Annotated in this window: 177 protein-coding genes, 1 tRNA gene and 2 pseudogenes; 66 read left to right on the forward strand and 114 right to left on the reverse strand. The window is 61.0% G+C overall.

All coding sequences use genetic code 11. The annotated features are described in order from the left end of the window. Positions 1 to 175: 175 nt before the first annotated feature. Together kdsA and WNY80_RS18320 are read right to left on the reverse strand one after the other, a co-directional pair. Entirely contained in the window at positions 176 to 1015 is an 840-nt protein-coding gene (gene kdsA, locus WNY80_RS18315) for a 3-deoxy-8-phosphooctulonate synthase (RefSeq protein ID WP_342888858.1), read from the reverse strand. Then, positions 1012 to 1905 carry a VOC family protein gene (locus WNY80_RS18320; protein ID WP_342888859.1) on the reverse strand — a complete coding sequence of 298 codons (894 nt, stop codon included), beginning with the start codon at positions 1903 to 1905 and terminating at the stop codon, positions 1012 to 1014. Before WNY80_RS18320 ends, kdsA begins: the two co-directional genes overlap by 4 nt. A 232-nt stretch (positions 1906 to 2137) precedes the next feature. Between WNY80_RS18320 and WNY80_RS18325 the strand changes: the two genes are divergently transcribed. After that, positions 2138 to 2953 carry a D-alanyl-D-alanine carboxypeptidase family protein gene (locus tag WNY80_RS18325; protein ID WP_342889014.1) on the forward strand — a complete coding sequence of 272 codons (816 nt, stop codon included), beginning with the start codon at positions 2138 to 2140 and terminating at the stop codon, positions 2951 to 2953. A gap of 70 nt (positions 2954 to 3023) precedes the next feature. Here the strand turns inward: WNY80_RS18325 and WNY80_RS18330 are convergent, their stop codons facing one another. Together WNY80_RS18330 and WNY80_RS18335 are read right to left on the reverse strand one after the other, a co-directional pair. Beyond that, entirely contained in the window at positions 3024 to 3434 is a 411-nt protein-coding gene (locus tag WNY80_RS18330; protein WP_342888860.1) for a hypothetical protein, read from the reverse strand. 956 nt (positions 3435 to 4390) lie between these two features. After that, positions 4391 to 5809 carry a mechanosensitive ion channel family protein gene (locus WNY80_RS18335; RefSeq protein WP_342888861.1) on the reverse strand — a complete coding sequence of 473 codons (1419 nt, stop codon included), beginning with the start codon at positions 5807 to 5809 and terminating at the stop codon, positions 4391 to 4393. A gap of 287 nt (positions 5810 to 6096) precedes the next feature. On the opposite strand from WNY80_RS18335, the gene WNY80_RS18340 reads away from it, so the two are divergent. The 3 genes from WNY80_RS18340 (at position 6097) to WNY80_RS18350 (ending at position 7892) form a co-directional block, all read left to right on the forward strand. Beyond that, positions 6097 to 6759 (forward strand): hypothetical protein, encoded by a 663-nt coding sequence (locus tag WNY80_RS18340; RefSeq protein ID WP_342888862.1) that lies wholly within the window; start codon positions 6097 to 6099, stop codon positions 6757 to 6759. Positions 6760 to 6996: 237 nt separating this feature from the next. Then, positions 6997 to 7299, forward strand: coding sequence for a hypothetical protein (locus tag WNY80_RS18345; protein ID WP_342888863.1), 303 nt, complete (start codon positions 6997 to 6999; stop codon positions 7297 to 7299). Positions 7300 to 7583: 284 nt separating this feature from the next. Next, positions 7584 to 7892 (forward strand): YdeI/OmpD-associated family protein, encoded by a 309-nt coding sequence (locus WNY80_RS18350; protein WP_342888864.1) that lies wholly within the window; start codon positions 7584 to 7586, stop codon positions 7890 to 7892. A 193-nt stretch (positions 7893 to 8085) separates the two neighbouring features. On the opposite strand, the gene WNY80_RS18355 is transcribed toward WNY80_RS18350, so the two are convergent. The 5 genes from WNY80_RS18355 to WNY80_RS18375 all read right to left on the reverse strand — a co-directional run bounded on the left by WNY80_RS18355 (position 8086) and on the right by WNY80_RS18375 (position 12945). Next, complete coding sequence (locus WNY80_RS18355; RefSeq protein WP_342888865.1) at positions 8086 to 9723, reverse strand: CTP synthase; 1638 nt, start codon at positions 9721 to 9723, stop codon at positions 8086 to 8088. Between the two features lie 154 nt (positions 9724 to 9877). Then, positions 9878 to 10276 carry a preprotein translocase subunit SecG gene (gene secG, locus WNY80_RS18360; RefSeq protein WP_342888866.1) on the reverse strand — a complete coding sequence of 133 codons (399 nt, stop codon included), beginning with the start codon at positions 10274 to 10276 and terminating at the stop codon, positions 9878 to 9880. Positions 10277 to 10406: 130 nt separating this feature from the next. Then, positions 10407 to 11177, reverse strand: a complete 771-nt coding sequence (tpiA, locus tag WNY80_RS18365; protein ID WP_342888867.1) for a triose-phosphate isomerase — start codon at positions 11175 to 11177, stop codon at positions 10407 to 10409. A gap of 106 nt (positions 11178 to 11283) precedes the next feature. After that, entirely contained in the window at positions 11284 to 11745 is a 462-nt protein-coding gene (locus tag WNY80_RS18370) for a PilZ domain-containing protein (protein WP_342888868.1), read from the reverse strand. Positions 11746 to 11889: 144 nt separating this feature from the next. Next, complete coding sequence (locus WNY80_RS18375; RefSeq protein ID WP_342888869.1) at positions 11890 to 12945, reverse strand: GGDEF domain-containing protein; 1056 nt, start codon at positions 12943 to 12945, stop codon at positions 11890 to 11892. A 405-nt stretch (positions 12946 to 13350) separates the two neighbouring features. Here WNY80_RS18375 and WNY80_RS18380 point away from each other — a divergent pair, with 405 nt between their 5' ends. The 5 genes from WNY80_RS18380 to glp are packed head-to-tail and all read left to right on the forward strand — an operon-like array spanning position 13351 to position 18841. Then, positions 13351 to 15240: a SurA N-terminal domain-containing protein gene (locus WNY80_RS18380; RefSeq protein WP_342888870.1), complete on the forward strand. Its 1890-nt coding sequence runs from the start codon at positions 13351 to 13353 to the stop codon at positions 15238 to 15240. 27 nt (positions 15241 to 15267) lie between these two features. Further along, on the forward strand, positions 15268 to 16302 hold the full coding sequence (trpD, locus tag WNY80_RS18385; protein WP_342888871.1) for an anthranilate phosphoribosyltransferase: 1035 nt from the start codon (positions 15268 to 15270) through the stop codon (positions 16300 to 16302). 4 nt (positions 16303 to 16306) lie between these two features. Then, positions 16307 to 17122, forward strand: a complete 816-nt coding sequence (gene trpC, locus WNY80_RS18390) for an indole-3-glycerol phosphate synthase TrpC (protein WP_342888872.1) — start codon at positions 16307 to 16309, stop codon at positions 17120 to 17122. Further along, positions 17123 to 17617 carry a cyclic pyranopterin monophosphate synthase MoaC gene (gene moaC / locus WNY80_RS18395; RefSeq protein WP_342888873.1) on the forward strand — a complete coding sequence of 165 codons (495 nt, stop codon included), beginning with the start codon at positions 17123 to 17125 and terminating at the stop codon, positions 17615 to 17617. It begins immediately after the preceding gene. Positions 17618 to 17629: 12 nt separating this feature from the next. After that, on the forward strand, positions 17630 to 18841 hold the full coding sequence (gene glp, locus WNY80_RS18400; protein WP_342888874.1) for a gephyrin-like molybdotransferase Glp: 1212 nt from the start codon (positions 17630 to 17632) through the stop codon (positions 18839 to 18841). Positions 18842 to 18951: 110 nt separating this feature from the next. Here glp and WNY80_RS18405 read toward each other — a convergent pair whose 3' ends face one another. The 5 genes from WNY80_RS18405 to WNY80_RS18425 form a co-directional block, all read right to left on the reverse strand. Next, a complete protein-coding gene (locus tag WNY80_RS18405; RefSeq protein WP_342888875.1) occupies positions 18952 to 20232 on the reverse strand; it encodes a TRAP transporter large permease in 1281 nt (426 codons plus the stop codon). Positions 20233 to 20236: 4 nt separating this feature from the next. After that, complete coding sequence (locus tag WNY80_RS18410; protein ID WP_342888876.1) at positions 20237 to 20776, reverse strand: TRAP transporter small permease; 540 nt, start codon at positions 20774 to 20776, stop codon at positions 20237 to 20239. Then, positions 20773 to 21786 (reverse strand): TRAP transporter substrate-binding protein, encoded by a 1014-nt coding sequence (locus WNY80_RS18415; RefSeq protein ID WP_342888877.1) that lies wholly within the window; start codon positions 21784 to 21786, stop codon positions 20773 to 20775. Before WNY80_RS18415 ends, WNY80_RS18410 begins: the two co-directional genes overlap by 4 nt. A 498-nt stretch (positions 21787 to 22284) precedes the next feature. Beyond that, the gene (locus WNY80_RS18420) at positions 22285 to 23433 is read right to left on the reverse strand and encodes a CaiB/BaiF CoA-transferase family protein (protein WP_342888878.1); all 1149 of its coding nucleotides are present in this window, start codon (positions 23431 to 23433) and stop codon (positions 22285 to 22287) included. Then, positions 23433 to 24620 (reverse strand): acyl-CoA dehydrogenase, encoded by a 1188-nt coding sequence (locus WNY80_RS18425; RefSeq protein WP_342888879.1) that lies wholly within the window; start codon positions 24618 to 24620, stop codon positions 23433 to 23435. Before WNY80_RS18425 ends, WNY80_RS18420 begins: the two co-directional genes overlap by 1 nt. A 140-nt stretch (positions 24621 to 24760) precedes the next feature. Here WNY80_RS18425 and WNY80_RS18430 point away from each other — a divergent pair, with 140 nt between their 5' ends. Continuing rightward, positions 24761 to 25654, forward strand: coding sequence for a LysR family transcriptional regulator (locus WNY80_RS18430; RefSeq protein ID WP_342888880.1), 894 nt, complete (start codon positions 24761 to 24763; stop codon positions 25652 to 25654). A gap of 61 nt (positions 25655 to 25715) precedes the next feature. Here WNY80_RS18430 and WNY80_RS18435 read toward each other — a convergent pair whose 3' ends face one another. From WNY80_RS18435 to WNY80_RS18515, 17 genes are all read right to left on the reverse strand, one after another. Next, positions 25716 to 26918: an NADH:flavin oxidoreductase/NADH oxidase gene (locus WNY80_RS18435; protein WP_342888881.1), complete on the reverse strand. Its 1203-nt coding sequence runs from the start codon at positions 26916 to 26918 to the stop codon at positions 25716 to 25718. A 52-nt stretch (positions 26919 to 26970) separates the two neighbouring features. Continuing rightward, entirely contained in the window at positions 26971 to 28611 is a 1641-nt protein-coding gene (locus WNY80_RS18440) for an NAD(P)/FAD-dependent oxidoreductase (protein WP_342888882.1), read from the reverse strand. 61 nt (positions 28612 to 28672) lie between these two features. Beyond that, the gene (locus WNY80_RS18445) at positions 28673 to 29605 is read right to left on the reverse strand and encodes a branched-chain amino acid ABC transporter permease (protein WP_342888883.1); all 933 of its coding nucleotides are present in this window, start codon (positions 29603 to 29605) and stop codon (positions 28673 to 28675) included. After that, positions 29605 to 30486 carry a branched-chain amino acid ABC transporter permease gene (locus WNY80_RS18450; protein ID WP_342888884.1) on the reverse strand — a complete coding sequence of 294 codons (882 nt, stop codon included), beginning with the start codon at positions 30484 to 30486 and terminating at the stop codon, positions 29605 to 29607. The genes WNY80_RS18445 and WNY80_RS18450 overlap by 1 nt, the downstream gene beginning before the upstream one ends. 6 nt (positions 30487 to 30492) lie before the next feature. Beyond that, the gene (locus WNY80_RS18455) at positions 30493 to 31212 is read right to left on the reverse strand and encodes an ABC transporter ATP-binding protein (RefSeq protein ID WP_342888885.1); all 720 of its coding nucleotides are present in this window, start codon (positions 31210 to 31212) and stop codon (positions 30493 to 30495) included. Beyond that, positions 31202 to 32002: an ABC transporter ATP-binding protein gene (locus WNY80_RS18460; protein WP_342888886.1), complete on the reverse strand. Its 801-nt coding sequence runs from the start codon at positions 32000 to 32002 to the stop codon at positions 31202 to 31204. The genes WNY80_RS18455 and WNY80_RS18460 overlap by 11 nt, the downstream gene beginning before the upstream one ends. A gap of 27 nt (positions 32003 to 32029) precedes the next feature. Continuing rightward, a complete protein-coding gene (locus tag WNY80_RS18465; RefSeq protein WP_342888887.1) occupies positions 32030 to 33190 on the reverse strand; it encodes an acyl-CoA dehydrogenase family protein in 1161 nt (386 codons plus the stop codon). Continuing rightward, positions 33190 to 33969 (reverse strand): enoyl-CoA hydratase/isomerase family protein, encoded by a 780-nt coding sequence (locus WNY80_RS18470; RefSeq protein ID WP_342888888.1) that lies wholly within the window; start codon positions 33967 to 33969, stop codon positions 33190 to 33192. Before WNY80_RS18470 ends, WNY80_RS18465 begins: the two co-directional genes overlap by 1 nt. A gap of 11 nt (positions 33970 to 33980) precedes the next feature. Continuing rightward, positions 33981 to 35105 (reverse strand): acyl-CoA dehydrogenase family protein, encoded by a 1125-nt coding sequence (locus WNY80_RS18475; protein WP_342888889.1) that lies wholly within the window; start codon positions 35103 to 35105, stop codon positions 33981 to 33983. A 46-nt stretch (positions 35106 to 35151) separates the two neighbouring features. Continuing rightward, positions 35152 to 36780, reverse strand: coding sequence for a long-chain-fatty-acid--CoA ligase (locus WNY80_RS18480; RefSeq protein WP_342888890.1), 1629 nt, complete (start codon positions 36778 to 36780; stop codon positions 35152 to 35154). A gap of 165 nt (positions 36781 to 36945) precedes the next feature. Further along, on the reverse strand, positions 36946 to 38526 hold the full coding sequence (locus tag WNY80_RS18485) for an SDR family oxidoreductase (RefSeq protein ID WP_342888891.1): 1581 nt from the start codon (positions 38524 to 38526) through the stop codon (positions 36946 to 36948). A 20-nt stretch (positions 38527 to 38546) separates the two neighbouring features. Beyond that, on the reverse strand, positions 38547 to 39053 hold the full coding sequence (locus tag WNY80_RS18490; RefSeq protein ID WP_342888892.1) for a flavin reductase family protein: 507 nt from the start codon (positions 39051 to 39053) through the stop codon (positions 38547 to 38549). Positions 39054 to 39156: 103 nt separating this feature from the next. Next, complete coding sequence (locus WNY80_RS18495; RefSeq protein ID WP_342888893.1) at positions 39157 to 39699, reverse strand: nuclear transport factor 2 family protein; 543 nt, start codon at positions 39697 to 39699, stop codon at positions 39157 to 39159. Further along, positions 39686 to 41800 carry an acetate--CoA ligase family protein gene (locus WNY80_RS18500; protein ID WP_342888894.1) on the reverse strand — a complete coding sequence of 705 codons (2115 nt, stop codon included), beginning with the start codon at positions 41798 to 41800 and terminating at the stop codon, positions 39686 to 39688. The genes WNY80_RS18495 and WNY80_RS18500 overlap by 14 nt, the downstream gene beginning before the upstream one ends. Beyond that, positions 41797 to 42705: an SMP-30/gluconolactonase/LRE family protein gene (locus WNY80_RS18505; RefSeq protein ID WP_342888895.1), complete on the reverse strand. Its 909-nt coding sequence runs from the start codon at positions 42703 to 42705 to the stop codon at positions 41797 to 41799. The genes WNY80_RS18500 and WNY80_RS18505 overlap by 4 nt, the downstream gene beginning before the upstream one ends. A 73-nt stretch (positions 42706 to 42778) precedes the next feature. Next, positions 42779 to 44002 carry an ABC transporter substrate-binding protein gene (locus WNY80_RS18510; protein WP_342888896.1) on the reverse strand — a complete coding sequence of 408 codons (1224 nt, stop codon included), beginning with the start codon at positions 44000 to 44002 and terminating at the stop codon, positions 42779 to 42781. A gap of 66 nt (positions 44003 to 44068) precedes the next feature. After that, the gene (locus WNY80_RS18515) at positions 44069 to 44827 is read right to left on the reverse strand and encodes a glucose 1-dehydrogenase (RefSeq protein WP_342888897.1); all 759 of its coding nucleotides are present in this window, start codon (positions 44825 to 44827) and stop codon (positions 44069 to 44071) included. A gap of 205 nt (positions 44828 to 45032) precedes the next feature. Here WNY80_RS18515 and WNY80_RS18520 point away from each other — a divergent pair, with 205 nt between their 5' ends. Then, positions 45033 to 45812 carry a helix-turn-helix domain-containing protein gene (locus tag WNY80_RS18520; RefSeq protein ID WP_342888898.1) on the forward strand — a complete coding sequence of 260 codons (780 nt, stop codon included), beginning with the start codon at positions 45033 to 45035 and terminating at the stop codon, positions 45810 to 45812. Between the two features lie 146 nt (positions 45813 to 45958). After that, positions 45959 to 46672, forward strand: a complete 714-nt coding sequence (locus tag WNY80_RS18525) for a transcriptional regulator NanR (RefSeq protein ID WP_342888899.1) — start codon at positions 45959 to 45961, stop codon at positions 46670 to 46672. A 141-nt stretch (positions 46673 to 46813) separates the two neighbouring features. Here the strand turns inward: WNY80_RS18525 and WNY80_RS18530 are convergent, their stop codons facing one another. From WNY80_RS18530 to WNY80_RS18550, 5 genes are all read right to left on the reverse strand, one after another. Beyond that, a complete protein-coding gene (locus WNY80_RS18530) occupies positions 46814 to 47467 on the reverse strand; it encodes a hypothetical protein (RefSeq protein WP_342888900.1) in 654 nt (217 codons plus the stop codon). Positions 47468 to 47663: 196 nt separating this feature from the next. Next, entirely contained in the window at positions 47664 to 48500 is an 837-nt protein-coding gene (locus WNY80_RS18535; RefSeq protein WP_342888901.1) for an FHA domain-containing protein, read from the reverse strand. Then, positions 48500 to 49030, reverse strand: coding sequence for a hypothetical protein (locus tag WNY80_RS18540; protein WP_342888902.1), 531 nt, complete (start codon positions 49028 to 49030; stop codon positions 48500 to 48502). Before WNY80_RS18540 ends, WNY80_RS18535 begins: the two co-directional genes overlap by 1 nt. A gap of 165 nt (positions 49031 to 49195) precedes the next feature. Next, on the reverse strand, positions 49196 to 50905 hold the full coding sequence (locus WNY80_RS18545) for a peptidoglycan-binding domain-containing protein (RefSeq protein WP_342888903.1): 1710 nt from the start codon (positions 50903 to 50905) through the stop codon (positions 49196 to 49198). A gap of 62 nt (positions 50906 to 50967) precedes the next feature. Then, positions 50968 to 52605 (reverse strand): FHA domain-containing protein, encoded by a 1638-nt coding sequence (locus tag WNY80_RS18550; protein ID WP_342888904.1) that lies wholly within the window; start codon positions 52603 to 52605, stop codon positions 50968 to 50970. A gap of 278 nt (positions 52606 to 52883) precedes the next feature. On the opposite strand from WNY80_RS18550, the gene WNY80_RS18555 reads away from it, so the two are divergent. From WNY80_RS18555 to WNY80_RS18570, 4 genes are read left to right on the forward strand one after another with little or no spacing between them, the layout of a single operon-like run. Continuing rightward, positions 52884 to 55208, forward strand: a complete 2325-nt coding sequence (locus tag WNY80_RS18555; protein WP_342888905.1) for a protein kinase — start codon at positions 52884 to 52886, stop codon at positions 55206 to 55208. Between the two features lie 21 nt (positions 55209 to 55229). Then, a complete protein-coding gene (locus WNY80_RS18560) occupies positions 55230 to 56801 on the forward strand; it encodes an FHA domain-containing protein (protein ID WP_342888906.1) in 1572 nt (523 codons plus the stop codon). 57 nt (positions 56802 to 56858) lie between these two features. Further along, positions 56859 to 57404 carry an FHA domain-containing protein gene (locus tag WNY80_RS18565; protein ID WP_342888907.1) on the forward strand — a complete coding sequence of 182 codons (546 nt, stop codon included), beginning with the start codon at positions 56859 to 56861 and terminating at the stop codon, positions 57402 to 57404. A gap of 8 nt (positions 57405 to 57412) precedes the next feature. Beyond that, positions 57413 to 58219 (forward strand): protein phosphatase 2C domain-containing protein, encoded by an 807-nt coding sequence (locus tag WNY80_RS18570; RefSeq protein WP_342888908.1) that lies wholly within the window; start codon positions 57413 to 57415, stop codon positions 58217 to 58219. A 38-nt stretch (positions 58220 to 58257) separates the two neighbouring features. Here WNY80_RS18570 and WNY80_RS18575 read toward each other — a convergent pair whose 3' ends face one another. After that, positions 58258 to 58443 carry a hypothetical protein gene (locus WNY80_RS18575; protein WP_342888909.1) on the reverse strand — a complete coding sequence of 62 codons (186 nt, stop codon included), beginning with the start codon at positions 58441 to 58443 and terminating at the stop codon, positions 58258 to 58260. 132 nt (positions 58444 to 58575) lie between these two features. Between WNY80_RS18575 and WNY80_RS18580 the strand changes: the two genes are divergently transcribed. The 8 genes from WNY80_RS18580 (at position 58576) to lexA (ending at position 80450) form a co-directional block, all read left to right on the forward strand. Further along, positions 58576 to 60231 (forward strand): hypothetical protein, encoded by a 1656-nt coding sequence (locus WNY80_RS18580; RefSeq protein ID WP_342888910.1) that lies wholly within the window; start codon positions 58576 to 58578, stop codon positions 60229 to 60231. Next, positions 60232 to 61332 carry a phosphatase PAP2 family protein gene (locus tag WNY80_RS18585; protein WP_342888911.1) on the forward strand — a complete coding sequence of 367 codons (1101 nt, stop codon included), beginning with the start codon at positions 60232 to 60234 and terminating at the stop codon, positions 61330 to 61332. A gap of 2 nt (positions 61333 to 61334) precedes the next feature. Further along, positions 61335 to 63647 (forward strand): hypothetical protein, encoded by a 2313-nt coding sequence (locus WNY80_RS18590; protein WP_342888912.1) that lies wholly within the window; start codon positions 61335 to 61337, stop codon positions 63645 to 63647. 512 nt (positions 63648 to 64159) lie between these two features. Continuing rightward, a complete protein-coding gene (locus tag WNY80_RS18595; RefSeq protein ID WP_342888913.1) occupies positions 64160 to 64993 on the forward strand; it encodes a hypothetical protein in 834 nt (277 codons plus the stop codon). Beyond that, on the forward strand, positions 64990 to 72252 hold the full coding sequence (locus WNY80_RS18600; RefSeq protein ID WP_342888914.1) for a hypothetical protein: 7263 nt from the start codon (positions 64990 to 64992) through the stop codon (positions 72250 to 72252). The genes WNY80_RS18595 and WNY80_RS18600 overlap by 4 nt, the downstream gene beginning before the upstream one ends. Before the next feature lie 579 nt (positions 72253 to 72831). Next, on the forward strand, positions 72832 to 78708 hold the full coding sequence (locus WNY80_RS18605) for a hypothetical protein (protein ID WP_342888915.1): 5877 nt from the start codon (positions 72832 to 72834) through the stop codon (positions 78706 to 78708). 40 nt (positions 78709 to 78748) lie between these two features. Beyond that, on the forward strand, positions 78749 to 79324 hold the full coding sequence (locus WNY80_RS18610; RefSeq protein WP_342888916.1) for an amidase domain-containing protein: 576 nt from the start codon (positions 78749 to 78751) through the stop codon (positions 79322 to 79324). Between the two features lie 409 nt (positions 79325 to 79733). Further along, positions 79734 to 80450 carry a transcriptional repressor LexA gene (gene lexA, locus WNY80_RS18615; RefSeq protein WP_342888917.1) on the forward strand — a complete coding sequence of 239 codons (717 nt, stop codon included), beginning with the start codon at positions 79734 to 79736 and terminating at the stop codon, positions 80448 to 80450. Positions 80451 to 80481: 31 nt separating this feature from the next. Here lexA and WNY80_RS18620 read toward each other — a convergent pair whose 3' ends face one another. Beyond that, positions 80482 to 82953, reverse strand: a complete 2472-nt coding sequence (locus tag WNY80_RS18620) for a ComEC/Rec2 family competence protein (RefSeq protein WP_342888918.1) — start codon at positions 82951 to 82953, stop codon at positions 80482 to 80484. Between the two features lie 317 nt (positions 82954 to 83270). Here WNY80_RS18620 and gltA point away from each other — a divergent pair, with 317 nt between their 5' ends. Next, positions 83271 to 84560, forward strand: coding sequence for a citrate synthase (gene gltA / locus WNY80_RS18625; RefSeq protein ID WP_342888919.1), 1290 nt, complete (start codon positions 83271 to 83273; stop codon positions 84558 to 84560). A gap of 171 nt (positions 84561 to 84731) precedes the next feature. On the opposite strand, the gene lpxB is transcribed toward gltA, so the two are convergent. The 13 genes from lpxB to rpsB all read right to left on the reverse strand — a co-directional run bounded on the left by lpxB (position 84732) and on the right by rpsB (position 97904). Continuing rightward, the gene (gene lpxB / locus WNY80_RS18630) at positions 84732 to 85895 is read right to left on the reverse strand and encodes a lipid-A-disaccharide synthase (RefSeq protein WP_342888920.1); all 1164 of its coding nucleotides are present in this window, start codon (positions 85893 to 85895) and stop codon (positions 84732 to 84734) included. Beyond that, positions 85883 to 86776 carry a UDP-2,3-diacylglucosamine diphosphatase LpxI gene (gene lpxI / locus WNY80_RS18635; RefSeq protein ID WP_342888921.1) on the reverse strand — a complete coding sequence of 298 codons (894 nt, stop codon included), beginning with the start codon at positions 86774 to 86776 and terminating at the stop codon, positions 85883 to 85885. The genes lpxB and lpxI overlap by 13 nt, the downstream gene beginning before the upstream one ends. A gap of 5 nt (positions 86777 to 86781) precedes the next feature. Further along, positions 86782 to 87612 (reverse strand): acyl-ACP--UDP-N-acetylglucosamine O-acyltransferase, encoded by an 831-nt coding sequence (gene lpxA / locus WNY80_RS18640; protein ID WP_342888922.1) that lies wholly within the window; start codon positions 87610 to 87612, stop codon positions 86782 to 86784. Next, positions 87612 to 88082 carry a 3-hydroxyacyl-ACP dehydratase FabZ gene (fabZ, locus tag WNY80_RS18645; RefSeq protein WP_342888923.1) on the reverse strand — a complete coding sequence of 157 codons (471 nt, stop codon included), beginning with the start codon at positions 88080 to 88082 and terminating at the stop codon, positions 87612 to 87614. Before fabZ ends, lpxA begins: the two co-directional genes overlap by 1 nt. Further along, positions 88079 to 89143, reverse strand: coding sequence for a UDP-3-O-(3-hydroxymyristoyl)glucosamine N-acyltransferase (gene lpxD, locus WNY80_RS18650; protein ID WP_342888924.1), 1065 nt, complete (start codon positions 89141 to 89143; stop codon positions 88079 to 88081). The genes fabZ and lpxD overlap by 4 nt, the downstream gene beginning before the upstream one ends. Positions 89144 to 89193: 50 nt before the next feature. After that, positions 89194 to 91539, reverse strand: coding sequence for an outer membrane protein assembly factor BamA (gene bamA / locus WNY80_RS18655; protein WP_342888925.1), 2346 nt, complete (start codon positions 91537 to 91539; stop codon positions 89194 to 89196). Positions 91540 to 91743: 204 nt separating this feature from the next. Further along, the gene (rseP, locus tag WNY80_RS18660) at positions 91744 to 92868 is read right to left on the reverse strand and encodes an RIP metalloprotease RseP (protein ID WP_342888926.1); all 1125 of its coding nucleotides are present in this window, start codon (positions 92866 to 92868) and stop codon (positions 91744 to 91746) included. A gap of 78 nt (positions 92869 to 92946) precedes the next feature. Then, positions 92947 to 93783, reverse strand: coding sequence for a phosphatidate cytidylyltransferase (locus WNY80_RS18665; RefSeq protein ID WP_342888927.1), 837 nt, complete (start codon positions 93781 to 93783; stop codon positions 92947 to 92949). After that, positions 93783 to 94526 carry an isoprenyl transferase gene (locus WNY80_RS18670; protein WP_342888928.1) on the reverse strand — a complete coding sequence of 248 codons (744 nt, stop codon included), beginning with the start codon at positions 94524 to 94526 and terminating at the stop codon, positions 93783 to 93785. Before WNY80_RS18670 ends, WNY80_RS18665 begins: the two co-directional genes overlap by 1 nt. 37 nt (positions 94527 to 94563) lie before the next feature. Beyond that, positions 94564 to 95124: a ribosome recycling factor gene (gene frr, locus WNY80_RS18675; protein WP_342888929.1), complete on the reverse strand. Its 561-nt coding sequence runs from the start codon at positions 95122 to 95124 to the stop codon at positions 94564 to 94566. Between the two features lie 62 nt (positions 95125 to 95186). Next, positions 95187 to 95909 carry a UMP kinase gene (gene pyrH / locus WNY80_RS18680; RefSeq protein WP_342888930.1) on the reverse strand — a complete coding sequence of 241 codons (723 nt, stop codon included), beginning with the start codon at positions 95907 to 95909 and terminating at the stop codon, positions 95187 to 95189. A gap of 106 nt (positions 95910 to 96015) precedes the next feature. Continuing rightward, positions 96016 to 96939, reverse strand: a complete 924-nt coding sequence (gene tsf, locus WNY80_RS18685; RefSeq protein WP_342888931.1) for a translation elongation factor Ts — start codon at positions 96937 to 96939, stop codon at positions 96016 to 96018. Between the two features lie 152 nt (positions 96940 to 97091). After that, positions 97092 to 97904 carry a 30S ribosomal protein S2 gene (rpsB, locus tag WNY80_RS18690; protein ID WP_342888932.1) on the reverse strand — a complete coding sequence of 271 codons (813 nt, stop codon included), beginning with the start codon at positions 97902 to 97904 and terminating at the stop codon, positions 97092 to 97094. 382 nt (positions 97905 to 98286) lie between these two features. Here rpsB and WNY80_RS18695 point away from each other — a divergent pair, with 382 nt between their 5' ends. After that, complete coding sequence (locus WNY80_RS18695) at positions 98287 to 98964, forward strand: type 1 glutamine amidotransferase domain-containing protein (RefSeq protein WP_342888933.1); 678 nt, start codon at positions 98287 to 98289, stop codon at positions 98962 to 98964. Between the two features lie 179 nt (positions 98965 to 99143). Here the strand turns inward: WNY80_RS18695 and WNY80_RS18700 are convergent, their stop codons facing one another. From WNY80_RS18700 to WNY80_RS18720, 5 genes are all read right to left on the reverse strand, one after another. After that, positions 99144 to 100448 (reverse strand): Hsp70 family protein, encoded by a 1305-nt coding sequence (locus WNY80_RS18700; protein ID WP_342888934.1) that lies wholly within the window; start codon positions 100446 to 100448, stop codon positions 99144 to 99146. Positions 100449 to 100662: 214 nt separating this feature from the next. Next, positions 100663 to 102285: a hypothetical protein gene (locus tag WNY80_RS18705; RefSeq protein WP_342888935.1), complete on the reverse strand. Its 1623-nt coding sequence runs from the start codon at positions 102283 to 102285 to the stop codon at positions 100663 to 100665. A gap of 214 nt (positions 102286 to 102499) precedes the next feature. Beyond that, entirely contained in the window at positions 102500 to 102628 is a 129-nt protein-coding gene (locus WNY80_RS18710; protein WP_342888936.1) for a hypothetical protein, read from the reverse strand. A 39-nt stretch (positions 102629 to 102667) separates the two neighbouring features. Next, positions 102668 to 102811, reverse strand: coding sequence for a hypothetical protein (locus WNY80_RS18715; RefSeq protein WP_342888937.1), 144 nt, complete (start codon positions 102809 to 102811; stop codon positions 102668 to 102670). Positions 102812 to 102842: 31 nt separating this feature from the next. Beyond that, a complete protein-coding gene (locus tag WNY80_RS18720; RefSeq protein WP_342888938.1) occupies positions 102843 to 103664 on the reverse strand; it encodes a cell envelope integrity EipB family protein in 822 nt (273 codons plus the stop codon). A gap of 125 nt (positions 103665 to 103789) precedes the next feature. On the opposite strand from WNY80_RS18720, the gene WNY80_RS18725 reads away from it, so the two are divergent. The 4 genes from WNY80_RS18725 to WNY80_RS18740 all read left to right on the forward strand — a co-directional run bounded on the left by WNY80_RS18725 (position 103790) and on the right by WNY80_RS18740 (position 106825). After that, positions 103790 to 104257: a RidA family protein gene (locus WNY80_RS18725; protein ID WP_342888939.1), complete on the forward strand. Its 468-nt coding sequence runs from the start codon at positions 103790 to 103792 to the stop codon at positions 104255 to 104257. A gap of 7 nt (positions 104258 to 104264) precedes the next feature. Beyond that, positions 104265 to 105002 carry a glycerophosphodiester phosphodiesterase gene (locus WNY80_RS18730; RefSeq protein ID WP_342888940.1) on the forward strand — a complete coding sequence of 246 codons (738 nt, stop codon included), beginning with the start codon at positions 104265 to 104267 and terminating at the stop codon, positions 105000 to 105002. Between the two features lie 78 nt (positions 105003 to 105080). Continuing rightward, positions 105081 to 106319, forward strand: coding sequence for a GNAT family N-acetyltransferase (locus WNY80_RS18735; RefSeq protein ID WP_342888941.1), 1239 nt, complete (start codon positions 105081 to 105083; stop codon positions 106317 to 106319). Between the two features lie 77 nt (positions 106320 to 106396). Further along, the gene (locus WNY80_RS18740) at positions 106397 to 106825 is read left to right on the forward strand and encodes an HIT family protein (RefSeq protein WP_342888942.1); all 429 of its coding nucleotides are present in this window, start codon (positions 106397 to 106399) and stop codon (positions 106823 to 106825) included. A 35-nt stretch (positions 106826 to 106860) separates the two neighbouring features. Here the strand turns inward: WNY80_RS18740 and WNY80_RS18745 are convergent, their stop codons facing one another. Together WNY80_RS18745 and WNY80_RS18750 are read right to left on the reverse strand one after the other, a co-directional pair. After that, positions 106861 to 107772 carry an SHOCT domain-containing protein gene (locus tag WNY80_RS18745; RefSeq protein WP_342888943.1) on the reverse strand — a complete coding sequence of 304 codons (912 nt, stop codon included), beginning with the start codon at positions 107770 to 107772 and terminating at the stop codon, positions 106861 to 106863. 33 nt (positions 107773 to 107805) lie between these two features. Beyond that, positions 107806 to 108060, reverse strand: coding sequence for a hypothetical protein (locus WNY80_RS18750; RefSeq protein ID WP_342888944.1), 255 nt, complete (start codon positions 108058 to 108060; stop codon positions 107806 to 107808). A 9-nt stretch (positions 108061 to 108069) separates the two neighbouring features. On the opposite strand from WNY80_RS18750, the gene WNY80_RS18755 reads away from it, so the two are divergent. Next, a complete protein-coding gene (locus WNY80_RS18755) occupies positions 108070 to 108567 on the forward strand; it encodes a hypothetical protein (protein WP_342888945.1) in 498 nt (165 codons plus the stop codon). A 17-nt stretch (positions 108568 to 108584) separates the two neighbouring features. On the opposite strand, the gene WNY80_RS18760 is transcribed toward WNY80_RS18755, so the two are convergent. From WNY80_RS18760 to WNY80_RS18780, 5 genes are all read right to left on the reverse strand, one after another. After that, positions 108585 to 108956 carry an AzlD domain-containing protein gene (locus tag WNY80_RS18760; RefSeq protein ID WP_342888946.1) on the reverse strand — a complete coding sequence of 124 codons (372 nt, stop codon included), beginning with the start codon at positions 108954 to 108956 and terminating at the stop codon, positions 108585 to 108587. Further along, a complete protein-coding gene (locus tag WNY80_RS18765) occupies positions 108953 to 109681 on the reverse strand; it encodes an AzlC family ABC transporter permease (RefSeq protein WP_342888947.1) in 729 nt (242 codons plus the stop codon). The genes WNY80_RS18760 and WNY80_RS18765 overlap by 4 nt, the downstream gene beginning before the upstream one ends. Positions 109682 to 109826: 145 nt before the next feature. Next, positions 109827 to 112370, reverse strand: coding sequence for an ATP-dependent Clp protease ATP-binding subunit ClpA (clpA, locus tag WNY80_RS18770; RefSeq protein ID WP_342888948.1), 2544 nt, complete (start codon positions 112368 to 112370; stop codon positions 109827 to 109829). A gap of 10 nt (positions 112371 to 112380) precedes the next feature. Next, positions 112381 to 112728 carry an ATP-dependent Clp protease adapter ClpS gene (gene clpS / locus WNY80_RS18775; protein ID WP_342889015.1) on the reverse strand — a complete coding sequence of 116 codons (348 nt, stop codon included), beginning with the start codon at positions 112726 to 112728 and terminating at the stop codon, positions 112381 to 112383. A 231-nt stretch (positions 112729 to 112959) separates the two neighbouring features. After that, a complete protein-coding gene (locus WNY80_RS18780) occupies positions 112960 to 113289 on the reverse strand; it encodes a phasin family protein (RefSeq protein WP_342888949.1) in 330 nt (109 codons plus the stop codon). Between the two features lie 346 nt (positions 113290 to 113635). Here WNY80_RS18780 and WNY80_RS18785 point away from each other — a divergent pair, with 346 nt between their 5' ends. Next, positions 113636 to 114973 carry a D-alanyl-D-alanine carboxypeptidase gene (locus WNY80_RS18785; protein WP_342889016.1) on the forward strand — a complete coding sequence of 446 codons (1338 nt, stop codon included), beginning with the start codon at positions 113636 to 113638 and terminating at the stop codon, positions 114971 to 114973. A gap of 81 nt (positions 114974 to 115054) precedes the next feature. On the opposite strand, the gene WNY80_RS18790 is transcribed toward WNY80_RS18785, so the two are convergent. Further along, complete coding sequence (locus tag WNY80_RS18790) at positions 115055 to 115171, reverse strand: hypothetical protein (protein WP_244577966.1); 117 nt, start codon at positions 115169 to 115171, stop codon at positions 115055 to 115057. Here WNY80_RS18790 and WNY80_RS18795 point away from each other — a divergent pair. Beyond that, positions 115127 to 115330 carry a hypothetical protein gene (locus tag WNY80_RS18795; protein WP_342889017.1) on the forward strand — a complete coding sequence of 68 codons (204 nt, stop codon included), beginning with the start codon at positions 115127 to 115129 and terminating at the stop codon, positions 115328 to 115330. The two genes, WNY80_RS18790 and WNY80_RS18795, sit on opposite strands and share 45 nt — an antisense overlap. A 416-nt stretch (positions 115331 to 115746) precedes the next feature. Here WNY80_RS18795 and WNY80_RS18800 read toward each other — a convergent pair whose 3' ends face one another. The 4 genes from WNY80_RS18800 to WNY80_RS18815 all read right to left on the reverse strand — a co-directional run bounded on the left by WNY80_RS18800 (position 115747) and on the right by WNY80_RS18815 (position 118958). Further along, positions 115747 to 116520, reverse strand: coding sequence for a VWA domain-containing protein (locus tag WNY80_RS18800; protein ID WP_342888950.1), 774 nt, complete (start codon positions 116518 to 116520; stop codon positions 115747 to 115749). A 121-nt stretch (positions 116521 to 116641) separates the two neighbouring features. Further along, a complete protein-coding gene (locus WNY80_RS18805; RefSeq protein WP_342888951.1) occupies positions 116642 to 117079 on the reverse strand; it encodes a DUF1489 family protein in 438 nt (145 codons plus the stop codon). 134 nt (positions 117080 to 117213) lie between these two features. Continuing rightward, a complete protein-coding gene (locus WNY80_RS18810; protein WP_342888952.1) occupies positions 117214 to 117516 on the reverse strand; it encodes a hypothetical protein in 303 nt (100 codons plus the stop codon). Between the two features lie 41 nt (positions 117517 to 117557). Next, on the reverse strand, positions 117558 to 118958 hold the full coding sequence (locus WNY80_RS18815) for an L-serine ammonia-lyase (RefSeq protein WP_342888953.1): 1401 nt from the start codon (positions 118956 to 118958) through the stop codon (positions 117558 to 117560). A 592-nt stretch (positions 118959 to 119550) separates the two neighbouring features. On the opposite strand from WNY80_RS18815, the gene WNY80_RS18820 reads away from it, so the two are divergent. The 5 genes from WNY80_RS18820 to WNY80_RS18840 all read left to right on the forward strand — a co-directional run bounded on the left by WNY80_RS18820 (position 119551) and on the right by WNY80_RS18840 (position 123094). After that, on the forward strand, positions 119551 to 120246 hold the full coding sequence (locus WNY80_RS18820) for a DUF599 family protein (protein WP_342888954.1): 696 nt from the start codon (positions 119551 to 119553) through the stop codon (positions 120244 to 120246). Then, complete coding sequence (locus tag WNY80_RS18825) at positions 120243 to 120542, forward strand: DUF3253 domain-containing protein (protein ID WP_342888955.1); 300 nt, start codon at positions 120243 to 120245, stop codon at positions 120540 to 120542. The genes WNY80_RS18820 and WNY80_RS18825 overlap by 4 nt, the downstream gene beginning before the upstream one ends. Beyond that, positions 120539 to 121456 carry a DMT family transporter gene (locus WNY80_RS18830; RefSeq protein ID WP_342888956.1) on the forward strand — a complete coding sequence of 306 codons (918 nt, stop codon included), beginning with the start codon at positions 120539 to 120541 and terminating at the stop codon, positions 121454 to 121456. Before WNY80_RS18825 ends, WNY80_RS18830 begins: the two co-directional genes overlap by 4 nt. 126 nt (positions 121457 to 121582) lie before the next feature. Continuing rightward, positions 121583 to 122563 carry a heparan-alpha-glucosaminide N-acetyltransferase gene (locus WNY80_RS18835; RefSeq protein ID WP_342888957.1) on the forward strand — a complete coding sequence of 327 codons (981 nt, stop codon included), beginning with the start codon at positions 121583 to 121585 and terminating at the stop codon, positions 122561 to 122563. A 66-nt stretch (positions 122564 to 122629) separates the two neighbouring features. Further along, positions 122630 to 123094 carry an isoprenylcysteine carboxylmethyltransferase family protein gene (locus WNY80_RS18840; RefSeq protein WP_342888958.1) on the forward strand — a complete coding sequence of 155 codons (465 nt, stop codon included), beginning with the start codon at positions 122630 to 122632 and terminating at the stop codon, positions 123092 to 123094. 37 nt (positions 123095 to 123131) lie between these two features. Here WNY80_RS18840 and WNY80_RS18845 read toward each other — a convergent pair whose 3' ends face one another. After that, positions 123132 to 123518: a MerR family DNA-binding transcriptional regulator gene (locus WNY80_RS18845; protein ID WP_342888959.1), complete on the reverse strand. Its 387-nt coding sequence runs from the start codon at positions 123516 to 123518 to the stop codon at positions 123132 to 123134. A gap of 85 nt (positions 123519 to 123603) precedes the next feature. Beyond that, on the reverse strand, positions 123604 to 125037 hold the full coding sequence (gene mgtE, locus WNY80_RS18850; RefSeq protein WP_342888960.1) for a magnesium transporter: 1434 nt from the start codon (positions 125035 to 125037) through the stop codon (positions 123604 to 123606). Positions 125038 to 125561: 524 nt separating this feature from the next. Between mgtE and WNY80_RS18855 the strand changes: the two genes are divergently transcribed. After that, positions 125562 to 125849: a hypothetical protein gene (locus WNY80_RS18855; RefSeq protein ID WP_342888961.1), complete on the forward strand. Its 288-nt coding sequence runs from the start codon at positions 125562 to 125564 to the stop codon at positions 125847 to 125849. 116 nt (positions 125850 to 125965) lie between these two features. On the opposite strand, the gene WNY80_RS18860 is transcribed toward WNY80_RS18855, so the two are convergent. Then, on the reverse strand, positions 125966 to 127240 hold the full coding sequence (locus WNY80_RS18860) for a glycerate kinase (RefSeq protein ID WP_342889018.1): 1275 nt from the start codon (positions 127238 to 127240) through the stop codon (positions 125966 to 125968). Positions 127241 to 127710: 470 nt separating this feature from the next. On the opposite strand from WNY80_RS18860, the gene WNY80_RS18865 reads away from it, so the two are divergent. Beyond that, positions 127711 to 128766 (forward strand): sugar phosphate isomerase/epimerase, encoded by a 1056-nt coding sequence (locus tag WNY80_RS18865; protein ID WP_342888962.1) that lies wholly within the window; start codon positions 127711 to 127713, stop codon positions 128764 to 128766. Positions 128767 to 128781: 15 nt separating this feature from the next. After that, entirely contained in the window at positions 128782 to 129969 is a 1188-nt protein-coding gene (locus tag WNY80_RS18870; protein ID WP_342888963.1) for a Gfo/Idh/MocA family oxidoreductase, read from the forward strand. A gap of 21 nt (positions 129970 to 129990) precedes the next feature. Here WNY80_RS18870 and WNY80_RS18875 read toward each other — a convergent pair whose 3' ends face one another. Next, positions 129991 to 130872: a helix-turn-helix domain-containing protein gene (locus WNY80_RS18875; protein ID WP_342888964.1), complete on the reverse strand. Its 882-nt coding sequence runs from the start codon at positions 130870 to 130872 to the stop codon at positions 129991 to 129993. 195 nt (positions 130873 to 131067) lie between these two features. Here WNY80_RS18875 and WNY80_RS18880 point away from each other — a divergent pair, with 195 nt between their 5' ends. The 6 genes and pseudogenes from WNY80_RS18880 (at position 131068) to WNY80_RS18905 (ending at position 137031) form a co-directional block, all read left to right on the forward strand. Next, on the forward strand, positions 131068 to 132282 hold the full coding sequence (locus WNY80_RS18880; protein WP_342888965.1) for an amino acid ABC transporter substrate-binding protein: 1215 nt from the start codon (positions 131068 to 131070) through the stop codon (positions 132280 to 132282). A 76-nt stretch (positions 132283 to 132358) separates the two neighbouring features. After that, positions 132359 to 133225, forward strand: a complete 867-nt coding sequence (locus WNY80_RS18885; protein WP_342888966.1) for a branched-chain amino acid ABC transporter permease — start codon at positions 132359 to 132361, stop codon at positions 133223 to 133225. Further along, positions 133222 to 134136 (forward strand): branched-chain amino acid ABC transporter permease, encoded by a 915-nt coding sequence (locus WNY80_RS18890; RefSeq protein ID WP_342888967.1) that lies wholly within the window; start codon positions 133222 to 133224, stop codon positions 134134 to 134136. The genes WNY80_RS18885 and WNY80_RS18890 overlap by 4 nt, the downstream gene beginning before the upstream one ends. Continuing rightward, positions 134133 to 134861 carry an ABC transporter ATP-binding protein gene (locus WNY80_RS18895; RefSeq protein WP_342888968.1) on the forward strand — a complete coding sequence of 243 codons (729 nt, stop codon included), beginning with the start codon at positions 134133 to 134135 and terminating at the stop codon, positions 134859 to 134861. Before WNY80_RS18890 ends, WNY80_RS18895 begins: the two co-directional genes overlap by 4 nt. Continuing rightward, positions 134854 to 135327, forward strand: a pseudogene (locus tag WNY80_RS18900) (ATP-binding cassette domain-containing protein); the annotation flags it as partial. The gene WNY80_RS18895 and the pseudogene WNY80_RS18900, both read left to right, overlap by 8 nt. Before the next feature lie 255 nt (positions 135328 to 135582). After that, positions 135583 to 137031 (forward strand): aldehyde dehydrogenase, encoded by a 1449-nt coding sequence (locus tag WNY80_RS18905; RefSeq protein WP_342889019.1) that lies wholly within the window; start codon positions 135583 to 135585, stop codon positions 137029 to 137031. 54 nt (positions 137032 to 137085) lie between these two features. Here the strand turns inward: WNY80_RS18905 and WNY80_RS18910 are convergent, their stop codons facing one another. Together WNY80_RS18910 and WNY80_RS18915 are read right to left on the reverse strand one after the other, a co-directional pair. Further along, entirely contained in the window at positions 137086 to 137670 is a 585-nt protein-coding gene (locus WNY80_RS18910) for a sigma-70 family RNA polymerase sigma factor (RefSeq protein ID WP_342889020.1), read from the reverse strand. A 1-nt stretch (position 137671) separates the two neighbouring features. Further along, positions 137672 to 137869, reverse strand: a complete 198-nt coding sequence (locus tag WNY80_RS18915; protein WP_342888969.1) for a NepR family anti-sigma factor — start codon at positions 137867 to 137869, stop codon at positions 137672 to 137674. Between the two features lie 141 nt (positions 137870 to 138010). Here WNY80_RS18915 and WNY80_RS18920 point away from each other — a divergent pair, with 141 nt between their 5' ends. The 4 genes from WNY80_RS18920 (at position 138011) to WNY80_RS18935 (ending at position 140666) form a co-directional block, all read left to right on the forward strand. Then, a complete protein-coding gene (locus tag WNY80_RS18920; protein WP_342888970.1) occupies positions 138011 to 138823 on the forward strand; it encodes a response regulator in 813 nt (270 codons plus the stop codon). Between the two features lie 45 nt (positions 138824 to 138868). Further along, a complete protein-coding gene (locus WNY80_RS18925; protein ID WP_269385452.1) occupies positions 138869 to 139033 on the forward strand; it encodes a DUF1328 domain-containing protein in 165 nt (54 codons plus the stop codon). 102 nt (positions 139034 to 139135) lie between these two features. Continuing rightward, entirely contained in the window at positions 139136 to 140152 is a 1017-nt protein-coding gene (locus tag WNY80_RS18930; protein WP_342888971.1) for an HWE histidine kinase domain-containing protein, read from the forward strand. A gap of 163 nt (positions 140153 to 140315) precedes the next feature. Further along, entirely contained in the window at positions 140316 to 140666 is a 351-nt protein-coding gene (locus WNY80_RS18935; protein WP_342888972.1) for a hypothetical protein, read from the forward strand. A gap of 18 nt (positions 140667 to 140684) precedes the next feature. On the opposite strand, the gene WNY80_RS18940 is transcribed toward WNY80_RS18935, so the two are convergent. Then, positions 140685 to 141935, reverse strand: a complete 1251-nt coding sequence (locus WNY80_RS18940; protein ID WP_342888973.1) for a DUF2254 domain-containing protein — start codon at positions 141933 to 141935, stop codon at positions 140685 to 140687. Positions 141936 to 142203: 268 nt separating this feature from the next. Between WNY80_RS18940 and WNY80_RS18945 the strand changes: the two genes are divergently transcribed. The 9 genes from WNY80_RS18945 (at position 142204) to WNY80_RS18985 (ending at position 149071) form a co-directional block, all read left to right on the forward strand. Continuing rightward, positions 142204 to 142401, forward strand: a complete 198-nt coding sequence (locus WNY80_RS18945; protein ID WP_342888974.1) for a CsbD family protein — start codon at positions 142204 to 142206, stop codon at positions 142399 to 142401. A gap of 63 nt (positions 142402 to 142464) precedes the next feature. After that, positions 142465 to 143253, forward strand: a complete 789-nt coding sequence (locus WNY80_RS18950) for a Crp/Fnr family transcriptional regulator (protein ID WP_342888975.1) — start codon at positions 142465 to 142467, stop codon at positions 143251 to 143253. 202 nt (positions 143254 to 143455) lie between these two features. Then, the gene (locus WNY80_RS18955; RefSeq protein ID WP_342888976.1) at positions 143456 to 145105 is read left to right on the forward strand and encodes a CHASE domain-containing protein; all 1650 of its coding nucleotides are present in this window, start codon (positions 143456 to 143458) and stop codon (positions 145103 to 145105) included. A 139-nt stretch (positions 145106 to 145244) separates the two neighbouring features. Then, entirely contained in the window at positions 145245 to 146360 is a 1116-nt protein-coding gene (locus WNY80_RS18960) for an AI-2E family transporter (RefSeq protein WP_342888977.1), read from the forward strand. Positions 146361 to 146483: 123 nt separating this feature from the next. Then, a complete protein-coding gene (locus tag WNY80_RS18965; RefSeq protein WP_342888978.1) occupies positions 146484 to 147389 on the forward strand; it encodes a PRC-barrel domain-containing protein in 906 nt (301 codons plus the stop codon). A gap of 128 nt (positions 147390 to 147517) precedes the next feature. Then, positions 147518 to 147847, forward strand: a complete 330-nt coding sequence (locus tag WNY80_RS18970; protein WP_342888979.1) for a DUF883 C-terminal domain-containing protein — start codon at positions 147518 to 147520, stop codon at positions 147845 to 147847. Positions 147848 to 147851: 4 nt separating this feature from the next. After that, positions 147852 to 148265 carry a hypothetical protein gene (locus WNY80_RS18975; protein WP_342888980.1) on the forward strand — a complete coding sequence of 138 codons (414 nt, stop codon included), beginning with the start codon at positions 147852 to 147854 and terminating at the stop codon, positions 148263 to 148265. A gap of 46 nt (positions 148266 to 148311) precedes the next feature. Continuing rightward, entirely contained in the window at positions 148312 to 148518 is a 207-nt protein-coding gene (locus WNY80_RS18980; protein ID WP_342888981.1) for a hypothetical protein, read from the forward strand. Between the two features lie 37 nt (positions 148519 to 148555). Continuing rightward, positions 148556 to 149071: a DNA starvation/stationary phase protection protein gene (locus tag WNY80_RS18985; RefSeq protein ID WP_342888982.1), complete on the forward strand. Its 516-nt coding sequence runs from the start codon at positions 148556 to 148558 to the stop codon at positions 149069 to 149071. Positions 149072 to 149173: 102 nt separating this feature from the next. Here WNY80_RS18985 and WNY80_RS18990 read toward each other — a convergent pair. Beyond that, positions 149174 to 149260: transfer RNA gene (locus WNY80_RS18990), tRNA-Leu, on the reverse strand. Between the two features lie 478 nt (positions 149261 to 149738). Here WNY80_RS18990 and lipB point away from each other — a divergent pair. The 4 genes from lipB to fghA all read left to right on the forward strand — a co-directional run bounded on the left by lipB (position 149739) and on the right by fghA (position 153334). Then, positions 149739 to 150464 (forward strand): lipoyl(octanoyl) transferase LipB, encoded by a 726-nt coding sequence (gene lipB / locus WNY80_RS18995; protein WP_342888983.1) that lies wholly within the window; start codon positions 149739 to 149741, stop codon positions 150462 to 150464. 405 nt (positions 150465 to 150869) lie between these two features. After that, positions 150870 to 151253 carry a helix-turn-helix domain-containing protein gene (locus WNY80_RS19000; RefSeq protein ID WP_342888984.1) on the forward strand — a complete coding sequence of 128 codons (384 nt, stop codon included), beginning with the start codon at positions 150870 to 150872 and terminating at the stop codon, positions 151251 to 151253. An 81-nt stretch (positions 151254 to 151334) separates the two neighbouring features. Next, entirely contained in the window at positions 151335 to 152444 is a 1110-nt protein-coding gene (locus tag WNY80_RS19005; RefSeq protein WP_342888985.1) for an S-(hydroxymethyl)glutathione dehydrogenase/class III alcohol dehydrogenase, read from the forward strand. 56 nt (positions 152445 to 152500) lie between these two features. Continuing rightward, positions 152501 to 153334, forward strand: coding sequence for an S-formylglutathione hydrolase (fghA, locus tag WNY80_RS19010; protein WP_342888986.1), 834 nt, complete (start codon positions 152501 to 152503; stop codon positions 153332 to 153334). A gap of 9 nt (positions 153335 to 153343) precedes the next feature. Here the strand turns inward: fghA and WNY80_RS19015 are convergent, their stop codons facing one another. The 10 genes from WNY80_RS19015 to WNY80_RS19060 all read right to left on the reverse strand — a co-directional run bounded on the left by WNY80_RS19015 (position 153344) and on the right by WNY80_RS19060 (position 162398). After that, positions 153344 to 154210, reverse strand: a complete 867-nt coding sequence (locus WNY80_RS19015; RefSeq protein ID WP_342888987.1) for a hypothetical protein — start codon at positions 154208 to 154210, stop codon at positions 153344 to 153346. 146 nt (positions 154211 to 154356) lie between these two features. After that, the gene (locus WNY80_RS19020) at positions 154357 to 154800 is read right to left on the reverse strand and encodes a DUF1330 domain-containing protein (protein WP_342888988.1); all 444 of its coding nucleotides are present in this window, start codon (positions 154798 to 154800) and stop codon (positions 154357 to 154359) included. A gap of 123 nt (positions 154801 to 154923) precedes the next feature. After that, positions 154924 to 155718 (reverse strand): ATP12 family protein, encoded by a 795-nt coding sequence (locus WNY80_RS19025; RefSeq protein ID WP_342888989.1) that lies wholly within the window; start codon positions 155716 to 155718, stop codon positions 154924 to 154926. Positions 155719 to 155735: 17 nt separating this feature from the next. Continuing rightward, complete coding sequence (locus WNY80_RS19030; RefSeq protein WP_342888990.1) at positions 155736 to 156383, reverse strand: HAD-IA family hydrolase; 648 nt, start codon at positions 156381 to 156383, stop codon at positions 155736 to 155738. After that, complete coding sequence (locus WNY80_RS19035; RefSeq protein ID WP_342888991.1) at positions 156380 to 157369, reverse strand: RluA family pseudouridine synthase; 990 nt, start codon at positions 157367 to 157369, stop codon at positions 156380 to 156382. The genes WNY80_RS19030 and WNY80_RS19035 overlap by 4 nt, the downstream gene beginning before the upstream one ends. Before the next feature lie 25 nt (positions 157370 to 157394). Further along, on the reverse strand, positions 157395 to 157769 hold the full coding sequence (gene crcB, locus WNY80_RS19040) for a fluoride efflux transporter CrcB (protein WP_342888992.1): 375 nt from the start codon (positions 157767 to 157769) through the stop codon (positions 157395 to 157397). Between the two features lie 86 nt (positions 157770 to 157855). Continuing rightward, positions 157856 to 158404: a flavodoxin domain-containing protein gene (locus tag WNY80_RS19045; RefSeq protein WP_342888993.1), complete on the reverse strand. Its 549-nt coding sequence runs from the start codon at positions 158402 to 158404 to the stop codon at positions 157856 to 157858. A 93-nt stretch (positions 158405 to 158497) separates the two neighbouring features. Then, entirely contained in the window at positions 158498 to 159538 is a 1041-nt protein-coding gene (locus WNY80_RS19050) for a 2-dehydropantoate 2-reductase (protein WP_342888994.1), read from the reverse strand. Positions 159539 to 159544: 6 nt separating this feature from the next. After that, the gene (locus WNY80_RS19055; RefSeq protein ID WP_342888995.1) at positions 159545 to 160858 is read right to left on the reverse strand and encodes a replication-associated recombination protein A; all 1314 of its coding nucleotides are present in this window, start codon (positions 160856 to 160858) and stop codon (positions 159545 to 159547) included. 4 nt (positions 160859 to 160862) lie between these two features. Continuing rightward, positions 160863 to 162398, reverse strand: a complete 1536-nt coding sequence (locus WNY80_RS19060) for a DegQ family serine endoprotease (RefSeq protein WP_342888996.1) — start codon at positions 162396 to 162398, stop codon at positions 160863 to 160865. Positions 162399 to 162708: 310 nt separating this feature from the next. Here WNY80_RS19060 and msrP point away from each other — a divergent pair, with 310 nt between their 5' ends. After that, positions 162709 to 163656, forward strand: a complete 948-nt coding sequence (gene msrP / locus WNY80_RS19065; RefSeq protein WP_342888997.1) for a protein-methionine-sulfoxide reductase catalytic subunit MsrP — start codon at positions 162709 to 162711, stop codon at positions 163654 to 163656. A 2-nt stretch (positions 163657 to 163658) separates the two neighbouring features. Then, on the forward strand, positions 163659 to 164297 hold the full coding sequence (gene msrQ / locus WNY80_RS19070) for a protein-methionine-sulfoxide reductase heme-binding subunit MsrQ (RefSeq protein ID WP_342888998.1): 639 nt from the start codon (positions 163659 to 163661) through the stop codon (positions 164295 to 164297). Positions 164298 to 164427: 130 nt separating this feature from the next. Here msrQ and rplQ read toward each other — a convergent pair whose 3' ends face one another. The 28 genes and pseudogenes from rplQ to WNY80_RS19210 form a co-directional block, all read right to left on the reverse strand. Further along, a complete protein-coding gene (rplQ, locus tag WNY80_RS19075) occupies positions 164428 to 164856 on the reverse strand; it encodes a 50S ribosomal protein L17 (protein WP_342888999.1) in 429 nt (142 codons plus the stop codon). A 45-nt stretch (positions 164857 to 164901) separates the two neighbouring features. Further along, positions 164902 to 165912: a DNA-directed RNA polymerase subunit alpha gene (locus WNY80_RS19080; protein WP_342889000.1), complete on the reverse strand. Its 1011-nt coding sequence runs from the start codon at positions 165910 to 165912 to the stop codon at positions 164902 to 164904. 104 nt (positions 165913 to 166016) lie between these two features. Further along, positions 166017 to 166406, reverse strand: coding sequence for a 30S ribosomal protein S11 (gene rpsK, locus WNY80_RS19085; protein WP_342869544.1), 390 nt, complete (start codon positions 166404 to 166406; stop codon positions 166017 to 166019). A gap of 141 nt (positions 166407 to 166547) precedes the next feature. After that, entirely contained in the window at positions 166548 to 166916 is a 369-nt protein-coding gene (gene rpsM, locus WNY80_RS19090; protein ID WP_342889001.1) for a 30S ribosomal protein S13, read from the reverse strand. Positions 166917 to 167264: 348 nt separating this feature from the next. Beyond that, the gene (locus tag WNY80_RS19095; RefSeq protein ID WP_342889002.1) at positions 167265 to 167849 is read right to left on the reverse strand and encodes an adenylate kinase; all 585 of its coding nucleotides are present in this window, start codon (positions 167847 to 167849) and stop codon (positions 167265 to 167267) included. Next, a complete protein-coding gene (secY, locus tag WNY80_RS19100) occupies positions 167846 to 169186 on the reverse strand; it encodes a preprotein translocase subunit SecY (protein ID WP_342889003.1) in 1341 nt (446 codons plus the stop codon). Before secY ends, WNY80_RS19095 begins: the two co-directional genes overlap by 4 nt. Positions 169187 to 169385: 199 nt before the next feature. Next, positions 169386 to 169874, reverse strand: coding sequence for a 50S ribosomal protein L15 (rplO, locus tag WNY80_RS19105; protein ID WP_342889004.1), 489 nt, complete (start codon positions 169872 to 169874; stop codon positions 169386 to 169388). Between the two features lie 16 nt (positions 169875 to 169890). Beyond that, positions 169891 to 170091 (reverse strand): 50S ribosomal protein L30, encoded by a 201-nt coding sequence (rpmD, locus tag WNY80_RS19110; RefSeq protein WP_269385494.1) that lies wholly within the window; start codon positions 170089 to 170091, stop codon positions 169891 to 169893. A 38-nt stretch (positions 170092 to 170129) separates the two neighbouring features. Then, on the reverse strand, positions 170130 to 170690 hold the full coding sequence (rpsE, locus tag WNY80_RS19115; RefSeq protein ID WP_342889005.1) for a 30S ribosomal protein S5: 561 nt from the start codon (positions 170688 to 170690) through the stop codon (positions 170130 to 170132). A 45-nt stretch (positions 170691 to 170735) separates the two neighbouring features. Next, positions 170736 to 171098 (reverse strand): 50S ribosomal protein L18, encoded by a 363-nt coding sequence (rplR, locus tag WNY80_RS19120; RefSeq protein WP_342889006.1) that lies wholly within the window; start codon positions 171096 to 171098, stop codon positions 170736 to 170738. 12 nt (positions 171099 to 171110) lie between these two features. Then, positions 171111 to 171644 (reverse strand): 50S ribosomal protein L6, encoded by a 534-nt coding sequence (rplF, locus tag WNY80_RS19125; RefSeq protein ID WP_342889007.1) that lies wholly within the window; start codon positions 171642 to 171644, stop codon positions 171111 to 171113. 38 nt (positions 171645 to 171682) lie between these two features. Then, on the reverse strand, positions 171683 to 172081 hold the full coding sequence (rpsH, locus tag WNY80_RS19130) for a 30S ribosomal protein S8 (RefSeq protein ID WP_152009044.1): 399 nt from the start codon (positions 172079 to 172081) through the stop codon (positions 171683 to 171685). A gap of 12 nt (positions 172082 to 172093) precedes the next feature. After that, the gene (gene rpsN, locus WNY80_RS19135; RefSeq protein WP_152009045.1) at positions 172094 to 172399 is read right to left on the reverse strand and encodes a 30S ribosomal protein S14; all 306 of its coding nucleotides are present in this window, start codon (positions 172397 to 172399) and stop codon (positions 172094 to 172096) included. A gap of 33 nt (positions 172400 to 172432) precedes the next feature. Beyond that, positions 172433 to 172987 carry a 50S ribosomal protein L5 gene (gene rplE / locus WNY80_RS19140; protein ID WP_342889008.1) on the reverse strand — a complete coding sequence of 185 codons (555 nt, stop codon included), beginning with the start codon at positions 172985 to 172987 and terminating at the stop codon, positions 172433 to 172435. Beyond that, a complete protein-coding gene (gene rplX, locus WNY80_RS19145; protein ID WP_342889009.1) occupies positions 172980 to 173291 on the reverse strand; it encodes a 50S ribosomal protein L24 in 312 nt (103 codons plus the stop codon). The genes rplE and rplX overlap by 8 nt, the downstream gene beginning before the upstream one ends. Positions 173292 to 173302: 11 nt before the next feature. Beyond that, the gene (gene rplN / locus WNY80_RS19150) at positions 173303 to 173671 is read right to left on the reverse strand and encodes a 50S ribosomal protein L14 (protein WP_035528307.1); all 369 of its coding nucleotides are present in this window, start codon (positions 173669 to 173671) and stop codon (positions 173303 to 173305) included. 236 nt (positions 173672 to 173907) lie between these two features. Then, positions 173908 to 174147 carry a 30S ribosomal protein S17 gene (gene rpsQ, locus WNY80_RS19155; RefSeq protein ID WP_342889010.1) on the reverse strand — a complete coding sequence of 80 codons (240 nt, stop codon included), beginning with the start codon at positions 174145 to 174147 and terminating at the stop codon, positions 173908 to 173910. Between the two features lie 12 nt (positions 174148 to 174159). After that, entirely contained in the window at positions 174160 to 174360 is a 201-nt protein-coding gene (gene rpmC, locus WNY80_RS19160) for a 50S ribosomal protein L29 (protein WP_152009049.1), read from the reverse strand. An 11-nt stretch (positions 174361 to 174371) separates the two neighbouring features. Next, positions 174372 to 174785: a 50S ribosomal protein L16 gene (gene rplP, locus WNY80_RS19165; RefSeq protein WP_097109094.1), complete on the reverse strand. Its 414-nt coding sequence runs from the start codon at positions 174783 to 174785 to the stop codon at positions 174372 to 174374. Between the two features lie 35 nt (positions 174786 to 174820). Next, entirely contained in the window at positions 174821 to 175525 is a 705-nt protein-coding gene (gene rpsC / locus WNY80_RS19170) for a 30S ribosomal protein S3 (RefSeq protein WP_097109093.1), read from the reverse strand. After that, on the reverse strand, positions 175525 to 175914 hold the full coding sequence (gene rplV, locus WNY80_RS19175; RefSeq protein ID WP_269385500.1) for a 50S ribosomal protein L22: 390 nt from the start codon (positions 175912 to 175914) through the stop codon (positions 175525 to 175527). Before rplV ends, rpsC begins: the two co-directional genes overlap by 1 nt. Positions 175915 to 175916: 2 nt before the next feature. Next, positions 175917 to 176195, reverse strand: coding sequence for a 30S ribosomal protein S19 (gene rpsS, locus WNY80_RS19180; RefSeq protein ID WP_035528290.1), 279 nt, complete (start codon positions 176193 to 176195; stop codon positions 175917 to 175919). Positions 176196 to 176210: 15 nt separating this feature from the next. Next, complete coding sequence (gene rplB, locus WNY80_RS19185) at positions 176211 to 177047, reverse strand: 50S ribosomal protein L2 (protein WP_342889011.1); 837 nt, start codon at positions 177045 to 177047, stop codon at positions 176211 to 176213. Positions 177048 to 177086: 39 nt separating this feature from the next. Beyond that, complete coding sequence (locus WNY80_RS19190; protein ID WP_152009052.1) at positions 177087 to 177380, reverse strand: 50S ribosomal protein L23; 294 nt, start codon at positions 177378 to 177380, stop codon at positions 177087 to 177089. After that, positions 177377 to 177997 (reverse strand): 50S ribosomal protein L4, encoded by a 621-nt coding sequence (gene rplD, locus WNY80_RS19195; RefSeq protein ID WP_342889012.1) that lies wholly within the window; start codon positions 177995 to 177997, stop codon positions 177377 to 177379. The genes WNY80_RS19190 and rplD overlap by 4 nt, the downstream gene beginning before the upstream one ends. Then, positions 177997 to 178701, reverse strand: a complete 705-nt coding sequence (rplC, locus tag WNY80_RS19200) for a 50S ribosomal protein L3 (protein WP_342889013.1) — start codon at positions 178699 to 178701, stop codon at positions 177997 to 177999. Before rplC ends, rplD begins: the two co-directional genes overlap by 1 nt. A 78-nt stretch (positions 178702 to 178779) precedes the next feature. Then, entirely contained in the window at positions 178780 to 179088 is a 309-nt protein-coding gene (gene rpsJ / locus WNY80_RS19205) for a 30S ribosomal protein S10 (protein ID WP_003547547.1), read from the reverse strand. Positions 179089 to 179159: 71 nt separating this feature from the next. Further along, positions 179160 to 179236 (reverse strand): annotated as a pseudogene (locus WNY80_RS19210) (elongation factor Tu); the annotation flags it as partial.

Here is a 179236-nt window from a genome sequence, read left to right on the forward strand (position 1 = left end):
CAAGATCGCCTCGGCCTTCGGCCGTGGCGGTGCGGCAACCGCCCAGAAGGAAGAGAGCTGGAGCGAGTTCTGATCCGGTAAATCTCCAAGATACAAGCAAACAGGCCGCCGGGGAAAATCCGGCGGCCTTTTTTGTTTGCCGGCCTGCAGGAGACCCTTCATCAGACGATGAAGCTCAGGCCCGCTTGGCAACCGCATCGAAGGCCATCAGAGTTTCGAGAAGGCGCGGCAGATCCTTGAGCGGAATCATGTTGGGGCCGTCAGACGAGGTGGAATTGTCCGGGTCCTCGTGGGTCTCGATGAAGACCCCGGCTATACCGACGGCAACGGCGGCGCGGGCCAGCGTCTCGACAAAGCGGCGCTCGCCGCCCGATGTCGTTCCCTGCCCGCCGGGCTGCTGCACGGAGTGGGTGGCGTCAAAGATCACCGGCGCGCCCATGTCGGCCATGATCGGCAGCGCCCGCATGTCCGAGACAAGCGTGTTGTAGCCGAAGGAGGCGCCACGCTCGGTCAAGAGCACGTTTGCGTTGCCGGAGCCGGTGATCTTGCCCAGCACGTTCTTCATGTCCCAGGGGGCGAGGAACTGGCCCTTCTTGACGTTGATGACCTTGCCGGTCGCAGCGGCAGCAACCAGGAGATCGGTCTGGCGGCAGAGGAAGGCCGGGATCTGCAGCACATCGACATGGGGAGCGACGATGGCGCATTGCTCCTCGGTGTGGATGTCGGTGAGCACCGGCAGGCCGAGCTTCTCGCGCAGTTCGTCAAACACCGGCATCGCCGCGTCGAGCCCTGCACCGCGGGTGCTCGACAGCGAGGTGCGATTGGCCTTGTCGTAACTCGACTTGTAGACCAGACCTATCCCAAGACGCCCGCACAGCTCCTTGAGGCTACCTGCCATGTCGAAAGCATGATCGCGGGATTCGAACTGGCATGGACCGGCGATCAACGTCAGCGGCCTGGTGTTGTCAAAGACCGTGTTGCCAACCGTAACGCTGGCGTTGGGTTTTGCACTCATCGGATTTCCTCAAAGCAGTAATAGGCGCCCTGGCCCGGCGCGGGATCGACGACAAGCCGGCCAGCCACCTGACGGGCGGTGACGTTGTTTTCCAGCAGCAAGGCTCCGAGCGCCTGCAGGTTCTTGACCTGGTAGACCACGGCGCGGCCGATGAGGCCCCGTTCGCGCGACGGGTCCATGACGCCGAGATGGGTTTCAAGGCCGGCCTTGTTGAAGACGGTGACGGTGGCGCCGTCGAGTTCGACCGACATGCCGAAGGAATTGGCGTCAACCTCGCGATTGCAGGCAAGTTCCTGGATGAAATACTGGAAATCGGTCGGATTGGGTTCGGACAGGATGACTTCGGAAATCCCGACGACACCATTGTGATGGGCGGTCAGCGCCGAGCGGTCGGCGGATGGCACATTGATGCGCTCGACCGCGAAACCGAAGAAATCCGGCGCCCGCAGATCCGAGGCGAAGGACAGCTTGAAGCTTGCTGTCTGTTCCGATCCGTCGGGAAACGCCATCGGCCGGGAGAAGGTGAGCATCTCGCCACCCGACATGCCGAGTTGTGTAAACCGGGCGTGGTCTGCATCGGCGTCCTTCGACCCGACGACAAACGCGCTGAAGCCGTTGTCACCGCGGCGGAAGCGGTAGGCCTGGTCACGGCCGACAAAAACATTGCCCTCCCGTGCCGCCGCTTCGCAGTCCTCGCGCGAGGCAATGGCCAGCGGCTCGAGATAGGTCCCGTCGGCAAAAAACACGCAAGCGTTTTCGGTGCCGAAAGGATGGCGCGCATCGGCGGCGACGATGAAACCGAGATCCGCATGGCGGATCCGCGCGGTATCGAGATCCTCGACCGGAAGCACGAGATGATCGAGAGGACGTGGGGTGCGCGGTGATGGCATCGGTGGGGTTACTCCGTTCGGCTCTCCCTTATCAGCAAGCCCGGATCGGGCGCAACTGCGCCGATGTGGCCAAGCGCCTTGAAGTACGGTGGCGCCCGGGAAAGCCCGCGCACCCTTGCGGGAATCGTGCCCAGACGGTAATTGGTTAACGGGCTGAAAACGGGAGCTGTCTTTGACCGGGCTGATTGCACATGCGTGGCGCCGTTGCCGCTTGATTTTGACTTTGACGTTGGTGACGGCAGCGGTTTCGGCCTGCGCCTCGTCGGGCGGGTCGATCGAGGACAGTATCGCGCCGATTGCGCCGACGACGGAGAAATACGCGGCGATCGTGGTCGATGCCAAGTCCGGCAAGATGCTCTACGGCGCCAATACCAACGAGTTGCGCTATCCCGCCTCGCTGACCAAGATGATGACGCTGTATCTGCTGTTCGAGGCCATGGACGAAGGCCGCGTCAGCCGCTCCGACCTGATCCCGATTTCACGCAATGCCGCCGCACGTCCGCCCTCCAAGCTTGGACTGAAAGCCGGCCAGTCTATCCCGGTCGATACTGCCATCCGGGTGCTTGTGGTCAAATCCGCCAATGATGTGGCCACCGCAACGGCGGAATTCCTCGGCGGCGGCTCGGAAGCCCGTTTCGCCCAGATGATGACGGCGAAAGCGCGCGCGCTCGGCATGAGCCGGACCGTGTTCAAGAATGCTTCGGGGCTGCCCGATCCGGACCAGGTGACGACGGCGACCGACATGGCACGGTTGTCGATCGCGCTCAGGCGCCAGTTCCCGCACTATTACGGCTATTTCGCCCACAAAGAGGTCACTGTGGCGGGGCGGACGATCAAGGGGCACAACAAGGCACTGGAGATGATCCCCGGCGCTGACGGGCTGAAAACCGGCTACACCCGCGCTTCGGGCTTCAACCTTGCCACATCCGTCAATCGCGGCGGCAAATCCGTGGTCGGTGTGGTCATGGGCGAAAAAACATCTGCAATCCGCAACGCGCGGATGGCAGCACTGATGGCGGCCTATGTGAAGAAAGCCAAGGCCAAGTAGCAGCCTGTTTTACAGCCTGTGGCGATGGCCGGTTGCTGGCTTGCGGCGTAGATGGCCAACACCGGCCCGCTTACGGCCCTACACAGGAAATGCCGATTGGCGGTTCTTCCTCGATCTGGACAAAACCGATCTGCAACGGTGCGGTATCGTGCTCGCCGCGCAGCAACCGGATCGCCGCCACGCGTTTGGTCACCTGCGGATCGACCAGATCGATGCGGAAGACCTCGCCATCATCAAAAGCCTGGGCGATATCGACCGGTTCGCCGGGCAGTCCCGGAGCGGTGGTGAACTCACGACCGCCGACGGAAAGAGACACCGAGAACACATTCGGCACCGGCCCGGCGCCGAGAACAATATCGATGCTGGAATCAAATTTCATGTCGGAGCAGGAAATCGACACCGTGGCGTGGGCGGGCGCAGCCCACATCAATGCAAGTGCTGCCGCGGCAACGGGTTTCATGAACTTGGCGCGAATGGGCATGGCCTGATCCTCCTAGGGCGCCCGTTCTCTGCTCGCCGCGGGCGGGTATTGCAGGAAACGATGCGGTCCGAGCCGGGACGCCACACGGAGAGAGTGTCTCAAATTTGCGGTTTCGCGGCAAGGGCGCGACAGCAGACCTGACCGCGGTGCGCAACAGAGTGCGTGCCCGCGCGGAGGACCGCCGGGGTGTGATGACAGGGGACTGATCCGGAGGGCCGCTCGCAGGCTGTGCCGTTCGGAAAATGAAATACAATGGGTGGCGCAGCTTGCGCGCGGCCCGAGCTTCGCCGGATGGTGTCCACACCCGGCAGGCAGTTGCTTGCCGCTTTTTCGCCGCCCGGACACGGGCGACCGTAAGCGACGGGTGGCATCGTCCGGCACGGGCTGGGCCTCGCGTTGACGATCCGGGAACGCCAGGGGCGACGGCGATTGGACGTCACGCCCGTCCCGCATCCGCAAGGCGGCCCGCCACAGGTCCGTCTCCACCCTCACCCTGACAGCCGGCCGGCGCTGGCCGGACACAAGGGGCAAGGATGGCTCCGGTGGCTGGCTTGGCCGATCCTCCAGTTCGGGGGCATCCCGTTCAGGCTGATCCTGCTGCCAGCGGAACCCGCCGGTGCACCGCCTCCTCCATCGTCCCGCCGCACGTTACGGCAAAAACCCGGAGGCCTTCCTCCCGCCTGGACCACAACGTTCGCGGTCCATCCGGCAGCGGGAGCGCCAGGATTATGGCATGGGGTCAGGAGGGTGTGGACAAAATGCGAGGGGAAACCCTGCCCTCACCGGCACTGGACGAACCCGCACGCTTCTGCCAAAAGCCATCCGGGACGCGACTGCCGTTATCTATAGAACGGGGTCGGGCTGTAGATTGACGTCACGCAGCTGCCGCGAGGACACGCCGGCCGTCCTGTAACATCCACATGCCTTCGCCTGTAGCCGGTACCGCCGGGCGCGCCTTACGCGTTTGGTCTCGCCCCGAGTTCGTCCTCGGCGCCGGTCGAGAGCAGATCTGTACCCGGCTCCTGCTGGCGTTCCTCGTCGACCTTCTTGAGCACAGCCTCATCGACCCCGGTGTTGGTGACCGGCGCGGCAGGCGGGACCTCGCTTTCCGCAGCGGCCGGAACGGGCTTCGCAGTGGCTGCTGGCTTGCTGCCGGACAGATGCTCCAGCTCCGGCATGACAGGCATCGCAGCTGCCGTGTCGAAGCGCAGACGATAGATAGGCTCGGGCAGCGCGAAACCGGCGGTCTCCAGTGCGGTCTTGACCGTGCGGATCGCCTCGGAGCGGGCCTTGACGTAATCGGTCTCGGTCTGGTTGATCCAGCCGGACACACCGATGACGACATTGGAATCGCCCACTTTTTCGATCCAGACCCCGGGCTCCGGATTTTTCAGAACAAAATCAAGGCTATCAAGCGTCTGGCGGCAGATGCCGAGCGCGTCGTGCAACTGGCTGTCAGCATCGACGCCGAGCTCGAACGAAAAGCGGCGTTCGGGGTTGCGGGAGTAGTTGACGATGTTGGCCTTGAACACGGTGGCATTGGGGATGCGGATATGGTTGCCGTCGATGTCCATCAGGATGGTGGCGCGCGAGGTGAGCCGGATGACGAAGCCCTGCATGCCTTCCAGCGCAATGAAATCACGCGGCTGGAACGGCTGGCGGACCGACAGCAGGATCGAGGCGATGTAGTTTTCGACCGTGTCCTTGACGGCAAAGCCAATGGCCAGGCCGATGATGCCGACAGCGCCCAGAATGGTGCCGAGCACAGCCGTTGCGCCGAGAATGTCGAGCGCCATCAGCGCACCGAACATGACAAACGCCAGCCAGACGGTCTGGCGCAACAGGTCGGCGATGAAGGCGTTGGGCGTGAGCCAGTCCCAGGGTTGCTTGCGGGTGGTCACGAACCAGCCAAACAATCCGATCAGCACCCAGACAAGACCGGCAACCAGCACCAGCGGCAGGTAATCGAGCGTCTGCTGCATGCGGGTCTCGAAGCGGCCGATGACCGGCTTGAGGCGTTCGCTCACCGCAGTCTGCTCGGTGAGCTCGTTTTCGATGGCGACCACGCCGGCGACGCGGCTGACCAGATCTTCCGCCTTTTGGGCCAGAACCGCTTCCTCGACCTGGCCGTTCAGCGTGACCACGCCGGAACTGACAGAAATGCCGACCTGACCAAGCCCGTCAATTTCGCGAAAGATCTTCTGGATGCGAATGCGGATTTCGGCATCGGCGGTGACCGCGTTTCCGATCTCGATGGTGGGCCCTGCGGGTTCGACGGTTTCCTGTGCGACGGCTGGCATGCCCGAAAGAGCCAGAGCGAAAACAAGCGCGGCAAGGCGCAGGAGGATGTGAGAGAAACTGCTGAGATGCCGCATGATGTCGTCCCGGGCGTTCTGGCCAATGATCTGTCAAGGCACCGCGCCTGATGATGGCCGGTCTCGAAGGGCGAACCTACCCCGATCCCCCGCACGCGGCCAATGTTTTATGGTGCCGGGCCATTCCGCCTCCCGCGCTGTACCGGGTTTGCTGCACGAGGCAGCACAATTTTACGGCTTGCGATGACGGAGGCTCAGGGCATCAGACGGCGCACGCGGTTTGTGGTACCAACGGGCGAGACAGACAGGCAAAGCGGGCGCGGGAGCTCGGGCCCGGAAGGCGGAAGATGAGCAGCAGCAGGACCAGGCAATGGATCAGGGCGGGCATGTTGCTGGCCTTTTACGGCTGCCTGATCATCGGCGGGCGCTGGCTGGGAATGAAAATTGAATCCAGCCTGCAGGTCTCGTCGATTGCGCAGACAGGCATGCCCTATCTCGGAGCGGTGGCTGCCATTCTGCTGGCCTATGTGGTTCTGACCGCGATTCCGTTCGTGCCGGGAACGGAAATCGGGGTGGCCTTGCTGATGGTGTTTGGCGCCAAGGTCGCCGTCATCGTCTACCTGTCGACCATCACGGCGTTGACGCTGTCATTCACACTGGGACGGCTGGTTCCGGAACACAGGCTGGCGGGGTGGCTCAGGCGTCACGGTATTGAACGGGTGGCGGTGCTGATCGAGGCTTTTGCGCGCCTCGGGCCTCATGGCCGAGACCGCTATCTCACCCAGCATGCGCCGCGCTGGCTCAAGCCCTGGCTGGTCAATCACCGGATGATCACGTTCATCGTGCTGATCAACCTGCCGGGCAACACCCTGCTTGGCGGTGGCGGCGGCATTGCGCTGGTCACCGGACTGAGCAAGCTGATGTCGTTTCCGCAGTTCCTGGCCGGCACCTGCCTTGCCGTGGCTCCGGTGCCGATCGCGGTGGTGGCGACGAGCTGGTTCGGCGGCTGACGTTAAGCGCGAATTTTTCGCTAATGTAATCTTTCCGCGCATCGTCTCAAGTCCGGACAATCCCCGATCTCTGGTTCCTCATGCCGGATTGGCGCAATATGGCCGCCTTCGGACAGCCATTGAAGCGCGATGTCCGGGTGGAAAAAATAACGGGGGAATGAAATGCGTGGGATCGGATTTTGCTTTTTTGTTATCGGGGTACTTTGCGTCACCCTTGGCATGTTCTGGGGCATCCAGATGTCCATTTCCGGGGACCATGTGCTGGCGGGTGCCCATGCCCACCTCAATCTGGTCGGATGGGTCACCATGGCGTTGTTTGGCCTGTACTACACGTTGACACCGTCGGCGGCTGCCTCGGTGCTGGCCAAGTTGCACCTGGTGCTGGCGATTGCCGGTGTGGCGGTCATGGTTCCCGGCATCGTTATCGTGCTCAAGGGCGGCAGCGACGCAATGGCTGCGACAGGATCGATGCTGACGGCTGCTTCGATGCTGCTGTTCCTGTACATGGTCATAAGGTACGGGCTCGGCAAGCCGGCCTGAAACCAATGCGCGTCAGGCTCGATTGACCCTGGCGCGCGCCCCCTCTCCAGCAAGACGCTGGGTCAAACAACCCGGGAAGGCTGGATATGACATTACCCGGCGCATTCCGGGTGGAGAGTGCATTTGCAGGCCAATGCACCGGCGCCTGCCTTGCGTAATTCCGCACCGCCGAAGCCTGTCGCGACACACTCAATCCGACACTTCAAGAATGCGACTTTGCTTGCTATTTTGAGGCTCGAAACAGGTCAACATTCAGCGCTCAAGAAATCTGATCGGCAGAATGCATGAAAAAGCAAATATCAGGTGGTCTTGTCCACGAATTACCCATCGACCTGGTTGATGCGCTGACAGAATCAACAGAAGTCACCAATCTCTGGGAGAATTTGACACCAATAGCCCGTAACGAATTCATTTGCTGGGTCGAAGACGCAAAACAGGACAAGACTCGGATACGGCGGATCAAACGAACGGTAGAAGAGCTTCTCGAAGGTCAAAAACGTCCATGCTGTTGGGCAGGCTGCATTCATCGCACCGACAAGAAGCCCAGCAAATGGCAGCAAGCTGTGTTGATTGACAAGAAATCCACCACGTAAAATTCCAAGACCGCCATCAGCAGGAGGGAGTTCCAGTTGCCGCAGAAGCGCGCCCTGGATCGCAAATGTCCCCTTCCCATCTGCTAGGGATATGGAGCGGACCTTTGCGACGTATTTTACTTACAGAAGCCCTTAGGCCGGACATAGTATCACGCACCCTTCTGTCGGCTCCGATCAGCCTGTCAGGCCAGGTCTACACCAGCCGCGACTGCTCGAGTGCTGCCTCGATGAAGCTGGCGAACAGCGGGTGCGGTTCGAGCGGCCTCGACTTGAGTTCGGGGTGATACTGCACGCCGATGAACCACGGATGCACATCCTGCGGATACTCGATGGTTTCGGGCAACAGGCCATCGGGTGATACGCCGGAGAATACCAGGCCGGCCTTTTCCAGCTGTTCCCTGAAGGCAATGTTGACCTCGTAACGATGACGATGGCGCTCGGACACCTCGTTGGAGCCGTAGATGCTCGAGATCAAGGTGCCGGACTTGAGCGGATGCGGATAGGCACCAAGCCGCATGGTGCCACCGAGATCGCCATTGGCGGCGCGCTTTTCAAGCTGGTTGCCCTTGAGCCATTCGGTCATGATACCGACGACGTGGGTGCCCTTCTTGCGGTCAAATTCCGATGACATGGCGTCCTCGATGCCGGCCAGATTGCGCGCCGCATCCAGCACCGCCATCTGCATGCCGTAGCAAATGCCGAAATAGGGAACCTTGCGCTCGCGGGCGAACTTTGCCGCGGCGATCTTGCCTTCAGCGCCGCGCTCGCCAAAGCCGCCGGGGACCAGGATGCCGTTGACCTTTTCCAGCCAGGGCGACGGGTCTTCCTTCTCGAAGATCTCGGATTCGATCCATTCGAGCTTGACCTTGACCCGGTTGGCGATGCCGCCGTGATACAGCGCCTCGATCAGCGATTTGTAGGCGTCTTTCAGGCCGGTGTACTTGCCGACGATGGCGATGGTGACTTCGCCCTCGGGATTGTGGATGCGCTCGGAGACCTTCTCCCAGGCCTGCATGCGCGGCGCCGGTGCCGGATCGATGCCGAAAGCGGCCAGCACCTCGGTGTCGAGGCCTTCCTTGTGGTAGGCGATCGGTACATCGTAGATCGATGGCACATCGAGCGCCTGGATAACCGCGGACGGGCGGACGTTGCAGAATTGCGAAAGCTTGCGGCGTTCTTCCGACGGAATCTCGCGATCGGCGCGGACCAGCAGGATATCGGGCGCGATGCCCATGGCCTGCAGTTCCTTGACCGAGTGCTGGGTCGGCTTGGTCTTGAGCTCACCGGCAGCGGCAATCCACGGCATCAGCGTCAGATGCACGTAGACGGCATTGCCGCGCGGCAGATCATTGCCGAGCTGGCGAATCGCCTCGATGAACGGCATCGCCTCGATATCGCCGACGGTGCCGCCGATCTCGCACAGCACGAAATCATAATTCTCGTTGCCCTCGAGCACGAAGTCCTTGATTTCATTGGTAACGTGCGGAATCACCTGAACCGTGGCGCCGAGATAGTCGCCGCGGCGTTCCTTGTCGATGATGTCCTTGTAGATCCGGCCGGTGGTGATGTTGTCGGATTTCACCGCCGAGCGCCCGGTAAAGCGTTCGTAATGTCCCAGATCAAGGTCGGTTTCGGCACCGTCGTCGGTGACAAACACCTCACCGTGCTGCGTCGGGCTCATGGTGCCCGGATCGACATTGAGATAGGGGTCGAGTTTGCGCAGCCGCACCCGGTAACCACGGGCCTGCAGCAACGCACCAAGGGCGGCCGAGGCAATGCCTTTTCCAAGCGAGGAGACCACGCCGCCGGTTATGAAAACATATCGCGCCATGGGATTGAACCGATACCTTTAGAGAACTGATTCCGCCACCCAAAAATTCCGATGACGCGTTTTAGTGGTGCATAACAGACCAATGGCCCGCAAAACCACATGAAAAAACCGGCGGAGGCTTGGTGCCAACCGCCGGTCAATGAATTTTCAGGCCTTACTGACCGGACGGAACGTCCGAGCCGGAAGTACCCGGAATTTCGGCTGCCGCATCCGCGGCGGGAGTTTCAGACGGCACGGTGGCAGGAGCCGCAGCGCCGCCGAGCTGATCGAGAACGCCCGAGCCGGTGCCTTGCGTCTGGGACGGGATCCGGTCGAGAATGTCGGTCGGGCTGTCGCTGTAGCGGGCGAGAATGCCCAGCGCCAGCGAGGTGATGAAGAAGGCTGCGGCAAGAATGCCGGTGGTTCGCGTCAGCGCATTGGCCGCACCGCGCGCCGACATGAAGCCGGAACCGCCGCCAATGCCAAGTCCCCCGCCTTCGGAGCGCTGAATCAGCACGATGCCGACAAGCGCCAGCACGATCATGAGATGAATGACAATCAAAACGGTTTGCATCGGGTTCTTTCCTGCCCTTCAAGGGCGCAATCTCTGTCCGGTTTGGCGGCTCTTTACACGAGGGCAGCCTGCTTTCCAAGTCCCGTCTGAACGGAACCGCCGCTCAGAGGCGGTCAAAACCTGTCTCTGGTCAGCCCAAAAGGCCACGGCACGCCTTACAGATGGCGAGGAAGTCGGCCGCTTTCAAGCTGGCACCGCCGATCAATGCACCATCGACATGGGGCACTCCCAGAAGCTCGGCAGCATTGTCGGGCTTGACCGAGCCGCCATAGAGAAGCCGCATATGGGCCCCCTCGCCTGCAAAGCGGTTTTGCATCTCGGCGCGGATGAAGGCATGGGCCTCGGAGACGTCGGCGACGGTAGGCGTCAGGCCGGTGCCAATGGCCCAGACCGGCTCGTAGGCAATCACGGTGTCAACCGCGGTTGCGCCATCAGGGACAGAACCCGCAAGCTGCTGGCCCAGAACCTTGAGCGTGTCTCCGGCCTTGCGCTCGGCCTCGGTCTCGCCGATGCAGATGATGCGGGTGAGACCGGCAGCCTTCGCGGCTTCGGCCTTGGCGCGCACTGTCTCGTTGCTCTCGCCATGCAGGGTGCGGCGCTCGGAATGGCCGACGAGCACGTGAGTGCCCAGGCAATCGGCGATCATCGCGGCCGAAATATCGCCGGTATAGGCGCCGCTCTGCTTTTCATGGCAGTCCTGCGCGCCGATGGACAGCGGGGTGTGCTCGGCAACCGCGGTGCCGACATAGAGAAGGGTTGCCGGCGGGCAGATCAGCGCGTCGATCTTGTCGGTGAGATCCGGGCCCAGGCCTTCGGCCATCGCCTTGAGTTCGGCAAGGTTTTCGCGCGTGCCGTTCATCTTCCAGTTGCCGGCCACAAGCGGGCGAATGTCAGGTGTCATCAGGATTCTCCGGTCCGATTGTCATGCAGCGGGCTTAGCAGACCGGGTATGATTTGCAAATGCGACGCAGGCTGAAGGCCGCGAGCAAAGCGGGCCGCATCTGTTGCTATTTTTTCGAAACCGGAAGGATACGATTGTAGCGGCCGGTGTCTTTCGGGCTCAAACGCCGGTTTCGGCCGGGCTCGAGCCGGGCGATGGCCTTGACGATGCCGTCGGTCAGTTCCCGGTCGAACTTGACGCCGATTATGAAAGATCCGACGCGCCGGATCTTGCCGGTGCAATGGATGTCCGCCCATGGGATGTAGATGTGGCAATTCTCGTGGATGATATCGAACAGGGAATCACCGGGCGCGCCACCTTCCAGGTCGGCCCAGGGCATCTTGTCATTGGAAAACAGACATCCTGTGACCGACAGGTTCACGATGACACCTGTGAGCGCAATGAAGTGTTTGCCGTCCTTGAAGACCAGTTCGACAATGCCCGGGCAATGGGCGCCATAGCGGATATCGGAACTGCGATAGTAGATGTCGCCATCCTGATCGGCCGTACTCTTGGCGCGTGAAGCCATGCCGCGTTACTCTCTCTGCAAACAAAGGTGCATTGCCCAACCTAATTAGCACCTGTGAATAAAGCGTAACCTTATCGAACAGACTTACTGCCAGGATTCCTGCACCAATGCCTGCCTGAGGCGCTGGACAACCGTTTCTCCGGATCAGCGATTGAAACGCAACATCTTCTTCAGCTTCAACTTCGTATCAAAGGCCTTGACCTGGTTGCGCCCGGCATCCTTCGCCACGTAAAGCGCCATATCCGCATTGCTGTACAGCTCTTCCGCATCGGCGGCATCACTTGCCATGCACAGACCCAAGGTGATGGTGATACGGCCGCAATCGAGACCCTCGTAGTGGTTTTTCAACGAGGTTCTTTCAACGATAAGCCGGACGCGGTCAGCAATTCCCCTGGCGATATCCAGGCTGGCGTCCTCAAGGATTATCGCGAACTCCTCGCCGCCGGTCCGGGCAACGAAGGCGTCCTCGCTGAGGGCGCTTTTCATCACTTTTGCAACCACGCTCAACACTCGGTCGCCAACCTGGTGACCGTAGGTGTCGTTGAACATCTTGAAATGATCAATGTCGGCAATCAGCAAGGCATGACGCGCGGCGCTTAGCTTGTCCCTGTAGACAACGGACAGCCGGTCATCAAAGGCACGCCGGTTGGAAAGCCCGGTGATAGGATCAACGGTGGCGAGACGCTTGTATTCTTCGAGTTCAGATTTGACCTGGGCCATTTCACTGGCGCGATCGACCATCTGACGCACGATGGCTTCGGCCTTTTCCAGAGTATCCCCGGTTGCGGAGGCGAGAACCTGAACCAGCGCATCGAGAGCGTCCGAACCGGACGCTGCCTGGCCGGACATGCGCGAAGATGTATCACCGAGCAAATCCGAATACCGCTGGCGCGTGGCCTGATCCTGCCTGAACAAGCGGATCATGCCCTTCATCTCGTCGGAAATGCGTTCGCGGGTTTCCTCGACAACCTTTACGCCGTGATGATGCGGCAGAAACTTCATGCCGATGTCATCAAGCTGTGACTGGGTCGGCCGGACGCCAAGCGCTCCGTATTCCCGGATAAAGGCAGAATCGGAAGTATTGAGAAATTCGTACACCAACGCGTAATTGCGCGGCAGCGAGGAGATGCCCTGCTCCCGCATCTTCGTGATCACCGTTGCTGCGGGATCGATGCTTTCGACAATCTGCGACTGTATCACGACACGGTTTACCTGAGAGATCACGATATTGCGGATCCACATCTAGCGATACATGTGTTGAGATTTCTCTAACCATAATCGAGCCACTGCCGCGCATGCCCGAAACATGGTTGCTTCGATCCATTGAAAGCGGGGCTTTACTGCATATCTGCAAGGCGGCAGAGACGTTCCGGACAGGCCACACCGCATCGGGCGGGTTGCATGATTGTGATCTCCCCGCCGGCCCGTATCCGGTGCATTGGCGGGCGGGCGCTGCCATAGCGTCACCGGCGCTTCATGGCTCGCAAATCGTCCGGCGCGCACTTCATTTCGCCTCTGGTTTGGTCTAAAGGGTCGGATAGAAGGTCCCAGGTGCTCTCATGAAGTCTGCCCTGGACCGATGTTGTTGATGCCGCAGGAGCTTTGATGCTTGATACTTTGCGTAAGGGTGCCCAGAGCTGGGTTGCCAAACTTCTCCTCGTTTTGCTGGTTGCGTCGTTCGGCGTGTGGGGCATTTCGGGCTCCATCCTGAGTGCCGGCAGCACCGCGGTGATCACGGTCGGCGACACGGTGGTGAGCCCGAACGAATTCCGGCTTGCCTATGACCGGCAGATGGCGGTGGTCGGACGGCAGATCGGTCAGCGGCTGACCACGGAACAGGCTCGCGCCTTCGGCATTGAAAACCAGGTCTATTCGCAACTGATCGCAGGCGCTCTGCTCGACGAGCAGGCGCGGACGATGAACCTCGGCCTGTCCGATGACCGGCTTGCGGCGCTGATCGCCGAAGACCCGGCGTTTCATGATTTCAACGGCCGGTTCGATCGCAACAATTTCCGCCTGGTGCTGAACTCGGCCGGAATGAGCGAGGAAGACTACCTCAAGAGCCGTGGCCAGGTTGCCGTGAGAACCCAGATCGTCGAGGCGGTCTCGGACGGTTTTGCAGCCCCTGATGCGCTGATCAAGGCGCTGGCGCAATACGATGCGGAAACCCGCGATGTGGATTACCTGCTGCTGACCAAATCCAACATTGATGCGGTGGCAGCCCCCAGCGACAGCGAGCTCTCGGCCTGGTTTGAGGAAAACAAGGCGCGTTACGCAGCTCCCGAATACCGCAAGATCACCTATGTGAAGCTTCAGAACGAAGATATCGCCGATCCGGCCGCGATCACCGCCGAAGCGGCACGCGCCGACTACGAGGCACGCAAGGACCGCTACACGACGCCCGAGACACGGGCGATCGATCAGCTGGTGTTTGCCGACCGGGCAGCAGCGGACGCCGCAGCAGCCGAGCTTGAAGCCGGCAAGAGCTTTGACGACCTGATCGCCGAGCAGGGCCGCTCGCCCAGCGATGTGCGCATCGGCAGCTTTGCCAAGAGCGCCGTGCCGGACCAGTCGCTGGCCGATGCCGCGTTTGCGGTCGCCCAGGCCGGTGACACCACCCCGGTGATTGACGGTCAGTTCGGACCGGTGATCCTGCGGGTCGCGGAAATCACGCCCGAATCCTCGAAAAGCTTCGAAGAGGTCGAGGCTGAAATCCGTGAGCAGCTGGCGCTGGCGGAAGCCTCCCAGGTGCTGCTTGACGTGCATGACGCCTATGAGGACGCGCGCGCCAGCGGCATGACACTCGAAGAGGCCGCCGCCCAGCAGAAGCTGACGACGGTGACGCTCGATGCCGTTGACCGCAGCGGCCAGACTCCGGACGGCACGGTTGTTCGCGACCTTCCGGAATCGCAGACATTGCTGCGCGAAGCTTTCGAGGCCGAGGCCGGTGTCGAAACGCCGCCGATCAACATCGGTGCGGAAGGCTTCGTCTGGTTCGAGGTCAATGACGTGATCCCTGCCCGCGACCGCACGCTTGAGGAAGTGCGCGAGAAGGTGGTGGCCGACTGGACCGCGATGAAGACGGCCGAAGCGCTGGGCGCCAAGGCTGCGGAACTGAAGGAACGCGTATCCAAGGGCGCCGAGCTGTCGGCGATTGCCGAAGAGCTCTCGGTTGCGGTTGAGACCAAATACGCGCTGAGCCGCAACAGCGCTGACGCCGTGTTCGGCGCGGCTGCGGTCGCGTCAGCCTTTTCGGGGCCGAACGGCGTGGTCGAAGTGGCCAATGACGCCTCGGGCGAGAACCGGATCCTGCTCAAGGTGACCTCGGTCAATGACGCCGCCACCGTGACGGCGGACTCGGTGTCGCCTGAACAGCGCAACCAGGTGTCGCAGCAGATCTCCGACGACATTCTCGACCAGATGGTGGCGCGGCTGCAAACCGAATACGGTGTTTCGGTCAACCGCCAGCTGGCCGAGCGCGCGCTGGCGTTTTAAGGGTCAAGAAAACGGGGGCCGACCAACATGGCTGATCTGAAGTCCTTCATCGCCAAGGTGGCCAATTCCGAGGCGCTGGACCGGGATGAAGCCCGGAAAGCCTTCGGCGTGATGATGTCGGGCGATGCGACACCGTCGCAGATCGGCGGCTTCCTGATGGCATTGCGCGTGCGCGGCGAAAGCGTCGACGAGATCTACGGCGCGGTCAGCGTGATGCGCGAGAAAATGCTGCCGGTGACAGCGCCGGCGGATGCGGTCGACATCGTCGGCACCGGCGGGGACGCGTCGGGAACCTACAACGTCTCGACCGCCGCGGCGTTCATCACGGCAGGTGCCGGGGTCAAGGTGGCCAAGCACGGCAACCGGGCGCTGTCATCCAAATCCGGTACGGCCGATGCGCTGTCTGCGCTGGGGATCTCGCTGGAGCTTGATCCCAAGGGCATTTCCGCCTGCATCGACCAGGCAGGTCTCGGCTTCATGTTTGCGCCGGCACATCATTCGGCTATGCGCCATGTCGGCCCCAGCCGGGTGGAACTTGGCACCCGCACGATCTTCAACCTGCTTGGCCCGCTGTCCAATCCGGCCAGCGTGAAAAAGCAGCTGCTGGGCGTGTTCTCGCCGCAATGGCTCGATCCGCTGGCGCAGGTGATGCGTGACCTTGGCTCGGAAACCGTCTGGGTGGTGCATGGCGATGGCCTGGACGAGATGACCACGACGGGCACCACGCAGGTGCATGCGCTGGAAAACGGCAAGATCCGCAGTTTCGAGATCACTCCGGAAGAGCTTGGCCTGACCAAGGTTTCTCTCGACCAGCTCAAGGGCGGCGATGGCGTGCATAACGCGGCGGCGCTGAAGCGGTTGCTCGAAGGCGAAAAGAGCGCCTATCGCGACATTGCAGTGCTCAATGCCGCCGGTGCGCTTGTGATCGCCGGCAAGGCCGAAGAATTGCGCGAGGCCATCGACATTGCCGCACAGTCGATCGACAGCGGCGCGGCGCTTGAGACGCTGGACAGGCTGGTCAGCGTATCCCAGGCCAACGCGCCGGCGCCAAAGGCAGGGTGAGGCAATGAGCGATATTCTCAACCGGATCGAGGCTTACAAGCGCGACGAGATCGCTGCCGCCAAGGCCGCCATTCCGTTCGACGAGATCAATGCGCGCGCCCGTGACGCGGAACCTGTGCGCGACTTCATCGGGGCGATCGAAGCCAAACACCGTGCCGGCGGTTACGGGTTGATTGCCGAGATCAAGAAGGCAAGTCCTTCGAAAGGCCTGATCCGGGCCGATTTCGATCCGCCATCGCTTGCCCGGGCCTATGAAGCAGGTGGCGCTGCCTGCCTGTCGGTGCTGACCGATGCGCCGTCGTTTCAGGGTGCGCCGGAGTTTCTGACCGCGGCACGCGGGGCCTGCGCCCTGCCCGCGCTGCGCAAGGATTTCATGTTCGATGTCTACCAGGTGCACGAAGCCCGCGCCTGGGGCGCCGATGCGATCCTGATCATCATGGCCTCGCTTGACGACGATGACGCCAGGCGGCTCGAAGACGAAGCGCATGCGCTCGGCATGGCGGCACTGATCGAGGTGCATGACGAGGCCGAGATGGAACGGGCGCTCAAGCTCGACAGCCGGCTGATCGGGGTCAACAACCGCAACCTGCGCACATTCGAGGTGTCGCTTAGCAATTCGGAACGGCTGGCGCCGCTGGTGCCGGACGAGCGCATTCTGGTCGGCGAGAGCGGCATCGGCTCGTTTGCCGATTGCCAGCGGCTTGCAAAATGCGGGATTTCAACCTTCCTGGTCGGCGAAAGCCTGATGCGCCAGTCCGATGTGACCGCGGCCACCAAGGCCCTGCTGACCGGCGCGGTTTCCAGTGCGGCGGCGGAATGAATGGCTGAGGACACCACCCCACGGCTGACGCATCTGGCCGAAGACGGCTCGGCCGCGATGGTCGATGTCGGCGACAAGGCCGATACCGTCCGGATCGCCGAAGCCATCGGCCATGTGCGGATGAGGCCCGAGACGCTTGAACTGATCCTGGCCGGAAACATGAAAAAGGGCGACGTGATCGGCGCTGCCAGGATCGCCGGCATCATGGCTGCCAAGCAGACCGCCAATCTCATTCCGCTGTGCCATCCGCTGGCGCTGACCAAGGTCAGCGTCGAGATCGAACCCGACGAGGCGCTGCCGGGCTTGCGGGTTCATGCGCTGGCCAAGCTCACCGGCAAGACCGGGGTCGAGATGGAAGCGCTGACGGCGGTCTCGGTGACCTGCCTGACCATCTACGACATGGCCAAGGCGGTGGACCGCGGCATGGAGATCGACGGCATCAAGGTGCTGGCGAAATCGGGCGGAAAATCCGGCGACTGGAAACTGGACAGCTGAAGGACGAAATCAATGGCGCTGATGCCGGTTGACGAGGCTTTGACACGGATTCTGGACGGTGCGGCGGTCTCTGCCGAGACCGAGATGCTGCCGCTTGCCGATGCTGGCGGACGGGTGTTGGCGCGCGATCTTCTCGCCTTGCGCACGCAGCCGCCCTTCGACGCCTCGGCCATGGACGGCTACGCGGTGCGGGCATCCGAGGCGGTGGCCGGTGCGAGGCTGAAACTGCAGGGTGAATCTGCTGCCGGCCACGGGTTTGACGCCCCCCTCGCCCCCGGCAGCACCATCCGCATCTTTACCGGCGCACCGGTGCCCGAAGGTGCCGATGCGATCCTCATCCAGGAAAATGCCGAGCGGCTCGACGATGGCCTGGTGCAGGTCAACGAGGCCCCGGTGGCCGGGCGCCATATCCGCCCCGCCGGCATTGATTTTACCGAAGGCAAGACCGGGCTTGAAAAAGGCCGCATGCTCGATGCCGGCGCGATCACCTTCGCCGCCGCGATGAACCATGCGGAACTGCCGGTGGTTCGCAAGCCACGGGTCGCGATACTCGCCACCGGAGACGAGTTGCGCCTGCCCGGCCAGACGCTCGGTCCGGACCAGATCATCGCTTCCAACACTTTCGGCATCGCGACGCTCGCGCGCGCCGCGGGCGCAACCGTCATAGACCTCGGAATCGCGGCTGACCGGATGGAAGCGCTGGATGAGGCGCTGGATGAAGCCATTGCGCATGAAGCCGATGTGCTGGTGACAATCGGCGGCGCATCCGTCGGCGATCATGACCTGGTGCAAAAGGCGCTGACCGGGCGCGGCATGGCGCTCGATTTCTGGAAAATCGCCATGCGGCCGGGCAAGCCGCTGATGTCGGGCAAGCTTGGCGCGATGCGGGTGCTGGGACTGCCCGGAAACCCGGCGTCGAGCCTCGTCTGCGCGCATCTTTTTCTCGAGCCGCTGATTGCGCGGCTGGCCGGCTTGCAGGACCCGAACCGCAAGAGAACCGCGATCCTGGGCCGCGACCTGCCGGAAAACGACATTCGTCAGGACTATCTGCGCGGCGACCTTGAAACCAATGCGGACGGCCAGCTTACAGCCACCCCGTCGGCGCGGCAGGATTCCTCGCTGATGAAGGTGTTCGCCGACGCCCACTGCCTGATCATCCGGCCACCATTTGCGCCACCGGCCAAAGCCGGATCCAGATGCGAGGTTATGGTGCTGCGGGGATAACAGGGCGGGCAACCTGACGCGGACCAACATCTCTCAAGAAGCACGGTTTTCCGTGCGGCATCGAACCGCACAGTCCGTCACTGAACGCGGTTGCAGGCGATTGCTGCGTGCTATGTCAGCAAGAGAGCCATGCCCGGCACCAATATCAACAAGCCGATCCGCAGCATGTCCATGAAAATGAAGGGCCAGAGCCCCTTGAAGATGGTGTTCAGGGGCACGTCGGGTACGACAGATTTGAGCACGAAGGCATTCATGCCGACCGGCGGCGTGATCAGGCTGACTTCCGTCACCATGACGATGAAGATACCGAACCATATCAGGTCGATTCCGTGGGCCGCGGCGATCGGGTAAAACACCGGCACGGTGAGCATGATCATGGACAGGCTTTCGAGAATACATCCCAGCAGCAGATAGATCACCAGGATGACGAGGATCAGGCTGAGGCGGCTGTCGCCAAAAAGGCCGATGAAGGTCTGGATGTCCTGCGTCATGCCAGACATGTTGACATAGTTGGTGAATGTCAGCGCGCCGAACAGGATGAAGAACATCATCGCCGATGTCTTCATCGTGTCGAAGAGCACCTCGAAAAGCCCCTTCAGGCTGAACTTGCCAAGCATGATCGTGAGCAGCAAGGCGCCGCCGGCGCCCATGCCTGCGCTTTCGGTCGGGGTAAAGACGCCGAGATAGATCCCGCCCATGACGAAGGCGAAGAGGAACAGCGCGCCTGCCGACCCTTTCAGGGCCCTTATCCTGTCGATCAGCGGCAGCTTGTCCTCGGTCGGCAGATCGCCCTTGAACCAGATGAGCGATATGCGGACAGCGATTGCGTAGCCGATGACGCCGACGAGACCGGGGATGATGCCGGCGAGGAAGAGCTTGCCGATATCCTGCTGGGTCATGATGCCGTAAAACACCAGGATGACGGAGGGCGGAATGAGGATGCCGAGGGTGCCGCCGGCTGCAATCGATGCCAAGGCGAGATGATCCGGGTATCCGAAGCGGCGCATGGAGGGCAGCGAAATCCGTGCCATTGTCGCGGCTGTCGCCATTGACGATCCGCAAACGGAAGAGAAGGCGCCACAGGCAAGCACGGTCGCCGTCGCCAGCCCGCCCCTGCGGTGTCTGAGCCAGGCATAGGCCGCGTTGTAGAGTTCCGCCGCAATGCCCGACTGGACAACGAAATAGCCCATGACCAGGAACAACGGCAGAACCGACAGGGAGTAATCCCTGCCATAGTCAAAGAAGACGGTGCCCAGCAAGGACATTGCCGGGCTTATGCCGATGATGGATGCCACACCCAGCAAGCCGGTTATCGTCATCGCAAAGGCGATGGGAAGGCCGGAGAAAAGCAAGGCAAGCAAAACGGCTATGCCAACAGGCCAATGCTGCATGGATTTACCCTTTGCTCGCGCGCTGTAACGGCGGCCCAAACGAAACGGCAAGCGCAGCGATTGCGCTGATGAAGGTGCAGGCGGAGCAGAAATAGGCGACCGGAGAAATCGGGATGCGGAGGGTCGTCGACACATCGCCGTAGGCGCCGATCTGGCCGGCATGAACAAAGAGCTGCCATCCGATCATGCCCAGAATGGTGGTACTGATAACCCCGACGGCAAGGATCCGCCACCGTTCGAGCCATAGCGGCATGCGAGCGGTGACCAGATCGACGGTGACGTGTTCCTTTTCCAGCGTCACCGCCGGCAGACCCATGAAGATCACCGAAACCAGTAGCAATTCGGTCAGTTCCCCTGCCCCTGCCAAGGGGCTGTTGAAGACATAGCGGCCAATGACATCGACAATCGTCATGGCCATCATCACCAGCAGCATCATGCCGCCGAGGAAAACGATGCCCCTTCGCACCCACTTCAGGCCGCTGCCGTTGCGGGGAGACAATGCTGAAGAAGAGGCCTTTGCGCCGGTATCGGTGTGCAGCTTCATTTTGAAGCTGCTGCCAGTTCCGACATGAACAGGGCATGCGCAGCCTTGCCGTCAATGCCTGACTTGGTCACCTCGGCAATCTGTGCATCGACTGCCGGCTGCAGGGCTTCACGCCAGGCCGCGAGCTGCTCGTCCGTGGCAGCGGACACCGCGATCTTGTCCTTCATGGCCTCCAGCCCCATGGCATCGGCGCGGTCCCACATCTGGCCTGCCAGACGGGCCAGTGCCTCGCCGGTGACGCTGTCGATTTCGCCCTGCTGCCTGGGTGTCAGGCTTTCCCACTTGGCCTTGTTCATGACGATGAAGAAGGAGGTGTTGTAAAGTCCGCCGGGGATTGTGATGGCTTCGCTGAGCTCAGGTATCAGCTTGAATGCATTGACGGATTCGAAGGGAAAGAGAATGCCGTCGGCCACGCCCTGGCTCAGGAGCTCGTAGGCCTTGGAGGACGGTCCCTCGACCGGGACAGCGCCGAGAATGGTGGCAACCTTGTGCACGAACCCGCCGCCGACGCGAAGCTTCTGCCCCTTGAGCACATCGGGGGAAGCAACATCGCCCTTCTTCAGGAAGATCTCGCCCGGGCCATGGGTGAAGACCGCCAGAACCTTGACGTTGTCATACTCACCGGCATCCTTGAGCATCTTCTCGTAGGTGTTCCAGTAAGCCACCGAAATGGCTTCGGCACTGTCACCGAGAAACGGCAGTTCGGCGAGATTTGTGGTCTTGAAACGACCGGCGTTGTAGCCCTGAACCCCGAAGGTGATGTCGGCGACACCATTGGCGGCAATGTCAAACTGTGCCGGCGGCGGTCCCAGTGGCGCCGGCAGAATGGTTGTCGTCACTTCCCCGCCGGTCGCTTCGGTGATGTTCTCGGCCATCTTGACGATGACTTCGGAAAACAGCGGATGGGTGGGCGGAAGCCAGTTGGAAATGGTCAGTTTTGTCTCGGCAAAGGCACTTGAGGCAAAGCCTATGGCCGCCATGGCGGTGAGGGTAAGCAGTGCTTTTTTCATTGTCGTCCCTTTCTGAAGCCTTCACGATACGAGCCCCAGCGTTGGGAGGCCTCGTTGTGCAATGGTGCGCGGAGACCGGCACCTGGTGAAAATCTCCTCCAACCGGACCGGCCCATCGGCCACAGCCATGCGTGTCGATCCTTGAATGGCCATTCAAGATGTGTGCCAGTTTCGTTATTCGGGTTCAGGACGGCGGAAATGCGCCTGCTATTTCAGGCCGAGCGCAATGAATGGGAACCACATTCCTTATCACGGTGCGCGAAACCCGAAACCGGACCCGGTCGGGCCTCTCCACGATGATGCACAATTAGCGATCAAATGGACCGCGCCGACTTCTTTTAAGCGTAAAATATCATCACACGCAGTTTCCGGCGCGCCGCGCTCGCAGCGCCCGGGAGCCGGCGGGTGGTCACTAAAATGGTGTAGCCTTCATGCGGGGCCTCATTGCCCCGCATGGAATAGATACCCCGGATTGGCCTCGGGAAACCTACCGGTCCCCTACCCCTTGAACCGCCAGTCACCATCTCCAAGCCGCGGACCGGCCTTTTCGAGCGCCAGTTCGCTGCGGGAGAAGCGGATCGGGCTGCGCAGGGCCGAGATGCCTTCGGGGTTGATCACCATTTCGCGGGCGACGGCTTGCGGGTCATTCAGGGCCTCGGCCACGGTGTTGATCGGCCCGCCGGGGACGCCTGCGGCTTCCAGCGCGGCAATCAGTGTTGCCTTGTCACGGGTCGAGGTCACGGCCGTGATGAGGACGCGAAGAGCTTCGCGGTTGTTCACCCTTGCCGCGTTGGTGGCGTAGTCGGGGTCATCGGCAAGTGGTTCAAGCCCAAGAACGCCGCACAGCGCACGGAACTGCCGGTCATTGCCGCAAGCGATGATCAGGTGGCCATCGGCGGTCGGGAACACCTCGTAGGGAACGATCGAGGGATGGGCGTTGCCCAGACGCCGCGGCACCTTTCCGCCGATCAGGTAGTTGCTCGCCTGGTTGGCGAGGACGCCCAAGCCACAGTCAAACAGCGACATGTCGATGTGCTGGCCAAGCCCGGACCGGCTGCGCTCGGCCAGTGCCGCCTGGATGGCGATGACGGTGTAGAGCCCGGTGAAGATGTCGATCCAGGCGACACCGATTTTCTGCGGCGAACCATCGGGGTCACCGGTCAGATCCATGATGCCGCTCATGCCCTGGATCAGGAAATCATACCCCGGCTGCGCCGCACGCGGGCCATCCTGGCCGAAACCTGTGATCGAGGCGTAGACCAGGCGCGGATTGAGCCGGGCCACGGTGTCGTAATCCAGCCCGTATTTTTCCAGCCCACCGGCCTTGAAGTTCTCGACCAGAACATCCGCCTCTGAAATCAATGTCCTGAGGCGGGCCATATCCTCTGCATTGTTGAAATCGCAGACCACAGAGGATTTGCCGCGGTTGGCGGCGTGAAAATAGACCGCGACAGTCTCTGTTTCACCTTCGCCATCGGCACGTTCCATGAACGGTGGGCCCCAGCGACGGGTATCGTCACCTTCGGGGGCTTCGACCTTGATCACCTCGGCACCAAGATCGGCGAGCGTCTGACCAACCCAGGGGCCGGCCAGAATGCGCGCCAGTTCAACCACCTTCAGTCCCTTGAGCGGAGCATCGCCTGTCATCAGAAAGCCGCGAGATCTGTCTGAGCCCGGCCGAGGATCAGCGCGTGAATGTCGTGGGTACCCTCGTAGGTGTTGACGGTTTCGAGGTTCTGGGCGTGACGCATGACGTGGTAGCCGATCTGGATGCCGTTGCCGCCGTGCATGTCGCGGGACATCCGGGCGATGTCGAGCGCCTTGCCGCAATTGTTGCGCTTGATGATCGAGATCACCTCGGGCGCCAGACGGTCCTGATCAAACAGCTGTCCAACCCGAAGGGCGGCCTGCAGACCAAGGGCGATCTCCGTCTGCATGTCAGCCAGCTTCTTCTGGTAGAGCTGGGTGCCTGCCAGCGGGCGGCCGAACTGCTTGCGGTCGAGCCCGTATTGGCGGGCGCGATGCCAGCAATCTTCCGCCGCGCCCATCACGCCCCAGGCAATGCCGTAGCGGGCGCGGTTGAGGCATCCGAACGGGCCGCTGATGCCCTGAACGCCAGGCAGCAGCGCATCTTCGCCGACCTCGACATTGTCCATGACAATCTCGCCTGTGATCGAGGCGCGCAAGCTGAGCTTGCCGTCGATCTTGGGCGCAGACAGGCCCTCCATGCCTTTTTCAAGGATGAAGCCGCAGATCTTGCCGCCGTGGGCCTCGGATTTGGCCCAGACGACGAACACGTCGGCGATCGGCGCATTGGAGATCCACATTTTCGAACCGGTCAGCCGGTAACCCGTATCGGTCCTGACCGCGCGGGTGCGCATGCCGCCCGGATCGGAACCGGCGTCGGGTTCTGTCAGGCCGAAACAGCCGATGAACTCGCCGCTGGCCAGTTTCGGAAGATATTTCTGCCGCTGCTCTTCCGAACCGTAGGCAAAGATCGGGTAGATCACCAGCGAGGACTGCACCGACATCATCGAGCGGTAGCCGCTGTCGATGCGTTCGACTTCGCGCGCAACCAGGCCGTAGGCCACATAGGAAGCGCCAGCGCCGCCATATTGCTCGGGCAAGGTCACACCCAGAAGCCCGGACTGGCCCATTTCCCGGAAGATCTCCGGATCGGTGCGCTCTTCGAGGTAAGCCGTCTCTACCCGCAGCGCCAGCCTGTCGGCGGCAAAGGCTGCCGCGGCATCGCGGATCAGCCGCTCGTCTTCGCCCAGCTGGTCATCAAGCAGGAAGGGATCGGCCCAGTCGAAGGGATGTGATTTGCTGGACATTGGCGGTTTCCTCGTTGCGTTGCAATGATTGCATGCCGGCCTGTTCAATGCACCGGATCACTGATTGTGCGGACAATAAGCGCTGGATATGACGATGAAAAACGCTATTGTTCCATGAGAACATGTATTGAGTGAATGTTATGCGCCAACGCCGTTTCCTTCCATCGCAAAGCCAGCTGCTGGCGCTCGAGGCCGTTGTCCGCCGCCGCTCGGTCACGGCGGCAGCCGAGGATCTTCACCTGACCCAGAGCACGGTCAGCCGGCTGATCCAGTCGCTCGAGGCGCAGCTGGGCAAGGAGCTGTTCACCCGGCAGCGCAAGAAGCTGATCCCGACCGATGCGGCCATCACCTATCAGCGCGACGTGTCGCGGGCGCTCGACATGATCCAGCGCGCCAGCATGTCGCTGGTGACCAATCCCGGCGGAGGAGTAATGTCGCTGGCGGTACTGCCGACGCTTGCCACACGCTGGCTGGGGCCACGGCTGGGAAATTTTCTGGGATCGCATCCGGGCATTTCGGTCAATATCGCCACCCGCATCGAGAAATTCAGCTTCGATACGGAGATCTTCGATGCGGCGATCTATTTCGGCGAGCCGGACTGGCCCGGAACAAAGTCGTTCAAGCTGTTTGACGAGCGGGTGACGGCCTGCGCCAGTGCGGAGTTTCTCGAACGCCATCCGGTTTCAGACGCTGCGGATGTGGCGGCGCTGCAGCTTTTGCAGCTGGAAACCCGCCAGAGCGGGTGGGACGACTGGTTTGCCGGCCAGAATGCCACGTTCAACGGCGCCACCGGCATGCTGATGGATCAGTTCTCGATGATGATCCAGGCTGCAATTTCGGGGCTGGGGATCGCGCTGCTGCCCGATTACCTGGCCCGGACCGAGATTGCGGAGAACCGGCTGCTGCCGATCCTCACCCAAGCGGTGCCATCCCGCGGCGCCTACTGGCTGGTCTGGCCGGAGGCAAAGGACAATTACGCCCCGATCATTGCGTTCAAGCAGTGGCTGGCAGACGAAGTGGCGCGCGAGAACTGACCCCGATGGCCGTGTGTGCCGCCCGCCTCCATGCAGCAAGGCTGCGGGGCAGACCGCGTCTTCAGCGCCCGGAAGCGGTATTGATATCGGGCCGGTCCCAGCCGCCGCTGGACGCCGGGCGGTCGATCTGCCGGGTTGCCTCGACGGGTTGCGCATCCGGATGGACCAGCGGGAAACCGAGCCAGTTGTTGGGCCGGGCCCGCAGGTATTGCGGCGGATAGTCGACATCGACACCAAGCCGGGCCGCGGCATGCAGTCCCCAGCGCGGATTGTCGAGCATAGCCCGTCCTATCGCCACCAGATCGGCCTTGTCTTCGCTGACGATCTCCTCGGCGAGTTCCGGTGTGGCAATCAGCCCGACCGCCATGGATACAAGCCCGGTGTGCTTCTTGACCAGGGTGGCAAAATCGACCTGGTGGCCGGGGGTGGCCGGCGGAATTTGCGTGCCAGGCGCCAAGTTGCCTGCCGACATCACCACATAGTCGACGCCCGCGGCCTCGAGCTGTTGGGCGAAGGCGACGGCTTCGTCAATACTTTGTCCCTCGGGGTGCCAATCGGTGGAATTGACCCGGACGCCCAGCGCCTTGTCTTTCGGCCAGACCTTCCTGACCGCGCGCACCACTTCGAGCGGAAACCGCATCCGGTTCTCGGTCGAACCGCCATAGGCATCGGTACGGTGATTGGTCACCGGCGAAAGAAACTGGTGCAGAAGATAGCCGTGCGCCGCGTGAACTTCGAGAACGTCGAAACCGGCCCTGTCGGCCCGTTGTGCGGCATCGGCGAAGGATTGCGTGACGCGGGCGATATCATCGGCGTCCATTTCCTTGGGCACATGCCAGGTCTCGTCAACGCCGAACGCCGAGGGGCCAAAAGTCTGCCAGGCCCCCTCTTCCGGCGGCAGGGATTCTCCCTTGTTGCGGTCCTTGACCGGGCGGCACGATGCGCGTCGCCCGGCATGCCCGATCTGGATGCCCAAAGCCGCACTCGAGAGCTTCTTTGTCTCGCTCACCAAGGACGCAAGCGCTGCCTCGTGCTCGTGATTATAGAGCCCCAGACAGCCATGGGTGATCCGCCCCGCGGCCTCGGTCGCGGTGGCTTCCATGATGACAAGCCCGGCTCCCGACAGCATCAACCCACCGATATGGATGAGGTGCCACGGCTGCGCCAGCCCCTCGACGGCGCTGTACTGGCACATCGGGGAGACCACGATGCGGTTTTCAAGCGTAACGCCACCCGTCTGCAGGGGCTGAAACAGTGCGCTCATCGATGAGCCTCCATCAATCGGAACAGGACAATGCGAAGCCGCGGCCTGTTTGTCAGGCCTCGGCGTTTTCCAGTGCCGGCTCGAAACTGAGTTCCGGGTAGCCTCCGGCCTTTGCCGCTGTGCAGGCTTCGGCATATTTGTGGAAACCGCCGATGAACATTGTCAGGCCTTGCGACTTGCCCTCGACATTGGCGCCGACCCACCAGGTCTTTGCCTTGCGCACCAGCGACATCGCGGCAAGGTTGGTAACGACTTCCATCCAGCGTTTCTCACCGGCCTCCGTCGCCTCAACCACCGACTGGCCGTTCTGCTCCATGTGGTTGATCAGATCGGCGATCCAGTCGACATCGTGCTCGCTGATGGTGATGATGTTGGCGAGCGCCGCAGGTCCGTTGGGACCGCAGGTGAGAAACATGTTGGGGAAACCCTCGACCATCAGCCCGAGATAGGACTGTGCCCCGCCCTTCCATTTCTCGTTGATGGTGCGGCCGTTGCGGCCTTCGACCCGGAAGGCCATCAGTGCGCCGGTGAGCGCGTCGTAGCCGGTGGCAAAGATGATCATGTCCAGCTCGACCTCACCGGATTCGGTGCGGATGCCGTTTTCGGTGATCTCGACAATCGGATCCTTCAGGCAGTTCTTCAGATGGACATTGGGCAGGTTGTAGGTCTCGTAATACTCGGTATCGAGACACGGACGCCGGGCGAAGATCGGATAGCCCTGGGGTTTGAGCGCCTCGGCGGTCTCGGGATCTTCGACGACCTCGCTGATCTTGCCGCGGACAAATTCCGCAACCTGATCATTTGCAGCCTGATTGACCAGCAGGTCCGAGAACGAGCCAAGGAAGGTGTGGCCGCCATTGATCCACGCCTGTTCCATCGTCTGCTTGCGCTGCTCCGGCGGCAGGCTGAAGAACGGCCGCGACGTCACCGGGCGCGTGCCGCCGGTCGGGTTGAGCCGCATTGCCGCGCGCATGCCCGGATAGTTTGCCTTCATCTCCGCGATGTATTCCTCCGACAGCGTGTGGTTGCGCATCGGCAAGGTCCAGCTCGGCGTGCGCTGGTAGACATACAGCTCGCCGGCCTGGCGCCCGACTTCCTGGACAATCTGGATGCCGGAAGACCCGGTGCCGATGACGCCGACCCGCTTGCCTGCGAAATCCACCTTCTCGTGCGGCCATTTCTGTGCCCGCAGGATCCGGCCCTTGAATTTGTCGATGCCGTCGATTTCCGGATCCTTGGGAACCGACAGCGGACCGGTCGCCATGATGCAATATGGCGCCTCGACGATCTCGCCGCTGCTCAGCGTTGTCCGCCAAAGCTTGGCCTTGTCGTCCCACACGGCGTTCTCGACGCGTGTGTCGAACAGGTAGTTGTCGCGCAGCTTCAGCTTGTCAGCGACGAAATTGGCGTAAGCGAGGATCTCCGGCTGGGCGGCGAACTGTTCCGACCAGCTCCATTCCTGCTGGATCTCGTCGGAGAAGCCATAGCTGTAGTCGACGCTCATCAGGTCGCAACGCGCACCGGGATAGCGGTTCCAGTACCAGACACCGCCAACGTTACCGCCGGCCTCGATGCCGAGGACGTTCTTGCCCAGTTCGCGGAAGCGATAGACTGCATACATGCCGCCGAAACCGGCGCCGACAACAATGACATCCACGCGTCTGGTGGTCGGATTTCCTGTCTGGGAGTTCATGTCGATACCTTTCGTCTGGTATTGGAAAGACTGCACTTGAAAACGGATCTGCCGGTGCGCATCACTTTGCGCCTCCGGCCTTGAGGCGGCGTACAAACGCAGCGAATTCACCGACGACACCGCGCCTGAAGAACAGGATGACGGCGAGCAGGATGGCGCCCTGGGAAATCAAGGCCCATTCACCGAACTGCGCCAGGAAGTCGTTGAGCGCGATAACGATACCGGCGCCGACCATCGGGCCGGCCAGCGTGCCAAGGCCACCCAGCAGCGTCATGAAGATGACCTCGCCCGAAACCGCCCAGGACACGTCGGTCAGGGTTGCGAACTGGAACACGGTGGCTTTCAGCCCACCGGCCAACCCGGCCATGGCTGCCGACAGCGTCATCGCCACCAGCTTGTAGCGGTCGGGCTTGAACCCCAGCGATTCCACCCTCGGCTCATTGTCACGGATCGCCTTGAGCACCTCGCCAAACGGCGAGTGGACGATGCGATAGAACAGCGCCACGGCCAGAACGGTTACCGCCAGCACGAAATAGTAGAAGGAGAAATTGTCCGACAGGTCGATGAAGCCGAAAATTTCGGTGCGCGGGATGCGCTGCATGCCGTCCTCACCGCCGGTGAATTCGGATTGCAGAAGCAGGAAGTAGACGAACTGCGCAATCGCGAAGGTGATCATGGCAAACTGGATGCCCGAGCGGCGCACCGCCACAAGCCCGACCAGGAGCCCCATCACCGCGCCGACCAGGGTGCCGCCCAGAAGGGCGATTTCGAGCGAAACGCCGGTGGTCTTGAGGATGTGCCCGGTAACGTAGGCGGCTGTCCCGAAGAACATCGCCTGGCCGAAGCTGAGCAGTCCGGCATAGCCGAGCAGCAGGTTGAACGAGGAGGCGAAGATGACGAAGACAAGGATCGTCATCAGCGTCACCGAATAGATGAAGAAAGGTGCAATCAGCGCCAGAACGAGGATCGCGGCCAGGCCAAGATAGCGGTTCATCATACGCCCTCCTTCTTCGAAAACAGACCCTGAGGGCGAAGCACCAGCGCGAAGATCATGATCACGAAGATCACGAGGTTGGCGCCTTCGGGGTAGAACACCTTGGTCAGGCCCTCGACCACGCCGAGCAGGTAGCCGGTCAGGATGGCGCCCATGATCGAGCCCATGCCGCCGATCACCACGACCGCGAAGATGACGATCATCAGGCTTGAGCCCATTGACGGCGACACCTGGTAGATCGGCGCGGCCAGAACGCCGCTCAATCCTGCCAGTCCGACGCCGAAGGCATAGGTCAGCGTGATCATCCGCGGCACGTTGATACCAAAGGATTCAACGATTTCCGGGTTCTCGTTGGCGGCCCGGAGGTAGGAGCCGAGCTTGGTGTGCTCGATCAGGTACCAGGTGCCCAGGCACATGGCGAAGGAGAACAGCACCACCCACAGCCGGTACCAGGGCAGGAACATGAAACCCAGATTGACGCCGCCCGGGATCGGCGACGAATAGGGCAAGCCAGAGGAGCCGTATTGCTGCCGGATCAGGCCCTCGATGATCAGCGTTACCGCGTAGGTGGCAAGCAGGCCGTAAAGGTGGTCGAGATGGTGGATCGGCTTGAGGATCAGGCGTTCCATCACCATGCCGAAAATGGCCACCACCACGGGCGCGATGAACAGCGCGCCCCAGTAGTTGATGCCGAACGTGTGAAGCAGCAGCCAGGCGACGAAGGCGCCGAGCATGTATTGCGCGCCATGGGCAAAGTTGACCACGTGCATCAGCCCGAAGATGATCGCCAATCCCATGGAGAGCATGGCGTAGAACGACCCATTGATCAGACCGACCAGCAGCTGGCCCATGAGGAGTTGGATTGAAATGCCGTCAAACATGGCCGCTCACACTCCCAGATAGGTTTTGACGCGGGCCATATTGGCCTGCAGCTGGTCTGCCTGGAGGACATCGACGACCTGTCCATGCTCGACCACCACATGACGGTCAGCGACCATCTGCGCGAATTTCAGGTTCTGCTCGACCAGCAGAATGGTGTAGCCGCGCTCCTTGAGCCGCAGGATCTGCTGGCCGATTTCCTTGACCACCACCGGCGCGAGGCCTTCGCTGGGCTCGTCGAGCAGCAGGAAGCGGCTGCCGGTGCGCAGGATGCGGGCAATCGCAAGCATCTGCTGCTCGCCGCCCGACAGCATGGTGCCCATGGAGTTCTGACGGGTGCGCAGGTTGGGAAACTGTTCGAGCAGCTCTTCGTCGGTGGAACCGCCGGCACTCAGCACCGGCGGCAGGCCGAGATTTTCGCGCACCGAAAGCGACGAGAAGATCGCGCGTTCCTCGGGGCAATAGGCAATGCCCTGCCGCGCGATCTGATAGGTCTGCTTGCCGATCAGCTCGGTGCCGTTGAAGCGGATCGAGCCCTTGCGCTTGCGCACGATCCCCATGATCGAGCGCAGCGTGGTCGACTTGCCCGCGCCGTTGCGGCCGATCAGGGTGACCAGTTCGCCTTCGGGAACCTCGAAATTCATGCCGTGCAAGGCCTGGGATTCGGCATACCAGGCACTCAGGTTCTCGACCTTGAGCAACGGGGTCTTTGTGGTTTCAGAGCTCATCGACGCCTCCCATGTAGGCGGTGATCACTTCCGGATCGTTCGACACCTCGGCATAGGTACCCTCGGTCAGCACTTCGCCCTGCTTGAGCACGGTGATGCGCTCGCTCAGGGTCGAGACCACGGACAGATTGTGCTCGATGATGACGATGGTGCGGTCCTTGCTGACCTTGGCGATCAGGTCGGTGATCGGCTCGATGTCCTCGTGGCCCATGCCGGCCGTCGGCTCGTCGAGCAGCATCACGGACGGATCAAGCGCCAGCGTCGTGGCGATCTCCAGCGCGCGCTTCTTGCCGTAGGACAGATCGGAGGCCGGCAGGGAAGCGGCGTCCGTCAACCCGACCTTACCGAGCAAATGCATGGCGCGATCATTGAGATCCGACAACACACCCAGAGAGCGCCAGAAGTGGAACGACCTGCCGTATTTCGACTGCAGCGCCACGCGGACATTCTCGAGACAGGTCAGATGCGGGAACGTGGCGGAGATCTGAAACGAGCGAACCAGGCCGAGCCGTGCAACGTCGGACGTGGGAAGCCGCGAAATATCACGGCCACCGAGGAGTATCTGTCCGGTGGTGGGCTGCAATGCCTTGGTCAGCATGTTGAAACAGGTGGTCTTGCCTGCGCCATTGGGGCCGATCAGTGCATGCACCGAGCCGCGGCGGATCTTCAGGTCAACATTCTTGACCGCGTAGAAGCCGCTGAATGACTTGCTGATGCCCCGCGCTTCCAGGGCATAGTCGGTGGCAGGCGGACTTTCCGTCCCCGGCCTTCGCTGCTCAGAGTGCTGCATGTCCCGTCTCTCCTCCCTCGCCGCGCATCAGGATGGCAATCCAAGTACGGCCTTGGCCAGAATTGTCCGCTGGATCTCGTTGGATCCGCCGAAGATCGCCAGTGCGCGTGAATCGAGATAAAGGTTCATCGCGTCGACCGGGCCGTCTTCGGTCGGAAGATCATCAAGGAACCGGGCTTCTTCGCCTGCTATTTCAAGCGTTTCCTCGGTGATCTTCTGGTAGAGCTCGGAGCAGAAGATCTTCAGCACCGAGACATCCGCGCCCAGGCTTCCGTTTTCACGCAATTGCTTGGCAAAGCGCTCGAAGGCAGATCCCAGATCATAAAGATCGAGGCGGAGCTGAGCGTAGCGCGCCACGAACGCCGCATCCTCGAAGGATCCGCGTGCCTCGGCCAGCTTTTCAAGCCGGGAGAGAGCGATTTCGGGCCGCGACGGCGCACCGAGGAAGATGCGTTCATGGCCGAGAACCGCCTTGGCCAGGTTCCAGCCCTTGTCGACTTCGCCGACCAGGTTTTCGGCGGGTACCCGGACGTTTTCGAAGAACACCTCGCAGAAGTCGGCTTCCTGGCGCAGGTTGTCGATCGGCCGGACGGTCACGCCCGGCGAGGTCAGATCGACCAGCAGAACGGTGATGCCCTTCTGCTTGACCTTCTCGTCGCGCGAGGTGCGGGTGAGCAGCAGGATCCAGTTGGCGCAATGGGCCAGCGTGGTCCAGATCTTCTGGCCATTGACGATGAAACTGTCGCCATCGCGCACCGCAGCGGTGCGCAGGCTGGCGAGATCGGATCCCGCGCCGGGTTCCGAATAGCCCTGGCACCAGACGTCTTCGCCCGACAGGATGCGCGGCAGGAAATGCGCCTTTTGCGCCTCGGTGCCGAATTCGATCAACAACGGGCCGACAAGGCCGATGCCATGATCCGGAATGCGCGGGCAGCCGAGCCGCGCCCATTCCTCGACATAGATGATGTGCTTGGCGGAGTTGAGCCCCATGCCACCATATTCCTGCGGCCAGACCGGCGACAGCCAGCCCTTTTCCGCCAGTGCGTGGTACCACTCCGCCACTTCGTCGAATACCGGGCGCTGCTTGCGCATGTTGCGCAGGTGCGCGGGGCAGTTTTCATCCACCCAGGAGCGGAAAATCTGCCGGAATTCACCGTCGGAGAGACTGTTCCAGTCCTGCTGCTGCATCACAACTCGTCCTTGAACACCGGTGCGCGTTTTTCCATGAAGGCGCGCATGGCTTCCTTGCTGTCTTCGTGCTTGGTCATTTCAACGGTCAGGTTCTGCTCGAAGCGGTAACCGTCCTTCAGGCCCATCGTTTCGACGGTGTTGATGGCGCGCTTGGCAAGCCGGATCGCAGCCGGGCTTTTCGACGCGATGTTGCGGGCGATATCCATCGCCGTGTCCATCAGCTCTTCGGGCTCGACGCAGGCCTCGATCAGGCCGCGACGGTAAAGCTCCTCGGCAGGCGCGCGCCAGCCGGTCAGCACCATGCGCCGGGTCAGGCCTTGCGGGAACACCCGCATTGTGTGGCGGACTCCGCCCATCAATCCGACGTCGATTTCCGGCAGACCGAAGGATGCATTCTTCGAGGCAACGATCATGTCGCTGCACACGGCCAGTCCCATGCCTGCGCCGAGTGCTGCGCCGTTGACCGCGGCAATCACCGGAATGTTCATCTCGATGATGACGAAGCCGACTTCGCGGGCGCGGCGCAGATGCCGGTTGGTATCTCCCGGCTTGCCCTGGCCGACATTGGCGCGTGACTTGATGTCAGCGCCTGCGCAGAAGCACTTGCCCGCACCGGTCAGCACCACGACCCGTACGCCGGGGGTCTCGTTGAGCTCGTCGAAGACCGAGATCAGTTCCTCGACCATGTCCTTGCTCTGGGCATTGACCGGTGGAGAATCCATCGTGACTACGGCGATGTGATCCTTGATGACGGTCTTGATGAGATTGTTTTCCATGTCTGCTTCCTTCACGACGCGCGTTCGAGCGCTACGAATTGCAGCCTGAGCTGCGCGGGATTTCCGAGGGTGGCGTTGAGATTGACAGCGCGTTTCATGTAGAGGCCGATGTCGCATTCATCGGTGAACCCCATCGCGCCATGCAAATGGATGGCCTTGCGGGTGATATCGATTGCTGCGTCGCCGGCGCGTGACTTGGCGGCCAAAACCGCAAGCGCTGCCGGTTTACCGGGTTCATCGTCCAGCCGCTCGAGCGCGTTGACGATTGCCGCGCAGGAAAACTCGGCCGCACCCCACATGTCGACCAACCGGTGCTGGATCGCCTGGAAGCTGGCAATCGGCTTGCCGAACTGTACCCGCTCCCTGGTGTAGTCAACCGTGGCTTCCAGCGCCTTTGAACCGGCGCCCGCCAGTTCCGCTGCCAGCGTCAATCGCGTCGCCTGGATGGCCTCATCCAGCAGACCACTTTCGAGAATGCCGCGCGCCAGAACATTTTCCCCGGCCACGTGGCAATCGGCGAACCGGACCTGTGCCAGCGTTGCGCCATCGACGGTCGGGCGTTCAGACACCGAAACCCCGTCAGAGTTCGCCGGAACGCTGATCAACACCCGTTCATCATTGCACCGGGCCACCACCAGGAACACGTCCGCAGAACTCGCGGCCACGACAAGCTCAGCCGTGCCTGAAAGTGTCACTCCGGCTTCGTTCGAGGTGGCCGTGATCGCGGCAAATCCGCCGCCGACGGCTTGCCAGACAGGGCTGACAATCAGCGAGCCGGAAATCAGCCCGTCGGCCAGCCGGGACCGTTCGGCACAGGGCGCCGCTCCTGCCAGCAGGGTGCCGGAAAACACCGAGAGTTGCGCCAACGGCTCGGTGATCAACGCCCGGCCCAGCGCTTCGCTGAGAATGGTCTGTTCGCGCAGCCCCAGTTCGGCGCCGCCGAGTTCCTCTGGAAGCATCAGCCCGAGCCAACCGGCCTCGGCCATTGCCGACCAGACGTCGCGATCAAGATCCCGACCCGTGTCGCGCCGCGCCCTGAGCGTCTTCGCGCCATCGAAACGCTGCGCGAAAGCTGCAACGCTGTCGCGCAGCATGGCCAACGTGCCGTCCGGGTCTTCGAGGATGATTTCAGGCATAGGGCCTCCGTAGGATTGCGAATGAGTGTCGAACGCAGCTGGAGCGTCAGGTCGGCAGGACGTAGTCGGCGAACTGTTCGCGCAGCTTCATCTTCTGCAGCTTGCCGGTCGCCGTGTGCGGCAGCTCATCGACAAAGGCGACGTCGTCGGGCAACCACCATTTGACCACCCGCTCCGACAGGAACTCGAGGATCTCCGGACCGGTGACCTGCGAGCCTTTTTTGCGCACGACAATCAGCAACGGACGTTCCTGCCACCTTGGATGCGGCCGCGAGATGACAGCTGCCTCCTCGACTTCGGGATGCGCCATTGCCGCGTTCTCCAGGTCGATCGAGCTGATCCACTCGCCGCCCGACTTGATCACGTCCTTGGAGCGGTCGGTGATCTGGACATAGCCATCGGTGTCGAGCCTGGCGACATCGCCGGTCGAGAACCAGCCGTCGGGATCGAGCACATCGCCACCCTCGCCGCGGAAATAACCGGCGGTGACCCATGGGCCACGCACCTGCAGGTCGCCGGACTGGCCACTGCCTGCGGGAATTTCGGACCCATCCTCCCCCACGACACGCAGCTCCACGCCACACATGGCGCGGCCCTGCAGAACCTGGATGTCGACCTGCTTTTCGACCGGATAGTCGCGGTGCTTGGGCAACAGGTTGCCGACGGTCGCAACCGGACTTGTCTCGCTCATGCCCCAGGCCTGGATGACGAAAACACCGATCTCGTGGAATTTCTCGATCACCGTGCGCGGCGCGGCAGCACCGCCGATGACCACCCGCTTGAGCGCCAGCTTCGATGGATCGGCGCTCGCGTCGGTTTCCAGGTACTTGAAGAACCCCATCCAGACCGTCGGCACGCCGAGACTGAAGGTGCAGTCCTCGGCCACGGCCAGATCATACAGGCTCTGCCCGTCGAGCTGCGGGCCGGGCAGCACCAGCTTGGCACCGCACATGGCCGATGCGTAGGGCACGCCCCAGGCGTTGACGTGGAACAGCGGCACAGCAAGCAGGGTGCTGTCGGCGCTGCTGAGCTGCAGGCCGTCCATCTGGCAGACCAGCTGGGAATGAAGATAGGTCGAGCGGTGGCTGTAGAGCACACCCTTCGGGTTGCCGGTGGTGCCGGACGTGTAGCACAGCGACGAAGCGGCATTCTCGTCGAATACCGGCCATTGGTAATTGCCGTCCTGTGCAGCGATCAGCGGCTCGTAGGCCTCAGCCTGCTCGGGCATTCCGGACATGTAATCGACATCGGTCATGGCGATGAAACGCCTGACCTTGGGCAACACCGGCGTCAGGTCGCGAACCATGTCGGCGAACGTGGTGTCGAAAAACAGCACGCCGCTTTCGGCATGGTTGAGAATGTATTCGATCTGCTCGGGGAACAGCCGCGGATTGACCGTGTGCAGCACCGCACCGATGCCTGACACAGCGAAATAGAGCTCGAGATGGCGGTGGGTGTTCCAGGCCAGCGTCGCCACCCGGTCGCCCGGCTTGACGCCCATGGCGAGAAGCGACTGGGCCAATTGCTTGGCGCGATGCGACAAGGTGCGGTAGTTGCTGCGGACAATTGTCTGCTCGCACGTCTTGGAAACGATTTCTGTATCCGGATGGTATCGCCGCGCATGTTCAAGCAAGCTTGAAATCATCAACGGATGCCCCTGCATCAGGCCCTGCATACCAGTTTCCTCCCATATGTCTGCGGACAAGGCCTCCCAGCCGTCCTTGGTTTAGAGTATCGACACTGAGCGCGAGATGAGAAGGAAAACCTTCACTTGAAGGAGAGTTTCACAAATGTGAAGTTCCTGCAGAATGCCGATCCCGCGCGGATCATGAAACAGGCGTCACTGACCGCCGTCGGACGCGTCTCCGGCCCCACCAAACGAGGTCCAGCCACCGTCGACATAGAGAATTCCGCCATTGATGTAGGACGCGGCGGGTGACGCCAGGAACAGCGCGGCATCGGCAATGTCCTGCGGACGGCCCATGTCGCCGAGCGGAATCCGCTTGCGAATCGCGACGCTGTCGACCTTGCCCGAATCCTCCAGCGCAGCGACGCCCGGAGTGCGGATATAGCCCGGCGCCAGCGTGGCGCTGCGAATGCCCTTTTGCCCCAACTCGGCGGCAAAGCAGCGGGTCAGGATGTCGATGGCGGCCTTCGATGCGCCATAGGCATGGCGCGGCGCGAACGGCAGGAATGTGTTGATCGAACCGACATTGAGGATGAAACCCGCCCTGCCCTGCATCAGCGCCAAAGCCGCCTTGGTGCACATGAACGAGCCCGAAAGATTGACATCCATCACCCGCTTCAGATCGCCGGTATCCTGCTCCAGCGCCGGCTTGAACAGATCGGCGATGCCTGCGTTGTTGACCATCACGTCAACATGGCCGAACCGGGATTCAATCTGCGCGAAGGCCACGGCAACCGACTGTTCCGAGCTGATATCGGCTTCGATGGCGAGGTGACTGTCGCCAAGCGCCCTGGCAGCGTCCCGCACCGCGCCGGCATCCTTGTCGATCAGCGCGACATGGTCACCATTGGCGGCAAAGCTTTCGGCAATCGCCCTGCCAATGCCGTTGCCGGCTCCGGTCACAACCACCACCCGGGGAGCGTCGTCAGCCTCAGGCCGCGCCAGTTCCGTCTGAGGCGCTCCATCGACGGGCGGATGCGCTGTTCCGGGCTGGTTGAACGACATCCAGCCGCCATCGACCGCAACCACCGATCCGGTGACATAGCGCGCCGCGTCGGAGGCCAGGAAACCGGCAACCGATGCGATCTCGTCGGAGCGTCCAAGCCGGCCGACAGGAACGCGCTGGCGCACCATCGACAGATCCGCCTTGCCTTGCTTTTCCAGGGCGGCGACCATCGGGGTCCGGATATATCCAGGCGCAATCGCGGTCACCCGCACATTGCGTTCGGCCCACTCACAGGCCAGCGACTTGGTCATCGAGATAAGTGCTGCCTTCGATGCCGCATAGGCATTGCGCCCGGGATTGCCGAGCACGCCGGCAAGCGACGCCGTGTTGACGATTGCTCCACCCGTCTCGGGCATCCGCTTGACCGCCTCGCGCGCCAGCACGAAGGGGCCGTAAAGATTGGTGCTGATGGCCTTCTCGAAGCCGGCCATGTCGGTCTCGAGCGTCGGCTGCATTGTCGGGCCGACGGCGGCATTGTTGAGCAGCACATCGACATGATCGACGACACCGTCGATCTGCTCGAACAGCTGCATGATGTTGCGCTCGTCCGACAAGTCGCATTCAAAGCCAAAATGCTGATCGCCCAGTGCCTGCACCGCTTCGCTCACGCCGCTTTGCGCGACATCGACACCGATCACCAGGTCACCCCGGCCGGCAAACTCCGCCAACATGGCGCGACCGACGCCACCTGCGGCGCCTGTGATAATCACGATGCGGGGATTGCTCATGTGTCTTGTCCTTCTTCTGTTCAGTCCTTCGACGCCAGCCGGCGGAAAAACCCGTCGCCGTACAGAAGGCCCTCGCCTTCATTGGAAATCATCGACACCACGCGTCCGAGAAACAGGCTGTGGCCACCGCAGGTGACGACATCGACCAACCGGCAATCAAACGCGCTCACCGCTCCTTCGAGCAGGGGTGAACCGGTCACCGCCGCAAGCCAGTTGCCTTCGTCAAAAAGCATCTCGCCCTGCGCGCCGGAATCGGAGAAACGGCGCGCCATCCGCGCCTGGGTGTCGGCAAGAAAGCTGACGCCGAAAGCCTCGCAACGGGCCACCATCCGGGCGACAGCGGTATCCTGCTTGATGCTGACCAGCAGCGTCGGCGGCTGCATCGTGGCCGAACAGACGGTGACCGCCGTCACGCCGTCACGCTGTCCGCCGCAAGCGGTGGTCACCAGTCCGACCGGCTGAACGATCGTCCGCATGCCGGCCAGATAGGCCTCTGTCGAAACGGTTTCAGGTATATCTGTCGGCACGTTTTCCAAACCATGCTCCCGGAATTGTATCTTTCAACTGCAACGCGCAGCCACCGGCGCAGCGCTGTGGTGCGGCATGAAACGGTGGGCCGCGACTGCGTGATCAGCCCGCCTTGCGCTTGCCCATGTGGTAGACCGGATCATCGGGAAAATTGCTGCCGATCGGGGTTCTTGGCCCGAAGCGGTCTTCCTCGCTGTCTTCGGGCACGGCCTGTGGCTCGACCCAGTCGAAGACCACCGTGCGCTCCAGCACGCGCCACTCGTCCGCGCGCTTTTCGAAGACGTCACAATAGCGGCCGCTGAGCGCAAACTGGCGCACCACGCCATCGCCGCCGGCACCGCGCTGCAATGCCGAGAAATAGCTCTCCACGTGGGCGGTCGTCGGTGACTGGAATTCAATCAGCACATTGGAAATGGCGTGGATATTGCGCGGCCCCTTGGCCCAGACCGCCTTGGCCCATTCGACAAAGCCGTCGATCGGGCCGTTGTAGCTGCCGTGATTGTCGATTGCATCCGGCCAGTAGGCCGAGCGCAGCGTGGCCTCATCGGCGCGGTCGATGCCGCGGCAATACAGGTAAAGGCAATCGCGGATCGCCTCGCGATCCATCAGTTCGACGATCCTGGCATCCATGTCAGTTGCGGTCATTGCCGGCCTCCTTGTTCAGAACGATCAGCGCGTCGAGCGGCACAACGCCCTCGCCGCGCGGCAGCACACGAACCGGATTGAGATCGATGCTCTCGATCCGGTCGGCATGCGCTGCGGCGAACCGTGACAGGTCGGAAAGCATCCGCGCAAGCGCCTCGATATCGGATGGCGGCGCGCCCCTGACCCCTTCAAGCATGGCAAAGCCGCGGATCTCGCGGATCATCCGCATGGCTTCCGCCTGATCAAACGGAGCCGCGCGGAAGGTCACATCCTTGAGCACCTCGACGAAGATCCCGCCAAGACCGAACATCACCACCGGTCCGAGTACCGGGTCCTGCATCACCCCGACGATGGTCTCGACACCTTCGGGCGCCATCGGGGCGACCAGAATGCCGTCGATCCTTGCGTCAGGCGCATGGTCTGCGGCGCGCGCGAGAATGGCTTGCGCAGCCTGGCGTGCGGCGTCTGCGTCGCGGACATTGACCGCCACGCCACCGACCTCGGTCTTGTGGGCGATATCCGGAGAGCAGATCTTGAGCACGACCGGAAAACCAAGCTGACTTGCGGCTTCGCCGACATCACCGTCAACAGGCACTAGGCGCTCGTCAGGGAAAGACAATCCGGCCTCACCGAGGATCTTCTTGGCATCCGCCTCGCTCAGCGCGCCTTCCGGCAGGTCGAACCGCTGGCCCGGGGTCACAGCCACGGCATTGCGGCTGGCGTCGAAGCCCTGCTTGAGCCAGACCAGCGCGCCGAGCGCCCTGGCCAGCGCCGAGCCATCCTCGTAGACAAGGAAGCCGTCGTTTTCGTACTGGCGCACCACGTCGGCAGGCGCGGACATGGTCAGCCCGCGGATCTTGCCTTCCTGCCCGTCCATCGCCGCCATCAAGGCCTTGCGCAGCGGGTCGGCGAAGCTCTTCGACGAAGGCCCGGTGCCGAGAATGGCGGTGAAGATGTCGTAGCCACCCTCGGTGATCATGGCGCGCACATACTTGGTCAGCAGATCCATGTTGCTGACCACCTGCGCGGTGGCATCGACCGGATTGCGCGGCGACGAATAAGGCAGCATTTCCTTGAGCTTGTCCTGTGCCGCCTCGGGCATGGGTGCCACATCAAGACCGGCCGCTTCCGCGTCGTCCGCCAACTGGATGCCAAAGCCGCCCGACATGGTGAAGATGCCGACACGGTTGGTGGGAGGATAGATGCCTGACGCACAGGCATACGCGACATCCAGTTGCTCGACGGTGGTGGCAGCACGGTAAACGCCGTACTGGCGCAACACCGCGTCAAACACCGCGTCCGAGCCGGCGAGCGAAGCCGTGTGCGATGCCGCGGCTTCCGCGCCGACGTCGGAGCGGCCGGTCTTCATGAAGATGATGGCTTTTTCCGCCTTGCGGGCGCGTTCGAGTGCCGCAACGAAGCTGTCACGGTCACGCACGCCTTCGGCATAGGCCATGATCACATTGGTGTCGGGCTGCTGCACCATCCAGTCGAGCGTTTCGGCAACATCGATGTCGCATTCATTGCCGGTGGTGACCCATTGGCTGATCCCAAGGCCGCGTTGCCGCGCAAGATGGGCGATGTGCGCGCCGTAGGCGCCGCTCTGCGAAACGATGCCGACCGGACCGGGGGCGATCAGTTCATTGTCGAGCACCACCGAGAAGGTGCCGAAATAAGCTGCGGACGGGTTGAAAACACCAAGGCAGTTCGGCCCCAGCAGGCGCATGCCACTGCTCCTGGCAATGGCAACCATGTCGGCCTGCAGCCGTTCGCCCTCGGCTCCGGCCTCGGCAAATCCGGCCGAAAACACGATGGCCGATTTCACACCCGCTTGCGCGCATTCTTCAACCGTCTGCCGGATGAGATGGGCGGGCACCGCCAGGATGACGGTATCGGGAACTTCAGGAAGCGCGGAGATGCTGGCGTAGGCAGGCAAACCCTGAACGGTTTCACGCTTCGGATTGACGGGAAGCACCGCGCCCTTGAAGCCTGAAGCCTTGAGATAGCGCAGCGGCCGTCCGCCGATACGGGTCGGATCTTCGGATGCCCCGACAAGGGCGACACTGTTGGGAGCCAGAAGGCTCGAGAATGCTGACGTCATGGCTGAAGGCTCTGCTGTTGTCCAAAACGCGGTTCGGGCAGGCCGGTGACGCCAAGCCCGTCGAGTGCGTAAAGCGCGCCACCGTTGGGGTGGCGGGAAATGGCGCGGCCGGAGCCGGAATCCTTGATCGACGTGACGTAGAGCGTCGACAGGTCGGGACCGCCAAATGTCATGCAGCTGGGCATGTCGGTCGGCGCCTCGATCAGGCAATCAAGCTTGCCGTCTGGCCGGAAACGGCCAATCTTGCCTGCCTGGACCAGCGCCACCCAGATGCAGCCTTCGCTGTCGACGGTGGCGCCATCGGGGCCGGAATCGAATTCGGCGGTGTCGACATGGATCCGGGGACGGTCGAGCGCGCCCTCTTCCTTGTCGTAGGCATAGGCGCGGACCTTGCGGTCAAGGCTGTCGGAGAAATACATCGTCGCCCCGTCCGGGCTGAAGCACAGCGAATTGGCGATGCGGATGCCATTGGCCAGGATATCGGCCTTGCCATTGACGTCAACGCGAATGAGTTCGCCGCAAGGTTCTGCGAAAACGCCCATCGAGCCGCACAGGAACCGGCCCTGCCGGTCAACCTTGCCATCATTGAAACGGATACGATCGCTGGCATTGGGCAGCTTGAACAGCTGCGTACACTCACCGGAGGCGATATCGACCAGATAGATACCGTCGACCAGCCCGGCCACCAGTTTTCCGTCTGTGGCCAGACCGATGGATCCGATCATCGAAGGAACACCGATCTGCCGGAACGTGCCGGCCACCGTGTCGTGCACATTGATCAGGCGCGATACGCCATCCACCCAGTAAAGTGTTGAATTCTGGGGATCCCAGACGGGGCTTTCGCCCAGCATGTCCGTGGTCGGGGAGATCCGCCGGGCGGTTACGTTTCTCGCTACTTTGGTCATATCTTGCCCTGAAGTGTATTCGATAAAAGGCGCGGCCGAAGATCGGGCTCCGGCCGCACGCTATTGAGCCGGGTTACTTCAGCAACGAGCAGGAGCTGTCGCTTTCCGAACGCCATGCTGTTTCGGCCGGGATTTCGCCGATCATTTCGTAGTAATCCCAGTCACCCTTCGATTCCTCGGGCGACTTCACCTTCGAGGACAGCATCGGCTTCATGACCACACCGTCGGCGCGGATCTTCGCATCCTTGATGATCAGGTCGTTGACCGGAGTGTCGCGCATGGAAGTCATGACGGAGACACCGTCATCGGCACCGGAGGCGGCGACAGCCTTGAGGTAATGGGTCACGGCCGAATAGGTGACCAGCTGGGCTTCGTTGGGCATCTTGCCGCCGAAGGCCTCGCCATACCGCTTGGCCAGCGAACGGCTGTCGTCATCACGATCCCAGTAGGCGGCGCTTGAGAACACCAGGCCCTTGGTCGATTCCAGGCCGATGGCATGGACGTTGTTGATCAGGATGCCGAGCGGAGCGAGTTGCTGACCGGCAGCCACAATGCCGAACTCGTTGGCCTGCTTGATCAGGTTGCCAAGATCCGCGCCGGCATTGGCAATGCCGATTGCCTTGGCGCCGCTGGCCTGGGCCTGAAGCAGCTGCGAGGAGAAATCATTGGTGCCGAGCGGATGCAGGATCGAACCGACAACCTTGCCGCCGGCAGCTTCGATGAAGCTGGTCGCGTCGACCTGCCACTGCTTGCCGAAGGCATAATCGACGGTGATGAAGTACCAGCTGTCCATGCCACGCGCCATCTGCGAGGCGACTGCGCCCTTGGCGAGGGTATAGGTGTCAAAGCCCCAGTTGGTGGTCATCGGCGAGCAGGCTTCATTGGTCAGTGCGGTCGAAGCCGTACCGGCGACCAGATAAGGCTTTTCCTTGTCGCGCATGATGTCGTTGACGGCATGTGCGATGGAGGATGCGGAACAGCCGACAATCGTGTCGACGCCTTCTTCCTCGACCCATTTGAGAGCCTGGGCGACGCCGATGTCGGGCTTGTTCTGGTCGTCGGCGACGACGACTTCGATGGGCGTGCCGTTGATGTTGCCGCCAAAATCCTCGACCGCCAGCTTGACCATGGCAACCGAACCGGGACCGCAATTGTCGGCATAGGGGCCGGACTGGTCGCTCATCACGCCGATGCGGATGACATTGTCGGAGATCTCGGCGCTGGCCGGAGATGTCACGAGGGCGGTGGTCAGCATCAGCATGCTTGCCACGCCTGTGGTTTTCCTGAGTATAGTCATCGTTTCCTCCCGTTGATTTTCTATTCCGGTTTCCTCTTGCGTTCCGCGCTTGGGCTTTCCAGCCGGTTACGAGAACGCGTAGGTAATTCCTCCGTCGACAAACAACATGTCTCCCGTCACGTAGGATGACTCTTCGGATGCCAGATAGACTGCGGCACGGGCGATATCCTCGGGCTCGCCCAGCCTGCCCAGCGGCACCCGCTGGCGGCGACGCTCCCAAGCGTCCTCCGTTAGGACCCGCATCGCACCGTCGGTGCGGGTCGAACCCGGAGCAATTGCATTGACCCGGATATTGTCGGCGCCGAATTCGGCAGCCGCGCTGCGTGTGGCCGCGGCGACCGCAGCCTTGATGGCGGAGTACATGATGCCGTGCTTCATCGCGAGGACTGCGGATGGCGATGCGATGTTGACGATCGCCCCGCCACCGGCGGCACGCATCTGCTCAAGCACGGCCTGGTATCCCCAGATGACACCCTTGAAGCCGACATCGATCATCCGGCCGATGGTTTCCTCGGTCTGATCCTCAAGCGGCCCGTAGCGATTCCACATGGCGTTGTTGACCAGCACCGTGACCGGCCCGAACGCCTCCTGCGTGGCTTTTGCGGCGGCAAACACCTCGTCGCGCTTTCCGGCGTTGCCGGCAATGGCGATGGCCTGCCCGCCAGCCGCACGCAGCTCCTCGGCCGCCTGCTCGGCGGTCTCCGGCCTGATGTCGACGACACCGACTGCCGCGCCTTCCCGTACATAGGCGTCACAGATGGCTCGGCCAATTCCCTGGCCGCCGCCAACGACGAGCGCGACGCGTCCTTCAAGCCGGCCACTCATAGTGACGTGATCCGATGATGCATTGATATTCTCTCCCATTCCTGCAGCTGACGGCGCGCAAGGCAGCCTCCGCTGCCTCCTCCTGTCGCGCCTCAACACGGCTGCGTCTGTGGAAAAGAAACTGGCATGTTTCAGCCAAATTCAGTAGAAATATTCTTATGTGGGGCAAAGTTTCACAGATGTGAATTTGGGAGGAAAACCGGCCATGGCGAATCCGCAGGTCAAATCGGCAACACGCGCCATCGAAATCCTGGAATATTTCAAGCTGGCGCAGCAGCCGCGCTCGATGTCACAGATGGCAAGTGATCTCGGTTACCCGCAGTCGAGCACGACCGTGATGCTCAAGACGCTGGTCAATCTGGGCTATCTCAATTTCGACCGCAGCACGCGCGACTACTTCCCCACCCCGAAACTCACCGCGCTGGGAGACTGGATTCCGCGCGTGATGTTCGGCTCCGGACAGATGATCGACGCGCTGAACGACCTGCACGCAGCCACCGGCGAAGGCGTTTTCCTGGGAACCAAGAACGACATCTACCTGCAGTACACCCGCACCAAGGAATCCATCCACGCGCTGCGGTTTCATATCGACGAGGGCTTCATGCGCCCCATCACGCTGTCTGCGGCGGGATGGATTCTGCTGGCCACGCTGCCCGAAGACAAGATCGACAACATTGTCCGTCGGGCCAATATCGCCACACAGAATCCGGCCGAGCGCACCGACACCAAGACCATACTGGCGCGGATCAGGGAAATCCGGGAAAACGGCTATGCCTATGCCGAAGACATCCCGCTTGAAGGCGGATCGACGCTGGCGCTGAAGCTTCCGGCCGAAGTCCAGGGGCAGCCCGTAGCGCTGGCACTCGGCGGAGTGACCGACCGGTTCAAGAAGAATTTCACCGAGTACAAGAGAGCCCTGTTTGCCGCGGCGGAAGCCGTCAAGCAGGACACCGAATTCGATCTCCCGGTTCGCATCAGCCTTTAGAGACGGCTTTCACCCGCCCATGCAGGCAGCCGAGTGATCAACCAGGGCGTTTCGAACAGATGACCGGATTTGCCAAACGGCACAATGCAGCTATCTCTAATAGACATGTGACCACAGACAAACCTACCAGCGGAGCAGAACCGAGAATGAATTATTCAGAGCCAATTGTTCGGCGCAAGATATCCGATGAAGTGCTCGACAGGCTGAAGCGGCTGATTACCGGCGGTGAACTTCAGCCAGGCGACGAGCTGCCTTCGGAACGCGAATTGATGGCGCGCTTTCAGGTCGGACGACCGGCAATCCGCGAGGCCATGCAGGCGCTTGCCAGCATGGGTCTCATCGCGATCTCGCACGGGGAGCGCGCAAAGGTGCAGCAATTGTCCGCCAGATCGATCATCAAGCAGGTTGATGTGACCGCCAAGATGATGCTGGCCTCATCCAGGGATTCGCTCGAGGATCTGAAAAGCGCGCGCATCTTCTTCGAGCGCGGCATGGTGCGGGAAGCAGCGGAGAAGGCATCGCAAGACGATATCCGGCGGTTGCGCGAAAGTCTCGCGCTGCAGCGCGCGTCGCTTGGTGACGCGAAGGCCTTCATCAACACCGACATGCAGCTGCACACGCAGATCACCGAGATATCCGGCAATCCGATCTATATCGCGGTCAGCGAAGCGTTGCTGAGCTGGCTGGCGGAATACCATACCGACATGCTGATCTGGGCCGGCAAGGAAAACTTCACCCTGTCCGAGCATGAGGAAATCATCGAGTGTATCGCCCGCCACGACGCCGATGCGGCCGAACAAGCGATGATCAGGCATCTGGAGCGTTCGCGTGAGCTTTATGTCCCAAGCTCCGGCAGCTGATCCGAAGGGCGGCGGCTTCGTTATCCAAGCCGCGGAAAGCACGCGCCGCCTGTCCGGTTGAGAAGGCGGCGCGATACGTCTGGTCCTTGCAGCAAATCCCCCGGGTTCGAAAACCGTTTCGGATCGCCACGCATCACCTGATCAACCGGTGACCGGCTCCCAGTCACCCTGGCTGCTCTTGCACCATTTCTGTTTACCCGCATCGGCGGTTCCGCCGTCCATGTCGATAAGCAGTTCGGTAAAGCGGCAGGCGGTGTAATCGGAATTGAGTTCCTCGGCATAGGATGCAACGGCTGTTGCCGAAGTTTGTGGTGCCGCAGGTGTGGCGGCTGGTTGCACCACCTCAACTGGCGCCGGCTTTTCAGCCTTGGCAACAGGCAATGGTGCCGGCGTCACCTTGGTTCTCACGGTCGCGCTCTTGCCGTTCTTGGTCGTAATGCTGCGGGTTTGCGCCCTGTTTGACTGCAAGGCAGCAAGTTCCGCTTCCCGCACCTTTGCCCGGTCTTCGGCGGCAGCAATCTCCATCAGAATGGCGCAACGCCCGACGCCGGCCACAGCACCGATCGCGGCGCCGCGTCCCATTCCACGGCTTCCGCCAATCACGCCGCCGATCACCGCACCGGAAATCGCTCCGATCGCGACACTGGCGACACATTCCGACACAGCCCTGTCCATCGCCGTTGAGCGGACTTTCCTGCCGTCAGCCGACGTCGTAGTGCATCCCTGAACAGCGATGCCGCACATCATGACAGCGGCAATCGACGCCCGGTTCCAATTTCTGCTTACAATCGCCACTGTAGCCCCCCAACTTCATAGCATCTGACGATACTATTGCGCGAGCCGAATATGGCAATACAATTCTTGATTTGGGAGACCTTTATATTTCGCGGCAGGGATTTTCGTCCACGAAGATCAGAAGCCCGCATTCACATGCGGACGACCTTCACGGATAACCATTCCCGTTAAACGGCAACTGCGGAACGTGATCGGGTCAGATCAGGATCAGCCGCATATTGGTCGAGCCCGCGCCTATGATGTCGCCGTTTTTGAGGACAACCGGGGTTTTCGCACTCACAGCCTTGTCATTGAGACGGGTACCGTTTGTCGACGGCTTGTCCTTGCCGGCGCCGTCCGCGAGGTAATACAGGCCGCCATGCAGGCGGATTTGACAGTGCACGCCGGAGATATTGGCATCCTTGCCCAGCACAAGGTCCACACCCGGCTTGCGCCCGATCACGTAAAGCCCCTTGGTCTTGAACCGCTGGCTTTGCCGCAAGGTGGCGGTTTGCCCGGCATGAGGACCGCTGTTGATCTGAAGCACCGCCTCGCCCCGCGTGACGCCGGTAACCGGTGTGACTTCGGCTCGGGTCTCGATCTCCGGCACACTCTCGCGTTTCTGGCTTGTCGCACGGGTCACGGCTGCGACCCGACCGGCCCAATCCGAATGCAGGCACCCCGAAGGATGCTTGTTGTAGGCCGGAAGCGCATTGATGTTGAGCGATGGCAACCCGCCGCCTCTAGTCAGCACCATCATGCAGCGCTTGAAGCGTGCCGTCACGCCCGGCGCGGCACCGGTCCTTTCCTCGACAATCCTGATGCCGCTGCACAGCCGCCCGACCGATACGCCGCGCGCCAGCATCTCCACAATCAGGAAATGCACCAGCAGGACAACAGGTATGACAAGGATGTAGATCCATTGCGGTGCGTAAGGCATGTTGCGTTCAATCAGCTGATGGACGATTGCCACCAGCAATGTGACAACCAGCGCGTCCACGGCAAACGCAGCAATCGACAGCCGCGCAACGGCCCGTTCATTGGCTTCCTTCATCAGGACAATCCTGTAAGCTGGACCAGGATCACAAGCGCTGTCGCGACCATCGCGAAATTCATCAGCAGCCCTGCCCGCACGGCAATGACCTCGGGGTCAGGCTCAAGTGTCAGGCGGAAATTGGTCTTGGCGAGAAAAATGCCGAATGCGACGCCAATGATGGAAAACAGCAGGACGATGACGGGCGACTTGCTGATATCGGGTTGAAAGATCCATTCGATGCAGGCAGCCATGAACAGTGCACCGAAGGCGGTCACGAGATGCGCGAACAGCTTGCGCACCTCGTTGTTGACCGATGTCAGCCAGATCCCGACCAGCGAAATCGTCCAGGCAATCGAGCCGGCAATGATCATGAAGGCGATGACGCGCGCGGGGAAAACCGACAACAACCCGGTGGAGAAATGACTGCCATAGGGCTCGTTCTTATCTTGGGAAAACCCAAGAACCGATAACCCGGTCGTAATCAGCGAACCTGCACCAACAATACCCTGAAGAGGCTTGTTGAAAGCTTCCTCGATGAGCGACTTCACCTCATTTACAATGTTGGCATAGATACTTTTCTTACCCAGATCAGGCAGAAAAAATCCAGATTTCGGCTTTGGCCGTGAGGGTGTCGCCTGACGGCCACCGCGTCTGCTTCTGTTCATGTTTTGCGTCTCATGCTCGCCCCCGAAACACTATCACCGGTCTTCCGGTCAATAGCACTGCATGGTGGCGGCCCCATCGGGCGTGTTCAGATCGACCGCGCACTGTTCGCTGTTGCTGGCGATTTCAAACGAGCCTTCCCGCTTGAAATCCTTCCAGTCATTTTCCGTCTTGCCTTCCTGGATCGCGACATAGCTGAAATCATAATCGCCCTGAATGCAGGAGCCGCTGATGTATGCAGTCGAATCGCCATTGTCGATCAGGATCGTTCCTTCCGGAGAATCGATGTTGAAATGGCTTATGGGATCATCGCCATTGGGGAAATCGAAGGACACATAGATGCTTTGGCGGCAGGTCTCGCCGGCTGAGCTATCCTCAAATCCCGCCAGGCTGTTGGCCGTTTCGACCGGCGTTTCGTCCGCACTCACCCGGATCGTGCCGTCTTCGGCTGCGGCAACCTCGTGAGGTTGAGTGTCCTCCGGGGATTGCGGCGCGGCATCAGCTGTTTGTGGCGACGGCTCCGGCGCGGACGCCTTTTCAGGGGCGTTGAGCACGATGCGGCCATCGGACCCTGCCGTTGCACCGGTCCCGGGAGCCGGCGCCGGATCGGCGGCGGCCACCTCGGGCGCTTCCCCGGAGCCATCGGCAATCAATGTCGGAGCCTGCTCGACACCGGTCAGCTTGGAAAGCATCGCAACCTTGCTCTCTCCGTCGCGCAACCAGCCGGACGCATCATCCACCGAAGTAAAGTCATCCCGCGTGTTCAAGATGACCGGCGCGGCTCCCGGGGTCGGGTCGTTGTAGGTTATCCGTATCCACTGATCGGAGAGGTCATGCGGCTTGATCTCGATATCGTTCATGCTTGCAACGATCTTGCGGGGTTCCCCGCCACCGGCAGGCAACACCTCGATGGCGATCAGGCCATCCGGCTGCAGCTCCGCGCCTTTGACGGCGCTGAGCCCGCCGGCCATGAGGAAATCCGTGGCAAACCGGTCGAACCGGGATTGCGCCAACCGGTACTCCGGGATGGCTGCGACCGCAGGCGTGACGGCTGGCGCGGACACCCTTTGCGGGCTGACCTTGACCGGCGCTCCGAAACTGTCGTCGACGCGATCGAGGGCCGCCTCGCGGACATACCCTGCCTCCGAGGCGCGGGTGAACAGCAAATAGCGCTGCTCGGCAGTCAGATAACCGGTCTCAGGTTCGCCAAGGCTTACCTGAAACTGCTTGACGGCAGAACGGCTGCCGGGTCCGAAATCGCCATCAATCTTCTTCTTGTAAAGTCCCTGGCTTGCGAGCGCGCGCTGGATGTCCTTGATGTCTTCCTTGACCTTGGCCGAAACTGCGCTGCGCGTCTTTTTGCTCACGCTGCGGCCGGGTGCGAGGACGATGCGCTGCTTGTAGCAACGGGTGCAAGCAGACCACGCCATTTCATCACCATATTTACGCGCCATGTCTTCCTTGAACACGACCGGCGCGGCAATCAGCGCAACCCCGATGATGGCGGCAGCGGGCGAATCACCGGTGATTCCGCCAACCAGGAGGCCAACGCCCACGCCCTGAATGATGCGCTTGCCAACGCCACTCTTGTTGAGCGATTTTCTTGCCTTGCTGAAATCCTTGCGGAACTGCTTGCCCACTTTCTTGAAATCAAGCGCCTGCGTGGTGTCGGGCACGATGACGGCGGAACTGACAGACATTGCCATCGCCAAGGCAAAAGTGGAAACGATAGCCCCTGAACGCATTCTGCTGGTTGCCATTTTGCCCTCCATCCAATTTTGTCGCACCACGTCGGGTTGCGTTGCTTTCATTCAATCAATAATCAGGATTGCAATGATATTGTAAGTTCCGTGCGCCCGAAAGATAATATTTTTGCGTTCCTGATCTGGACCGGCACGGAGCCGACCTGCTTGTGATCGACAAAGGTTCCGTTCGAGGAACCAAGATCAATGATCGACAGTTCGCCGTGACGGTTCATTCCAATCTGGGCATGGCGGCGGGACACGGAATCATCGTCAATCACGATATCGCTGTCGGCGCTGCGCCCGATCGTACAGATCACGTTCAATTCAGACCCCTTGGCCGGACCTGACTCGGCGACCGTGTGCTGGATCGTGGTGCCGCGCAGATCAAAGCCCGAGAGCAGCCATTTCCGCTTGCCCGCCGCCGGTGTTCCGGCCGGCCGGTTGATCTCGCCGGACTCCACCGAAAGCTCGGCATTGCCAAGATGCAACACCGAGCCGGGGCGCAGAAACTGCCCCTGGGTGCGGGTCACCACCGCGCCATCCAGGCGGGTGCCGTTTGTGGAGCCGTCGTCATGCACAACCATGTCTTTGCCATGGTAGCGGATGCGCGCGTGCCTGCGGGATACCGACGGATCATCGATCACGATGGTGGCGTCGCCACCGGCTCGGCCAAGCACCACGCCTGCACCCCGGAGTTCGGTGTCGAAGCGGGCCAGGGAATGGGTCCGGCCGCCGGCTACATCGTGCAGCAGGATGTCAGCCGCAGGCGCTGCGGGCGGTGTCGCGTCGACAGGAAAGTCAGTATCGATCTCGATATCCGGATCGGGAACAAACGCCCCCTGCCCCGCACCGCCGGCATCCTTGCGCCAGTAGAAGCCCGCAAAGACGACCGACATGAAGGCCAGCGCCATCGAGGATCCGATGGCAGTGAGTTCATAGACATCCAGCCCGCCACGGCAACGTCCGGGGGTCACCGAAACCGGGATTTCCTTTTCGCTCAACCCGAGCAGAACCTCGCGGACATGAACCGCGAATTCCAGGTCCCCGGGATCGTTGACGGTCACTTGCCCGGCGTTGACCAGAGCATTGTAGATATCGCGCGCGCCAACGGTCGAACGCGTGCCCAGCGTGTTGACGCCGACGACACGATTGCAGGCGTCAAACAGCGGCCCGCCGGAATTGCCGCCGTTGATGTTGGCGCTGTGCTGAATGGTCAGGCGCTGGACCGTCGGCACCAGGCGCTGGATCGTGCCGCTGGATACGGTCGGATCGAGAAGGGTCCGGTCGCGTGTCGCCGGGTCGAAGACCCCGCGCTCCAGTCCCCTTGCAACCCTGTCGGCAATCCCGGGAAAGCCAACCGCGGTGACGCTCTCGGTCTTGCTCAGCTCGGCTGTCCCGACCCCTGCAAGCTCGACCGTCTTGCCCGGCAGAGGAGCATTGGTGCGCAGGATGGCGAGATCCTTGTCCGAATTGTACCAAAGCACCCGCGCTTCCACGAAGCTGCCCTGGCCATCTGCCATGAAAGCGACCTGGATGCGCGTGGCGCCATCGATGACATGGTTGTTGGTGATCACGATTCCCGGTTCGGCAACCTTGAATCCGGAGCCATGCCCCATGCCGTCATCGGTTGTAACGACAATGCGGTAAACGCCGTCCTCAATGTCTTCTCTGGCCAGAGACCAGAACAGCGTGATCAACGCCAGTATTGTGAACACCAGAGTCGCAACCAGAAAAACGTTGCGACCACTCCTGTTCAACATATCCTTGACTGCAAAAGCCAATTACCCCTCCGGACCCGCGCCACCATGCCCCACACTGCTATGATTGCAGATGGCGTGCAATGCACAAAACCGATCTTTTTCACTACCGAGGCGGGTATTTTCTGCTTATTGATTTGGTCCTATTGCAATTGCCGGTAGGATCGATTTGTATTGCCACGGTGCGGCACAGGCCGCGCCTGGGCATGGGGCACAATGAGCAAAACGCGGTCAAGATGAGTATAAGGCACGCCCTTGAGCCCGGCACGATGCTGCGTCAGTACAGGATTGATTCTGTTGTCGGACAGGGCGGGTTCGGGATCACCTATCTGGCCTTCGATACCGACCTTCAGCGCCGTGTGGCGATCAAGGAGTGCTATCCGCGCGACTTCGTTTCTCGCGAGGGCACCACGGTTGTTCCAACCGGGGCCAGCCAGACCAAGGATTTCCAGTGGGCGCTCGGCAAGTTCGTCGATGAAGCCACCACGCTGGCGCGTTTCAAACATCCCGGGATCGTGCAGGTCCTGCAGATCATAAAGGACGAGAACGAGAGCGCCTACATGGTGCTCGAGTTTGTCGAGGGACAGTCGTTTGACCAGTGGCTGAAATCGAAGACCGGCCCGCCTGACGAGGAAAGCCTTAAGACCGTGATCGCTCCACTTCTGGATGCGCTTGAAGTGGTTCATGAAAACAATATCGCGCATCGCGACATTGCGCCCGACAACATTTACATCCGCGATGACGGCAGTGCCGTTCTGCTTGATTTCGGCGCAGCCAAGCAGACCCTGGTTCAGCAGAGCCGGACACTGAACCTGGTCGTCAAGGACGGTTATTCAGCACCTGAACAATATTACGCCGAAGGCCGCCAGGGCCCGTGGACCGACGTCTATGCCTTTGCCGCCACCTTGTACCGGGCCATTGCCGGAAAGCGGCCGGTCGATGCAATGGCGCGGCTCGACGCGCTCAACAATGACGAGCCCGATCCGCTCGAACCCTTGAGCAAACTGGCGCCCGGCGGCTACAGCAGCGGCTTTTTGTCGGCAATCTCGGATGGGATGGCGCCGCAAACCAAGGCGCGGCCGCAATCGGTCAAGGCGTGGCGCGCATCCATACTGGGAACCGGACCGGCCTCCCCGGCTACGGGCACGACACCGGCTGACGCGGCGATCGACAAGACCCGGGTTCAGCGGTTTGACCCCGCCAATTCCGGTGACAGCAAAGATCCGGCCAGGAAAAAATCGCGAAGTGCCGCGACCATACTTGCAGGCCTTGTTCTGGTTTGTGCAGCCGGGGTTGGCGCATACCTGTTCTTCCAGCACTCGACCGCCCAGGCGGAAAAGCGGGCATGGGACGACGCCGTGTCCGAAGACACCGTCGCGGCATACCAGGGCTTCATGTCCAGCCACCCCGCATCAGAGCTGACGTCCTCGGCGCAATTGGCGATCAGGGCGCTGAACAGCCCCTGGACCAAGGTGATTGACCTCGCAGCAAGCGAAAGGGCCAATGACGTCGCCATCACCGGCAAAGCCATCGTCATTGCCGGCGGCACCGTTGCAAGCGGCTCCACCGAGATGAAGGCGCTGGTTCAATCGGTCAGCCTGAGCGGAAGGCAGAACTGGCGCGCCAGCTACGGCGGCACCGGATCGCATGTGTTTGAAGGCATCCATGCGGCGCCTGACGGGGACTTCGTGGCGGTCGGCAACAGCCGCGCTGGCGGATCTTCCGGCCAGAAGGGGCTGGTTGTAAAGTACGACGCGAACGGCGCTCAGAAATGGGCCAAGCTGGTCGGTGACGGCGGCGACAACGGCCTGATGGACGCGGTGGTGAAACCGGATGGCAGCGTTGTCGCGGTCGGATGGGCGAAAAGCCCGAGCGGATCGGGAACCGATGGCTGGGTTGCCACGCTCAATCCGTTCGGCGACCTGATGAACGCACGCTTTCTCGGCGGGCCGGGCAACGACCGCTTCGACAGCGTCGCACTGATGCCCGACGGCACACTGGCGATGGTTGGCCAGCAGCAGCGCGAAGGTGCGCAGGACGCCAATTTCTGGCTGGTCAAGCTCGCAGCCGACGGCAATGTGATTCTCGACCGGGCGCCGGGCGGACGGAACACGGACAGTTTCGGCGCAGTGGCTGCAACCCCCGACGGGCAACTGGTCGTGGTCGGCCAGACCGACAGTTTCGGCTCGAACACGTTCGACGGCATGATCATGCGGGTGACAGCCGACAACAAGACACCGCCCAAGGTGCTTGCCGAGGCCCGCGACGACTATCTGACCGGCGTGGCACTTGCCCCGGACAACAGCGTCGTGGTGGCCGGCTATACCTCCTCGCGCGGCGCAGGCCAGACCGATGGCTGGGTGATCAAGTACAATGAGAAGCTCGATGCCGTGCGATGGGAGCGCGTGCTCGGCGGCAAGGGATGGGATACCATCGAAAATGTAGCTGTCCTGCCGGATGGCTCCACCATCCTTGTTGGCGCCAAGGGCAAGGAAGGATCAAGCGGATCGGATCTTTGGATCATAAGGCTTGGCCCGGACGGACAATATGACGGAAGTTAACTGCGAAGATTGGGGGCCGGTATGGCTTTAGCAACAGAATTGGCCGGGTACGGTTCGCCGCAAAAACTGCATCTTTGCCGGGCGATGTTCCGGCAGGGCAGATCGCTCGGCACGGCCCTCGCCTTGACGGCGGCAACCCTGCTGTTTGGGCTTGGCGCGCGGACGCACGCAACCGAATTGTTGATGGACTGCGCGGAAGACAAGGTGGCACAGAGCGCCACGGTGGCATGCGACTTCCGCTTCACCGAGCCGCAACAACTCGAGGAACTGACGCTGTCAGCCAACGGGCAGGCAATCGTGGGTTCCAGCTTCAGCCCCTACCCCGGTACCGGCGAGAAATCCGCCTGGCTTTACCTGATCGACCGTTCAAATCCGCGCCGGGCGGCGACCGTCCAGCGCAATGTCGACATTGCGGGGCAGCAGTTGCAAACCGCTTCGGGGTCACGGCTGATCGGGCTGGCGACCTTCGCCAATGATATCGAGGTCGTGCTTGAGCCGGCCTCGCGGCACCCCAATCTTGATGCCACGCTTGCGACGGTCAAGGCGGATGGCGCGGCGACCGAGCTGTTCGCCAACTCGCTCAAGGCGATCGACATTCTCAAGACTGTGCCCGCGGACCGGAAAGCGCTGGTCATCATGTCGGACGGCAAGGCCGAAGACACGGCCTATACCCGCCAGGACGTGGTGGATGCGGCCCGTTCCGCAGGCGTCATCATCATCGGCCTGGGGTTTGCCGAGAGCAATTCCGAAACCCCGGCACTGCAGGAGCTGCGCCGTCTTGCCGAGGAGACCGGCGGTTACTTCGATGCCGTTGTCGGCAGCCAGGCTTTTGCGTCGGACTTTGCCGGCAAATTGCCGCGATATCTTGAAAATGGCGGCACGATCCGCGGCCCCGTGGGAGATGCCTCCGGTGACGTCGCGATCGAGCTCTCAGCCAAGGTGGCTGGCGGCGCCAGCTATGACGCGACACAGAAAGTGGCGATCGAAGCGGCTCCGCTGCCCGAACCGCCCAAGCCGCTGTCCACGGTGGCTTCCATCTATGCCTCGATGCTGGGTGAAGGCAGCGACACGGTGACATGGGCGGACAACAACCAGGTCCTCGCCTGGCTGTTGCTGGCAATCCTGCCGGTACTGATCATCGCCGGCCTGGGTTTCTGGCTCAGCAAGAAAAACCGCGACACGGTGGATGCGTTCGAAGAGGTCGACCTCGACGATGCGGAAACGCTTTCGACCATGCGGACGGAAGCGCTGGAAGGCAATTTCGAAGACGAGGCGACGCGGTTTGTCTCGGCGGCGAACACGGACTCTTTCGGCTATTTCGAAATCGTCGGCAGTGAAGACAGGCCTTTCGCCATCACGGCACATTCGATTTCGATCGGCCGTCATTCCGACAACGACTTTGTGCTGAGCAACGATTCGGTACACCGTCATCATGCCCATTTCCATATTTCGCCAGACGGGGTTCCGACGATCAATGATCTCGACACCACCAACGGCGTGGTGATCAATGGCAGCCGGGTGGACCGGGCCGATCTGCAGAGCGGGGACCTGATCGAATTGGGTGAAGTCCGCCTGAGATACGTTGCCGGATAAGATATCAAGCAGTTGCAGGGGGCTGACCGCCTCGAAGCGCTCTGAGGAGAGACCGAAATGAACGATGACAACAAGACACGCATCCTGCGGCCACAACCACCTGCCGGTCGCGGCAATGACGAAACGCACAACATCAAGTCCTCCGGCTCGCATGCAGGACATGACGTGGAGGCCGAGGACGAGCCGCGCACCCGCGTCATTTCCAGCCGCAGCCCGAAGCGCAGCGAAGAGACCAGCGACGATGGCGGCTACGAACTCGCGGCGGGCTGGCTGGTCGTAATCGAAGGCCCCGGACGTGGTTGTACGCGCGAAATCTATTACGGCATGAACAGCATCGGCCGCGGCTCGGAAGAGCGCATTGCGCTTGATTTCGGCGATACGACGATCTCGCGGGAGGCCCACGCCTACCTCGTCTTCGACGAAAAACAATCGGATTTCTATCTCCAGCACGGCGGCAAATCCAACCTGGTGCGGCTCAACGGTGCGCCGGTGCTTGCACCGCAGCCGCTCAAGAACGGCGACACCATTGAAATCGGTGACACCAAACTCCGCTTTGTACCGCTGTGCGGGGATGACTTCACCTGGGAGGCGGCCAATCCTTGACCCGCGACATGCTTGACTACGCAGGTGCACAGATTGCGGGAAAGCGGGCCTACCAGGAGGATGCGTTCGCTTTCCGCGCGGTCACGGGCAATGACGAGAGCCTGATTTGCCTGCTTGCGGACGGCATGGGCGGCCACGCCGCCGGGGATGTGGCCGCAAACACGTCAATCGAAGCCTTCAGCGACGCAATCGAGTGGCAATCGCGGCCACTCCACGAGCAGTTCATCCGCGCCCTGGACAAGGCAAACCGGGCGATCTACCGCACTGCAAAGGATGATCCGGCCAAGGACGGCATGGGATGCACATTCGTCGCCGTCGAGATCGCCAACGGCCACTGCAACTGGATCAGCATCGGCGATTCCCCGCTATTTCATGTCTCGGGAAACCAGATCAGGCGGATCAATGCCGATCATTCCATGGCGCAGCAACTCGATGCGGCCGCAGCGCGTGGAGAGATCACCCCGGAGGAAGCGCGCAACAGCTCGTCGCGCAACATTCTGCTTTCAGCCCTGACGGGTGATCCGATAACGCGGGTGGACCAGTCAAAGGCCGCCCGGGCGCTTGGCAAGGGGGACTGGATCATCCTGGCCAGTGATGGCCTGGAAACGCTCGAGCCCAACGAGATCCTGTCGCTGGTTCAGCGCCATCGCGATTCTTCGGCCAAGCAGATGTGCAGTTTGCTGCTCCAGTCCGTTGAATCGCGCAACAAGCCCGGACAGGACAACGCCACCGTCATGGCAGTGCGGGTGCTGGAGCGTTCGGCCGGTGCCGTGCCCGATGATGAAGTGACAACCCGGCCGATCCGGGCCGGTTGAACCACCGCCGGCCCGCGAAATCCGAGATCCGCAACGCCTCAGTGCCGGCCGATATCCTCCACGCCGACGCGGTCGGCGAGTTCGATCAGCCACCCGACCAGGGCACGCTCATCCGGCCCCAGCCCCTCGGCGTCCCGCAACGCTTCGGCCCGGCTGCGGAAGGCCTGCCAATGTAAAATGAAGTCCATCAAGTCCCGGATTGCGGATATTTTCTTTTCCATCAACACGACTGCCAAACTGATTTACGTGCACAGAATCTACAGTCATTCGGCGCCCGGGCAGCGTGAATAAAGCGTGAAGCCGCTGGTTTTCTTGTCATACCAGCGTTATCCTTGGTTGTAACCGGGGACGGGCTGATGGCTTCGAAACTTCTGGAAATCAACCTTTTTGGCGCCTGCGTTGTTCGCGGCGCAGGCGATGCGAATTTCGAAATAACAGGCGCGAAACACAAGGCCCTGTTCGTGCTGCTCGCGACTGCGCCATTCGGCCGGCGAACCCGGTCCTACTTGCAGGACACGCTCTGGGCGACATCCTGTTACGACAACGGCCGCCAGAGCCTGCGCCGCGCCTTGTCGGACATCCGTCACATCATGGGCGACGTTTTCGACTCGCTGCTGACAGTGACCAATTCCGAAATCACACTCGATCTCTCCAAGGTACACTTCATCGGCCGGCCAGGCGGCGGGCAGTACCTGGAAGGCCTCGACATCCGCGAAGAAGGCTTCAACCGGTGGGTTGGCACAATGCGGGCCAATCCCGAACAGCTTTACGGCTTGTTCAGCCTGAAGTCACAGCCGCCAGTGCCTGCGCCGGTGCCCTGCGTCTCCATCCTGCCGTTTCAACTCGTTGCCGGTGAAGCGCATCATGCGCTGCTTGGCGACTGGCTGGCGGAAGAAATCTCGCGAACGCTGTCCCGGTCGAGCCTGCTTGCCGTCGTCTCGCATCTCTCTGCGCGAGAGCTTTGCTCGCGCCGTATCGAGCTCTCGAAGGTGCGGGAACTGCTCGGAGTGGATTATTTCATGGCCGGCAGCCTGCGGGTGGAAGGTGAACGGGCAATCCTCGATGCCGATTTTCTGGATGCCGTTTCGGGACGCATTCTGTGGACGCGGCGTTTCTCGGCGAAAATCAGCGAGTTCATGTCCGAATACAGTGAAGCCGTGGACGGCATCACCCGGACCATCGGACGGGCGGTCGCCTCCGATGTGATCTGCCATATCCGCGGCCGCACAGCACGCGAACTGGCTGACCACCAGCTGCTCGTCGCCGGCGTCGGCCTCATGCACGAGCTCAACCTGCCCAGTTTCGCCCGATCGCGACAAATGCTGGAGGAAGCGGCGTGCCGCATGCCACGGGCAGCGGAAGTGCACGCCTGGCTGAGCGAATGGTATGTCATGTGTGTTTTCAACGGCTGGAGCACCGATGTGCCCGGCGACACGGCCCGCGCCGCCGATGCGTCGGCCCGGGCGCTTGATATAGATCCCGAAAATGCCTTCTGCCTCACCATTGACGGCGTGGTTCACAACACGCTGCTGACGAAAATTGATGTTGCGGAGGAGCGTTTCGAGGCGGCACTGGCGCGCAATCCGAACGAGGCGCTGTCATGGCTATTGAGCAGTGTCGTCTATACATTCCGCGACGAAGGCAGAGAGGCGGTGACCCGGGTCGAGAAGGCGCTGCGGCTCTCTCCGCTGGATCCGATGCTCTATTTCTTCGAATCCCTTGCAGGCTCCGCCTACCTGGCCGCGGGCGAATACGACAAGGCGCTGGATTTTTCGACCCGGTCGCTGGAGCGCAACGACCGGCATGTTTCAACCCTCCGGGCACGGATTTGTGCGCTCCACAAGCTCGGCAGGTACGAGGAAGCGCGCGAAATGGCGGGCGTGCTGATGGCCCGGCTGCCAAACTTCACCGTCCGTTCCTACCTGAAGGCCCATCCCTCAGCCGACTTCCAGTTCGGTCAGAGCATTGCCGACGCGCTGTCTGCGTCCGGCGTTCCATACGGAGGAAAATGAATGCCATTTCTCGGTTTCCAGCATGCCGCCCATGCCGCGCACGCGGCCCACGCAGCCCACGCGGCCCACGCCGCCCACGCAGCGCACGCCGCGCATGCCGCGCATGCGGCACAGATCACGGCCTCGGCGCTCAATCATCCGGAGGCCCTGCAGACCGCCAGCCAGGCGATCGTCCATCTCGTCAACGGCAACCAGGCGGACGCTCCCAAGGACCTCCCCCCGAATTCCGCCACCAACATGGATCGCTGGTCGGGTGACATCCGGCAAAGACTCTACATGGCCGAATTCCTGAATCCATTCGGGTCGCAATGGAACGACAAAGACGCTGCGGTCACGCTCAACTGGCACAACACGACCTTCCTGGTTCTGCCGCGTCCGCAGATCGGTGTATTCGCCAAACAAGCCGAGCTGGTGGTCAACTACATGGAGCAGCGAGAGGCGCGCGGGGGCGAAATCATGGCCCAGCTCGATGGCTTCACCGACTTCTTCGGCCTGCACCTTGGGCTGACCGCGGCACGCAATCCCTACACCATCGAACTGATCGAAACTGTTCAGGCCATCGCTGGCCAGGTGACCATGGCGCCCAAGCACATGCTTGCCTGCCGCCGGCCGGACGAACTCGATGCGCGGATCAATCCGCTGATACCAACGCCCGGCCACGGCAGCTACCCGAGTGCGCATGCAACCCAGGCTTTCGCCGTTGCGACGGTGTTGTCTGTCTTCCTGCGGGAAACAGGCGGATTTTACGAGGATCTCAATTCGAGGATCCGGCTGGTCAAGGCACAGGCACACCGCATCGCCGTCAACCGGACGGTGGCCGGCGTGCATTATCCGATCGACAGCCGGGCAGGCTTCATGATCGGCATGCAGATTGGCCGGATCATTGTCGGCATGTGTACGGGGCAGACCACGATCAAACCGTGGAAATTCCAGGCTGACGAGAATGAGGATTTCCAGTTCACGGATGTCGAGAATTTCCAGGAAAGCGACGTGAGCCTGCCCGGGCCCGAAGTCGTGAACGTATCCGAAAAGCCGGTCTTCCGTTGGCTCTGGCACAAGGCAACAGCGGAGTTTCCCGCCATGAGCGTTGACGGGAGCTGACAATGACCGACCAGGCAGGACGCCACGAGGGTGCAGAAAACTTCTGCGGACCCTATGAAAGCTGGATGCTGAAGCATGGCAAGGATTTCGATTTGCCGGCCTTGCTGCTTGACAAGGAGGCTGCGATTTCAGCCGTCGCCGAATGGCCTGGCGGTTTTGATGCAACATCCACGGAGATCGTCGCCAAGGTTGGAGCCCGAGACTATCCCACAGTCCTACCGCAACTGTGGACCGGCGGCAGCTCGCCGGAAAAATTCAATCCGAGTTTCGTGCCGTTCCTGTTTCTGCCGTCCGGCAAGGGCAAGGAGCAGCAAACGCCGAGCAATCCTACCGTCGAGCATCAGGCGACATCGCTGCAGACGCTCCAGCACTCAATGTCCAGCGCAGGGCAACCTGACGGAGACGGACCGTATTTCCGCGTCACTTTTCCGCTTTTTCACGACACAGTCGATGACCAACGCAATCCGGGGGTGAACCAGCCGAGCGGTGGTCCCAAGGAACTATCCTTGTCCGCGCCATCCGTCATCATGGCCGTCATCGACGATGGAATTCCCTTCGCGCACGCCAATTTCCGTGCGTCCGACGGCAGCGGAACCCGCGTCGACTATTGCTGGTCACAGGGCGCACCTTCCCGCAATGACGGCTCGATCCTTTTCGGAAGGGAATTTTCCAAGCAGGCCATCGACAGACTGGTCGAAGATCACAAAGGCGACGAAGACGCCGTTTATCGCCAAGCAGGCGCGCTTTCACAGCCTGGCCGGCCACCCATGAGCCTGTCGCGCATGCATGCACATGGCGCCCATGTTCTTGACACGGCAACCGGTCGATGGACCGCGGACAGCGACACGAAAGTCCGCATCGTTGCGGTGGAACTGCCCTCCTCCGCGGTCTGGGACACTTCGGGCTTCGGAACCGACATGTTCGTGCTCAGCGCGATGCACTATATCTTTGACCGGGCGGACCGGATCGCTGAGGAATACGGCGTGGCATCGCTTCCGCTGGTGATCAACTTCAGCTTCGGTACAACCGGCGGCCCGCATGACGGAAGCTCCGCCATCGAGGCGGCGATCCAGGAAATGATTGCCGCACGCCGCAGGATGGGAGCACCAACGGCGCTGGTCATGCCATCCGGCAACATCTTTCTCGACCGCACCCACGCCGTTCTCACGGAGCGGCATTTCGACAAGAAGCGATCGGCGAAACTGACCTGGCTGCTTCCCCCGGGCGACCGGACGTCCAGCTTCATGGAGATGTGGCTGCCCGAGGGCGTCGATCCTTCCGGTTTCTCCTTCGCCCTCACCGATCCGGACGGCAAACTGGTCATGAACCGCGACTTGCTGCTTTCCGGGGAAGCGAACAGCAGCGCGCGCCCTGGATATATCGAAACCGAACCGATGGCTGAGAACAGCAGGGACTTCGGCCAGTTCAGCATCGACAAATACCGCAACCACCGCTGGCGGATCATGATTGCGCTGGCCCCGACCGAGTTCGACGGCGACCGGAAAGTGCGCCAGCCGGCCAAGGCCGGAAAATGGACTATCGAGCTGGTCAAGAAATCCGGCACCCCGTTGCCGTCCATTACCGACGACGCAGGACACGCAGACAAGGTTGCGGGCGGAATTCAATGCTTCATTCAGCGCGATATCCAGTATGGCAGTGGCAATACAGGCGCCGTGCAAAGCTATTTCCTCGATCCGCTGAACATCCCCTACAACAAGTGGGGCGGCCCGATGGTCACCGATTCCGTTTCATCAGGAGGAATGGCATTCGTCCGCCGCTTCGGCAGCCTGAACGGGATGGCAACCGGAGACGCCACGCTGGTTGCCGGTGGCTTCAATGAACTGACGGGCATGGCTGCACTCTACAGCAGCGCCGGCGCCCTGCGCTATGACGCAACCGGCTTTCCCAAACAGATCGGAAAACAAGTCACCGTTTCCGCCGTGACAGAGCGCTCACCAGCGCTGCCGGGCGTGGTCGCGGCAGGCACGCGAAGCGGGATCATGTTCTCGATGAATGGAACCTCGGTCGCCGCTCCGCTCATTTCCCGGCAGTTGTGCCAGGCGTTTGTCAATTTGGCGCCTGGCTATGGACAGTTCAAGGCGACGCTGACAAATCCCGCTGACACCTATGTTTCGTTGCTATCGACGATCAAGAACGGGGTGAAGAAGACAAAGAAACAGGGATTTGCCGGCCCCGACTCCGACGAGAGAGTGGGCAAGCTGCTTGTCCGCTTGCCTCGTCCAAACGATCGGGACGATCAAAAGGCGATCAATCGGATCTACGATCAGAATGCAGGACTAAAGGCCATCATCTAGCCAGCGGGATCGCGGCCGGTACACAAGGATGATGGCTTCGCCACCGGCAAGGCAACCTGGTCCACCGGACTTTCAGGTGCGGCTTGCCATGGGCTGTTCTGTCTGCTCCCCCGCGACCGCAGGGCAATTCGAGAGTTCTTCCCACCAGTACTTTCACGCTTTTTTCACTCACGCAGCAAGCATGAACGGCAGCACACTACCCTCATGACGAATTTTGTCGTCGGGAGGTTATCATGCAAGGCAAGCTTGGGTGGGTACCAACAATCATCGTATCCCTGAGCATTCTGCTCTTCGCTTACGGTCTCTATTCGGCCTACCTGACCGGATCAATTCTTGGCGAAGCCAGAAATGCTTTCATATCCAAAACAACCGTGTCCGCGGATATTGAGGGAAAACCGCAGGATCTCGCCTCGTGCTGGGCGAAAAGCGATCCCCACGCTGCCAACGAAGCGGCCTGCAACCAAGCCTGGACCAAGTCTTTGTCAGACACGGTGGCGGGGCGGAAACAGGTTATGAAAGGGGTTCTGAGATGGACTGACGGCTGGGCTGTCGGTCTGGTGGCTGCGTCCCCGCGGGCTCTTCAAGCACCCTATCTCCTCATGCTTGCAAGCCTTGTCGCTCTCTTCGCTGCTGTCGGCTACGGGGTGACCGGCAGCATCTGGGGGATCGTCGTCAATCAAAACCACCGGCTCTCGCTTTCGCAAACGCAAGCGGTTCTCTGGAGCACGATCATTATCTCCGGATACGCTGTCATGGCGCTTTTCAATGTCGGAGCGATGGCATGGAGTACTGCCGCCCTCGACACGGGAAACGAGATATTTCCGGACATCGACTGGACCATTTTCGCATTGATGGGCCTTGCGGCAGCCGTTCCGATGACAACGACGATGATAAGCGATGCGCGTCCGCTCGATGCCGCCTATTCCGCGAAAGGCATGATTGGCGGGGCGCAAATCGGCCTGGCAGCCTCGGAGCGCAACGACACGGCGCAGAAGGCATCGCTGTTCGACCTGTTCCTCGGTGAAGACATCGAGACAAAGGGCCGGATCGACCTCACCCGGGTACAGAACGTGCTGTTCTCCGTCCTGCTGCTGATGGCCTATTCCAGCGCCCTTGTTTCGTCGTTTCAGCTTCTCGGGCCAAGTGTCCTGCTCGACAGCGCGTCCAGCGGTGCGCGGATTTTCGAGGCGATGCCTTCGCCAGGGACCAACTTCCTGACGCTCGCGGGGCTTGCCAATGCGACATACCTGATCGGCAAATTCACACCCGGAAAGCCTGAGCCGGCACAGCCTGCAGGCGCGGTCGGCGCCGCTGCGGCCGACCAGAACATCGGAGCAGAGACATGAGCACCACCGTTCTGTCATTTCGCATGTTCGGCCAGTTTCACTGGCCGCCGCTGAACCGCACGGTTGATCAGCCAAGTGAGGAACTGCGCGACGGCTGCGTCGAGATCCACTATCATCAGGCGGGCGAAGGCGAGCCATACCATGCATTGATGCGCTGGCTTGCCGCGCCCGATGGCGCCGGGCAACGCGGCGAATGGATCAAGCGGACCCAGCCTATCGCAGATTTGCAAGCGGTCAGATCGCTGCCTCATACCGATGACGAGGACCTCGCGGAGATCGTCCAGGGCGGCGATTTCACCCTGTGGCTGAATAAACCGCCATCGGTTCCGTCTGCGGAAATCCATTCCAAACCGAGACTGTCATTCTTTGGCGGCACGATCTTCGACCAGTTCGACGATTTGCCCGACTACACCGCCGGCCCCTATCCCAAGCCCACACTGCGCTGGCCACTGGTGCCGGAAGTGCCATTTGGCGGCAGGCACTCGGGAATTATCTTCGGACAGCGCCAGAACCAGCACAGCTTCAATTTCAACTTCAGGATCTCGCTCAATCTGCCTGCCCCGCTGGCACCGGACGGCTCGCTGAATTCGGCCGCCGCAGCCCGCTTCGCCGGTATATTCAAACCTGAAGTCAAAAGCCTCGACGACTGCGGTGCACTTTCCATCCTCGCCGTGGATGGCGACGACGAGATATACTCCCTTCCAGCCCTCCATAACCGGTTCGGCAGGTTCAATCTCGCGGATGGCGTCTCCAACCTGGCCGAGGGTTATGTCAGTACCGCCGCGGCACGGTTCTGGGGCGGAGGCAAGCCGGATCTGGAGGCCTTGATCGAGGCGTGCGGGGCAATTGTCACTGACAAGAAGTCGACGTCAGAGACGGCTGGCGGCAACGAGACCACGAGAAGCCTTCGCTTTGGACAGCAAAACGGCAACCTCGTCACGGTCCGCCGCATTGCATTTCGTGCCAATGGTCTGCGCCTTGACCTGCCGCGCGAAGGTGTAAGCGACTTCACCTTTCCGGCCAACACCACCCTGATGGCCGATATCGAACTCGCGTCAGCGATCTCCGACGAGGATATCGCCCAAAACATGCGCTCCCCCGGTGATGTCTCCCTCAATATCCACTGGCTCTGGACTGAAACCGTCAGGATATCCGCAGGCACAGGCACGCCGCGCAAATTCAAGGAAACAGCAGCCGACGGCAGCTGGTTCGAAAGGGCCTTGCACAATGCAATCGTCTCCATGCACCAGGCGCGCCTGGCACTGCAAACGGTCCGGGATGAACAGCCGGTCAGCTTCCTTCCCGAACTCTCGGTTGAAAAAGGCGGCAAGGTGCTTGTGACACTGGTTCGCAGCGCCAATGCAAAGAGAAATCCCGAACACGGCACAGTGCTGTGGGGAGAACGAAACCCGTCGACGAGCAGCATGGCCGATCAAGCGCAGCGGCTTCGCCTCTCGCTGGCGCCACTGCTGTTGGCAAAGGACATCCAGTCCAGACCTCTTTTCCGGACCTACTTCCCCGGATTTCAGGCGCCCTGGCAGCCGGATCTGAAAAACCCCTACGACCACCATCACTTCGAATTCGACTTCGACACGCAGGTCTATGCTGATGCGAAGGATGGCTCTTTTGCCTTCTTCAAGATTTCCGAAAAGGAGAACGCCAGCAAGAGCAGACCAAAGCTGTCGGGGCGCCTCGGCAGCCTTGCCCTGGAGCGCTCCGCGGACAAACCGCTTTTGCGCGAAAACATCATCAAGCAGAACGATACCAATGATCGGAAAGCAGCCTGGCCAACATCAAGCAACTGGCTTCGGCTGTATCCCCGGCAGGCGCTGGCAGACAGCAGCGTGGAGACATCCAACGGCTCGAGGGCGAGCCGGTATGAAATCAACGGTGCCATGGCGATCGAGCTCCGGCTTCAAATCGCTGTCGATGCAGTGCGGCCAGTGGCAACATCGGTGAGCCCGGGTGACCGGACAGACCGGATTCCGCCGCTGCTCATTCCGCTTGGCACTCAGGGCAGTTCCAGCGACGGCGACTTTCTGCTCGACGTGCAGGAAACCGTGAGCGACGACACCAACCGGCGGCTTCACGCAAGCCTCGGTTTCGCGACAGAGATCGGCGGCTCGCAGGATTTCGTCCTGCTCGGCCGGGAACCATGGACGGTCAAGCAATTCTCGATGCGCCGGCTCGGCTCCGAAGCCAATGCGGGCAGCGCCACCATTGCGGACTATGACAGTGAGACACGGCAATGGACATTCACCGCACCGGAGGCCCCCTATTCCTACGTCCTGCCTCCCATGGTGACCGGCGACAGCGCGGACAAGCCCAGGCGGCTGGAGATCCAGGACCGCGGGCCAATTGATCAGGCCCCCGGTCCCGTGCCTGCGGGTGACGGCGGGGTCAGGCGCTATGCCGTTGAATCCCGGCTGGGGCCTTCGACCCGGCTCTGGATCGACCCTGATGATCTTGACAACAAACTCATTCCGGCGCCGTGGGCGGACCACGATCTGTTCCGATCCCGGCAGATCGGCGGCGCCGGAGTGGCCCTGAAGGGCTTTCGCGGGGAGTTCCTGTACGGAATGTCGGTCGGCATTGATGCTTCCGACAATGTCAGCCGGGTGCGGGTGTCGGAAATCGACGCGGTTGTCGGCGAACTGCCACATCCCGACCTGGGTGACACAACCTTTCAGGGACCTATGGACAAGCGCTGGGCCGGGCTCTCGGAAGCCTATCGTCAAAGGCCGGAAAGGCTTGAGGTTTGGCAGACCGACAGCGAGAACCTGCTGGCGTTTCCCTATGCCCGTTTCGCCGACGGCGTGGATTTCGCGTTGCGCCACACCGCCTTGCACAGGCACCCGACAAGCGACGGGATCGACGCCACACAGGATGCTCCATCGCCACAGTTGCGCTATCATCCAAGGGGCCTGAGCGGAGGCGCGCTCTGGGCTGTCGAATCCGCCAATCTCGCGCACTACCTGGCCAAGACCCCGCAATCGGACGGCGGTGCCATCGAGCGGATTGCACTTTCGCCGATGGGCGGTGACGCCGACCAGGCGGCCAAGTTCCTCAAGCGGCAGGTCTCGATCATCTCGGAAACCCGGGCCGGCTTCGTCCAGCGCCAGAAGGTCGAGGTTATCGGCCGGGTCGGCGTTTTCTGGCACCGCGCCAAGCACGTGGTCGTTTATGAACGCACCGTCAGCCCGTCGGAACAGTTTCCCGCCGAGGGCGAAAAACGCTCACGCAGACCGATTCTTCGCAAGGTCAGCGAATATATCGAAATTCTCGAGCCGGAACGGGTCTATCCGGACTTTCCCGAGGTTGGGGCGCGAACGGTCGGGCCGCTGCAGGCCGTGCGTTTCAACTCCCGCATCATTCATGTCGACAGCGCCTGGAGCGAGGATCTTGGAAAATACGGCTGGCGCATCCCTTTGTGGAACCACCACAGCGCCCGGCAAAATCCGCGCGTATATCCCCAGCCCGATGTCGCTTTCGTCACGCGCGCGGAGGGCAATTCCGAAAAGGCCACGACCGCACAGGAATGCCGGAACCCGGAAAACATCTTCTTTGTCGCCGATTTCCAAACCGGAGGCGACAAGACGGATTCCTGGCCTCCGCGCGCCGGCGTCGATTATTCCCTGCTCCCCGATCCGGGCCGGGATGTCTATGGCCAGCGCACCCAACCGGACGAGCCAGGGAAGCGCGTTCGCAGTGTGAGCCGCATTCCGGCCGGTCATGGCCGCTTCACTTGGCGGCTGGCGACCTCGGGCCAGCGAACGCAGATCAACGCCAACAGGGCGAGCAAGCCGATCTTCGTCGACCTGGAGAGCATCACCTTCATGCGATCGGTGCCTGCCCAGGACATCGACGCCAAGCATAACATCAACATAGATAAGGCCTCCCAAGCCTTGGGGGCGCTCGGAACCGGAGAAAACGAGCGCCCCCGCCTACCCTATTGGCATGAGAATGCCGACGCACCGGCCGGTTTCGATACCGTGGGTGCAAAGCTGTCAGCGTTGAAGGATGCGGTTGCTGTCGGAACAGGTATTGTTGATGCGAAAAACCAGCTTCAGACGGCACTCACCACCTTCTCAGCAGCACCTCCCGCTGACATCACGAACCTTGCCGGAAAAATCAAAGCTCTTATCGGAGCGAAAGAAACGTCCCTGCTTCCTGATATATCCAGCCTCCCCACAGAGAAGACCTGCGACAAGCTGAAGGCTGACATTTCGGGCACCCTGCGGCGCAAGAAGCTGATGCTGCTCGACGACATCAGGAGCATCCAGGCCGAGACGGAAGCGTGGATCATCTCGACACCGGCGCTGGACAAGGAGGCCGTCAGGGAACACATCGGAACCGCGGTCAGCAAAGCGCTGACACCGTTGCTCTCCGGGGCGAGTGCCGACATCGGCCGGCTCGGCAGCGGCATTCAGTCCGCGCGCCTGGTCGTTGCCGATCTGCACGCGGATATCCAGACGAGCCTTGAGAAGACACTCAGGCGCCTTGACGAACTCAACAAGAGCTATGACCGGGCAAAGCCCTGGTCGGCCAACAGGCTGGACGGTTTCGCGCGCAAACTCGATGAACTCACCGGCGGCATCGGCGACGACGTCAATGCCGCGCTCGCAGAAGCGCGCCAGAGGTTTGCCGGTGAACTCAATGGCCTCTCGGCCAAGCTTGCAGCAGCTCTCTCCTGCGAACTGGGCCGTCTGGCTGCAACGGAGGGGCTTTTTGACGAAAAGATCTGGAAAACGGCGAGCCGTATCCGGGAAATCTCCAGCGAACTCAAGGAAAAGACCGACGCCCTGACGGCCACAGACGGCACCATTGCCAAGGCGCAGACCAAGATCGACGCGTTGTTGCAGAATTCGCCGAGTGCAACACAGAGGGCGATCCTGGAACGGCTCTCGTCAACACTGAACAACATCGGCAGCCTGGCGCAAGGGGCCTCGACCGAATTTGAAAACCTCGCAGCCAGAGCGGATGGAAATGCAGCCTCGCTCGCGCAATTGCTCAGGCAGGCGACGAACATCATTGCAACCACGCTGATCAGTGCAGCCAGTCAAGGTCAGGCTCTGATCGACGAACTCGCCAACCTGAATGATGATTTCTTTGACGGTCTTGGCGACCTTGCGGCGGAAGTTTCCGGCGCACTTGGTGTGGCGAAGTCGTGGATGACCGACGAACTTGCCAGCCTTGCCCGTACCGGCGAACAGGCGGACCGTCTGGTCGCACTGGTCCGCGGCAACGCGCAGCAGGTGATAGAGAATGTGGCAGGTATCGAAACCAAAGCCGCGGCCTTCGTCGACGAGGTTGCCGCAGAGCTGACAGCGGCGGCAAAAGACCTGCAAGACATGCTGGCGCCATCCGCGATTGTCAAAAATATCCTTGAGCCAATGGTTGTCGATCCCGCGCTCGATGCCGTTTTCTCCCGGTTTCCCGTCGAAATTACGGACGAGACGACGCGGGAGACTGCGCTCGCGGCTGTCCGCAGCCTTGCGCAGGAAGCGGAAAACCGCCTCGACGCTCTTGAGGGGGAGACACTTCCGGGAGCAGATGCCATCGCGCAACTCTGTGCGGAGCTTAGCAGTTCGCTCAATGAAATTTACGGACAGCTGCAGGATGTAGAGGTAGCCCTCAAGAATAAGGCGGAAGCTCTTGTCCAAGAGCTTTCAGGCCTCAACGAGGCAGAGGCAATCGTTGCCGCGATTGGCAAGATGGACCGGGCTGTTCGGGCATTGGCCAATGATTTCGGGCAATCGGTCGATGCGGCGGAAGCTTATTCGCACAAGGTCGTCGAGGGGCTCGGCAACGTCACCGATGGCGGCGTTTCAGCCTTCCCGAACAATGTCCTCAGGCTTTACTCCGCAGCGACCAGCGCACCGGAACTCGGACAGCTGCGCGCCAACATCGATCGCATGCGAATGAATTTCGACGCACTGTCGGACATCATCGCCAACACTCCGGCCCAGGCCTATCTCGATAGACTAGGCGACGAACTCAAGGCAATGGGCCTCACCATCCCCTTCGACCGCATTGGAGAGACGCTGCTGCCGAGCGATCTCACCAAAATGGATCTCAACCGGCTGATCCCCGATTTCGGCGGCATCAACCTGTCAAAACTGTTTCCAGGGCTGAAGGCACCGGGGGCGCTTCGCGATGCGATCAGGATTGCCCATGACTTCGATGCGAAGACCAAACGGGCCTGGGTGCAGATCGACGTCAACGTCAATCTTCCCGAGCGCGCGAAACTCTTTTCAGCCGGGCCTTTCCGGATGGATTTCGTTGACAGCCGGCTCAAAGGGGTCGTTCGGCTGGAAGCTGCCGCCGAGACGGAAAAAGTCAGCCAGAGCGGCCATGCAACGCTGAGCACAAACCTTGAAGCCATCGTTTCCGGCCAGAAAATGGCGGGTTTTGAAAAGCTCACCATTCACTACACGAAGGAAGACGGCATCGATGTCGACTTCGATCCCGCCAACATCAAGCTCAACGATGTGCTCCAGTTTGTACAGGATACGCTCGGAACCATCTTCCCGGACCGCGTCGGGGCGCTCAACATCATCAAGGACCGCGGTATTCCGATCGGCTTCGAGAACGAATTCTCGATGCCAACGATCAGCCTGAACTACGCGACATCGGGCATCAGCAACATCCAGATATCGAACCGCTTCCGGCTGATTGCCTATCCGGATTTCCTGATCGCCAACCGCTTCAACCTGTCCAAGCAGGAACTGCCCTTCATCTTCTCGTTCTTCATTCTGGGCGGCACGGGCTATGTGCAGGTGGACACCGAATACCGTCCGTTCGATGCACAGCTCATGGTTCTGGTGTCCGCGGGCGCCGGCGCGTCGGCGGCAATCGGCTTTGCCTTCGGTCCCGTGTCAGGGTCGGTCTTCATCGCGCTCAGCGTGGTGCTTTCGTACCGCAAGCTCATCGGCAACGACAACAGCAGCAGCCTCTCTGTCGGCCTGTCACTGGTCGTCGCCGGCAATGTCGACGTTTGCGGAATCGTCAGTGTCTATATCGGCCTGATGCTCGACCTGACCTACCGCGACAGCGGCCAGATCGATGCCAGCGGACGGCTCGTGCTGACAATCCGCATTTCGCGGTTCTTCAAGATCAATGTCCGCACCGAGGTTCAATACAAGCTGCGGGGCGGACGATCCGAAACCGTGACCAGGACAAGAACCGACCTGACGGCCTCCGACGACATTCAGAACAAGGTCAACAAACTCAAAAATGCGACCGCCGCATTCAAATGAGGTTTCGCCATGGGACACGATCAGCATTTCCTTTGCACCGTCAGCCGTCAGCCCGCAGGGTTTGATGCGCAGCCGAACGGCACGTTCTCCGCCTTCCTGAGCTTCGAATGGCAAGGTGAGAAAGATGCCGGGCGGGATGCCTACGAGCGATTTCTCGAACGCCAGAGTGCTTTCCATTACGGTTTCTTCGAAATTGAACTGGATGCGGCAGTCATTGCGGCGCTTGAAGCCGGAGAGCCCCGCACACTTCAGGCGCGGCCTATCGAGACCACGGAAAGCCCGGTTGAAGGACAAGCGACCCTCGATCCCGCCCGGATCCTGGGCTGGCTCGACACGCGCAATGAAGGGCAGGAGAACAGCTTCTGGCAGACCCCGGAGATGAGCGTTGTCGGTGCAGTCAATGCGACCAGCCTCAAGGCAAGTCATGCGCTTTCGGGACTTCGCCAATCCATGGCGCCGGTTGCGGAGATCTCCGGCCTGCGCCGGCGCGTCTATCCGGCAACCGAGGCGGCAGACGGTGTTGCAAACCCGCGTGCATGGCTGCTGCTCGTCTTTGACGAGGCGCCGCCAACGGATGCCATGGAGATCACCGCCTTTGGCTACCGTGCGGAAGGCGGCGAGGAACTTGTCAGCCTTGCCTATCCGAACGGGATGGAAGAGGTCCATTACACTGTCAACATCTGGACAGGTCCCGAGCCAGCGCTTTCGCCGAGGTCGATCGTCGACAAGGATGGTTTCGTCCCGCTGCCCCAAAGCGGACCGGAAGCGCAGGCGCTGCTGCAACGTTTCGAGGAACGGTGCCACGGGCTTTTCTGGTCCCTGCCGAAGCTGCAACAGCCCGAGGTGTTCAAGAGGATCGGCAGGCTTGACGCCGACCCGGCGGCACCGCCGGTGCCGGACCAGGTGGCGCTCGATCTCGTCGACATCGCGGTTGCCGGCTGTGTTTCGGCGCTTGATCCGATCGTGCTGACACTGCAAATGCCCGGCCTGTCGACAAGTGAAGAACCGGCAGAAGGAAACCTGCTAGAACACCTTGTCGACGCAGTGCTCACGGCATGCGCGAAGGCGTCGGAAGAGCTGCCGGATGGCGAGCCGCTTCAAGCCAGCCTCGCAACCATCGATGGCGACAAGATTCTGGAAAAACTTAGAGAATCCATTGCCACCAATCCGCTGTGCGGGCCGGCAAATGAGACGGAACTTGTTGCCGAGTTGCGCCGCGTTCTCGATCTTGAGAATGCACCGGGGATTCTTTCACGGCTCATCGCCCTTCACAGCAGAACTGAAGCCGACAAGATTGCCGCGATGGCCGAAATCGAGAAGGAATTGTTAAAGGCTGCCCCTGCACACCCGGGCATCGCTGCCGCGCTCGAGGAGGCGTTGCAGGACCTTGCTCTGGCGTTGAGCACCGAATCCGGCGCCGAAAAGGCCGCGCTCCGCCTGATTGCCGGTACCGGTAACGGCGGTGCTCTCAAAAGTCTGTCGTCGCTGCTGCCAGCCGGGTTGACGCCGGATCAGCAGAAAACCGGCGAAACAGTAATGAACAGGGCCTGGGCGGATTTCACCGCCTTCCTCAACGGGCCGTTCAACGGGTTCGAGGCGATCCGGCGCAGCAACAACCACCTGTTTGCCTGGGCGGCATCACTGGGACCGGCCGGGGAAGGTATCGGCGCGCGGCAGGCGCTTGCGGACGTCATCCGGGCCAATGGCTTTATCGAGCGACGCTGGGGCCCGCCTCCTGCTGCGCCCGGGGCGCCTGCACCTGTTTCTTCCGGCGAAGCCTTTGCACACCTGGCAGCATCGCTCCGGCATCTGCCAAACGGTTTGCGTCCGTATCTGCGGGAAGCACTGGTCGAGGGCTCCGAGAGGGAAATGGACGAGATCCTGTCGGAGGCCCGCTTCCGGCCCGACCTACAGCCGCGCCCCTTGCCGATCCAGATAGCCAAAACGGCCAATCCGGACGATGCGACTGCATTCAATCACAGCTACGGCGGCATTTGCGCGCTGTTGCGCGCGCCGGGCGAACCCTGGCGGACCCCGAATGTCTGCGGGCTGAGCGTCTACGCCCCCGGACCTGATCCCTACCCCAAGCTGGATTCCCTGCCCTATCTCGGCGCGATGAAACCAATCGTCAACAACGGTATATCCAAGGCATTCATCGGCTATGAAGGCAGACCCTTCGCATCCCGCATATTCGACGAAACCAAGCCACAAGGAGCCGATGCGGCGGTAGCCGACGCCTACGCGCCGGTCTACAGACTCGACAGTTTCGACTACGACCCGTCAACATCGCCGGACTGGGCAGGTTCGCCGCCGCTGGCCTACGGGGTATCCTATGAGCTGATCGAATTCGCGATCGCTGTGGACGGAACGCTGCCACTCGCCTTGCAGTCATCTGCGAGCGAGCCATGGCGGATCGAGCTATCAAGTACCTTTCCCGATGGCGTTGTCCCGGGGCTCACACCAATCAATATTGCCTACAACCGGCGAACAGCCATCGGCAGGACCGAATTCCAGGCTGACGAGAACGCCGGCGATGCTTTGAGGATCGGCGCCACTTTCGAAAACGTCGCGCCGCTGGCAGCGGACTATCCCCGCCTTGCGCTGTCTCAGCACGAAGTCCGGGATCTGTTCCGGCAATCATCGGGCGAAGGCGCATTGCGTCTGGCGCATGGAGAGAAAGCAGCCACAGGCACAACCAAGACGGACAGCGAAGACAACGAAACAGGCAATTATGGCGAGCCGATCGGGATAACGGTTGCGAATATAAATGGAGTTGCCGCCAAGACCCTGACGATCAGCGTCCTCTCTGACCCCAAGGCCGGCCCTGAAAGCACCGTTGGAGGGCCAGGCACAGCGTCCGTGGAGGTGTCGATCCCGAAAGGCTACAGATCGCTGCAGATCGAATTTACCAGGCGCAAGGCCAACACGGTTCAATTGACTGTCCGGTGGGACGGCAACACCGCTGCTGCCATGGAAATGCCGGTCGATGAAGCGCGCTTGTACTGGCTCAGGCTCGAGATCGACGCGGGCAGCCTGTCTTTCGAGCCACCGGTCGTTTCATCTGGCCAAGTGGCCGAGCCCCCGGTTTTCGCCCAACCGCCGCTGCTCCTGCTCGCCAGGAAAAATGGTGTCTTTGACAGCTCGTTCGGCACGGCTGCGGAACTGCGGGTCAGCCATCCGCGGATGGGTATCGAAGACGTCGAGCGTTGGCTTGCCAATCCGGATCTGGCAGCTATCGCCGGGTTCGCAGACAACGAAGCGCTGGACCCGTTCATTGACAAATTACGGACCGCGCGCATTGTCACTGTCTTTGACGAAAAGATCGCCACGCTTCTTGACCGCCTGCCCGACCTCGCGGTCAGCGGCCTGCTTTTCGAACTTTTGCCACTCGACAGCCTCGGCCATGAATTCAAAAGCCCAAAATCGGTGTTCGTCCCTTCCCCGGAACTCGGCACCGTCAAACCTGTGCCACTGGGCGAAGATGCTGTCGACAACTCGGTGAAAATGCTTGAGGCTCTGGACGCCCATTTTAACGCTCACGTGAAGATTGCGGGTACTGGGTCGTCTTTCGAAATAACGCACGACAACATGACTGGTGAGGTGCTGGTTGCAGTGCCAGAGGGAACCTTGGCGTTGCTCCGGGTACGGCCAGCTGTCGATTCGGCCTTGATGGACGAAGGACGTTTTGGAGCAGCCCCGCTGCACGCGGGCCTCAGCCAGATCGCGGTGGGGCAATACCAGAGTGGGGAAACCCGGTATTTTCTGTATGAGGGAAACAGCCTGACACTTGAAACGATGAGCCCGGTCTTTGACGACAGAAAGGCCGACCTCATTGCAGAAGCCGAGGCACGCATAAGGGTCGTTCCGGGGCTTCCCAATGCCGACGCGGCCAACAGCTTCAGCCACGCGCGTTCCTATGGGCTTTATGCAGAGGTACCGTCAAAACCTGTCGCCGATGCCCCCTGGCGCATCGTCGGTCGTATCGATGTGGGAACGCAACGCTGGGTGACGACCGGAAAACCGATCTATTCCTGGATCAATCCGCTGCAAATTGCTCAAGCGACAAACCCGGATTGCGGTGCGGGAACCCGCACGCCGATTGCCGATCTGAGCCTTCGACCATCGGACGATCCCGAAAAGGCAAAACCCAACGATGACCTGCTGCTTTTCGAGAAAGAGGCTTTCCATCAGCGTGACGACATCGACGAGCGTGCTCCCCCGGTCCGGCTGGAGCCATTGCCGGAAAAAACACTGCTCAAGACAGTGCAGTGGGACGAGCCGACGGCCACATGGTTCCGCCACAGGTTCACGTTGCGCTCGCGCTACGAAGGCGCCTATAGGCAACCCGGTGACGCCAGGCTCCCGGTTCAACGGGAGGCCGGCGATCCGTGGCTCAAGCGCGTGGTAATCCTCGCGGATGCAGGCAGGATCGAACCGACGCGGCCGCAGCAGCGTGCCTTGCTCCCGTTGACCAAAGCGCCCGCCGACAATGCCGAGCCGACACCCGCCGCCCCACCGATCCTGGCCGTGCTGCAGGAGCCGCCCCATGCTGTTGGCGGCCTCGCCGACAGGATTGTTTACGGCCTGCAGACGAGCCTGGGGTTCGAAATCGCCAAAGTTCCAGGCGAAGACGACGGAGAAGGCAGAGTACAGATCCGCGACGCCCGCAAGGAAATCGGCCCGGACCCACGCCTGAGACAATCGACTTTCAAAGCAGGTCCACCCAATCTCGATCCGGCCACGGGCGTGGCCATGCAGGTGGAAGGGCCGATTGGCCTCACATACGAACCCAGGGCCACGGATCCGCGTTATGCGAACACCGCGTTCATGCTGCTTGCCGAGGACTTTGGCGAAAACCCGCTTTCTCCGCTCGACTTCGAGGAGAGTTTCCTCGGCGTGAAAAGCCTGCGTTACCTTCATCCAGGCTGGACCTTTCATGCCAATGGAAGCACGCCCGTGGATCTTCGCAGACAGACGGCATGGATCGAATTTTCCAAGCCTGGTGGAATAAGGATCGGAGAGGAAACCGCCATTGCCGTCGGGTACGAGGGTAATCACTGGAAAGTGGACATCGCGCGCCACCTTCTGCAACGGGTCGAGATCAAGGCTGAGGCTGAGGAACGCATCCAATTGGCCAAGGTCAATGACCAATTCGAGGCGCTGGTGCTGCTGCATGCTCCGATTGCCCCGGAACGCTATCTGCTGGCAGTGCTCGGTGTTCGGAGACATGCGGCCGGCACAAGTGTGCAGGGCAGCGGCAACCAACCTCTCCTGCTTGCAACAATGGAATGGAGTATCCCCGCCGACGCGGAAGGCGAAATGGCGCCCGCGACCGGTGTGGAGAACCCGTTTGTCGTCGAGGGGGCACGTTCGATCCGCCACTGCGTGGCATCACGGCCGACCTTCGCCGAATGGACGCGTTCGGCACGCAATTTCGACGTGGCATCAATTCTTCGTTCACCCTCCGACGGCTCGCTGCCCGTGTCGGAACCCGCCGTCTTCGCGAATATCATTGCAACTAGTGAAGCGAGCGGTGACGACAACATTCTCCGTTTCCAAGACCATGCAGGTCAGCCGGTGTGGCTCCGCCCCTCGGTCCAGGCCTCGCCATTCGCCCAGCACGTTCACAGGCATATGGCGGTGATCGTGACGGAGCGCGACCATGCGCTGGGCAAGCCGGCGCGAATCTTCCACTCGATCATGAGGGCGGACGGCGCGGACCTTGTGCTGCCCTTCAAGACAGGCGATCTGCTGGAGCCACAGATCCATCTGATCGAACTCGAGTCACCGGCGCGGCCGCTGGCCTATGGCCTGGCATCACCGCTCGACGAGCAGTTCGGCGCCTACGACCTCGATCTGAAATCGATCCTGACGGGACCAGCCGAAGGTTCGCAAATCCCCTGGAAAGGAATGTTGCTGACAGGGCGCTTCCCGGTCACGACGAAGGGGATTGCGAATATCCGGTTTCGTCTAGAAGCCGCCACCAAGGAGGACGACGCCTGCGAATTCGATCTGCCCTGCGCAGATGGCCCGTACTGCCAGTTTGAATTACTGCTGTCGCACGATGCTGGTGCACCGGACGACAGCAAGCTCGCCATAGCTAAGACCCTGATTGCTGTTGATGGAAGGCGCACGGACGCGGGAACCGAAAAAACACCCGTGCCGGGCGGCTCATTCCTGTCGCTGCAGATCGCCGGGGTTCAGGCGGCAGCCCCCGTCACCGAATTCTGGTGTGATCTGTCACACAAGGCCTGGACGGACAGCGGCGCCGGCAATGGGGAGGCGATGGAACCCAATCCCCTCACCTGGCTTTTCAGTGACAGCGACACGATAACGGCCACGGGAAATGTCCGCGAAGCCACGGGAGCGGACCGACTTGCAGGACTGACCGAAGCGCAGGCCAGAATCGTGTCCGTCTCGCCCGCCATGCCGCTGACTACCCGACGAATGAACTGATCCACCTTCTATCTGCCGCTGCCAATACGAGGAGACAGCCATGACCAAACTCGAGACCGAATATCTGAAGCAGATGGGGATCGAGCCTGAAAATTATGTACAGCCGATGGCCGAAATTGTACCGCTCGCGCCCAGGAAGGTGAAATTCAGCAACTGGAAGGCGATAACCTATGCGAAGGACTATTGCGGCCAGACGGCAAACACCTGCGGTGCCTACTATGACCAACCCGGCAAGACGGATTGCGCACATTTCATCGCCCACTGCCTGAGTGCCGGAGGCATCGCCATCAAACCCGGCGATGGCAGTACAACAGACTGCCCGGCGGGATTGGCGATGCGCAATACCGATCTCGTCGCCGCTTTGACGGCGCTGGCTACAGACTACGACAATGTTCAGGAATTGGGTATTTCAGACGCAATAATCGGTGACATTGGTTTCCTCAACAACCTCATCCGACCATCGCACGCCTTCATGATCTGCGAGCCGGTCAATCTCGGAGATCCACTGAAGCCGGCAAAGGTATGGTCTCACACCGCCGCTCGTTGCTGCGGTGACATGGGTGCGGAAATCCGGCAATGGTTCGCTACGATGTTCCGCATTACCGACGCGCAGTAACCAACTGGCACCTAGAACTTTGTAACTTTGCAGGTTCGCAGGATGTTTGAGACGATGTCAGTTCCTTGCGAATCGTTGACCGGCAGGCCATGCCGTAATGGTTACACGCTTCCCGGAGACAGGATCTCCGGGTTGTCCGAACTGACTGCCCTGTGTGATCACGCAGCACAAACCGGCCCTGGCAAATTGGCGTAGAAACGCGTCGGTTTGCCAATGAAAACAATCCATTATCCGGAATTCGTTGGCGCAACCATCACCCCGTTGCGTGTTCTGTTCCCGTTTACGGTTCGCACCCCCGATGTTCTTTCATTGTTTCTTTACCCCTTGCGGAACACATATGGAACATGATACCTGAGTTCTGGTTTTGTTTCATTCCGACCATCGGGCCGGCCACCGGGGTAATTTGCCAATGTTGACGCGCAAACAGCACGAACTTCTCCTCTTCATCAATGAACGGATGAAGGAAAGCGGAATACCGCCTTCGTTTGACGAGATGAAAGATGCGCTCGACCTGGCGTCCAAATCCGGCATTCACCGGCTGATCATGGCGCTCGAGGAACGCGGCTTCATTCGCCGCCTGCCCAACCGCGCACGGGCGCTTGAAGTGATCAAGCTGCCTGACAGCTACCAGGCCTCGCTGCAGCCGCGCCGCGGATTTTCGCCCAGCGTCATCGAAGGCAGCCTAGGCAAGCAGCCTGAACCCGTGCGCCGCGCCACGCCTGCAAACGACGAACCGTCGCAGGTGGCCGAAGTGCCTATGATGGGCCGGATTGCCGCCGGCGTGCCGATCTCGGCGATCCAGAACATCACCCACAACATCACCGTGCCTGCAGAAATGATCGGTCCCGGCGACCATTACGCGCTTGAGGTCAAGGGCGATTCGATGATCGACGCCGGCATCTTCGATGGCGATACGGTGGTGATCCGCAACATGTCGACGGCGAGCCCCGGCGACATCATCGTGGCGCTGGTCGATGACGAGGAAGCGACGCTGAAGCGGTTTCGCCGCAAGGGCGCGTCGATTGCGCTTGAAGCCGCAAACCCGGCTTACGAAACCCGGATTTTCGGGCCTGACAGGGTCAAGGTGCAGGGCAAGCTTGTCGGCCTGATCCGGCGTTACCACTGACCAGACGCCACGTCCGGCGAACGCTCAATGCTCAGCCGGGCAGATCGAACTTTCCGGTTCGCCACTCATAATAGCGCTGGACCGTCCACGGCCGGATGACGCCTTGCAGTGCGGCGTTGACCTTGAATCGGGGGCTCGCCTTTGTCTTTTGATATCCATCCTGTCCCCCGGCAGCAGATTGCGCCTCCCGGCTGACGGTAATCGCCAGTGAACCCGAGCGGCGCAGACTGCGCGATGTGATGAGCATGGCGCCTGAACGACAGGAAATCATGTAGACCGGGATCGCGACAACCACCAGATCTGCCTGGTCACACGCTGCACCAATCAGTGCTGCCTGATCGGTCGCGACAATCGCAGCCCCGGCATGGATCGCCACGCAGGTGCCCCGGCCGGCGCACTGAAAACGTGACGGCCGCAGCGTGGCGGCTGCAAGCAAGCGTTCGAGGATGGCGGCGACCGGCTCCGTGGCTGCGTCAGGATCTGAACCGGATTTCATGTTTGGCTCGGCAACAGGTGGAAGATGCGGCGCACCACGCATGGCCGTCTGCCATTGGCCGAACACGAAGCTGTTGGGCCGCGCGGCGTTGCTTGCCAGTCCCGACGGGCTGGACAATCCCACCAGATGACCGGTTTCGCTGATCAGAATGTCCGGCCTTGGACCAGCCATCGGCGGCAGGGTGAACATCAGACCGACAGCGATCAGCGCCAGCCCGGCAAGACGCAACCGGCTTCTCAGGAACACCAGAATTACGAAGCCGGTCCCGGCGATCAGGGTGGCCGTCAGCGGTATTTGCCCGACACTGAAATCTCCGCCGAGGCCGTGGACATAATTTGCCGCGGCAATGACGCCCTCAAGCCCCTGCCCCATGATTTTCAGCGGGCAGGCATCCAGGCCGAATGGCATGAGCAGCATTGCCAGAAGTCCGGCGGGCATGACAACAAATGTTACCAGCGGCATGGCCAGCAGGTTGGCCAGAAGTCCGTTGCCTGCGACCCGGTGGAAGTGATGGGCGGAAAACAACCCGGTGGAGAGACCGGCAACGAGCGACGTGACAGCCAGACCAAGCAAGGCCTTTGCCGCAAATGCGAGCCAGCGGCGCGGTGCTGATCCGGAGGCACTGCTGCCCGGTGCTGCGGATCTGTGCCGGGCGCGAAGGGCAATCGCGGCATAGGCCGAAATCAATGCAGCGGTGGCGGCAAAGGACATCTGGAAGCCTGGGCCGACAACCGCGGAGGGCGAGATCAGGATAATCACCATTGCCGCCAGCGCGACATTGCGCATGGTCAAGGCAGGCCGGTCTGCCAGCACCGCGACCAGCATTATGGTGAGCATCACCCAGGCGCGCTGGGTGGAAACGCTGCCACCGGAGATCAGCAGATAGGCGGTGGCGGTCAACATCGCGCCGACGGCTGCGATTTTCTTGACCGGCCAGGCTTCCACGAGAGCCGGGAAGACCGCGAGCCCCTTGCGGATGCCGATGTAGAGCGTCCCGGCGGCAAGCGCCATGTGCAGTCCCGAGATCGCCAGGATGTGGGCAAGCCCGGTTGCGCGCAAGGCCTCGACCACCGGCTTGCTGATGCCGCGCCGGTCAGAGACTGCGAGGGCTGCGGCGATGCCGCCGGGGTCTCCCGGCAAGACCTCGCGGATCCTGGCGGACACATCTTCCCTCATGCTCCTCAGCCCCAATCCGAACGACTGGATCCAACCCGCCGCGGTCTCCGCCCGGCTCGATGACACTGTTGCCTCGACTGGCGCGCGATAGAAATAGCCTTGTGCGCCGATGCGGTCGACAAAGGCGCGGAAGGCAAAGTCATAGCCGCCCGGCATGACCGGACCGGAGGGCGCGGACAATCGCGCGCGCCCAGAAATCTTCGCCCCGACCGGCAGCACCATGTGGCTGCTCCGGGCCGAGAGCCGGACGCGCAAGGGCGGGCGCCGGATCTGCGGATCGGCGGTGGATGCAAGCCTGACAAGGTACCTGACCCTGCCATCGGGATCGAATTCGCGTGCCTGAACCGTGCCGGTAATCGTTGTCGTCACGTCTGAATCAAGCAAAAGCGCGCCATTGTGCACCTCGATGCCGGAGGCGAGAGCACCGGCGAACAAGGCCGCAAGGTAACCGGCGCATCGGGCGGAGGTGATATGGCGCTCCCGGCTCAGACCCGCGACAAGCAGCGCTACCATCAGACCCGCAGCGACAAATACCAGTGCGGGATCGGTGGGCGTCATGTAGAAAAGACCTGCACCGGCGCCCATTGCGACGGGAAGGAACAGGAAGGCCAGGCCATGGTCCTTTTCCGCTGAAACAGCCGCCGCGAAGCCCTTGCGCAGACGGGTTGCGGAGCTTTCCTCGTGCCGGACAAGCGGCGGTGTGCTCAGGCGTTTGGCTTGTCGCAGAACCACCGGCGCGACAGGATCTGCGTGCGGCCCGGCAGCCGGTTTCACGGCCCCGAACGCACCGACTGGTTCGCGCTCAAATCCTTCGCGTTTTGCCTGCATCATGCACGCCTCGCCTGAAGCCTGCCAGACTACCACCGAAACGCGCAACAATGCCACCGTGAATTGCAATCACGACACCCACCCCACAACCGGCCATTGGCCGCTCACGCGGGCTTGCACCGTGGTGTTTGTCGCGCAATTCCAAAGTGTTACCATTTGCTAAAGCCCGCCGTTGCAGGCCTTTGCATATCCGCTCCCCGGCGGACAATTAGCCATCTGCATAGCTTGGCAGGGTGCTCCAAATCAGATAGCTAGACGCCTGACGGTCATCCAAGACGTCGGCCAAGCGCCGAACGCCTGCATTTGTGGAAGGACATGCCATGGCAGACAAGAACGCAAAAATCAGTATGGACGGCAAAGAAGTCGAACTGCCGATCAAAACCGGAACCATCGGCCCCGACGTCGTCGACATCGGCACGCTTTACAAGAACACCGGAGCCTTTACCTACGATCCGGGCTTCACATCCACGGCGTCTTGCGAATCCAAGATCACCTTTATCGACGGCGACGAAGGCATTTTGCTGCATCGCGGTTACCCGATCGACCAGCTGGCCGAGCACGGCGACTTCCTCGAAGTCTGCTACCTGCTGCTTTACGGTGAACTGCCGACGGCGACACAGAAGGCCGATTTCGATTACCGCGTGACCCGCCACACCATGGTGCACGAGCAGATGAGCCGGTTCTTCACCGGTTTCCGCCGTGACGCGCACCCGATGGCCGTGATGTGCGGCTGCGTTGGCGCCCTGTCGGCGTTCTATCACGATTCAACCGACATCACCGACCCGCATCAGCGGATGGTCGCCTCGATGCGGATGATCGCCAAGATGCCGACCCTGGCGGCGATGGCCTACAAATACCATATCGGCCAGCCCTTCGTGTATCCGACCAACAACCTCGATTACGCGTCGAACTTCCTGCGCATGTGCTTTGCCGTGCCGTGTGAAGATTACGAGGTCAATCCGGTGCTGGCCCGTGCCATGGACCGGATCTTCATCCTGCATGCCGACCACGAGCAGAATGCATCGACATCGACCGTGCGTCTTGCCGGTTCGTCGGGCGCCAATCCGTTCGCATGTATCGCAGCAGGCATCGCCTGTCTCTGGGGCCCGGCACATGGCGGCGCCAATGAAGCCGCGCTCAACATGCTGGCGGAAATCGGCACTGTCGACAAGATCCCGGAATATGTGAACCGCGCCAAGGACAAGAACGACCCGTTCCGCCTGATGGGCTTTGGTCACCGGGTCTACAAGAATTACGACCCGCGCGCCAAGATCATGCAGAAGACCACGCACGAAGTGCTGGGCGAACTCGGCATCAAGGACGATCCGATGCTCGAAGTGGCCATGGAACTGGAGCGGATCGCGCTGACCGACAGCTACTTCATCGAGAAGAAGCTGTACCCGAACATCGACTTCTATTCGGGCATCACGCTCAAGGCGCTGGGCTTCCCCACGACCATGTTCACCGTGCTGTTTGCTCTGGCGCGCACCGTCGGCTGGATTGCCCAGTGGAGCGAAATGATCGAGGATCCGGGCCAGCGTATCGGCCGTCCCCGCCAGCTCTATGTCGGCGAAGCCGCACGCGACTACGTGCCGGTGTCCAAGCGCTAAGCGCAACACCGGACATGACCTGTCGAGAAAGCGCCTTCGGGCGCTTTTTTGATTCCGGGGGAACAGTATCCGATCAACCCGGGGGCGGCTGACACCGGGCAGGCAGCGCGGGACTGCTCGATACAACGGCATCCTTAGTGCAAGGCTGTGGCGACAGGACGGCGGGCGGCTCTAGTTGCCTGCAAGCACGGACAGAAGCGTCCGGGCGGCCATTTCAGATGCCGGCACGCCGACTTCCATGCGCGAGCGGATCAGATCGAAATCGGAAAGCATGGCAGCACGATGGAGCGTATCGGCTGAAAGCTGGTTCGCCTGGCGGGCCAGGCGCTCGGCGCGGATCTGGCCGTCGTAATACTCTGACACGACGACATGGCCGGCAATCATGTTGGGCAGTGCGGCGGTCCAAGTAACGATCAGGCGCGACAGCAGGCGCGAGAGCGGATCGAGCTTGTAGCAGGAGATATGCGGAATCCCGGCAAGCGCGAGTTCGAGCAGCACGGTGCCGGAGGCGGCAATGGCGACATCGGCCTCGCCGAAAGCCTGCCACTTGGCAGCCTCGCCGGTGACGATCCGGCATTCGACATCCCAGCCGAGAACCTGGTCCCGGATCTGGCGTTCCACATGGGCGCCGGCCGGGAGCACGAAACTCATGCCGGGGTTGAGCGTGGCCAAAAATTGCGCCGCTTCGGCCAGCACCGGCGCGAGGCGCTTGACCTCGCTGCGGCGCGATCCAGGCAGGAGAAGGCAGACCGGCGGCCTTGCGGACGCATTCGCGTTCCTGCGTGCCTTCTGGGCCTCATAGGCCGCATTCAGCCCGGGATCCTCCATCAGCCGGTGTCCGACATAGGTCAGCGGCGGGCCGTTGAGGCGCTCGACGATTTCCTGCTCGAACGGAAACACCGAGAGCACATGATCGACATAGGCTTTCATCGCCGGTGCCCGTTCAGGCTTCCACGCCCAGACCGTTGGGCAGACGTAATTGACAATCTTGAGATCCGGCAGGGCCTTGCGAACCTTGCGGGCAACCCGATGACTGAAATCCGGGCTGTCGATGATCAGCAGGCAATCAGGTCTTGCGGCAATGATTGCATCGGCGGTCTGGCTGATGCGCATGATGAGTTTGGGCAGCCTGGCAATGACCGCGGAAAAGCCGATGAGGGACAATTCCGTAAAGTCGAAAAGCGATGTCAGCCCCTCGGCGATCAGCTGCTCGCCGCCGACACCGACCAGCTGCGGCTTATGACCTGTCTGGCGGGCGATCTCGCGGACCAGCCCGGCGCCGAGGATGTCACCGGACGGTTCGCCGGCAACGACTGCCAGTTTCAACGGGGACATTGGCCCACCTCGTCTTCCCGCGGCTCGATGCCGGTCACGAACAGGCCCAGCCGGTCTGCCTCGGCGACGACGCGGTCGCGCTCGAGTACCAGGGCACGACCCGCCTCGATGGCGACGCCCGACAATCCGGCCGCGTGCGCATTGATCACCGTATCAGGCCCGATCGACGGCAGGTCGGCACGCTCGTCCTGACCCGGCTTGCACAGCTTGACCAGCACGCCGCCACCTGCCGAAGACAGCCTCTTGCTGGCGCGCAGATCCGCCACCCGCTCAAGCATCGCATCGGTGCCCTCAAGCCCTTCCATGGCAATGACGCGGCCACCTACCGCAACAGCCCCCTGCCCGATGTCGAGCCTGCCAAGTGCCAATGCTGCCCGTGACGCTGCCGCGATATTCTCGAGATCGGCCTTGCCCGGCCCCAGGCGTCCTACCGGCCCGGCACGGCCGAGCAGATCCGGAGCCACCTGCTGTGCAGCCAGAACCCGGACGCCTTCGTTCTCCAGCACCTTGATGGCGAACCGCAGCAGCTTGTCGTCCCCGGCAGTCGTGAAGATACGAAACGAGGACGCAAACGCAAACAGCGAGCGCCAGGTGGGGCGGAGGTCGGCCAGATCAGGGCGACGCCCGATGCCGCCGGCAAGCACGACTGAGCCGATGCCTTCGCGGCGAACGGTTGCAGAAAACGCCGACAGGTCCGCAATGCTGATTTCACTGGTGTCAAAACCGGACCAGTCCTGATCGGCTTCATTCCTGATCCTGAAAATATAGGGATCATGACCAAGCTTGCGCGCAGCTTCGGCCACCAGGACCGGAAAGCGTCCCCTTCCGGCTAGAATGGAGAGGCGTCCGTCGATGTCAGGTGCACCCGGTGCAGCACTCACCGGTTTCAGCCCCGTTGACCCCGGGCCGGCGAGGACAGCGCACGTTCGCTTTCAGCATCGATGAAAGCGATGATATCGGACACGGCCGCATTGTTGTCGGTCTGCTCGCGAACGCGGGCGATGTTCTCGCGGATCGGAGTGGTCGGATCGAAGATTGCCTTGAAGGCCCGGCGGACCGCGTGAATGTCCGGCTTGCCAAAGCCCGAGCGCTGCATGCCGATGATGTTTAGGCCCATCAGCACACCGGGATTGCCATTGAGCATGCCATAGGGAATGACGTCATTGTTGACCGCCGCCAGCCCGCCAATGAAAGCGTGATGGCCAATGCGGACAAACTGGTGAACCGCGGCACCGCCGCCCATGATCACCCGGTCACCGATGGTGACATGGCCTGCCAGCATGACATTGTTGGACAAAATGACATTGTTGCCGACATGACAATCATGGGCCACATGCGAATAGGCCAGGAACATGGAGTTGTCGCCGATCGTGGTCTTGCCACCGAAATCGGGCATGCCCGGATGCATGGTGACACCTTCACGGATGGTGCATGACTTGCCGATGATCAGCTCGGTGTCTTCGCCCTTGTAATGAATGTTCTGCGGGGCGCAGCCAAGAACCGCATTTGGGAAAACCACACTTCCGTCGCCGATGGTCGTGCAGCCCTGAATGACGACATGGCTCATCAGTTGCACATTGTCGCCAAGCCGGACCTTGGGGCCGACATGACAGAACGGGCCAATCTCGACATTCATGCCAAGTTGCGCACCGTCCTCGACGAGGGCGGAGGGGTGAATGCGGGCCGTGTGAAGGGCGGCAGGCGCAGGCGTTGTCATCAGGACTCGCTTTCTCCAGGAGCCAGCATGGCTCCGATATCCGCCTCGGCGGCTTTGACGCCATCAACCAGCGCTTCACAATGGAAGCGCCAGATGTTGCCGCGCTGCTTGATTTTGGTGACATGATACTCAAGCCGGTCACCGGGAACGACCGGCTTGCGGAACTTGGCGTTATCAATGGTCATGAAATAGACGATGTTGTTGCCGCCGCCAGTGGCCTTGGCACAGATCGCTCCAGCGGTCTGGGCCATGCCCTCGATGATGAGAACGCCGGGCATGATCGGATTGCCGGGAAAATGGCCGGTGAAATGCGGTTCGCTGGCGGTAACGTTCTTGATGCCGATGGCCGAGTTGTCAGCGTCAATGGATTCGATCCTGTCGACGAGAAGAAACGGGTAGCGATGCGGCAACAGCTTCATGATCTCGCGGATGTCAGCCGATTCCAGTGTCTTCGTTGCGGTTTCCGTCATGTGGCTTCTCCGCCCTTTTTCCTGTCTTTTCTGCCAAATGCACGCTGATTGGCTTCAACGGCGTCTCGCAACACACCGGTCATCGGGCGTGCCGGCTGGCCGCCCCAGCGTGCTCCGGCAGGCACATCCCCGGCAACGCCGCTGAGCGCCGCCAGCTGTACCCCGTCGCCGATCGTCACATGACCGGCAATACCGGTCGCCCCGCCAATCATGACACCATTGCCAAGGGTTGCGCTGCCGGCAATACCAACCTGGGAGACGATGACGCAATGTCTGCCGATGCGAACATTGTGGGCAATCTGGACCAGATTGTCGATCTTTGTGCCCTCGCCGATCACCGTATCGTCCAGCGCTCCCCGGTCGATGGCGGTGTTTGCGCCGATTTCCACGTGGTCCTGGATGATCACCCTGCCGATCTGCGGGATCTTTTCCAAGCCCTTCGGGCCCGGTGCATAACCGAACCCGTCCTGGCCGATGCGTGCGCCAGGATGAATGATGACATGATTGCCGATCAATGCATGCTGAACGGTCGCACCATGGCCGATGTGGCAATCACGGCCGATACGCGTTCCCGGGCCAATGGCGGCCCCGGACGCAATCACCGACCCCGCCCCTATCTGGGCTCCGGCACCGATCACGGCCAGCGCCTCGACCACAACGCCGTCTTCCAGCGATGCCGACGGGTCCACGATGGCCGTTTCCGCAACACCGCCTGGCGTTGTCAGCCGCAACGGCTTGACGGCGGCAGGCACCAGAACAGCGGCAGCACGCGCAAAGGCGGTCTGCGGCGCAGGCACGACCAGGGCCGCGACACCGGACGGAACGTGTTCGGCGAGCTTGTCTGTCACGAAAACAGCAGCAGCGGTGGATTTGGCCAGATCCGGAAGCGCCTTCCGGGTGTTGGCGAAGCTCACTTCGGCTTCACCAGCGCGCGCCAGTGGCGCAATCCCCGTCACCATGCGGCCGGCAAAGGACGGGTCAGCAAGTTCCGCTCCGCAAAGACCGGAAAGGTCCGAAAGCGACATGCCTTCATGCGGAGAGAAGAAGCGATGATTGTCCATAAAGAGACCAGATGGAAAGACCGGGTGGCGTTGCCGCCACCCGTGACAAGTCAGAAGCGTGTCGAGGCGCCGAAACCGAATTTCTTGACGTCGTCGTAGCTCTTCTTGACGACCGGTTCGGCGTAGTAGACGCGAAGCGGACCGAACGGAGAAGCCCACATGATGCCGGCGCCGACCGAAGCACGCCATTCCATACCGGTACCAACGAGGCTCTGCGTGCCAAGATCAGTTGAGCTGATCTTGTTGCCGTAAAGCGTTGCGGCATCGGCAAAGACATTGAAGCGAAGACCGAAATCGCGTGATACCAGCGGCATCGGCGCGGAAACTTCAACCGTACCGTTGAAGTAGGTCGTGCCGCCTGCGGCGCCGACATAGTCGGTGCCGTTGAAGACGCGCGGGCCGATACCCCGGGTGTCGAAACCACGGATGGTTTCCTCCCCCACGAACAGGTGTTCAAACACGCGAAGATTGCTTCCGGTCGCAACCACGTTGCCGGCACCGACGCTGACCTGACCGATCATGTCGGCCGATTCAGACAGCATGTGGAAATAGCTGGCCTTGGCAGTGGTCTTCAAATATTCGGAGTCGAACCCGAGACCGGCATATTCCTGGGTGAATTTCGCTGAAATCCCCTCACGCGGCAGAATAGCATCGTCAAGCGTGTTGTAGGACAAGGTGTAGGACAGCGCACCGGTGTCATATCCACCGGCATTGACCACGGCTTGTTCCGGGTTTGACGTGATCGACGTCGTCGAAACATCGGTAAACTTGGTCTGGGTGAACTTGAATGCGGTCGTCAGATACAGGTTCTCGGTGATCGGCGCTCCAAGGCGCAGGTTGACGCCCTGAACCGTTTCGTCGAACCCGGTGTAGCTGGTGTCGCTCTTCTTGAAGACATCAAAGCCGGCAGCAAGGCGATAGCCAAGGAAATAGGGCTCGGTGAAGGACAGCGTATATTCACGCGTGTCGGCACCGCCACCAACCGATGCGCGGATGAACTGGCCGCGACCGAGGAAGTTGCGCTCGGTGATATCGATCGTCGCGGTGAAGCCGTCGGTGTTGGAATAACCGCCACCGATACCGAATTCGCCGGTCGACTGGTCCTTCACATCGACGATCAGAACAACACGGTCAGGCTGCGAGCCGGGCTGCGTGGAGATATCGACAGACGAGAAGAATTTCAGATCTTCCAGACGCTTCTTGGCGCGGCGGACCAGGACCTGGTTGAAGGCATCGCCTTCGGACAGGTCGAATTCGCGGCGGATCACGTAATCGCGGGTCCGGGTGTTGCCGCGGATCTCGATGCGCTCGACATAGGCACGGGTACCCTCGTCGACCAGATAGACCACGGAGATGGTGCGGTTGTTGTAGTCACGATCGCCGCGCGGGGTGATCTGCGCGAAGGGATAGCCCTGGGTCGCGACACGGTCGGAGATCGCCATGATGGTGTCTTCGACGTCCTTGGCGCTGTACACCGAACCGCTGCGGGTCTGGATCAGGCCCTTGAGCGAGTCGGAATCGATGCCCGGCACGGTGCTCTCGATGCTGACATCGCCGAACACGTAACGCTCACCCTCTTCAACCGTGATGGTGACAACATATTCGTTGTTGGTTTCATCAAGCTCGGCAAACGACGAAATCACACGGAAGTCGGCATAACCGCGGTTGTAGTAGAAGCGCCGCAGCAGCTCTTCGTCAGCGCGCAGCTTGTCCTCGTCATAGACATCCTTGCGGCTGAGGAACGACAGCAGGCCGGATTTCTTGGTGGTGATGACATCGGCCAGGCGTCCGTCGCCAAATGCCTGGTTGCCGACAAAGTTGATCGAGGAAATCTTGGTGCGATCGCCTTCGTTGATTTCGAACGCGATGTTGACGCGGCCGCCGTCGAGCGGAACGATGCGGGTGGTCACGGTCGCATCGCTGCGCCCCACCGCCGCATAGGCATCACGGATCGCCTGAACATCGGCCTGAATGATGAGATCGTTGTAGGCACCAAGCTGGCGGCTCTGAACGACGTTCTTGAGAGCGGTGTCCTTGAGCTTCTTGTTGCCGTTGAAGACCACCTGGTTGATGATCTGGTTCTCTGCGACGGTGACGATCAGGGTCGAGCCGGAGACACTGATCTGGACGTCGGAAAACAGACCTGTCGAGAACAACCGCTTTACCGAATCATCGATGTCGTTGTTGTTGAAGCTGGCGCCAGGCGAGATTGTCAGATTGCCGCGCACGGTCGATGCGTCAACGCGGGAATTTCCCCGGACGTCGATGCGATTGACGACTGCAGCTTCTGCGACTGTAACTCCCGCAAGCGACACGGCGCCCGCACCTGTCACCACGATCCCCGCGGTCAGCGCAACTGCTGACACAGCGTTCAAAAGGTTTGAACCGGCCTTCATTGATCTTATTACCTTTTTATTACTCGGATGCCCCAAACGGCGGCACACATCGTGAGTCATGACTTGTGCCCGTTTTACCCGCTTTTGCCATACAAGCAAGGGACGGAGTTAATTTCTGTTTACTTCCTTTGCATACGTGGCGAATTGGCCACGTCTACCCGCTATCAAGGTAAACAGACCGTTAGCACAGCCTGCCCCCCGGTTTCAACCAATCAACATGGATACGTCATTCCAGGTGGCAAACAGCATCAGCGCCAAAACCAGCGTCAGACCGATGCGGTAGGCCCATTCCTGGGCAACCTCGCCGGGAGGACGGCCGCGGATAGCCTCGATGGCGTAAAAAGCCAGATGCCCGCCGTCCAGCATCGGCACGGGCATGAGATTGAGCAACCCGATGGAGACCGAAAGCACCGCAGCGAGCTGGATCAGCGCGCCGATACCAAGCGTCGACATATCCTTGGAATATTTGGCAACACGGATTGGGCCGCCAAGCTGATCGGCCTTTTCACGACCGGTGATGATGTTGCCGATATAATCCACAGTCCGTGTGACGATGTACCAGCTTTGGGCGACACCCTCGCCGACGGCTTCCAGTGGCCCGTACTCACGGACCCGGAAATTGCCTGAATCATTGTTGGTGACAACACCGATGCGGCCGACTTCCATCTTGTTTCCGAACGGGTCGGAGATTTCGGTGCGTGCCGGCGTCAAGGTGACATCGAGCAGGCTGCCCTGACGCTCGAGAGTGACCGTTATCGGCACTTCCGGCCGCACGCTGACATAGCGCTGCACATCATCGAAGATTTCGACCTCTACGCCGTCGATGGCGACGAAGCGATCACCCGGCAGGATGCCTGCGGCCTCGGCAGCGCTGGCCGGCTGGACCTGGGCAACCACCGGATCGGCGACAACGCGGCCATTGACGCCGAACATCACCGCGAAAATGGCAATCGCCAGAATGAAATTCGCGACCGGCCCCGCGACCACCGTGGCAGCCCTGCGCCACAAGGCGGCCCCGGGGAAGGATCCGGGCTCATTCGCGGCCTCCGCGCCAGCACCCGCTGGCAGGCTGGCGGCATTCTCGTCGCCACGAAACTTGACGTAGCCGCCCAGCGGAATCAGCGACAGCTTCCACCGGGTGCCATGCTTGTCGGTACGTCCGATGAGTTCACGACCGAAACCAACGGAAAAGACATCGGCATGAATGCCGCACCAGCGACCGACCAGGTAATGCCCCAGCTCATGGAAGAAGACCACGATGGTAAGCACCAGCAGAAACGGCGGCAGGGCGCTGAGGATGTTTCCAGCCGAAGAGGTCAGAAATTCCATGAGATCGGATCCTTTCATGACGCAAGCTTGCCGGCGTCGATTTGGTTCAGAGCGGTCAGAGCCGCCTGTCCGGACGACTTATAAACCGAGCAACCTTGCCGCAAGCTCGTCAGCGACGCCGGCATGATCGGCAAGCGGCAGAATATTTCCCAGCAAGAAGGCTGCAAATGCGGCGAAGACAAGACCGTCGACACGATCCATCACGCCGCCATGGCCGGGAATGAGCCGGCTCGAATCCTTGGCGCCGAAGCGGCGCTTGACCCAGGATTCGAACAGGTCGCCGATTTCGGAAGCTACCGAGAGCACCAGGGCGATAATCGGGATCAGCACCCCGCCGCCCTGACGGATGATCAGCGCCACGCCGACACCGGCGCCAACACCCGCGGCCGCACCGAAAAGCGCGCCGGACCAGGTCTTGCCGGGAGAGATCCTTGGGGCGAGCTTGGGACCACCCAGAGCCCGGCCGCAAAAATAGGCCAGAATGTCGGTCGCCCAGACAATGGCAAAGATGAACAGCATGGCGAACAGGCCGAAATGGCCTTCGCCGCGGATTTCGGCCAGCGCAAGGCCCGAAAAGCCCGCATAGACCACCGCAGTCGCCGACCAGAGCCCGCCGCCGCGCATCACGCCGGCCAGAACCGCGCCGCAGCCACCGATGAAGATCGCCGCCAGGGCCATCGACGGCAATGATGTCAGGATGAAAACGGCCGCGGCGAGAATGGCCAGCCAGCCAATCGCGTTGGCGAGCGGCGCCTTGACCGGCGCATTGGTGATCGTCGAGAATTCATAGTGCATCAGCACCATGATCAGCACGGCCAGGCTTCTGAACCAGATGCCGCCGACCCAGGTGGCGGCGAGAACCAGAATGCCGAGGATCACCCCGGAAACGATGCGCAGCCTGAGCTCGCGCGACATCAGGAACCGACCGCGAGATCGGGTGCGGATACCGCACCATAACGGCGGTCCCGGCGGCCATATTCGGCCAGCGCCTCGAGGAAGGCAGCACGATCGAAGTCAGGCCACAGGCATGGCAGGAAGACAAATTCGGAATAGGCAGCCTGCCAAAGCAGGAAATTGGAAAGCCGCTGCTCGCCGCTGGTGCGGATCACCAGGTCGGGATCAGGAATACCGGCGGTATCGACGCGGGACGCAAGGGCTGCCTCGTCGATGGATGCCGCATCCATGTCGCCCGAACGGACCGCCTCGGCGATCTGACGGACCGCACGGACGAGCTCGTCGCGGGCTCCGTAGTTGAAGGCGATGACCAGGGTTATACCGGTGTTGCCGCGGGTCCGCTCTTCGGCCTCGTTGAGCAAGGCGCGAATATCGGGCTGGATGGTCTGGCGGCAACCGATCACCCTGATGCAGACGTTCTCGCGGTGCAGTTCCGCCAGGTCCCTGCGGATGAAGAACCGCAAAAGCCCCATAAGATCAGAGACTTCCTGTTCCGGCCGGTTCCAGTTTTCGGAGGAAAAGGCAAACAGCGTCAGGTACTCGATTTCCGCTTCCGCGGCGGTCCGCACGGCCTCGCGAACCCGCTCGACACCGGCCCGGTGACCGGCTGTTCTCGGCAAACCCCGTGCATTTGCCCAACGGCCATTGCCATCCATGATGATGGCAACATGCCGCGGGCTGGTGATGGGTGTTTCGGATTGCATTGTTATGGCCATTTCCCGACTTGTACGCGAGTCGCGCCTAAACCTGCATGATTTCCTTTTCCTTTTCGACGAGCAAGTGATCAATTTCGGCAATCTTCTCGTCGGTCATCTTCTGCACCAGTTCGGATTCGCGGCGGCTGTCGTCCTGGCTGATATCGCCGTCCTTTTCCGCCTTCTTGAGCGTGTCCATGCCGTCGCGGCGGACGTTGCGGATGGCAACACGGGCATTCTCGGCATAGGTGTGGGACACCTTGACGAGCTGCTTGCGGCGCTCTTCGTTGAGCTCGGGCAGCGGAATTCGCAGGTTGGTGCCGTCCACGATCGGGTTGAGGCCGAGATTGGCCTCACGGATGCCGCGGTCGACAGCGCCGACCATCTGCTTGTCCCAGACGGAGACGCCGAGCATGCGCGGCTCGGGAACGGTGACGTTGGCGACCTGGTTGAGCGGCACGCGGGAGCCGTAGGCCTCAACCATCACCGGGTCGAGCACGTTGGCTGACGCGCGGCCGGTTCGCAATGATGCAATATCGCTCTTGAAGGCCGCGATTGCGCCTTCCATACGACGTTTGAGTTCTTTCAAGTCAGCGCCTTCACTCATCGCCAGTCCTTCCTGCAGAATACCAAGTTTTCATCACGGTGCGCTGTTCGCGCCTGCCGCGATTAATGATCGCGAACGATGGTTGCCCGACCTTCGCCGACCATAATCTTTGCAAATGCGCCCTTTTCGTGAATCGAAAAGACGACAATCGGAATGGAATTTTCACGCGCCAGCGCAACCGCTGCAACATCCATGACGGCAAGCCCCTTGTTGAGCACTTCGTCGTGGGTGATGTTGTCAAAGCGGGTGGCGTCGGGGAACTTCTTCGGGTCGGCCGAATAGATGCCGTCGACCTGGGTTCCCTTGAGAATGGCTTCCGCGCCCATTTCGGCTGCGCGCAGGGCAGCGGCAGAATCGGTGGTGAAGAACGGGTTGCCGGTACCGCCGGCGAAAATCACCACCCTGCCCTTTTCGAGATGATGCAAGGCTGCGCGCTGGGAGAAGCTCTGGCAGATTTCCGGCATGGAAATCGCTGAGAGAACCTCGGTATCGATGCCAAGCTTGCGCAGCGAGGTGGCGAGCGCCAGCGCATTGATGACGGTCGCGAGCATGCCCATGTGATCGCCGGTGACACGGTCACCGCCTTTCGAGGCCACGGCGACGCCGCGGAAAATATTGCCGCCGCCGACCACGACCCCGACTTCGATGCCCATACCGCGAACCTCGGCGATATCGGCGGCGATCCGGTCGACCACCGCGACATCAATGCCAAACCCCTGCTCGCCCATCAGGGCTTCACCGGAGGCTTTCAGGAGGACGCGTTTGAACAGGGGTGCTGAGGACATGAATTGATCCGGATTTGATGTGTCAGGCCCGGATACACGAAGGGCACCGCGTTGTCACGCGATGCCCTGCGGGTTTTTCCACAATGCGCCTTAACGGCGGCGTGTGTCAGCCTTTTGCGGCTGCAGCCACTTCGGCTGCGAAATCGTTCTCTTCCTTCTCGATGCCTTCACCGAGCTGGAAGCGCACGAAACCGGAAATTTCCACCGGAGCGCCGGCGTCGGCAGCAGCAGCCTTGACGGCTTCACCGACGGTCTGGTCAGGGTTCATGACGAAAGCCTGCGAGAGAAGGGCCACTTCCTCGTAGAACTTGCGCATGCGGCCTTCGACCATCTTTTCGATGATGTTGTCGGGCTTGCCCGATTCGCGGGCCTGCTCGATGAACACGTTGCGCTCGCGATCAGCGATCGTTGCGTCAACGTCGTCAGAGGTCAGCGCCAGCGGATTGGTGGCGGCAATGTGCATGGCAACCTGACGGCCGATCGCGGCCAGGGCTTCCTTGTCGCCGGTCGACTTGACGGCAACGATGACGCCGAGCTTGCCAAGTCCGTCGGCAACCGCGTTGTGGACGTAGGTGGCAACGACACCATTATCGACCGACAGCTTGGCCGAGCGGCGGAGATTCATGTTCTCGCCGATGTGGGCAATCGCATCCTTGACGGTCTCGGTGACCGACTTGCCGGTGGACGGCACGGTGGCTGCGGAAACGGCTTCAACCGAACCATCGGTGGACATGGCGACCGAAGCGATCGAGCGGGCCAGATCCTGGAAGCCGTCGTTGCGGGCGACGAAGTCGGTTTCGGAGTTGACTTCGACCACGACGGCCGAGTTGCCTTCCGAAGCGACAGCGATCAGGCCTTCAGCAGCGGTACGGCCGGACTTCTTGTCGGCCTTGGCGATGCCCTTGGCGCGCAGCCAGTCGATCGCCGCATCCATATTGCCGTCGGTTTCGCCGAGCGCCTTCTTGCAGTCCATCATGCCGGCGCCGGTCTTGTCGCGCAGCTCTTTCACCATTGCAGCGGTAATGCTCATAACAGCCTCTTCATACTTGGGGCGTCCGGTCCGGCCACAAGGGCTTGATCAGTCCCGGAATCGCTTGTCGGCATGTCAACCATGCCATTGAAATGTGACAGCCCGGCAAAGCACGATGGCTTGGCCGGGCCGGTTTTGTCCGAAACCCGGATTTATGCCTGTGCAGGCGCTTCCGCAGCAGCTTCAGCCGGAGCGGCTTCTTCAGCAGGCGCAGCTTCTTCGAGCGCAGGCTCGACAGGAGCATCCATGGCGCCAAGATCAACGCCCGATGCACCCTGCTGACGGGCAATGCCGTCGATGCAGGCGCGGCTGATCAGATCGCAGTAGAGCGAAATGGCGCGGCTGGCGTCGTCGTTGCCCGGGATCGGGTAATCGACAACGTCGGGATCGCAGTTGGAATCGATGATCGCAACGACCGGAATGCCAAGACGCTTGGCTTCCTGGATGGCAATGCCTTCCTTGTTGGTATCGATGACGAACATCAGGTCGGGCGTGCCGCCCATGTCGCGGATACCGCCGAGTGCGCGGTTGAGCTTTTCACGCTCGCGCTCAAGGTTGAGGCGTTCCTTCTTGGTGAAGCCCGATGCTTCAGCCGAGAGGATCTCGTCGAGCTTGCGCAGACGCTGGATCGAGTGCGAAATGGTCTTCCAGTTGGTCAGCATGCCGCCGAGCCAACGGGCGTTGACGTAATACTGGGCCGAACGGGAGGCTGCATCGGCAACAATTTCAGACGCCTGACGCTTGGTGCCGACGAACAGCACGCGGCCGCCCCTGGACACGGTGTCGGAGACCAGCTTCAATGCCTGATTGAGCAACGGAACGGTCTGGCCGAGGTCGAGAATGTGAAGATTGTTGCGAGCGCCGAAGATGTACGGCTTCATTTTCGGGTTCCAGCGGTGAGTCTGGTGTCCGAAGTGCACGCCTGCTTCAAGCAGCTGGCGCATGGTAAATTCCGGCAATGCCATGCCTATTACTCCTGTTTCCGGTTGAACCTCCGCAGGGCGTGAGCGCTAAGCGCCACCGGCGGACCGATCCGGATTTCTCCCGGACCAACCCATGCCCCACGTGTGGAATAGGCGTCGCTTACAGGCTGCCGTATGGTTTTGCAAGTGCGAAGGGTCAGAAAGCCTCGAAAGGCGACGATGCCCGAACGGATCCGGGCCGCTCCTGACGATCACAAAACAATTGATCTGTCAGGACCTTGGAAAAACCTGGTGCGCGACCAGATACAGCGTTCCCGCCTGGAACCGGTGGCTCGCATTCGCGTTGCCCCGGGGATAGCGGCGGGTTCGCGTCATCGCGGGCCGCCTGTTTTTCCTATCTCGAACATAGACTGGACGCATACCGATGAAAATCCTGATGGTACTTACCTCGCACGACAAGCTTGGCGATACGGGCGAAAAAACCGGCTTTTGGCTGGAGGAATTCGCTGCTCCCTATTACGTCCTGAAGGACGCCGGGGCCGATGTCGTTCTCGCCTCACCAAAAGGTGGTCAGCCGCCGATCGATCCCAAGAGCGATGCGGACGACGCCCAGACTGACGCCACCAAGCGTTTCAAGGCCGACGCTGCGGCGCAGCAGGCGCTGGCTCAGACCACCAAACTTTCCGGTATTGACGCCGACGGCTTCGACGCCATCTTCTATCCCGGCGGTCACGGTCCGCTCTGGGATCTCGCCGTTGATGCCGACAGCAAGCGCCTGATCGAAGCCTTCGCAGGCTCGGACAAACCGGTCGGTGCAGTGTGCCATGCACCCGCCGTGTTCAAATCTACAATGGGTGCCGACGGCAAGCCACTGGTTTCGGGCAAGCGGGTGACCGGTTTCACAAACACCGAAGAAGATGCTGTGGGCCTGACCAAGGTGGTTCCGTTTCTGGTCGAAGACATGCTCAAGCAGAACGGCGGACACTATGAGAAGGGTGACGACTGGGCCTCTTTCGTTCTGACCGATGGCAAACTTGTAACCGGCCAGAACCCCGCCTCCTCGGAAGAAGCGGCCAAGGCGCTGCTGACGCTGTTGAAATAGGCTTTTGGGTAACAAGGCGATATGGGGTTCTGCCCCATATCGCTCACCGGTATTCCCGGGGCCGGCCCTTGCGGCGATGCGCGGCGCCCACTCCGGCCCGGATCATGGCGAGCCTCCAAGGAACACCGACATCCTGGAGGCGGGACACACACATCACCACCAACCGGTGCCCCTTCCCGTCACGCGGTCACAGGCACGGTCCATTGGTCGATATCGTCACGTTCGCCGATCAGCGCCAGGCCATGGGCGATCGAGATCAGTTCGCCACCGGTCTCGATGCGGTCAGCGGCAAAGCGCTCTGAAAAGATGCGGCGGACAGCGGGCACGAACGACGTGCCGCCGGTGAGGAAGACCTTGTCGACCGAGCCCGCGGCCGTGCCTGTCTTTTCCAGCACATCGTCGAGCGCTCCGGTGATGCTGGCAAGGTCAGCCGCGATCCAGGTTTCGAAATGCTGCCGCTTGACTGTTTTTTCTCCAGCCTTGCCGAGCGCTGAAAAGTGGAACTCGGCTTCCTCTGCCCCTGACAGCGCCATCTTGGTTGCGGAAACGGCCTGGTGCAGCTGATAACCCTCGTCATGCTCGATCAGGTCAATGAACAGTTCCAGCTTGTCCGGCTCGACGGCCTGGCGGACCAGTGTCTTGAGGTCGGCATATTCCTTCGTCGTCTTGAAAATCGACAGCTGGTTCCAGCGCGAGAAATTGCGATAGTAGCTGGCCGGAACATCAAGCCGCTTGCCAAAGCTCTTGAACTGGCTGCCTTTTCCGATTTCGGGCGCTACCAGATGATCGATCATGCGGGCATCGAACTGGTCGCCGGCCACGCCGACACCGGACTGGCCGACCGGAATGGCGCTGACGCGCCCGGCCCGGGTTTCGAAGCGGATCAGCGAGAAATCGCTGGTGCCACCGCCGAAATCGGCCACCAGAACGGTGGCATCGTGGTCGAGATTTTGGGCAAAATAGAAAGCGGCGGCCACCGGTTCATAGACATAATGCAATTCGGGAAAGCCGAGCCGGCCCAGCGCCTCGCTGTAGCGCCGCATGGCAAGGTCGGCATCCGGGTTCGAGCCGGCGAAATGCACCGGACGCCCGGTGACGATGCGGCTGACCGGTGATGGCCAGTTGTCGCCTGCATAATGTTCAAGCCGCTTGAGGAAGACCTCCATCAGGTCCTCGAACTGGAACCGGCGCGCATGCACCATCGTGCCCTGAAACAGCGACGAGGCGGCGAAGGTCTTGATCGATTGCAGAAAGCGGCAATCACCCGGATTGTCGATGAAAGCACGGATGGCAGCCGCGCCGGCTTCCACCTGAAGCGCACTGGCGCCAAGCTTCGGATCCTTCATGAAAGACAGCGCGGTGCGCATGGTGTCGCTGGATCCGGTGGGTGAATCGAAGCTGATCGACGCCGTATCCGATCCCTTGTCCAGCTGGGCGAGAACCGTGTTCGTGGTGCCAAAATCGAGCCCAAGCGCAGTCGCCATGGCGTTGCTCCAACGTGTTCAGGGGTGAAAGGATGCAGGTCGCGGACGAATGCCAGGAACCGGAGAGCGGGCCTCATGCCACAGGGCTGCGGCCCAGTCCACCCGTCGGGCGTGCTGTCGTGAGGTCAGCCCTGGCGGAACTGAGCTTCATTTTGGAATTTGACCGGGCAATCCCGGTGCAGGCTCAGGCCGCATGTGCCGCCAGAGCGCAGACCTATTGTGACGTGTAGCGCGGGTGCTCCAAGGCTTCGAAACAATCGGTCAGTTCAATACGGGTGAAGCCCTCATAGGCCCTGGCGTAATCCCTGAGCAGTTTCTTGCGGGCAGCGGTTACCGGGCAGGTCGGCAGCAAGACGATGTCCGTCTGCGACAGCGCCGCGGCTTCCTCATCGGTCAGCGGCAGCACCGCACGGTAGGGATCGCCGCCAATCGAAACGCCCCTCGCCGGCGTGCGCCCCATCACGGCCGTGATCGGGTTGGCGAAATCGCGCACGTCGATCACCTGGTAGTGGCGGCCTAGCTTGGCTTCGCGCTCGCGGATGGCGTTGATCACGTCGTCCATGGTCTTGAGCACGGTGACCTGAAAGCGGTGATCGAAATAGAGCCAATAGGCCGGCAGAATGTTCAAATCGGCGTAGCTCTCATAGGTATCGCGGCCGTTGGCCAAGACCGGGCGGGCCTTCCCGGCAGCCTCCACCGTCATCGTTTTCGCGCTGAAGCTCATGCTCGGCGGCAAGTTCTCGGTCTCGATCGGTGCGTCCTTGAGCGACGTGGCTGCGGCACGTGCTGTCGAGTGGAGCATCTTGGTGACTGTCGGCAGCGAGACCAGAGCAATCAGCACGATCAAGGGCGACAGCCGCGCCCGCCTTTCGGGCGCAGTGGCGAGAAACAGCACAAGAAGGAATGGCCACACAGATACGAAGGCCGCTCCGCCGTAATTTTGGGATTCGAACAGAACATCGGCCATGATCAAGACGGACAGCCAGAGCCAGTCCTGATCGAGGCGATTTGGGACCGGTGTACGGGGATTGTCACGGTCGAATGCCGCAAGCAGGTTTTGCCCACCCCAGTAGCGGGAAGCAAAGAGGTAGGCGGAAAGCAGCGAGGCGGCGAAGATGACATCGAACCGAGCACTGACCGTGGTGACCAAGTTCGACAGCAGGATGGAGTCGTTGTTGTCAAACAGCCTGAACACCGAGTGCAGGTAGGCCGACACGGTTCCGGTCATGACTTCCAGGCCGGCAACCAGCGACAAGCACAAAGCGGCGACGATGATCGATGTGTAAATGCCGATCCTGCGGGTGAGAACAGCGACGGCGAGGAGCAGCCCGGCGACGGCAAAGCCGTTGATCTTGACGAAAGCCAGCGTGAGCAACAGCACCGAAACCAGCCCGATCAACGCCGGTTGCGAGCGCACGAAAAACAGCGTGGCAACCAGCAGATAGAGAAGCACGGCGCTGTGACGGTTGTAGTAGGCGAAACCATCCACACCGGGAAACGCGTTCCAGGACATGATGTTGAACGGCAGGATGGAGAACATCAGGTAGGGCAACAGCAGGGCAAAGGCTGCCACGGCCCCGCGCTCGAGCGCATGGTGGCAAATGACCGCCATCACCGGCAGAGTGACCAGCATCATGCACCACTGAATCACCAGCGCGACATTGCCATTGGGGAAAAGCGCGCTCAGCAGATCAAACAGAATGTAATTGAGCGGTCCGACCGGCGCATGGAAATCCTTGTTGATCTCCTGCCCGAGCGAAAGCCGGTGCGCCCCGTCGATGTAAATATAGGTATCCCAGAAACTCTCCCCCAACGGCAATTCCAGGGGGAACATCAAGGAAAGCCCCATCAGAGCAACAAAAGCCGCGAGGGTTGCGTAAATCAGAAATGCCGGACGACCGATGTGTTCCCGCTTCAAAATGACACCAATTCCAAGACTGCACGTTCTGACGACAAGGCGCAGGCTGGCGAATATTCATTTCATTTCCATTAAAAGTGGTGTGAACCGGGTGTCACCAGACCTGGCACAAGAAGAGCGCCGTCCAGCTGAATCAGGCAGAAAACCGGTCGTTCCACAGCGAGATGCGGGCCACATCGCGCCTTTCATACTCCGCGATCGCCGTCTCGATATCGGGCATTTGGGCTGTTTCGCGGTCTTCGCCTATTTCGATCAGGCGCATCGTATAGCATGCGGTAATTCCGCCCTCGGCCCAACGTTCCTAGAGACGGATCTGGGCATCGGCCGGGTTTCCACCGCCGTCGGCAAGCGAATCCGACATGGCCGACTTGGCGATGCGGTTTTTAAGAACAATGCTGCAAGGCAGCCCGAGCGGCTGGAAAAGTTTGTCGGCGCCCGCGGTCATCGATTACTGTCCTTGAGGCCGCTGAGCATACCTACTGTTCAACGCAGGGCTGCGGCTCGTACATGTCGAGCTGGGCAAGCTGGCCTTCCAGCACGAAGTCGCCGTAATCCATGGTAAGATCGCGGGTGACGCCATTTTCGTAGAGCTTGAAGGCTATCGAGTAGACCGGCAGTCCGTCGCCTTCGGCGTTTTCCTCGAAATAGGACATCGAGACCGGCCAGTAGGCATCATCGGCCAGTTCGCCGGCGCGCTTGGCCTCGGGGTCGTTTTTGCCGGCCTTCTGCTTTTCACCCAGGATGGTGGTGGTGATCATCGCCTTGTCGCCGGCATCGGAGCCGTCATAAATGCGCGATTCATAAAACCGCTCGCCGTCGCGGGCCTTGTCGATCAGCTCGATCATGTGTTCGGTGGGAAAATGCGCCATGGAGATATCGAGCGCGAGCTTGTCAGGGCGTTCGAGAGCGACAGACAGGCCATCGCCCTTCACTTCCGCCGAACCACGAACTTCATGGTCAAGCTTCTGATCGACGAAAGACCGGGTGACGAAACGGAAAATGCCCTTGCGGATGTCCTCGAACGTCGTGGTCTGCTGGTCGGTCAGCCGGGAATCCTCGCCGGTGGAAATCTCGGTAACGAAGCGGAAGCTGACGGTGTAGCCCTCGCAGGCCGAGCCGCCGAATTCATAGACCATGCGTCCGACCATTCCGGAGATACCGGAGCGCTCCGAGGCCTCCTTGAGCGAAAGATCATAGACCGCGCGATGGGCGGCAAGCCCCCCGGCTCCCGCTGCGGGCGCGGCTTGCACCGATGTGGCCGCCAATACGGCAAATGATGCAATTGCGAGCATGCGCATCCGGTTTTCTCCTGTCGAATCCTGAGCTGATGTTATATGACCAGAGGTGGCAAAAGCGAGGCGGAACTTTCATGAACCGCCAATTCGTTCGAGCAACCCTAACAGAGCCGATCTTGGAGCCTTTGATGACCGACACGATAGAATCACGCCTGGCAGCCAGCAACATTGTGCTTCCGGAGGCCGCAGCACCGGCCGCCAATTACCTGCCTTACGTCATTACCGGCAACCTGCTGTTCATTTCAGGCCAGTTGCCGATGGAAAACGGGGCCATTGCCGTCAAGGGCCTGCTAGGCCGCGATGTCGATGTGGCGGCGGGACAAAGGGCAGCGGAACTGTGCGCCATCAACATCCTGGCGCAGACCAAGGCCGCGCTTGGCGGCGATCTCGAGCGCATTGTCCGGCTGGTCAAGCTGAGCGGCTATGTCGCATCCGAGCCCAACTTCACCGACCAGCACCTGGTCATCAACGGCGCATCCAACCTGATCGCAAACCTGCTTGGCGAGCGCGGCAAGCATGCCCGTGCCGCTGTCGGCATGGCCTGCCTGCCGCTCAATGCAGCGGTTGAAATCGACGCCGTGATCGAGATCGGATGATACCGGCATGACCCAGTTCACCCCCGAGCTCAGCTGGCTGATCAACCGCCCCATCGCCCACCGCGGTTATCACGACATGAACAAGACCGTCTGGGAGAACACGCCGAGTGCATTCCAGCGGGCAATCGACGCCGGCTACGCGATTGAATGCGACATCCACATTGCCGCCGATGGCGTGCCGGTGGTGTTTCACGATGACGATCTGGAGCGGCTTTGCGGACTTCGCGGCGATGTCCGGGCGCGTACCTCTCAGGAACTGGGACAGCTGACGGTTGGCGGTACGGCCGACAGGATCCCGTCATTGCCGCAGCTGTTCAAACAGGTGGCGGGCAAGGTGCCGCTGGTCATCGAGCTAAAGGGACGTCCCGGCGATGATGACGGTTTTGCCGATGCCGTAGTCGAGTGCCTGGAAAGCTATGACGGGCCTGTGGCGCTGATGAGCTTTGACCACGCGCTTCTGCGCGACCTCAAGGCGAGTGGCGCGCCCTGCCCGCTCGGCCTGACCGCGGAAGGCGTCAAGCCCGAGGCTTTCTTCGTGCACGAAGAGGCCATGCAGCAGGGTCTCAACTTCATCTCCTACTGCGTGCATCATCTGCCCAATGCCTTTATCGAGGCGCAACGGGCGCAGGGTGTACCGATCATCACCTGGACGGTGCGGGATGCAGAAGCGCGCGAGAAAACCAGGCTCCATGCCGATCAGATGACCTTCGAAGGCTTCGATCCGGACAGCCTGGAAGAGGATTGACCTTGTTAATCCGGCCGGCGTTCATAAGTTGATGGGCAGAGTTTTAGCGGGCAAAAGCCCTCTGTCGGGCGGAGTCGCATGACGATTGACAACACTGATTACACGCTGACCACCGTTGAAGGCATGACTGCCGTCACGGCCGAGGAATGGAGCAGGCTTGGCGGGGCTTCGCGCAGTTCGCAATCGACTGCAGATGCCTCACAGGCAGAGTCGGGTATCATCTATAACCCGTTTGTCAGCCACGCTTTTCTGTCATCGCTTGAGGATTCGGGTTCCGTCTCCGGGCAGACCGGATGGTTGCCCCGCCACGTCGTTTTGCGGGCGCCGGACGGATCGCTTGAAGGCGCAATGCCCGCCTATATCAAGAGCCATTCGATGGGCGAATACGTGTTCGACCATGCCTGGGCCGATGCATTCGAACGCGCCGGCGGACGCTACTATCCCAAGCTGCAGTGTTCGGCACCGTTCACACCGGCGACCGGGCCACGGCTGATGGTGCTCCCCGGTGCGGGCGAGGAAAGCCGCCGACAGGCGCTGGCAGCAGGCGGGCGATCATTGTGCACCCAGCTCGGCCTGTCCTCGGTGCATGCCACCTTCGTGCCCGAGAGCGAAATCCCGGCATTTGAGGCCGAGGGTTACCTGCATCGCACCGATCAGCAGTTCCACTTCCAGAACACCGGTTACACGAGCTATGGCGACTTTCTCGACACGTTGGCATCGCGCAAGCGCAAGCAGCTCAGGAAGGAACGCAAGGCTGCACTCGAAAACGGCATAAGCATCGAATGGCTGACCGGCGCGGATCTGACGGAAAGCGTCTGGGATATCTTCTACGAATTCTATATCGACACCGGCGGGCGGAAATGGGGCCGGCCGTATCTCACGCGCCAGTTCTTCTCGCTGATCGGCGAACGCATGGCCGAGGACGTGCTCCTGGTGATGGCCCGGCGCGAAGGCCGGTTTGTCGCCGGCGCGATCAATTTCATCGGCGGCGACTGCCTTTATGGCCGGCACTGGGGCTGCGTCGAGGATCATCCGTTCCTGCATTTCGAGGTCTGCTATCATCAGGCAATCGATTTCGCCATCGCCAAGGGGCTGGCGCGGGTCGAGGCGGGCGCGCAGGGCGAACACAAGCTGGCGCGCGGCTACCTGCCGGCAACCACGCATTCGGCACATTACATCGATCATCCCGGGCTCCGCCGCGCTGTGGCCGACTATCTCGAACGGGAGCGGCGCGACGTCGAGCACATCGGCCAGGTGCTGAGCGAACATGGCCCCTTCCGCAAGGGCGGCAGCACACCCGTGGAGAGTGACGGCTGACGACACGAAGCCTGTCCCTTGACCCCTGCCCCGGGGTAGATACAAACATGTCTGATTGATCAAACGGAGACACACCGATGACCGCGCCCCATTATGACGACAGCAATGTGTTTGCGAAAATCCTGCGTGGCGAGCTGCCGGCAGAGCGTCTTTATGAGGATGAACACACGCTGGCGATCATGGACATCATGCCACGTGGCGACGGGCATTGCCTGGTGATCCCAAAGGCGGCCGCCCGCAACATTCTCGATGTCGAACTCGACAGCCTGTCTCGGGTGATGGCGACGACGCAAAAGATGGCACGGGCCGTGATGACGGCTTTTGGTGCAGATGGCGTGACCATCCAGCAGTTCAACGAGAGCGCAGGCGGCCAGGTGGTGTTTCACCTGCATGTGCATGTGATCCCGCGGTTTGACGGTGTCGCAATGAAGCCGCACACCGGCACGATGGAAGACGGCGCAGTCCTCAAGGCCAATGCCGACAAAATCCGCGCGGCGCTGGACTGAGACCGTGGCCGCGGCTTGATTTCATCCGTCCGGAATCAGATCCGCGCCAGCAATTCGGCTTTCTTGGCCTGGTATTCATCATCGGTGAGAATGGCCCTTGCGTGCAGGGCCGCAAGACGCTCGATCTTGGCAAAGATGTCGGCTTCATCCGCCGTTTCCGCCGACTTGCCGGTCTGGGCGGTTTGATCGGTGTCCGGCAGTTGCGGAGCGGGATCGGTGCGCACCTGCCCGGCCTGCTCTGTCCGGTTTCCGGAAGCAACCTTGAACAGGACATCCGAAAGGGCCGGTGCTCCGGGCCTGGCAGACGATTCGGAGGCAACGGGTTCCTGTCCTGTATCCGCAACGTCACTGGTCTCCACTTCCCGCAGATCGGCGATCTTGACCAGACCGTGCTGCGAGGTGAAGCTGAGCGATTGATCGCCTGACTGCTGCTGGGAGAAACCGCCTATGCGATGGTCGGCAGTGTCGTAGACGCGGACCCTGCCATTGCCGGTATCGATGGCCAGCCGCGCGGTATCGGGAAACCATGCGTAGCGCATCCGGTTCTGTGCACCGGTCGATGCGGCATGGCCCAGACCGGTTGGCCACCAGTTGCCCGGCGCCCCGCCTTCCACAAACAGGCTGGTTGCGTCACCTTGCGTCTGTGACTGTGTGGCGGCCTGGTTGGGCTGGTCCAACAGGTCCGACTGGCGCATCAGCTTTGCCAATTCGGAGCAGAGCAGGTCGACCTTGGCCTTGAGCCCATTGTTGAACATGTCGCCGACCATGGTCATGCCGCCTTGCGACCATTGCCCCATACCGCCGAGATCGGGATGATTGAACTGGGCCTGCGTCCCCTGCCCGGCAACCAGCGCCATCAGCAGGTGCTCGACCGCTTCCTGACTGGCGCCGTGACGGCTGGCGATTTCGGCAAGGGCGGTGCGTGCGGTCTCGGTCAATTGGGTCAATCTTCCAAACCTCCTCATGGGGCCAGCTGATGATCACGGCACCGGCGCAATACATTCAACATTGCTAATACCTTGATGTCCATAGATAAAGAACATCTGCTCGATTATGTTAGGGCAGAAAAACGGCACGGCAACTATATGGTGTAATTTTTTCCACTTCTCCACAACCCGGCACCTGCCGTCCGGACCATCGAAGCGGCTCCGGAACAGCTTCCTGACTTGGGCGGCAAGCATCTGCCTTGTTTTCGCAGCATTCCCGGGCCATGAGCAGTCCATATTCAAATTCATGGGGTTATCATGCAGGCCGCTCTTATCATCATGACTATTCTGGGCTGTGACGACACGGCCACGCAGTGCCACTTTGTCGAGATGCTCGATGAGCGCTGGGCCACGGTGCAGGCTTGCGATGCGGGGTCGGAAGACAAGCTGAGGGGCTATTCGAACCTCAACTATCCGGTTGTCGTCGCGGTTTGCCAGACCCCGGGCGACACGGGTCTGAACGAAATCGCCGGAGAACCGGCGGAGGCGGAACTGACGGCATCGGCACAAGCCGACACCAGCCAGCCAGCCCCGGAAGGCGTGCCGGTTCCAAAGGCTGACATTCCGCCGGCAGACACCACGCTAGCGGCCGAAACCGCTGCAGTGGCCGAGGACACACCCGGAATGACAGCCAAGGTTCTCAACCTGGTCAGAAACGCGCTGCCCGAGGCGGCGAGCCTGAAAGCCCTGGTCAGCGAACCTGTCCATGTCGTCACCGACAGCTATTCCTGGGTGGCGCAGCGGTTCGAGAAATAATCCCGCCGCTTGCGCGCCTATCCGGTCAGGAGCCCTGAACCGAGAAGCAGCTGTCCGCCGATCAACAGTCCAACCGCCACCACAATCGCGATCCAGATCCGTTTGCCGAAGAACAGGAAAGCGGCAAAGCCCGCGGAAACGGCGATCAGGCGCAATTCCACCGGGACCGCGCGCAGCTCGCCGGACGGATAGAGAATGAGCTTGGATATGACGGCAGCGAGCAGCGCGGTGGCAACGGCGCGTATCCAGGTCAGTGCGGCCGAATCCTGCTTGAGCCGGTTGCCGACAAGCACCCCCAGCCAACGCCAGATATCGGTGGCCAGCCAGCCTGCGACGGCGATGAACACATAGGGCCACCACCAAGTGTCGAAGCTCGCATAGTTGATCATGAGCCCACCCTCCGCTTCCAGACACGGTCGGCGACGAATGCCAGGGTGCCGCCGACAACGCCGGCATAGAGGATGTCGAATTCCGGTGCGACCTGGTGAAACAGCGGCCCCAGTGCAAGGCCGATGATCATGGCGATGTGGCCTGCCCGCTCACGGGTGGAGGCCCAGATCGAGGTCAGGAAGTAGACCGGCGTGAGGAAGAACAAGGCGCCCGCAACCATCGCCGGCAGATTGGCGACCGTCGAGTAGATCACCGCCACCAGAATGATGTTGGCGGAGGTTATGGTGGTTCCAAATCCGGCAAAAAATGCCACCCGGTGCGCGCGCGGCACATCCTGGATCCGTTCCATGGTGAAGACATAGGCGGTGATCGCGATGAAATGCGAGAGCAGCAGCAGCAACCAGGTCGGGGTTTTCTCGGTGCGGATTTCCGGGATCAACGCAGCGACCATCGGCATCAGCCGGATCGATGACAGCGCCACGGTGATGAAGGCGGCCGGCAGCGACACGCCGGCGAGAATCGAGCCCACCAGCAGCACCTTGGCCGGCAGCGCCCAGATCATGCCGGTCATGAACACGGTCTCGCCCAGCGGAATGCCGGCCTCGACGGCAAAGCCGCAGAAACCGACAAAGGCGCTCATCAGAATGATGGCCGGCAAAGAGGTGATGCCGCGCGCGCCCTTGAAAAACCAATAAACACCACGCTGGCCGGATGGTTCGCTCATACTGGTTTGTTAGTGACTTTACGCTGCGCTGCAAACTGTTTTTCGCGCATGCGGATGATGCATTTTCTGCAAACTGATGCCCGGAACGCAAAACACCCCGGCATGAACCGGGGTGTTTTCGATTTTCGTTGCTCGACGTAGAGGCCTATTTCTTGCGCGGCACCTTTGGCACTGCGCTTGAGGGCTTCTTGGGCGCCGGTTTTTCAGCCACGGCCGTTTTTGCCTCGGCTTCCCCGGAACTGTCCGGCTCCGGCTTGCTGGCTTTCGACGTGCCCTTGCCGGCAGGCGGCTTGCGGGTGGTCTTGGCCGTCGTGGTGGCGGTTTTGGCCTTGGCCGGAGCCCGCTTTTTGGCCGGGGCCTTTTCCTTTTTCGGCTTGACCGGGACTTCCGCCGGTATCGCCTCGAGGATCAGCCCGTTTCTGCCGTCGGGCTTCTCGCCGACAGTCACCTTGACCGTGCCGCCATGCTTGAGCTTGCCGAACAGGAGTTCGTTGGCCAGCTCCTTCTTGATGTTTTCCTGGATCACCCGGCCCAGAGGCCGCGCGCCCATTCTCTCATCGTAGCCCTTGTCGGCAAGCCAGGCGATGGCGTCTTCTCCGAGATCGAAGGTGACGTTGCGTTCGGCCAGCTGGGCTTCAAGCTGCATGACGAATTTCTGCACGACCATGTGAATGACCTTCACCGGCAGCGAACCAAACGGAATGATGGCATCGAGACGGTTGCGGAACTCCGGCGTGAACAGCCGGTTGATCGCTTCCATGTCGTCGCCTTCGCGCTTGGACGAGCCGAAGCCGATGGCGGCCTTGGCCATGTCGGAAGCTCCCGCGTTGGTCGTCATGATCAGAATGACGTTGCGGAAGTCGATCTTCTTGCCGTTGTGGTCGGTGAGCGAACCGTGATCCATCACCTGCAACAGGATGTTGAACAGGTCCGGATGGGCCTTTTCGATCTCGTCAAGCAGCAGCACGCAGTACGGATGCTGGTCGACGCCATCGGTGAGCAATCCGCCCTGGTCGAAACCGACATAGCCGGGAGGTGCGCCGATCAGCCGTGAAACGGTGTGACGCTCCATGTATTCGGACATGTCGAAGCGCAACAGCTCGACACCCAGCGAGGCTGCCAGCTGCTTGGCGACTTCGGTCTTGCCGACGCCGGTGGGGCCGGAGAACAGGTAGGAACCGATCGGCTTGTCGGGCTCGCGCAGGCCGGCGCGGGCCAGACGGATCGCCGCGGTGAGCGCATCAATCGCGGTATCCTGACCATAGACAACCGAGCGGAGTTCCTTGTCGAGATTGGCGAGAACGGTCTCGTCATCCTTCGACACCGTCTTGGCCGGAATCCGGGCCATGGTGGCGATGGTGTTTTCGATCTCGACGTCGGTGAGCGTCTTCTTGCGGCTCTTTTCAGGCAGCAGCATCTGTGCCGCACCGGTCTCATCGATCACGTCAATTGCCTTGTCGGGCAGCTTGCGGTCGGTGATGTAGCGCGCGGACAGCTCAACGGCAGCCTTGATCGCGTCGTCGGTGTAGCCGACCTTGTGATACTCCTCGAAATAGGGCTTGAGGCCCTTGAGGATCTCGATCGCATCGGGAATCGTCGGCTCGGCAACGTCAATCTTCTGGAACCGGCGCACCAGCGCCCGGTCCTTCTCGAAAAACTGGCGATATTCCTTGTAGGTGGTCGAGCCGATACAGCGGATCGCACCCGAGGACAGGGCCGGCTTGAGCAGGTTGGACGCATCCATTGCACCGCCCGAAGTTGCCCCGGCACCGATCACGGTATGGATCTCGTCAATGAACAGAACCGCGCCGGGAAGATCCTCGAGTTCCTTGACCACCTGCTTGAGGCGCTCCTCGAAGTCACCGCGATAGCGGGTTCCGGCCAGCAGCGAGCCCATATCGAGCGAATAGATCACCGCATCCGACAGCACGTCGGGCACATCGCCCTCGACGATACGCTTGGCCAGGCCTTCTGCGATCGCGGTCTTGCCGACGCCGGGATCTCCGACATAGAGCGGGTTGTTCTTGGACCGCCGGCAGAGGATCTGAATCGTGCGGTTGACCTCTTCCATGCGGCCGATCAGCGGATCGATCTTGCCGGTCTTGGCCTTCTCGTTGAGATTGACGCAATAGGCGGTCAGGGCATCCTGGCCCTTTTTCTTGCCGCCTTCCTCGCCGGCCGGATCGGCCTTGGCCGAATCGGGATCGGGCTCCTCGACGCCGCGGACCGGACGGCCCTCTTCGGCGCCGGGGCGCTTGGCGATGCCGTGCGAGATGAAATTGACCGCGTCATAGCGGGTCATTTCCTGTTCCTGCAGGAAGTAGGCAGCATGGCTTTCGCGCTCGGCGAAAATGGCCACAAGCACGTTGGCGCCGGTAACTTCCTCGCGGCCAGACGACTGCACATGGATCACCGCGCGCTGGATGACGCGCTGGAAGCCGGACGTCGGCTTGGAATCCTCGTCATAGCCCGTGATCAGGTTGCCGAGTTCCTTGTCGACATAATCGCTCACCGTGCGGCGCAACTGGTCGATATCGACATTGCACGCGCCCATGACCGCCGCAGCATCCGGATCCTCGATCAACGCCAGCAACAAATGCTCAAGCGTGGCATATTCATGATGCCGCTCATTGGCAAAGGTCAGCGCCTGATGGATCGCCTTTTCGAGACTGTTTGAAAAGCTAGGCAATTTCAGGTCCTCATTTCTTTTCCATCACGCATTGCAGCGGATGATGATTTTCGCGCGCAAAATCCATGACCTGGGTCACTTTGGTTTCAGCCACTTCGTAGGTGAACACACCGCATTCACCGACGCCGTGATTGTGGACGTGGAGCATGATCCGGGTGGCCTGCTCACGGTCCTTCTGAAAAAAGCGTTCCAGAACATGAATCACAAACTCCATCGGAGTGTAGTCGTCATTCAGCAGCAGCACGCGGTACAGACTGGGCTTCTTGACCTGCGGCTTGGTACGGGTGATGACGGATGTGCCCCTTTCGGAGTCACCGTCGCCGCTTTTCTTGTCGGCCTGCAGGCGTATCAGATTCATGCTGTCGTTCACTCTGGCCAGTTCCTGTCACTTGCGGCCGGTGCACATAAACGAAGCACCGGCATTGGCTCTAACTTAATCTTTCCTGCGGCGATTTTAAGCCCCCTTGGGCATTGAAGAAAGAGATTTCGCGCGTCAGGCCAATTCACGAAAAAACCCGGCCGCATTGCCATGCGACCGGGTTGGCATAAATTCACCCCTCCACCGAAGACGGCGGAAGGCAGAAAGGTGTCAGGCAGAAACCTTGGCAGCGGCCTTTTCGAAAGGCTTGTAAGCTTCCTTGGCCATGTCAGCGTAGAGTTCGCTCATCTTGGTGGCCTGGGCAACGAAGGTTTCGTAGGAATTCTTGGCGTAGTCGGTCTGAATTTCGATGGCCTTGTCGAGGCTCTTGGCCGAAACCAGCTTCTCGACAACGGCTGCGCTGTCTTCATAGGACTTCTTGGAATATTCGGTTGCTTCAGCAGCGATCTGCTGGAAACCCTTGGTCATCGATGAAACCGTGGTCAGCATGCTGTCCATGGCTTCTTTGCTCATTTTAGATGTGCTGTCAAAGTTCATCATTTCGAAAATTCCTGTCGTTGGTGACGTTGATGTCCACAACTTAGGTGCACTGCACAATTTTGTCAAGTTTATTGTGCGTCGCACCAAATTCTCAGAGCCAGTATTTCCCACTTTGGTACACGTGGCCGGTCAGGCTGCGGACAACTTCGGCACAGATTCCGGAAAGGAACCATTCATCATAAACGGATTGGTAACGACGCGGGACTAAGATTGACCACAATGGCTGATCAAGGAGGGCGTCAGTCAGAAACCCTTCCACCTGCCTGTTCATGAGTGAGTTACCGTGTACCAGCGTAAATCCAGTTCAGTCGACCGGTTTGCCGCCCTTTCCTCCTCCGCGTTTCAACTGCTTGCCCTGATCGGCATCGCATTGGTGCTGGGAAGTGCGCCTGCTGCCGCAAATTCGAAATATGCAGGCATCGTCGTCGATGCCAAGACCGGCAAGACACTCTACGCCCATGATGCGGACGAGCTGCGTTATCCGGCGTCGCTTACCAAGATGATGACGCTGTACCTGGTGTTCGAAGCACTTGAGCGCGGCGCCATCAAGCTCGACACCCGGGTCAAGTTTTCCGCCAATGCCGCCAAGGAACCGCCAACCAAGCTCGGCGTCGGCGTCGGCCGCTCGATCACGGTCGAACAGGCGATCCTGGCGCTCGTGACCAAGTCGGCCAATGACGCGTCCACCGCGATTGCCGAACATCTGGGTGGCTCGGAAGCGAAGTTCGCCAAGATGATGACCGAGAAGGCCCGTTCGCTGGGCATGTCCCGGACCACGTTTCGCAACGCGCACGGTTTGCCGAATTCGAAGCAGACCACAACAGCGCGGGACATGGCGACACTCGGCATTGCATTGCGCGAGCATTTTCCGCGGCAGTACAAATATTTCTCCACCCGCTCCTTCACCTTCGGCAAGAGCCGTTTCGGCAACCACAACCGGTTGCTCGGTGTGGTGCGTGGCGTCGACGGCATCAAGACCGGCTACACGCGCGCTTCCGGATTCAATCTCGTCAGCTCGGTCAGAGACCGCGACCGCTCAATTGTTGCGGTTGTGATGGGAGGGCGCACCGGCGCAAGCCGCAATCAGCAGATGAAGGACCTGATCGCCCGCTATTTGCCGAAAGCGTCGACGCGCGGCAAGGGCAACCTGATCGCCCGGGGCGCGCCTGCCAATACGGCTGTGGCGATTGCTGCCCTGGAACTCCCGAAGGTCGGGCCGGTTCCATCGCAGCGTCACGAAGGCAACCAGCGCCTGGCAATGGCCTATGCCGCGCCGACACCAGAGCCGGTGGTCGGGCGTGCGGCGCTGGTCAATTCGCTGATCGCACAGAAGATCGCCATCCCGACCCCTGCCCCGGCGGTGGTTCCGCCAATGCCGGTGGAAACCGCAGCCAACCAGGCGGTCGATCCGGTCACCACGGCTTCCACGACAGCCATGGACGGATGGATGATCCAGATCGGCGCAATGCCCGACCGCAACGCAGCGGTTGAACTCCTGGCGCGGGCCCAGGATGCCGGCGGCAGCGCCCTGTCGGGAGCCGAGCCTTTCACCATGGCCTATGCCAAGAACAACGAACAGCTTTACCGGGCACGGTTTGGCGGTTTTGACGGACAGTCAGCCGCAACACGGGCCTGCAACACACTCAAGAAGAAAGGCTATGCCTGTTGGGCAACAGCCAACTGAACCGCAGCGCTTGTTCAGCGCTGCGTCCGGACAGTCCAGTTCCGGGCAAACCACGATTTTTGTATCGCGTATTCGGGGAATTTAGTCATGTCGACTCAAGAGAACAGCTTTGGCTTCGTTGATCCGGCCAGCAAGAAACGCAGAGCCGCCCGCATCGGGATGCATCCGCTTCATGAGGCGGCGATGCGCCTCGCGGATCTCGGCTTCACTCGCCCCCGGGCCAAGACCAAGGACCTCGTAGGCCTCCTTCTGTGTCATGGCGCCCGAGCCTGGAGAAGCTCCCAGTCCCGCGTCGTCGTAAATGTCAAAGCCGGCACGCCAGTCGGGCGTGCGGCGGTCAAGATACGCTTCCAGTAGCCCAAGGCTTTCAGAATCGCCTGCCAGTTCGGAATGCAGCTGCATCAGGTCGGGCTCGTCGAGATTGTTGAGTTCGCGTCCCTCAAAGCTGCCCGCGAGAACAAGGCCGTTCATTTCACCGGTATCGAGATCGAGTTCCATTTCGAGCGCGGCTGATCGGACATAGGATTGCCCACCCGGCTGGCGGGTGGCGCGTGATGCCCTGCGAGCGCGCGAAAACATCGCCGCTGCAAATGCCAGCAGCGGAATGCCGATGCTGGCGCGGCCGATCAGTGTGAGAACGCCCCCCACACCGGCCATGGCGACAGGCAGGCCGTAGCGGAGAGTAGCGGCAAGAGCCGAAGGTTTGACGCTGAGCAAGCCGGCCACCACTGCCAGCAGGATCAATGCGCCGCCTAGAAACACTGCAATTGGACTCATGAACGCCCAGAACCTCCGTCACCGTTTTTGCCTGGCCCGAGTTGTTCCAGCAACAACCGCGCCGCCGAACCGCCGGATCTTTCAAGCGCCAGCCGCCCTCCGGTCGCATAGGTTGCGACAGCGCGAAGCAATGCGGCAAGTTCCGAGGCGGCATTCTGATCGAACCGGACATAGGCGCCGCCGGTAACGCGGGCAATCTCGCGAAATCCGATGGCAGCAGCCGGATCCTGGCCTTCATGGAACATGAAACAGGGCACTTTTCTCAGCGCCAGTTCGCCGGCGACCACAGCCAGCTTGTCGATGTCTTCTTCCATCGCGTCACCGATATAGACCAGCGCGCTGACCGGCTTGGCTTTCGCCTCATCGGCAACATGGCGCAACACCCGGCCAATCTGGGTCTGGCCGCCACGGCAATCGATCCGCGTCATCAGGTCTGAAAGCTGCTTTGTATCATTGACCCAGCGCGAGGCGCGGCATTCGCCCAGACCACGAAAGTAGATCAGCTGCACCGAGAGTGCACCGGCTTTTCCGGCCGCGTTGAACATCTCCGCCTGCAAGGTGCATGCGCTGTCCCACGTCGGCTGGCGGCTCATCGTGGCATCCAGCGCAAAGGCCAGCCGGCCCGAGCCGGTGGCCGCGGGCACAACCTGTTTGGCGGCCGACAGGAATGCGGCGATCTCGGATTTCGACGACACCGGCGCATTGCCGGGAAGCGCGGTCGTGCCACGCTTCGACAAGGCTCTGTCAGTTCCGGTCTTATCTTTGGCCATGGGATCCGGCTACCAACTTCATCCGCTGCGACAATCCACTTCCAGGTGGCCACTTCAACGTGGTCCGCTTCAATGTGGCGCTTTATCCTGACAACACAAGGGTGTGCGGTGCAGGTTTGGCTCACAGAAGCCCGAGACCTGCCAGCTCACGCTTGAGTTCGGGCGGCAGTTCATCATCTCCGGAGCCGGATGCGCCAAGATCCGGCGGCGCGTCTTTCGGATCGAGGTAGCGCCAACCCTGGAACGGACGGCGCGGTGCCCATGAGGTTTCGTGCAGCACCGGCTCGAGCACCAGATGGCAACGATTGATGCCGTCAACATCGGTAAAGGGGCGGATTTCCAGCAGACGCTGCCGGGCCTGGATGTTGCCCTTGATCACCCAGTAGAGCGAGCCGCCGTCGAGCAGTTCCGCAGCCCGCTTCGGCACCATTCGCGTGGTGTGAAACTGTTCGGGCACCTGTCCCGCTGCCGCCATCGTGGCCAGGCGGCGCTGCATCCAGTCGCGCTGGTCTTCGACGCTTTCCGCGCCGACACAGAGTTTGAGAATATGAAGAGCCATACGACGATACATCGGGTGCCAATGGCTCCGGGTCAAGCCGGGTGCCTACGAAACCCGGTATCGTCCACAGGCCCGGCGTGGCTGCAAAAAACGGAGCGTTCAGTCCCGCGTGGCGAAAATCCCCAGAAAGCGGGTCAGCACTTGACCAATCGCAGCGGTTTGGTCGCTTCCCGCCGGATTATCCCTTTTGCTTCCAGATCAAGCTGGGCGGCCTTAAGCCACCAACCGGCCTTATCGCCACCGGGGAACAGATCCTGCTGAAGCTTGGGAAGCAACAGGGCCTTGGCCTCGGCCACGGACAAGCCTGGCCCGGATGTTGGCAATACCGCCAAGAGTGCGTCTCGCATGGCCTCGTATTTCGACCGGTCGACACGGTAAACCCGCCCCGGGGAGGTAAAGTTCTCGATTTCGATCCTGTCATCTTTCGAGTTCGCCATCATGCCTCGCGTGGAATTAGAACTGGCTTTGGACGCTACTCTCAGCACTCCACCACGTTGACGGCAAGCCCGCCGGTGGAGGTCTCCTTGTAGCGCTCGTTCATGTCGAGGCCGGTCTGCCGCATGGTCTCGATACAGGCGTCGAGCGGCACGAAATGCTGGCCATCGCCCTTCATCGCCAGCGAGGCGGCGGTGACCGCCTTGACCGCGCCCAGCGCGTTGCGCTCGATGCAGGGCACCTGAACCAGCCCGCCGACAGGGTCGCAGGTCATGCCCAGATGATGTTCGAGTGCAATTTCAGCCGCATTTTCAATTTGTTCCGGCGTGCCGCCCATAACAGCGGCAAGGCCGGCCGCTGACATGGCGGCGGCGGAGCCGACTTCGCCCTGGCACCCGACCTCGGCGCCGGAGATCGAGGCATTGTGCTTGATGATGCCGCCGACCGCGGCGGCGGTCAGCAGGTAATCACGGACCGACTGCTGGTCCGCACCATCGTGGAACTGCATGACATAGCGGATGGTGGCGGGAATGACGCCGGCTGCGCCGTTGGTCGGCGCGGTGACGACGCGGCCGCCGGAGGCATTCTCCTCGTTGACCGCCATGGCATAGACACTCAGCCAGTCATTGGCGAGCAGCGGGTTACGCCGGTTCTGCCGCCATTCCTCCTGCAGCTTGTCGTGCAGGATACGAGCCCGGCGGCGGACCTTGAGCCCGCCGGGCATGATGCCCTCGCCCGACAGGCCGCGGTCGATGCAACCGCTCATGGCGCTCCAGATGCGGTCAAGCCCGGCGTCGAGCTCCTCGCGGGACATGTGGGTTTCTTCGTTGGCCCGCTTCATCTGCGCAATTGTCAGGCCGGAGCTTGCAGCCATTTCGAGCATCTGCTTGGCATTGCCGAAGGGATAGGGCACGGACTTGTCGACCGGGGCCCTGGTCTTGCTCTTCAAGGCTTCCAGTTCGGTGTCGGTAACGACAAAACCGCCTCCCACCGAATAATAGATCCGGCGCAGGAGCATTTTTCCGTCACGATCGAAAGCGGAAAACATCATGCCGTTGGCATGACCCGGCAAGGCCTGCTTCTTGTCAAAGACCAGATCCGTCTGCGGGTCGAAATGATAGCCCGGATGGCCAGGAGGGTTGATCATCCGGCTACTCTCGACTTCGGCGATGATCGCATCCATCCGGTCAGGATCAACCTGGTCGGGCAACTCGCCGGTGAGGCCAAGCACCACCGCCCTGCCCGTTCCGTGACCGATGCCGGTAAAGGCCAGCGAGCCATGCAGGCTGACCTTGATGGAATCGACCTTCGCCCCCGCCGGCCGTGGCCAGTCAGGACCGGCGATCTCGTCGAGGAAGCGCACGGCAGCGGACATCGGCCCCATCGTGTGAGAACTCGACGGCCCGACGCCAATCTTGAAAACATCAAAAACAGAAAGAAACATGGTTCGTGGCAGCTCCGGTAAGAACGAACACATTACATGCGCGGCCTGCTCCGAACCGTCAATCCACCGACTTCCAATGCCGCGACAGCGACAGGGCTATTTGGGATGCCGGGAAGTGGACAAAGAAAAGCAGCGCCGACCGGTCTGGTCAGGCGCTGCCTTTGTCAGATCATACGTTTGCTCAGATGCCGCCGAAAAGGTAGGCCAGTGCAAGAATTCCCGAAAAACCGATCACTGCGCGGGCGGTAATGCCCCAGCAGGACTTCTGTGCGGTCTCTTCCATGATCACTCCGGTTATCAAACTGTCTGTCAGGCCGCGTCGTCCATGTGGACGCGCTCAGCGCAGGACCGGGTGTTTAACGATGCGGTAATCATTTCGCAACTGCAAAAAAGGCAATTCTGTGGCCGCTTTTTCATATCAGCCCATGCGTTTGTGCATGGCTGCGTGCAAGATCAACAGCTTAGACCGAATTCCTCCAATCAGCCCCCACGTTTCCGCCCTCACTTTGGCCACGAACATGAAAAAATGGTTACCGTCCGGAGCCGCAACACAGGCTTTGCGTCGAACCACGCTTCATGGCAAAACCCCTGCATGACAAATTATGATTATCTGGCGATTGCCTGGTTCGCACTGTCGTGGTTCGTGTTCTCGCTGGCGTCCAACAACCGTTTGCCGATCAAGCGGGTGAGTCTGACGACAGCGATGAACCAGCACCGTATCCGCTGGATGCAGATCGCGGCGCGGCGCGACCTGCGCATGATCGATACCGCCATCCTGGCGGGGCTGCAAAACGGGACCGCTTTCTTTGCCTCGACAACGATCTTTGCCATCGGCGGGTGTTTCGCGTTGCTCGGCGCAACAGACCGGGTGCTGGCAATAGCCGACGACCTGCCGATTCCCCTGGTTGCCGACCCGGTTGCGTTCGAACTCAAGGTCTTTGGGCTGATCGCGATCTTCGCCTACGCGTTCTTCAAGTTCGGCTGGTCCTACCGGCTGTTCAACTACACCACGATCCTGTTCGGCGCGATTCCGATGAAAGATGACCTGCCGGATGACCGGATCGAACTCGACGCCGCCGCCAACCGGGCCGCGGCGCTCAATACTCTGGCCGGGCGGCATTTCAATGCCGGGCTGAGGGCCATTTTTCTGTCGATCGGCTATCTCGGCTGGTTTGTCGGCCCCTTCGTACTGATGGGCACAACCACGCTGGTGATCCTGGTGCTGCTCAGGCGGCAATTCTTCTCAAACGCGCGCACCGCGATCCTCAAGGACACCATCAACCCGTGACCCAGTCTCCATCGTTCGACGCTCAGGCGCTGCGCGCCGCCATTCTTGACCTGCTCAACAGCCGCCCTGAGGGAAAGAGCATTTCTCCGACCGAGGCAGCGCGGGCGCTTGCCGGCTCGGATGAACGGCAGTGGAGCCGGCTGATGAAGCCCTTGCGGGCCGTCGCGGTGGATATGGCCAAGGCAGGCGATCTCGAGATCCTGCGCAAGGGCAAGCCGGTCGATCCATCGAACTTCCGCGGCGTCTATCGCCTTGGCTTGCCGGACGGCAAAGCCAGCGGCAGCTCCGCCGCATGAGTTCAGCCACGCAGCCGATCAGGACGCCAACACGGCTGGACCTGAGCCTCATGGTGATGGCATCCCTGATCTGGGCTTCGGGGTTCATTGCCATCCGTGTGGCCGTGCCCGAAACCGGGCCGGTGTGGCTGGCTGCGATCCGTGTCGGCATCGGCTTTCTCGTGCTTCTGCCTTATGCCATCTGGCGCGGCATGGTGTGGCCCGCAGGCCGCGGCCAGTGGGGCCTGATCGTCGGCATGGCGCTGTTGAATATCGTGGTCCCCTTCATCCTGGTCGCCTGGGCAGGCAAAACCCTGGATGCCGGAGTGCTGGCGCTGTTGATGGGAACCGGACCGTTCCTGGCGCTGATCGGCAGCCATTTGATGACCGATGACGACCGGCTGACCCCGCGCAAGCTGATCTCCGTCCTGCTCGGGTTTGCCGGCATTTTGGTGCTTGTCGGTCCGAGCATCCTTGCCGGGTTTGCCGGCGGTCCGCTGCTGGCCAAGCTGGCAGCCCTTGGCGCGTCGGTCAGTTATGTGACGGCCGGCCTGCTGATCAGGCGGATCGCCATGCCTCCGGCCCGGCTTGTCTGCCTGGCGCTGGCAATCGGGACGGCAGTGCTGATCCCGCTGGCGCTGATGATTGACGGCATGCCGCCTCAAGGGTTGTCCAGTCCCACGCTGTGGTCACTGATCTATCTCGGGCTGTTTCCCACAGGCATCGCCTACATTGTCCGTTTCATCCTGATCCGCGCCGTTGGCTACTCGCGCTTTTCGCTCTCCGCCAATCTTGTTCCGGTGTTCGGGGTGGCCCTGGGGGTGATTATTCTGGGCGAGCCGCTGTCGATAAACCTGATAGCCGCCCTGACGCTGGTGCTTGCGGGGCTCTTCGTCAGCAGCGGTGGCAGGAAACGCGAAGCAGTCGCCCTGTGAAACGGTCCGCGGGCGCGTTCTGTTCTGCCCACGGCTGGCGACACGATGACACAAGGCCCGAGGGCGGGCATCATTTCCGGGATGTGATTCGGCCGCCTCGCCGATGGATGGGATGGAGAGACAGGTTTGAGTGACACCACCGGCACCTTGGCGCCACCACAAAAGCCTTCACGACGCATCGGCGTGCTCGACCTGGCCCGGGGCCTGGCCTTGTTCGCGATGGCAACCTACCATTTCTCCTGGGACCTGGAACTGTTCGGCTATCTTGAGCCCGGCACCACGACGCACGGGCTGTTCAAGGCCTATGCCCGCTCCATCGCCGGCAGCTTCCTGTTCCTGGCCGGTGTCAGCCTGGTATTGGCCCACGGCAAGGGTGTGAGACCGACCGCATTCATCAGGCGCGTGGCCATGGTGGCAGGTGCAGCGGCGCTGATCAGCCTGGTGACCTATTTCGCCACGCCGGACAGCTTCATCTATTTCGGCATCCTGCATGCAATCGCCGCTTCAAGCGTGATCGGTCTCGCGTTCCTGCGGCTGCCGGTGCTGTTTACGGTCCTGGCCGGCATCGTCTGCATCGGGCTGCCGGGATTTTACCGGCACGAGCTGTTCAATCCCGCCTGGCTGTCATGGATCGGGCTGTTCACGGTGCCTCCGCGGTCAAATGACTTCGTGCCGCTGATGCCCTGGCTGGGCCCCTTCCTGGTCGGCATGGGCCTGACCAAGTATGCGGTCTCGCAGAACCTGACCGAACGCCTGGCCGCGTTTGACACGGGGACAGGCCCGGCCGCCCGCGCGACACGGTTCTGCGGCCGTCACAGTCTGGCCTTCTACCTGGTGCATCAACCGGTGCTGCTGTCGTTTGTCTGGGTCGCGTCCCAGATCATTCCGGCCACTCCGGCTGATCCGCTGCCGGCATTTGTCTCGGAGTGTGAAATCGGTTGCGAAGCCAACAACAGCGTTGCATTCTGCAAAAGGTTTTGCGGGTGTGTCACCGATGAATTGCTTTCACAGGAACTGTTTCAGCCCTTCATTTCGGGCCAAATTACACAGGATTCAGATGCGCGCATCCCCGCAATCATCGAACAATGCACAGCAACATCACATTAGACGCACATTATTGTACTGATACATTTTTAGAACCGAACCAAATTTGAAAACAGGGGATTCCGATTGATGAATGCCTACCGGGAGAGTCCGAACTTAATACCCTGGCCGCCATTGCTGCTTGCCGGGTTTGCGCTTGCCGCGATCATTCTTGATTTCATTGCGCCATGGCCGCTCGAATTCAACGGCATCCAGACGCTGGGGGCGCTGCTGATCGTTGTGGCGCTTGGCATCGACCTGTGGGCGATGAGAACGCTGCACGATTCCCAAACCACGATCCTGCCCAATCGCGGCTCCAGCCATCTGGTTGCGCACGGGCCGTTTGCCTACAGCCGCAACCCGATCTATCTGGCCAACATGCTGCTGCTTGCCGGAATCGGCTGCCTGCTGATGAATGCGTGGTTTTTGCTGCTGGCGCCGATAGACGGCATCATGACGTATTTCCTCGCCATCAGGCGGGAGGAAAGTCATCTGCTGGCCAAGTTCGGATACCAGTTCGAAGATTATTGCCGCAGGGTCCGGCGCTGGATCTAAAGCGCGCCGGGGCCCGGAGGGAACATTTGTGCCAGGCTCAGGTGTTGACGCCGATCTCGGCGAGCCGGGTCAGGCAGGATTCCTCGATATGATCGAGCTCAACCAGTGTTTCCTCGATGTCCCGGCGTTTCTGGCGCAGGTCCTCGCGTTTTTCCTCGACCTTGCGCATCAGCAAGCGCAATTGCCCGGCTTCACCCGGGGGATCCTTGTAAACCTGGATGATTTCGCGGATTTCGGCTATGGTGAAGCCTATGCGGCGTCCGCGCAGGATTTCCTGGATCAGGCGCCGGTCGGCTGACCGGAACAAGCGGGTCCGGCCACGGCGTTCGGGCTGGATCAGCCCCTCGTCTTCGTAAAAGCGCAAGGTCCGGGTTGATATCCCGAACTCACGGGTCAACTCGGTGATGGTGTAATATTTGTCCAAAGCGGATCGATCCTGCGAAATTTGATGACGACTTACTTTTACGTATAAGTCAAAATCGGCATCATGACCACCGCAGCATTTCAAATCATGCGAGTGACAACCACCACCCGGCCAAGCCGAGAAACGCGAAAAAACCCACGACATCGGTGACGGTGGTCACGAAAACCGCGGACGCAATCGCCGGGTCCGCACCGACTTTCTCCAGCAGCAATGGCAGCAGGATGCCGGCAAGGGCGGCGGCCAGCATGTTGACCACCATCGCAGCCGCAATGATGCTGCCAAGCCCGGAGCTCGAGAACCATGCGCCGGCGACAACGCCGATGATCACGGCAAAAAGCACCCCGTTGATCAAGCCGACGGCGGCCTCACGCCGGATGATGCGGCCGGCGTTGTAGATATCGAGATCGCGGGTGGCGAGCGCGCGCACCGTCACCGTCATCGTCTGGGTTCCTGCGTTGCCGCCCATCGAGGCAACAATCGGCATAAGCACGGCTAGAGCCACCATCTGCTCGATGGTGGCATCAAAAAGGCTGATGACGGCCGAGGCAAGAATGGCGGTGCCGAGATTGATCAGCAGCCAGGTGAAACGGGAGCGCACGGTTGACAGGATGCTGTCGGAGAGTTCCTCGTCGCCCACACCACCCAGGCGCTTGATGTCTTCCTCGGCTTCCTCGTGAATGACGTCAACCACGTCATCGATGGTCAAAACACCAACAAGGCGTTCGTTCTCGTCAACCACGGCGGCGGAGAGAAGGTCGTACTGTTCAAACAGCTGCGCCGCTTCCTCCTGGTCCATCTCCGCATCGATGCGGTAGCGGGTTTCGTCCATCACCTCCTCGATGCGAACCAGCCGCTTGGTGCGCAGGATCTTGTCGAGAGCGACCGCGCCGACCAGCTTGAAGGTCGGGTCGATGACGAAAATCTGGCTGAAGCTGTCCGGAAGGTCTTCCTCATCGCGCATGTAATCGATGGTCTGGCCGACGGTCCAGAACGGCGGCACCGCGACAAACTCGGTCTGCATGCGGCGACCGGCGGTGTCTTCGGGGTAGTCCAGCGAGCGGCGCAGCCTGACCCGTTCGGTGAACGGCAGAGCGGCCAGAATTTCCTTCTGGTCCTCTTCATCGAGGTCTTCGAGAATGTAGACAGCGTCATCGGAATCGAGATCGCCCAGAGCTTCGGCGATCCTGGCGTTTGGCAGCGCCTCGATGATGTCGAGACGGATAGCTTCGTCGACTTCGGTCAGGGAGGCAAAATCGAAATCATCACCCAGCAGTGAAACCAGCGCATGACGCTGGGGAGCATTGATCGATTCCAGCAGGTCGCCCAGCTCGGATTCATGCAGCCGTACCACATGCTCGCGCAGGTATAGAACGTCGCGGTCTGCGATCGCGGCACCTATTGCGGTCAGGTAATCCTGCCGGATCGAACCGTCATCACCGTAGATCTCGTCATGGTCCACCGCATCCGGCGAGGACGGAGACGCAGTGATGTCTTCTTCGCGGTCAGCGGATTCGGTCATGGCCAAGGCTCGCAGGTGGGCTGTTGTCGGCCGCAACCGGCCGACGGGTTTGATGCGTGAATGACGGCTGGGCCATCATGGTACCCGATGAGTACATAATATCCATGTCGTGTATGCGCCAGATCGAATCGGCGCATGCCGAACAGCATTACCTGTCTATTTCAAGCCCGTTCTAAAATACAGACGTATTTAACTGTGGAAACGTAGACCCGACAGACCTTGGGTGAATTGCTACGGCCGCCGCCGCATGCAAACCTGATTTCGAGCAGACAACAGAGGGAATTTGACCGCGGCCACAGCTAGGTTGCGGAACGAGGAACTGTGTGCGGTTTTCCGGGCGCGACGCTGCCAACTGAATACGACACTTCATGCAGGCATCAAGCTTGCGCGAACCCTACGCCCGAACAGGCAAACTGGACACTTCGGTACGAATCATGGCTAATTTGATGACGTTCTATTTAAATATAGTAGTTTTGAAGCGTGATTTGAGTGTTAATCAACAACTCCTGTCAGGATGATTTCACATGACAGTTTCACACCGCCTTGCAAATCTTAAAAGAATTCACGACGCCAAAGCACCCGAGATCACTCGTCTGGCCAAAGACGCCAATACACCAACACGGCAAAAGCAACTGATTTACGGATGCCTGAACAATCTGTGCCGCATATCGGCAATCCTCTACGGTGAAATATCGGCCGAGCCGGGAAATTACGACCTGCTTGAAGAAGCTGCGGAAATCGACAACGCGCTGGTGCAATTGCGCAGCTTTGTCGGAAGCCAGATCTCGCTGAGAGTTCATACCGCCGCCTAAAGCGCATCCGCGGCTCCACAAAACCCTGAAGCGCCCCAGCGCCACCAGTCCTTGCGTCCGGGGACCACGACCGGGCCGAAGCTCTCAATCACCAAAATACCCCTATAATGCAGGGGTCAATCCGGCAGGTCTCCGACCAGGATCGCACGGAAATCGTTGACATTGGTGCCGGTGGGACCGGTGACGAACAGGTCTCCGATGGCGTCAAAGGCGGTCCACGCATCGTTGGCGGCAAGACTGGCCAGCGGATCAAGCCCCCGAGCCCGCATCTGACCAGCCGTTTGCGGCCCGGCGAAGGCACCGGCATTGTCTTCTGATCCGTCAATACCGTCGGTGTCGGCCGAGAGCGCGGCAATTCCCTCGACACCATCAATGGCGGAGGCAAGCGACAGCAGGAATTCGGTGTTGCGGCCGCCCTTGCCTTTTCCCCTCAGTGTAACGGTGGTTTCTCCGCCGGACAGGATGACCACCGGCTTGGCGAACGGACGGTCGCGGCCCGCCACTTCCCTGGCGATGGCCGCGTGCACCAGCCCGACATCCCGGGCCTCGCCCTCGATTGCGTCCGACAGGATGGCGGCTCCGACCCCCGCGCTGCGGGCCATGTCAGCCGCGGCTTCTAGCGACAGGCCTGCCGAAGCGATGATGCGGACCTCGTTGTTTGCGAAAACCGGATCGTCCGGACGCGGCGGCAAGTCCCGGCCGCTGTCGAAATGCGCGACGATGCTTTCAGGCAGCGCAATGTTGCGCGCGGCGACCATGGCACGGACTTCCGCCATTGTCAGCGCGTCAGGCACGGTGGGCCCGGAGGCAACCTGGCAGGCCTCGTCTCCGGGCACATCGGAGACGACAAGCGACACCACCTTTGCCGGCCAGGCGGCAGCGGCGAGCCTGCCGCCCTTGATGCGGCTCGCATGTTTTCTGATCGCATTCATCACGCCGATCGGCGCGCCGGATGCAAGCAGCACGCGGTTGAGTTCCTGCTCGTCGGCAAGCGTCAGGCCTTCCGGCGGGGCCGGCAGCAGCGCAGACCCGCCGCCGCAGATGAGCGCAACGACCAGATCATCGCTGGTAAGCCCGGAAACCGCATCGAACAGGGCCTGGGTGGCAACAAGACCTGCCTGATCGGGCACCGGATGGCTCGCCTCCAGCACCTTAATGGATTTGCAGGGTGCCGCATAACCATAGCGGGTCACGACAGTTCCCGTCAGCGGGCCATCCCAGAGGTCTTCAAACGCGGCGGCAAGCTGGGCAGCTCCCTTGCCGGCACCGATGACCACGGTTCTGCCCGCGGGCCTGGCCGGCAGCGCATCCGCCAGCGCACGCCGGGGATCGGCGCGTTCGACAGCGGCATGGAACAGACGTGTCAGAAATTCTCTCTTGCCGGGGTCAATCACTCTTTGCTACCGCCCTTTGTTGGCCAATCCACCCGGCCCTCGATCAGGCAGGCTTGCCTGTGTCGACCCACCCCGGGAACGCCGTATCGTGAACCGTATTTCTGACAGTTTGAGGCGCGATGTCAAACCGGCTTGCGGGTTCAACCCATTGGCAATGCCCGACAAGCCCGTTCATCCATCGTCTCCCGCCCCGCGAGCGAGGCAAGCTTGTGGATAAGGTTTTTGCCGAAAACCGGCAGGCAGTGTATCGGGGGGGATACAAACGATTTAAGAATGTGCCTACAGTCCGCGCGATGACGACGAAAAGACAACGCGGTCTGGGGCAAAACCGGGACAGTGGGGACAGACAAAGACTTCGACGGGCAAATTGAAGGCGTGGCGCAACATCCAGTGAAACGCACGCGCGCCCAGACTTGACCCACTGACCCGCCCGGCGGAACCGAACTGAATTCTGGAGGAAGACACCAATGAAAACCATCAAGGGCCCGGCACTGTTTCTGGCGCAATTTGCCGGTGACGAGGCACCGTTCGATTCCTGGGATTCGATCACCAAGTGGGCCGCGGACTGCGGCTACAAGGGTGTGCAGGTGCCCAGCTGGGACGGCCGCCTGATCAATCTCGACAAGGCTGCCTCGTCAAAAGACTATTGCGATGAGTTCAGGGGCGTGGCGCGCCAGAACGGCGTCGAGGTGACAGAACTGTCGACCCATCTGCAAGGCCAGCTTGTCGCCGTACATCCGGCTTACGATGAGGCCTTCGATGGTTTCGCGGCACCGGAAGTGCGCGGCAATCCGAAAGCACGGCAGCAATGGGCCGTCGAGCAGGTGCGGATGGCGCTGACAGCCTCGCAGAACATGGGCATCAATGCGATGGCCAGTTTTTCCGGTGCGCTGGCCTGGCCTTACCTCTACCCTTGGCCGCAGCGGCCCGCAGGGCTGGTGGAAACCGCCTTTGACGAGCTGGCCAAACGCTGGCGGCCGATCCTTGATCACGCCGATGAGTGCGGCGTCGACATCTGCTACGAGATCCATCCGGGCGAAGACCTGCATGACGGCGTTACCTTCGAGATGTTCCTCGAACGCGTCGGCAACCATGCGCGCTGCAACATGCTCTACGATCCGTCGCACTACGTGCTGCAGTGTCTCGACTACATCGACAACATCGACATCTACAAAGACCGGATCAAGATGTTCCACGTCAAGGATGCGGAATTCAATCCGACCGGACGGCAGGGCGTCTATTCCGGCTACCAGCCATGGGTGGACCGGGCCGGACGGTTCCGCTCGCTGGGCGATGGACAGGTCGATTTCGGCGCGATCTTCTCGAAGATGGCGGCCAATGATTTCGACGGCTGGGCCGTGGTCGAATGGGAATGCTGCCTCAAGCATCCTGAAGACGGCGCCCGCGAAGGCGCACAATTCGTCTCCGATCACATCATCCGGGTCACCGAACGGGCCTTTGACGATTTCGCCGACGGCGGCACCGACGAGGCCGCCAACCGCCGCATGCTCGGCATTTCCTGAGCGGGAGGGACAGCAATGGCTATCGAAGGTTCCAACACCTCATCCTCGCGCCGCATCCGTCTGGGCATGGTCGGCGGCGGGCGTGATGCGTTCATTGGCGGCGTGCACCGCATCGCCTCGCGCATCGACGACCGCTATGAACTGGTCGCCGGGGCGTTTTCCTCCACACCGGAAAAGTCGAAGGCCTCGGCCGCCGATCTCGGCGTTGCAGAAGACCGGGCCTATGGCGATTATGTCGAAATGGCCAAGCGGGAAGCGCGGCTGAAGAACGGCATCGAGGCGGTGTCGATCGTCACCCCCAACCACATGCACTTTCCAGTGGCGCGCGAGTTTCTCAAGCGCGGCATCCATGTAATTTGCGACAAGCCGCTGACCTCGACGCTTGCCGACGCGCGCAAGCTGGCAAAGGTGGCTGAGGCTTCGGGCGCCTTGTTCGTGCTGACGCACAACTACACCGGCTATCCGATGATGCGGCAGGCACGCGAGATGATCGCCGGCGGCGAGCTGGGCAAAATCCGACTGGTGCAGGTCGAGTACGCTCAGGACTGGCTGTCGGAAAAGCTCGAGGAAACAGGCCAGAAGCAGGCTGGATGGCGCACCGATCCTGCCCGTTCCGGCCTTGGTGGCTCGACCGGCGACATCGGCACCCATGCCTTCAATCTGGCGAGTTTCGTCTCGGGGCTTGAGCTCGAGCAGCTTTGCGCCGATCTCGACAGTTTCGTCGAGGGCCGGCAGCTTGATGACAACGGCCACGTGCTGATGCGGTTTTCTGGCGGGGCCAAGGGCATGCTGTGGTGCAGCCAGGTGGCGCCGGGCAACGAGAATGCGCTGAAGCTCAGGATCTACGGCGAAAAGGGCGGGCTCGAATGGGTCCAGGAAGATCCCAACTACCTGTGGCACACGCGCTTGGGTCAACCCAAGCGGCTGCTCACCCGCAACGGTGCGGGCGCCACCGCAGCCGGCCAGCGCGTCAGCCGCATTCCCGGCGGACATCCGGAAGGCTACCTGGAAGGCTTCGCCAATATCTACACCGAAGCGGCGGAAGCCATCATTGCGCATCGCGACGGCAAACCCGTCCCCGATGGCGTGATATTCCCCGGCATCGATGAAGGCCTTGCAGGCGTTGCCTTCGTGACCGCGTGCGTGGAATCCTCCAAACGCGGAGCCGCCTGGGTCAAATTCGACACCTACATGAAGCGCTGATGCGGCTTCGGGCGGGGCGCTCTACGGCCAGGCTGCATAGGTCAGGTCGCCCTGCTCCCGCCTGTCACGCAGGACATGGCGATACCTGCCCGGGCTCTGTCCCGATTGGCGGGTGAAGAACCGATTGAAATAGGCGGGATCGGCAAAGCCGAGGCGGAAAGCGATCTGGCTTACCGGAAGCCCGGTGCTGGCGAGAAGCTCGCAGGCATCGCGCATGATTTCGCGGTGCAGATAGCCTTGGGGGGACAGGCCGGTGGCGCGCCTGACCGCAACATTGAGCCGGTCGCGCTTGACCTCCAGAAGCCGGGCATAGTGCTCAACAGTCCAATGCTGGTACTTGTGCAAGCCCGCCAGCATGACAAACCGTTCGGCCAGCCCCTGGGGCGAGCGCTGCCGGGAGACGAGATCGGCGCCGAGCAGACGCCACAGGTGCAGCAGGACAAGCCCGAGATAGTGCTCCAGCGCCTGGCTGCTGCCGGGCCAGTTGGCCTGCTTCTCCGCGGCAATGCCTTCGAGCAGCGGGACGATTGCCTCGTTTTGCCCGAGTGCCTGGGAAATCCCCTGCCTGAGCAGGATTCCCATCTGATCGGCAAGCAGGCTTGTGGGCAGGGCACGGACAAGCGTCTGCCGCGGCACCAGCATGATGGTGCCGCGCGCGCCGGCCTGCGCGGCGATTTCGCGGGCCTTGCCGGCGGGCGTCCAGATCAGCCGCGGTGCATCAAACTCACGGGCAGCATCCGCCGTTGTCGCGGTTTCCGAAACCGTGATGTTTCCCGCAAACAAGAGCACAAGGCAGGCAGACTCCGCCGGAACACCGTAGGCCACGCGGGTCAACGGACTGCGGATCTCAAGCAGTGACAGTGCCGGGCGGTCATCGCCCGCAGGCAGGGATATCGGTCTCATCCGGGCAATTTCCCCGATCTCACCGGGAATGCAAGCAAAAGTGCAATTCTTCGCCACAAAAGTGCATATTCTTATGCGAGACCCTGATCGATACTCAATGTCAGCCGTTAATGGGAGTTCGGCTGAAATCACTGGAGATTTTGGGCGAAGGCGACCGCAGGACCCCGCTTCTGCCCGCAATTGGGAGGAAAATTCATGAAAATCACCCGACGCAATACCGTGCGCGCGCTGGCATCCGGCGTGGCGATGACCATGCTTCTTGGCGCCAACCTGGCATATTCCGCCGATGAAACCATCAAGATTGGCTATGCCGTTGCCAAGACCGGCCCCAACGCCACCGGCGCGGGCATCACCACGATTCCAAACTACGAATTGTGGGTCAAGGACGTCAATGCAGCTGGCGGATTGACCCTGCCCGATGGCTCGAAGCGCAAGATCGAGGTCATCGAGTATGACGACCGGTCTTCGAACGAAGACCTGGTCCGCGCCATCGAACGGCTCGCCACCAAGGACAAGGTCGACCTGATCCTGCCGCCGTGGGGAACCGGCTCCAACCTCGCCATAGCACCGTTGATGGACCGGTTCGGCTATCCACAGCTCGGCGTAACCGCCGTGACCGACAAGGCGCCTGAATTCGCCGCTCGCTGGAAGCGCAGCTACTGGATGCTCGGCGGTGGACACGACTATGCCGAGGGGCTCGCAAATGTGCTGAAATTCGCCGTGGCCGACGGCAAGATCAACAACAAGGTCGCCATGGTCTCGGTTGCCGACGGTTTCGGCATCGACCTTGTCAGCGGCGCCCGCCCGGCCTTCAAGGATGCAGGCCTCGAGGTCGTCTATGACAAGACCTATCCGCTCGGCACCTCGGACTTCGCGGCACTGATGGCCGAAGCACAGGCGAGCGGCGCAGACAGCTTTGTCGCCTTCTCCTATCCGCCGGACAGCTTCGGCATGACCAAGACCGCCCAGTCGATGGGCTACAACCCGAAGGTCTTCTATGTCGGTGTGGGCGGTGCGTTTCCGATCTACGGCAAGATTGCCGATGGCAAGGAAGACGGCGTGATGTCGATTGGCGGCGTGAACGCTGCCTCCCCGGCGATCAAGGACTACTTTGCACGCCACACCGACAGCGCCGGCGCACCGCCGGACAGCTGGGCTTCGGCGATCACCTATGCATCGCTTGAAATGCTGGCACAATCGGTGGAACGGGTCGGTCTCGATCATGCCAAGCTGGCCGAGGAACTGTCGACCGGGACGTTCAGCACGATCATCGGCGAGGTCAAGCTCGAGAACAACCAGTTGCGCGATCTCTGGTGGGTCGGACAGTGGCAGAACGGCACGTTCGTGGCCGTCAACCCGTCGGACAAGGACGGTGCCGTTGCGCCGGTCGTGCCGAAGCCGAACTGGTAATCCGGATTACCTCCCGAGGGGCAGCCGCGGACGGCTGCCCTTCATTCCTCGTTCCTGACAGAAGCGGACCACTGCAATGACGACGCTTGTGCTCGGCCTGGTGCTGGGCGGCACCTATGCGCTGCTGGCGCTCGGACTGACCCTGCAATACGGCATCGCCCGGATCATGAACCTGGCCTATGGCGAGGTGACATTGCTGGCGGCCTTTGCGCTGGTCTTCCTGTTTCAGTCGGCAGGCATGTCACCCCTTCTGGCGATCATCCTGATCGGTCCTGCCGGATACCTGACCGGCTGGCTGCTCTACACCGTGATGATGCAGCCCCTGGTACAACGCTCGCGCGGAAAACCGGGCAAGCTGGAAGTGGATTCCATCCTGGCCACCTTCGGGCTGTTGTTCGTGCTGCAAGGCATCATGCTGGTGCTGTTTGGCGCCAATTTCACCTCCATCTCCTATCTTGACCAGGGCGTGAACGTGCTTGGCGTATCAGTGGCACTGAACCGGCTGATCGCCTTCGCAATCTGCCTTGTCGCCGGGCTTGGGCTGATCGTGCTTCTCACCCGCAGCCGCTGGGGGCTCATCCTGCGTGCCGTCGCGCTGACGCCCGGTTCGGCGCCGCTTGTGGGGATCGATGTGAACAAGGTCAGCCGCCAGGGCTTTGCCCTGGGTACCGCACTGGCTTCGGTCGGCGGCGCCAGCATTGCCATGTACCAGACCTTCTCGGCCAATGACGGCGTGGTGTTCACCATGAAGGCGCTGATCATCGTCATCATGGGCGGCGTCGGAAACGTCGCCGGGGCACTGGCGGCAGGCTTCGCGCTCGGGCTGGTGGAAACCTTCGTGGCAACCACCTTCGATCCCGGGCTGACGCTGGCTGCAACCTTCACCATCTTTCTCGCGGTCTTGATCTGGCGTCCGCAAGGCCTGTTCGGGAGGCGCTCATGATCCGCCTGGCATTTCCTGTCCTCGGCCTCATCGCCCTGGCCATCGTTCCGCTGTTCGTGTCCGAATACGAACTTGGCCTGATGATCGGCATGGCATCCTACGTGGCGCTTGCCTCGGCATGGGCGCTGTTTTCCGGCCATACAAACTACATCTCGCTTGCGACGGTGGCGTTTTACGGAACCGGGGCCTACACGGTGGCTGTGCTCAACGAGAGCCTGCCCTACCCGGCGGTTCTGCTGTGTGCCGGCCTCATCGGTGCCGCCATGGCGCTGCTGGTCGGGCTGTCGACGCTAAGGCTGTCGGGCATCTATTTCGTCATCTTCACCTTCGGGCTGGCCGAACTGGTCCGTCAGCTGATCACCTGGTACGAAGTGACGATCACCGGCACGCTGGGGCGCTACATCTTTCTCGACCTGACCGCGCGCGACATCTATTGGCAGATGCTGGCGCTCGCAGCGATTGCCATCGGCGTGACCGCCTGGATCAACCGCACCCGGCTGGGCCTCGCTCTCAGGGCCATCGGTGATGATGAAGTGGTGGCTGCACATTCGGGCATTCACCTGGCCCGCACCAAGCTGGTTGCCTTCACCATCTCGGCCACCCTGATCACGCTTGTCGGCGCGGTCGCCTCTCCCCGCTGGGTCTATGTCGAGCCGCTGATCGTGTTCAATCCGACCGTCAGTTTTCTCACCGTCATCATGGCGCTGCTGGGCGGTGCAAACCGGCTGTGGGGACCCATGGTTGGAGCGATCCCGCTGTTTTTGCTGTTCGAATGGCTCTCGGTCAATTTCCCCGACACCTATCCGATCTTTCTCGGGCTTATGTTCATCGCCGTCGTGTTCGTGCTTCCGAACGGGATCCTGGCGGGCGTCGATGATCTGCGCGCATGGCTGAGGAGGCGCGGCACATGACACTTCTGCAAATCGAAAAGGTCTCACGCTCCTTTGGTGGACTGAAAGCCGTCAACGAGGTCTCGTTTGCGATGGAGAGCGGCACGATCATGGGACTTCTGGGCCCAAACGGATCGGGCAAGACCACGCTGCTCAACCTGATCTCGGGCTTTCTTGCACCCTCGTCGGGCAGGATCGTCTTCAATGGACGCAATCTTGCCGGCGCCCGCGTCGACAAGATCGCCCGTGCAGGCATCGCGCGCACGTTCCAGCTCGTGCGGATCCTGCCGTCGCTGACGCTGCTGGAAAATGTCATGCTTCCGGCAGTATTCGGTCACCGCGCCCACTGGGGAAAAGAGGCGGAACGGGTGGCCCGCCAGGCGCTGGCGAGAACCGGGCTTGGCGACCGCGCCTCGGCGAGCGCGGGCGATCTCAACTATATCGACCAGAAGCGGCTGGAACTGGCCCGCGCGCTGGCCGCCGAACCCGAACTGCTGCTGCTTGACGAATGGCTTGCGGGCCTCAACCCGACGGAACTGCAGGAAGGCATTCGCCTGATCGAAAGCCTGTCTGGTTCGGGCATCACCATCATCATGGTCGAGCACATCATGGAAGCGGTCCGGGCGCTCTGCCCGCGCTGCGCGGTGATGAACGCCGGACAACTGATCGCGGACGGCAAAACCTCGGCGGTCCTGTCGGACACATCCGTGATCGCGGCCTACCTGGGAGATGCCGAAGATGCTTGAAGTTCGCGACATCAGCATTGTCTACGGAAAGCATGTGGCGATCGACCGCGTTTCGCTCGATGTCGGCAAGGGCGAGATGGTGGCAATCCTTGGCGCCAACGGCGCGGGCAAATCCTCGCTGCTCGGCGCCGTCGGCGGACGAACAAAGCCCGCCGCAGGCAAGGTGATATATGAAGGTCAGGACGTTCTGGCGCTGCAGCCGCACGAGGTTGTCGAGCACGGGATTGTCATCGTGCCGGAAGGACGCGGCATCTTCCCGCAGCTTTCCGTCGCCGAAAACCTCAAGCTCGGCGCCCTGCCCCGGCGCGCCCAGGCAGACGCGGGGAAGAACCTGGAACTGGTTCACGCGCTGTTTCCAAAGCTTGCCGAGCGCAAGGACCAGCTTGCGGGCACCATGTCCGGCGGCGAGCAGCAGATGGTGGCAATCGGGCGGGCACTGATGTCCTCGCCAAAACTGCTGCTGCTGGATGAACCCTCGCTTGGGCTGGCCCCGATCGTTGCGCAGGAGGTGTTTGCGGCACTTGCAAAGATCCGTGAAACCGGCCTGACCATCGTCATCGTCGAACAGAACGCACGCGCGACACTGGCCCTTGCCGACCGCGCCTACCTGATCGAGACCGGGGTGATCACCGGCTCGGGAACCGCATCCGATTTGCGCAACGACCCCGCAGTGATCCGCGCCTTCCTGGGCGGGGAAACGACACACAAGAGGCATACCAACATGACCAATCTTGAACTCTATATCGGCGGCAAGCACGTCGCGGCATCCAACAATGCCACTTTCGAGCGGAAGAACCCTGTGACCGGCGAAACCGTCACGGTTGCGGCCGCGGCATCGGTCGAGGACGCGACACGGGCCGTTGATGCGGCGGCGGCCGCCTTCCCGGCCTGGTCGGAAACCGGGCCTGCAGCGCGGCGGAAGATGCTGCTGGATGCCGCAACCTCGCTCAACAACCGGGCCGACGATATCGTTCAGGCAATGAAGGACGAAATCGGCGCCACCGAGGGCTGGGCCCGCTTCAACGTGATGCTGGCTTCCAACATGCTCATCGAGGCGGCATCGCTGACCACGCAGATCAAGGGCGAGATCATCCCGTCGAACCGTCCGGGCTCAATGGCAATGGCGATCCGCCAGCCAGCCGGCGTGGTTCTGGCGATGGCGCCTTGGAACGCGCCGGTCATTCTCGGCATCCGTTCTATCGCCACACCACTTGCCTGCGGCAACACCGTTGTCATGAAAACCTCGGAACTCTGCCCGCGCACCCATGCGCTGATTATCGAGGCCGTGGCGCAGGGCGGCCTCCCCGACGGGGTGCTGAACGCCATCTCCAATGCGCCCGAAGATGCGCCGGCGCTGGTCGAGGCGATGATTGCAAATCCGGCTGTCCGCCGGGTCAATTTCACCGGCTCGACACGGGTCGGCAAGGTCATTGGCGAGTTGGCGGGCCGTTATCTCAAACCGGCGCTTCTGGAACTTGGCGGCAAGGCGCCGATGATCCTGCTCGAGGACGCCGATATCGATGCGGCGGTGGCTGCGGCAGGGTTCGGCTCCTACATGAACCAGGGCCAGATCTGCATGTCGACCGAACGGATCATCGCCGTCGGCTCGATCGGCGACAAGTTCGTCGAGGCCTTTGCAAAAAAAGTGGAACAGCTAACCGCCGGCGACCCGCGCGAGGGTTCGTCGCCGCTGGGATCGCTTGTCGACCTGTCGGCTGCGGAACGGATCAAGGACCTGATCGAGGACGGAGTCTCAAAAGGCGCCAAGCTGATTGCGGGCGGCGGCGAAGGCACCATCCTGAACGCAGCCGCTCTCGATCATGTCACCCCCGACATGCGGCTTTATACCGAAGAGAGCTTTGGCCCGGTGGTCAGCATCATTCGCGCCGGATCGATCGATGAAGCGGTCCGGATTGCCAATGACAGCGACTTCGGGCTTTCCTCGGCAGTATTCGGAAAAGACGTGATGCAGGCCATGAAGGTCGCCAAGCGAATTGAAAGCGGCATCTGCCATATCAACGGCCCGACAGTTCACGACGAGGCGCAAATGCCGTTCGGCGGCGTCAAGTCATCCGGATACGGGCGGTTTGGCGGGAACTGGGGCATTTCCGAGTTTACCGAGCTGCGCTGGATTACCATCCAGGACGGTACGCCGCACTATCCGATCTAGGGCGTTTGTCAATGAAACCGGCGCTCAAGCCGATCTGCTTGAGCGCCGGTTGTCTTATCTTCCCGGGAAGGCCCGGTTGACCAGCGGCCGGGATGTCTCATCCGGGCCGTAATCGCTTTCGCCGTCTACAGTGAGAAGCTCCTGCAGCTTGACGCGGGCCCGGTTGACCCGGCTCTTGATCGTGCCGACAGCAACGCCTGCGATCTCGGCCGCTTCCTCGTAGGAAAAGCCGGAGGCGCCAATCAGCACGATGGCTTCACGCTGGTCATCGGGCAGGCTGTCGAGGGCTGTCTTGAAATCGGCCAGGTCAAGCTTGCCGTACTGTTCGGGATGGGTGGCGAGATTGCCTGCGAAGACGCCGTCCGGATCGGGCAATTCACGGCCCTTGCGGCGCATCTGACTGTAGAACTCATTGCGCAGGATGGTAAAAAGCCAGGCACGCATGCTGGTTCCGGGCTGGAAGCTTTCCTGCTTGCCCCAGGCTTTCATCACGGTTTCCTGCACAAGGTCATCCGCCTTGTCGTGGCGACGCGCCAGCGACACCGCAAAAGCGCGCAGGCTCGGCAATACAGCCAGCATCTCGCGCTTGAAGTTGAACACGGCGGGACCGTCCGTCGGGATGGAATCGGGTGTACCCATGTTAATTTGTGCCATTTGAGCCACCAGAGCGTTCGGCCTGATCCAGTTTCTCAAGCAGGCTGAGCAGATGGTCGGGGATCGGCTCCTCCTCGACCGAAGTGAAGTACTGCTTCAGCTGCGAAGCAATCGCATCATTGGGACCAAGGTCGGCCTGCCCTCTCCGGTTCGGTGTTGCGTCCTTGTCATTTCGATCAATCATGCCCTTGCCAGCCCTTTCAGAATGAACACATATGGAGAGAATGCGTGATGCGAAAAAAAGTTCCAATAGTTCGGAACTTTTTTTTTGCCCGTGCGTTTTGACTCTGTTGCCACGTCAAGTGGACTGCAAAAGGGGTATATAATGACGACACTGTCCATGCGCATTGCGCCGCACCTTCCTTACCTCCGCCGCTTTTCGCGTGCGGTTACCGGTTCGCAGACTTCTGGCGACGCCTATGTAGCTGCGACGCTTGAAGCGCTGATCGCGGATTTGAGCATCTTTCCACAATCCGGCGATGATCGCGTCTCGCTGTACCGGCTGTTTTCTCAACTCTTTGACAGCCTTTCGGTTCCAATCCCGCAAAACCCGACACCTTTCGGCTGGGAGCGGCGAGCCGCGACCAATCTCGAGGCTGTCACCCCGCAGGCACGCAAGGCTTTCCTTCTGATCGCTGTCGAAGGTTTCAAGCCGGATCAGGCGGCCGAAATCCTCGGTGTCGACGAAGCCAGCTTCAACAAGCTGCTTGAAACCGCCTCGATGGAGATTTCCAAGCAGGTGGCAACCGACATCATGATCATCGAAGACGAGCCGCTGATCGCCATGGACATCGAGGACATGGTGGAATCCCTTGGCCACAAGGTCACCGGAGTGGCGCGCACGCACAGCGAAGCAATCGAGCTTTACAAGCGGACCAAGCCGAAAATGGTTCTGGCCGACATTCAGCTTGCCGATGGCAGCTCCGGTATCGACGCCGTCAACGACATCCTGAAAGACGAGACTTTGCCGGTGATCTTCATCACGGCGTTTCCGGAGCGCCTGCTTACCGGCGAAAAGCCCGAGCCGGCGTTTCTTGTCACCAAGCCGTTCAACCCCGACATGGTCAGGGCACTGATCAGCCAGGCGCTGTTTTTCAACACGGCAGTCGAAAATCTCGAAATGACAGGAACCAACTAGGAACTGAGGCGTTGGTGCGGCATCAAACAATCAAGGAGATTTTCGATGCTGTACTATGCCCTCGTGTTCCTCGTCGTTGCGATTATCGCCGGTGTCCTCGGATTTGGCGGAATCGCCGGTGCTTCCGCCGGCATCGCCCAGATCCTTTTCTTCCTGTTCCTGGCGTTCCTGGTCATTTCCCTGGTGCTGAATTTCGTGCGGAAAGTTTGACGCAGCGCAGAACAGGCTTTCCCACACCGCTTAAGGCGCCGGACGACCTCCGGCGCCTTCACGCTTTCATCACAACAAAATAGAGCGGGTGAAGACAAAATCATGACTATGGCTTCGGTTAACGAGTCCGATCGGTTGAGATTCGTGCTGGCGGGTTTGCGCAGCGCCGGTGTTTCCATGATGTACCAGGACGCCGATCTGGTTATCAGGTTCGCCGCCAATCTCCCGGATTCGTGGCCTGTCAGCGCCGTTCTTGAAGGCGGCACGGATGAAGTGGTCTTCGCCCCGCAGCATGCAGCCAAGGTGATCAGCGCCAAACGCGGCGTGATCGAGACCGGGGAAGCGACCAAGCTCGAAATCCTTCGCGATGTCGAACAGGAGCGGCATTGGTACATGCTCAACATCGAGCCCGATACGGACCTGGAAGGCCAGGTCATCGGGGTCTTCACCACAATCATCGATATCGACGATCTCAAGTACCGCGAAACGGTGCTCAAGACGCTGCTTCGCGAACTGAGCCATCGCTCGAAGAACCTCCTGGCCATCATCCAGTCCGTCGCCTCGCAGACGGCACGGCACAGCCAGGGGCTGGACGACTTCCTGCTCGCGTTCCGCAACCGGGTTCAGTCGATGGCCCAGTCCCAGGACCTGGTCACCGCATCTGACTGGCGCGGAGCCGAACTGTTCGCTCTGACGGAATCCCAGCTGCAGCCGCTGATGGGAGACCTGCCGACCGGATTCAGAATGGTCGGTGAAGACGCTTACCTGTTTCCCAACGCGGCTTTGCATCTGGGGCTGGCGCTGCATGAACTGACGATAGATTCGCTCGCCAGAGGCGCGCTCGGCCCGGCCGGGGGCACCGTCGAGCTTTCAGCGGAAGAACGCCGCAATGAAGACGACGTGCCCGAGCTGATCCTGACCTGGAAGGAAATCTACGCGATACGGCAGGATGAGCCGGAGACACCGGCCAAACCGAGAAACGGTTTCTCCGGAACCGTGCTCGGACGGATCGTTCCCCAGGCGCTTGCAGCAGGGGTACGGCATGAAACGGGGGCGGATCAGATGATCTATCAGCTGACCATTCCCGACAGCCAGTACGAGCTGGAAACACAGGGCTAGCCGAGACAGGCTGCCCCCTGCCCGCACAATGTTGTGCTGCAGTGTTTCAAACAATCCAGACCAATTCCGGTCCATTGCGAGGCTAACAAGATCAAGAATGCTTGATCCGCTCCGGGTGGAACTTCCCTGACGTCCTGACGTTGTCTTTGAAAGGAGAAACGTCATGGAACACATTGCTGCATTCATGCTGTTGATTGCCTGCAGTGACGATCTGCAGGCCTGCAAGGAATACCCTGCCCCTGCGATTGCCTATGAAACGGTGGAGCAATGCCAGGCGGAACTGACCCCGGCGATCCGCACGATCCCTGCACCGCAGGGAAAATCCTTCGGCAAATGCGTCGAGATCGACCCGGCGCTTTTGTACGAGGATGCCGAAATCGTCTGGGACATCACGCCTGAAGGCCAATTCGAAGTCAGCCTTGAGTTGATCAACCCGCACATGGCGATCCAGTCCGTCGCCCGCTCCGATTATCCTGCAGCCAACACAGCGACAGCATCCAGCCGGCTGAACTGAGTTCGCAGCCGCTGCGGATCAATCCTCGATCCCGAAATCAAGCCGCTGGCGCAAAAACCCCAAATCGGAGCCGATCGGATCACCGGCGCGCGCCGTCTCCAACAGCGCCTTGCCATGGGCCTTGATCAGCCGTTTGGCTTCGGGTCCAGCGATGGCATGAAGCGAATTGAGAACCTTGCCGAGATGATCAAGCATGAGGATGTTGCCCCTGGCGGCCTGACGCAGCGGATGCAGCGTCATGTTGAACAAGTCCTCCAGTGACAGTCCCGGCACCTTCAGGCGCGCCACTCCGTTTTCGTCACAGCGGACATCGCCCCGCAACCCTTCCGAAACAGGTTTGACCAGGGCTGCGGCTATGCGGTCGGCGCAGGTGACCGCGGTGAAACTGTCGTTGACACCCGGAGACAGGGCGCGCAAGGCGATCTCGAGCAAAATCCGGATGGAAAACCGGATGTCGTCAACCGCACCGCGATAGGGTTGCAGCGAAATCGAGGAAACGACGGTTGCCGCGGCATCCTTGTCGTCTTGATCAAATCCCGCGACCGCCAGTTCCTGTCCTGCCAGGACAAAATCGCCGGGCGCGACCCGGACCGCTATGGACGTATCGTGATGGCGGGCAAGCCGGAGCAGCGCTGCCTCGTCGAGCATCGTCACATATCCAGACTCGCTCGCCCGAATGGTGGTCACGAGAGCATCCTCATCGAAGCTGTCCTGACCGGTTCCTGTTTCGGCAAGAAGCACGTTGACCTGATGCTCGAGCTGCTCGGATATCTTTGCCACTTCGGCGTCGATGGTCACGCTGCGCGAGACCGAATAAACGAAATTGATGACCTGCAACACCGACACCGCTGCCAGGATGAAGGCTACGGCGATCGACATTTCCGGCCTGAGATCCGGGCCGGTCGCCCTGAGCACCGACAGTGAATACAAAAACGTCCCGCCCAGAATGCCGGCGGTGACCTGGTTGACCCGGTCGCGGGAAAACCGCTGCAACAGCCGCGGCGCAATGTTGCCGGCAGCCAGCGTGAACACCACCAGCATGATCGAATAGACCATGCTCAGGGTCGTGATCGCGGCGGTGGCGATGGTCGACAGCAGCGACCTGGCCGTATCGGTGGAAATCGCCAGCCAGAACGGCAACGGATCTCCGACTATATTGAAGCTTGTGTCCAGCCAGACCAGCGGGATGGCCAACAGCCAGATGAAAACAGCGATGGCACCGGGAACGCCCAGCAGGCCGTTTAACGTTACAAGCGACCATATCTTCATCGGGCATCCCTCAAAACAACATAATCAAACGCGCGAGCGCGAAGAAAGTTCCGCGCAGGCCAAGCTTATTTCACGAGTGCACATCCGTGCGTTTTTCCAGGCTCGTTCCGGAAGCACCAACGGCTGACTGATCGTCACGAAATCCGGCTGAATACGAATACGAGGGAACCAATCGGCTGTATCGCCGTTGTCAGGTCAGGCCGGCAACCGGAACCGCAGACTGGAACCGCCGACCGGCCGACAGCTTTGTTTAACAAGGAGAATTGATATGAATTGGGATATCGTTGAAGGCAAGTGGAATGAATACAAAGGCAAGGCGCAGGCCCAGTGGGGCGAGCTGACCAACGACGACCTCGACGTGATCGAAGGCCGCCGCGATGAACTGGCCGGCAAGATCCAGGCCCGTTACGGCAAGACCCGTGACGATGCCGAGCGCGAGATCGACAACTGGCTCGACCGCAGCTGATTACCGTTGACTGCAAAGGCCCGGCAAACTCTATGCCGGGCCTTTCTTCATGAAAGGCTGCCCATGCCATCCAAGAACCAGAGCGCAATCCCCGAGAATGCAAGCCCGCTCGTGCGCAGGCTTGGGCGCTCCGTGTTGCTGACTTCGGAAGAGGTGGATTTTCTCGAAACCATGCAGGTCAACCAGGCCGCTGTCGCCAAGGGCGATGAATTCATCCAGGACGGGGAACCGATCCGCGTGACCTTTCTTGTCCGGCGCGGATGGGTGATCCGGTACAGGATTACACCTGCCGGACGCCGCCTCATCATCGGGGTGTCCCTGCCCGGCGACTTCATCGGGCTTCATGTGAATTTCATTCATTCCTCGATTTTTTCTGCCGCCGCACTCACCAACAGCTCGCTGGCCCTGATCGAGCCGGTACGCCTTCTCGAAATCCACCGGCGCTTTCCGGTGCTTGCTTCAGGGCTCGACTGGATGTCGGTGCGCCACTCCAACATCCTTTCCGAACACAAGGTATCGCTGGGCGCGCGAAACGCTGCGCAGCGAATCCTGCATTTCCTGCTCGAATTGTGGGTCAGGCTGGAACAGGTCGGGCTTGCGAATGACAAGGGCTTCGAGCTCGAACTCACGCAGGAGCAAATTGGCGACTGCATGGGTTTGTCCACGGTTCACGTCAATCGTTCGCTCAGCCGCCTTGGCAAGGACAAGCTGATCAGGATCGACAAGGGAGCCGTGACATTTCCACAGGCCTCCAGATCGATCGGCTTTGCCGACTTCGACGAACGCTTTTTGATGGACTTCGCCCCCCGGCCTGACAGCCATTTCGGCAACAAGGGGATCCCGAGAACCTGACCCCGCAGTTTAACCTGTGTAATAGACGCGAGCCGGCTGACACATTACGGTGTTTCTTTTTGAACACTGCTACCCGGTAGCGCGCAACTTTTACCCAAGCCCCATGGCTTAAGACCTTGAAGCCGGACTGACCCAAACAATATTGCAACAGCCAAGCAGACCGCATTGCGGGATCAGCAGGCCTTTTCGAAAGAGCCAGAATTTGTTCTACCGACTGCAGCCAGTCCTGGTTTTCGTGATTGTCGCCATTGTCGGCATGCTCACGGCCACCGCCTCCTGGTACACGATCGATCAAGCCAACCGGCTGGCCTTTGTCGGCATCGCCGAAGACGCGGTGCAGCGGGTGGGAGACCGTATCGAAAACCACATGCTTCTGATCAAGTCGGTGGAGGCTCATTTCCAGGCCACGGGTCAGGTGCCGAGCGTCGAGGCGTTCAGGGTTTTTGTCAGCCACCTGCAGAAGACCGAACAGTTCAACGGCGTTCAGGGACTTGGCTTTGCCCGCTACGTGCAAGCCGGATCACAATCCGACCTGGCGATTTCTTCCGAGCTGGAGCGGAATTACAACCTGCCGCGCTTGCCATGGCCGGAGACGAACGAAACCTACCGCATCCCCATCGTCATGCTGGAACCGGCAACAGATATCAACCGCCGGGCGCTGGGGTTTGACATGTACGCCGAACCCACCCGCCGTGCGGCCATTCTGGCGGCCCTTAGCGAACAGCGATTGCGCGCTTCGGGAACGGTAGAGCTGGTTCAGGAGAACTCACACGACCCGCAAGCCGGGTTTCTGATGTACACGCCGTTCTTCGGCGCCAACACGGGCCTGCCGCTCGGGTTCATCTATGCCCCGTTCCGCATTCCCAACCTGTTTGACTCGGCGCTCAACCGGCCGCCCATGCTGCCGGTTCACATCACCGCCTGGGATGGCGAGCCGACAGATGCGGGACTGATCTACAAATCGGAGGCAAATCCAAGCCGCCGCATCGACGCAGCGCCGCCTTCGGTGATGTCCGTCGAGGTGGCCGGCCGCACCTGGACCGTCGAAATCCGTGCGTCCGAAGACTACCGCCCGCCGGTGGACCAGACGCGCACCATCATGCTGGCCGTCGCCAGCCTCCTTCTGGCCGCGGCGCTGGCCGCATCTTCGCGCGCCCAGCAGCGCACCATCGAGGTCGGAGAAGCATTGCGGCTGCAATCCGAACGGGCGCTGACCGACCGGGAATTCCTGCTGCAGGAAATGAAGCACCGGATCAAGAACATGATTGCCAGGGTGCTGGCGATGTCGCGGCAGACGGCGCGATCGGCCGACAGCCTGAACGATTTCACGCACTCCTTCAGTGCCCGGCTGCAGGCCATGGCTGCCTCGCAGGACCTGCTGGCGCGCACAGCCTGGCAAAGCGCTGATCTGAAGATGCTGCTGGCGCAGGAACTCAGGCAGCTGTTTGGCGACAATCTCGACAAAAGCAACATCAAGGGTCCGGGCATCGAACTCAACGAGGTTGCGGCGCAGGCGTTTGGCCTGGCTTTTCACGAACTTGCCACCAATGCCCTCAAATATGGCTCGGCTCAGTCCGAAGACGGCAAACTCGACATCTGGTGGCGGATCGAACGCAAGGCGGGAGACCCCGAGACACTGGTGTTTTCGTGGCGGGAGCGCCGCACGACGCCACTGGGCGAGCAGAATTCGAATGCGCTTGCCCAAAAAGGCGGTTTCGGCACGAAACTTCTCGATGCCACCATGCGCGTGGAACTCGGTGGCTCAATCAACATTGTTCCGGACGAATATGGAATCGATGTCACCATCAGGGTGCCGTTCGAGCGGGTAAAGGCCAACCATCAGCAGTCCTGACAGGACGGCTGGCTGACCCCGGCAACGATGACTTATTCCGCAGCCGGACGCGTCCGGATCACCTGAACCAGCGTCATCACATTTGCGTACGGAACGAATGGCGGCGTCCGGCATTGTCCCTGTTTGAGGGGATATCCGGATGAAGCGTCTGTATCGCATGGAACCGCCAGTGGTGCGGATTGCTGCAAAGTCCGGCATGGATGCCGGGCTGCAGTCGTCGGCCCGCATCGCCATCATCATCACCGGGCTGCTCGCGACGCTGGCCGCGCTTGATTTCGGACAGGCATTCCTGGCGCCTGTCTGCCTTGCGGTCGTCACGGGACTGATGGCCTCGCCGGTAGCTTCGGCGCTCGAGCGTTTCATCCCTGCCTCGCTGGCAGCCGCGACCGTCGTCATCCTGTTTCTTGCTCTGATCGGCTCGGCGGTGGCGCTGTTTTCAATGCCGCTGTCGATCTGGACCGAGAGACTGCCCGAGATCTGGCACGAGATGCAGCGGCACCTGCTCGACTGGCGTACGGTGTTTGATACGCTCGGCGGCGTGCAGGAACAGATCCGCACCATCGCCGGCGGCAAGGCACAGATGACGGTCGACATTGCCGATACATCCACGGTCCAGGAAATCGCCACGCTGGCGCCGGCATTGATGGCGCAGATCGTGCTTTTCCTGGCAAGCCTCTATTTCTTTCTGGCCACCCGCCATTCGATCCGCATCAGCGTCCTGTCGCTGTGTTTCAGCCGCCGCTCGCGGCTCAGGACCGCGCGGATGTTCCGCGACGCCGAATGGTTCGTTTCCAGGTACCTGCTGTCGATCACGGTGATCAATGCCGGGCTTGGGGCAGCAACAGCCTGCGCCATGTGGCTGCTTGACGTGCCGCAGCCCTACCTGTGGGGCATGCTGGCCTTCAGCCTGAACTATGTCGTCTATATCGGCCCCGCGGCGATGGCCGTGATCCTGCTTGGCGTTGGCCTGGCGACGTGGGATTCGCCACCGGCGATTTTCCTGCCGATGGGCGCCTATCTTACACTGAACCTGATCGAGGCCCAGTTTGTCACGCCGCAGGTGATCGGGCGCTCGGTCACGCTCAATCCGTTCTTCGTTTTCCTGTCGCTGTCATTCTGGATCTGGATGTGGGGACCGGCCGGCGGCCTGCTTGCGGTGCCGTTCCTTCTCATCGCCTACGCAGTGATCAGAAACGCACTTCCGGTCCAGACCGGCAGTGCGGCGACTGACCAAAAATCCGGCAAAAAAAATTGAAGCCAGCGGGAACAATGGACAGGGGCAAACGTTTATCCCCTGTACACGCCGCCGAGCCGGTCCAGCGCTCTCACACACGGTCCCAGCCCGGCGGGCACCTTTCGATGCAAAGAGGAAATTATCATGTTCAAGATGCTTTTGGCCAGCACCGCGCTCGCAACCATGGTTACCACAACCGCGATGGCGGCAAGTGAAACCACCACCAACACCACTGCCGGCTCCGAAACCGTTGTCATGACGGACAAGGACGCCGCAATGCACATGAACCACAATCTCGCCAGCAAGCTGATCGGCTCGGCTGTCTACGGTTCTGCCTCCGAGGATGCCGACATGATCGGCGACATCAACGATATCGTGATCACGCCGGAAGGCCAGGTCGCTTCCGTGATCGTCGGTGTCGGCGGATTTCTCGGCATTGGCGAAAAGGACGTTTCGGTCAGCTACGACACCATCGAATGGGTCGAGCGTGACGGCGATCGCTGGCTGGTCGCCAACATGACCCGCGAGCAGCTTGAAGCCGCTCCTGCGTTTGACCGCACCACGCTCTATTCGGATGATCGCTCCGCCGAAGCCGATGCAAACGCAACCGGACAGATGCCGGCGGAAGACCAGACTGCCGAGAAGGTCGAGAACGGCACCAGCGCCGTCGACATGGCCGAAGAAAAGACCACCAGCATTGATCGTTCGGCGATGACCCCGGTTATGACCGATGAGCTCAGCGCCGAGAACCTGATCGGCCGCACGGTCTACAGCGCCAATGACGAAAACATTGGTGAAGTCGGCGACGTGCTGCTGACCAGCGACAACAAGGTCGAAGGCTTCGTCCTCGACGTCGGCGGTTTCCTCGGAATGGGTGAAAAGCAGGTTGCGATCTCGCCTGAAAACCTCGACATCCGCGCCGATGCCGATGGCGAACTGACCATCTTCACGCCCTTCACCCAGGAGCAGCTCGAAGCCCAGAATGAATATTCGAAGGAGAGCTGGGAAGCCAAGCGCGACAGCGTGATCCTGGTGGTTCCTGCCGGCTAAGCAGCAACCAATCCAATGCAGACAGAGATGGCCGCCGGAACATTCCGGCGGCCATTTTCTTTGCAATCAGCGGAACTTTCCCGGTGCCGGCACGTTGGTTGGGTGAACATACAAAAGGAGACTTTCCAATGGCTGCTACCAGCAAATCCACCCGTTCGAACAGCAACCCGGTTGTTGACGACATCGCAGAACGCGCCGCCCGCATCCGCGAGGATCTGGCAGCACTCGGCGAAGCGCTTGCCGGTGCCGGCGCAGTCCAGTCGGGCGTTGCCCGTGAAGTGGCCGAAAACAAGATCGACGAGTTGCTCAAGAGCGGCGAGAAGATCGTGGCCGACCTGTCGAGCCAGTACTCGCACGCCGAAAAGCAGGTCAGCACCACGGTTCGCGACAACCCGCTGCAGTCGCTTGGGGTCGCCGTGGCCGCCGGTTTCCTGGCCGCATTCCTGATGCGCCGCTAAGCCGATGTTCGCCGCCCTCCCACTGACCTCGATTGTCTCTGCCGTCGCCGGGGCCAAAGCCCGGCAGTTGCGCCGTGACGCCATCCTGCTGGGTTTCGTATGCCTGATGGTGCTGATGGCCACTGCGGCACTTTTCTCCGCCTTCGCGCTGTTCGTCGCCGAGACTTACGGGCTGATGAACGGCTTGCTTGCGGCGGCAGGGCTCGCGGTCCTGTTGAGCGTCCTGGCCCTGTTGGTCCGTTCCCTGCTTCGCCGCAGGGCCCGGCACCGGATGAGTGTGGCCATGGCAAGCAACGCTTCGGCGCTGGCTGTTTCCTCCGCCTCAAGCGCGATCGCCCGCAACAAGACAACCGCGATCGTCGCCGGCCTGCTGATCGGCGCTGTCGCCGGTGCCATGGTGCGCCCGGAGCGAAACTAGCGTTTCAAAGCCCCAGGCAGAACCACTTGAAGAAGGAACGCCGAAAATGAACCAACCAATCGATCCGATCAGCGTCCGCCAGGCCCGCCAGGGAAAGCCGGTCCTCGTCATCCTGACCATCAGCATGGTGCTCGCCATCATCGCCGGCTGGGTGCTCTGGGGAGCCATCGCCGAAGACACCGGCTCCGGTCTGGCTGAAGCCGCCTCTGTGGCACTGCCGCAAACCATGACCGACACCTTCCAAGCCGCCTGAATCCCCCATCAATGACCAAAGCAGAAAGGAACACACCATGGCCAAATCCGCTATCGCAAGCCTGACACCCGAGGCCTCGAACGACCGGATCAACACCGGGCTCAAGGCCGACTACCGCAGGTCCATGGCGAAACATCTCTCCGAGATCCTCGCCGCAACCTATCGCCTGACGATCAAGAGCCATATCTACCACTGGAACGTGGTCGGCCCGATCTTCAAGCCGATCCATGAACTCACCGAAGAGCACTACAACGAGCTGTTCGGCGCCACCGACATCATCGCCGAACGGATCCGTGCACTGGGTCACCTGGCGCCGATCGACCTGGATATGGCAAAAACCTTCGCGCCGTCCAAATCCGACGTTGACCAGGCATCGGCGCATGACATGGTTGCCGACCTGATCAAGGACCATGAACAGGCCGTTCGCGACATGCGCAAGGCCACCGGCGATGCCGGTGACAATGGCGATTCTGTCACCGAAGACATGCTGACGGCACGCCTGACCTTCCACGAGAAGGCTCTGTGGATGCTTCGCGCGGTTATCGCTGAGTAAGTCTGATTTTCAGATTCGTATCAGGGCAGAGGCCATCCGGCTTCTGCCCTTTTTCATGTCCGGACTGAAGGCACAAAAAAACCCGCCGAAGCGGGTGTTTTATGGTGCGGTCGAGAAGACTCGAACTTCCACGGGTTTAACCCCACAGCGACCTCAACGCTGCGCGTCTACCAATTCCGCCACGACCGCACGTGGTAGAGCCGAAACCTGTCCGGCGCGCTGCATGTAGCAAATGGACATGCACTGCACAAGCGCATTCGTCACAAAAATCACATGCGCCGCGCACAGGCGGAAAATCAGTTATTTCAATGCGAAAAGACCGGTTGCGCCAAGGCATGACGGGATTTTTCACGAACAAACCGCGATCCCGCGCTGCACGGCCGCGGAGTTTTAGCGATGATGCGGTTCGGCTTGCGCCAGATCGGACTGACAATCAGTAACATTCCGGCTGGTTGATTCCCCCGAGCGGGCAGCTGCCATTGCCAGCAGATGGCAGGCGCAACCAGGATCGACTGTCCCACCCCTCTCCGGGACAGGTGGCCCGCTATTCCAGAACGTCGAATATCCGCCACGCTTGGGGCCTCTCCCAGGCCGATACACAGGGATGTCAACACGCCGGAGCGTCAAGCCTGTTTCCTTTGTGTGCGAACGGATCTAGACAGGGGCAATGAACTCTCGCGACACACTTGAGACCCGCTTTTTTCCGCAGACCCAGAGCCCGCCGGTCAGATGGCGGATATCGGAGGGACTGACCCCCTACCCCGAAGCCGTGGACTTCATGGAAGCGGAAGCCGGGCGCATTGCCGCTGGCGAAGCCGATGAGCTGGTCTGGCTTGTCGAGCACCCGCCGCTCTACACCGCCGGGACCAGCGCCAAGCCGGAAGACCTGGTTGCACCCGACCGGTTCGAAGTGCACACCACGGGCCGCGGCGGTGAATACACCTATCACGGGCCGGGTCAGCGGGTGGCCTATGTCATGCTCGACCTGAAACGGAGACGTCCCGATGTGCGGGCTTTCGTCTCGGCGCTTGAAGCTGTCATCATCGGCACGCTCGAAAGCATGAACGTGACCGGCGAGCGGCGCGAGGACCGGGTCGGCGTCTGGGTACGGCGGCCGGACAAGCCGCGGCTTGCGGATGGTTCGATGGCGGAGGACAAGATCGCCGCGATCGGGATCCGCCTGCGCAAGTGGGTGAGCTTTCACGGGCTGGCGATCAACATCGATCCCGAACTCGAGCATTTTTCCGGCATCGTGCCTTGCGGCGTGCGGGCGCATGGCGTGACCAGCCTGGTTGACCTCGGACTCCCAATCCCGATGCACGAGGCCGACATCAGGCTGCGCGATGCATTCGAACATGTTTTCGGACCGACGCGGGATGACCAGAAGGCGTGATCGGGACGCCCGCAGGGGTATCTGCATGGTCTTGCAGAACGCCCTTGCCGCCACTTGTGCGCCCAAAACCGGCATCGCCGCATTGTTGGTTTGTGAACTAATGCGGGCCCGCGCACTGGACGACGTGTGGACAAATGCTGATAATACGGTAGCCGGAACGGAAATTCTCACCCCGATTCGATAGATCCGGCCTTCACTTTGCAGTGAGACAAGACCCAGGGGCGCCGCAAATTGTATTGCAGGCGAAGGGTCACCACATCTGATACGCCGGTGCATGTCGCACGACCGACTGTTCACAGGAACGACATGGTCCATGCATAGGCTTTACACTGGACGGGATTTGCCGACCGCGCGTCAACTCGCGCAATTGTCCGCCCGATCCAAGACACTAAGGGAACTACATCGATGAATGACATGACAGTCGACACCTATGATGACGGCGATACGCTGGGCGGCAGGATAACCCGCGCCCGCGATCTGGCCAGCCTGACGCTGGAGGACGCCGCATCGCATATTGGCGTGACCGATGAAACCCTCGCCGAATGGGAATCGGACCGCTCCGAACCGCGCGCCAACAAGATCATGACACTGGCCGGCGTCCTTGGCGTCTCTCCCGCATGGCTGATCAGCGGTGCCGGCGATGCACCGCAAGCCCCCGGAATGTCCATCGCGGTGGATGAAATGTCGGGTGAAATCAACAGGCTCAGAGAGCTCGCGCTGCAGATTACCGCCAGCGTGGAAATACTGGAAAGCCGTCTTGTTACATTGACACGGGTCGCAAACGACTAGATGCGTGAAAACAGGGTTGAGCCGGCCCCGCCACTCTGGCAGGGTCGGCTCAACTGACAAATCGCTATCCGGGAGAATGGAATGGACGTTCGCGCAGCTGTCGCTTTTGAAGCCGGGAAACCGCTTGAGATCACCACCGTCCAGCTGGACGGTCCGCGTGCGGGCGAGGTGCTGGTCGAGATCAAGGCCACGGGCATCTGCCATACCGACGAGTTCACGCTTTCCGGCGCCGACCCGGAAGGCATATTCCCGGCCATTCTCGGTCATGAAGGCGCCGGCGTGGTCGTTGATGTCGGCCCCGGCGTGACGTCGCTGAAAAAGGGTGACCACGTCATCCCGCTCTACACGCCGGAATGTCGCGAGTGCGAATATTGCCTCAACCCCAAAACCAATCTGTGCCAGTCGATCCGAAGCACCCAGGGCCAGGGCCTGATGCCGGACGGCACATCGCGCTTCTCGGTCAACGGCAAGCCGATATTCCACTATATGGGCACCTCGACATTTGCCAATTTCACCGTTCTGCCCGAGATCGCGCTGGCCAAGATCAACCCTGACGCCCCCTTCGACAAGGTTTGCTACATCGGTTGCGGTGTCACCACAGGCATCGGCGCGGTGATCAATACGGCCAAGGTCGAAATCGGCTCCAAAGCCATCGTCTTCGGCCTCGGCGGCATCGGTCTCAACGTGCTGCAGGGCCTCAGGCTGGCCGGTGCCGACATGATCGTCGGCGTTGACCTCAACCCGGGCAAGGTAGAGATGGCAAAGCGCTTCGGCATGACCCATTTCGTCAACCCGAGCGAAGTTGAAGGCGATCTGGTGCCCTATCTGGTCGATCTGACCAAGGGCGGCGCCGACTACACATTCGACGCCACCGGCAATGTCGGCGTGATGCGCACCGCACTGGAATGCGCGCACAAGGGCTGGGGCGAGAGCATCATCATCGGCGTGGCGCCCGCAGGCGCGGAAATCTCGACCCGTCCGTTCCAGCTGGTCACAGGCCGGTCCTGGCGCGGCACCGCCTTCGGTGGTGCACGCGGGCGCACAGATGTGCCGAAAATCGTCGAGTGGTACATGGAAGGCAAGATCGAGATCGATCCGATGATCACCCATACCATGGGCCTCGAAGGCATCAACGAAGCCTTCGACCTGATGCACCGGGGCGAAAGCATCCGCAGCGTCGTCGTCTACTGAGACGCTGACGCAACTACCGTACCAGCGATCACGCCCCCGAACCGGACGATGAGACAATGAAGATTATTTCGGAAGCCAAGGCTCATGGCGGACGCCAGGGCGTTTACTCGATGGAATCGGAAGCCTGTGGCTGCGACATGACGTTCGCCGTGTTCAGGCCACCCGTGGCCAAGGAGCAGCTGTGTCCGGTGGTCTGGTTTCTCTCCGGGCTGACCTGCACCCACGCCAACGTCATGGACAAGGGCGAGTACCGGCGGATGGCGTCCGAACTCGGGCTGATCATCGTCTGCCCGGATACCAGCCCGCGTGGCGATCACGTTCCCGACGAGCCGGACAACTGGCAATTCGGCAAAGGCGCCGGATTCTACCTCGATGCGACGCAATCGCCCTGGTCGAAGCATTACCGCATGGAGACCCATATCCTCGATGAGCTGTCAGAGCGCATCGCAGGGCATTTCGCCGCCGACATGGGACGACAGGGGATCATGGGGCATTCGATGGGCGGACACGGGGCTCTGACGCTGGCGCTCAAGCATCCCGACAGGTTCAAAAGCTGTTCGGCTTTCGCACCGATCGTCCAGCCGTCAAGTGCTGACTGGTCACGCCCTGCGTTGGAGAAATATCTTGGTGCGGACGAGACTGCCTGGCGGCGTTACGACGCGACGCAACTGATCGAGGACGGCGCGAGGTTTCCGGAATTCCTGGTGGATCAGGGAACCGCGGACGGCTTTCTCGAAACCGGTCTGCGCCCCTGGCTTCTGGAAGAAGCCTGCCGCAAGGCAGATATCGGCCTGACCCTGCGGATGCAGGAAGGCTATGACCATTCCTACAATTTCATCTCGACCTTCATGGACGACCATCTCGCCTGGCACGCCAAGCGGCTGGGCTGATCGCCCGGTTCAACGGCTGTCGGGATCGCTGCAGTCGTTTTCGAGCGTGATGATGCAGGGTTCGTCGTCGGCAGAGGCTGCATCTTCGATCTCACTGACAATGCGAGGCTCCCGGGCCGGAAGCTCGAGGCTGTTGGGCACGTCGACCAGCGCCGGCGAAGCCATGGGAACATCGGGCACTGTGGGCTTGATGCTTGGTTTTGCGTCAAGCAGCGGCTTGGAAAAATCCACCGCAGGGCCGGCATCAGGCTCCACCTCGAGATTGACCGTGGTCGGGGTCACCGTGCCATTCAGCAACGGATCGACAGAGCGCATGGCCTCGTCATCGGCATCGAAGCGGCCGGGATTGCCCGTCGGCCATGCCACATCCCGCTTGAGGCCGCCGACCGGATACGGGGTGTAGCCGGTCAAGCCGAGAAAACTACGGATATCATCTGTCAGCCTGGCAACGAGCATGGTGTCGGCGCGGCCTGAATTGAAATCGGAATATGTCGAGCGCATGGCCTGCGAGCGGAGCAGCTGGCCGGTTCTTGAATCGATCAGGGACAGATCCAGACTGACGGACTCGGACCTGCCACCGAACAGATTGACCGGCGATGGTTCCGCCCGCCGGTCCTGAACCACGATCCTGAGCGATGAGGTCTGGCCGACGTCGGACGTGGCACGGCCAACACTCGCCTCAAGTCTGCTCTGCAGATGGCCGGCGAAGCCGAGATTTTCGACACTGTCAGCCATGACCCGAACTTCGGTGACATTGTACGGCGTGGTCGGTTCGAGAGGCTTTGGCCTGCCCGCACAGGCCGAAAGACCGGCGGCAAGAACGACAAGCAGCATTGTACGCAAGAAACGCAATGGCATTCGATTGACTTGCTGCATGCCAATACTCCGGAAGGGGCAATTCCACTTTCCGAAAAATCGCATTTTATAGTTAGTGTATGGTTAAGAAGCTTCATTTCCTCCTAATTCAGGCCGGTTAAAAATAGCTGTGATTCTGTCGGCGCCATTCCAAATCAGGAGGAATCCTACTGGTTCATCTCGCCGAAATGAGACCCCGGCAGGCCGGGCTGCATGCGGATCAGCCGTGAATCGGCAACGGCGGCCTGACGATGGCGGACGGCCTTGCGGTATTCGGGATCACGCAGCATGGCGACAAAGGCATCCTTGTCCGGATACTCGGCGATAAAGGCAATGTCCCAGGCCTCGTCTTGCGGCCCGATGAGCATCAGTTCCGGTTTTCCGATCCACACCTGCCTGCCGCCGAGACGTTCGAAAACCGGCCCGCTTTCGCGGGAATAGCTTTCATAGGCCTCAGCGCCGGTGGCGACGGTTCCATCCTCGTAGGCAGCCTGTGCGCGAAACCTCACGAGGTTGAACATGTGGATCGGCCCCGGCCTGTCCAGCTCGCGGAACCCGGCGAAAGCCTCCCTGGTCGGGTCAATGAAACCTGTCGAAACATCATCTGCCATCGCGCCATACTTTCCTGTCATCCGGGTTTAGAAACCGAGATGATCAAAGCTTGTTGCGAATGTCCAGAGAGGCAGGAGCGTGTGGCCTGCCCATTGACCAGGCGCGCGCTGTGCCGGCCAGGTTCAGGACCGGTAGGCGGACAGGATCAGATGTGCGGCCTCGAATTCGATCCGCCGTTTGGCGCGACGCTCGGCGGCTTCATGGTCCTCGCCCCACTGGCCGATGTTGTAGTCCTCGTCGACATGGGCCGCCTCCCAGATCTCGGATGGTTCGCCCTGCCCTTCGGCCAGCGCCAATGCCAGGATCAGCGAGCCGGTGAGCGAGGTGATGGCGTGCAGCGCGGTCAGTTGCAGCGGCGTTGCGTAACGGCGCAGCAACACTGCAATGGCGCGGATCGCCTCCGGTGGCTGCTCGACATGGACAACACCTTCCGACAGCACCAGACGGGCACCCATGTTGGCAGCCCAGTCGAGATAGGGATCCCAGAGTTCGCTTTCGCGCGCGACCAGCCCTTCGGGCGCGTCGGCGCGATAACAAACCAGGTCAGTCCCGGCAAAACGCAGGATTTCCTCAAACACCTCGTCCTGCGCCGCCTCCACGCCATCAAGGGCTGTGTTGAGCATACGGGTCAGCGGCATTGTCGCCGGATTGATTTCATCCTTCTGCGCCTGCCATTCGGATGCGATTGCTTCGGCCAGTTCCTTGTGTGGAACGCCAAGCGGCTTGCGCGACGGGGTGCGCACCGGCTTGCCGTCCAGCGCCACGACGAAGCTGCCATCTTCTGCGTCGACCGCGGCAGCTTGCTTGTAGAAGCGTTTCGGCAATGGCCTGTGCAGACCGGCCTGGACTTCGCGCACCGGATCGGACAGCTTTTCGCCTTTTTCTCCGAGATCGAGATCGCTGAGTATATCGCGCATGGAAGCGTCTCCTGTCGTCAGATGAGTGTGGCGATTTCGCAGGCATGATCGACCACGTGATGAGCCCCCGCGGCCCTGAGCGCTTCCACCGGGCCATAACCCCAGGAAACGCCGACAGCCCTGGCGCCGGCGCTGACGGCCATCTGCATATCATACACCGCATCGCCGATAACGGTTGTCCGTTCGGGATCGACACCGGCTTCCGCGCAGCATTCCAGAACCATCGCCGGATGCGGCTTGGACGGGCAATCATCGGCGGTGCGGGTGGCAAAGAACGCCTTTGTCAGGCCATGGTGGGCAAGAATCGCGTCAAGCCCGCGGCGTGACTTGCCGGTGACCACGCCGAGGATCACATCATCGCGCGCGGCAAGCGCCGCAATCAGAGGCAGAAGGCCGTCATAGGCCGGTTCAAGCGCACCGCCGTTTTGGCGGTACAGCATGAAATGTTCCTTGTAGCGCGCAGTCATGGCGGCAATCTCCGGATCCACCGGCCGGTCGAGCATTTGCGCGATCGCGATATCCAGTGTCAGGCCGATGATCGACTTGGTCCGCTCAAACGCAGGCCGCTCCACCCCGAAATCGGTGAAGGTGCGCTCCATACAGGCGTGAATCACCGCCGCGCTGTCGACAATGGTGCCGTCGCAATCAAACAGCGCAAGCTTCATTCCTCGGGCTCCCCGCCGGTCGCCTCGTCAAAACCGAGCAGGTTCCAGCTTTGCACCATGTGCGGCGGCAATGGCGCGGTGACCGAAAGCCGGCCACCATCGGGATGGGGAACGGAGATGTGGCGCGCCAGGAGATGCAGCCGGTTCTGCATGCCGCTGGGGAACTCCCAGTTCTTGTCGAACTCGAAATATTTCGGATCGCCAATGATCGGATGCCCCAGGTGCAGCGCATGCACACGCAGCTGGTGTGTGCGGCCGGTGTAGGGTTCGAACTCGAGCCAGGCGAGGTTTTGCGCCGCCTTGTCGATGACGCGGTAATAGGACACCGCATGATCGGCACCCTGCTCGCCATGCTTGGCCACACGCATCCGGTCGCCATCCTCGGTGGCTTCCTTGATCAGCCAGGTGGAGATCTTGCCTTCCTTGGTGCGCGGTACGCCCTTGACCAGCGCCCAGTAGGTCTTCTTGGTGGTGCGTTCGCGGAACGCGGCAGTCAGCGCCTGTGCCGCGCCCCTGGTTCGGGCCACGACGAGAACGCCGGCGGTGTCACGGTCGAGCCTGTGCACCAGCCGGGGCTTTTCGCCCTTCTTGTTGCGCCAGGCCTCGAGCATCTCGTCGACATTGCGGGTGACGCCGGAACCGCCCTGCACGGCAAGGCCGGCGGGCTTGTTGAACACCAGCACCTTTGCATCTTCATGCAACAGCATCTGGCTGAGCACTTCGTGGTCGTTCTGGCTGCGCATGGTCTTGGCAGTCAGCGGGGCGGTGGATTTCTCGTCGACGTCCATCGGCGGAATCCGCACGGTCTGACCGGGTTGCACCCTTGCGTCGGATTTGACCCGGCCGCCATCGACACGGACCTGCCCAGACCTGAGCAGCTTTTGCAGCTGCCCGAAGCCGAGACCCGGGAAATGCACCTTGAACCAGCGATCGAGCCGCATGCCCGCTTCGTCCGGATCCACCTTTTTGAGCTGTACGCCCGCCATATCGATTATCTCTTTGATCTGCGCATCAGAGCTGGCGCGCCAGCCAGAGCCCGCCAAACAACGCCAGAATGGAAACTGTGACGCTGGCAATCACATAGGCGGCAGCCGCCGTCAACGCGCCACGCTCGTAAAGCGTCACCGCATCGAGCGAAAATGCCGAGAATGTGGTAAATCCACCCAAAAATCCGGTTGCCAGCAACAATCTCAGGTCCGCGTCGCCCGACGAGCGGCGCGCAAGCCAGGCAATCAGCAGCCCCATGGCGAGCGATCCCGCGATGTTAACCAGCAACGTGCCCCAAGGGAAACCCGCGCCGGCCGCACGCGTGACCGCCATCGCGGAAAGATGACGTGATACGGCACCAAGACCGCCACCGATAAAAACCAGCACAAGAGCATTCATCCCCGGTGCTTAGCGGAAAACGGCACAGCGATAAAGCCGTTGCGCACGCCGGCCTGAACTTATCTTAGCGGCCGGGCCGGTAAAAATCAGGCCTTGGCTGCGAGCGCAACATCGTCGGCGAATTCCTGCACGAAGGCATCAAGCGCTTCCCAGTCGGTGAATTCGTGATCCTGGCTTGTATCGACCGGACCGCCTTCCTTTTGCGCGATCTGGCGCATCAGCGCGCGCTTGAAGAAATCATATTCGAGATATTTGAGCGCGCCGGCAGCGTGATGGACCTTGGGGAAATGAAATCCGGTCTTCTTCTCGAGCTTTGCCGGATAGGCTTCCGCCTCGGCATGGTCTTCGGCGTTGTCGCTGTGAATGCCGAGCGAAACAGAAATCAGTGCGGCGGGCACCTCTGCAAGTGCAGACTTCCAGTCGGTGACGAACTGGGCCACCGGCGACGGGTAGCGCCCGACATGAATGGGCGCGCAGATCAGCACCCCGTCAAAGCGGCCCGGAACAGCGAAACCGGGTTCGCGAATATCACCAAGAACCACGCCCTGCCCCGCTTCCTCAAGCTTTGCAGCAGCGCGTTCGGCAATCTTGCGGGTGTGCCCCTCAATGGTGGCGTAAAGAACCAGAACCGTCATGAGCGTGTCCTCCTGAAGTGTTGGAGGTCACAATGCCGCGCTCCGGCGTCGCAGGCATTGATGCAAGTCAATAGGTTCAGGATTGCGACGATATCAGCGTTCAGTTTCTGCTTTCCGCGCCAATTCCAGCAGTTCGCTGCCCGGCATCTCCTGCGAGGTATTGGCGGCGAAAGCTTCGCCCACCAGCCGGCAGATGAGGTCGTTGACCGGCGCCGTGCAGCCATGGGCTTCGGCGAGCGAGCTGACGGCGCCATTGAGAAAGCGGGTTTCGGGCTCCCTGCCCGCCTTGAGATCGTCCCAGGACGAGGACCGTGCCGTCTCGTCCATCTTCAATTGCTGACGGGCGACAATCCGGAACAGCCAGGTCGGCAAACGCAAGGCCTTCGGGATCAGGCGCGGGTTGGTGCGGGTGGCGCCAATGACCCGGATACCGGCGGCATCAAGGGCTGCAAGAAGCTCATCCATCGCCATGGCCAGCACCTTGCGGTAACCGGGGTCCTGAAACTGCAGGCGCAACGGCAGGCCGCTGATCACATTGAGGCCGTTGTTGAGGTTAAGCAGAAGCTTGCCCCATTGCATGGCGTCGAGGTTGTCATGGACCCGGAGCGTCAGACGGGAGCCGGATGCAAGGGCGGCGAGCCCGGATGAGGCTTTCGAAGGGCCGATCAGAACCGGGCCTTCCATCGAACAATGCACGGCATTGGGCGACAGGCGGACAACGTTGAAGGGGACGGTGCCCGCCACAACCCGGTGCGGCGACAGCAGCCTTTTGAGCATTTCAACATTGCCGACGCCGTTCTGCAGGCTGATGACGGTGGCGCCATCTTTCAGCACCCTGGCAAGTTCAATCGCCGCGGTCTCGGTATCGCCGGACTTGGTGCAAAACAGCACCACGTCGCAGGTGCCAAGCCGCTCCACGCCGCCAACCTTGTACCGGTCCGGTTTCAAGACGGCATTGAAGCCGTCGTAGCGGGTCAGGGACAGGCCGCGCGAAACCGACTCCAGCGTGCGTCCGCGCGCGGCAAAGACCACCCGTGCCCCGGCTTCTGCCAGCATGCCGCCGACATAGAGCCCGATGGCGCCGGCGCCCATGATGCCGATTTCGGGACCGATTTGAGCCGTCACACCACCCATTGTGCCCTACCCTTTGCCTGCGCGTTCTTTTCTGAGCCTGTTCCAGAAATCCAGCCGCTTGCGGATATCACGTTCAAAACCGCGTTCAGGTGGATCGTAGAATGTCTTTCGCCCCATGGCTTCGGGGAAGTAATCCTGCCCGGAAAAAGCGTCGGGCTCATCATGATCGTAGCGGTAGCCCTCGTTGTAGCCTTCCGCCTTCATCAGCTTGGTCGGCGCATTGAGGATGTGCTTGGGCGGCAACAGCGAGCCGCCCTCCTTGGCCGCACGCATGGCCGCCTTGTAGGCAACATAGACCGAATTGGATTTGGGTGCCGTGGCCAGGTAGACGCAGGCCTGAGCCAACGCCAGCTCTCCCTCGGGGGAGCCGAGAAAGTCATAGGCATCCTTGGCGGCATTGGCGATGACCAGCGCCTGCGGATCAGCCATGGCGATTTCCTCCGATGCCATGCGGACCAGCCTCCGGCACAAAAACAGCGGATCCTCGCCGGCATCGAGCATCCGGCAGAGATAATAGAGCGCCGCGTCAGGATCGGACCCGCGTATGGATTTATGCAGCGCGGAAATCAGATTGTAATGCCCGTCCTGGCCCTTGTCGTAGACCGGCGCTCGGCGCTGGACGACCTTCACCAGAGCCTGGGTGTCGAAGACTTCGTCCTCGCGGGCGGCGCGCCATACCTCTTCGGCAAGCGTCAGCACCGCACGGCCATCGCCGTCGGCCATGCCGAGCAAGCTCAGCCGGGCTTCGGGCTCCAGCGGCAGCGGCTTGCCGGTCTCTTCCTCTGCACGCACCAGCAGGCTTTCAAGACTGTCCTGATCATGGGATTTGAAGGTCAGTACCCGGGCGCGCGACAACAGCGCGGCATTGAGCTCAAACGAGGGATTTTCCGTGGTCGCGCCAACCAGAACGATGGTGCCATCCTCCATCACCGGCAGGAAACTGTCCTGCTGGGCGCGGTTGAAGCGGTGGATTTCGTCGACGAACAACAGGGTCTGCCGCCCGCCCATGCGGCGGGCACGGGCGGATTCGAACACCTTCTTGAGATCGGCGACGCCGGAGAAGATTGCCGAGATCTGATCAAACGCCAGATCCGTTTCGCCAGCCAGCAGCCGGGCAACGGTGGTCTTGCCGGTTCCCGGAGGTCCCCAGAAGATCATCGAGCCGAGGCTGCCCGAGGCAATCATCCTGGTGATCACCCCGTCCTCGCCGGTCAGGTGCGGCTGCCCGGTGACTTCGGCCAGGGTCGCCGGCCGCAACCGGTCGGCAAGCGGACGGTTGCCGCTTGGCACGGCTCCGGGCGTGGCGAACAGATCACTCATCGGCTCACCGTATGATCTGGCGAATGCGCTGACCGCCGCGCACGATCTCGAACCGCCAGTAACTGGCACCTTCGGAGACCACCTGTTCGAGGATGTCGACATTGGCGATTTCGACACCGTTGACCACGGAAATAACATCGCCGGGGCGGAAGCCGTAACGCCCGGCCAGCGACCGTGCCGGAACCTCAGTCACGACGACGCCGCGCAATGATGATGGCAGCCGCAACTTGGTGCGGATGCGCGGCGTGATGTTGGAAACAACGGCGCCTGAAAACGGGTTCTGGCCTTTGAGTTCGCGGCGGTCACGCGGATCATCTTCAGGCGGTGCCTGGAGAGTGATCTCGAGCGTCTTGCGTCCGTTGCGGCTAAGCACATCAAGTTCCACCGTGGTGCCGACTCGGGTAGTGGCGAGGCGGTAACCCAGGGCGTCGGGATGCTCGATCATGCGGCCATTGAATCCCAGAACGATGTCGCCGATGCGCAGGCCTGCCTTGTCGGCGGGGCCACCCTCCGTGATATTGGCCACCAATGCGCCGGTGGCGCGGTCGAGGCCCAGAGCCTCGGCAATGTCAGCCGTCACCGGATCAAACGACGCGCCGATATAGGGGGGCTCAAACACCTCTCCACCGGCTTCGGCGGTTTCGGCAACAGCGCGGACCAGATTGGCCGGAATGGCAAAGCCGATGCCATTGGAGCCGCCGGACCGCGTGAAGATGGCCGAATTGATGCCGATCAGACGGCCGCTCATGTCAATCAGGGCGCCGCCGGAATTGCCCGGGTTGATGGCGGCATCGGTCTGGATGAAGGAGCCGAAATCCGACACGCCGACGCTGTTGCGGGCAAGAGCCGAAACGATGCCGCTGGTCACCGTCTGGCCGACACCGAACGGATTGCCGATTGCAAGCACGATGTCGCCCACTTCGGTGGTATCGGTATCGCCGAACTCGACAATCGGGAACGGCCCCTCGCCTTCGATCTGCAGGATCGCAAGATCGAAGCGCTCATCCTTGAGCAGAACCTTGCACTGAAACTCCCGGCCATCAGCCAGCGCCACCCGGACATCGTCCGCACCTGCAATGACGTGATTGTTGGTGACCACGATGCCGTTGCGCTGGATGATCACGCCCGAGCCAAGCGAGGATTGCTTCTCGGTGCGGTTGGGCATGCGCTGGCCGAAAAACTGCTCGAAAAACGGATCTCCGGCAAAAGGAGACAGGCTGCGCTGCACCAACCGGTCGGCATAGACATTGACGACAGCCGGTGCGGTCGCCTTCACCAGCGGCGAGAAGGACTGCATCATGTCGGCGCGCGACCGCGGCGGCGCGCGCAGCAGTTCGCCCAGCGGCACCTGGCCGGATTTCTGCGCCGTCTGGTCGTCGTCCTCTCCTATGACGCCGCGGAAGATCTTTCCGATGCTGTCGGTCAAGGAGTCTTCCACCTTGGTCTGGGCCGTCGCCGGAACCAGCGCGGGCAGTGTCAGGACACAAATGGCCAAAAGAACGAACGGAACGACGCGCAAGCGCGAGCGATTTGGAATCATGACGAAAATCCTCAGTGATTTGGGCCACTATGGCCTGACTGGGGCCCCAAAGTCATCATCAGTTTGACAGCTTCATGGCAGCGCGGCTGATCATTGAAATCCGACCCGGCTCCAGGACAGGCGTTGCCCGTCTCAATGCAGACCACGAGAGCAACGCACAGTCATCAGGACGGATCAAATCCGCCGATCACCGGCTCTACACGAAAATGTGGTTGGCCGGGCGCTTTGCGCCAGCCGACATTGGTATATTCTTGGCACCAGGCATTTCGCGCGGTCCATCCGGTCAGCGTAAATCTGGAGCTTTACCGTCATGCGCCCATATCGTCCCCTCGCCATTCCCGGATCCGAGATCACTCCCGAGGCCAGCTATTTCCAGCGGCGCGATATCCTGCGCATGGCGGCGGCGGGCGGGCTTGCCCTTGCGGCGCCATCGCTGGCCTTCGGCACCGAAAAGCTTGACGCCAAACCCGGTGGCTATGATCCCAAGGAAGAACTTACGCCGGAAGCGGATGTCACCAGTTTCAACAATTTCTACGAATTCGGCACCGGCAAGGCCGATCCGGCGGCAAAATCGGGAAATTTCACCCCGCGCCCCTGGACGGTCATGGTCGACGGCATGGTCGGCAAGCCGGCCGAGTTCGATCTCGATGCGCTGATGGCGCTGGGGCTCGAGGAACGAATCTACCGGATGCGCTGCGTGGAAGCCTGGTCGATGGTCATCCCCTGGATCGGGTTCCCACTGGCGTCCCTGCTCGACAAGGTCGAACCGCTCGGCAGCGCCAAGTACGTGGCATTCGAAACCGTGGTGCGGCCAGAGGAAATGCCCGGTCAGAGCGGTGTGTTTCAACCGCTGAACTGGCCCTATGTCGAAGGCTTGCGGCTTGACGAGGCGCGGCATCCCCTGACCATCCTGTCGATGGGACTCTACGGCAAGACGCTGCCCAACCAGAATGGCGCGCCTGTCCGGCTGGTGGTGCCATGGAAATACGGCTTCAAGGGCATCAAGTCGATTGTCCGTATTACCCTGACGGAAGAACAGCCGGCATCGACCTGGAACCGGCTGGCGCCGGGCGAGTACGGCTTTTATGCCAATGTGAACCCCGCGGTCGACCATCCGCGCTGGAGCCAGGCAACGGAAAACCGTATCGGCGGCGGCGGCTTCTTCGGCTCCAACGATCGGCCGACATTGCCATTCAACGGATATGGCGACGAGGTAGCCAGTCTTTACGACGGCATGGACCTGAAAGCGAATTTCTGAACTTGGCGCTTCCCGCTTTGCCAAAACGCTATCATGCAGCTTCGATCTGGGCGCTTTACGGGATCGTCCTCGTGCCTGCCGGCTGGACATTCTATCTCGGCGCAACCGGCCAACTGGTCGGCAACCCGGTCAAGATCTTCGAGCACCTGCTCGGCGAATGGGCCCTGCGATTGCTGATCCTGACGCTGATGATCTCGCCCATCCGCGATCTCTTTGGCGTCAACTGGGTGCGCTATCGCCGGGCGCTCGGCCTCCTGGCCTTCTGGTATGTGGCGATGCATTTCCTCGCCTACATGATCCTCGACAAGCGACTGGCTTTCGACGTTATCGTCGAGGACATCTTCAAGCGCTGGTTCATCACCATCGGCATGGCCGCTTTCGTCGCCCTGATCCCGCTGGCGCTGACATCCAACCGTTTTTCGATCCGAAAGCTTGGTGCGCGGTGGGGCAAGCTGCACCGGCTGATCTATCCGGTCGCCGCAGCGGGTGCGCTGCATTACTGCCTGTCGGTGAAGGTGATCGGACCGGAGCAGCTGGTCTATGCCGGACTGGTGACGGTTCTGCTCGTCTGGCGGCTGGTGCGGCCCCGCTACATGAGCTGGAAGCGTGGCAAGCGCCAACTACGCGGCAGACCGGCCTGATATGGCCCGCAAAGCAGCCAGACTGGCGTGTCAACGCGCCGTATCTGCTCGCATCGCCATGTCCATACAGAAAAGGCCGGGCGCATGAAGCACCCGGCCATTCAATTTTCGTCTTGCCTGAAGCGGTCGCTTACGCGGCTTCTTCTTCGTTCACAGCTTCCAGAGCCGCGCGAGCGCGGTCCTTGGCGCCCTTGGCGTCGACATCGCGATCAACGAATTCGACAACGGCCATCGGCGCGTTGTCGCCGGTGCGGTAACCGGCCTTCATGATGCGGATGTAGCCGCCGTTACGGGTTGCGTAACGGGTAGCGATGGCATCGAACAGCTTGCGCACGGCTTCATTGTCGCGGATCTGCGAGATCGCCTGACGGCGGGCATGCAGATCGCCGCGCTTTCCGAGCGTGACGAGCTTTTCAACGATCGGACGGATTTCCTTGGCCTTCGGCAAGGTGGTCACGATCTGCTCATGTTCGATGAGCGAAGCCGCCATGTTGGCGAACATCGCCTTGCGGTGGCTTGAGGTACGGTTCAGCTTGCGACCTGAATTTCCATGGCGCATGGCTTGTCTCCTTCACATGCAGGCGCACACCTGCCGTTTGACGGTTTAATACTGGTCTTCGTAACGCTTGGCGAGATCTTCGATGTTTTCCGGCGGCCAGGACGGAACTTCCATACCCAGATGCAGGCCCATGGAAGCCAAGACTTCCTTGATCTCGTTGAGTGACTTGCGGCCAAAGTTCGGAGTCCGGAGCATTTCGGCTTCGGTCTTCTGGATCAGGTCGCCGATATAGACGATGTTGTCGTTCTTCAGGCAGTTTGCCGAACGCACCGACAGTTCCAGCTCGTCGACCTTCTTGAGAAGCGACGGGTTGAAAGCCAGTTCGGCGACGGTTTCCTCGTGAACTTCCTTCTGCGGCTCGTCGAAGTTGACGAACACACCGAGCTGGTCCTGAAGAATACGGGCTGCATAGGCAACGGCATCTTCGCCGCTGACAGAACCATCAGTTTCGATGTTCAGCGTCAGCTTGTCGTAGTCAAGAACCTGACCTTCACGGGTGTTTTCCACCTTGTAGGAGCACTTCTTGACCGGCGAATAGAGGCTGTCGACCGGGATAAGGCCGATCGGGGCATCTTCTGCGCGGTTGCGGTCAGCAGGCACATAGCCCTTGCCGTTGTTGACGGTGAATTCCATGCGGATTTCAGCGCCCTCATCAAGCGTGCAAAGAACATGCTCGGGATTAAGGATCTCGATGTCGCCGACCGTCTGGATGTCGCCGGCCTTGACGACGCCTGGACCCTGCTTGCGGACGACCATGCGCTTGGCTTCGTCGCCTTCCATGCGGATGGCGATTTCCTTGATGTTCAGGATGATGTCGGTGACATCTTCGCGAACGCCAGGGATCGAGGAGAATTCATGCAGAACGCCGTCGATCTGCACTGCAGTGACGGCAGCGCCGCGCAGCGAAGACAGAAGCACGCGACGCAGGGCATTGCCCAGGGTCAGGCCAAAGCCGCGCTCAAGCGGCTCGGCGACAACGCTGGCCTTTGTCCGGCTCACGGTGTTGAACTCGACCTTGCTAGGCTTGATCAATTCCTGCCAGTTTTTCTGAATCATGTCTGGTACCTTCCTGTTGCCGCACCATCCAATCGTGCGGCCAAGTGAGAAGAGGATGAAACGGGCGCAAGCAAAGCCTGGCCCGTCAAAACTCGCAAAATCGGTTAGACGCGGCGCTTCTTGCGCGGGCGGCAGCCATTGTGCGGAATCGGCGTCACATCACGGATCGAGGTAATGACCAGACCGGCAGCCTGCAGAGCGCGAAGCGCCGATTCACGACCCGAACCGGGGCCGCAAACTTCAACTTCGAGTGTCTTCATGCCGTGATCCTGCGCCTTCTTTGCAGCATCTTCAGCAGCCATCTGGGCGGCAAACGGTGTCGACTTACGCGAACCCTTGAAGCCCTTCGAACCGGCAGACGACCAGGAAATGGTATTTCCCTGCGCATCGGTGATGGTGATCATCGTGTTGTTGAAAGTCGAGTTGACGTGGGCAACGCCCGTCGAGATATTCTTGCGTTCGCGCCGTTTGACGCGTGCGGCTTCCTTAGCCATAATTTTTCCTTTCGAGATATCAGCACCGCCGTAGCACCAGCGGCTCCACCGGGATGAACCTGCCTTAGGACCGGAACCTCAAAGCGGTGGTTTGTGCAACCACCGCCATCGAGCCCAAGCCGCCGGACAGGCGAACCCCAATTACTTCTTCTTGCCTGCGATCGCCTTTGCCGGACCCTTGCGGGTGCGGGCATTGGTGTGGGTACGCTGACCGCGCACAGGCAGACCACGACGATGGCGCAGGCCGCGGTAGCAGCCAAGGTCCATCAGACGCTTGATGTTCATCGAATTCTCGCGGCGCAGATCGCCTTCGACCTGATAGTCACGGTCAATGGTTTCGCGGATCTGCAGCACTTCAGCATCCGAAAGCTGGTTGACGCGGCGATCGAGCGGAATACCGACCTTCTCGACGATCTGCTGGGCAAACTTGTTGCCGATGCCGTGGATGTAGGTCAGTGCGATGACGACGCGCTTGTTCGTCGGAATGTTAACGCCTGCTATGCGGGCCATTTGCTTCTCCATGTGGGCCGGGACAGATCTGATCTGGCCGGCGGGTTATCGTTGACCCGCGTCCGGTGGAGGCCGGCCCTTGCGGGGTAGTCTCTGACAAAACCGGACAAGTCCTCCAGGGAACAAAACCGGCTTCGATGAATATCCAACTCGACACACTAAAAGCGACCAGAGCCGCACCCTCAAGCCTTCGAGGAGACGCACCGGTCGCATGGATGTCGCGAGTTGGCTGCTCTTAGCTGAACGGACGGGCTTACGTCAACCTCTCCGGGGTCTTATTTTGCGCCAACCGCTCACTTGAAGGGCGGCACCGCCAAGCGGAACCGCCCATCAAACCAGTCTTTCAGATTACAAAGACGACAGAACCGCTTCGATCTCTTCGGTCACGGCATCGATCGAAAGCATGCCGTCCACCGTGCGCAGCGCTCCCTTGGCATAATAATAGCCGGTCAGCGGCGCGGTCTTCTTGTAGTACTCGCGCAGACGCTCCTCGAACACTTCGGGATTGTCATCCTTGCGCACCGGCTGGCCGGCGGCAGCTGCTTCCTCGGCACGCTTGACGATGCGGCCAACCAGGGCCTTGTCGTCAACCAGAAGCTCGATCACCGAATCAAGCTTCATGCCCTTTGCGTTGAGCATGGCTTCCACCGCGTCGGCCTGAACCAGTGTGCGCGGATAGCCATCTAGAATGAAACCACGGGCGCAGTCGGGTTCGTCAATGCGTTCGGAAACGATCGCATTGACGATATCGTCGGAGACCAACTCGCCCGCATCCATGACGGCCTTGGCGCGCTTGCCGACTTCCGTGCCGGCTTTCACCGCGGCGCGCAGCATGTCGCCGGTCGACAATTGCGGAATACCGTGTTTTTCGACCAGACGCTGCGCCTGTGTCCCCTTGCCCGCACCTGGCGGTCCCAAAAGAATAAGTCTCATCGTCCCTTCTTGCCTCCCCGAAGTTTGGACTTCTTGATCAACCCTTCATATTGCTGGGCGATCAGATGTCCCTGAATCTGCGCAACTGTGTCGAGCGTCACCGAGACGACGATCAAAAGCGACGTACCACCCAAATAGAACGGAACACCAGTCTGCGCGATTAGAAATTCGGGTAAGAGACAAACAAAAATCAGGTACATGGCGCCAATCACAGTGATTCGCGTCAGCACAAAGTCGATATATTCCGCAGTCCGCTCGCCCGGACGGATACCCGGGATAAAGCCGCCGTGACGCTTGAGATTGTCCGCTGTATCCTTCGGATTGAACACGATTGCCGTGTAGAAGAAGGCAAAGAAGCCGATCATCAGCGCATACAAAGCCATGTAGGCAGGCTGACCGTGACCGAGCGAGGCCAGCAGCGACGAGGCCCAGCCAGGCAGATCGGTGGTGTTGGCAAAGCCCGCGATCGTGGCCGGCAACAACAGCAGCGACGAGGCGAAGATCGGCGGAATGACGCCGGCGGTGTTGAGCTTGAGCGGCAGGTGCGAGGTATCGCCCTGGAACATGCGCGAACCGACCTGGCGCTTGGGATACTGGATCAGCAATTGCCGCTGGGCGCGCTCGATGAACACGATGAAGGCAATGACGCCGATGGCTACGACGATCACGGCAATGATCAGACCGGTCGACAGCGCTCCGGTACGGCCCAGTTCCAGGGTACCTGCGACAGCAGACGGCAAGGCAGCGACGATGCCGGCGAAGATGATCAACGAAATGCCGTTGCCGATACCGCGTGCGGTGATCTGCTCACCAAGCCACATCAGGAACATGGTGCCGCCGACAAGCGTGATGACGGTGGCAATACGGAAAAACCAGCCCGGATCGGTCACGATGCCGTTGCCTGATTCGAGCCCCACGGCGATGCCATAGGCCTGTACGGTTCCGAGCAGAACGGTGCCATAGCGGGTGTACTGATTGATGATCTTGCGGCCCTGCTCGCCCTCTTTCTTGAGTTGCTCAAGCGTGGGGACGACGGAGGTCATCAGCTGAATGATAATGGAGGCGGAAATGTAGGGCATGATGCCGAGGGCAAAAATCGCCATACGCGCGACCGCACCGCCAGAGAACATGTTGAACAGGCCAAGAATGCCGCCTGACTGCCCCTGGAAAGCCTGAGCGAATGCTTCCGGGTTGATGCCGGGAAGCGGAATGTAGGTGCCAAGCCGGTACACCAGAAGTGCGCCAAGCGTGAACCAGATCCGCTTTTTGAGATCTTCCGCCTTGGCGAAAGCTCCGAAGTTCAAATTGGAAGCGAGTTGTTCGGCTGCAGATGCCATTGCGTTCTCCGCGCGGCCCATCCGGCGCCTGATGAACCCGATCATCTCCGGAGGGTCTGAGTTGGTTTCACCGGACGTTGCGGCCTGACCGGATTACCCGTGCCTGGCGCCTGCCCCAGTCGCCGCAGCTTGGTGCGACGGCTGATCCCATATGGGATGAAAACCGCCCGATGTGAAGCACCGGGCGGTCAAAAACTTGTTATTCTTCGGTTGCCGCCGGAGCAGGAGCCGGAGCAAGAAGCTTGATCGTGCCACCGGCCTTCTCAACCTTCTCGATCGCGGTGCGTGATGCGCCTGCGACTTCGAGCTTCAGCTTGGCCTTCACATCGCCGTCGGCGAGAATGCGAACACCATCCTTGATGCGGCGGATCACGCCGGCAGCCTTGAGAGCTGCAGCATCAACGGTTGCCTTGCCGTCCAGCTTGCCCGCATCGATAGCGGTCTGGATACGGCCAACCGAAACGACGTTGAAGTCGCTTGAGAAGATGTTGTTGAAGCCGCGCTTGGGAAGACGACGGTAGATTGGCATCTGGCCGCCTTCAAAACCGTTGATGGCAACGCCTGAACGGGACTTCTGTCCCTTGACGCCACGACCGCCGGTCTTGCCCGAACCAGAACCGATACCGCGACCTACGCGCTTGCGGTTCTTGGTTGCACCTTCGTTGTCGGTGATCTCATTGAGTTTCATGACAGTTCACTCCCACTCACTTCTCGTCGACAACGCGCACGAGGTGGCTGACCGAGCGGATCATGCCACGAACGGACGGCGTGTCCTCGAGGGTCCGGACGCGGTGCATCTTGTTGAGGCCCAGGCCGATCAGCGTCTGACGCTGAACGTTTGGACGGCGAATCGGGCTGCCGATCTGTTCGACGGTGACCGTCTTGCCCTTTTTATTGTCAGCCATGGTCTTGGCTCCCTAATACGATAAAGGCGGACGCCCGATTACTCTTCGGCGCCGGCGGTAACACCGCGGCGTTCCTGGAGCGTGGAGTACTTCATGCCGCGCTGCGAGGCGATGTCCTTGGGGTGCATCTGGCTCTTGAGCGCGTCAAAAGTTGCGCGGATCATGTTGTACGGGTTCGACGAACCGGTCGACTTTGCAACAACGTCCTGCATTCCGAGCGTTTCGAAAACCGCACGCATCGGACCACCGGCGATGATGCCGGTACCGGGCTTGGCAGCGCGCAGAAGCACCTTGCCGGCACCATGACGGCCATGCACGTCGTGGTGCAGTGTCCGGCCGGAGCGCAGCGGCACGAAAATCAGATCGCGCTTGGCCGATTCTGTGGCCTTGCGGATTGCTTCCGGCACTTCGCGTGCCTTGCCGTGACCGAAGCCAACGCGGCCCTTCTGGTCTCCAACAACCACCAGGGCTGCGAAACCGAAGCGGCGGCCGCCCTTGACGACCTTGGCAACGCGGTTGATGTGTACGAGCTTGTCGACGAATTCGCTATCGCGCTCGTCGTCTCTACCGCGGTTATCGCGGCGACCTTCCTTGGCCATTGTCCTGTTCCTTATTCTTTTCCGGAATCAATCGGCTGGTTTTACTTAGAAGCTCAGACCGCCTTCGCGGGCTGCTTCGGCGAGGGCCTTGATGCGACCGTGATAGATGAATGCACCACGATCAAAGACCACTTCCGTCACGCCGGCCTTGACCGCACGTTCGGCAACGAGTTTTCCAACCGCAGCTGCGGCGGCAACATCAGCACCCGTCTTGAGGTCGGCGCGGAGGCCGGCGTCGAGAGTGGATGCAGCAGCAAGCGTGCGGCCTGCGGCGTCGTCGATAACCTGAACATAGATGTTCTTCGACGAGCGATGTACCGACAGGCGTGGACGGCCATTGGCCACCGCTTTGAGCTGGCGACGTACCCGATTGGAACGACGCGTAAGGGATTGTTTCCTGCTAGCCATTTCGCGTCTTCCTTACTTCTTCTTGCCTTCTTTGCGGACAATCCGCTCTTCAGCATATTTCACGCCCTTGCCCTTGTAGGGCTCGGGAGCCCGGTAGGCCCGGATCTCGGCAGCAACCTGGCCAATCACCTGCTTGTCGATGCCGGTGATGACGATTTCCGTCGGCTTCGGACAAGCAATGTTGACGCCCTTGGGCGGCTGATAAACGACATCATGGCTGAAGCCAAGTGCCAGCTGCAGGTTCTGACCCTGCATGGCCGCGCGGTAACCCACGCCATTGATTTCGAGCTTGCGCTCGTAGCCGTCCTTCACCCCGGTCAGGATGTTGGAAACCATGGTCCGCGACATGCCCCACTTGGAGCGTGCATCCTTGGAGTTATCCACGGGCGTGACCACAATCGCGTTGTCTTCAAGCTTGAGCGCGACTTCATCGTTTGCAACGAAGGACAGCTCACCCTTGGGACCCTTGGCGACCACTTTCTGACCGTCGATCGTCGCAGTGACGCCGGCGGGGACTGGGACGGGCTTTTTACCGATACGAGACATTGTTCAACCTGTCTGTTCGAGTTGGAGGTTCTGCGCGATCAGAAGATCGAGCAGAGAACCTCACCACCAACATTGTGCTCGCGCGCAACATGATCGGCCAACACACCCTTCGGAGTCGAAAGGATCGTGATGCCGAGACCGTTGGCGACCTGCGGAATGGACTTAACGGAGACGTATACGCGACGGCCCGGCTTGGAAACGCGTGCAATCTCGCGGATCACAGGTGCGCCTTCATGGTACTTGAGCTCGATGCTCAATTCGGACTTGCCGTTGTCGTATGCAACTTCGGTATATCCGCGGATATAGCCTTCGGCCTGCAGCACATCGAGCACGCGGGCGCGCAGCTTGGAAGCAGGAGTCGACACCGACGACTTACGGCGTGCAACGCCGTTGCGGATGCGGGTGAGCATATCACCCAGAGGATCAGTCATTGCCATATTGCGTGCTCCTTACCAGCTCGACTTGACCAGGCCCGGCACCTTGGCCAGCGACCCGAGTTCACGCAATGCGATACGCGACATGCCCAGCTTGCGGTAGAACGCACGCGGACGGCCGGTAACTTCGCAACGATTGCGAACGCGAATCTTTGACCCGTTGCGCGGCATTTCGGCCAGCTTCAGGGTTGCACGGAAGCGTTCCTCGATAGGAAGCTCCTGATTTTGTGTGATCGCCTTGAGTGCGGCGCGCTTTGAGGCGTCGCGTGCGACCAGCTTGCGGCGGCGCTTGTTCTTTTCGATTGCGCTGACTTTCGCCATGATCAGATATCCTTTTTACGAATGCCGTTACGATTACTGACGGAAAGGGAAGTTGAACTCTTTCAAAAGAGCCCGTGCTTCGTCGTCCGTCGGTGCCGTCGTACAAACGATGATGTCCATGCCCCAGATCTGATCAACCTTGTCGTAGTTGACCTCCGGAAACACGATGTGCTCCTTGATGCCCATGGCGAAGTTGCCACGGCCGTCAAAGCTCTTCGGGTTCAGGCCGCGAAAGTCACGAACGCGCGGAAGCGCGATGGTGATCAGACGGTCCATGAATTCAAACATGCGGTTGCCGCGCAGCGTCACCTTGGCGCCGATTGGCATCTGCTCACGAAGCTTGAAGCCTGCGATCGAATTGCGGGCGCGGGTGATGACCGGCTTCTGGCCGGCGATCGCTGCAAGATCCTCAGCCGCAATGGCAGGTTTCTTGGAATCGGCAGTCGCCTCACCAACACCCATGTTGATGACGATCTTGTCCATGCGCGGGATCTGCATTTCGTTTGCGTAGGCAAACTGTTCCTGCATCGCCTTGCGAATACGCTCGACATAATCCTTCTTGAGCCGTGGCTCGTACTTATCAGCCATCGATGACCACTCCCGAACGCTTTGCAACGCGCACCTTCTTCTCGCCCTCGACGCGGAAGCCGACGCGGGTCGGCTTGCCGTCCTTCGGGTCGGCAATCGCCAGGTTGGAAAGGTGAAGCGAAGCTTCCTTGTTGATAATGCCGGCTTCCTGGGTCTGGGTCTGGCGCTGGTGGCGCTTGACCATGTTCAGACCACGGACAACCGCACGGTCTTCCTTCGGCATCACAGCAAGAACTTCGCCAGTACGGCCCTTGTCCTTGCCGGTCAGAACGACGACCTTGTCGCCTTTGCGGATCTTTTGCATCGGTTCGTTCCTTACAGCACTTCGGGAGCCAGGGAGATGATCTTCATGTGGCTCTTGGCGCGCAATTCGCGCGGAACCGGTCCGAAGATACGAGTGCCGATCGGCTCTTTCTTGTTGTCGATCAGCACGGCTGCGTTCCGGTCGAACCGGATCACGCTGCCGTCGGCGCGACGAATGTCCTTGGCTGTACGAACGACAACCGCCTTCATCACATCACCCTTCTTGACGCGGCCGCGCGGAATGGCCTCCTTGATCGAGACGACAATGATGTCGCCGATGGAAGCATATTTCCGCTTGGAACCGCCCAGAACCTTGATGCACATGACACGACGCGCGCCGGAATTATCCGCGACGTCGAGGTTTGTCTGCATCTGAATCATATCAGGCCGCCTTCTTGTTGTTACCGGCACGGTTGGGCACAAAGGCCCCCTATGCCAGCTTAGGAATCAATTCTTTTTTGCGCGGGAAGGATATTGCCAAGGTGGTTTCCCGTAAGGGACCTTCCATGCGCTGAAAGCAGAAGAACGCCCGTTTTTCGGGGCGTTCTGCGCCAATGGCCTGCTTCATACAGGATTCTCGGCAAGGTGCAAGTGCCCTCGCCTCAAAACCTCTTCATTCAAGCTTCGGCAGTCGCGACGACAGTCCAACGCTTGTCCTTGGAAATGGGCGCACATTCCTGGATGGAAACCTCGTCGCCCACCTTGTACTGATTGTTTTCGTCGTGTGCCTTGTAGTTCTTGGTACGACGAACAATCTTCCGCATGACCGGATGCGCGAAACGGCGTTCCACCCGGACCACTACGGTCTTCTCGTTCTTGTCACTGACAACAGTGCCCTGCAGAATGCGTTTTGGCATTTTCTTCGGTCCTTAGGCCTTGGATTCGGCCGCCTTCTGGCGGGCAATAGTCTTGATCCGAGCGATATCGCGGCGAACTTGCTGTACGCGCGATGTCTTTTCGAGCTGGCCAGTAGCGCCCTGGAAACGCAGATTGAACTGCTCTTTCTTCAGCTTGGCAAGCTCATCATTGAGTTGGTCGACGCTCAAGGCGCGAACATCAGCGGCTTTCATGATCCGTCTCCTTACTCTGCGATGCGCTGTACGAAGCGGGTCTTGACCGAAAGCTTGGCTGCGCCGAGACGCAGTGCTTCACGGGCGAGTTCCTCGCTGACACCGTCAATTTCGAACATGATCCGGCCGGGCTTGACCTTTGCAGCCCAGTAATCAACCGAACCCTTGCCCTTACCCATGCGGACTTCCGTCGGCTTGGAGGTAACAGGCACATCCGGGAAGATGCGGATCCACACACGACCGGCACGCTTCATGTGACGCGTGATGGCACGGCGGGCTGCTTCGATCTGGCGCGCGTTAACGCGGTCAGGCTCTTGTGCCTTCAAGCCGTAGGAACCGAAATTCAAGTCCGAGCCGCCCTTGGCGACACCCTTGATGCGGCCCTTGAACTGCTTGCGGTACTTTGTACGCTTTGGCTGCAACATTGTTTAATTCTCCGAATTATCTGCCTGGCGCAAAATCAGGCGTTTTCGCGCCGGCGATTGCCGCCAGAAGCGTCGCCTTCAGTGGCGCGACGTTCAGACGCCATAGGATCATGCTCAAGAATTTCGCCCTTGAAGATCCAGACCTTGACACCGCAAATGCCGTAAGCCGTCTTTGCTTCGGCTGTGCCGTAATCGATATCGGCACGCAGCGTGTGAAGCGGAACCCGGCCCTCACGGTACCATTCGGTACGCGCGATTTCCGCGCCGCCAAGACGGCCGCCGCAGGTGATCTTGATGCCTTCGGCGCCAAGACGCATGGCCGACTGGACCGAACGCTTCATGGCACGACGAAACGCGATGCGGCGCTCGAGCTGCTGGGCGATCGACTGGGCAACCAGGGTTGCGTCAACTTCCGGCTTGCGCACTTCAACGATGTTGAGGTGTGTTTCCGAGTTGGTCATCTCCGAGAGCTTGCGGCGCAGCTTTTCGATGTCTGCACCCTTCTTGCCGATGATCAGGCCAGGACGTGCAGCATGAATGGTCACGCGGCACTTCTTGTGCGGACGTTCGATGACAACCTTGGAGATGCCGGCCTGCTTGAGTTCGGCCAGAAGATACTTGCGGATCTTCAGGTCTTCGTGAAGCAGCTTGCCGTATTCGGCATTGTCGGCGAACCAACGGCTGTCCCAGGTACGGTTAATGCCGAGGCGGAAACCGATTGGATTGATTTTCTGACCCATTAGGCGGCCTCCCCTTTGGCTTCCACTTCACGCACCACGATGGTCAGGTGAGCGAATGGCTTCTCGATACGCGAAGAGCGACCGCGACCGCGAGCATGAAAGCGCTTCATGACGATGGACTTGCCGACATATGCCTCGGCAACGACCAGCGAATCAACGTCGAGATCATGATTGTTCTCGGCGTTTGCGATCGCTGATTCAAGCGTCTTCTTGACGGTTGAAGCGATGCGCTTGCGCGAAAACTCAAGCTCGGCCAGCGCCTTGTCAACCTTCTTGCCGCGAATAAGGGCTGCGACCAGGTTGAGCTTCTGCGGGCTGATACGAATGGTGCGGGCGACTGCCTGCGCTTCGTTGGTCTTGAGCCGGCGTTCGGTTTTTGCCTTGCCCATGGTTACTTCCTCTTCGCTTTCTTGTCGGCGCCGTGGCCATAATAGGTCCGCGTCGGGGAGTATTCGCCAAACTTCTGACCAACCATGTCTTCGGACACGTTGACAGGAATGTGCTTGCTTCCGTTGTAGACGCCGAACGTCAAGCCGACAAACTGCGGCATGATGGTGGAGCGGCGGCTCCAGGTTTTAATCACTTCATTGCGGCCGCCTTCGCGAACCTTCTCAGCCTTCTTGAGAAGATAGCCGTCAACAAACGGACCTTTCCAAACTGAACGAGCCATTGGAGACTTCCTCTCTTACTTCTTGCGCTGATGACGCGAGCGCATGATGAACTTGTCGGTCGACTTGTTCGAGCGCGTGCGCTTGCCCTTGGTCGGCTTGCCCCATGGGCTGACCGGATGACGACCGCCGGATGTACGGCCTTCGCCGCCGCCGTGCGGGTGATCGACGGGGTTCATCGCAACACCGCGGACATGCGGGCGCTTGCCCTTCCAGCGGGAGCGGCCAGCCTTACCGTCGTTGATGTTGAGGTGATCCGGGTTGGAAACCGCACCGACCGTTGCAAGGCAAGTGCCCTGCACCAGGCGCTGTTCACCCGAATTGAGACGCAGGATCGCCATGCCCTGGTCGCGACCGACCAGCTGGGCGTATCCACCGGCCGAACGGGCCACCTGGCCGCCCTTGGCAGGCTTCATCTCGATGTTGTGGATGATCGTGCCGACCGGCATGAACTGAAGCGGCATGCAATTGCCCGGCTTCACGTCCACGGCCTTGTCCGACGAAATCACCTTGTCGCCAGCAGCCAGACGCTGCGGAGCGAGAATGTATGACTTTTCGCCATCGGCGTAAGTGATCAGCGCGATGAATGCGGTCCGGTTCGGATCGTATTCCATACGCTCGACGGTGGCTTCAACATCGAACTTGCGACGCTTGAAATCGACCATGCGGTAGGTGCGCTTGTGACCGCCACCGATCGACTGTGCGGTAACACGGCCGTGGTTGTTGCGGCCACCCTTGCTGTGGAGACCCTGGGTCAGCGACTTGACCGGCTTTCCGCGATGAAGACCCGAACGATCAACGATGACCAGCTGACGCTGGCTCGGGGTCGTCGGATTGTAACTTTTCAGTGCCATTTTCCTGTTCCCTTTTGGGGGCTAGTTTCCGCCCGGCCCTTACAGACCGGTGGAGACGTCAATCGACTGACCTTCGGCAAGCGTAACATACGCCTTTTTCACATCGGTCTGGCGACCGGCGATGCCACGGAAGCGCTTGGTCTTGCCCTTGCGCACCAGCGTGTTGACAGCCGTTACCTTGACACCGAACAGCGCTTCAACAGCAGCCTTGATTTCTGGCTTGGAAGCACGTCGGGCAACATTGAAGACAACCTGGTTCTGATCGGACACCAGCGTCGACTTTTCGGTGATCGCCGGAGAGACGATCACATCATAGTGGCGAAGATCCGTCATTTGAAGCGCTCCTCCAGAGCAGCAACCGCGTCCTTCGACAAGACCAGCTTGCCGCGACGCAGGATGTCGTAGACATTGATACCCTGGACCGGCAGAACGTCCACGTTCGGGATGTTCTTGGCCGCAAGGCGGAAATTCTGGTCCAGCTCGGCGCCGCCGATGAACAGGGCATTGGTCAGGCCCAGCTTCGAGAGCGAACCGGTCAGTGCCTTGGTCTTGGCTTCGGCTGCGGTCAGGTTGTCGACAACGATGATGTCGGAAGCCTGGGCCTTGGCCGAGAGCGCATGACGCAGAGCCAGTGCGCGAACCTTCTTGGGAAGGTCATGTGCATGGCTGCGAAGTACCGGACCGTGAGCCCGGCCACCGCCGCGGAACTGCGGAGCGCTTGCAGCGTGGTGACGGGCGCGGCCCGTACCCTTCTGCTTGAACATCTTGGCACCGGTGCGGGCGACTTCGGAACGGCCGAGGGTCTTGTGACCGCCCTGCTGCTTCTTGGCCAGCTGCCAGCGCACGATGCGCTGGATCAGATCCTGGCGCGGGTCGAGACCGAAGATCGCGTCGGAAAGAGAAATCTTTCCTGCGGCCTTGCCCTCAAGTGTGGTGACGGTGAGATCCATTATTCGGCTCCCTCATTCGATACGTTGGCTGCAGCGCGGAGCGCGGCAGGAATAGGCGCATCAGCCGGGATGCCGGACTTGACGGCGTCGCGAACGACGATCCAGGTTCCCTTGGAGCCCGGTACCGCGCCCTTGATCAGGATCAGGCCGCGTTCGGCATCGGTCGAAACAATTTCGAGGTTCTGCGTAGTGACGCGGGTCTGGCCCATGTGACCAGCCATCTTCTTGCCCTTCCAGACCTTGCCCGGATCCTGGTTGGAACCGGTCGAGCCGTGCGAACGGTGCGAAACCGAAACACCATGGGTAGCGCGAAGACCGCCAAAGCCGTGGCGCTTCATGGCGCCGGCAAAGCCCTTACCCTGGGTGATACCGGAGACATCGACCAACTGACCTGGAACGAAGTGCTCGGCCGTGATCTCGGCGCCGACATCGATCAAGTTGTCCGAACTCACGCGGAACTCGACCAGCTTGGCCTTGGGCTCGACATTGGCGATGGCGAAGTTGCCGCGCATTGCCTTGGACGTATTCTTTACCTTGGCCACGCCGGCTCCGAGCTGAACAGCAGTGTAGCCGTTCTTCTCTTCCGTACGCTGGGCCACCACCTGGCAGTTTTCCAACCGCAGGACGGTTACGGGGACATGCTCGCCGGCGTCATTGTAGACCCGCGTCATTCCCAATTTTTGTGCAATCACACCTGAACGCATCGGTTCATTCCTCTTGAGATGAGCCTGTCGGGGCCTTGCCCCTTCATGCCTCGTTCCCTGTCTTTAAGGCCCAGGGCCTTAAAGCTTGATTTCCACATCGACGCCCGCGGCGAGATCCAGCTTCATAAGCGCATCTACGGTCTGCGGTGTCGGATCAACAATATCGAGAAGACGCTTATGAGTGCGCATTTCGAACTGCTCGCGGCTCTTCTTGTCGATGTGCGGCGACCTGTTGACAGTGAATTTTTCGATCCGTGTCGGCAGCGGCACCGGGCCACGTACGCTTGCGCCGGTCCGCTTTGCCGTCGACACGATTTCACGCGTGGAGGCGTCAAGGATCCGGTGGTCAAACGCCTTGAGGCGGATGCGGATGTTCTGGCCGTTCATTCGACTTGTCCTTGCTTGTGTGAGAACCGCATGGCCCGGAAATTCCGGACCATGCGCCCTGACCCAGTTTGTTACTCGATGATCGAAGCGACGATGCCGGCGCCGACGGTGCGGCCGCCTTCGCGGATGGCGAAGCGGAGCTTCTCTT

The organism is Hoeflea sp. AS16 (assembly GCF_038900095.1).
In the GTDB taxonomy this organism is placed as follows: Bacteria; Pseudomonadota; Alphaproteobacteria; order Rhizobiales; family Rhizobiaceae; genus Hoeflea.

Coding starts and splice junctions, on each gene's coding strand:
- kdsA (WP_342888858.1), bottom strand. CDS start 1,015: ATGAGTGCAAAACCCAACGCCAGCGTTACGGTTGGCAACACGGTCTTT.
- WNY80_RS18320 (WP_342888859.1), bottom strand. CDS start 1,905: ATGCCATCACCGCGCACCCCACGTCCTCTCGATCATCTCGTGCTTCCG.
- WNY80_RS18330 (WP_342888860.1), bottom strand. CDS start 3,434: ATGCCCATTCGCGCCAAGTTCATGAAACCCGTTGCCGCGGCAGCACTT.
- WNY80_RS18335 (WP_342888861.1), bottom strand. CDS start 5,809: ATGCGGCATCTCAGCAGTTTCTCTCACATCCTCCTGCGCCTTGCCGCG.
- WNY80_RS18340 (WP_342888862.1), top strand. CDS start 6,097: ATGAGCAGCAGCAGGACCAGGCAATGGATCAGGGCGGGCATGTTGCTG.
- WNY80_RS18345 (WP_342888863.1), top strand. CDS start 6,997: ATGTCCATTTCCGGGGACCATGTGCTGGCGGGTGCCCATGCCCACCTC.
- WNY80_RS18350 (WP_342888864.1), top strand. CDS start 7,584: ATGAAAAAGCAAATATCAGGTGGTCTTGTCCACGAATTACCCATCGAC.
- WNY80_RS18355 (WP_342888865.1), bottom strand. CDS start 9,723: ATGGCGCGATATGTTTTCATAACCGGCGGCGTGGTCTCCTCGCTTGGA.
- secG (WP_342888866.1), bottom strand. CDS start 10,276: ATGCAAACCGTTTTGATTGTCATTCATCTCATGATCGTGCTGGCGCTT.
- tpiA (WP_342888867.1), bottom strand. CDS start 11,177: ATGACACCTGACATTCGCCCGCTTGTGGCCGGCAACTGGAAGATGAAC.
- WNY80_RS18370 (WP_342888868.1), bottom strand. CDS start 11,745: ATGGCTTCACGCGCCAAGAGTACGGCCGATCAGGATGGCGACATCTAC.
- WNY80_RS18380 (WP_342888870.1), top strand. CDS start 13,351: ATGCTTGATACTTTGCGTAAGGGTGCCCAGAGCTGGGTTGCCAAACTT.
- trpD (WP_342888871.1), top strand. CDS start 15,268: ATGGCTGATCTGAAGTCCTTCATCGCCAAGGTGGCCAATTCCGAGGCG.
- trpC (WP_342888872.1), top strand. CDS start 16,307: ATGAGCGATATTCTCAACCGGATCGAGGCTTACAAGCGCGACGAGATC.
- moaC (WP_342888873.1), top strand. CDS start 17,123: ATGGCTGAGGACACCACCCCACGGCTGACGCATCTGGCCGAAGACGGC.
- glp (WP_342888874.1), top strand. CDS start 17,630: ATGGCGCTGATGCCGGTTGACGAGGCTTTGACACGGATTCTGGACGGT.
- WNY80_RS18405 (WP_342888875.1), bottom strand. CDS start 20,232: ATGCAGCATTGGCCTGTTGGCATAGCCGTTTTGCTTGCCTTGCTTTTC.
- WNY80_RS18410 (WP_342888876.1), bottom strand. CDS start 20,776: ATGAAGCTGCACACCGATACCGGCGCAAAGGCCTCTTCTTCAGCATTG.
- WNY80_RS18415 (WP_342888877.1), bottom strand. CDS start 21,786: ATGAAAAAAGCACTGCTTACCCTCACCGCCATGGCGGCCATAGGCTTT.
- WNY80_RS18420 (WP_342888878.1), bottom strand. CDS start 23,433: ATGACAGGCGATGCTCCGCTCAAGGGACTGAAGGTGGTTGAACTGGCG.
- WNY80_RS18425 (WP_342888879.1), bottom strand. CDS start 24,620: ATGTCCAGCAAATCACATCCCTTCGACTGGGCCGATCCCTTCCTGCTT.
- WNY80_RS18430 (WP_342888880.1), top strand. CDS start 24,761: ATGCGCCAACGCCGTTTCCTTCCATCGCAAAGCCAGCTGCTGGCGCTC.
- WNY80_RS18435 (WP_342888881.1), bottom strand. CDS start 26,918: ATGAGCGCACTGTTTCAGCCCCTGCAGACGGGTGGCGTTACGCTTGAA.
- WNY80_RS18440 (WP_342888882.1), bottom strand. CDS start 28,611: ATGAACTCCCAGACAGGAAATCCGACCACCAGACGCGTGGATGTCATT.
- WNY80_RS18445 (WP_342888883.1), bottom strand. CDS start 29,605: ATGAACCGCTATCTTGGCCTGGCCGCGATCCTCGTTCTGGCGCTGATT.
- WNY80_RS18450 (WP_342888884.1), bottom strand. CDS start 30,486: ATGTTTGACGGCATTTCAATCCAACTCCTCATGGGCCAGCTGCTGGTC.
- WNY80_RS18455 (WP_342888885.1), bottom strand. CDS start 31,212: ATGAGCTCTGAAACCACAAAGACCCCGTTGCTCAAGGTCGAGAACCTG.
- WNY80_RS18460 (WP_342888886.1), bottom strand. CDS start 32,002: ATGCAGCACTCTGAGCAGCGAAGGCCGGGGACGGAAAGTCCGCCTGCC.
- WNY80_RS18465 (WP_342888887.1), bottom strand. CDS start 33,190: ATGCAGCAGCAGGACTGGAACAGTCTCTCCGACGGTGAATTCCGGCAG.
- WNY80_RS18470 (WP_342888888.1), bottom strand. CDS start 33,969: ATGGAAAACAATCTCATCAAGACCGTCATCAAGGATCACATCGCCGTA.
- WNY80_RS18475 (WP_342888889.1), bottom strand. CDS start 35,105: ATGCCTGAAATCATCCTCGAAGACCCGGACGGCACGTTGGCCATGCTG.
- WNY80_RS18480 (WP_342888890.1), bottom strand. CDS start 36,780: ATGCAGGGCCTGATGCAGGGGCATCCGTTGATGATTTCAAGCTTGCTT.
- WNY80_RS18485 (WP_342888891.1), bottom strand. CDS start 38,526: ATGAGCAATCCCCGCATCGTGATTATCACAGGCGCCGCAGGTGGCGTC.
- WNY80_RS18495 (WP_342888893.1), bottom strand. CDS start 39,699: ATGACCGCAACTGACATGGATGCCAGGATCGTCGAACTGATGGATCGC.
- WNY80_RS18500 (WP_342888894.1), bottom strand. CDS start 41,800: ATGACGTCAGCATTCTCGAGCCTTCTGGCTCCCAACAGTGTCGCCCTT.
- WNY80_RS18505 (WP_342888895.1), bottom strand. CDS start 42,705: ATGACCAAAGTAGCGAGAAACGTAACCGCCCGGCGGATCTCCCCGACC.
- WNY80_RS18510 (WP_342888896.1), bottom strand. CDS start 44,002: ATGACTATACTCAGGAAAACCACAGGCGTGGCAAGCATGCTGATGCTG.
- WNY80_RS18515 (WP_342888897.1), bottom strand. CDS start 44,827: ATGAGTGGCCGGCTTGAAGGACGCGTCGCGCTCGTCGTTGGCGGCGGC.
- WNY80_RS18520 (WP_342888898.1), top strand. CDS start 45,033: ATGGCGAATCCGCAGGTCAAATCGGCAACACGCGCCATCGAAATCCTG.
- WNY80_RS18525 (WP_342888899.1), top strand. CDS start 45,959: ATGAATTATTCAGAGCCAATTGTTCGGCGCAAGATATCCGATGAAGTG.
- WNY80_RS18535 (WP_342888901.1), bottom strand. CDS start 48,500: ATGAAGGAAGCCAATGAACGGGCCGTTGCGCGGCTGTCGATTGCTGCG.
- WNY80_RS18545 (WP_342888903.1), bottom strand. CDS start 50,905: ATGGCAACCAGCAGAATGCGTTCAGGGGCTATCGTTTCCACTTTTGCC.
- WNY80_RS18555 (WP_342888905.1), top strand. CDS start 52,884: ATGAGTATAAGGCACGCCCTTGAGCCCGGCACGATGCTGCGTCAGTAC.
- WNY80_RS18560 (WP_342888906.1), top strand. CDS start 55,230: ATGGCTTTAGCAACAGAATTGGCCGGGTACGGTTCGCCGCAAAAACTG.
- WNY80_RS18565 (WP_342888907.1), top strand. CDS start 56,859: ATGAACGATGACAACAAGACACGCATCCTGCGGCCACAACCACCTGCC.
- WNY80_RS18570 (WP_342888908.1), top strand. CDS start 57,413: ATGCTTGACTACGCAGGTGCACAGATTGCGGGAAAGCGGGCCTACCAG.
- WNY80_RS18580 (WP_342888910.1), top strand. CDS start 58,576: ATGGCTTCGAAACTTCTGGAAATCAACCTTTTTGGCGCCTGCGTTGTT.
- WNY80_RS18585 (WP_342888911.1), top strand. CDS start 60,232: ATGCCATTTCTCGGTTTCCAGCATGCCGCCCATGCCGCGCACGCGGCC.
- WNY80_RS18590 (WP_342888912.1), top strand. CDS start 61,335: ATGACCGACCAGGCAGGACGCCACGAGGGTGCAGAAAACTTCTGCGGA.
- WNY80_RS18595 (WP_342888913.1), top strand. CDS start 64,160: ATGAAAGGGGTTCTGAGATGGACTGACGGCTGGGCTGTCGGTCTGGTG.
- WNY80_RS18600 (WP_342888914.1), top strand. CDS start 64,990: ATGAGCACCACCGTTCTGTCATTTCGCATGTTCGGCCAGTTTCACTGG.
- WNY80_RS18605 (WP_342888915.1), top strand. CDS start 72,832: ATGGAGATCACCGCCTTTGGCTACCGTGCGGAAGGCGGCGAGGAACTT.
- WNY80_RS18610 (WP_342888916.1), top strand. CDS start 78,749: ATGACCAAACTCGAGACCGAATATCTGAAGCAGATGGGGATCGAGCCT.
- lexA (WP_342888917.1), top strand. CDS start 79,734: ATGTTGACGCGCAAACAGCACGAACTTCTCCTCTTCATCAATGAACGG.
- WNY80_RS18620 (WP_342888918.1), bottom strand. CDS start 82,953: ATGATGCAGGCAAAACGCGAAGGATTTGAGCGCGAACCAGTCGGTGCG.
- gltA (WP_342888919.1), top strand. CDS start 83,271: ATGGCAGACAAGAACGCAAAAATCAGTATGGACGGCAAAGAAGTCGAA.
- lpxB (WP_342888920.1), bottom strand. CDS start 85,895: ATGTCCCCGTTGAAACTGGCAGTCGTTGCCGGCGAACCGTCCGGTGAC.
- lpxA (WP_342888922.1), bottom strand. CDS start 87,612: ATGACAACGCCTGCGCCTGCCGCCCTTCACACGGCCCGCATTCACCCC.
- fabZ (WP_342888923.1), bottom strand. CDS start 88,082: ATGACGGAAACCGCAACGAAGACACTGGAATCGGCTGACATCCGCGAG.
- lpxD (WP_342888924.1), bottom strand. CDS start 89,143: ATGGACAATCATCGCTTCTTCTCTCCGCATGAAGGCATGTCGCTTTCG.
- bamA (WP_342888925.1), bottom strand. CDS start 91,539: ATGAAGGCCGGTTCAAACCTTTTGAACGCTGTGTCAGCAGTTGCGCTG.
- rseP (WP_342888926.1), bottom strand. CDS start 92,868: ATGGAATTTCTGACCTCTTCGGCTGGAAACATCCTCAGCGCCCTGCCG.
- WNY80_RS18665 (WP_342888927.1), bottom strand. CDS start 93,783: ATGTCGCGCGAGCTCAGGCTGCGCATCGTTTCCGGGGTGATCCTCGGC.
- WNY80_RS18670 (WP_342888928.1), bottom strand. CDS start 94,526: ATGCAATCCGAAACACCCATCACCAGCCCGCGGCATGTTGCCATCATC.
- frr (WP_342888929.1), bottom strand. CDS start 95,124: ATGAGTGAAGGCGCTGACTTGAAAGAACTCAAACGTCGTATGGAAGGC.
- pyrH (WP_342888930.1), bottom strand. CDS start 95,909: ATGTCCTCAGCACCCCTGTTCAAACGCGTCCTCCTGAAAGCCTCCGGT.
- tsf (WP_342888931.1), bottom strand. CDS start 96,939: ATGAGCATTACCGCTGCAATGGTGAAAGAGCTGCGCGACAAGACCGGC.
- rpsB (WP_342888932.1), bottom strand. CDS start 97,904: ATGGCATTGCCGGAATTTACCATGCGCCAGCTGCTTGAAGCAGGCGTG.
- WNY80_RS18695 (WP_342888933.1), top strand. CDS start 98,287: ATGAAAATCCTGATGGTACTTACCTCGCACGACAAGCTTGGCGATACG.
- WNY80_RS18700 (WP_342888934.1), bottom strand. CDS start 100,448: ATGGCGACTGCGCTTGGGCTCGATTTTGGCACCACGAACACGGTTCTC.
- WNY80_RS18710 (WP_342888936.1), bottom strand. CDS start 102,628: ATGCGCCTGATCGAAATAGGCGAAGACCGCGAAACAGCCCAAATGCCC.
- WNY80_RS18715 (WP_342888937.1), bottom strand. CDS start 102,811: ATGACCGCGGGCGCCGACAAACTTTTCCAGCCGCTCGGGCTGCCTTGC.
- WNY80_RS18720 (WP_342888938.1), bottom strand. CDS start 103,664: ATGCGCATGCTCGCAATTGCATCATTTGCCGTATTGGCGGCCACATCG.
- WNY80_RS18725 (WP_342888939.1), top strand. CDS start 103,790: ATGACCGACACGATAGAATCACGCCTGGCAGCCAGCAACATTGTGCTT.
- WNY80_RS18730 (WP_342888940.1), top strand. CDS start 104,265: ATGACCCAGTTCACCCCCGAGCTCAGCTGGCTGATCAACCGCCCCATC.
- WNY80_RS18735 (WP_342888941.1), top strand. CDS start 105,081: ATGACGATTGACAACACTGATTACACGCTGACCACCGTTGAAGGCATG.
- WNY80_RS18740 (WP_342888942.1), top strand. CDS start 106,397: ATGACCGCGCCCCATTATGACGACAGCAATGTGTTTGCGAAAATCCTG.
- WNY80_RS18750 (WP_342888944.1), bottom strand. CDS start 108,060: ATGAATTTGAATATGGACTGCTCATGGCCCGGGAATGCTGCGAAAACA.
- WNY80_RS18755 (WP_342888945.1), top strand. CDS start 108,070: ATGCAGGCCGCTCTTATCATCATGACTATTCTGGGCTGTGACGACACG.
- WNY80_RS18760 (WP_342888946.1), bottom strand. CDS start 108,956: ATGATCAACTATGCGAGCTTCGACACTTGGTGGTGGCCCTATGTGTTC.
- WNY80_RS18765 (WP_342888947.1), bottom strand. CDS start 109,681: ATGAGCGAACCATCCGGCCAGCGTGGTGTTTATTGGTTTTTCAAGGGC.
- clpS (WP_342889015.1), bottom strand. CDS start 112,728: ATGAATCTGATACGCCTGCAGGCCGACAAGAAAAGCGGCGACGGTGAC.
- WNY80_RS18780 (WP_342888949.1), bottom strand. CDS start 113,289: ATGATGAACTTTGACAGCACATCTAAAATGAGCAAAGAAGCCATGGAC.
- WNY80_RS18800 (WP_342888950.1), bottom strand. CDS start 116,520: ATGGCCAAAGATAAGACCGGAACTGACAGAGCCTTGTCGAAGCGTGGC.
- WNY80_RS18805 (WP_342888951.1), bottom strand. CDS start 117,079: ATGGCTCTTCATATTCTCAAACTCTGTGTCGGCGCGGAAAGCGTCGAA.
- WNY80_RS18810 (WP_342888952.1), bottom strand. CDS start 117,516: ATGGCGAACTCGAAAGATGACAGGATCGAAATCGAGAACTTTACCTCC.
- WNY80_RS18815 (WP_342888953.1), bottom strand. CDS start 118,958: ATGTTTCTTTCTGTTTTTGATGTTTTCAAGATTGGCGTCGGGCCGTCG.
- WNY80_RS18820 (WP_342888954.1), top strand. CDS start 119,551: ATGACAAATTATGATTATCTGGCGATTGCCTGGTTCGCACTGTCGTGG.
- WNY80_RS18830 (WP_342888956.1), top strand. CDS start 120,539: ATGAGTTCAGCCACGCAGCCGATCAGGACGCCAACACGGCTGGACCTG.
- WNY80_RS18840 (WP_342888958.1), top strand. CDS start 122,630: ATGAATGCCTACCGGGAGAGTCCGAACTTAATACCCTGGCCGCCATTG.
- mgtE (WP_342888960.1), bottom strand. CDS start 125,037: ATGACCGAATCCGCTGACCGCGAAGAAGACATCACTGCGTCTCCGTCC.
- WNY80_RS18855 (WP_342888961.1), top strand. CDS start 125,562: ATGACAGTTTCACACCGCCTTGCAAATCTTAAAAGAATTCACGACGCC.
- WNY80_RS18865 (WP_342888962.1), top strand. CDS start 127,711: ATGAAAACCATCAAGGGCCCGGCACTGTTTCTGGCGCAATTTGCCGGT.
- WNY80_RS18870 (WP_342888963.1), top strand. CDS start 128,782: ATGGCTATCGAAGGTTCCAACACCTCATCCTCGCGCCGCATCCGTCTG.
- WNY80_RS18875 (WP_342888964.1), bottom strand. CDS start 130,872: ATGAGACCGATATCCCTGCCTGCGGGCGATGACCGCCCGGCACTGTCA.
- WNY80_RS18880 (WP_342888965.1), top strand. CDS start 131,068: ATGAAAATCACCCGACGCAATACCGTGCGCGCGCTGGCATCCGGCGTG.
- WNY80_RS18885 (WP_342888966.1), top strand. CDS start 132,359: ATGACGACGCTTGTGCTCGGCCTGGTGCTGGGCGGCACCTATGCGCTG.
- WNY80_RS18890 (WP_342888967.1), top strand. CDS start 133,222: ATGATCCGCCTGGCATTTCCTGTCCTCGGCCTCATCGCCCTGGCCATC.
- WNY80_RS18895 (WP_342888968.1), top strand. CDS start 134,133: ATGACACTTCTGCAAATCGAAAAGGTCTCACGCTCCTTTGGTGGACTG.
- WNY80_RS18905 (WP_342889019.1), top strand. CDS start 135,583: ATGACCAATCTTGAACTCTATATCGGCGGCAAGCACGTCGCGGCATCC.
- WNY80_RS18910 (WP_342889020.1), bottom strand. CDS start 137,670: ATGGGTACACCCGATTCCATCCCGACGGACGGTCCCGCCGTGTTCAAC.
- WNY80_RS18915 (WP_342888969.1), bottom strand. CDS start 137,869: ATGATTGATCGAAATGACAAGGACGCAACACCGAACCGGAGAGGGCAG.
- WNY80_RS18920 (WP_342888970.1), top strand. CDS start 138,011: ATGACGACACTGTCCATGCGCATTGCGCCGCACCTTCCTTACCTCCGC.
- WNY80_RS18925 (WP_269385452.1), top strand. CDS start 138,869: ATGCTGTACTATGCCCTCGTGTTCCTCGTCGTTGCGATTATCGCCGGT.
- WNY80_RS18930 (WP_342888971.1), top strand. CDS start 139,136: ATGACTATGGCTTCGGTTAACGAGTCCGATCGGTTGAGATTCGTGCTG.
- WNY80_RS18935 (WP_342888972.1), top strand. CDS start 140,316: ATGGAACACATTGCTGCATTCATGCTGTTGATTGCCTGCAGTGACGAT.
- WNY80_RS18940 (WP_342888973.1), bottom strand. CDS start 141,935: ATGAAGATATGGTCGCTTGTAACGTTAAACGGCCTGCTGGGCGTTCCC.
- WNY80_RS18945 (WP_342888974.1), top strand. CDS start 142,204: ATGAATTGGGATATCGTTGAAGGCAAGTGGAATGAATACAAAGGCAAG.
- WNY80_RS18950 (WP_342888975.1), top strand. CDS start 142,465: ATGCCATCCAAGAACCAGAGCGCAATCCCCGAGAATGCAAGCCCGCTC.
- WNY80_RS18960 (WP_342888977.1), top strand. CDS start 145,245: ATGAAGCGTCTGTATCGCATGGAACCGCCAGTGGTGCGGATTGCTGCA.
- WNY80_RS18965 (WP_342888978.1), top strand. CDS start 146,484: ATGTTCAAGATGCTTTTGGCCAGCACCGCGCTCGCAACCATGGTTACC.
- WNY80_RS18970 (WP_342888979.1), top strand. CDS start 147,518: ATGGCTGCTACCAGCAAATCCACCCGTTCGAACAGCAACCCGGTTGTT.
- WNY80_RS18975 (WP_342888980.1), top strand. CDS start 147,852: ATGTTCGCCGCCCTCCCACTGACCTCGATTGTCTCTGCCGTCGCCGGG.
- WNY80_RS18980 (WP_342888981.1), top strand. CDS start 148,312: ATGAACCAACCAATCGATCCGATCAGCGTCCGCCAGGCCCGCCAGGGA.
- WNY80_RS18985 (WP_342888982.1), top strand. CDS start 148,556: ATGGCCAAATCCGCTATCGCAAGCCTGACACCCGAGGCCTCGAACGAC.
- lipB (WP_342888983.1), top strand. CDS start 149,739: ATGAACTCTCGCGACACACTTGAGACCCGCTTTTTTCCGCAGACCCAG.
- WNY80_RS19000 (WP_342888984.1), top strand. CDS start 150,870: ATGAATGACATGACAGTCGACACCTATGATGACGGCGATACGCTGGGC.
- WNY80_RS19005 (WP_342888985.1), top strand. CDS start 151,335: ATGGACGTTCGCGCAGCTGTCGCTTTTGAAGCCGGGAAACCGCTTGAG.
- fghA (WP_342888986.1), top strand. CDS start 152,501: ATGAAGATTATTTCGGAAGCCAAGGCTCATGGCGGACGCCAGGGCGTT.
- WNY80_RS19015 (WP_342888987.1), bottom strand. CDS start 154,210: ATGCAGCAAGTCAATCGAATGCCATTGCGTTTCTTGCGTACAATGCTG.
- WNY80_RS19020 (WP_342888988.1), bottom strand. CDS start 154,800: ATGGCAGATGATGTTTCGACAGGTTTCATTGACCCGACCAGGGAGGCT.
- WNY80_RS19025 (WP_342888989.1), bottom strand. CDS start 155,718: ATGCGCGATATACTCAGCGATCTCGATCTCGGAGAAAAAGGCGAAAAG.
- WNY80_RS19030 (WP_342888990.1), bottom strand. CDS start 156,383: ATGAAGCTTGCGCTGTTTGATTGCGACGGCACCATTGTCGACAGCGCG.
- WNY80_RS19035 (WP_342888991.1), bottom strand. CDS start 157,369: ATGGCGGGCGTACAGCTCAAAAAGGTGGATCCGGACGAAGCGGGCATG.
- crcB (WP_342888992.1), bottom strand. CDS start 157,769: ATGAATGCTCTTGTGCTGGTTTTTATCGGTGGCGGTCTTGGTGCCGTA.
- WNY80_RS19045 (WP_342888993.1), bottom strand. CDS start 158,404: ATGACGGTTCTGGTTCTTTACGCCACCATTGAGGGGCACACCCGCAAG.
- WNY80_RS19050 (WP_342888994.1), bottom strand. CDS start 159,538: ATGGGTGGTGTGACGGCTCAAATCGGTCCCGAAATCGGCATCATGGGC.
- WNY80_RS19055 (WP_342888995.1), bottom strand. CDS start 160,858: ATGAGTGATCTGTTCGCCACGCCCGGAGCCGTGCCAAGCGGCAACCGT.
- WNY80_RS19060 (WP_342888996.1), bottom strand. CDS start 162,398: ATGATTCCAAATCGCTCGCGCTTGCGCGTCGTTCCGTTCGTTCTTTTG.
- msrP (WP_342888997.1), top strand. CDS start 162,709: ATGCGCCCATATCGTCCCCTCGCCATTCCCGGATCCGAGATCACTCCC.
- rplQ (WP_342888999.1), bottom strand. CDS start 164,856: ATGCGCCATGGAAATTCAGGTCGCAAGCTGAACCGTACCTCAAGCCAC.
- WNY80_RS19080 (WP_342889000.1), bottom strand. CDS start 165,912: ATGATTCAGAAAAACTGGCAGGAATTGATCAAGCCTAGCAAGGTCGAG.
- rpsK (WP_342869544.1), bottom strand. CDS start 166,406: ATGGCTAAGGAAGCCGCACGCGTCAAACGGCGCGAACGCAAGAATATC.
- rpsM (WP_342889001.1), bottom strand. CDS start 166,916: ATGGCCCGCATAGCAGGCGTTAACATTCCGACGAACAAGCGCGTCGTC.
- WNY80_RS19095 (WP_342889002.1), bottom strand. CDS start 167,849: ATGAGACTTATTCTTTTGGGACCGCCAGGTGCGGGCAAGGGGACACAG.
- secY (WP_342889003.1), bottom strand. CDS start 169,186: ATGGCATCTGCAGCCGAACAACTCGCTTCCAATTTGAACTTCGGAGCT.
- rplO (WP_342889004.1), bottom strand. CDS start 169,874: ATGAAACTCAATGAGATCACCGACAACGAAGGTGCAACCAAGAACCGC.
- rpmD (WP_269385494.1), bottom strand. CDS start 170,091: ATGGCTGACAATAAAAAGGGCAAGACGGTCACCGTCGAACAGATCGGC.
- rpsE (WP_342889005.1), bottom strand. CDS start 170,690: ATGGCCAAGGAAGGTCGCCGCGATAACCGCGGTAGAGACGACGAGCGC.
- rplR (WP_342889006.1), bottom strand. CDS start 171,098: ATGGCTAGCAGGAAACAATCCCTTACGCGTCGTTCCAATCGGGTACGT.
- rplF (WP_342889007.1), bottom strand. CDS start 171,644: ATGTCTCGTATCGGTAAAAAGCCCGTCCCAGTCCCCGCCGGCGTCACT.
- rpsH (WP_152009044.1), bottom strand. CDS start 172,081: ATGGCAATGACTGATCCTCTGGGTGATATGCTCACCCGCATCCGCAAC.
- rpsN (WP_152009045.1), bottom strand. CDS start 172,399: ATGGCGAAAGTCAGCGCAATCGAAAAGAACAAGCGCCGCCGCAAGCTG.
- rplE (WP_342889008.1), bottom strand. CDS start 172,987: ATGGCTGATAAGTACGAGCCACGGCTCAAGAAGGATTATGTCGAGCGT.
- rplX (WP_342889009.1), bottom strand. CDS start 173,291: ATGCAAAAGATCCGCAAAGGCGACAAGGTCGTCGTTCTGACCGGCAAG.
- rplN (WP_035528307.1), bottom strand. CDS start 173,671: ATGATTCAGATGCAGACAAACCTCGACGTCGCGGATAATTCCGGCGCG.
- rpsQ (WP_342889010.1), bottom strand. CDS start 174,147: ATGCCAAAACGCATTCTGCAGGGCACTGTTGTCAGTGACAAGAACGAG.
- rpmC (WP_152009049.1), bottom strand. CDS start 174,360: ATGAAAGCCGCTGATGTTCGCGCCTTGAGCGTCGACCAACTCAATGAT.
- rplP (WP_097109094.1), bottom strand. CDS start 174,785: ATGTTGCAGCCAAAGCGTACAAAGTACCGCAAGCAGTTCAAGGGCCGC.
- rpsC (WP_097109093.1), bottom strand. CDS start 175,525: ATGGGTCAGAAAATCAATCCAATCGGTTTCCGCCTCGGCATTAACCGT.
- rplV (WP_269385500.1), bottom strand. CDS start 175,914: ATGGGCAAGGCAAAAACCGAACGCCGGCTCAAGACCAACGAAGCGCAG.
- rpsS (WP_035528290.1), bottom strand. CDS start 176,195: ATGGCTCGTTCAGTTTGGAAAGGTCCGTTTGTTGACGGCTATCTTCTC.
- rplB (WP_342889011.1), bottom strand. CDS start 177,047: ATGGCACTGAAAAGTTACAATCCGACGACCCCGAGCCAGCGTCAGCTG.
- WNY80_RS19190 (WP_152009052.1), bottom strand. CDS start 177,380: ATGACGGATCTTCGCCACTATGATGTGATCGTCTCTCCGGCGATCACC.
- rplD (WP_342889012.1), bottom strand. CDS start 177,997: ATGGATCTCACCGTCACCACACTTGAGGGCAAGGCCGCAGGAAAGATT.
- rplC (WP_342889013.1), bottom strand. CDS start 178,701: ATGCGTTCAGGTGTGATTGCACAAAAATTGGGAATGACGCGGGTCTAC.
- rpsJ (WP_003547547.1), bottom strand. CDS start 179,088: ATGAACGGCCAGAACATCCGCATCCGCCTCAAGGCGTTTGACCACCGG.